220 protein-coding genes, 2 tRNA genes, 1 pseudogene and 1 riboswitch (2 of these 224 only partly in view) are annotated in these 227,397 nt (G+C 61.3%); of the genes and pseudogenes, 118 read left to right on the top strand and 105 right to left on the bottom strand.

What is annotated here, in order from left to right; all coding sequences use genetic code 11:
- The 3 genes in view from KUV46_01945 to KUV46_01935 are tightly spaced (at most 1 nt apart) and all read right to left on the bottom strand, a layout consistent with a single transcriptional unit that may run on beyond the window.
- Positions 1-642 carry the 5' portion of a DUF58 domain-containing protein gene (locus KUV46_01945; protein ID QYJ01166.1) on the bottom strand. Its footprint begins 222 nt before the window's first position, so only the first 642 of its 864 coding nucleotides appear in the window; the start codon lies at positions 640-642; the stop codon falls past the left edge of the window.
- A complete protein-coding gene (locus KUV46_01940; GenBank protein ID QYJ01165.1) occupies positions 632-1,096 on the bottom strand; it encodes a hypothetical protein in 465 nt (154 codons plus the stop codon). The genes KUV46_01945 and KUV46_01940 overlap by 11 nt, the downstream gene beginning before the upstream one ends.
- A 1-nt stretch (position 1,097) precedes the next feature.
- Positions 1,098-2,087, bottom strand: coding sequence for a MoxR family ATPase (locus tag KUV46_01935; protein ID QYJ01164.1), 990 nt, complete (start codon positions 2,085-2,087; stop codon positions 1,098-1,100).
- Positions 2,088-2,232: 145 nt separating this feature from the next.
- Between KUV46_01935 and KUV46_01930 the strand changes: the two genes are divergently transcribed.
- Genes KUV46_01930 through KUV46_01915 form a run of 4 tightly spaced genes read left to right on the top strand, consistent with a single transcriptional unit; the run spans position 2,233 to position 5,021 of the window.
- Positions 2,233-2,742, top strand: a complete 510-nt coding sequence (locus KUV46_01930; GenBank protein QYJ02333.1) for a DUF1285 domain-containing protein — start codon at positions 2,233-2,235, stop codon at positions 2,740-2,742.
- A gap of 7 nt (positions 2,743-2,749) precedes the next feature.
- Positions 2,750-3,385 carry a CoA pyrophosphatase gene (locus tag KUV46_01925; GenBank protein ID QYJ01163.1) on the top strand — a complete coding sequence of 212 codons (636 nt, stop codon included), beginning with the start codon at positions 2,750-2,752 and terminating at the stop codon, positions 3,383-3,385.
- Complete coding sequence (locus KUV46_01920) at positions 3,382-3,834, top strand: hypothetical protein (GenBank protein ID QYJ01162.1); 453 nt, start codon at positions 3,382-3,384, stop codon at positions 3,832-3,834. The genes KUV46_01925 and KUV46_01920 overlap by 4 nt, the downstream gene beginning before the upstream one ends.
- The gene (locus tag KUV46_01915) at positions 3,831-5,021 is read left to right on the top strand and encodes a CCA tRNA nucleotidyltransferase (GenBank protein ID QYJ01161.1); all 1,191 of its coding nucleotides are present in this window, start codon (positions 3,831-3,833) and stop codon (positions 5,019-5,021) included. The genes KUV46_01920 and KUV46_01915 overlap by 4 nt, the downstream gene beginning before the upstream one ends.
- Here KUV46_01915 and KUV46_01910 read toward each other — a convergent pair.
- Together KUV46_01910 and hemF are read right to left on the bottom strand one after the other, a co-directional pair.
- Complete coding sequence (locus KUV46_01910) at positions 5,018-5,506, bottom strand: tryptophan-rich sensory protein (GenBank protein QYJ01160.1); 489 nt, start codon at positions 5,504-5,506, stop codon at positions 5,018-5,020. The two genes, KUV46_01915 and KUV46_01910, sit on opposite strands and share 4 nt — an antisense overlap.
- Before the next feature lie 31 nt (positions 5,507-5,537).
- Entirely contained in the window at positions 5,538-6,422 is an 885-nt protein-coding gene (gene hemF / locus KUV46_01905; GenBank protein QYJ01159.1) for an oxygen-dependent coproporphyrinogen oxidase, read from the bottom strand.
- A gap of 237 nt (positions 6,423-6,659) precedes the next feature.
- On the opposite strand from hemF, the gene petA reads away from it, so the two are divergent.
- From petA to KUV46_01885, 4 genes and pseudogenes are all read left to right on the top strand, one after another.
- Entirely contained in the window at positions 6,660-7,268 is a 609-nt protein-coding gene (petA, locus tag KUV46_01900; protein ID QYJ01158.1) for a ubiquinol-cytochrome c reductase iron-sulfur subunit, read from the top strand.
- Between the two features lie 21 nt (positions 7,269-7,289).
- Positions 7,290-8,399, top strand: a pseudogene (locus tag KUV46_01895) (cytochrome b N-terminal domain-containing protein).
- A gap of 358 nt (positions 8,400-8,757) precedes the next feature.
- Complete coding sequence (locus KUV46_01890; GenBank protein QYJ01157.1) at positions 8,758-9,867, top strand: cytochrome c1; 1,110 nt, start codon at positions 8,758-8,760, stop codon at positions 9,865-9,867.
- Between the two features lie 71 nt (positions 9,868-9,938).
- A complete protein-coding gene (locus KUV46_01885) occupies positions 9,939-10,391 on the top strand; it encodes a GNAT family N-acetyltransferase (GenBank protein QYJ01156.1) in 453 nt (150 codons plus the stop codon).
- On the opposite strand, the gene KUV46_01880 is transcribed toward KUV46_01885, so the two are convergent.
- Positions 10,388-11,188, bottom strand: coding sequence for a DUF1206 domain-containing protein (locus tag KUV46_01880; GenBank protein QYJ01155.1), 801 nt, complete (start codon positions 11,186-11,188; stop codon positions 10,388-10,390). The genes KUV46_01885 and KUV46_01880 overlap by 4 nt on opposite strands.
- Positions 11,189-11,301: 113 nt before the next feature.
- On the opposite strand from KUV46_01880, the gene KUV46_01875 reads away from it, so the two are divergent.
- From KUV46_01875 to KUV46_01855, 5 genes are all read left to right on the top strand, one after another.
- Complete coding sequence (locus KUV46_01875; protein ID QYJ01154.1) at positions 11,302-12,177, top strand: S-methyl-5'-thioadenosine phosphorylase; 876 nt, start codon at positions 11,302-11,304, stop codon at positions 12,175-12,177.
- Positions 12,178-12,289: 112 nt separating this feature from the next.
- On the top strand, positions 12,290-13,204 hold the full coding sequence (locus KUV46_01870; protein ID QYJ01153.1) for a hypothetical protein: 915 nt from the start codon (positions 12,290-12,292) through the stop codon (positions 13,202-13,204).
- A 45-nt stretch (positions 13,205-13,249) separates the two neighbouring features.
- Positions 13,250-13,777 (top strand): adenine phosphoribosyltransferase, encoded by a 528-nt coding sequence (locus tag KUV46_01865; GenBank protein QYJ01152.1) that lies wholly within the window; start codon positions 13,250-13,252, stop codon positions 13,775-13,777.
- A 29-nt stretch (positions 13,778-13,806) separates the two neighbouring features.
- On the top strand, positions 13,807-15,777 hold the full coding sequence (locus KUV46_01860) for a hypothetical protein (GenBank protein ID QYJ01151.1): 1,971 nt from the start codon (positions 13,807-13,809) through the stop codon (positions 15,775-15,777).
- Positions 15,778-15,849: 72 nt separating this feature from the next.
- On the top strand, positions 15,850-16,440 hold the full coding sequence (locus KUV46_01855; protein ID QYJ01150.1) for an ATP-dependent Clp protease proteolytic subunit: 591 nt from the start codon (positions 15,850-15,852) through the stop codon (positions 16,438-16,440).
- On the opposite strand, the gene KUV46_01850 is transcribed toward KUV46_01855, so the two are convergent.
- Positions 16,441-17,277, bottom strand: a complete 837-nt coding sequence (locus KUV46_01850; protein ID QYJ01149.1) for an alpha/beta hydrolase — start codon at positions 17,275-17,277, stop codon at positions 16,441-16,443.
- 343 nt (positions 17,278-17,620) lie between these two features.
- Here KUV46_01850 and KUV46_01845 point away from each other — a divergent pair, with 343 nt between their 5' ends.
- Genes KUV46_01845 through KUV46_01835 form a run of 3 tightly spaced genes read left to right on the top strand, consistent with a single transcriptional unit; the run spans position 17,621 to position 21,897 of the window.
- Positions 17,621-19,786 (top strand): TonB-dependent siderophore receptor, encoded by a 2,166-nt coding sequence (locus KUV46_01845; protein ID QYJ01148.1) that lies wholly within the window; start codon positions 17,621-17,623, stop codon positions 19,784-19,786.
- Positions 19,787-19,813: 27 nt separating this feature from the next.
- Positions 19,814-20,401 carry a hypothetical protein gene (locus tag KUV46_01840; GenBank protein ID QYJ01147.1) on the top strand — a complete coding sequence of 196 codons (588 nt, stop codon included), beginning with the start codon at positions 19,814-19,816 and terminating at the stop codon, positions 20,399-20,401.
- A gap of 14 nt (positions 20,402-20,415) precedes the next feature.
- On the top strand, positions 20,416-21,897 hold the full coding sequence (locus KUV46_01835) for a PepSY domain-containing protein (protein QYJ01146.1): 1,482 nt from the start codon (positions 20,416-20,418) through the stop codon (positions 21,895-21,897).
- Between the two features lie 299 nt (positions 21,898-22,196).
- On the opposite strand, the gene KUV46_01830 is transcribed toward KUV46_01835, so the two are convergent.
- The 3 genes from KUV46_01830 to KUV46_01820 form a co-directional block, all read right to left on the bottom strand.
- Positions 22,197-22,273: transfer RNA gene (locus tag KUV46_01830), tRNA-Met, on the bottom strand.
- Between the two features lie 89 nt (positions 22,274-22,362).
- A complete protein-coding gene (locus KUV46_01825; GenBank protein QYJ01145.1) occupies positions 22,363-23,469 on the bottom strand; it encodes an NAD(P)/FAD-dependent oxidoreductase in 1,107 nt (368 codons plus the stop codon).
- Positions 23,470-23,478: 9 nt separating this feature from the next.
- Positions 23,479-24,618, bottom strand: coding sequence for a beta-lactamase family protein (locus tag KUV46_01820; GenBank protein QYJ01144.1), 1,140 nt, complete (start codon positions 24,616-24,618; stop codon positions 23,479-23,481).
- Between the two features lie 178 nt (positions 24,619-24,796).
- On the opposite strand from KUV46_01820, the gene KUV46_01815 reads away from it, so the two are divergent.
- Positions 24,797-25,495 carry a hypothetical protein gene (locus tag KUV46_01815; GenBank protein ID QYJ01143.1) on the top strand — a complete coding sequence of 233 codons (699 nt, stop codon included), beginning with the start codon at positions 24,797-24,799 and terminating at the stop codon, positions 25,493-25,495.
- On the opposite strand, the gene KUV46_01810 is transcribed toward KUV46_01815, so the two are convergent.
- From KUV46_01810 to KUV46_01770, 9 genes are all read right to left on the bottom strand, one after another.
- Positions 25,492-26,820 carry a hypothetical protein gene (locus tag KUV46_01810; GenBank protein QYJ01142.1) on the bottom strand — a complete coding sequence of 443 codons (1,329 nt, stop codon included), beginning with the start codon at positions 26,818-26,820 and terminating at the stop codon, positions 25,492-25,494. The genes KUV46_01815 and KUV46_01810 overlap by 4 nt on opposite strands.
- A 44-nt stretch (positions 26,821-26,864) precedes the next feature.
- The gene (gene trxB, locus KUV46_01805; protein ID QYJ01141.1) at positions 26,865-27,833 is read right to left on the bottom strand and encodes a thioredoxin-disulfide reductase; all 969 of its coding nucleotides are present in this window, start codon (positions 27,831-27,833) and stop codon (positions 26,865-26,867) included.
- A gap of 117 nt (positions 27,834-27,950) precedes the next feature.
- Complete coding sequence (locus KUV46_01800) at positions 27,951-28,868, bottom strand: cation diffusion facilitator family transporter (protein ID QYJ01140.1); 918 nt, start codon at positions 28,866-28,868, stop codon at positions 27,951-27,953.
- 78 nt (positions 28,869-28,946) lie between these two features.
- Positions 28,947-30,041 (bottom strand): mitochondrial fission ELM1 family protein, encoded by a 1,095-nt coding sequence (locus KUV46_01795; GenBank protein ID QYJ01139.1) that lies wholly within the window; start codon positions 30,039-30,041, stop codon positions 28,947-28,949.
- Positions 30,042-30,187: 146 nt separating this feature from the next.
- Positions 30,188-30,661 (bottom strand): transcription elongation factor GreA, encoded by a 474-nt coding sequence (greA, locus tag KUV46_01790; protein ID QYJ01138.1) that lies wholly within the window; start codon positions 30,659-30,661, stop codon positions 30,188-30,190.
- A gap of 69 nt (positions 30,662-30,730) precedes the next feature.
- Positions 30,731-34,009, bottom strand: coding sequence for a carbamoyl-phosphate synthase large subunit (gene carB, locus KUV46_01785; GenBank protein QYJ01137.1), 3,279 nt, complete (start codon positions 34,007-34,009; stop codon positions 30,731-30,733).
- A gap of 237 nt (positions 34,010-34,246) precedes the next feature.
- Positions 34,247-34,585, bottom strand: a complete 339-nt coding sequence (locus KUV46_01780) for a hypothetical protein (protein ID QYJ01136.1) — start codon at positions 34,583-34,585, stop codon at positions 34,247-34,249.
- Between the two features lie 139 nt (positions 34,586-34,724).
- A complete protein-coding gene (locus KUV46_01775; GenBank protein ID QYJ01135.1) occupies positions 34,725-36,221 on the bottom strand; it encodes a hypothetical protein in 1,497 nt (498 codons plus the stop codon).
- A 144-nt stretch (positions 36,222-36,365) separates the two neighbouring features.
- On the bottom strand, positions 36,366-37,565 hold the full coding sequence (locus tag KUV46_01770) for an acyl-CoA dehydrogenase family protein (protein ID QYJ01134.1): 1,200 nt from the start codon (positions 37,563-37,565) through the stop codon (positions 36,366-36,368).
- 123 nt (positions 37,566-37,688) lie between these two features.
- Between KUV46_01770 and KUV46_01765 the strand changes: the two genes are divergently transcribed.
- Positions 37,689-38,501 carry a Gmad2 immunoglobulin-like domain-containing protein gene (locus KUV46_01765; GenBank protein ID QYJ01133.1) on the top strand — a complete coding sequence of 271 codons (813 nt, stop codon included), beginning with the start codon at positions 37,689-37,691 and terminating at the stop codon, positions 38,499-38,501.
- Here the strand turns inward: KUV46_01765 and KUV46_01760 are convergent.
- Positions 38,498-39,235, bottom strand: coding sequence for an MBL fold metallo-hydrolase (locus tag KUV46_01760; protein ID QYJ01132.1), 738 nt, complete (start codon positions 39,233-39,235; stop codon positions 38,498-38,500). The genes KUV46_01765 and KUV46_01760 overlap by 4 nt on opposite strands.
- A gap of 105 nt (positions 39,236-39,340) precedes the next feature.
- On the opposite strand from KUV46_01760, the gene KUV46_01755 reads away from it, so the two are divergent.
- Positions 39,341-39,919, top strand: a complete 579-nt coding sequence (locus KUV46_01755; protein ID QYJ01131.1) for a hypothetical protein — start codon at positions 39,341-39,343, stop codon at positions 39,917-39,919.
- Here the strand turns inward: KUV46_01755 and KUV46_01750 are convergent.
- Positions 39,916-40,428, bottom strand: a complete 513-nt coding sequence (locus KUV46_01750) for a paraquat-inducible protein A (GenBank protein QYJ01130.1) — start codon at positions 40,426-40,428, stop codon at positions 39,916-39,918. The two genes, KUV46_01755 and KUV46_01750, sit on opposite strands and share 4 nt — an antisense overlap.
- Before the next feature lie 127 nt (positions 40,429-40,555).
- Between KUV46_01750 and KUV46_01745 the strand changes: the two genes are divergently transcribed.
- A complete protein-coding gene (locus KUV46_01745) occupies positions 40,556-41,461 on the top strand; it encodes a M48 family metallopeptidase (protein QYJ01129.1) in 906 nt (301 codons plus the stop codon).
- Here the strand turns inward: KUV46_01745 and KUV46_01740 are convergent.
- On the bottom strand, positions 41,458-41,925 hold the full coding sequence (locus tag KUV46_01740; GenBank protein ID QYJ01128.1) for a GFA family protein: 468 nt from the start codon (positions 41,923-41,925) through the stop codon (positions 41,458-41,460). The genes KUV46_01745 and KUV46_01740 overlap by 4 nt on opposite strands.
- A gap of 192 nt (positions 41,926-42,117) precedes the next feature.
- Here KUV46_01740 and KUV46_01735 point away from each other — a divergent pair, with 192 nt between their 5' ends.
- Together KUV46_01735 and KUV46_01730 are read left to right on the top strand one after the other, a co-directional pair.
- The gene (locus tag KUV46_01735) at positions 42,118-44,076 is read left to right on the top strand and encodes a prolyl oligopeptidase family serine peptidase (protein ID QYJ01127.1); all 1,959 of its coding nucleotides are present in this window, start codon (positions 42,118-42,120) and stop codon (positions 44,074-44,076) included.
- Between the two features lie 95 nt (positions 44,077-44,171).
- Positions 44,172-45,218, top strand: coding sequence for an SPASM domain-containing protein (locus KUV46_01730; GenBank protein ID QYJ01126.1), 1,047 nt, complete (start codon positions 44,172-44,174; stop codon positions 45,216-45,218).
- Between the two features lie 110 nt (positions 45,219-45,328).
- On the opposite strand, the gene KUV46_01725 is transcribed toward KUV46_01730, so the two are convergent.
- Both KUV46_01725 and carA read right to left on the bottom strand, forming a co-directional pair.
- A complete protein-coding gene (locus KUV46_01725; GenBank protein QYJ01125.1) occupies positions 45,329-45,970 on the bottom strand; it encodes a 2OG-Fe(II) oxygenase in 642 nt (213 codons plus the stop codon).
- 32 nt (positions 45,971-46,002) lie between these two features.
- Positions 46,003-47,178 carry a glutamine-hydrolyzing carbamoyl-phosphate synthase small subunit gene (gene carA, locus KUV46_01720; GenBank protein ID QYJ01124.1) on the bottom strand — a complete coding sequence of 392 codons (1,176 nt, stop codon included), beginning with the start codon at positions 47,176-47,178 and terminating at the stop codon, positions 46,003-46,005.
- A gap of 133 nt (positions 47,179-47,311) precedes the next feature.
- On the opposite strand from carA, the gene KUV46_01715 reads away from it, so the two are divergent.
- The 4 genes from KUV46_01715 (at position 47,312) to KUV46_01700 (ending at position 49,679) form a co-directional block, all read left to right on the top strand.
- The gene (locus KUV46_01715; protein QYJ01123.1) at positions 47,312-47,800 is read left to right on the top strand and encodes a GatB/YqeY domain-containing protein; all 489 of its coding nucleotides are present in this window, start codon (positions 47,312-47,314) and stop codon (positions 47,798-47,800) included.
- Positions 47,801-47,991: 191 nt separating this feature from the next.
- Positions 47,992-48,417, top strand: coding sequence for a helix-turn-helix domain-containing protein (locus KUV46_01710; protein QYJ01122.1), 426 nt, complete (start codon positions 47,992-47,994; stop codon positions 48,415-48,417).
- 3 nt (positions 48,418-48,420) lie between these two features.
- Positions 48,421-49,293 (top strand): alpha/beta hydrolase, encoded by an 873-nt coding sequence (locus KUV46_01705; protein QYJ01121.1) that lies wholly within the window; start codon positions 48,421-48,423, stop codon positions 49,291-49,293.
- On the top strand, positions 49,290-49,679 hold the full coding sequence (locus tag KUV46_01700; GenBank protein ID QYJ01120.1) for a DUF4180 domain-containing protein: 390 nt from the start codon (positions 49,290-49,292) through the stop codon (positions 49,677-49,679). Before KUV46_01705 ends, KUV46_01700 begins: the two co-directional genes overlap by 4 nt.
- On the opposite strand, the gene KUV46_01695 is transcribed toward KUV46_01700, so the two are convergent.
- On the bottom strand, positions 49,649-50,296 hold the full coding sequence (locus tag KUV46_01695; GenBank protein ID QYJ01119.1) for a TetR family transcriptional regulator: 648 nt from the start codon (positions 50,294-50,296) through the stop codon (positions 49,649-49,651). The genes KUV46_01700 and KUV46_01695 overlap by 31 nt on opposite strands.
- An 84-nt stretch (positions 50,297-50,380) precedes the next feature.
- On the opposite strand from KUV46_01695, the gene KUV46_01690 reads away from it, so the two are divergent.
- The 5 genes from KUV46_01690 (at position 50,381) to KUV46_01670 (ending at position 57,957) form a co-directional block, all read left to right on the top strand.
- A complete protein-coding gene (locus KUV46_01690; GenBank protein ID QYJ01118.1) occupies positions 50,381-51,196 on the top strand; it encodes a CPBP family intramembrane metalloprotease in 816 nt (271 codons plus the stop codon).
- 83 nt (positions 51,197-51,279) lie between these two features.
- Positions 51,280-53,097 carry a DNA primase gene (gene dnaG / locus KUV46_01685; protein ID QYJ01117.1) on the top strand — a complete coding sequence of 606 codons (1,818 nt, stop codon included), beginning with the start codon at positions 51,280-51,282 and terminating at the stop codon, positions 53,095-53,097.
- A 59-nt stretch (positions 53,098-53,156) separates the two neighbouring features.
- Entirely contained in the window at positions 53,157-55,124 is a 1,968-nt protein-coding gene (gene rpoD / locus KUV46_01680) for an RNA polymerase sigma factor RpoD (protein QYJ01116.1), read from the top strand.
- A gap of 51 nt (positions 55,125-55,175) precedes the next feature.
- Positions 55,176-55,916: a DUF72 domain-containing protein gene (locus tag KUV46_01675; GenBank protein ID QYJ01115.1), complete on the top strand. Its 741-nt coding sequence runs from the start codon at positions 55,176-55,178 to the stop codon at positions 55,914-55,916.
- A 103-nt stretch (positions 55,917-56,019) separates the two neighbouring features.
- Complete coding sequence (locus tag KUV46_01670) at positions 56,020-57,957, top strand: hypothetical protein (GenBank protein ID QYJ01114.1); 1,938 nt, start codon at positions 56,020-56,022, stop codon at positions 57,955-57,957.
- Positions 57,958-57,971: 14 nt separating this feature from the next.
- On the opposite strand, the gene KUV46_01665 is transcribed toward KUV46_01670, so the two are convergent.
- Both KUV46_01665 and KUV46_01660 read right to left on the bottom strand, forming a co-directional pair.
- The gene (locus KUV46_01665) at positions 57,972-58,430 is read right to left on the bottom strand and encodes a MarR family transcriptional regulator (protein ID QYJ01113.1); all 459 of its coding nucleotides are present in this window, start codon (positions 58,428-58,430) and stop codon (positions 57,972-57,974) included.
- A 13-nt stretch (positions 58,431-58,443) separates the two neighbouring features.
- Positions 58,444-58,869 carry an organic hydroperoxide resistance protein gene (locus KUV46_01660; GenBank protein QYJ01112.1) on the bottom strand — a complete coding sequence of 142 codons (426 nt, stop codon included), beginning with the start codon at positions 58,867-58,869 and terminating at the stop codon, positions 58,444-58,446.
- 172 nt (positions 58,870-59,041) lie between these two features.
- Between KUV46_01660 and KUV46_01655 the strand changes: the two genes are divergently transcribed.
- The 4 genes from KUV46_01655 (at position 59,042) to KUV46_01640 (ending at position 61,803) form a co-directional block, all read left to right on the top strand.
- Positions 59,042-59,839, top strand: a complete 798-nt coding sequence (locus KUV46_01655) for a transglutaminase family protein (protein ID QYJ01111.1) — start codon at positions 59,042-59,044, stop codon at positions 59,837-59,839.
- A gap of 63 nt (positions 59,840-59,902) precedes the next feature.
- On the top strand, positions 59,903-60,322 hold the full coding sequence (locus KUV46_01650; GenBank protein QYJ01110.1) for a secondary thiamine-phosphate synthase enzyme YjbQ: 420 nt from the start codon (positions 59,903-59,905) through the stop codon (positions 60,320-60,322).
- 5 nt (positions 60,323-60,327) lie between these two features.
- Positions 60,328-60,714, top strand: coding sequence for a VOC family protein (locus KUV46_01645; protein QYJ01109.1), 387 nt, complete (start codon positions 60,328-60,330; stop codon positions 60,712-60,714).
- A gap of 81 nt (positions 60,715-60,795) precedes the next feature.
- Entirely contained in the window at positions 60,796-61,803 is a 1,008-nt protein-coding gene (locus KUV46_01640; protein ID QYJ01108.1) for an NAD(P)-dependent alcohol dehydrogenase, read from the top strand.
- A 6-nt stretch (positions 61,804-61,809) separates the two neighbouring features.
- Here KUV46_01640 and KUV46_01635 read toward each other — a convergent pair whose 3' ends face one another.
- Positions 61,810-63,576 carry an anion permease gene (locus KUV46_01635; protein QYJ01107.1) on the bottom strand — a complete coding sequence of 589 codons (1,767 nt, stop codon included), beginning with the start codon at positions 63,574-63,576 and terminating at the stop codon, positions 61,810-61,812.
- Between the two features lie 258 nt (positions 63,577-63,834).
- Between KUV46_01635 and KUV46_01630 the strand changes: the two genes are divergently transcribed.
- Positions 63,835-64,200: an aspartate 1-decarboxylase gene (locus KUV46_01630; GenBank protein QYJ01106.1), complete on the top strand. Its 366-nt coding sequence runs from the start codon at positions 63,835-63,837 to the stop codon at positions 64,198-64,200.
- 88 nt (positions 64,201-64,288) lie between these two features.
- On the opposite strand, the gene KUV46_01625 is transcribed toward KUV46_01630, so the two are convergent.
- A complete protein-coding gene (locus KUV46_01625; protein ID QYJ01105.1) occupies positions 64,289-65,071 on the bottom strand; it encodes an SIMPL domain-containing protein in 783 nt (260 codons plus the stop codon).
- A 117-nt stretch (positions 65,072-65,188) separates the two neighbouring features.
- On the opposite strand from KUV46_01625, the gene KUV46_01620 reads away from it, so the two are divergent.
- Positions 65,189-65,265, top strand: a tRNA-Ile gene (locus KUV46_01620).
- A gap of 45 nt (positions 65,266-65,310) precedes the next feature.
- On the opposite strand, the gene KUV46_01615 is transcribed toward KUV46_01620, so the two are convergent.
- The 7 genes from KUV46_01615 to KUV46_01585 all read right to left on the bottom strand — a co-directional run bounded on the left by KUV46_01615 (position 65,311) and on the right by KUV46_01585 (position 72,490).
- A complete protein-coding gene (locus KUV46_01615) occupies positions 65,311-66,135 on the bottom strand; it encodes a Crp/Fnr family transcriptional regulator (protein QYJ01104.1) in 825 nt (274 codons plus the stop codon).
- Between the two features lie 56 nt (positions 66,136-66,191).
- Positions 66,192-67,142: an RDD family protein gene (locus tag KUV46_01610; GenBank protein ID QYJ01103.1), complete on the bottom strand. Its 951-nt coding sequence runs from the start codon at positions 67,140-67,142 to the stop codon at positions 66,192-66,194.
- Positions 67,139-68,137 (bottom strand): stage II sporulation protein M, encoded by a 999-nt coding sequence (locus KUV46_01605; protein ID QYJ01102.1) that lies wholly within the window; start codon positions 68,135-68,137, stop codon positions 67,139-67,141. Before KUV46_01605 ends, KUV46_01610 begins: the two co-directional genes overlap by 4 nt.
- Positions 68,134-69,447 (bottom strand): DUF58 domain-containing protein, encoded by a 1,314-nt coding sequence (locus tag KUV46_01600; protein ID QYJ01101.1) that lies wholly within the window; start codon positions 69,445-69,447, stop codon positions 68,134-68,136. Before KUV46_01600 ends, KUV46_01605 begins: the two co-directional genes overlap by 4 nt.
- 160 nt (positions 69,448-69,607) lie before the next feature.
- On the bottom strand, positions 69,608-70,564 hold the full coding sequence (locus tag KUV46_01595; GenBank protein ID QYJ01100.1) for a MoxR family ATPase: 957 nt from the start codon (positions 70,562-70,564) through the stop codon (positions 69,608-69,610).
- Entirely contained in the window at positions 70,554-71,762 is a 1,209-nt protein-coding gene (locus KUV46_01590) for a hypothetical protein (GenBank protein ID QYJ01099.1), read from the bottom strand. Before KUV46_01590 ends, KUV46_01595 begins: the two co-directional genes overlap by 11 nt.
- Positions 71,759-72,490 carry a hypothetical protein gene (locus KUV46_01585; GenBank protein ID QYJ01098.1) on the bottom strand — a complete coding sequence of 244 codons (732 nt, stop codon included), beginning with the start codon at positions 72,488-72,490 and terminating at the stop codon, positions 71,759-71,761. The genes KUV46_01590 and KUV46_01585 overlap by 4 nt, the downstream gene beginning before the upstream one ends.
- A gap of 147 nt (positions 72,491-72,637) precedes the next feature.
- On the opposite strand from KUV46_01585, the gene KUV46_01580 reads away from it, so the two are divergent.
- Positions 72,638-73,105, top strand: a complete 468-nt coding sequence (locus KUV46_01580) for a GAF domain-containing protein (GenBank protein ID QYJ01097.1) — start codon at positions 72,638-72,640, stop codon at positions 73,103-73,105.
- Positions 73,106-73,259: 154 nt separating this feature from the next.
- Here KUV46_01580 and KUV46_01575 read toward each other — a convergent pair whose 3' ends face one another.
- From KUV46_01575 to KUV46_01545, 7 genes are all read right to left on the bottom strand, one after another.
- Positions 73,260-74,249 (bottom strand): glutathione S-transferase family protein, encoded by a 990-nt coding sequence (locus tag KUV46_01575; GenBank protein QYJ01096.1) that lies wholly within the window; start codon positions 74,247-74,249, stop codon positions 73,260-73,262.
- Positions 74,249-74,980 (bottom strand): hypothetical protein, encoded by a 732-nt coding sequence (locus KUV46_01570; GenBank protein ID QYJ01095.1) that lies wholly within the window; start codon positions 74,978-74,980, stop codon positions 74,249-74,251. Before KUV46_01570 ends, KUV46_01575 begins: the two co-directional genes overlap by 1 nt.
- A 32-nt stretch (positions 74,981-75,012) precedes the next feature.
- Positions 75,013-75,426 (bottom strand): DUF1330 domain-containing protein, encoded by a 414-nt coding sequence (locus KUV46_01565; GenBank protein ID QYJ01094.1) that lies wholly within the window; start codon positions 75,424-75,426, stop codon positions 75,013-75,015.
- Positions 75,427-75,469: 43 nt separating this feature from the next.
- Positions 75,470-77,239 (bottom strand): glycoside hydrolase family 15 protein, encoded by a 1,770-nt coding sequence (locus tag KUV46_01560; protein ID QYJ01093.1) that lies wholly within the window; start codon positions 77,237-77,239, stop codon positions 75,470-75,472.
- On the bottom strand, positions 77,236-77,964 hold the full coding sequence (gene otsB, locus KUV46_01555) for a trehalose-phosphatase (protein QYJ01092.1): 729 nt from the start codon (positions 77,962-77,964) through the stop codon (positions 77,236-77,238). Before otsB ends, KUV46_01560 begins: the two co-directional genes overlap by 4 nt.
- The gene (locus KUV46_01550) at positions 77,964-79,334 is read right to left on the bottom strand and encodes a trehalose-6-phosphate synthase (GenBank protein ID QYJ01091.1); all 1,371 of its coding nucleotides are present in this window, start codon (positions 79,332-79,334) and stop codon (positions 77,964-77,966) included. Before KUV46_01550 ends, otsB begins: the two co-directional genes overlap by 1 nt.
- 112 nt (positions 79,335-79,446) lie before the next feature.
- Positions 79,447-81,708 carry a S9 family peptidase gene (locus KUV46_01545; protein QYJ01090.1) on the bottom strand — a complete coding sequence of 754 codons (2,262 nt, stop codon included), beginning with the start codon at positions 81,706-81,708 and terminating at the stop codon, positions 79,447-79,449.
- Between the two features lie 531 nt (positions 81,709-82,239).
- On the opposite strand from KUV46_01545, the gene ettA reads away from it, so the two are divergent.
- The 3 genes from ettA to KUV46_01530 all read left to right on the top strand — a co-directional run bounded on the left by ettA (position 82,240) and on the right by KUV46_01530 (position 86,137).
- Entirely contained in the window at positions 82,240-83,907 is a 1,668-nt protein-coding gene (gene ettA / locus KUV46_01540) for an energy-dependent translational throttle protein EttA (GenBank protein ID QYJ01089.1), read from the top strand.
- Between the two features lie 91 nt (positions 83,908-83,998).
- Positions 83,999-84,772 carry a phosphatase PAP2 family protein gene (locus KUV46_01535; protein QYJ01088.1) on the top strand — a complete coding sequence of 258 codons (774 nt, stop codon included), beginning with the start codon at positions 83,999-84,001 and terminating at the stop codon, positions 84,770-84,772.
- 111 nt (positions 84,773-84,883) lie between these two features.
- Entirely contained in the window at positions 84,884-86,137 is a 1,254-nt protein-coding gene (locus tag KUV46_01530; GenBank protein ID QYJ01087.1) for a sensor domain-containing diguanylate cyclase, read from the top strand.
- A gap of 97 nt (positions 86,138-86,234) precedes the next feature.
- Here the strand turns inward: KUV46_01530 and KUV46_01525 are convergent, their stop codons facing one another.
- The 4 genes from KUV46_01525 to KUV46_01510 all read right to left on the bottom strand — a co-directional run bounded on the left by KUV46_01525 (position 86,235) and on the right by KUV46_01510 (position 88,789).
- Complete coding sequence (locus tag KUV46_01525) at positions 86,235-86,606, bottom strand: hypothetical protein (protein ID QYJ01086.1); 372 nt, start codon at positions 86,604-86,606, stop codon at positions 86,235-86,237.
- Between the two features lie 39 nt (positions 86,607-86,645).
- Positions 86,646-87,401 carry a VOC family protein gene (locus tag KUV46_01520; GenBank protein ID QYJ01085.1) on the bottom strand — a complete coding sequence of 252 codons (756 nt, stop codon included), beginning with the start codon at positions 87,399-87,401 and terminating at the stop codon, positions 86,646-86,648.
- Positions 87,398-88,105: a hypothetical protein gene (locus tag KUV46_01515; protein ID QYJ01084.1), complete on the bottom strand. Its 708-nt coding sequence runs from the start codon at positions 88,103-88,105 to the stop codon at positions 87,398-87,400. The genes KUV46_01520 and KUV46_01515 overlap by 4 nt, the downstream gene beginning before the upstream one ends.
- A gap of 66 nt (positions 88,106-88,171) precedes the next feature.
- Entirely contained in the window at positions 88,172-88,789 is a 618-nt protein-coding gene (locus tag KUV46_01510; protein ID QYJ01083.1) for a hypothetical protein, read from the bottom strand.
- 141 nt (positions 88,790-88,930) lie between these two features.
- Here KUV46_01510 and KUV46_01505 point away from each other — a divergent pair, with 141 nt between their 5' ends.
- The 4 genes from KUV46_01505 (at position 88,931) to KUV46_01490 (ending at position 92,217) form a co-directional block, all read left to right on the top strand.
- The gene (locus tag KUV46_01505) at positions 88,931-89,362 is read left to right on the top strand and encodes a cytochrome c (protein QYJ01082.1); all 432 of its coding nucleotides are present in this window, start codon (positions 88,931-88,933) and stop codon (positions 89,360-89,362) included.
- Positions 89,363-89,634: 272 nt separating this feature from the next.
- The gene (locus tag KUV46_01500; protein ID QYJ01081.1) at positions 89,635-90,045 is read left to right on the top strand and encodes a GFA family protein; all 411 of its coding nucleotides are present in this window, start codon (positions 89,635-89,637) and stop codon (positions 90,043-90,045) included.
- A gap of 16 nt (positions 90,046-90,061) precedes the next feature.
- Positions 90,062-90,898: an SDR family NAD(P)-dependent oxidoreductase gene (locus KUV46_01495; GenBank protein ID QYJ01080.1), complete on the top strand. Its 837-nt coding sequence runs from the start codon at positions 90,062-90,064 to the stop codon at positions 90,896-90,898.
- Positions 90,899-91,371: 473 nt separating this feature from the next.
- Positions 91,372-92,217 carry a hypothetical protein gene (locus KUV46_01490; protein QYJ01079.1) on the top strand — a complete coding sequence of 282 codons (846 nt, stop codon included), beginning with the start codon at positions 91,372-91,374 and terminating at the stop codon, positions 92,215-92,217.
- Here the strand turns inward: KUV46_01490 and polA are convergent.
- Together polA and KUV46_01480 are read right to left on the bottom strand one after the other, a co-directional pair.
- Entirely contained in the window at positions 92,214-95,006 is a 2,793-nt protein-coding gene (gene polA, locus KUV46_01485; GenBank protein QYJ01078.1) for a DNA polymerase I, read from the bottom strand. The genes KUV46_01490 and polA overlap by 4 nt on opposite strands.
- 78 nt (positions 95,007-95,084) lie before the next feature.
- A complete protein-coding gene (locus KUV46_01480; GenBank protein ID QYJ01077.1) occupies positions 95,085-95,672 on the bottom strand; it encodes an EF-hand domain-containing protein in 588 nt (195 codons plus the stop codon).
- Between the two features lie 151 nt (positions 95,673-95,823).
- Between KUV46_01480 and ahcY the strand changes: the two genes are divergently transcribed.
- The 9 genes from ahcY to KUV46_01435 all read left to right on the top strand — a co-directional run bounded on the left by ahcY (position 95,824) and on the right by KUV46_01435 (position 106,131).
- Positions 95,824-97,218: an adenosylhomocysteinase gene (gene ahcY, locus KUV46_01475; GenBank protein QYJ01076.1), complete on the top strand. Its 1,395-nt coding sequence runs from the start codon at positions 95,824-95,826 to the stop codon at positions 97,216-97,218.
- Positions 97,219-97,376: 158 nt separating this feature from the next.
- A complete protein-coding gene (locus KUV46_01470) occupies positions 97,377-98,618 on the top strand; it encodes a right-handed parallel beta-helix repeat-containing protein (GenBank protein QYJ01075.1) in 1,242 nt (413 codons plus the stop codon).
- A gap of 74 nt (positions 98,619-98,692) precedes the next feature.
- Entirely contained in the window at positions 98,693-99,667 is a 975-nt protein-coding gene (locus tag KUV46_01465; GenBank protein ID QYJ01074.1) for a hypothetical protein, read from the top strand.
- A gap of 81 nt (positions 99,668-99,748) precedes the next feature.
- Positions 99,749-100,015, top strand: a complete 267-nt coding sequence (locus KUV46_01460) for a DksA/TraR family C4-type zinc finger protein (GenBank protein ID QYJ01073.1) — start codon at positions 99,749-99,751, stop codon at positions 100,013-100,015.
- Positions 100,016-100,110: 95 nt separating this feature from the next.
- Entirely contained in the window at positions 100,111-101,922 is a 1,812-nt protein-coding gene (locus KUV46_01455) for a D-alanyl-D-alanine carboxypeptidase family protein (protein ID QYJ01072.1), read from the top strand.
- Between the two features lie 99 nt (positions 101,923-102,021).
- Positions 102,022-104,463, top strand: a complete 2,442-nt coding sequence (locus tag KUV46_01450; protein QYJ01071.1) for a PAS-domain containing protein — start codon at positions 102,022-102,024, stop codon at positions 104,461-104,463.
- A gap of 122 nt (positions 104,464-104,585) precedes the next feature.
- Positions 104,586-105,239, top strand: coding sequence for an HAD-IA family hydrolase (locus tag KUV46_01445; protein QYJ01070.1), 654 nt, complete (start codon positions 104,586-104,588; stop codon positions 105,237-105,239).
- Positions 105,221-105,835, top strand: coding sequence for a hypothetical protein (locus KUV46_01440; protein ID QYJ01069.1), 615 nt, complete (start codon positions 105,221-105,223; stop codon positions 105,833-105,835). The genes KUV46_01445 and KUV46_01440 overlap by 19 nt, the downstream gene beginning before the upstream one ends.
- Positions 105,836-105,837: 2 nt before the next feature.
- Positions 105,838-106,131 (top strand): 4a-hydroxytetrahydrobiopterin dehydratase, encoded by a 294-nt coding sequence (locus KUV46_01435; protein ID QYJ01068.1) that lies wholly within the window; start codon positions 105,838-105,840, stop codon positions 106,129-106,131.
- Here the strand turns inward: KUV46_01435 and KUV46_01430 are convergent.
- The gene (locus KUV46_01430) at positions 106,128-107,798 is read right to left on the bottom strand and encodes a response regulator (GenBank protein QYJ01067.1); all 1,671 of its coding nucleotides are present in this window, start codon (positions 107,796-107,798) and stop codon (positions 106,128-106,130) included. The genes KUV46_01435 and KUV46_01430 overlap by 4 nt on opposite strands.
- 172 nt (positions 107,799-107,970) lie before the next feature.
- Here KUV46_01430 and KUV46_01425 point away from each other — a divergent pair, with 172 nt between their 5' ends.
- From KUV46_01425 to KUV46_01415, 3 genes are all read left to right on the top strand, one after another.
- Positions 107,971-108,744, top strand: coding sequence for a glucose 1-dehydrogenase (locus KUV46_01425; protein ID QYJ01066.1), 774 nt, complete (start codon positions 107,971-107,973; stop codon positions 108,742-108,744).
- A 28-nt stretch (positions 108,745-108,772) separates the two neighbouring features.
- Positions 108,773-109,528, top strand: a complete 756-nt coding sequence (locus KUV46_01420; GenBank protein QYJ01065.1) for a hypothetical protein — start codon at positions 108,773-108,775, stop codon at positions 109,526-109,528.
- A gap of 78 nt (positions 109,529-109,606) precedes the next feature.
- Positions 109,607-109,981 carry a VOC family protein gene (locus KUV46_01415; GenBank protein QYJ01064.1) on the top strand — a complete coding sequence of 125 codons (375 nt, stop codon included), beginning with the start codon at positions 109,607-109,609 and terminating at the stop codon, positions 109,979-109,981.
- Between the two features lie 55 nt (positions 109,982-110,036).
- Here the strand turns inward: KUV46_01415 and KUV46_01410 are convergent, their stop codons facing one another.
- Entirely contained in the window at positions 110,037-110,582 is a 546-nt protein-coding gene (locus KUV46_01410) for a hypothetical protein (GenBank protein ID QYJ01063.1), read from the bottom strand.
- Between the two features lie 95 nt (positions 110,583-110,677).
- On the bottom strand, positions 110,678-111,802 hold the full coding sequence (locus KUV46_01405; GenBank protein QYJ01062.1) for an MFS transporter: 1,125 nt from the start codon (positions 111,800-111,802) through the stop codon (positions 110,678-110,680).
- 69 nt (positions 111,803-111,871) lie between these two features.
- On the opposite strand from KUV46_01405, the gene KUV46_01400 reads away from it, so the two are divergent.
- The 5 genes from KUV46_01400 (at position 111,872) to KUV46_01380 (ending at position 114,081) form a co-directional block, all read left to right on the top strand.
- Positions 111,872-112,375 (top strand): YggT family protein, encoded by a 504-nt coding sequence (locus KUV46_01400; protein ID QYJ01061.1) that lies wholly within the window; start codon positions 111,872-111,874, stop codon positions 112,373-112,375.
- Positions 112,375-112,662 carry a DUF167 family protein gene (locus KUV46_01395; protein ID QYJ01060.1) on the top strand — a complete coding sequence of 96 codons (288 nt, stop codon included), beginning with the start codon at positions 112,375-112,377 and terminating at the stop codon, positions 112,660-112,662. Before KUV46_01400 ends, KUV46_01395 begins: the two co-directional genes overlap by 1 nt.
- On the top strand, positions 112,655-113,539 hold the full coding sequence (gene folD, locus KUV46_01390) for a bifunctional methylenetetrahydrofolate dehydrogenase/methenyltetrahydrofolate cyclohydrolase FolD (protein ID QYJ01059.1): 885 nt from the start codon (positions 112,655-112,657) through the stop codon (positions 113,537-113,539). Before KUV46_01395 ends, folD begins: the two co-directional genes overlap by 8 nt.
- An 88-nt stretch (positions 113,540-113,627) precedes the next feature.
- Positions 113,628-113,810: a hypothetical protein gene (locus tag KUV46_01385; GenBank protein ID QYJ01058.1), complete on the top strand. Its 183-nt coding sequence runs from the start codon at positions 113,628-113,630 to the stop codon at positions 113,808-113,810.
- Positions 113,800-114,081: an HNH endonuclease gene (locus KUV46_01380; protein QYJ01057.1), complete on the top strand. Its 282-nt coding sequence runs from the start codon at positions 113,800-113,802 to the stop codon at positions 114,079-114,081. The genes KUV46_01385 and KUV46_01380 overlap by 11 nt, the downstream gene beginning before the upstream one ends.
- Here the strand turns inward: KUV46_01380 and KUV46_01375 are convergent.
- Both KUV46_01375 and KUV46_01370 read right to left on the bottom strand, forming a co-directional pair.
- Entirely contained in the window at positions 114,045-114,407 is a 363-nt protein-coding gene (locus KUV46_01375) for a YbaN family protein (GenBank protein ID QYJ01056.1), read from the bottom strand. The genes KUV46_01380 and KUV46_01375 overlap by 37 nt on opposite strands.
- A gap of 113 nt (positions 114,408-114,520) precedes the next feature.
- The gene (locus tag KUV46_01370; GenBank protein QYJ01055.1) at positions 114,521-116,041 is read right to left on the bottom strand and encodes a catalase; all 1,521 of its coding nucleotides are present in this window, start codon (positions 116,039-116,041) and stop codon (positions 114,521-114,523) included.
- A gap of 234 nt (positions 116,042-116,275) precedes the next feature.
- On the opposite strand from KUV46_01370, the gene KUV46_01365 reads away from it, so the two are divergent.
- On the top strand, positions 116,276-117,133 hold the full coding sequence (locus KUV46_01365; GenBank protein ID QYJ01054.1) for an SGNH/GDSL hydrolase family protein: 858 nt from the start codon (positions 116,276-116,278) through the stop codon (positions 117,131-117,133).
- A 1-nt stretch (position 117,134) separates the two neighbouring features.
- Here KUV46_01365 and KUV46_01360 read toward each other — a convergent pair whose 3' ends face one another.
- Positions 117,135-118,328 carry an NAD(P)/FAD-dependent oxidoreductase gene (locus KUV46_01360; protein ID QYJ02332.1) on the bottom strand — a complete coding sequence of 398 codons (1,194 nt, stop codon included), beginning with the start codon at positions 118,326-118,328 and terminating at the stop codon, positions 117,135-117,137.
- Between the two features lie 93 nt (positions 118,329-118,421).
- Between KUV46_01360 and KUV46_01355 the strand changes: the two genes are divergently transcribed.
- Both KUV46_01355 and pbpC read left to right on the top strand, forming a co-directional pair.
- Positions 118,422-123,380: an alpha-2-macroglobulin family protein gene (locus KUV46_01355; GenBank protein QYJ01053.1), complete on the top strand. Its 4,959-nt coding sequence runs from the start codon at positions 118,422-118,424 to the stop codon at positions 123,378-123,380.
- Positions 123,377-125,440: a penicillin-binding protein 1C gene (pbpC, locus tag KUV46_01350; protein QYJ01052.1), complete on the top strand. Its 2,064-nt coding sequence runs from the start codon at positions 123,377-123,379 to the stop codon at positions 125,438-125,440. Before KUV46_01355 ends, pbpC begins: the two co-directional genes overlap by 4 nt.
- A 6-nt stretch (positions 125,441-125,446) precedes the next feature.
- Here the strand turns inward: pbpC and KUV46_01345 are convergent, their stop codons facing one another.
- Complete coding sequence (locus KUV46_01345) at positions 125,447-126,619, bottom strand: hypothetical protein (GenBank protein ID QYJ01051.1); 1,173 nt, start codon at positions 126,617-126,619, stop codon at positions 125,447-125,449.
- A gap of 209 nt (positions 126,620-126,828) precedes the next feature.
- Here KUV46_01345 and KUV46_01340 point away from each other — a divergent pair, with 209 nt between their 5' ends.
- Complete coding sequence (locus KUV46_01340) at positions 126,829-127,629, top strand: sterol desaturase family protein (GenBank protein QYJ01050.1); 801 nt, start codon at positions 126,829-126,831, stop codon at positions 127,627-127,629.
- Here the strand turns inward: KUV46_01340 and KUV46_01335 are convergent.
- From KUV46_01335 to KUV46_01325, 3 genes are all read right to left on the bottom strand, one after another.
- A complete protein-coding gene (locus KUV46_01335; protein QYJ01049.1) occupies positions 127,593-128,279 on the bottom strand; it encodes a TlpA family protein disulfide reductase in 687 nt (228 codons plus the stop codon). The genes KUV46_01340 and KUV46_01335 overlap by 37 nt on opposite strands.
- 108 nt (positions 128,280-128,387) lie before the next feature.
- On the bottom strand, positions 128,388-128,708 hold the full coding sequence (locus tag KUV46_01330) for a hypothetical protein (GenBank protein QYJ01048.1): 321 nt from the start codon (positions 128,706-128,708) through the stop codon (positions 128,388-128,390).
- Between the two features lie 48 nt (positions 128,709-128,756).
- On the bottom strand, positions 128,757-129,965 hold the full coding sequence (locus tag KUV46_01325; GenBank protein QYJ01047.1) for an acetyl-CoA C-acyltransferase: 1,209 nt from the start codon (positions 129,963-129,965) through the stop codon (positions 128,757-128,759).
- Between the two features lie 171 nt (positions 129,966-130,136).
- Between KUV46_01325 and KUV46_01320 the strand changes: the two genes are divergently transcribed.
- Both KUV46_01320 and KUV46_01315 read left to right on the top strand, forming a co-directional pair.
- Positions 130,137-130,511 (top strand): DUF4112 domain-containing protein, encoded by a 375-nt coding sequence (locus tag KUV46_01320; protein ID QYJ01046.1) that lies wholly within the window; start codon positions 130,137-130,139, stop codon positions 130,509-130,511.
- A 36-nt stretch (positions 130,512-130,547) separates the two neighbouring features.
- Positions 130,548-131,045: a DinB family protein gene (locus KUV46_01315; protein QYJ01045.1), complete on the top strand. Its 498-nt coding sequence runs from the start codon at positions 130,548-130,550 to the stop codon at positions 131,043-131,045.
- Positions 131,046-131,051: 6 nt separating this feature from the next.
- On the opposite strand, the gene KUV46_01310 is transcribed toward KUV46_01315, so the two are convergent.
- A complete protein-coding gene (locus tag KUV46_01310) occupies positions 131,052-131,969 on the bottom strand; it encodes an alpha/beta fold hydrolase (GenBank protein QYJ01044.1) in 918 nt (305 codons plus the stop codon).
- Positions 131,970-132,033: 64 nt separating this feature from the next.
- On the opposite strand from KUV46_01310, the gene KUV46_01305 reads away from it, so the two are divergent.
- Positions 132,034-132,435, top strand: a complete 402-nt coding sequence (locus KUV46_01305; GenBank protein ID QYJ01043.1) for a VOC family protein — start codon at positions 132,034-132,036, stop codon at positions 132,433-132,435.
- A 78-nt stretch (positions 132,436-132,513) separates the two neighbouring features.
- On the opposite strand, the gene KUV46_01300 is transcribed toward KUV46_01305, so the two are convergent.
- Positions 132,514-132,816: a hypothetical protein gene (locus tag KUV46_01300; GenBank protein QYJ01042.1), complete on the bottom strand. Its 303-nt coding sequence runs from the start codon at positions 132,814-132,816 to the stop codon at positions 132,514-132,516.
- A gap of 264 nt (positions 132,817-133,080) precedes the next feature.
- Here KUV46_01300 and KUV46_01295 point away from each other — a divergent pair, with 264 nt between their 5' ends.
- From KUV46_01295 to gcvPB, 6 genes are all read left to right on the top strand, one after another.
- The gene (locus KUV46_01295; GenBank protein ID QYJ01041.1) at positions 133,081-134,391 is read left to right on the top strand and encodes an acyl-CoA dehydrogenase family protein; all 1,311 of its coding nucleotides are present in this window, start codon (positions 133,081-133,083) and stop codon (positions 134,389-134,391) included.
- Between the two features lie 117 nt (positions 134,392-134,508).
- Positions 134,509-134,600, top strand: a riboswitch (glycine riboswitch).
- 191 nt (positions 134,601-134,791) lie between these two features.
- Positions 134,792-135,946, top strand: coding sequence for a glycine cleavage system aminomethyltransferase GcvT (gene gcvT / locus KUV46_01290; GenBank protein ID QYJ01040.1), 1,155 nt, complete (start codon positions 134,792-134,794; stop codon positions 135,944-135,946).
- Positions 135,947-135,959: 13 nt separating this feature from the next.
- Complete coding sequence (gene gcvH / locus KUV46_01285) at positions 135,960-136,349, top strand: glycine cleavage system protein GcvH (protein ID QYJ01039.1); 390 nt, start codon at positions 135,960-135,962, stop codon at positions 136,347-136,349.
- 3 nt (positions 136,350-136,352) lie between these two features.
- The gene (gene gcvPA / locus KUV46_01280; protein QYJ01038.1) at positions 136,353-137,699 is read left to right on the top strand and encodes an aminomethyl-transferring glycine dehydrogenase subunit GcvPA; all 1,347 of its coding nucleotides are present in this window, start codon (positions 136,353-136,355) and stop codon (positions 137,697-137,699) included.
- Positions 137,696-138,007, top strand: coding sequence for a hypothetical protein (locus tag KUV46_01275; protein QYJ01037.1), 312 nt, complete (start codon positions 137,696-137,698; stop codon positions 138,005-138,007). Before gcvPA ends, KUV46_01275 begins: the two co-directional genes overlap by 4 nt.
- Positions 138,004-139,569 (top strand): aminomethyl-transferring glycine dehydrogenase subunit GcvPB, encoded by a 1,566-nt coding sequence (gene gcvPB / locus KUV46_01270; GenBank protein ID QYJ01036.1) that lies wholly within the window; start codon positions 138,004-138,006, stop codon positions 139,567-139,569. Before KUV46_01275 ends, gcvPB begins: the two co-directional genes overlap by 4 nt.
- A gap of 35 nt (positions 139,570-139,604) precedes the next feature.
- On the opposite strand, the gene KUV46_01265 is transcribed toward gcvPB, so the two are convergent.
- A complete protein-coding gene (locus KUV46_01265; GenBank protein QYJ01035.1) occupies positions 139,605-140,798 on the bottom strand; it encodes an acyltransferase in 1,194 nt (397 codons plus the stop codon).
- Positions 140,799-141,064: 266 nt separating this feature from the next.
- Here KUV46_01265 and KUV46_01260 point away from each other — a divergent pair, with 266 nt between their 5' ends.
- A complete protein-coding gene (locus KUV46_01260; protein ID QYJ01034.1) occupies positions 141,065-141,331 on the top strand; it encodes a hypothetical protein in 267 nt (88 codons plus the stop codon).
- An 89-nt stretch (positions 141,332-141,420) separates the two neighbouring features.
- Here the strand turns inward: KUV46_01260 and KUV46_01255 are convergent, their stop codons facing one another.
- The 8 genes from KUV46_01255 to KUV46_01220 all read right to left on the bottom strand — a co-directional run bounded on the left by KUV46_01255 (position 141,421) and on the right by KUV46_01220 (position 149,209).
- Entirely contained in the window at positions 141,421-142,023 is a 603-nt protein-coding gene (locus KUV46_01255; GenBank protein QYJ01033.1) for an ATP F0F1 synthase subunit B, read from the bottom strand.
- A 6-nt stretch (positions 142,024-142,029) separates the two neighbouring features.
- Positions 142,030-142,578, bottom strand: coding sequence for an ATP F0F1 synthase subunit B (locus tag KUV46_01250; GenBank protein ID QYJ01032.1), 549 nt, complete (start codon positions 142,576-142,578; stop codon positions 142,030-142,032).
- Positions 142,579-142,670: 92 nt separating this feature from the next.
- Positions 142,671-142,907, bottom strand: coding sequence for a F0F1 ATP synthase subunit C (locus KUV46_01245; GenBank protein QYJ01031.1), 237 nt, complete (start codon positions 142,905-142,907; stop codon positions 142,671-142,673).
- A gap of 112 nt (positions 142,908-143,019) precedes the next feature.
- On the bottom strand, positions 143,020-143,778 hold the full coding sequence (locus tag KUV46_01240) for a F0F1 ATP synthase subunit A (protein ID QYJ02331.1): 759 nt from the start codon (positions 143,776-143,778) through the stop codon (positions 143,020-143,022).
- A gap of 20 nt (positions 143,779-143,798) precedes the next feature.
- The gene (locus KUV46_01235) at positions 143,799-144,158 is read right to left on the bottom strand and encodes an AtpZ/AtpI family protein (GenBank protein QYJ01030.1); all 360 of its coding nucleotides are present in this window, start codon (positions 144,156-144,158) and stop codon (positions 143,799-143,801) included.
- A 161-nt stretch (positions 144,159-144,319) separates the two neighbouring features.
- Entirely contained in the window at positions 144,320-147,781 is a 3,462-nt protein-coding gene (smc, locus tag KUV46_01230; protein QYJ01029.1) for a chromosome segregation protein SMC, read from the bottom strand.
- 27 nt (positions 147,782-147,808) lie between these two features.
- Positions 147,809-148,606 carry a DsbA family protein gene (locus tag KUV46_01225; protein QYJ01028.1) on the bottom strand — a complete coding sequence of 266 codons (798 nt, stop codon included), beginning with the start codon at positions 148,604-148,606 and terminating at the stop codon, positions 147,809-147,811.
- A 36-nt stretch (positions 148,607-148,642) separates the two neighbouring features.
- Positions 148,643-149,209 carry a DciA family protein gene (locus KUV46_01220; protein QYJ01027.1) on the bottom strand — a complete coding sequence of 189 codons (567 nt, stop codon included), beginning with the start codon at positions 149,207-149,209 and terminating at the stop codon, positions 148,643-148,645.
- A gap of 19 nt (positions 149,210-149,228) precedes the next feature.
- On the opposite strand from KUV46_01220, the gene KUV46_01215 reads away from it, so the two are divergent.
- Positions 149,229-150,290, top strand: coding sequence for an A/G-specific adenine glycosylase (locus tag KUV46_01215; protein ID QYJ01026.1), 1,062 nt, complete (start codon positions 149,229-149,231; stop codon positions 150,288-150,290).
- Here KUV46_01215 and KUV46_01210 read toward each other — a convergent pair.
- The 6 genes from KUV46_01210 to KUV46_01185 all read right to left on the bottom strand — a co-directional run bounded on the left by KUV46_01210 (position 150,285) and on the right by KUV46_01185 (position 156,309).
- Positions 150,285-152,027, bottom strand: coding sequence for a cation:proton antiporter (locus KUV46_01210; protein ID QYJ01025.1), 1,743 nt, complete (start codon positions 152,025-152,027; stop codon positions 150,285-150,287). The genes KUV46_01215 and KUV46_01210 overlap by 6 nt on opposite strands.
- A gap of 78 nt (positions 152,028-152,105) precedes the next feature.
- A complete protein-coding gene (locus KUV46_01205; protein QYJ01024.1) occupies positions 152,106-153,188 on the bottom strand; it encodes a site-specific DNA-methyltransferase in 1,083 nt (360 codons plus the stop codon).
- Between the two features lie 100 nt (positions 153,189-153,288).
- Positions 153,289-154,422: a PA0069 family radical SAM protein gene (locus KUV46_01200; GenBank protein ID QYJ01023.1), complete on the bottom strand. Its 1,134-nt coding sequence runs from the start codon at positions 154,420-154,422 to the stop codon at positions 153,289-153,291.
- Positions 154,423-154,511: 89 nt separating this feature from the next.
- A complete protein-coding gene (locus KUV46_01195; protein ID QYJ01022.1) occupies positions 154,512-154,925 on the bottom strand; it encodes a BLUF domain-containing protein in 414 nt (137 codons plus the stop codon).
- Positions 154,926-155,012: 87 nt separating this feature from the next.
- Positions 155,013-155,612, bottom strand: a complete 600-nt coding sequence (locus tag KUV46_01190; protein ID QYJ01021.1) for a TIGR04282 family arsenosugar biosynthesis glycosyltransferase — start codon at positions 155,610-155,612, stop codon at positions 155,013-155,015.
- 13 nt (positions 155,613-155,625) lie between these two features.
- Entirely contained in the window at positions 155,626-156,309 is a 684-nt protein-coding gene (locus KUV46_01185) for a TIGR04283 family arsenosugar biosynthesis glycosyltransferase (GenBank protein ID QYJ01020.1), read from the bottom strand.
- A 114-nt stretch (positions 156,310-156,423) separates the two neighbouring features.
- Here KUV46_01185 and KUV46_01180 point away from each other — a divergent pair, with 114 nt between their 5' ends.
- Complete coding sequence (locus KUV46_01180; protein QYJ01019.1) at positions 156,424-156,900, top strand: hemerythrin domain-containing protein; 477 nt, start codon at positions 156,424-156,426, stop codon at positions 156,898-156,900.
- A 180-nt stretch (positions 156,901-157,080) separates the two neighbouring features.
- Here KUV46_01180 and KUV46_01175 read toward each other — a convergent pair whose 3' ends face one another.
- Entirely contained in the window at positions 157,081-157,875 is a 795-nt protein-coding gene (locus tag KUV46_01175) for a uracil-DNA glycosylase (protein QYJ01018.1), read from the bottom strand.
- Positions 157,876-157,973: 98 nt separating this feature from the next.
- Here KUV46_01175 and KUV46_01170 point away from each other — a divergent pair, with 98 nt between their 5' ends.
- Positions 157,974-159,662: an electron transfer flavoprotein-ubiquinone oxidoreductase gene (locus tag KUV46_01170; protein QYJ01017.1), complete on the top strand. Its 1,689-nt coding sequence runs from the start codon at positions 157,974-157,976 to the stop codon at positions 159,660-159,662.
- A 27-nt stretch (positions 159,663-159,689) separates the two neighbouring features.
- Positions 159,690-160,295: a hypothetical protein gene (locus KUV46_01165; GenBank protein QYJ01016.1), complete on the top strand. Its 606-nt coding sequence runs from the start codon at positions 159,690-159,692 to the stop codon at positions 160,293-160,295.
- Here KUV46_01165 and KUV46_01160 read toward each other — a convergent pair.
- From KUV46_01160 to KUV46_01140, 5 genes are all read right to left on the bottom strand, one after another.
- On the bottom strand, positions 160,191-161,249 hold the full coding sequence (locus KUV46_01160; protein ID QYJ01015.1) for a hypothetical protein: 1,059 nt from the start codon (positions 161,247-161,249) through the stop codon (positions 160,191-160,193). The two genes, KUV46_01165 and KUV46_01160, sit on opposite strands and share 105 nt — an antisense overlap.
- A gap of 9 nt (positions 161,250-161,258) precedes the next feature.
- Positions 161,259-162,119, bottom strand: coding sequence for a 4-(cytidine 5'-diphospho)-2-C-methyl-D-erythritol kinase (locus KUV46_01155; protein ID QYJ01014.1), 861 nt, complete (start codon positions 162,117-162,119; stop codon positions 161,259-161,261).
- On the bottom strand, positions 162,119-163,819 hold the full coding sequence (locus tag KUV46_01150) for a tetratricopeptide repeat protein (protein QYJ01013.1): 1,701 nt from the start codon (positions 163,817-163,819) through the stop codon (positions 162,119-162,121). Before KUV46_01150 ends, KUV46_01155 begins: the two co-directional genes overlap by 1 nt.
- Before the next feature lie 171 nt (positions 163,820-163,990).
- Positions 163,991-165,952, bottom strand: a complete 1,962-nt coding sequence (locus tag KUV46_01145; GenBank protein ID QYJ01012.1) for a hypothetical protein — start codon at positions 165,950-165,952, stop codon at positions 163,991-163,993.
- 142 nt (positions 165,953-166,094) lie between these two features.
- On the bottom strand, positions 166,095-167,042 hold the full coding sequence (locus KUV46_01140) for a polyprenyl synthetase family protein (protein QYJ02330.1): 948 nt from the start codon (positions 167,040-167,042) through the stop codon (positions 166,095-166,097).
- A 166-nt stretch (positions 167,043-167,208) separates the two neighbouring features.
- Between KUV46_01140 and KUV46_01135 the strand changes: the two genes are divergently transcribed.
- The 10 genes from KUV46_01135 (at position 167,209) to KUV46_01090 (ending at position 177,587) form a co-directional block, all read left to right on the top strand.
- Positions 167,209-167,418, top strand: a complete 210-nt coding sequence (locus KUV46_01135; protein ID QYJ01011.1) for a DUF2007 domain-containing protein — start codon at positions 167,209-167,211, stop codon at positions 167,416-167,418.
- A complete protein-coding gene (locus KUV46_01130) occupies positions 167,396-168,151 on the top strand; it encodes a methyltransferase (GenBank protein ID QYJ01010.1) in 756 nt (251 codons plus the stop codon). The genes KUV46_01135 and KUV46_01130 overlap by 23 nt, the downstream gene beginning before the upstream one ends.
- Positions 168,152-168,181: 30 nt before the next feature.
- Positions 168,182-168,544, top strand: coding sequence for a hypothetical protein (locus KUV46_01125; GenBank protein ID QYJ01009.1), 363 nt, complete (start codon positions 168,182-168,184; stop codon positions 168,542-168,544).
- A 226-nt stretch (positions 168,545-168,770) separates the two neighbouring features.
- Positions 168,771-169,673 carry a glycine--tRNA ligase subunit alpha gene (locus KUV46_01120; GenBank protein ID QYJ01008.1) on the top strand — a complete coding sequence of 301 codons (903 nt, stop codon included), beginning with the start codon at positions 168,771-168,773 and terminating at the stop codon, positions 169,671-169,673.
- Positions 169,674-169,722: 49 nt separating this feature from the next.
- A complete protein-coding gene (locus tag KUV46_01115; protein ID QYJ01007.1) occupies positions 169,723-170,268 on the top strand; it encodes a hypothetical protein in 546 nt (181 codons plus the stop codon).
- A gap of 62 nt (positions 170,269-170,330) precedes the next feature.
- The gene (glyS, locus tag KUV46_01110; protein QYJ01006.1) at positions 170,331-172,439 is read left to right on the top strand and encodes a glycine--tRNA ligase subunit beta; all 2,109 of its coding nucleotides are present in this window, start codon (positions 170,331-170,333) and stop codon (positions 172,437-172,439) included.
- 30 nt (positions 172,440-172,469) lie between these two features.
- Positions 172,470-172,862, top strand: coding sequence for a hypothetical protein (locus KUV46_01105; protein QYJ01005.1), 393 nt, complete (start codon positions 172,470-172,472; stop codon positions 172,860-172,862).
- A 26-nt stretch (positions 172,863-172,888) separates the two neighbouring features.
- Complete coding sequence (ppdK, locus tag KUV46_01100) at positions 172,889-175,552, top strand: pyruvate, phosphate dikinase (GenBank protein ID QYJ02329.1); 2,664 nt, start codon at positions 172,889-172,891, stop codon at positions 175,550-175,552.
- Between the two features lie 370 nt (positions 175,553-175,922).
- On the top strand, positions 175,923-176,918 hold the full coding sequence (locus tag KUV46_01095) for a cell wall hydrolase (protein QYJ01004.1): 996 nt from the start codon (positions 175,923-175,925) through the stop codon (positions 176,916-176,918).
- Positions 176,919-176,927: 9 nt separating this feature from the next.
- The gene (locus tag KUV46_01090; protein ID QYJ01003.1) at positions 176,928-177,587 is read left to right on the top strand and encodes an O-methyltransferase; all 660 of its coding nucleotides are present in this window, start codon (positions 176,928-176,930) and stop codon (positions 177,585-177,587) included.
- A gap of 15 nt (positions 177,588-177,602) precedes the next feature.
- On the opposite strand, the gene KUV46_01085 is transcribed toward KUV46_01090, so the two are convergent.
- From KUV46_01085 to KUV46_01055, 7 genes are all read right to left on the bottom strand, one after another.
- Positions 177,603-178,412, bottom strand: coding sequence for an SDR family oxidoreductase (locus tag KUV46_01085; protein ID QYJ01002.1), 810 nt, complete (start codon positions 178,410-178,412; stop codon positions 177,603-177,605).
- A gap of 65 nt (positions 178,413-178,477) precedes the next feature.
- Entirely contained in the window at positions 178,478-179,329 is an 852-nt protein-coding gene (gene nadC / locus KUV46_01080; GenBank protein ID QYJ01001.1) for a carboxylating nicotinate-nucleotide diphosphorylase, read from the bottom strand.
- On the bottom strand, positions 179,329-180,873 hold the full coding sequence (locus KUV46_01075; protein ID QYJ01000.1) for an L-aspartate oxidase: 1,545 nt from the start codon (positions 180,871-180,873) through the stop codon (positions 179,329-179,331). The genes nadC and KUV46_01075 overlap by 1 nt, the downstream gene beginning before the upstream one ends.
- A 20-nt stretch (positions 180,874-180,893) precedes the next feature.
- Entirely contained in the window at positions 180,894-181,352 is a 459-nt protein-coding gene (locus KUV46_01070) for a hypothetical protein (protein QYJ00999.1), read from the bottom strand.
- A complete protein-coding gene (locus KUV46_01065) occupies positions 181,349-181,813 on the bottom strand; it encodes a hypothetical protein (GenBank protein QYJ00998.1) in 465 nt (154 codons plus the stop codon). Before KUV46_01065 ends, KUV46_01070 begins: the two co-directional genes overlap by 4 nt.
- Positions 181,814-181,872: 59 nt before the next feature.
- A complete protein-coding gene (nadA, locus tag KUV46_01060) occupies positions 181,873-183,021 on the bottom strand; it encodes a quinolinate synthase NadA (protein QYJ00997.1) in 1,149 nt (382 codons plus the stop codon).
- A gap of 239 nt (positions 183,022-183,260) precedes the next feature.
- Positions 183,261-185,099, bottom strand: a complete 1,839-nt coding sequence (locus tag KUV46_01055) for a DUF885 domain-containing protein (protein ID QYJ00996.1) — start codon at positions 185,097-185,099, stop codon at positions 183,261-183,263.
- Between the two features lie 147 nt (positions 185,100-185,246).
- On the opposite strand from KUV46_01055, the gene KUV46_01050 reads away from it, so the two are divergent.
- From KUV46_01050 to KUV46_01040, 3 genes are all read left to right on the top strand, one after another.
- Entirely contained in the window at positions 185,247-186,071 is an 825-nt protein-coding gene (locus tag KUV46_01050) for a SapC family protein (protein QYJ00995.1), read from the top strand.
- A 157-nt stretch (positions 186,072-186,228) separates the two neighbouring features.
- Positions 186,229-188,400 carry a thioredoxin family protein gene (locus tag KUV46_01045; protein QYJ00994.1) on the top strand — a complete coding sequence of 724 codons (2,172 nt, stop codon included), beginning with the start codon at positions 186,229-186,231 and terminating at the stop codon, positions 188,398-188,400.
- Positions 188,401-188,424: 24 nt separating this feature from the next.
- Positions 188,425-189,081, top strand: a complete 657-nt coding sequence (locus KUV46_01040; protein QYJ00993.1) for a redoxin domain-containing protein — start codon at positions 188,425-188,427, stop codon at positions 189,079-189,081.
- Between the two features lie 74 nt (positions 189,082-189,155).
- Here the strand turns inward: KUV46_01040 and KUV46_01035 are convergent, their stop codons facing one another.
- Positions 189,156-189,677, bottom strand: coding sequence for a hypothetical protein (locus KUV46_01035; GenBank protein ID QYJ00992.1), 522 nt, complete (start codon positions 189,675-189,677; stop codon positions 189,156-189,158).
- A gap of 92 nt (positions 189,678-189,769) precedes the next feature.
- Between KUV46_01035 and KUV46_01030 the strand changes: the two genes are divergently transcribed.
- The 4 genes from KUV46_01030 to KUV46_01015 all read left to right on the top strand — a co-directional run bounded on the left by KUV46_01030 (position 189,770) and on the right by KUV46_01015 (position 196,607).
- Entirely contained in the window at positions 189,770-191,449 is a 1,680-nt protein-coding gene (locus tag KUV46_01030) for a peptide ABC transporter substrate-binding protein (GenBank protein ID QYJ00991.1), read from the top strand.
- Between the two features lie 26 nt (positions 191,450-191,475).
- Positions 191,476-192,525 (top strand): DUF3667 domain-containing protein, encoded by a 1,050-nt coding sequence (locus KUV46_01025; GenBank protein ID QYJ00990.1) that lies wholly within the window; start codon positions 191,476-191,478, stop codon positions 192,523-192,525.
- Between the two features lie 198 nt (positions 192,526-192,723).
- Positions 192,724-195,750, top strand: coding sequence for a TonB-dependent receptor (locus tag KUV46_01020; protein QYJ00989.1), 3,027 nt, complete (start codon positions 192,724-192,726; stop codon positions 195,748-195,750).
- A gap of 119 nt (positions 195,751-195,869) precedes the next feature.
- Positions 195,870-196,607, top strand: a complete 738-nt coding sequence (locus KUV46_01015) for an RluA family pseudouridine synthase (GenBank protein ID QYJ00988.1) — start codon at positions 195,870-195,872, stop codon at positions 196,605-196,607.
- A gap of 35 nt (positions 196,608-196,642) precedes the next feature.
- Here KUV46_01015 and KUV46_01010 read toward each other — a convergent pair whose 3' ends face one another.
- The 4 genes from KUV46_01010 to KUV46_00995 all read right to left on the bottom strand — a co-directional run bounded on the left by KUV46_01010 (position 196,643) and on the right by KUV46_00995 (position 200,596).
- Entirely contained in the window at positions 196,643-197,854 is a 1,212-nt protein-coding gene (locus KUV46_01010; protein ID QYJ00987.1) for a PQQ-dependent sugar dehydrogenase, read from the bottom strand.
- Positions 197,855-197,932: 78 nt separating this feature from the next.
- Complete coding sequence (locus KUV46_01005; protein QYJ00986.1) at positions 197,933-199,003, bottom strand: ecdysteroid 22-kinase family protein; 1,071 nt, start codon at positions 199,001-199,003, stop codon at positions 197,933-197,935.
- Positions 198,996-199,370, bottom strand: a complete 375-nt coding sequence (locus KUV46_01000; protein QYJ00985.1) for a nuclear transport factor 2 family protein — start codon at positions 199,368-199,370, stop codon at positions 198,996-198,998. The genes KUV46_01005 and KUV46_01000 overlap by 8 nt, the downstream gene beginning before the upstream one ends.
- Entirely contained in the window at positions 199,367-200,596 is a 1,230-nt protein-coding gene (locus KUV46_00995) for an FAD-dependent monooxygenase (GenBank protein QYJ00984.1), read from the bottom strand. The genes KUV46_01000 and KUV46_00995 overlap by 4 nt, the downstream gene beginning before the upstream one ends.
- A gap of 143 nt (positions 200,597-200,739) precedes the next feature.
- Here KUV46_00995 and KUV46_00990 point away from each other — a divergent pair, with 143 nt between their 5' ends.
- The 11 genes from KUV46_00990 (at position 200,740) to KUV46_00940 (ending at position 209,113) form a co-directional block, all read left to right on the top strand.
- Positions 200,740-201,129 (top strand): CrcB family protein, encoded by a 390-nt coding sequence (locus KUV46_00990; GenBank protein ID QYJ00983.1) that lies wholly within the window; start codon positions 200,740-200,742, stop codon positions 201,127-201,129.
- Positions 201,126-202,121: an RluA family pseudouridine synthase gene (locus KUV46_00985; GenBank protein QYJ00982.1), complete on the top strand. Its 996-nt coding sequence runs from the start codon at positions 201,126-201,128 to the stop codon at positions 202,119-202,121. Before KUV46_00990 ends, KUV46_00985 begins: the two co-directional genes overlap by 4 nt.
- A 142-nt stretch (positions 202,122-202,263) precedes the next feature.
- The gene (locus KUV46_00980) at positions 202,264-202,941 is read left to right on the top strand and encodes an HAD-IA family hydrolase (protein QYJ00981.1); all 678 of its coding nucleotides are present in this window, start codon (positions 202,264-202,266) and stop codon (positions 202,939-202,941) included.
- Positions 202,942-203,002: 61 nt separating this feature from the next.
- A complete protein-coding gene (locus KUV46_00975; protein QYJ00980.1) occupies positions 203,003-203,167 on the top strand; it encodes a hypothetical protein in 165 nt (54 codons plus the stop codon).
- A gap of 170 nt (positions 203,168-203,337) precedes the next feature.
- Positions 203,338-203,781, top strand: coding sequence for a hypothetical protein (locus tag KUV46_00970; GenBank protein QYJ00979.1), 444 nt, complete (start codon positions 203,338-203,340; stop codon positions 203,779-203,781).
- A gap of 49 nt (positions 203,782-203,830) precedes the next feature.
- The gene (locus tag KUV46_00965; protein ID QYJ00978.1) at positions 203,831-204,559 is read left to right on the top strand and encodes an ATPase; all 729 of its coding nucleotides are present in this window, start codon (positions 203,831-203,833) and stop codon (positions 204,557-204,559) included.
- A gap of 57 nt (positions 204,560-204,616) precedes the next feature.
- A complete protein-coding gene (locus tag KUV46_00960) occupies positions 204,617-205,282 on the top strand; it encodes a hypothetical protein (protein ID QYJ00977.1) in 666 nt (221 codons plus the stop codon).
- A gap of 164 nt (positions 205,283-205,446) precedes the next feature.
- A complete protein-coding gene (locus KUV46_00955; protein ID QYJ00976.1) occupies positions 205,447-206,124 on the top strand; it encodes a hypothetical protein in 678 nt (225 codons plus the stop codon).
- Positions 206,125-206,281: 157 nt separating this feature from the next.
- The gene (locus tag KUV46_00950; GenBank protein ID QYJ00975.1) at positions 206,282-207,814 is read left to right on the top strand and encodes an acyl-CoA carboxylase subunit beta; all 1,533 of its coding nucleotides are present in this window, start codon (positions 206,282-206,284) and stop codon (positions 207,812-207,814) included.
- Positions 207,815-208,138: 324 nt separating this feature from the next.
- Positions 208,139-208,483: an endonuclease domain-containing protein gene (locus KUV46_00945; protein ID QYJ00974.1), complete on the top strand. Its 345-nt coding sequence runs from the start codon at positions 208,139-208,141 to the stop codon at positions 208,481-208,483.
- A gap of 255 nt (positions 208,484-208,738) precedes the next feature.
- A complete protein-coding gene (locus KUV46_00940) occupies positions 208,739-209,113 on the top strand; it encodes a hypothetical protein (protein QYJ00973.1) in 375 nt (124 codons plus the stop codon).
- 74 nt (positions 209,114-209,187) lie between these two features.
- Here KUV46_00940 and KUV46_00935 read toward each other — a convergent pair whose 3' ends face one another.
- The 7 genes from KUV46_00935 to KUV46_00905 form a co-directional block, all read right to left on the bottom strand.
- Positions 209,188-209,895 carry a hypothetical protein gene (locus KUV46_00935; GenBank protein ID QYJ00972.1) on the bottom strand — a complete coding sequence of 236 codons (708 nt, stop codon included), beginning with the start codon at positions 209,893-209,895 and terminating at the stop codon, positions 209,188-209,190.
- Between the two features lie 25 nt (positions 209,896-209,920).
- Positions 209,921-211,297, bottom strand: a complete 1,377-nt coding sequence (locus tag KUV46_00930) for a peptidoglycan-binding protein (protein QYJ00971.1) — start codon at positions 211,295-211,297, stop codon at positions 209,921-209,923.
- Positions 211,294-211,767, bottom strand: coding sequence for a hypothetical protein (locus tag KUV46_00925; protein QYJ00970.1), 474 nt, complete (start codon positions 211,765-211,767; stop codon positions 211,294-211,296). Before KUV46_00925 ends, KUV46_00930 begins: the two co-directional genes overlap by 4 nt.
- A gap of 224 nt (positions 211,768-211,991) precedes the next feature.
- Positions 211,992-212,390 carry a cupin domain-containing protein gene (locus tag KUV46_00920; GenBank protein QYJ00969.1) on the bottom strand — a complete coding sequence of 133 codons (399 nt, stop codon included), beginning with the start codon at positions 212,388-212,390 and terminating at the stop codon, positions 211,992-211,994.
- 42 nt (positions 212,391-212,432) lie between these two features.
- On the bottom strand, positions 212,433-212,888 hold the full coding sequence (locus KUV46_00915; GenBank protein QYJ00968.1) for a hypothetical protein: 456 nt from the start codon (positions 212,886-212,888) through the stop codon (positions 212,433-212,435).
- Positions 212,872-213,333, bottom strand: coding sequence for a cupin domain-containing protein (locus KUV46_00910; GenBank protein QYJ02328.1), 462 nt, complete (start codon positions 213,331-213,333; stop codon positions 212,872-212,874). Before KUV46_00910 ends, KUV46_00915 begins: the two co-directional genes overlap by 17 nt.
- 27 nt (positions 213,334-213,360) lie before the next feature.
- Positions 213,361-214,107 carry an SDR family oxidoreductase gene (locus KUV46_00905; GenBank protein QYJ00967.1) on the bottom strand — a complete coding sequence of 249 codons (747 nt, stop codon included), beginning with the start codon at positions 214,105-214,107 and terminating at the stop codon, positions 213,361-213,363.
- A gap of 137 nt (positions 214,108-214,244) precedes the next feature.
- Between KUV46_00905 and KUV46_00900 the strand changes: the two genes are divergently transcribed.
- The 3 genes from KUV46_00900 (at position 214,245) to KUV46_00890 (ending at position 216,617) form a co-directional block, all read left to right on the top strand.
- Entirely contained in the window at positions 214,245-215,150 is a 906-nt protein-coding gene (locus KUV46_00900) for a LysR family transcriptional regulator (GenBank protein QYJ00966.1), read from the top strand.
- A gap of 150 nt (positions 215,151-215,300) precedes the next feature.
- Positions 215,301-215,807: a DUF411 domain-containing protein gene (locus KUV46_00895; GenBank protein ID QYJ00965.1), complete on the top strand. Its 507-nt coding sequence runs from the start codon at positions 215,301-215,303 to the stop codon at positions 215,805-215,807.
- A 162-nt stretch (positions 215,808-215,969) separates the two neighbouring features.
- Positions 215,970-216,617: a hypothetical protein gene (locus KUV46_00890; GenBank protein QYJ00964.1), complete on the top strand. Its 648-nt coding sequence runs from the start codon at positions 215,970-215,972 to the stop codon at positions 216,615-216,617.
- Between the two features lie 97 nt (positions 216,618-216,714).
- Here the strand turns inward: KUV46_00890 and KUV46_00885 are convergent, their stop codons facing one another.
- Positions 216,715-217,080 carry a hypothetical protein gene (locus KUV46_00885; protein QYJ00963.1) on the bottom strand — a complete coding sequence of 122 codons (366 nt, stop codon included), beginning with the start codon at positions 217,078-217,080 and terminating at the stop codon, positions 216,715-216,717.
- 158 nt (positions 217,081-217,238) lie between these two features.
- Here KUV46_00885 and KUV46_00880 point away from each other — a divergent pair, with 158 nt between their 5' ends.
- Positions 217,239-219,476 carry a M3 family metallopeptidase gene (locus tag KUV46_00880; GenBank protein QYJ00962.1) on the top strand — a complete coding sequence of 746 codons (2,238 nt, stop codon included), beginning with the start codon at positions 217,239-217,241 and terminating at the stop codon, positions 219,474-219,476.
- A gap of 118 nt (positions 219,477-219,594) precedes the next feature.
- Here KUV46_00880 and KUV46_00875 read toward each other — a convergent pair whose 3' ends face one another.
- Positions 219,595-220,203, bottom strand: coding sequence for an ABC transporter substrate-binding protein (locus tag KUV46_00875; protein QYJ00961.1), 609 nt, complete (start codon positions 220,201-220,203; stop codon positions 219,595-219,597).
- Between the two features lie 232 nt (positions 220,204-220,435).
- On the opposite strand from KUV46_00875, the gene KUV46_00870 reads away from it, so the two are divergent.
- Positions 220,436-221,443, top strand: coding sequence for an SDR family NAD(P)-dependent oxidoreductase (locus KUV46_00870; GenBank protein QYJ00960.1), 1,008 nt, complete (start codon positions 220,436-220,438; stop codon positions 221,441-221,443).
- A 22-nt stretch (positions 221,444-221,465) separates the two neighbouring features.
- Here KUV46_00870 and KUV46_00865 read toward each other — a convergent pair whose 3' ends face one another.
- On the bottom strand, positions 221,466-221,996 hold the full coding sequence (locus KUV46_00865; protein ID QYJ00959.1) for a VOC family protein: 531 nt from the start codon (positions 221,994-221,996) through the stop codon (positions 221,466-221,468).
- 2 nt (positions 221,997-221,998) lie between these two features.
- Entirely contained in the window at positions 221,999-222,649 is a 651-nt protein-coding gene (locus KUV46_00860) for a carboxymuconolactone decarboxylase family protein (protein ID QYJ00958.1), read from the bottom strand.
- 285 nt (positions 222,650-222,934) lie between these two features.
- On the opposite strand from KUV46_00860, the gene KUV46_00855 reads away from it, so the two are divergent.
- The 5 genes from KUV46_00855 to KUV46_00835 all read left to right on the top strand — a co-directional run.
- A complete protein-coding gene (locus KUV46_00855; protein ID QYJ00957.1) occupies positions 222,935-223,345 on the top strand; it encodes a BLUF domain-containing protein in 411 nt (136 codons plus the stop codon).
- 95 nt (positions 223,346-223,440) lie between these two features.
- The gene (locus KUV46_00850; protein QYJ00956.1) at positions 223,441-224,415 is read left to right on the top strand and encodes a hypothetical protein; all 975 of its coding nucleotides are present in this window, start codon (positions 223,441-223,443) and stop codon (positions 224,413-224,415) included.
- Positions 224,416-224,572: 157 nt separating this feature from the next.
- Positions 224,573-226,570 (top strand): acetyl/propionyl/methylcrotonyl-CoA carboxylase subunit alpha, encoded by a 1,998-nt coding sequence (locus KUV46_00845; protein ID QYJ00955.1) that lies wholly within the window; start codon positions 224,573-224,575, stop codon positions 226,568-226,570.
- 37 nt (positions 226,571-226,607) lie between these two features.
- Positions 226,608-227,147: a DUF805 domain-containing protein gene (locus KUV46_00840; protein QYJ00954.1), complete on the top strand. Its 540-nt coding sequence runs from the start codon at positions 226,608-226,610 to the stop codon at positions 227,145-227,147.
- A gap of 78 nt (positions 227,148-227,225) precedes the next feature.
- Positions 227,226-227,397, top strand: the start of a protein-coding gene (locus tag KUV46_00835; protein QYJ00953.1) for a DUF805 domain-containing protein. It continues 632 nt past the right edge of the window; 172 of the gene's 804 nt are visible here — the first part of the coding sequence; the start codon lies at positions 227,226-227,228; the stop codon falls past the right edge of the window.

The following is a 227,397-nucleotide window of genomic DNA, read 5'->3' as shown; positions in this document are numbered from 1 at the left end:
GCGTCCCTGCCATGGAAAGGTTTCTTCGATGGGGTCGCTGAGCGCGATCAGGATCCCCTCTTTCGACACGCGGGCGAGCGGCGCGAGCCTTTCGCGCCAGACATCGATCGGGTCATAGAAATCACTGGCGAGGGCGAAGATGGCACGCGAGCGGGGCGGCGGTGGAAACTGACTGCTGCCGGAGGCGAGCAGGTCCTCGCCGAGCTTGTCGGCGGCGGCCTTGCCAAAGCTTGCCTTGCGTGCGCTGCCGAGAACGCCAATGCGCTCTCCCGCCTTGGACAGCATGAGCCCATTCGCCAACATCAGGATACGAGCCGTGTCTGCTTTCGTGCGGCGCTCTGGCGTGCCGCTCCAGTCGAAACCTTCTTGCGGATCGCACCAGAAGAGAATGGTGCGGGCGGTCTCAAGCTCTGTTTCGCGGACATAGACGTCGTCACCGCGCGCCGAACGGCGCCAGTCGATCCGCTGGGCCGTGTCTTCCTGAGAGTAGTGACGATACTGCCAGAACTGTTCGCCCGTGCCTGCCCGCTTGCGGCCTGCCGCGCCCAGATGGGCCGCGTCGGCGGCGCGCGCCTTCAGATTGAGGCCCGGCAGGGCGCGCGTGACGGCCTCTGCTTCTGCTCTGAGGGCCTCAAGCTTCATTCGCGGAGACCTCATCGGTGCAGTCGAGGGCAGCTTCGAACTTGCTGCGCCACTGTGCAGGCTGGCTGGCGGCGTCTGTGCGCTCACTCAGGCGGTCCTGATCGCTGAGGCCTGCTTCGGCTTCGACACCGGAGAGGAAGCTCTCGGCCTCTGCCGACTCGTCTTCGATAGCGCCGACTGACAGGCCGACACCTTCGCGGTTTGACCAAGCGTGGAGCACGCGCACGCGGGCCGCATCAAGCTCAGCGCGGACAAGGCGGCGATCCGAAGCTGAAAGACCTGTGCCGCTGACGTCTATAGCAAGCTCTGCACGTTCGATCATGCGGTAGCATTCTGCCAGCGCATCGCCTGAAGGTGACGGCATGCCGGGGTCACGCTCGCACGCCGCGAGGGCGGCTGCGCCAAGCGCGAGGCCAGCGGCCATGCGCACCAGTTGCGGCGTTGCAGCCTGCATCTCAGCCTGTCGATCTGGCGAGGTCGCCGATCAGCTCACGCATGCTTGGCGCCTGACCGGTCGGGTCATAGCGCATTGCCATACGGTGGCCGAGGCAAGGCTCTGCAAGGGCTTCGACATCTTCGAGCGATGGCGCGAGACGGCCGCGCAGGAGGGCGCGTGCCCGGCAGGCGAGCATCAGCGCCTGACCGGCGCGAGGCGACGGGCCCCAGTCGACGAAGCGACGAACACGGTCATCCGAGCTCTGCTCAGGGCGCGCTTCGCGAACGGTGGCGAGGATCGCCGTCAGAACCTTCTCGCCAACAGGCATCTGGCGGACGAGGCGCTGGAGAGCCATGAGCTGTTCGCCATCAATGGCGGGCTGGACGCTTGCATCTGAAAGGCCGGTGGTTTCAACGAGGATTTGACGTTCGGTATCGATGTCCGGATAGGTGACATCGATCTTGAGAAGGAAACGGTCGAGCTGTGCTTCGGGTAGCGGGTAGGTGCCTTCCTGCTCAATCGGGTTCTGGGTCGCGAGGACATGGAAGGGCGCGGGCAGGTCATGGCGCACGCCTGCAATCGTCACATGGCGTTCCTGCATGGCCTGAAGGAGGGCGGACTGGGTGCGCGGCGAGGCGCGGTTGATCTCATCTGCCATCAGGAGCTGGGTGAAGATCGGGCCCTTGATAAAGCGGAAGCTGCGCTCGCCGCCGGCGCCTTCATCGAGAACTTCGGAGCCGAGAATGTCGGACGGCATCAGATCTGGCGTGAACTGGATGCGCTGTGAGTTGATGCCGAGGGCCGTGCCCATGGCTTCGACGAGGCGGGTCTTGGCAAGGCCGGGGGCACCAATGAGCAGGGCGTGGCCGCCTGCGAGGATTGCCGAAAGCGCCAGCTCGATCACGCGGTCCTGACCGAAGACGGCTTTCGCGATCTCGGCTTTCACCTTTTCCAGCGTTTCGCCAGCGGCTTCAGCCTCCTGAACAACCACGTCATTATCGTCTGCCATGAGGTCTCCGTCTTTGCTCCGGCCCAGTTCAGACCTACGTCTAGGCAAAATGATGGCGGAGCGCGACGTGAAATCCAATGAAAACACTGCAATCAGCTTGAACGACCTGCTTAAAGTCATCGCGCCTGACCCGAGCGGGCGCAAACTGCCGCCTGTCGAGCAATGGTCACCGGAGCGGTCGGCCGATATCGACATGGAAATCCGCGCCGATGGCAGCTGGTGGCATGAAGGCGGGCGAATCAATCGCAAGAAGCTGGTGAAGCTGTTCTCGACCATCCTGCGCAAGGATGCAGACGGCTCGCACTGGCTGGTGACGCCTTATGAAAAGGTCGTCGTGCATGTTGAGGATGCGCCCTTCATTGCAACGCGCGTGGACCGGGCCGGCGAGGCGGGTGAGGATCAGAAGCTGGCCTTTGTGACCAATGTCGGCGACGTCGTGATCGCTGGCGCAGACAATCCGCTGCGGATCGAGACGGACCCTGAGACACTGGAGCCGTCGCCCTATCTGCTGGTGCGCGGGCGACTAGAGGCGAAACTGGCGCGGCCTGTCTTCTATGAGCTGGCCGGAATGGCGGTCATATCGCCTGAGGATGAGGGGCGACTTGGTGTCTGGTCAGATGGGGTGTTCTTTGACATAGGACCGGCCGAGGACTGAACCCCCTATGGCCTTTGTCGATCTCGATGATTTTTTGGCGCGTGCGCGCCTGCGCCTCGACCCTGTTGAAGGCGAGGAACGCCTGTCTGAAGGCGGCGATATCGAGTTTCTGGACGCTGACAGCATTGCCAATATTCGCCGGGCCGCTGTGCTGGTGCCGATCATCCCGAGGGAGGGCGGTCCGACCACGCTGCTGACCCATCGGCCCATGACGATGAAGGCCCATCCGGGGCAGGTTGCCTTTCCGGGCGGCAAGGTCGACCCGGTTGATGCCGATGAAATCGAGGCAGCGCTGCGCGAAGCCGAGGAAGAAGTTGGCGTCAATCCCGATGAGGTAAAGCTGATCGCACGGGGCGCACCCTATATTACGGGGACCGGCTTCCGGATCGTGCCGGTGCTGGGTGTCCTGCCAGAAGGTTTTGTCCCACGGCCAGACCCGGTCGAGGTGGACAGCGTGTTTGAGACGCCGCTTTCCTTCCTGATGAAGGCGGCAAACCACCAGCGTCAAAAAGCCAGCTGGAAGGGTCAGGTGCGCCACTATTATGAGATGCCGTATGAGGGCCACCGCATCTGGGGCGTGACGGCTGGGATCATACGCGCTTTATATGAGAGGCTGTACGAGCCCGGGGAGGAAGTGGTTTGACCTACAGGATCATCTTTCAGATCGTGCTGTTCTTGCTGCCCTTCTTCGCCTATGGCGTCTGGCGGCTGGCACGCCAGGAAGCCATCGAGGAAGGCCGCAAGCCGTGGCCGATTACCATCCTGTTCGCAACGGGCGCAGGTCTGGCCGTACTGGCCTGGATCATCCTGATCTTTGTGGATCGGGGCGGGCGCGACACATGCATCCAGCGCTCCTATACCGACCCTGAGACCGGCCGGATTGTAGCCGCGCAGGAAGTGCCTTGCGAAAAGCGCCGCGACGAGCTTGGCCTGCCGGCGAGCCGTGACCCTGGCAGCCGCGCGCCGGGCCTCGGCGGGACAGACCCTGCGGGGCCGAATGAACCGCCCGGCCCGCTTGACCCGGAAGCCCGCGATGATGCAACGGCGCTGGAAAGCGAAACTGCGGAAGACAGGACGACCGCCCCGCAATGACCGAACTTACCAAGACTGACTGGATCGACGCGCCCACAACGCGCGCCGTGATCGACGCCTTGCACGCTGTGCGCGCCGATTGCGCGCGCTTTGTCGGCGGATGCGTGCGCAATTCCATCATGGGCCGCGAGGTGGACGATATAGATATCGCCACCCAGCTGGAGCCGCAGGCCGTTATCGATGCGCTGGAAGCCGCTGGCATACGCGCCATCCCGACGGGAATAGAGCATGGCACGATCACGGCCGTCATCGAGAGCAAGCCTTTCGAGATTACCAGCCTTCGCCGCGACGTGGAGACAGATGGCCGGCGGGCCGTCGTTGCCTTTACCGAAGACTGGGCGGAGGATGCCGGGCGGCGCGATTTCAGGCTGAACGCGCTTTATGCCGATGCTGCGGGCAAGATCTATGACCCGATTGGCGGGGGGCTTGAGGACGCAGAAGCTGGCCGCGTCATCTTTATCGGGGACGCCGATGAGCGCCTGCGCGAGGATTATCTGCGCATCCTGCGCTTCTATCGCTTCAATGCCTGGTATGGCGCGGGGATCGACGCCGAAGGCCAGGCGGCCTGTGAGCGTCAGAAGGAAGGGCTGCGCCAGATCGCGGTCGAGCGTATCTGGAAGGAGCTGCGCAAGCTGCTCAGTGCGCCGGACCCGGTGCAGGCTGTTGTTGCCATGGAGGAGAGCGGCGTGCTCGCGCTGCTTCTGCCGGAATGCGAGACGCTGGATGGGCTGCATGATTTGCGGGTGAGTGAGACGCTGGCCGGTGTGGGGGCAGACCCGATACTGCGGCTGATGTCGCTGATCGACCGGAGTGCGCCGTCTGTCATGGCGGTGACCAAGCGGCTGCGCCTCTCGAACGCTGAGGCTGACCGGCTGACCATGTGGGCGGCTGACAACCTGCCGAAGATCGCCGGCATGAACGGGGCCGAGCTTCGCCGCACGCTGTACTGGCATGGGAAGCAGGCCGTCGTCGACCGGGCGCTGACCTCCGGTGAGAATGTGCGCGACCACCTCTATGCCATCCGCGCCTGGAAGCGGCCTGAGTTTCCGGTTGGCGGTGACGATGCGCTGGCCGCTGGCCTCAAAGGTCCGCAGATTGGCGAAGCGCTGCGCGCGCTCGAGGAATGGTGGATGGGCCAGGATTTCCAGCCAGAGCGCGAAGAGCTGCTGGCGCGGCTGAAAGCCTAGTTCGCGTAAACGATGAAGCCGTTGAGATACGCGGCGAAGCAGACCCAGGCGAGGTAGGGGACCTGGAGGATACCTGCGATGATCGAGTGGCGGCTGAAGGCGCGGATCATCAGCACGATCAGGACGAGCAGGATCGCAATGATGACGAGCGCGATGAGCGGCGCCTGAAAGCCGAAGAATATCCAGCTCCATGAAAGGTTCACGGCAAGCTGGGTAAAGAAGATGCCGAAGGCGGCGCTGGCGGCGGCGAATGACTTTGCTTTCAGCCGCACGATGATCGCGCCGAGCGCCATCAGGGTATACAGGATTGGCCAGACGATCGCGAAGGCGCGGTCAGGCGGATTGTAGGGCGCCTTGTCGAGCGCGGCGTACCATGGGTCCTGGCTGCCGCTGGATACGAGACCGCCAAGCGCGGCGACAGCTGCAGTCAGCGCGATGATGGCGATAATGATCCGCCAGGGGCTGTTCTTGGTCGTGTCGCTCATTTCGCTGTCATATCAGGGGTTTGCAGGCGGGTCACGGCCATTTTACGACTGGAGGCATGGACGAGAGGATCGAATTGACGTTGCCGCCAGTCTTGAGCCCGAAGGTGGTGCCACGGTCATAGAGCAGGTTGAACTCCACATAGCGCCCGCGACGGACGAGCTGTTCTTCGCGCTCGTCGCTGGTCCAACTTTCATTCATACGGCGCCGGACGAGGGCCGGGTAGATATCGCGGAAAGCGCGGCCGACATCCTGTGTGAAGGCAAAGTCAGCCTCCCAGTCGCCGCTATTGTGGCGGTCATAGAAGATGCCGCCTGTGCCTCGCGGCTCGTCGCGGTGGGCGAGGTGGAAGTACTCGTCGCACTGCTGCTTCATGCGCGGATAGAAGCTTGCATCATGACGGTCGCAGGCGTCTTTCATGGCGGCGTGGAAGTCGACCGTGTCGGGATAGTCGGCCTCGCGCTGATAGGTCAGCAGCGGGGTGAGGTCTGCGCCGCCGCCGAACCAGCTCTCGCTGGTGACGAGCATACGCGTATTCATGTGAACGGCAGGGACGCGCGGATTGCGAAGATGGGCGATCAGCGAGATGCCAGAGGCCCAGAATCGGCCACCGGACTTGTCGGCGCCGGGAATCTGCGCGCGGAAGGCTTCTGAAAAGTCGCCATAGACGCAGGAGACATGCACGCCGACTTTCTCGAATACCTTGCCTTTCATGATGGCCATGGTGCCGCCGCCAAGGTCCTCGGTGCCATCGCCGCGTGTCCAGGGTGTGCGCACGAAACTGCCAGCCGGACCGGTATAATGAGGCGGCTGGGCTTCGGCCTCGATGGCCTCGAAGCTGTCGATGATTTCGCCCTGGAGGGTTTCAAACCAGGTGCGGGCGCGGGTCTTTTGTGATTCGAGGTCGTTTTCGGTCATGCTTACCTTCTTTGCCCGCAGGCCTTAGTGCATGCGCGCCGGTCGGAAAACCGGCATTCGCCTGACTTCATTGACGCACCCTGGCTTGTTGCCACTGCCCGCGCCGCTGCGTCGCATGCGATGACGCACATGCGCGCCTTGCAAACCCCGCGCGCCCGCGCTAACCGCAGCGCAGATATATGCGGGGAGGTGCATTTTGCGGCGTTGCGCCGCAATGATTTTCCTCACCTTTAATGTATGCATCTCGGAGAAATCCTTGGCCAGAGGACTGGAAGAGTGAGCGACGCGCAAACCAAACCACACGAGACGGTCGATGAAGACCGTCGCGATTTCATTCACATTGCTACGGCGGCGACAGCTGTCGCAGGCGCAGGTGCGCTGGCATATGTGTTCGTCGACCAGATGAATGCCGCCAGCGACACAAAAGCGGCATCGAGCCTTGATGTCGACGTTTCGAAAGTGCCGGTCGGCGGTGAGATCCGGGTTCTGATCGGCGGCAAGCCGTTCTTCATCCGTCACCGCACCTCAGCAGAGATTCGCGCCGCCCAGAGCGTCGACGTGTCGTCCCTGCCGGACCCGCAGAGCGATGAAGAGCGCCTGGTTCCGATGCAGAGCGGCGAGTACAATCCTGCGATCCTCGTGACCTCGGGCAGCTGTACGCACCTTGGCTGTGTCCCGGTTGGTCCAGCCCAAGGCAATACGGGCGACTTCGGTGGCTGGTACTGCCCATGCCACGGTTCGCACTATGACACTTCCGGCCGCATCCGCCGCGGACCCGCTCCGTCGAACCTTCCGGTTCCGGACTATAACTGGGTCAGCCCGGCCGTGATTAACATTTCGCTTTAAGGAAGAGGACGTAACAAAGCCATGAGCGGACATGCCTCTACATACGAGCCGAAGACCGGCTTCACGAAATGGCTCGATTCACGCCTGCCGGTTGTCCGGCTGGCCTATGACAGCTTCGTCGACTTCCCGACGCCAAAGAACCTGAACTACTGGTACACATTCGGTGGCATCCTTGCCGTCTGCCTTATGACGCAGATCCTGACCGGTGTGGTTCTGGCCATGCACTATACCGCTACCGTCGATGGCGCTTTCGCGTCGGTCGAGCGGATCATGCGCGACGTGCCTTATGGCTGGCTCATCCGCTACATTCACTCGAATGGCGCGTCGATGTTCTTCCTCGCGGTCTACGTCCACATGTTCCGCGGCCTCTATTACGGTTCCTACAAGGCGCCGCGCGAGATCCTCTGGATCCTCGGCGTGGTGATCTTCCTGCTCATGATGGGCACGGCCTTCCTCGGCTATGTGCTGCCATGGGGCCAGATGTCCTATCACGGTGCAAACGTGATCACCGGCCTGATCGGTGCAGTTCCGGTCATCGGCGACAGCATCAAGGCCTGGCTGATGGGCGGACCGTCAATCGGTAACCAGACGCTGCAGCGCTTCTTCTCGCTGCACTACCTGCTGCCATTCATGATCGCCGGTGTTGTGATCCTTCACATCTGGGCGCTTCACGTGCCGGGCAATAACAACCCGGCCGGCGTTGAAGCCCGCAAGGACCCAGAAGGCCTGAAGCAGGATACCGTCCCGTTCCACCCGTACTACACGGTGAAGGATGGCTTCGCGATCGTCGTCTTCCTGATCATTTTCGCGGCTTTCGTCTTCTACATGCCAAACGTTCTCGGCCACGCCGACAACTATATCGAGGCAAACCCGCTGGTGACGCCGGCGCACATCGTGCCTGAATGGTACCTCCTGCCATTCTACGCCATTCTGCGCGCCATCACGTTCAACCTTGGCCCGATCGACGCCAAGCTGCTCGGTGTCATCGCGATGTTCGGCTCGATTGCTGTGCTGTTCTTCCTGCCTTGGCTCGACACATCGAAGGTGAAGTCGATGCGCTACCGTCCGGTGGCCCGTCAGTTCTTCTTCGGTTTCGTTGTTGCAGGCCTGCTGCTCGGCTGGTGCGGCGCGGCGAACCCGGATGATCCAATCATCCCGATGGGGTCTGACAAGCTGGTCGTCAGCTATACCGATGCGAACGGCAATGAAGCGACCCAGACCTATGAAGAGTATGAAGCCGCTGCGACCTTCCGCGAGCAAAAAATGAGCGAAGGCGTCGAGGCGATCATCGCCGTCGAGAAAGCGCCGGCGTTCCGCTTCGTGCACCTCGCACAGCTACTGACGCTCTACTACTTCGCTTACTTCCTGGTGATCCTGCCGCTTCTCGGCCTGCGCGAGAATCCGAAGGATGAGCCTGCTTCAATCCACAAGGCAGTTCTCGGTCACGACCGCGCTGCCCCGGCCCCTGCCGAATAAGAGGTCAAAGCACATGAAATTCCTGCGTTTTATCTCTGCTGGTCTCGGTGCGGCTGCTATCGCTGCAACGGCCCATGCTGCTGGCGGCGCTCTGCACCCGCATGAGCCAGAAGGTGGCTGGGCATTCGAAGGCCCGGTCGGTGAACTCGACATGGCCAGCGTCCAGCGCGGCTATCAGGTCTACCGCGAAGTCTGTGCGGCGTGTCACTCGATGCGCCTGCTCAGCTATCGTAACCTCGGTGAGCCAGGCGGCCCGTTCTACGATCCGGAATATCCGAACGCGAACAACAACCCGCTGGTGAAATCGTTTGCGGCACAGGACGAGATCCTGAGCACTGAGCCGAACGATGTCGGTGACTATGACTTCCGGCCGGCGCGTACGTCTGACCCGTTCAAGTCACCATACCCGAACGCGGCAGCTGCCCGTGCGGCCAATGGCGGCGCGCTTCCACCAGACCTTTCGGTGATCACGAAAGCCCGTGCCGGTGGCGCGAGCTATGTCTACAGCCTGATCTCAGGCTATCCGACGGAAGACGCGATCAGCACGCGCGAGGTTGAAGCAGAGGAAATGCCGGCAGCGGCAGAGTCCGAAGCGGAAGCAGAGGGCGAAGGCGCCGAAGCGGTCGAAGCTGGTGAAATGGAAGCCGCCGAGATGGCTGAAGGCGGCGAAGAAGCTGCTGCAGCCGAAGGCGAAGCTGAAGAAGCTGCTGCACCTGCGCAGCCGACCATGGAAACCGTCATCGACGTGTCTGCTGTCAAAGCGCTTTCGCATGGCGACAGCCACTATGAGGGCGAGCTCGTCCAGCCGGTTGGTCAGTACTACAACCCGTACATGGCCGGTGACGTGTCCGCACAATGGCGCGGTGATCCACGCCACACGCCTCCGGGTGGCTTCCTTGCCATGCCACCGCAGCTGTCTGATGGACGGGTGTCCTATATGGACGGCACCGAAGCGACCGTCGAACAGATGTCGATCGACATTGCGAACTTCCTGCAATGGGCAGGTGAGCCAAAGCAGAGCCAGCGCAAGTCCACCGGTCTTGCGGTGATGATCTACCTTCTGATCTTTGCCGTGCTGCTCTGGTTCTCGTTCCACCGCATCTGGCGGAACGTGGAGCACTAGGCCCAGGGCCCCGCGACACTCTCGTGGAACACCAATTGACCATCCGCTCAGCTAGCCTGGCGGATGGTTTTTTGATTCATGAGCTGACGCAGGCGATCTGGTCGGGCCGGGTATCACCGGAATCGACCGTGTTCAGGGAAACGCCTGAGACTGTCAGCGCGCAGATCGCCAAAGGCGGGGCGGTCGTCCTTGAAGATGCGGGCGAGCCGATTGGGGCCGGGCGTTTCGTCTTTGTGCCGCCGCCGATATCGGGCCATGCGCGCTGGATTGAGATCAAGCGAATTGGTGTTCTGCCAGGACGTCAGAAAGCCGGGTTGGGACGCATGATCCTGGCGTCGCTTGAGGCAACCGGCCGGGAAGTGGGTGCAGAAGGGGCGCAGCTCGCTGTGCGGACCGATCAGCCCCGGCTGGTCGATTATTATCTGGCCTGCGGATATGAGCTGGCGAGGGATGTGCAGCTCACGACGCCAAACCCGCGTTCGCCGGAGCCGACCGGCATGCGCAAATGGTTTGAGCGCGCCTAGTCGTCAGGGAAGCGGTGGCGCAGGGACTGGACGCCGGAATAGATGCCGTAGGCGCCGATCGCGGCACTCGCTGCAATGAAGAGAGGCAGGCCGAAGGGTTGTGTTCTGATCCAGCCAAGCGTGGCCGCGAGGCCTTTCACATCCGACGGGTCAACATTGTAGGCGCCAGCGAGCAGGAACAGGCCGATCAGCCCGAAAAGTATGCCGCGCCCGGCAATCCCGAACTCAATCACCGGCTTTGCGCGCTGCGCCCACCCTGAGAGGTCGAGGCTCTTTTTCCATTGATTGGATTGCGTGCGCCAGATCTGCGCGCCGCCAATGCCGATCAGGCAAAGTCCGGCGAGGCCCACCATCCATGACCCGAAAGGCTGTTCCATGAGCCATTTAGCGGTTTCTTCGGTCTTGCCGCCGCCGCCGCCATCATCCGCGTCGAACGCGACCGCGCCAGCTGCGAAGCCGACGAGTGCGTAACTCGTACCAGATGAAACCATGCCGAGGCGGGCGAGGATGCCTTTTGCGTCGTTGCCCTGATCGTCCGTGTCGAGCGCGGCCTGCTGATACCGCCAGAGCGCATAGAGAAAGAGGCCGAGGGCGAGGCCGACGAGCAGGATGCGTCCGCCTGTCGTGGATTCGATCATTCGAAAGGCTTCGCCGGGTGTTGCGCCATCATCTTCCTCGCTTGTGAAGGCGGCCTTCAGGAGGAGGAAACAGACGGCGAAGTAGACGAGGGCGCGTGCCCCAAGGCCTATCCGGGCGAGAGTGCCCGAAACAGGGCGGTGGGTGTCGATTGCGCTCATAGGTCAATGACGCGCAGCACGGGTGACGTGTTCCCACGCGGCATCTGTGACAAGGCTTGATTTAAGCCGGGCAGGCTGCTTTCAGCCATGGAGACAGTCAGGAGTATGAGACGATGAGCGAATGGGTGATCGGCGTTATTGGCGGTTCGGGCCTTTACGATGTGGAGGGCTTTGAGGACCGCGATACGATGCGGGTCGGGACGCCCTGGGGCGAGCCGTCGGACGAGCTGACCACGGGGCGGATCGGCGATGTCCGCTTTGTCTTCCTGCCGCGCCATGGCCGCGGCCACCGGCTGACGCCGACCCATGTGCCTTACCGCGCCAATATCGACGCGCTGAAACGGGCGGGGTGTACAGATGTGCTGTCTATCTCTGCCTGCGGGTCCCTGCGCGAGCGCTATGCGCCCGGTGACTTTGTCATGGTGGACCAGTTCATCGACCGGACATTCGCGCGCGAAAAGAGCTTTTTCGGCCCGGGCATGGTCGCGCATGTCTCCATGGCGGACCCGGTGTGCGAGCGGCTTTCGCAGCTGGCTGGCGATGCCGCCGAGAAGGCGGGGGTCACGGTCCATCGCAGCGGGACGTATCTTGCCATGGAGGGCCCGCAATTTTCCTCGCGCGCGGAAAGCTATCTCTATCGCCAGTGGGAATGCGATGTGATCGGCATGACGAACATGCCCGAAGCAAAGCTCGCCCGGGAGGCAGAGCTTCCCTATGCAACAATGGCGATGGTGACGGACTATGATTGCTGGCGCGATGCGAGCGAGGCGGTGTCGGTCGCCAATGTGCTGGAGATCATGCAGTCGAACACGGCGGCGGCGAAGAAAGCGCTGACTGAGCTGGCAAAGCTGCTCTCCGGTGTCTCGCGCACACCCTCGCCGCAGGCCATCGAAACATGCCTTGATTATGCGCTCATCACGGCGCCTGATGCGCGTGATCCGAACCTGCTGGCAAAGCTGGACGCTGTCGCGGGGCGGGTGCTGAGATAGGGACTCCTGAATGAGGAGGTGTCTCGCCGAATTCACGTGAGACGCGAACTTGTTCGACCCCGTCATTCAACTGGGTTAACCTCTGCTCCCGACCGGGGAGGGGTTGAGTAGAATGACAGAAGAAAATCTGGAAGTGTTGCTGGTTGTCGCCGGTGCCATTGCGGGCATCGTCGTCCTGATGATTATCTGGTTTGTGCTGAAGAGCCTGCGCACACGCGGGCGGGCGCTGACCATGGCGCTGGACGGGGTCGGCCACGAGTTCAGGTTCAATCTGCAGCGCGTCCTGTCGGAACTGCGTGATCTTACGGGCAATGGCGACGCGAGAGAGGAACTGTCCGTTCCGCTCGGCCGTCCGCAGCTTGATAGCCTGCTGACGCAGCCTGAGGTAAAGGACAAGCGCGCGCTTGAGCGGCTGGATACGACTTACCAGGCGCTCGAGGCGAGCCGCCATGAGGTGCGTACGCAAGGCCAGTCGAGTGACAGCATAGAGGCCTACAAGCGCAGCGCAGTCGAGGCGATCGCGATCCTGTACCTCTGGGAGCAACATAAGGGCGGCCTGCCGGAGAAGGCGCCGTCGACAAGCAGCTCTTCGGTTCGCGACTGGATGAAGTCGCTTGGCTTTTCCCAGACGCTCATTCCCGGAATGGCGCTGCGGGATGAGGTCATCAAGCATCTGCGCCGTCTGCGTATGCCGCTGAAACCGAGCGAGCTTGGCATGAGTGCGCAGGACTATTACGGCCTCTCCGCTAAGGACGAAGATCGCGCGACAGGCGAGCTTGCGGCCGGCGTTCCAGAGACGCCAGAGCCGACCAATATGGCCGAGGAAGCTGCCCAACAGGAGGCTGAGCCTGAGGTTGATTCGACACCAGCAGAGAATGAGCAGTTGGAGCCTGAGGCCGAAGAAGCCCCGGCGGAAGCGCCGCGCGAGGCTGAACCTGCAGTAGATAATGCAGTTGCGGCGCGCGCGTCCACGCCGCCCGCAGGCGATCTGGCACAACCTAGCCGTCGCCGGAGGCGTAGACGCTAGCTTTTGGGCTTCCCGCACGCGGCTAAAGCCCGCTAAAGTGGCGACATGGATTTCAAATCGACCATCCGAACCATTCCGGACTATCCCCGAAAAGGGATCATGTTCCGGGATGTTTCGACACTGATGGCCGATGCGGCAGCGTTCGCAGCCGCTGTCGAAAAACTGGCTGCGCCTTTCGAGAAGTTCGAGATTTCCAAGGTCGCCGGGATCGATGCGCGCGGCTTCATCCTGGGCGGTGCCATTGCGGTGCGGCTGAAGGCTGGGTTCCTGCCACTGCGCAAGCCGGGCAAGCTGCCTTACCGCACATTCAGCGAATCCTATGAACTCGAATACGGTTCCGACGCGCTTCACATGCATGTGGATGGGGTCGAGCCCGGCGAGCGGGTGCTGCTGGTCGATGACCTGATCGCGACGGGCGGAACGGCTGAGGCCGGGGTGAAGCTGCTTCGCCGGGGGCGGGCCGATATCGTGTCGGCTGTCTTCCTTGTGGACCTGCCTGACCTTGGCGGGGCGCGCCGTGTGCGTAATATGGGCGTTGAAGTCAAAGCACTGGTTTCCTTCGAAGGAGACTGAACCGACCGTTTCAAGGGGGACATCTGATCATGAAACGCATCTCACTGGGGGCGGCGCTCGCCCTGTCTGGTTATCTTGCGGCGTGCGATAATCCTCCGCGGGTTCCTGAATTCCGGTCAGATGGGGAACAGTCTTCTCCTGAAACTGCTGACCGAGGATCTGGCGCTTCAGGCGCGGCAAGCTGGAGCGAGAAATTCGCTGCCTTCGAAGCGTTCGAGGCCGAAGCCTATGCTGACCCGGACAGCGGCGAGGCCGACCTTTCCGATATTCAGGGCCTGCTGCCAGACTTTGTCAGCGTCAGCTGGGACGAACAATCCTATGACGAGACGACGGGCGCCACGGCGTTTGAAAACCTGCGGATCACGATCAATACAGAGCCTGCCTTTGGCGTCGCGATGGATGAGGCGCGCGTCTGGGGTTTCGATGATGACCTGCTGATTGCCCGCATAAATGGGGAGCGCCTGGAGGAGACGGGCACGCTGTTCGACCGGCTGGAGACTGACGGCTACTCGCTGTTCGGCGCGGCAGGCGCGATGGGCGCAGTCTTTGACTTCATGGAAGCAGAAATGGGCGGGGATGCGCCGAGCGAGATAGACTTCGCCATCAACCAGCTCGACATGACCGTGGAGAGCACGGTGACAGGCCCGCTAACCCTGCGCCCATTCGAGTATGTCCCTCTCAGTGAAGAGCAGTACGCACAACTCACGGGCATGCTGGAGATCGGAACCGGCGAGCTTGAGGAAGAAGGCATCGACGGGTTACAGGCCCTGCGCCTTGCCCAGCAGGCGATCGCTGTTGTCCGTTCGGTCGAGATCGAGCGCGGATCGGCGCGCAACATGGACATGACAATGCAGATCGACACGCCTGAGGTCGACCAGACGGTGTCCTACACGCTCGACTTCTATGGCTATGAAGGCCTCTCCGGCTACGACATGGGCGGCATCTACTATTCAGGCATGCGCCAGGAGCAGGGCATGTCGTTCGATGGCGAGGCGCTGGAGGCCGAAGAGGTTTATCCTGACGGGCTCAATATCGATCAGCTGGTGACGGCCGATTTCATGTCCTATGAGGGCATACGCTTCGACAAGCTGGCTGGCTTTCTGGCGCGCAGTGAATTTCCGGGACTGGACCAGCGTGACCTGATCAGCCTCGGCCAGAGCGTGGTCAGCAATTATGCCTATCAGATGGGCGGGTCTGACGTGTTCCGCGTCGACGAGATGCGCGTCGAGGCGAACGAGTTCGAATGGCTGATGCCAGAAGCGATCTCCGTCGATATGCAAGGCGTCGCCGTCTATCCGGGCGAAATTGGCCAAACCGTACTGTCCTTCATACCGTCCGGTGAGGATGAAGAGATGGAAGCTGTTCGCAGCGATATCGCCGCGGGTATCGAGCTGCTCGATGAGCACGGCTTCAGCGAAATCCCGGCAGACATCCAGACCGCCATGACCTGGAACAAGAATAGCGGCGAAACGGAGTTTTCGTTTGCGGCCCAGTCGGACGGCTTTGGTGAGCGGATCGCCCGGCTTGGCATCACGCTGCCGCCTTATGATCCGATCGCGGCCGCCGCTGAGGAGGGCGAACTCGACTCTGCCTTTGAGGATCTGTTTGAGACGCACTTCACCTTCAATGGCGCGCGCCTCTACGAGTCTGATGATGGCGGCTATGACAAGCTGTTCGGCTATCTTCATGCGCTCGGCCAGCAGCATGAGAGTGAAGGGTGGGGCGCAACGCTGGCGGGTATGCCGCCAGAAGACCTGCGCCAGTTCATTGCGGTGATGACCCGCTCTGCCAAGGGCCGCGTGCAAGATCAGTTCCCGCAGGCGGTCGACTGGATCGAGGCCGTTGCGGCTTATTTCGAGACGTCTGGCGGCAGCCTGGACATCCGTCTCGATCCGCCGTCGCCGCTGACGCCGGAGGGTATCGAAGAGCTTGCCCGTGCCAATGACATGGACGCGTGGGTCGAGCAGTTCGGTATCAGCGTCACGCATACGCCGGAATAGGTGAGTGAGGTGCTTGACCATAGCGCTGGCGCGCCTCACCTATGGCTTCTGACTGAATGCACGGGAGACGTCATGTATCGCCTCGACGATGAGACCGAACAGAAACCGCAAACTGAGCCGAACGCCTTTCTTGAAGAGGCGCTGTTCAAGGCCAGAACAATCATGCTCACGGGCGGCGTGGACGACAAACTTGCACGCCGGGTTTGTGAGCGCCTTCTCGCGCTCGATTCCGAGAGCGACAAGCCGATCCTTCTGGTCGTCTCCTCACCGGGTGGCCATGTCGAATCCGGCGACATGATCCACGACATGATCAAGTTCGTGAGCGCGGATGTGAAAATCCTCGGCTCTGGCTGGGTCGCCTCTGCTGGTGCGCTGATCTATTCGGCCGCCAAGAAAGAGAACCGCTACTCGCTGCCGAATACACGCTTCCTGCTTCATGAACCGCGTGGCGGCTTTGGCGGCCAGGCGTCCGACATCGACATTCAGGTGCGCGAGATCGTGCGTATGCGCGAGCGCCTGAACAAGATCTTTGCCGAAGCGACCGGCCAGCCACTTGAGAAGATCAAGGCCGACACCGACCGTGACCACTGGATGAGCGCAGAAGAAGCGGTCGCCTATGGCCTCGTCGGCAAGATCATTACCAGCCGCAAGGACCTTGCCTGATCAGTGCAGGGCGCTGCTTTCAACAGCAGCCGGCATCATTTCAACGACAGAAGTCCGGCCCAGGAAGGGCCGGATTTTTTGTGCCGTCTGTTCTGGTTTCAGGAAGGGGAAGAGGTGTCCGCCATCTTCGATCCATTCCTGACGCGAGCCGGGAATGAAGGTCGACAGCTGAAGCGCGTTTGACGGCGCGATGATGCTGTCGCGTGTGCCAGCGAGGACCAGTGTCGGCGTTGCAAGGAACGGCAGGAAGGCGAGGCTGGACCAGCCCGTGAAACCCAGAAGCTGACGTGACATCGCATCCGGCGGCGCAAAGGCGGCCGCATTGGTGGCGCTGTGCAGTTTGCCGAGGTCGCGTTCCAGCTCATTCCAGAGCTTCAGGAATGGGAATGCCGACGAGAAGAGCCCGGCTTCGCGCCAGTCATGGGTCAGCATGGTGAAGCCGCTGCAGGTCGCTGCGAGGATCAGGTTTGCCACTTCCTTGCGGTACTGAAGTGCCACCTGCTGTGCGAGGACGCCGCCGAGTGAGAAGCCCATAAGGTCAAAGCGGTTGGTGCCAAGCGCCGCGCAGGCCTGAACAACGAGGCGCGCAAGCAGGATAGGCGAATAGACGATATCGGTTTCGGGCGTCTGGCCGCTGCCCGGCATCTCAATCGCGATCAGCCTTGTGTCCCGGAACTGCGCAGCGAAAGGCGGGATCAGCTCCAGCGGAGACCCGATGCCATTAAGGAAAACCAGTGGCCGGCCCGGCGCATCATCATTCCAGATGTGGATGCGAAGCCTGGTCGACCCAGAGCGGTGCCAAACTTCGATGGGCGCAGTGTGGGGAGTATCGGGCAAGTCGTCTACCAGTTTGCGGTGCGAGATGGTGCCATTAAGCCTCGCAATAGTTGCAGACAGCCTAAGCCACGTCAAAGCCTGTCAGGCGCCAGAACGGAAAAAGGGAGACCAAATTGGTCTCCCTGATCCACTCTACGCGGTAAACTCTACCGATGCGTTACATAGTCCATTCGCTCTAGAAAATCCAGAGGCGAAACGCATCGTACGCGTAGTGGCTTGTGGTCTCCTGCGGACTGTCTGCAATTCCCCTCGTAAAAATCTGAGAATGAGATTGACTCGCAAGTGCGACCTCTCTACGGCGACTGTTATTGATAATCATTCGCAAGTCGAGAGTTGAGGGACTATGGGGTACAGGACATTTGCAGCGGCGCTTTTCATATCGGTTAGCACCGGTGCGCTCGCAGCAGCGCAGCAGGCGGCCACACTTGAAGAGGGCGACAGCCGCCAGGAAACTGTCATCGTGACGGGCACGACCGCTTTCGGCGCCACCAAGTCGGACACGCCGATCGTCGAGACCGCGCGGACGCTGTCGGTCGAGACGGCTGAGATGTTTATCGACAAGGGCGCGTTGAACCTGGCTTCGGCGCTGACCTATGTGGCGGGCGTTACGTCAGAGCCATACGGCCTCTCAACGCGCGGCGACTTTCCGCAGTCACGCGGACTGGAGCTGCCGCGCTACCGCGACTCCATTCAGGAGCTGTTCGGCAGCTACAATTCCACCCGCGCCGACCTTTACACGGTGGAGCAGATCGAAGTGCTGAAAGGCCCGGCATCAGTGCTTTACGGGCAGGGCTCACCGGGCGGTATCGTGAACTATGTCTCCAAGACACCGCGCGACACGTTCGGCGGCGAGCTTCGCGCCCAGGTCGGCAACTTTGACCGCTATGAAGTAGCAGGCGATGTGACCGGCCCCGTCGGCGGCGAGGGCAGTCCGTTTTCCTTCCGGCTTGTCGGCCTCTACCGTGATACGGGCACGCAGATCGATCAGGTCGACGAAGAGACCAAGGTTTTCATGCCGTCTCTCGCCTGGCAGGCGACCCCGGATACGCGGTTCACGCTGATCGGTCTGGTGCAGGACACTGACAGCGACGCCGCAGCGCAATTCATCCCGGTAGAAGGCACGCTGTTCCCGCTGGCCGATGGCTCCTATCTCGACACGGACGTCTATGCAGGTGAGCCGGGCTTCAACCGCTACAATACCGAGAGCCAGCAGGTGACCCTGCTGGGTGAGCACCGCATCAATGACAATCTCAGCATTGAAGGCACCGCGCTCTGGCGTTCCGGTGAGGCTGACTATCATCAGGCCTGGCCGACATTTACCGGCGCCGGGCAAAGCCGTTACCTGAATGGTATCTTTGCGGCCCAGCCTGCGCTGGCGGCGGCCGCCGCGCTGCAGGGGTTGACCTTTACCGATACGACAGTGCCGCGCACCTTCTATCAGGGCGACAACACATTCGATCAGCTGGCGGGTGATGTGCGCCTGCGGGCAAGTTTCGTGACCGGGACGCTGGAGCATGAGCTGCTCGCCGGTGTGCAGTATCAGGATGTCGAGACCGACAGCGACCGCGCAAGCTTTTATGGCGGCGGCGCGCTGGCTGGCGACTTCCGCTATGTGCTGGACCTGAAGAACCCGGTCTATGGCAATTACCCGGACCAGAGCGTGTTTGACGCCTTGCTGGTCGACAGTCCGACCCAGACGACGCAGGATCTAGGCTTCTACGTGTCCGACCAGATCGCCTATGACAAATGGCGGTTCACGGCAGGTATCCGTTTTGACAGCGTCGAGAATGAGGCGGGCGCCGTCAGTCAGGACGACGATGCAGTGTCGACCAGTTTTGGTGTCCTCTACCGCTTCGACAACGGCTTCTCGCCCTATGTGAGCTATGCCGAAAGCTTCGAGACGGTGGTTGGCACAACGGCTCAGGGCGATCAGCTGGAGCCGGAAGAAGCGCGCCAGTATGAGGTCGGCTTCAAGTATGAGCCGCGCGGCCTTCCGGGCCTGATCACGGCGGCCTATTACGATATCGAGATTTCCAACCTGCCGAACCCGAACGCGCTGCCGGGTAATGCCGCCCAGCAGCAGGGCGTCTCGACGCTGAAAGGGTTCGAGGCAGAAGCCCGCCTGCAGTTTGATGAGATCTATTTCCAGGCCGCCGCATCCACCATCGATGCGGAAGACCCGAACGGCTTCCAGCTGGCGGCTATTCCGGAAACGCAGGCGTCCCTCTGGACGACGTGGCGTCCTGATGGGGCATGGGAAGGCTTCAAGGCGGGCGCAGGCATCCGCTATGTCGGCGAGACCGTGTCGGAGAATGCGGCCCTCTCCTACACGACGCCGGACTACACGCTGGGCGACCTGATGGTCGGCTATGAGTGGGACCAGTGGGACTTTGCCATCAATGCGCGCAACATCACCGATGAGGACTACCTCACCGGCTGCCTGACGCGCGGCGATTGTTTCCCGGGCCTGCGCCGGACCGTGGTCGCGAGCCTTAGCTACGACTTCTAGTCAGCCCAATCGGGGAGATTGCCAGTGATGACCAGCTTTGGATGGAGCCTGTTCCTGCTCGCTGCGGCGGCGGGGCTTGGCGGTCTCTATATGCTCTATGCAGCATGGAAGCGGCCCGGACGGCCCTTCCATGTGCTGGGCGGCTGGGGCCTGCTCATCGCGGCGCTGGCGGGCGGCCTCATTGCGAATGGTGATCGCGGCCTCGCGCAGGTTAGCTGCATCGTAATGGTGGCGGCCTGTGTCTATCTTGCCGTGCCGATGATGCGCGGCCTGGCCTTGCCGGTTGCCGATGTGCGGGCGCGGGCAGGGGGCAGTGAGCCGGCGGTGCTGGCGTCAAACCCGGTCCTCAGCGGGCTCGCGGGCATCTGGACCTTCCTGCTGACCGGACCGGTGGCGGGCGGCATCGCCCTGTTCGGTGCGGCAGGTCTGTTCAAACTGTTGCGGGTCCTGTCGGTTGGTACAGCGACGGCCGGGGCAATCGCGATCATTACGTCGGTTGTGATCTGGGCGGTGGTGTCAGTCCTGCTGCTCATGGAGCCGAGGGCCGGGCGGCGCTCGGCCTTCGCGGGCAGTCTGCTCGCCCTCAGTCTCATCGCTGCTTTCCTGCCGCTCTAGAAAGGCTTCTTCTCATGGCGACTTCTATCTGGCCAAAATCCAGCAAGGCGCGCGTCGACAGGTCCCTGTCGGCGCACTCGGTCATGGGGCTGGTCATCAGCGCGCTCATGTTCATCGTCTGCCTGTCAGGCACCGTGGCGATGTTCGAGGATGAGATCGGCTGGTGGGAGAACCCCGTCCAGGCGCCGGTCGAATCTGTGTCGCCAGAGGTGGCGCAGGCCGCCGCGATGAACGTCATGGCGCAGCAGCCCGATACGACGCATCTCTATCTCTACCTGCCGCGTGACAACTGGCAGCGTTTTGTCATTGGCGGCGATGACGGGCTGGAGACGGCGGACGCGCAGGGCGCCATGACCGGCGGGTATGAGACGGCTTGGAACGACTTCCTCATCCACCTTCACTATTATCTCAGCCTGCCGACCAGTTTCGGCATGATTGTCGTCGCGATCCTTGGCGTGATGCTGGTGGCGATGGCAGTGTCCGGCCTGCTCGCGCATCCGCGCATCTTCCGTGACGCGTTTCGTCTTCGCCGCAAGGGGCAGGCGCGGCTGGTACAGGCGGACCTTCACAACAGGCTCAGCGTCTGGACCGCGCCCTTCACGATTGTTGTGGCCGTGACAGGCGCGATGATCGGCCTGTTCGTGGTCGTGGCCATGGTGCTCGCGCAGACAAGTTTCGATGGTGACCCGCGCGCGCTGACTGAGTCGATTTTCGGCGAGGAGGGAGAGATTGATGAGAGCCCGGCCCCGCTCGCTGATATAGGCGCGGCGCTCGTCACGATGGAAGAGATGGTGCCGGACGCAAAGCCCTTCCTCGCCATCATTCACGACCCCGGCACGGCGAGCCAGCACACCACTATCTATGGCGAACATACGGACCGTCTCGCCTATGGTGAGATGTATGAGTTCGACGCGGGCGGCGCCTATACGGGCAAGGCGGGCTACACCGACGGCGAGGCAGGCAAGCAGATCGCCATGTCGACCTACCGGCTTCACTTTGGCGATTTTGGCGGGCTCGCCATGAAGGTCGCCTATTTCGTGATGGGGGTCGGTCTCTGCATCGTCGTCGCGGCGGGCCTCAACATCTATTTCCTGAAGCGCGCAGAAGCCGGACGGGGTATGCCGAGACTCGAAGCCGCTTGGGCAGCGCTCGTCTGGGGCAGCCCAGCGCTGCTGGCAGCCACGCTGGCGGTGAGCCTTCTTGGCGTCGCTATGGTATCGCTGACGGCGCTGTTCTGGCTTGGCGCGCTCGCGCTGTGCGGGCTTGGTCTGGTGCTGAGAGATCAGGTGAAGACAGCGCGCTGGATGCGGATCGGCTTCGGCGTGTCATTGCTTGCGGCGGTTGGCGTGCATGCCGCGCGCTTTGCTGAGGCCTATAAGTGGCCGCATGTCTGGGTGGTCAGCGCATGCTTCGCGATTGTCGGACTGGTGCTTCTGGTGCGGCCATTACTGAATGCGCAGACCTCGCCGCAGCGGCTGGCGTCTCAGGGAAGCTAGCGCGGGCGCTCAATGCCCCACCCTAACCCTCCCCGCAAGCGGGGAGGGGACTCGGTTGCGCTTCGCTTCAGCATTGTGGCCATAACTGAGGCAATCGCCCCCTCCCCTCTGGGGAGGGTCGGGGTGGGGCCGTCATCCGGCAAAGAATATCGGAAGGTGGACGCGCAGCCCTGAGCGCGCTTCATGTGAGGAGCGCAGCGACGATACGAAGGCTGATGCTGATGGCCACTGCCGTGGCCTTCATTTCCTATTTTTGGTCCACTGGACCAAAAATTTTGCGAAGCAAACCGGAAAAGAAGTGGTGGTTCGGGGGAGACTTGAACTCCCGACCTCACGATTATGAGTCGTGCGCTCTAACCAGCTGAGCTACCGAACCGATCGGCCCATGGGGCGATGCCGCAGGACCCGGTAAGAGCGGGCTGCGAAGCGGGCTGAATACACATTGAAGATGGCTCGTGCAACCGCCTAATCCAGCAAGCCTGCGACATGATCGGCAATGGCGAGCGAGGAGGTGAGGCCCGGGCTCTCGATCCCGATGAGGTGGATGAGGTGTTCGCTTTCCTTGCGGATCATGAAGTCGCCAGAGGGGGCGCCTTTCTCTACAATCTTGGGACGCACGCCTGCATAGTCTGGCGTGAGGGCACCGTCCGGCAGGCCCGGCCAGTAGCGGCGCGCAGAATCGTAAAAGAGCGAGGCGCGGGCGGGATCCACCTGGTAATTGAAGGGCGGTTTTGCATCATCCGGCAGCCATTCAGCGTCTGGCCCGAGCTTGCCGCGGCCTGCAAGGTCCACTGTGAGGTGAAGGCCGAGACTGGCGCGGCCCGGCATCGGATAGATGAGGCGCGAGAAGGGCGTCTTGCCGAGAATGCTGAAATAACTGCCTTTCACATAATGCGGCTCTGGCAGGTCGATGTCGGCATCGATGAGGCGCGCAAGTTCGATGGCGCGGTGGCCTGCGCAATTGATGACGGTGCGGGCTGTGATCCTGGCGGGGGTTTCGCCGCCCGTGACGAGTTCTACACCGTCGGCCGTGCGCGTGCCTTCGGTGACGGGCGTGCCAAAGGCGATCATGCCGCCTGCGTCTTCCAGCTCCCCCTGAAGGGCGAGGAAATAGCCATGGCTGTCGAAGATGCCTGAGACAGGAGAGTGGATCGCGGCGGCAATGTCTTCGCTGAGGGCAGGCTCCATCCGGCGGGCCTCGACGCCCGGGATGATCTTGAGGTCCTCGACATCGTTTTCGCGCGCGCGGGCGAGAATGTCCGCGAGGCGGTCTTCTTCATCCGGGTGGGCGACGACGAGCTTGCCGCAATTATTGTACTCGACGCCGTGATCCTGAAGGTAGGCGTAGAGCTTGCGGCGCCCTTCGACGCAGAAGCGCGCCTTGAGCGAGTCTTTCGGGTAATAAAGCCCGGCATGGATGACTTCTGAATTGCGGGACGAGGTATGGCTGGCGATGAGGTCTTCGGCTTCGAGCACGATGACATCTCGCCCCGCCTGCGCGCAAGCCCGCGCAACGGCAAGGCCGATGACACCGGCCCCGATGACAATGAGATCTGCGTCCAGCCTGTCCATCCATTCTCCTTATGCGGCGCCGAGCGCCTGCCAGACTTCAGCAGCGAGCGTGATGGCCCGCATATCGCCGGTGGTCGTTCCCTGCATCCTGTTCATCGCATAGGCGATCGTCGTGCGCGCCGCCATATCGATGAGGACGATGGAGCCGCCATAGCCGCCCCAGAACATGGCCTGATCATGGAGCGCTGGCGACATCGGCCCGGAAAGACCGAACCCCATGCCATAGCGAACCGGCATATCGAGCACGAGATCGGTGCCCTCGACCTGGCATTCAAGCGCCTTGCGGCAACCTGCCTCGGAGAGGAAGCGCTTGCCCTGGGAGACACCGCCATTGGCGAGGATAGTATGGATTTCGGCAACCGAGCGGGCGTTGCCGGTCCCGCCGGCGGCCGGGATTTCAGCGCCGCGCCAGGCGCGTGTGCGGGTCTCACCGACTTCGATGGGCGGATTGGCGAAAGCGGCCTTCTTGATGTCGGTCTCGAAGCTGAAGCCGCCGCCCGCTGCTGGTGGGGGCTGCAGGTCTGCGACGCGGTGATCCTCTGATGCGGGCAGGCCGATATGGAAGTCTGCGCCAAGAGGCTCTGCGATGTCTTCTCGGAAGACGGCGCCGACGGTGCGCCCGCTCGCGCGGCGGATGACTTCACCAACGAGATAGCCTTGCGACATGGCGTGATAGCCGGGGGCTGTGCCAGGCTCCCAGAGCGGGGCCTGCGCTGCCAACAGGCTGACGGCGAGATCCCAGTCATAGAGCATTTCCTTAGGCGCGGGCTCGGTCCAGCCGGGCACGCCAGAGGAGTGGCTCATCAGGTGAGAGACCTTGACCTTGTCTTTTCCGTTCGCGGCAAATTCCGGCCAGTATTCGGCGACCGGTGCGTCGAAGTCGATCAGGCCCTTGTCCGACAGGTAGAGCGCCGTCAGGGCGGTCATCGTCTTCGTCGTCGAATAGACGTTGACGATCGTGTCCTTTTCCCACGGACGGGTCTTTTCCGGGTCTGCATAGCCGCCCCAGAGGTCAATGATGGTCTCGCCATCCTTGGTGACGCAGAAGGACGCGCCGATATCGGTGTCGTCCTGCAGGTTCTTCTCAAATTGCTCGCGTACGCCTGCGAATTTCTCGTCAGCTTGTCCGTGCGCCATCTGCTCAGCCATGGCTTGTATCCCCCCGTCTTCTTTTTTCTTTGGCGAAACTAGGAGGACGGCGGCGAACAGGCAACGAAGAAGGAGGCTGGCTGCTTGATTGGCGAGACGGAATTTCGCGCTATCCTCACCTCGCATGAGACAGATTGCTGTTTCCCTCGCGCTTTTGCTCATGGCCGCATTGCCGGTCATGGCGGATCCTGCAGAGGAAGCCTTTGCCGCGGGGCGTTACCTTGAAGCGGCGAGCATCGCCGAGCAGGCAGGCGGCGCGGACAATCTGGCGCGGGCGGCTCGCTGTCTTCTTGCTAATGAGGTTGCTGCAGGCACGCTGGATGAAGCGGTGCTGCGACGGGCCGAGAAGCTGGCGCGGGTGGCCTTGCAGGAGGACGCTGATCACGGAGAGGCGCGCCTGCAGCTGGCCATCGCGCTGTCCATGCGATCACGCCTGATGAGTACGCGCGAAGTCCTGAATGCGGGCTATGGCAAGACGGGTCGCGAGCTCGCCGAAGGTGTTCTGGAGGATGACCCTTCCAACGTTTATGCCCACGGCTTTCTGGCTGTGTGGAATGTCGAAGTGCTTCACCGGGGCGGATCACTGGGGGCGGCCTGGTTCGGGGCGAGCCTTTCGTCAGCGCGGGCGCATTTCGAAAAGGCGCGGCTGCTGGATGCGGACAATGCGTCGCTCTGCTGGCAGTATGCGCGAGCGCTCGCCGCTCAGGATTACCGGCGCAATCAGGACGAAATCTTCGAGGTCCTGACCTGCGCCTTGGAAGCACGTACCAATAGCGAGATGGACAAGCTCATGCAGGCGCGGGCGCGCGAGTTCTGGAGCTTCGCGCGCGCCCATAGCGGCAAGCAGATCGAAGCGCGCGCGGCAGACCTCCTCTAGGGCTGGCCTCCGGAAGCTGACGCCAGAAGCGGCACGTAGTTGCGGCGGCAGTCGAGCGCAGTTGGCGCGCTGGCCGGGCGTTGGCGCAGCGCAAATTCGTGGCTGATGACGGCCATGGTCACCGCGTCCCTGTCGAGACCCCCATTACGGGCCGGGTCGTTGACGAGGCTGCGATAGGCGTTGGCGGCAGCTTGCAGGAGGGCCGTCTCGGCAAGCTCCGAGCGGCCTGTGTCCAATTCTTTCTCTATGACGAGCAGGCAGGAAGCGGCAGCATCGCCGTTGGGGCTGAGTGGGGTATCGGCAAGGATGGCAAAGCGCTGGCCGCTGGCGAGGATGACCGGATCCGGCGTTGGCGCGCGGTCGAAGATGGCGTCGGCCAGGCTGGCGGCGAGCTGGCCGGGGGCAGGCGCGGCGTCTGAAGGCTGGCTGGACGCAGCAGCAGCGGCGGCGACCCGGTCGCGGGCTTCGAGCTGGATGAGGATATGCTCTTTCCCGGCCTCGCGAACTGCATCGCGGGGCAGGTCTTCGAGCATGTATTGCGCGCTCTCCAGCCCCATTTCGAAGGCGTAGCCAATCCACTGGGCGGCGGCGACCATTTGAGGCGTGCCGCCCCAGACACCGTCCCGGTAGATCGCGCCGAGCGTGGTGGCCGCAGACGGATCCTTGCGGGCTGCGGCGACGAGGAGGTCATGAGCCTCAGCGCGGGTCGACGGGCACTGGTTCTGGCGCAGGCAGAAGCGGGCGAGAAGGCGCGCCGCATCGGGGCTTCCCGCCCGAGCGCGGGTGAGAATGGTGCTTTCGTCGGAGGGGGCAGCGGCTTCGGGCACTGGTGCCTCAGCAGGGGCGGGCGCGGCGTCGGCGGGGGCAGGGGAGAGATAGGCGCCGCCGCCAGCCGCGATGACGAGCTCACGCGGCATCTGGGAAAGACGCGTCGACGCGATCGGGTCGCCCAGTTTCGCGGCGAGAACCGCGAACTCAGCCGATTTGACCTCGTCTTTGGCCTGTCCGGCGTCGCCGTAGGCATAGATCCGGCTCAGGTGGATGGCGGCCGGCCAGTCGCCGGCTTCCGCCGCGCGGGTGAGATAGGTGACGCCAAGATCCTGATCGCGCGCATAGCCCATCCCGTAGAGATAGGCCTGACCGATAATGGCGAGGGCGTCGGCTTCCCCCGCATCTGCATAGCGGCGGATCAGGGCGATCTCGCTATAGTCTTTTTCCAGATAAGCATCGATCGCCGCATCAAGCTCTGGCGGGCCAGCAAAGGCTGGACCGGCAAGCAGAAGCGCAAGCCCGAGCAGGCCAGCAGTGTGTTTTCGCGTCCCCATAAGAGGCGAGAATAGCGGTGATGCAGGGTCTGTCTACTGCCGGTCTATTCGGCGGCGACGGCCTCATTGATGGCGACCTGCTCTTCCAGCCAGTGTTCGGCTTCGAGGGCAGCCATGCAGCCCATGCCAGCAGCCGTCACGGCCTGGCGGTAAGTCTCATCGGTCACGTCGCCAGCCGCATAGACGCCAGGAATGTTCGTCTTGGTCGTGCCGGGTTCAGTGATGAGGTAGCCATTGGCTTTCATGTCGACCTTGCCTTTGAAAAGCTCGGTCTGCGGGGCGTGACCAATGGCGATGAAGACGCCGTGGACGTCGCGGGTTTCTTCGTTGCCGGTCTTCACATTCTTGAGGCGGGCTGCCGTCACGCCGGGAGGGTTGTCCTCACCAATGACTTCCTCGAGCACCGTGTCCCAGAGGATTTCGACTTTCGGGTGCTTGAACAGACGGTCCTGCAGGATCTTTTCTGCGCGAAAGCTGTCGCGGCGGTGCACCACAGTAACCTTGGAGGCGAAGTTCGTCAGGAAGAGCGCTTCCTCGACGGCCGTGTTGCCACCGCCGACGACGATGACTTCCTTGCCGCGATAGAAGAAACCGTCACAGGTCGCGCAAGCGGAGACGCCGAAGCCCTGATACTTTTCCTCAGACGGCAGGCCGAGCCATTTGGCCTGTGCACCGGTGCAGATGATGACAGCGTCGCCAGTATAGGTCGTGCCGCTTTCGCCGATGGCGCGGAAAGGGCGGCTCTCGAAATCGACTTCAGCGATGTGATCTTCGGAGACCTTGGTGCCCATCTTCTCGGCATGGTCACGCATCTTTTCCATGAGCTCCGGGCCCTGGATTTCAGCGAAGCCCGGATAGTTTTCCACTTCGGTGGTGATGGTCAGCTGGCCGCCGGGCTGCAGGCCTGCAACGACGCGCGTGTCGCGCAGGGCGCGGGCCCCATAGATCGCAGCTGTCCAGCCTGCCGGGCCGGACCCGATGATCAGGATTTCAGAATGGATTGTCTCGCTCATCACCCGCTCCAGTCTTCTGGCCAGTTCGTCAGCCAGTCTTTGTTTTCTGGGCTACAGGTATGGGGATTCTTTGCCGCTGAATAAAGCCCCTGACATGCACAGCAGCAGTGCGGGAGGTCAGGGCAGGTCTGGCGCCTTGTGCACTTCGACGGTGGCGTGACTGACGCCAAACTGCTGTTGCAGCCGGGTTTTTACCGCGCGGCGGACCGTATCGAGGCAGGCACCATCGCGGGCGACGACTTCCAGGGTGACGAGTGGTTTCTGCTCTGTCAGCGCCCAAGCGTGGATGTGGGTGACGCGGGCAGCGTCCTCGAGATTGGCTTCGAGATCCTTCTTGATGTCATCGGGGCTAAGGCCGGACGGCACGCCCTCGATCAGGATATGCGCGCTTTCGCGCGTCACGCGCCAGCCGCCAACAGCGATGATCAGGGCGACGACGACGGAGAGGATCGGGTCGATCGGCGTCCAGCCCGTCGCGAGGATGAGGATGGCGGCCACGATGGCAGCGACAGAGCCGAGGAGGTCGCCTGCGACATGCCAGATGGCACCGCGCATGTTGAGGTCATCATGATCGCCGCCATGCAGGATGAAGAAGGCGATGATATTCACGACAAGGCCCGCGATAGCGACGCCAAGCAGGATCCCGCCAAGGATGGGCTGTGGCTCCAGCAGGCGGTGGATAGCCTCCCAGACGATCCAGACGGCGAGAGCGAGCAAAGCGAGACCGTTCACGAAGGCGGCGAGCACCTTGAAGCGGGCAAAGCCGAAACTGCGAAGGCCATCTGCGGGACGCGCCGCGAGCCGGAAGCCGACCCAGGCCAAGGCAAGCGAGCCAGCATCGGTCAGCATGTGCGCCGCATCTGCCAGCAGGGCGAGCGAGCCGGAGATGATGCCGCCGATGATTTCGGCGCCCATGAAGGCAAAAGTGAGTACGGCAGCGATGGCGACGCGCTTGCGTGCGTCAGCCGTCTCCGTCACTGCGTGATGGTGACGGTGCTCGTGGTGTCCAATGCCGTGCGAATGGGTGTGTGCCATGCCTGCAAGATCGTGGGACTCGCGTCGAAGTCAAGAAAAAATGCAGAAAAAACAGTTAGTTGAGAATGTGATTACGTCTCATTCCAACCAGTCGGGCAGGACAACGGATTGATCTTTCACGTCTTTCAGTGCGGGCTGGGGATGCCGGGCGATCAGTTTTTCGATGATGGCGTCAGCAACGCGGTCGGCTTCGCGAAGCGGCGGATACTGCCAGTGGGCGAGTGTGCCATCGAACCAGCGCGCACAGCCGCGTGAAATGAGACTTTCATGCAGCCGGTCGAATTTCGGGCTGGAGCCTTCAAGGCGCGCCATGTGAATGGGCAGGGCGTGCCATGCAGCGTCAGACAGCATGTTCGCGCTGTCCTCGGTCACGATGGCGGCGTCTGAGTACAGAAGCCAGGCGAGATAGGGGTTCTGGCCGTCCTGCGGACCGGACCAGAAGCGTGCGCCCACCTTGTCAGCAAAAGCGCGGAAGCGGGCGACGATTTCGACCGGGGTACGCCGGGAGGCCGTGATGCGCAGGCGCCACTTCTGCTGGGCGAGGGCAGCAAGCTGCGCTTCGAGACGGTCGGCGGCGGCCTCCGTGAATCGGTGCGCCTTGGAGTCGCCGCCGAGGATCACGATGCAGGATTTACCCTGCTCATCGGCGAGGTCAGCGAAAGCCTGCCCGGCGGTTTCTATGTCGTCGGAGGCAAAGTGAGAGGGCGAACCGACTGTCTGGATCACGTTCGGGCCAGTGACGTCATCATGCTGTGGCACGACGAGAAGGTCGAATTTGTCGGCTGACGTCTTCGGGTCGAGGATCTGGACTGTCAGCGTGCGCCCGCCCGACAGCTCCCTGATCCGCGCCGTATAGGGCGCGCTGCGGCGGCCCGCGGCGATCCAGACATCGGGGAAGGGGGGCTGGAACAGGCTGCGCTGCTCCTTTGGCAGAGCGGCAAGCGGCATAGGCCAGTTGCCACCCGGCAGCAGCGTCCATGGCGCGCGCGGGGTGAGCACGATTGGCGTTTCGCGGTGACCTGCGCCAGCGATGTGGGCGATCTGCATCCAGCGGCCGGTGCTGGACAGCGCACGCATGACGGCGCGGACCTGCGCGGCATTACCTGCGCGTCCATCAGAGACACCCCAGACCGAAGGGCCTAGCTGATCGTCTGCATGAGAGGCCGGAGCCATGCTGCTTGCGCCTTTCCATAGTGGTTATGGTGAAGGTGGCTTTGTGCCAGTTTTCGCCGCGTCGTGCACCCGCGCTTTCATGTGGAAAAGAAGAAGCCGGCAAGGTGGTCCCTGCCGGCTCTTCGATCCTGTCGCGGAATGCCGCCCTATTTGAACTCGACGTTCTCGATTTCGTAGACGCGGGCGCCGCCAGGTGCGGCGACTTCTGCTTCGTCGCCAACAGTCTTGCCGATCAGCGCACGGGCAATCGGCGACTGGATGGAAACCTTGCCCTTGGCAATGTCGGCTTCATCCTCGCCAACGATGCGATAGGTGACTTCCTTTTCGGTGTCGGCATCGATGAGGGTGACGGTCGCGCCGAAGACGACCTTGTCGCCCTTCAGCTTCGTCACGTCGATCACTTCAGCGCGCGCAAGCTTGTCTTCAAGTTCAGCCACGCGGCCTTCGATGAAGCTCTGCTTTTCCTTGGCAGCATGATACTCAGCGTTTTCCGACAGGTCGCCATGCTCACGTGCTTCGGCGATCGCAGCGATGACAGCCGGGCGTTCAACCGACTTCAAATGCTTGAGTTCTGCGTCGAGGGCAGCATGCCCTTCGGCGGTCATGGGTGTTCTTTGCATATCGAGAATAACCGTCTGTTTAACGTGTCAGCGTCTGTCTAAACGCGAATTCCGTCAAGTAGGGTTGTGTCAGGCCTGCTGCAAGGGGCGAACGGTGAGTTCGCGTTCGCGCAGCGTGCGAATGCCCTGCACCGACGCAATCGAGGCCGCAAGTGTCGTGAAATACGGGATCTTGCGGGTCAGCGCCGTGCGCCGGATCGAGGCGGAATCCTTGAGCGACTGGGCACCCTCGGTCGTGTTGAAGACAAGCTGCACGCCGCCATTGATCATCCGGTCGACAATGTGGGGCTGGCCTTCGATGACCTTGTTGATGCGTTCAACGGCGATGCCATTCTCTTCCAGGAAGGTAGCGGTGCCGCTGGTCGCGATGATGCTGAAGCCCATCTCCACAAGCTCTTTCACTGAATTGAGTACCAATGGCTTGTCGCTGTCCTTGAGCGAGATGAAGACAGAGCCCTCGCGCGGCAGGTGCACGTCGACGGCGATCTGCGACTTCAGGAAGGCCGCGCCGAAATCATCGTCCCAACCCATGACTTCGCCGGTTGAGCGCATTTCCGGGCCAAGCACGGGATCGACGCCCGGGAAGCGGGCAAATGGGAAGACGGCTTCCTTGACCGCAACGCGGCGCGGCTTGGCATTGCTGAGGTCGAACTCGGTGAGCGACGCGCCAGCCATGATCTTTGCGGCGATCTTGGCAATCGGTGCGCCGACCGCCTTCGCCACAAAGGGGACAGTCCGCGAGGCGCGCGGGTTGGCTTCGAGCACGAAAATCTCATCATCTTTCACAGCGAACTGGATGTTGATGAGGCCGCGGACCTTCAGCTCACGCGCAAGCGCCGCTGCGGAGTCCGAGAGGCGCTGGATGATGTCGGCCGAGAGCGTGTAGGGCGGCAGGGCGCACGCGCTGTCACCGGAATGGACGCCGGCTTCCTCGATATGCTCCATGATGCCCGCGACGTGGACATTCGTCTCGTCGCACAGGGCGTCGACATCGACTTCGATGGCGTCTGAAAGATAGCGGTCGAGGAAGAGCGACTGGTCGCCAGAGACCTTCATGGCCTCTTTTGCGAACGCCTTCACATCGGCGTCGTCGCGGCAGATTTCCATGGCGCGGCCACCGAGCACGAAGCTCGGGCGCAGCATGATCGGATAGCCAAGCTTGCGCGCCATCTCGAGGGCTTCTTCCTCTGACCGGACAGTGGCGGACGGGGCCTGCTTGATGTCGAGCCGGTCGAGCAGCGCGGCAAAACGCTCACGGTCTTCAGCAAGATCAATGGAGACTGGGCTGGTGCCGAGGATCGGGACGCCGGCATCGTGTAGCGGTGTGGCAAGCTTCAGCGGCGTCTGGCCGCCGAACTGGACGATGACGCCCTGCAGCTCTCCCTTGCCCCGTTCCTTGGCGATGATTTCGGAGACGTGCTCATGGGTGAGCGGCTCGAAATAGAGCCGGTCCGAGGTGTCATAGTCGGTCGAGACTGTCTCAGGGTTGCAGTTGACCATGATCGACTCGATGCCGACCTCTTCCATCGCAAAAGCGGCGTGACAGCAGCAATAGTCGAACTCAATGCCCTGGCCGATCCGGTTTGGGCCGCCGCCAAGGATGATCGCCTTCTTGCGGTCAGAGACGTTCGCCTCATCGTCGGCTTCAGTCTTGCCGTAGGGCGGGTGCTCATATGTCGAATAGAGATACGGCGTCTTCGCTGCGAATTCGGCCGCACAGGTATCGATACGCTTGTAGACCGGGCGCACGCCAATCTTGTGGCGCGCGGTGCGGACACCGGCTTCGGACTGACCTGTCAGTTGGGCGAGGCGGGCATCGGAGAAACCTTGCGCCTTGAGCTCGGTCATGTTGTAGCGGTCGGTCGGCAGGCCATCGCGGCGCACATTGGCTTCGGTCTCGATGAGGCCTGCAATCTGACGCAGGAACCAGCGGTCGATGCTGGTGATGCGGAAGACGTCCTCAACGCTGAAGCCTTCACGGAAAGCCTGCGCCACATGGAGCAGGCGGTCAGGGGTCGGACGGGCGAGCGCAGAGTGAAGCGCTTCGCTGCCGGTCACTTCGGATTCGTTGAAGCCGGTGAGACCCGTTTCGAGCGAGCAGAGCGCCTTCTGCACACTTTCCTGGAAGTTGCGGCCGATGGCCATGGCTTCGCCGACGGACTTCATCGCTGTCGTCAGGGTCGGTTCTGAGCCGCGATATTTCTCGAAGGCAAAGCGCGGGATCTTCGTGACAACATAATCAATGGTCGGCTCGAAGGAGGCTGGCGTCACACCGGTGATGTCATTATCGAGTTCGTCGAGCGTGTAGCCGACGGCCAGCTTGGCGGCGATCTTCGCAATCGGGAAGCCTGTCGCCTTGGACGCCAGCGCAGACGAGCGCGAGACGCGCGGGTTCATCTCGATAACGACGAGACGGCCATTGTCAGGGTTCACAGCGAACTGGACGTTCGAGCCGCCCGTTTCCACGCCGATCTCGCGCAGGACGGCCAGCGAAGCGTTGCGCATGATCTGGTATTCGCGGTCGGTCAGCGTGAGAGCAGGCGCGACGGTGATCGAATCGCCAGTGTGCACGCCCATCGGGTCGATATTTTCGATGGAGCAGATGATGATGGCATTGTCCGCCTTGTCGCGAACGACCTCCATCTCGAACTCTTTCCAGCCGAGAAGGCTCTCATCGACGAGCACCTGCGCGACCGGCGAGGCAGCGAGGCCGGAGCGGACGATCTCTTCATACTCTTCGACATTGTAGGCGACGCCGCCGCCCGTGCCGCCCAGCGTGTAGGCAGGGCGGATAATGGCAGGCAGGCCAACTTCTTCCAGCACGTCCATGGCGCGCTTGAGGCCTTCAATCCGGTCGTAGCCGGTGACCTTGCCAGCTTCGTTCTTTATCTCTGGCGCAGAGACGATGGCAGCGCGCGGATTTTCGAGGCCGATCCGGTCCATGGCTTCGCGGAAAAGGCGGCGGTCTTCTGCCATCTCGATGGCTTCAGCGCGCGCACCGATCAGCTCGACGCCGTATTTTTCGAGGATGCCGTCCTTGTAGAGGTCGAGCGCGCAGTTCAGCGCCGTCTGGCCGCCCATGGTTGGCAGGATCGCGTCAGGCTTTTCGGCCGCGATGATCTTCTCGACAAAATGAGGTGTGATCGGCTCGACATAGGTCGCGTCAGCCATGTCCGGATCGGTCATGATCGTCGCGGGGTTCGAGTTCACCAGAATGACGCGGTAGCCTTCATCCTTGAGAGCCTTGATGGCCTGAACGCCGGAATAGTCGAACTCGCAGGCCTGGCCGATAATAATGGGGCCGGCACCGATAACGAGGATGGATTTAAGGTCGGTGCGTTTTGGCATCTCATGTCCTCGTCATTTCATGACCAATGGTCAAACGGGTGCGCTATAGCGGCGCTTGAGGGCAGGGGGCAAGACCACAATCAGGGAAAACTGACGATTGTCTGCAGGCCGGTCCTGCGTGCAGGCCGGAAACTAACACGAGGGGGCGCTGAGCAAAGGTGCCTTGGTCAATTGAAGACAAGAAAAAAGGCCCCCTGCGATGAGGGGGCCTTCTTCAATCAATGATGTGACTGGGACCTACCAGCGACGTGGGTCGGTCGGGTAGCGATCGTATGCGTCTGCATAGCCGTCGCCATCATAGTCCTGCTCATCGGCCTGGTCGCGAACGCCTGGCATGTCGCAGTCCTCGGCTTCAGTACAACCTTTAGCTGCGCCAGCTGCGCCGCCAAGTGCTGCGCCGATAGCGGCGCCGCGTCCGGCATCGCCGTCGCCCGTATTGTTACCGACAACCGCGCCAGCGACGGCACCAAGGCCTGCGCCAACAGCTGCGTTGCGTTCGGTGTAGCCCGACTGCGTGCACGCGGCCATCAGAAGACCGGTAGCAGCGATCGCGGTAGTTTTAAGAAGCGTATTCATGGGTAGACCCCTTCTCTTCGAATATGAGCAGATCAAACGAAGTGAAAACCTGCTGGTTCCGGTCGTGACAGAGAAAAAGTCGGAAGCTGAATTACAAATGCTTTAGATGAACAGCGCACAACAGAATTGGGCGCTATTTCTACTCTATAAGCCGGGCAATACGCGCAGGTTGGATGGCCACGGGCACATCGGTCTTGCCGGGGTTGAAGTCGATGCGCAGCACGCCAGTATCGCGCAGGGAAATCCGGTTCGCGACAATCTGCAGAAGCGGAGATGACTGATCGCCCGCGCCGGAGCCGCTGATGAAGAAATTCTGGGTTGGAAGATAAATCAGCCCGATCATGCTGAGCGCGCCATGACCAGTAAGACGTGAAACGACAGGCGTGCCGTTCACAGCCGTGTTGCGGCTCTCTGCAACAGCAATGCCGGCCAGCGGGCCATCCGTTGGCGCGGAAAGGTCGAGGCGCGCCTTATCGCTGACGCGCAGATAGGCGCCCGGTCCGGTAAAGATGAGGGTGACGCCTTCAGCGGTGACGGTTGCCTTGCGCGTCACCTCCATCGGGGCATCCTTGATGAAATAGGTGCCCGGTTGCATGCGAACGTGACCATAGGCGATGTCCAGGCCGCAATAGGTGCCCGGCGTCAGCGTGTCGGTTTCCATGTCGAACTGGCGGTCGAGGATGTAGAGCGCATTCAGGAGATTGTCGGTGACGGCCAGCAGGTCAAAATCGCTGAGGCCCGTACCTGTGGCACGGTCGCTTGGGCAATTGGGATTGTTCTGACCGGCGCGGGTGCCACAGGCATTTTCCAAGCCGGTCGGGCGCTCATCATCATCCTCATCATCGTCGTCGTCATCATCATCGCCGCGACCATTGTTGCGGTTCTGACGGCGAAGCAGGCTTTCGAGCTGGCGCTCAGTCTGGCGGACGACACTCAAAGGCGGATCGAAGTCCGGTGATGGGCTGCATGTCCCGGCAGTCGGCGGTGTCCAGTCATGCAGTGGGTCGGGAATCGGGTCACACTGCTGGTTGGGAAGCGGCGAAACGCTCGCGCGGTGCGAGCGGTCGACAAGGCCGGAGGCGCAGAAGCTCTTGGCCTCTGCACGCCCACCTTCAAGCAGCATGGACTGGCGCCCTGTATCGTTTGACCAGACGATGCACCCTTCTGCGGTCAATCGCGCAAGGTGCTTCAATGCAATGCCCGACTGCTCATTCGGGCTGAGCGCAAGCATACAGAGCGGGAAGCCCCAGGTGGATGAGGCAACCGCGCGCCTTCGGATCGGGGCGGTGGCATTGTTCCCCGAGAAGCGCGCGAAGAAATTGACGGGCTGGAATTCGAGCTCGACGGCGAGCTGCGTGTGCTGGCCATAGGCGTCCTCGGTCACCGCATCGACCACCAGATCAGCAAGAGCGTATTCGGAGTTTCGTTCCGCCAGGACCTTCGCCTGCTGGCGGGCCGCTTCCAGCCTGTCGGCGGCGCGCGGCGAGGAGGAGTTGAGGAAAGCCGTGGCACCGCCAAGCGCGGCAGAGTCTGCTGCTTGCTGGACTTTTGAACCGGACCGCGAATCCATCCCCAGCGCAAGTGTGGCCGCGACCAACGCAAGGATAGCCATGATGCTGATGGCGAAAATTGGCATCGTGCTCGCACGCTCGCATGCGAGATATCGTCTGGCTGAGAAGGTCAGATGCCGATGCGTCACCATCTTCCTATCGCAGAAGCGCTTGAAGATGATGCTAGGTAACTGTTTAAAATTTTACCAAATTGGGTAGGCGTCTAACCTTTAGAGGCCAAGCACACGTTTCGCGATGATGTTGTGCTGGATCTCGTTCGTGCCGCCATAGATCGACTGGGCGCGGGTCCCGAAATAGGTCGACACGCCCGGCGCCGCATGGCTGGTTGCCATTCCGCCTTCAAGCCAGTCGGGGCTGACAGAGTCGGCAAAACCGCGCTGGGCATTGAAGCCTGCGGTGTCGAGATAGAGTGTCGTGATCTGCTGGGCCGTCTCGGTCGCAAGGATCTTGACGATGGAGGCTTCCTTGCCGGGTGCGCCGCCATCTTTCACCGCTGAAAGGACGCGCAGAACAGTCATTTCGAGGCCATCGACGGCAAGGTCAGCCTCGGCCAGCTTGCGGGCAAAGGCCGGGTCATCGATCAGGCGGTGATTGCCGCCATCAGGCACAGATGACGCGATCTTGCGGATATGGGCGAGCTGCTTTCGCTTACCGCCAATGCGCGCATAGGAGGTGCGCTCATGGCCGAGCAGGTACTGGCTATAGGTCCAGCCCTTGCCTTCCTCGCCGATGAGATAGTCGGCAGGCACGCGAACATTGTCGAAATGCACCTGGTTGAGGGCATGCTTGCCATCAATCGTGATGATGGGCGTCACGGTGATGCCGGGCCGGTCCATCTCCGCGATGATGAAGCTGATGCCTTCCTGCTTCTTGCCGGAGCTGTCGGTGCGCGCGAGGCAGAAGATCCAGTCGGCATGCTGGGCAGCCGACGTCCAGATCTTTGTGCCGTTGAGGACGTATTCGCCCCCCTCCTTCACCGCAGAAAATTGCAGCGAGGCGAGGTCAGAGCCGGCTTCCGGCTCTGAATAGCCCTGCGCCCAGCCTTCGCGGCCATCGCGGATACCCGGTAGCCAGCGCTGTTTCTGCTCATCCGTGCCGAATGTATAGATGATCGGGCCGACATAGACGACGCCCATCGGGGTGACGGTCGGTACGCCTGCGCGCTCCAGCTCCTCGTCGAAGACGTATTGTTCCTCAAGCGACCAGCCGGGACCGCCATGTTCTGCTGGCCAGCCTGCCGCGAGCCAGCCCTTGCTGCCCAGCGCGGCTTCAGACTTTCGCACCTCTTCAGTCGTCAGCGAGGCGCCTTTCGCCGTCTTGGCGAGAATGTCCTTGGGAAATTCGTTTTCGAAGAAAGCGCGCACATCTGCGCGAAAATCCTCGAGCTTCGGGTCTGTCTTGAGGTCCATAAGCGCACTTTAGCTGACGCGCCTGCCAACGTCAGCCATGACCCTAGGTCAGAGAGGGTGGGAGAGCGCCGCTCTCCTATGTTACGCTCATGAAAAGACACGCCAGAAACCGAAGGGTCCCTCATGAAACGTCTATTGATCGCATTCGTGCTTGCAGGCTGCTCTCCGAACATTTCGCAGGAGCCGGAACAGCCAATTGGAGAGGGCGAGCAGGCCGAAACTGGCGCGAGCGATGTCTCGATGGAGCTGACGCTGAACGATCTCGAGCCGGGCGATGAAGTGACGTCTCCGCTCCGTTTTTCAGGCAGCGCGTCTGGCCTCTGGTACTTCGAGGGGGACTTCCCGGTCCGCATCGTCGATGGCCAGGGCAATGTGATCGCCGAGTCCTACGCCTCGTCCCAGTCAAACTGGATGACAGAGGAACAGGTCCCGTTCGAAGGCGAGATCACTTTCGATGTGACACAGCCGACCGAAGCAACGCTGATCTTTCAGGAAGACGATCCGAGCGGCATGAAAGTGCCAGCAGAGCATCCGGTCGCGGTGGTTCTGGTGCCGTCGGCAATATCTTATGAAAGTGGTCACCGCATATCTGACGATGTCTACGTTCCGGAAGGCGCCCGGCTCTTAAACCCGCAGCAGGCAACGGCTGAAGCGTCCTTCTTGCATTTCGAGGTTGAAGAATCGCTTGCAGATTCAATCGCCGATATCCGGGGCGGCATGACAGAACTAGAGTGGAGCGAGCCAAGCTCGCGAGAGGAGCCGAACGACAGCCGTATCTTCCTCAGGTTTGAGAAAGAGGGACGAACGGTTATCTACATATTCGAACCTGCAGAAGAAGAGGCCACCAGCCGACTTCGAGTAGTCGAAGTTCCGGAAGAGAAACTCCGACTAGTTATACAGGCCGAGCCATTCCCTTGGGAGCGAAAGCAGGACTAGCTATACCGCTTCGACAGCTTCTGGTCGATTTCGCTGGCGGCCTGTTTCTCTGCGCCAGCATAGCCCGTCAGGGCATCTGCGACGAAGGGATTATCCTGACGCTCCTGACCGAACGTGCTCATCGGGCCGTGGCCCGGGATGAAGCGGATTTCAGGGCCGAGCGGCCAGAGCTTCGAGGTGATCGAGTCGATCAGCTGCGTGTGGTTGCCGCGCGGAAAATCGGTGCGGCCGATTGAGCCGCGAAAGAGGACATCGCCCACAAAGGCTAGCGCGCCGCTTTCATTATAGATCACGACATGGCCGGGCGTGTGACCCGGTGTGTGGGCCACGCCGAATTTCACGCCGTCGAGCTCCAGCTCATCGCCATCGTCGAGATAGCGGTCCGGCGTCACGTTTTTTCCGTCTGTGATGCCATAGCGCTGACCGGAGGACTCAATCTCATCCAAAAGCCACTGGTCGTCTTTATGCGGGCCGATGATCTCACAGCCAGTACGCTCTTTCACGGCGGCGGCAGCGCCTGCATGGTCCATATGGCCATGGGTCAGCCAGACGCCGACGATCTTCACGCCAAACTCCTTGGCCGCGCCCATCAGTTTGTCGATATCCCCGCCCGGATCAACAAACACGCCTTCCTTGCTCTCGATCGACCAGATGAGAGAGGTGTTCTGCTGTAGCGGCGTCGTCGGAATGACGCGGATTTCGAGCTTGGGCTTGTTCTGGGCTTGGTCTGTCATGCGGTAAATCTAGTCATGGAAGCCTGAAGCGCAATGCTATCGGCGCGGTAAGTGTTTAGGCTAGGATCGATCAGGTGATGGCACAAGCATGAGCGGGGAGCTTCGATGGCAGGTGATGCAGGCGGGCTGATGACAGCTGGCGAACTATGGCGCGAAGCGATGCGCCTGTTTTCGAATTTTCGCGGCATGCGCCCGCGCAGGTCGTGGATGAGCGGGCTGAGCGTCGGCACTGGTCCGAAACGCCTCGAACGACTGACAGGCTCAAAGGGCGCTGCGCAACTCATGCCAAAGCTGGAAAGGCTCTCTGACAGGGAACTTGTCATCTTCCGGACCTATGCGCGGATCAATCTGGAGCAGGCCGAGGCGGCGATGCGGCTCAGCCTGATCGCCAATATCACCATCCCCGTCGGCTTCCTTGTGATCCTCAATCAGTTCTTCCCGGGAACGGTGCTGGAGCTGGTCGAGTATGCCGGTCCTGAAGCCATGCTGGTTGGCGTCGGGCTAGCGGCGGGCCTGCTGCTCATCCTGATCTGGTACAGTTATGCAGGCGTCTTTCAGGCGCGCGACATCTCCCATCTGGCGGCGATTGCCGCAGCAAAGCGCGGCGCGGGTGTTTCTGATCAGGAAGGTAGTGGAGATAGCGATGAGCCGGGGCCGCTGGAGGCGGTCGAGCCGCTTCTCTAGCTGGCCGGTTTCCAGCGCGCGAAGGAGAGCCGCATGGTCGCGATATTGTTCAGGATCACGCCTGCCGCGAAATAGTAGAGCCCGATGCGCGGGTGAAAGCCGACATAGGCCATGGTCTGCGACAGGCCAATGAGCAGGGCCGCGAGAAACACGTCCAGCATCGACCATTTGCCGAGCACGTTGAGCCACCAGGCGAGCTTCGGGCTGGGAGGCGCGCCGCGCCGGAAGATGATGGCGGCGATGAATGTCTTTGCCAGCGGGAAGACACCGGAGAAGAAGACCACCACCATGCCGAGGAAAAAGAGGTTGAGTTCAATCAGCGTCTCAACCAGGCCCCAGAGATTGTACTCGATCATGATGCCCACATAATTCGGCTTCATGATGGAGGGCTGAGAGATGCCCATGATGATCAGCGCAACGGACGCATAGAGCGCCCATTCGGCGATAACGTCGATGATCTTGCTGGGCAGCGGCGTGCGGCTGGCTTGCTTTTCTGGGGTGTCGGTCATCGCGGGCGAGACTTGTCAGACATTGTGGCCTTGTCAACGCTTCCAGGCCTCAACTCTTTCAAGAGGGGGGCTTTGGAACTAGTTAGGTTGGGAAGCTCATCACGCGCAGCAAAAGCGAGGCACACACTTGGGACGTTTCATTGTTATTCTTCTCGGGCTGGCGGGGCTCGCCTTCTATTATTTCACCAATCAGGAAGTGAACCCTTTTTCGGGTGAGCGGGAATTCAATGCGATCTCGATCTCGCAGGCGAGTGAGCTCGGCGCGCAATCCTATGCGCAGATCCTGCAGCAGGAACGGTCGAACGTGCTCTGCCTTGATCGCTGCCAGAGCGAGGTCGCCCGGGACGTTGTGGATGAAGTGCGTGCCATTGGCGAGCGCCTGCAGCGCGCCGCCGTGGAATATGAGCGCGATCTTCTGGCAGCCGGGTGGGACTTCACCCCCGTCTCAGAGGATTTCGCGTGGACCTATAATGTCATCCAGTCTGATCAGCCCAACGCCTTCTGCCTGCCGGGCGGCTATGTCGCCGTCTATACGGGCATCCTTGATGTGACCGGCAATTTCGACGGGCAGGTGACGCTGGCCGACCTTGAGGACCCGGACAAGCTGGCCGTCGTCATGGGCCATGAGATCGGTCACGCCATGGCGCATCACGGCGCCAAGCGGATGAGCCAGAGCCAGCTTGCACAGCTCGGCATGGCAGCCGTCAGCGTCGGTGTTGGCGATATGGACCCCGGCCAGCGCCAGATGGTGCTGGGGGCGATGGGTGTCGCGGCGCAGGGCGGTATGATGGCCTTCTCGCGCCAGCATGAGACCGAAGCCGATCGCATTGGCCTCGAGCTGCTTGTGCGGGCCTGCTATGACCCCCGTGAGGCACCAGAGCTGTGGGAGCGTATGGGCTCTCTCGGCGGCGGTCAGCGCCCGCCTGAATGGATGTCGACCCACCCGGCCTCAGAGACCCGCGCGCAGAATTTCCGCGACTGGATGCCGGAATATGTCGAAATGTATGAGGCCAATTGCGGCCCGCTTCGCTAGGCGGCTGCGGCCGCCGCTTTTGCATAAGCCTCGATCAGCGGGCCCATATCGTCAGGTCCTGGAAAGCGCTCAAAGCCGTGCGGCGCGCCGGTCTCGGCCCAGCTGAGCTTTTCGGCCGTCTGGGTTTCGACGAAGGGCGTGTACCATCCTGTCTTATCGAACAGGGTCGCGCGGACATTGACCATGAAGTCGAGCGCGGCAGGCCGCGTAAACATCCAGCTCATGCAGTCAGGACAGAAGAAGTGCGGGAGGTCGGGTCGCTTCAGCCCGCCAATGACCGGCTCGCCCCTGATGACTTCGAAGCCTTCCGCCGGGAAGGCAACGCTGGTGGAGAAGGCGCTTCCCGACATTCTCTGGCAGCCCGTGCAGTGGCAGGCCATTGTGATGAGCGGCGGCTGCGTGACTTGGAAGCGGACTGCGCCGCAGCGGCATCCGCCTTCAGCGGGGAGGTCGGGATGTTTCATGGGGTGCTCCAGTCGTTATCGGGCCTGCTATCTGTCTGCCCTATTGCTCGCGAACGCTTCAACCGGGCACGTCATTAATCCAACTTCGGAAAAGGCCTGCGGCCTTCACGAGTGAGGCAAGGCGCCTATAGTCATTCCTGACAGGTTGGCGGTGTCCGCTGCTGGCCATTTCACGCGATCAGGAGACACTCAATGTTCTACAAGACATCCGCCCTTGCCGGTGTGGCTGCGGCAGCGCTCATCTCGGCCCCTTTCGCCAGCGCACAGGAGGCGATGGCGCCGACGACTGCCGAACGCGTGACCGAAGGCAACCTTGTCATGGAGAATATTCCGGACATCCCGGAAGCGGTGAGTGAGAAGCTTCGCCAGTATCAGAATGTGCGCACGCACGGCTTTGCCGACTGGACCGATGAGGGCGTGCTGATCGCCACCCGCTTTGGCGAGGTCAGCCAGATCCACCAGGTGAAGACGCCGCTTGGGGCGCGCCGTCAGGTGACCTTCTACGATGAACCTATTGGCGGCGCATCCGTCAGCCCGGCTGGCGGCAGCTTTGTCTTCTCGAAGGATACAGGCGGCGATGAGTTCTATCAGGGCTACCTTTTCGACATGGCGAGCGGCGGCGTCACGCGGTTTACCGAAGCGGGCACGCGCAATGGCGGCTATGTGTGGACCGATGATGGCTCGCAGGTCTTCTTCTACGAAGCCCGCGATGGAGACGCCGACTACGACCTGAAAATGGGCAATCCGGCTGACCCAGCCAGCATTGAGACCGTGTTCGAGGGCGACGGCACAGGCGCGCTCTTCCCGGTCGATTTTTCCGCCGATGGCAGCATGGTGACCATCCAGCGCTACATCTCCATCCAGGACAGCGACATCTTCACTTTCAATGTCGCAACAGGTGAGATGACTGAAATACGCCCCGGTGAGGAAGTTGCCTATGATGGCCTGCACTTCCTGCCAGATGGCAGCCTGCTGACCTCCACCGATGCAGGCTCGGAGTTCAAGAACCTGGTCCGCCTCGTGCCGGGGTCTGATGAGATGACTGTCTACACCACCGATATCGATTGGGACGTCGAAGGCTATGACCTGTCCCCGGATGGCAGCACGGTTGTATTTACGGTCAATGAGGGCGGTCTCGGCACGATCAAGTTGCTCGATATTGAGAGCGGCGAGGTGACCGACGGCCCAGACCTTCCGACGGGGATTGCGGCCGGCCCGCAATTTGACAGCACGGGCAGCCGCGTCGGCTTTACCTTTGTTGGTGCGACCAGCCCAGCTGATGCCTGGTCCTTCGATGTCGAGACGCTGGAGCTGACCCGCTGGACCGAAGCCGAAGTCGGCGGGCTTGATACTGCCGCCTTCGTCGAGCCGGAGATGTTCGACTATCCGAACGCTGACGGCATGGATATTCCGGCCTTCGTCTATCGCCCGGCAGGCGAGGGGCCTTATCCGGTCATCTTGTCGATCCATGGCGGGCCTGAAGGCCAGTCGCGGCCTTACTTCTCCTCGACCTATCAGTATTGGGCGAACGAACTTGGCGCGGCCGTCGTCGTGCCGAACGTCCGTGGCTCTGCCGGTTATGGCAAGACCTATGTGAGCCTCGACAATGGCCTAAACCGCAAGAAGTCGGTCGAGGATATCGGCGCGCTGCTCGACTGGATCGATGGGCAGGGCGACCTCGATAGCGACCGCGTGCTGGTCTATGGCGGCTCCTATGGCGGCTATATGGTTCTGGCCTCGATGGTCGATTACAATGACCGCCTCGCCGGCGGCATCGACATTGTCGGTATCTCTGACTTCAAGACCTTCCTTGAGAACACCAAGGGATATCGCCGCGACCTTCGCCGCGCCGAATATGGCGATGAGCGTGACCCGGAGATTGCGGCCTTCTTTGAGGAGATTTCCCCGCTGAACAATGCAAGCGAGATCACCAAGCCGCTCTTCATCATTCAGGGCGCCAACGATCCGCGCGTGCCAGCATCCGAAGCTGAGCAGATCCTTGAAGCGGTCCGCCAGAATGGCGGCGAGGCGTGGTTCCTGCTCGCCATGGATGAAGGCCACGGCTTTGCCAAGAAGTCGAACCGTGACTTCCAGCGCGAGGCCGAAACCCTGTTCCTTCAGGATGTGCTGGAGCTGGACGGCGCTGAGTAACCTTCCGTCATCAGAGCAAATTCTCGTGACTGGCCCTCGCAAGGGCCGGTCACTTGCTTTAGCGCTGGAGGTTGAACCAGACGGCGGGAAGCAAAATGCAGTCTATCTACTGGGTCCTTACCTGGGCCTGCCATCGCAAGTGCAAGCACTGTTATGACGACCGTTTCCGGCCCTATGTGCGCGATGCCCTGAAGAATGTCGTCGCCGAGGGACAGACCTCGTATGAGCGTATCCTCGCCAATCTGCCCGACGATATGAGCTGGGCTGACCCGCAAAACGGCACGCGTGAGCGCACAAACCTTATCCTTGCAGGCGGCGAACTGTTGATCGACGGGGTGCGCGAAGAGTTGTTCTATCCAGTCCTGCGGGCGATCAGGGCGCGCTGGGGGGCGAAGGCGCCGAAAATCTCCATGCAGATGACAGGTGATGTGCTGACGCCGCAAATCCTCGATGAATGCCTCGAGCTTGGGGTGGAGAGCATCGCCATCGCCTCCATCGACGATTTCCACGTCGGCATGAAAGGCGAGAAGAAATTCCGCTTCATGCAGGAGATAAGGGAGCTGATGGCGTCGCGCGGCGTCAGCGAAGTGTCTTTGGGCGGGGCGAAATCGAAGAAGCTGAACATGCCAGCACAACAGGAAAAGCGTCCCGATGGGCCGACCTTCCTGTTCTTCGGGGCTCAGGAAGATCTCTGGATCGGGGAGCTTTGGCCGCGTGGGCGGGCCTGGGCCAATGGCCTTTCCAATGCGGGCTATGATACGAATTTCTGCGCGCGCTGGTCTGGTGGCAAGAACTTCCTCCACCTTGGGCAAGCCGGCTCAGAAGTGGCCATCGAGCCTGACGGGTCGATTTATCCGTGTTGTCTCAAGACCAAGGCCCCGCTTGGCAAGCTGACCGAGGAGCGGCTCGAGGACATCCTGACCAGCGTCGGAACGCTGCCAGAGATACAGGCGATCAATCGCGGCGCGCCGGACGCCATGATCGAGGATGCCGACGCCTTCCGTGCCATGTCTAGCGCGGTCGACGGGGCAGGGCGAACCGTCGAGAATATGTGCATCGGCTGTGACCGCTATTTCGAGACGACGCTTGGGCCGAAGCTGAAAGCGCTGCGCGAAGAGCGGTTGGCGGCGCTGGCAAGCTGACCCCTCAACGTACTCATCCTGAGCGATGTCGAAGGACGAGGGCGTCTGCGCTGGCTGCTCGCCTCGTGGTTCGACTTCGCTCACCATGAGGCTGTGTTGGGTTTGAGAAATTAGCTCAGCGGATCGATGCGGCCGACGCCGGACTGGTTGACGCGCCACCAGCCGGCAAGACCGTAGCGGGTTTCCTGCGTGACTTCGACTTCGTGTGGGATGGCTTCTGACAGCATCAGAACGACGCCGCCCGGCTGCGGAATGATGCGGGCGGCGGGGGCGTCCTCCTCGCCTGCGCCTTCATCCCACACTGCCAATGCACCGCCGCGACCCTCGTCCCAGTCTTCGTTGAGATAGGCGACAAGGGAGACAACGCGGTTTCGCGCGCCTGCAAAACTGTCGAGGTGGCGGTCATAGAAGCCGCCGGGCGGGTAGACGGCAAAGCAGACTTCCATCTCGAACAGGCCGAGCATCAGTTCGCGGTTGAGCGCATTGCGGAGCGTTTCGGTCCAGCTGCGGAAGTCCTGCTGGGCTGGCGTCGAGCCATCGAACCAGGTGATGCGCGTGCGCCGGACAGAGCGGTCGACATGGAAGTCGTCCTCACGGCCTATACCTGCAGGGCCAAGGTCAGAGGCTGCATCGCGGGCGATGAGTTCAGCGCGCAGCGCCGATGTCAGCGCATCCGGGAGCAGGCCGGGCTGCCAGCTCCATCCTTTGGTTGCGAGATCGTCGGCAATGGCGCCGATACGATTGTCCCCCACGCAAAGCGCTTCAGGGGGAGGGGAGATGGCGTTCAGCTCTGTTGGTCCTTCATGAAGCCTGCAAAGCGCTGGAACAGGTAGAAGCTGTCCTGCGGGCCGGGGCTCGCCTCGGGGTGGTGCTGGACCGAGATGATCGGCTTGCCTTTGACCCGAAGGCCCGAATTGGTGCCGTCGAAGAGCGAGCGGTGGCTCTCCTCAACGCCGTCCGGCAGCGTCGCGGTATCGACGGTGAAGCCGTGATTCATGGACACGATCTCGACCTTGCCGGTCTCGAAATCCTTCACCGGGTGGTTCGCGCCGTGATGGCCCTGCGGCATCTTCCTGGTCTGCGCCCCCAGCGCGAGCGCAAGAAGCTGGTGGCCAAGGCAGATGCCAAGCAGCGGCTTGCCACTATCGATCAGCTTCTTGATCGTGTCACCGCAGCGTTTGATGGTCGCGGCCGGGTCACCCGGGCCGTTCGACAGGACGACGCCGTCCGGGTTCAGTTTCATGATCTCTTCAAACGGCGTGTCGCCGCGAACGATGGTCGCGCGCGCACCAACATGGGCGAGGTTGCGCAGGATGTTCTTCTTCACGCCATAGTCGAGCACGACGACGTGGAAGTCTGTCTGCTCATTATTGGCAAAGCCGGTGGCAAGGTCCCAGAGGCGCTCGGAATTGTCATAGGCGGCATCGCCAACAACATTCAGCGCGAGGTCAGCCGCTTCGAGGCCTTCCCAGGCGCGGGCCGCTTCGATCAGCGCTTCGACGTCGATCTTGCCGTCCGGGGCGTAGGCGACGGCGCATTTCGGCATGCCGCCCTCGCGGATGATGCGGGTGAGCGCACGCGTGTCGACATTGGAGACGGCGGTGATGTTCTTCTTCGCCAGCCAGGCGTCGAAATGATCGCGCGAGCGCCAGTTGGACGGCGGCGAAATTGGCTCGCGGAAGACGGCGCCCGTCGCGGCGCGGCCTGCCTCAGCGGAGGATTCTTCATGGTCTTCCGGGTTCGCGCCGACATTGCCGACATGCGGGAAAGTGAAGAGCACGACCTGACCTGCATAGGACGGGTCGGTGAGGATTTCCTGATAGCCCGTGATCGATGTGTTGAAGCAGAGCTCCCCCACTGCAACGCCTGCGGCGCCGGAACCGTGGCCGAGGAAAACCGTTCCATCTGCCAGCGCGATCGCGCCAGTTGCTGGTGAATCAGGTTGATTTCCGGTGGTCATGCGCGTATCTCCTCGCGTCCTGTCAGACGCCATTAGGGATTCGGTCACTAACAGACCTCATCCTCCGGCGGCGTGAGATAGGCGTGCAGTGACCCGGGCGTCAAGTTCGAGGTCCATGTATAAAAGAGCAGGTATGGGACAGACAGAAGTTTCTCCAGCTAACACGATCCGCGACCGTGTTTTGATCGCACTCCAGAAAGCTGAAGTCGACGATGCCGAAGGCATCCGTGCGCGCACGCTGCGTCTGGTGAGCTGTGCCATGCGCGATCGTGACGTCACGGCCCGTGGACAGGGCCAGTGCGCGGGGTGCGAAGACACTGAAGTTCGCAAGCTGCTCGAGATCATGGTGGCCCAGCGCGAAGTGTCGGCCCGTGAGTTCGACGAGTCAGGCCGCATCACGGATGCAGAGCGTGAGCGCGAGGAAATGGAGATTCTCCAGTCCTTCCTGCCGCAACCGCTTCAGGGCGCTGCCCTGGAAAGTGCCGTCGATGCCGTGGTGAACGATCTGGAAGCGACCAAGCTGAAAGATATGGGCCGCTGCATGGCAGAGCTGCAAAGCCGCTATCCCGGCCGCATCGACACCGGTACCGCCGGCAAAGCCGTCCGTCAGGCGCTGCGCTAGGCTCAACCCGGTATTCTTAATCCTAATTCGAAAAGTCGCTCCGGCTCAGAGAGCCAGGAGGGCCATGCGCTTGACCGGTGTACAAGGACGCGTGCGGGCCCGGTACACGGCATTATTGGCCCGTAAAGTTCCATAAACGTCCTTATTGACTCCATTTATTGTGCATTTATGTAATAATAAAGGAGCCGACCATGTCACGCCCACTGTTAACAGCCGAAGACGTCGCCGAAGAGCTTGGCTTACACGCGCGCACGGTACGCAGGCACATCCGTGAGGGGCGGCTTGAAGCCCAGAAGGTCGGCAAGTCCTGGCGCATCACGCGTGAGGCCATGTCCCGCTATGCGGGGCTTCCCGAAGCGCCTTCAGTCGGCGCGCCGCCGAGGCATGTCGATGCCTCTACTATTGTCGAGATTGAGGGAATCAGCCGTGACGAGGCCATGCGCATGACGGACGGGATCGTCGCGGCGTCGAATGGGCGACGCGGCGATGCGCCCGCCCTTCGTGTCGAGACGGTCTATGATGAGGCCCGCCAGCGTCTCAAAGTCGTATGTCTGGGCGGCGTCGGTGCCAGCATCGCAGTACTTGGCCTGATCGAACTCTATACCGGTCGGGACTGACCCGTGGCCGACGTCTTCAAGAGCGAGGCTGGGCGCCAGGCTTTAGAGGCGGCCTATAGAGAGCTGCTGACCTATTGGCCAGTTCCGGCAGAGCCACGCAGGATTGAAACGCGTTTCGGAGAGACGTTCGTCATTGTCTGCGGACCTGAAGATGGCCCGGCGCTGTTCCTGCATCACGGCTCGTCGGCCAATTCGGCGAGCTGGATGCTTGAGATAGAGGCCTATGCCAGTGACTTTCGCTGCTATTGCGTCGACATGATCGGCGAGCCGGGCCTTTCTGCACCTGTACGCCGTCCGCTGGCGAGCGAGGACCATGCGCTCTGGCTGGACGATGTCATGCAGGCGCTGGGCGTCGAGGCTGCGGCATTCTGCGGCGTGTCGCTCGGCGGCTGGCTGGTTCTCGACTATGCGCACCGCCGCCCGGGCCGCGTGCGCGCACTGGCCGGTATCGTGCCCGCAGGCATAGGGCGGCAGAAGAATTTCCTGCTCAAGGCTTTCCCGCTTTTCTTCATGGGCAAAACGGGCGCGCAGAAGATCCGCGAGCTAATTCTGGGTCCAGCCCCCGATGAGGAGAACACTCCGGCAGAGGTTCAGCGTTTCGGAGCCTTCATGAACCTTGTCATGGATCAGGCACGTCCGCGCTTCATGAAAATACCACGCCTGACGGATGAAGAGCTGGCACGTCTATCCATGCCTGTCCTCATCATCGCGGCGGGCCGGGACGCCCTTATCGATTCGGCTGATATCCGCCGACGGGTCGACGCGCACGCACCGAAGATCGAGGTGGATTATCGACCCGAAGCCTATCATTTCATTGCCGATGCCGCAGGCAAAGTGTCGGACTTCCTGCGTCGTAAGACGGGCACGCTGGTATGACAGCGACGATAACCGAAGCGGGCGGGACGACCGTTGTCTGGCTGGATGCGGACGGCCCCCTCCTTGCAGGTGAACAGGACGCCAGCGATGTCCTGTCGGAGGCCTTTTCAACGGATGCGGACTGGGTCGCGATTCCGGTCTCACGGCTTGTAGACGGGTTTCTCGATCTCAGCACGCGGCAGGCAGGGCGCTTCATCCAGAAGATCATCAACTATCAGCTAAGCGTGGCCTTCATCGGCGACATCTCGGCCAAGGTCGACGCGAACAGCGCGCTCAGGGACTTTGTTCGCGAGTCCAATCGGGGGCCGCGTGTGTGGTTTATGGCGACGAGATCCGAATTTGAGGCTCGCCTCGATCAGATATCTTCCAAGGACAGATACCCATAGACAATGTCGGCAATCTCGTTCGCGAAGGCATCGCCTTCTGCGGTGACGACGTATCCCGGACCGTCCTCATCGAAGAGGGCTTTTTCGACGAGCGCCGTGTTGGCGATGTAGATCATCATCTCTGCCGCGCGGTCGAGATCTGACTGGCCGATCCTGTCTTTCACAAGCTCCAGAAAGGCCCGGTTGCCCGCAAGCGCATCCTTCCAGAGCTGCTTCCAATCCTCGCCGATCAGCTGCGGGCGAAGCCGTCCCTGCAAGTGCACCGCGCGCAGTATGTGGGCTTGCTCACGGATGAAGCTGTATGCCGCTCGCATCTGCCTGCGAAGGAGCTGGCGAAGGTCGGCGGATGTCACTTCCTCGACCTGGACCGCGGCGGTTTCCATCTGCAGCGCGCTGCGGGTCTTCCAGAGCTCGAACAGGAGCGGGATTAGCGCCTCCTTGTTCTCGAAACGGCGGTATACGGTGCCGACCGCGACGCCTGCCTCGGCTGCAAGGTCGGGCACCGAAATCGCGTCAAAGTCTTTCTCCCGCAGCAGCGCCTCAAGCGCATCCATCAGCTTCTGCTGGGTCTTCATGGACCGCGCCTGCGTCGCTGGCCGGGCAAAGCTGTTTGACATCGGAGCTTCTTTCCCATATGTGAATGTGAATTCACCTTCATATTAAGCGAGAGTGAGCGAACTTTCAAGCAGCAGAGGGCTGCAATGACATCGCCGCGCGTCCAGTTTGCGAAGCGCGGCCTCGACAGGTGGCACATGGAAACTTTCATTCAGACAGAACGCGAACTCGTTATTGGCCTTGGTGCGATCCTGCTTCTCTGGGTCTGCGGCATGGCCTCGGACATCTATCGGCGCATTCGCAAGCCCGCCCGGCCGACGCGCAGCCCTTTCATTCACTGGACCGTGACCGGATCGCTTCTCTGGCTGCTCTGCGGTATCAGTCTCTGGGCATGGACCTCGTCAGGCCGGTCACTGGAGACGCTCGGCTTTGCGTGGGGCAGCGGCATCGGCATGTTCGCGGCTTGGGCGGTCGCGCTCGGCTTTCTCGCGCTTCAGATCGCCCAGCTACCCGCGATACGCCGTGATGCAGAAGTCCAGGAGACGCTGCGCCAGTCCATGTTCGGCTCGGGCGACTATGACGCGCTGATGCCGCGTCGCCGCCGCGACTGCTGGGGATTCTTCATGGTCGCGGTGACGGCAGGCATCACCGAGGAAGTCATCTTCCGCGCCTTCCTCATCAGCGTACTGGCGCTTCTGATGCCGCTCTGGATGGCGGCGCTGGCCGCGATCGGTGTCTTCATCCTCGCCCACATCTATCAGGGCGTGCAGGGGCTGGTCCGCATCCTGCCGGTCACCATCATCATGACCCTGACCTATGTCCTGTCTGGCTCGCTCTGGCCGGGCATCATTGTCCATGTGGCGGTCGACGTCATGGCGGGGGTCATTGCTTGGATCCTGCTGCCGCGCGAAGGCTATATCTGCGTGGAGGAGGAGGCAGCGGCAGGCGCCGTTCCCGCCTAGTTATCCACAGGCCGGAGCGGGGCTGTGGATCGCCGCATTGGAGAGTGGCCCTTGGGGCGGCATCTGCGTTACACTGAGCGTTCATGTCAGCTTCCATTCGCATACCAGATGGCTTCGTCGAGGAGTTGAAGGCCCGCATCCGGCCGTCCGATGTCATCGGGCGCAAGGTGAAGCTGAAGAAGCAGGGCAAGGAATGGGTCGGCCTGTCGCCTTTCACCAATGAGAAAAGCCCGAGCTTCTACGTCAACGACCAGAAGCGCATCTTCAAGGACTTCTCATCCGGCATTGGCGGGGACGTCATCTCCTTCGTCATGGAGACCGAGCGGCTGTCCTTCATGGAGGCGGTCGAGAAGCTTGCCGATGAAGCGGGCATGCAGCTTCCCAAGGCAACGCCGCAGGACGAAGAGACCTATGACCGTCGCAAGCGGCTCTATGCCTGCTGCGAAGCGGCCTGCAAGTTCTTCGAGGACCGGTTGCGCGCGGCAGAAGGCACCGAAGCACGCGAGTATCTGGAAAATCGCGGGCTAGGCGCGGCGGCCTGGGCGCGTCACCGGCTCGGCTATGCGCCCGATGACTGGCGCAAGACGATCGACCATCTGAAAGCCGAAAGTTTCGGCATGCAGGAAATTATCGATGCGGGCCTCGCCGTCGTCAAAGAGGGCGGGGGCGATCCGTATGACCGGTTCCGTGGGCGCGTCATCTTCCCGATCACCGATGTGCGCGGCCAGGTCATCGCCTTCGGGGGCAGGGGGCTGCAGCCGGACGCCAAGCCGAAATACCTCAATTCCAATGACACAGAGCTCTTCCACAAGGGGCGCGTCCTCTATCGCTACAAGGATGCGCGCGAAGCCTTTGGCAGCACCGATGAAGGTGGGCTGATCGTCACCGAAGGCTATATGGACGCTATCGCCATGGCAGAGGCGGGGATCGGCCATGCCGTCGCCCCGCTCGGTACGGCGCTGACCGAAGACCAGCTGGCGCTTCTGTGGCGCGCAGGGCCAGAGCCGGTTCTCTGTTTCGATGGTGACGCAGCGGGCCTTCGCGCCGCTTACCGCTCGATTGAGCGCGCGCTGCCGCACCTTCAGCCAGAGCGGACCTTGTTCTTCTGTCTGCTCTCTGGCGGGATGGACCCGGATGACCTCATCCGCCAGTCAGGCCCCGAAGCGATGAAGCAGGCACTGTCCAACTCAGTACCGCTGATCGAGGTGCTCTGGCGCCGGGAGCGCGACGCAGAGCCACTTGATACGCCCGAAAGGCAGGCCGGGCTCGAAGCGCGTCTGATGCAGGCGGCGGCTACGATCCAGCATGCAGGCGTGCGCGCGGCCTATGAGCAGGAGCTGAAATCCCGCAAGAATGACCATCTCTGGCAGATGCGCCGGCGCGCGCGCGGCCCTGCGGGGCGGTCCGATGGGCCGGTCAAAGGCGCCCACCAGACAAGTGCGCCAGCCAAGACGCGGGGCCTCGGCCTGCTGGTGCGCGCCATTGATTCGCCCCATCTGATCGATGTCGGATTTGAGCTACTCTCCATGGCGATCTTCCTTGATGAGGATGTCGCAACCTTGCGCGATGTGATCATTTCGTGGCCTGACGCAGGCGCAGGTGTTGACCGCAGCGCAATCGCGACCCATTTAGTGCAGTCTGGAAACATGCGCGCTGCTGACTTGCTCAATTCTTATCCCGCAACAACTGCTATAGCTCCCGATGGAGCTGACGAACGGGAATGGCTTATCGCCCTCGAGCAATACGTGGCCCGCGACGACGCCAGCGCATTTGGCGACGTTGCCAAGGCTGAGGTGACAGCGTCACCTGAGAATTGGCGACGGCGTCGGCATGAAGTGGCGGAACGTGAGGCACGTGTGGCGCGTCTCAATGAAGCAGCAGAACAAACCGATCAGGACTGATCGGCCAGTTGATTGATTGAATGTTGCAGGGGGCATGCTGCAACAGGCGGGAGAGTTAGATGGCGAAAGCCCAGAAGCGTGACAATGAAGGCGCCGAAGTCGAGACCGACGACCGTCCGGTGCTCGATCTCAACGACTCGAAGATCAAGAAATTCATCAAGCAGGCAAAGTCCAAGGGCTATGTCACGCATGAAGAGCTGAACAACGTCCTTCCATCGGAGGAGCTGTCCTCCGACCAGATCGAAGATACGATGTCGGCCCTCTCTGAAATGGGTATCCAGGTCGTCGAGAACGAAGACGAAGTGGAAGGCGCGTCCAAGGGTACGGCTGTCGCCAAGACGGGCACCAGCGGCGCAGTTGCCAAAAAGGGCAATGCACGCGGCTCTGACCGTACCGATGACCCTGTGCGCATGTATCTGCGCGAGATGGGCGCCGTTGAGCTTCTGTCGCGTGAAGGCGAGATCGCGATTGCCAAGCGTATCGAGGCCGGCCGTGATGCCATGATCCGCGGCCTCTGCGAGAGCCCGCTGACCTTTGAGGCCATGATGGTCTGGCGCGATGAGCTCATGAATGAGCGCATTCTCCTGCGCGACCTCATCGACCTTGAAACGACCTATGGCGCGGAGAACCCGACGCCAGAACCGCGCGAAAAGACCGAGGAAGAAAAAGAAGCCGAGGCGAAAGAGCGCGAGAACGAAACGACCGAGGAACGCCTTGCCCGCGAAGAACGCGAGGACGAGGAAGAAGGTCAGGCCATGTCCATGTCGGCCATGGAAGCCGAACTTCGTGACGGCGTGCTTGGCAAGCTGGACGAGATCGCGCTCGCCTTCGGTCAGTACCGCAAACTGCAGGAGCGCCTCGTTGAGCGCCGCATGGCCGGCAAGGCGCTGACCGCCGATGCGCGCGAAGAGTATGACACGCTGGCCCAGTCCATCGTCGACAATCTCAAGACGATGCACATCAACAATGCGCGTATCGAAGCGCTTGTTGAACAGCTCTACGCCATCAACAAGAAGCTGATGGGCCTTGAAGGCAAGCTCATGCGTCTGGCTGACGCGAAGGGCGTGCCGCGCAAGGAATTCCTCGAAAGCTATTTCGGCAACGAGCTGAATCCGAACTGGCAGGAAGAAACGCTCGAGAACGCGAAGTCCAAGAAGAAGTGGGAAAGCTTCTTCGAGAGCCAGGGCGATCAGATCGGCGAGATCCGCGAAGAGATCACGGCCGTTTCGCAGGAGATCGGTATCCCGATCGACGATTTCCGCCAGATTGTTCAGCGCGTCCAGAAGGGCGAACGCGAAGCCCGCGTCGCCAAGAAGGAAATGGTTGAGGCAAACCTGCGCCTCGTGATCTCCATCGCCAAGAAATACACCAATCGCGGCCTGCAATTCCTCGACCTGATCCAGGAAGGCAATATCGGCCTGATGAAGGCGGTCGATAAATTCGAATACCGCCGCGGTTACAAATTCTCGACCTATGCGACCTGGTGGATTCGTCAGGCGATTACCCGGTCCATCGCGGACCAGGCCCGCACGATCCGTATTCCGGTGCACATGATCGAGACGATCAACAAGATCGTCCGCAGCCAGCGCCAGATGCTGCACGAGATTGGCCGCGAGCCGACCCCGGAAGAGCTAGCTGAAAAGCTTGGTCTGCCGCTGGAGAAGATCCGCAAGGTCCTCAAGATTGCGAAAGAGCCGATCTCGCTCGAAACGCCGATTGGCGACGACGAGGACTCGAATCTCGGCGACTTCATCGAGGACAAGATGGCGCTGTTGCCTGTCGACAGCGCGATCCAGTCCAACCTTCGCGAAACCACGACCCGCGTGCTCGCCTCGCTCACCCCGCGTGAGGAACGTGTCCTGCGCATGCGCTTCGGCATCGGCATGAACACCGACCACACGCTGGAAGAGGTCGGCCAGCAGTTCAGCGTGACGCGCGAACGTATCCGTCAGATCGAGGCAAAGGCGCTGAGAAAGCTCAAGCACCCAAGCCGGAGCCGCAAGCTGCGGAGCTTCCTGGATACTTAAGTTTGAAAAGGCGGTCCCACGGGCCGCCTTTTTTGATCGGAGCATTGATCTATGATCCACCCCATTCGCATCGGAATTGGCGGCTGGAATTATGAGCCCTGGGAGGAAACCTTCTACCCGGCTGACCTCGCAAAAAAGCGCCAGCTTGAATACGCCTCGCGCCAGCTGACGGCGATCGAGATCAACTCAACCTTCTATCGCAATCAAAAGCCTCATGTCTTCGAGAACTGGGCGGAGCAGACCCCCGATGGTTTCAAGTTCACAGTGAAGGCGCAGCGTTTCACCACGTCTCGCAAAACCGCCGCTGAGATGAAGGAGGCTATCGACTGGTTCGTCTCCGGCGGCGTCACGGAGCTTGGCGACAGACTGGGTGCAATCAACTGGCAGTTTCCCGAGAGCCGCAAGTTCGAGGCCGATTATTTTTCAGCCTTTCTCGGCGCGCTTCCAGCAGAGAGCGATGGCGTGCAACTGCGCCACGCCATCGAAGTGCGCAACGACACGTTCAAGACCGAAGCTTTCACCGACATGCTGCGCCAGCACGATTGCGCGCTTGTCTATTCTGACGCCGAGGACTGGCCGATGCCGGACGTGGAGACGGCGAGCTTCGCCTATGCGCGCCTTCAGGAGAGCCGTGAGACATACAAGGCAGGTTATGCGCCCTCAGCGCTTGATGAGTGGGCGGGTACGCTGAAGGCGTGGTCGAAGACGCGCGATGTCTTTGCCTTCTTCATCTCAGGCGCAAAGGCCCGTGACCCTCTGGCGGCACGGGAACTCATTGAGCGAATAGGCTGACGGTCTCGCAATCAACCTCGCGATTGCAGGGTTTGTCGTTTTCGAAGATATCTTCTCCTGAGCGAGACTGATTTCGGTCTCAGTTTGTGGGTGGGGACGTTGCATGATGCGTGGGGGAATTCTGGCGGCCTTGATCGGGCTGGTCGGACTGGTTGCGGCACTGCCGGCCTCAGGGCAGGGGATCTGCCCGTTTACGGACTCCTGCTGCCAGAAGCAGCGCGGCGGTATGTGTATCCGGTCGCAGATCAATAACGGCGTCCCGGTCGAGCAGTGGAACGACGTGACGACGACCGCTGGAGGTCTTCGCTATGTGCTGAAGCCGGATGAGCGTCAGCGGCGCGGCTACACGTTCGGCCTTGCGGCACACGACAATGACATCAAGGTGCGCCCTGTCTGCGAAGAAAGACTGCCGCTGGTGCGCGAGGAATATGTCGCTTGCCGAACAGGCAGCACGCTGACGGTGTATCACCAGACGGGCCGGAAGATTGCCGAAGTCGCCAATTCAACCGCGTTCGATACCAATGATTTCGCCCCCGGCGGCTATATCGCCTATCACGGCGATGTGTTGATGGCACGTCAGGACACAGGCGAGGGTAAGCGCTACGTCATCATCGACCAGACGAGCGGAAAAACGGTGACTGCGCCTGCGGGCGCAGTCATCCTGAACTGGATACGCTTCCTCTGGCAGAAAGACTATGACGCCTATATCAACCAGACGGGTGACCGCCCGCTTGATCGCGGCGCAGCGCAGGTGCTCGCCGTCCCCGTTGGTGAGGTGCAGCTCGGCCCGGGTCTTGGCACGCAGCCGATATTTCATCCGCTCGCAGATGATGGCGCGCCGATGGCCCTCCCGGATGGCGTGCGAGGCGTGGTGCGCACGGACGCCTATCGCCAGCCATTCGGATACGCCGTGGTGAAGGATAGCCCGGCTGGTAGGCGCTATTTGCTGTCAGCCAAGGGCCCTCGCGCGGCGATTGCGGAAAGTGCATCGCTCGAAAGCTATCTTTCCCTTGATCGCACCACCACCGGGGCCGCGCCAAAGCAGCGTTTCTATACGGCAGCGACAACCGAGGATGGGGCCGGTGTCGTTACAGAGTATTGGGCAAACACCAAGGTCATCCATGAGGGGGGCACAAGCGGCACCGAGGCGCTTGCGCAATGGCGAAGCCAGCGTGACGCCGCGATGGCGGCAACGCAGGCAGAGATCAGCGCGCGGATTACAAGAGAACGTGCCGAGCGAGAAGCTGCCGAAGCCGCAGAGGCTGCGCGGGTCGCGGGCCTGAGGTCGGCGGCAGAAAAGTGCCACGCCGTGCTGGTGGCGGCCATTCGCGAAGGGCGCTGGAGCGAGATCGACGAAGCAAGCAGGACCTATGGCCTTCGCAATGAGGGCTGGGTGCGCGCCGGGCTCATTCCCGGCGATCCAGGCGCCTGCAATGACTATTACAGGCCCGCATACACAGCGACGTTCGAAAATTCGGACCTGCTACAGCTTGCGCCAGTATCAGACCTCGTTGCTGCAGCACGCATTGAGCCGAATGTAGATGCGAAACGAGCAATGTTCGAAGCAGCCCGCAAACGCGGTGAGACGAGCATGCTGATCGAACTCGCCCAGCTCTATCGCGCCAGCCGCCAGCTGAATGATGCCTGGGCGGCCTATGCTGAGGCAGCTCGTGCCGGCAATGGCGCTGGTTATTATTTCATGGGTGAGATGGAGCTGCCTAGCGCCCCGCATAACCGGCCGGGCCGCACCAACTACGCCGACCATGAGGAGAACCTCGAATTCTACAACTATGTCCTCGGCTACTATAGCGAGGCAGAAGCGGCGGGCTACGAACCGGCAAAGGCAAAGATCCAGTGGATCTGGGAAAAGATATTCGACTATGAGGAGAAGATCGAGAACAATCAGAGGGCGGATTATTATCGCAACCGCGCGAACCTCTGGCGCACCTGTGTACGCGGTGGCACGCCGGGTTACGAGTTCACGTGTTATACGGACAGCCAGGGCCGCCGGGTGAGCCCTTATACAGGTATGCCCTATTAGAAACTGACGTCAGTTCACCGCGTCTGATGCCTCGCCAGCGTCGCGACCAGCGCCTGGACGCTGTCGCGGAGCTTTTCGACGTCAGCAGGGTCGCCTTCAAAGCCGGCGGTCAGGGTTTCGGGGACGCGCTGGGCCTCGGCCTTCAGGGCGCGGCCTTCGCTGGTCAGGTCGACCTGCACGCGGCGTTCGTCTTCCGGGTCACGCTTGCGTGTCAGAAGCCCGGCCTGCTCCATCCGCTTGAGCAGCGGGGTCAGTGTACCACTGTCGAGATAGAGCGCTTCGCCGAGGGCCCCGACCGTGCGCGGTGCTTGCTCCCATAGCGCGAGCATGACGAGATATTGCGGGTAGGTCAGGCCGAGCTTTGACAGCACCGGACGATACAGCCTGTTGATCAGGTTCGACGCTGCGTAGAGCGGGAAACAGATCTGGCGGTCGAGGCGGAGTGGATCGTCCGGGTGCTGGTCTTCAGTCATGATGGACGCGATATCACCGCGTCTTCACACTATACGCAACATCCACATTGCCGCGCACCGCATTGGAGTAGGGGCAGACTTTTTCGGCGGCTTCGACGAGCTTTTCAGCAGCGTCCTGATCGAGGCCTGCAATGGTGGTCTCAAGTGCGACGCTGAGGCCAAAGCCGCCAGAGCCGTTCGGTCCGAGGCCGACGCGGGCGACAACTTCAACGTCGCGGTCCTTGACCGGCAGCTTCTGCGCACGCGCCGTATGGATCACGGCATTACCGAAACAGGCCGCAAACCCACCAGCAAACATCTGTTCCGGATTGGTCTTGCCGCCCGGCCCGCCGAGGCCTGCTGGCGGGGCCAGTTCTAGCTGCAGGATGCCATCATCGGACTTGATGTCGCCCTGACGACCGCCTGTCGCGGTCACTTCCGTTGCATAGAGTTCGCTCATTCCAGTCTCCTTTGTCGCTGAGCAATAATATTGTGCACAATATAAAAGAACGCCGCTTAGCGATGTCAACGAAAAAGCTTGCAGTTCCGGCAACCACAAGCTCTTGAACCGCGTTCAATGAACAGGTAACAGCGCGCCGCCAGAGTGCCATCCTACATTGAAAGTCTTCCCCATGCGCGTGACGATCGACGCCCGCCTTGACTATCGCTTTCCGCACGAATCCGACGTGCTGCTGGCCCTGCGCGCGCGGCCGGGACGCGACCAGTATATCGTCAGCGAAGAGCTTTCCTCCAATGGGCAGAGCCTTCTTCAGGGTGTGCGCTATGCAAGCCGCAATGACCGGCGCAACTGGATGGTGGCCGAAGGCGACGTTTCCCTTCGCTATCAGGCGACCGTGAATGTCCTGCGGCCAAAGCTCTCCATCGCCGGGCGCCGCGTGCCGCCGCGCCCGCACCTTCCTGCCAGCGTGATCGGCTTCCTGATGCCGAGCCATTATTCTGCAGGCGCAGACCTTGAGAGCTTTGCCTGGACGGAGTTCTCGCACCTCAATGGCGGCGATCAGGTGCTCGCCATGATTGACTGGATCCGCGGTGCCTTCACCTACACGCCCGGCGCAAGCAACGCCAAGACGACGGCGGCCGATACGTTCGCCTCGCGCGCTGGCGTCTGCCGTGACTATGCGCATGTCCTGATCAGCTTCTGCCGCGCGGTCGGTATCCCCGCGCGTATGGTGTCGGCCTATGCGCCGGGACTGACGCCGCCAGACTTCCATGCCGTCGTCGATGTCTGGCTGGATGGCAACTGGCACCTGGTCGACCCGACGGGCATGGCAGAGCCTGAAAAGCTCGTCCGCATCATCTGCGGGCGTGACGCCGCCGATATCAGCTTCATGACCATCTTCGGAGAGGCAGAGCTGATCTCGCAGTCTGTCTCCGCCTGTGAAGCGCCTGAAGAACTGGAAGCGGCCTGACGCCTGACAGGCGGTTGCATTCCCCGGCCTGATCGCGGCACTTTGTGAGGCAAGGGAGCCGCCATGATCACCACGCTGACACTGCAGATATCCGGGCCCGGCCTTTATGACTTTACGGCGCAGGTCGAAGACGCGTTGAGCCATACGGGCCTTGATGAGGGGCTGCTCACCCTCTTCGTGCGCCATACATCCTGCTCGCTGCTCATTCAGGAAAACGCCGACCCGGATGTGCTGGCTGACCTCAATGAGTTCTTCCGCAGGCTGGTCCCGCATACCGATGAAGCCTCGATGGGTTGGGTGCGCCACAATAGCGAAGGGCCTGACGATATGCCCGCCCATATCAAGGCAGCGCTGACGCAGACATCGCTCTCCATCCCGGTGCAGAATGGCGCCATGATGCTCGGCACTTGGCAGGGCATCTATCTGTTCGAACACCGCGACCGCCCACACCGGCGCGAAATCGTCCTGCATCTGGGAGGGTAGAGACTATGAGGCTTAATCAGGTCACCGTGCCGTGTATCGACTACGCCGCCAGCGTTGCTTTCTACAAGACGCTTGGCCTCATCCAGATCGTCGACAGCCCGCCGCGCTATGCGCGCTTTGAGTGCCCGGACGCAGATGGCGGCGAACCGGCGACCTTTTCGCTGCACCATGTCGAAGGCTGGCAGGGGTGCGACGAGCCGCTCATCTATTTCGAAGTAGATGATCTCAATGCCGAATATGGGCGCCTGACGGGAGCGGGGCTCGACTTTCTCAGCCCGCCCGAAGACCAGAGCTGGGGCTGGCGCGAAGCCTATCTGAGAGACCCGGCAGGCAACCGTATCTGCCTCTATCAGGCGGGGGATTATCGCCGGTTTCCGCCCTGGCGGATCTAGAAAATCGCGGCGGCAGGGCTTGCCGATAGAGATGCGCGGGCCAACCTCTGGGGCGCAGACAGATATCGCAGGAGCCTTGCCATGAAAGCCGTGAAGATTGCCGCCCCGGGTGGTTTCGACAAACTCAACCTCGTCGACATCAATGACGCCGGAAAGCCGGGGCCGGGCGAGATCCGTGTACGCCTGCATGCGACGTCGCTGAACTTCCACGACCTCATCGTCTGCTCGGGCCAGAGCAAGCCAGCTGACGGGCGCATCCCGATGTCAGACGGGGCAGGCGTTGTTGAAGCGGTCGGCGAAGGCGTCTGCGACTTTGCCAAAGGCGACCATGTCGTCTCGACCTTCTTCCCGCAATGGCTGGCCGGTCCGGCGCGCGTGTCAGACTTCTCCGGCACGCCGGGCGACGGCATTGACGGTTATGCGCGCGAAGCCGTGGTGGCCAAGGCGACCAGCTTTACCAAAGCGCCGAAGGGCTGGAGCCATGCTGAAGCGGCCACGATCACGACGGCAGGCCTCACCGCATGGCGCGCGCTTGTGGTCGATGGCGGCCTGAAAGCTGGCGACACGGTTCTTGCGCTCGGCACCGGCGGGGTGTCGATCTTCGCGGTCCAGATCGCCAAGATGATGGGCGCTGAAGTCATCGCGACCTCTTCCTCAGATGAGAAACTGGAGCGGGTCAAAGCGCTCGGTGCTGATCATGTGATCAACTACAAGAGCGATGAAAAATGGGGCTCGACGGTTGGAAAGCTCACCGGTGGGCGCGGCGCTGACGTCGTGGTCGAAGTTGGCGGCGCTGGCACGCTGTCGCAATCGATCAAGGCGGTGCGTGTCGGCGGTCACATTGCGCTGATCGGCGTGCTGACGGGCGTTAGCGGCGATGTGCCAACGGCGCTCCTCATGCAGAAGCAGGCGCGACTGGAAGGCCTCATCGTCGGCTCCCGCGCGGACCAGCAGGACTTTATTCGCGCCATCGAACATGGCGGCCTGAAGCCTGTCATCGACAAGAGCTTCGGCCTTGGAGAGCTCGGCGACGCCTTTGCCTACCAGCAGGCGGGCAAGCATTTCGGCAAGATCGTCGCCGAATGGTAGGCTGAGCTACAGGAAGAACATCCAGATCGCCGTACATGAAGCGAGGCCTGCTATGACATTCATCGGCAGGCCGACCTTCAGGAAGTCGGCAAACCTGTAGCCACCCGCCGTGTAGACGATCGTATTGGTCTGATAGCCAATGGGCGAAGCAAAGCTCGCGCTCGCCCCGAACATCACTGCCAGCACGAGTGCGCGCGGATCCATGCCGAGATTGCTGGCCAGCTCGATCACAAGCGGCGTCATGATGACGGCGACCGCGGCATTGGTCACAAGTTCTGTCAGGACCGATGTCAGCGCATAGATGAGCAGCAGCACGATGAAGGGCGAGGCCGCCAGCAGGAGCGGCGATACGCCCGACACGATCACATCGACGGCGCCTGCCTGTTCCAGCCCCTGGCCGACGATCAGCATGGCGACGATGAGGGCGAGCACATTGGCCTGAAGCGAGCGCCAGGCATCGGTGGCCGTGATGCACCCTGTGGCCATGACGATCCCCACACCGATCAGCGCAGAGAGAACGATCGGAAAGCTGAACAGCGCACTGGCCAGGATCACACCGGCCAGCGTGCCGATGGCAATCGGTGCGTGCCCCCGGCGGAATGGGACGGCATCGACTTCCTGCTCAATGACGAGCGGTGTGGAGCTTGCCAGAGAGCGCAGCGTCGCTTCGCTGCCTTCCAGCAGCAGCCTGTCACCAGCGCGCAGGCGGCAGCTCGCCAGAGTCGGCCCCGGCTGATTGCCCGGACGGGCCAAGCCGCGCACCGTGATTTGATAGTCTGAAAGGTAAGAGAGGAGCGAGAGCGGGCGGCCGATATTGGAGTCGGTCGGCGTGATGGTGGCCTGTACCTGTTTCGGCTCATCGGCATGATGCCGACGAAGGCGCAGCCCAGTCTTGAAGGTCTCGCTGCCCGCAAAGGTCAGAAGCTCTTCCAGCGTGGCACGGATGGTCAGGCGGTCACCGGCGGCAAGTTCGCGGTCATCATCCTTGGCCGTGACGATACGATTGCCGCGCCGCTGGGAGACGAGCTTCACGCCTTTTACCTTCAGCGCTGGCAGGTCGTCGGGGCTGACGCCGATCGCCTTGGTGTCCTCATTGGGAAAGATGTCGGTCAGAAAAGTCTGCGGCTTGATGTCGGCATCGTCATCCGGCTCACCCGAAGGCAGCAGCCAGCGCCCGAAGACGAGAAGGAAGCTGAGCGTCACACCGAGCGTAACAAGGCCGATGCCAGTGATCTCGAAGATGCTGAACCGCTCCAGCCCGCGAGAGAAGGCGACGCCGGCAACGATCAGGTTCGTGGAGGTGCCAATCAGCGTTAGCGTGCCGCCAAGGATCGAGATGTAGGAGAGCGGGATGAGAAGCCGCTTCTTGGACACTGAAAGCTTCTGCGCCAGCGCAATGACGACGGGCACCAGGATCACGACGACGGCGGTATTGTTCACGAAGCCTGAGGCCGCAATGGTCACGATCGCCACAAGCAGGATCGCGCCCAGCCGGGAGGTGTCCGCCAGCGCCAGGATGCGCGAGGCGAGATGTTCAAGCACGCCGGTGCGCTGCAGGGCGGCGGCGAGGATGAACATCGCGCCAATCGTGATCGGTGCGCTGTTGGCAAAGGCACCTAGCGCGCGCTCTTCGCCGACATAGCCCAGCGCCAGGAATGCCGCGGCACCAGCAATGGCGGTCGCCGCTGGCGGCAGGCGTTCCAGAAGGAAGCTGACCAGCATGACGAGGATGATCGCGATGGCGATCCATTCGGAATAATCTACCAGAAACATAAGCTCCGAGGTGTCCTTCTGCGCCCGGCTTGCCATGGCTGTCATGGGTCTCGGATAAAGAATATCTACGTTGAAGCCGGGCGTCTAACAGGGGTGTTCATGCAGAATTTCATGGCATGACGCGGTGAAACCCTTCACCCGCCCCAGCCATTATGCTTTAAGGCGCTGGTTGTTGCGGCGCGTCAAATGCCTTTACGTAGGGGCAATCGCGCCCATATATATCTTGGGGCAAATGCAGAGAGCCATTGGAGACCCGAAATGCTTCTCAACATGCTGAAAGCGAAACTGCACTCGGCCACTGTGACCCAGTGCGACCTTCACTATGAGGGCTCCGTTTCCATCGACCAGGAACTGCTCGACGCATCCGGCATCCTGCCGAATGAGCGTGTCGACATCTGGAATGTCACCAATGGTGCCCGTATCCAGACCTATGCAATCGAAGCGCCGCGCGGCTCCCGTACGATTGGCGTGAACGGCGCTGCAGCCCGCCACTTCTCGGTAGGCGACAAGGTGATCATCGCCGCTTTCGCCTCGATCGAGGCAGAGAAAGCCCGCCAGCACGCACCGACCGTCGTTCTGCTGGACGATGCCAACGAACAGAAAACGCCAAGCGCGGCTTACTAGGCCAGCGCTAGCGCATTGAGATAAAAAGAAGGGCGGACCCGCGACTGGGCCCGCCCTTTTTCATGTCTCGCGCTCGGCGCGGCTGCGCCTATTGGCGAAGCTCGAACGTCACGTCGACCGTCACCGAATAGCTGACTTCGCCGCGGGCGACCTTGGTGGAAGCATCAGCGGCCTCGGCGCGCATCGCCATCATCGGCTGGGGCTGGTAGCCGCCGCTCGATTGCTCATTGATCGTCACGATGCGTGCAACGCGGTAGCCGGTTTCCTGCGCATAGAGATTGGCGCGGCGCACAGCGGTCTGGATGGCCTGACGGCGGGCCTCGTTGCGCGCCTCGGTCGGGTCATCGAGGCTGAACTGGAGCCCGGAAATCGTGTTGCCGCCTTCCTGCACAATCGCATCCATGGTGCGGCCGAGATTGTCGAGATCACGCACTTTCACGCTGAGCTGGTTGCTCGCCGAATAGCCAACGAGGCGGGGCGGGGCGCCGTCGCGGTTTGAATAGTCATAGCGCGGCTGCAGCGACAGGTTCGAGGTCTGCATGTCGCGGCCTGCGACACCTGCTGCCTCAAGCGCGGAATAGACGCCGTCCATGGAGGCCGCATTCTGGCTCATCGCGGCAGATGCCGTCTCTGCTTCGGTTTCGACACCGGCGGTAATCGTCGCGATGTCAGGTGCGCGCGAAACCTCGCCGGAAGCTGACACCGAAAGCGTCGTTTCGGGCTGGATGGAGTTTGCGTGGTTTGACGGCACCGGCTGCTGGTTCGGCACGCTCGGCGACGTGGCCGATTGCTGGGCAATGGCGGCACCGCCAGCAAGGGCGGCTACGACAACCGAACTGGCGAGCAGGGTGCGGGCTGATGGCATTTTCATCTTCTACGTCTCCTTTGGCGTCCACGAGGGATGCGGACTTGCAGTCACCATTCAATTAGGCCATTGCGGCACCATCGTGACGGCGTCATGTTGCAAACCGCACAGTCGATGCGATCAGGGCCTGTAGCTCAGTTGGTTAGAGCGGACCGCTCATAACGGTCTGGTCGGGGGTTCAAGTCCCTCCGGGCCCACCATTCCTTCACTGTTGGATATTGACGCTTCAGCCGCCCCAATGCGGTTCACCCGCTCTCAGGCAACCAGCTGAGGTCGAGGCGCTCATAGCGGTTCACATAACCGACGAGTTCATTGAGCGCTGGCTCATTTTTTAGGCGGAAAAAGCGCTTGTGCCGCTCGATCAGGCCGAGCTTCAGCAGCTTCTTGATGGATCGGCTGACATGCACCGCCGAGAGGCCCGTCGCCGCGCCAATCTGTTCCTGTGTCAGCGGGCAGTGGAACTGGTCGCGGAGAAGCGGCTCCATCAGGCGCAGGCGCGACAGGGTCTGCAGCAGAAACAGGACGAGACGCAGGTAGCCGTCAGTTCGGCGGCTCACGACGAGCCGGTCATTCATCATGGCCTGATCGATCATGCTGAGCGCGAGGATCAGCCCGCTGATACGCGGCGACTGGTTTAGAACATCGGTGAGGCGCTCACGCGGAAACCGGCAGACGACAAGCTTCGTGGCGGCAATCGTTGTGTTCGGCGTTTCTGCGAAGGCCGCGTCGCTGAGGCCGATAATGTCGCCGGGATGGTATACGGTCGGAATGTGAGGATGGCCGCTCATTTCCTCGCGGGTCGCAATCACCCAGCCCTTCTTGAGGATAAAAAGCTCACCCAGCTTTTCGCCCTGCCTCACCAGGATTTCATCCTTGCCTATCTCTTCCTTCTCTTTCTCCAGAGAGGCCAGAAGATCTGCCTGCGCCTGCGAAAGCGGCGCGAGTTTTTCAAGTTTCGAGGCGAGGCAGGAGTCTGCGTCGGCGCAAATGTCTTCATTCTGCGAATTGATTGTCCTTCTCCCAAGGTCAGCCACTTCCCATTGCCCGAATGTCGCCTCACCGGGCGACATCTGGATGTCGGTGCCTTCAACGCAGAAAAAGGGGAGGGTGTTCCGGGAAAACCGGCTCAGCGCGTATCGAACTTGTCGGTCTTGCGCTCGCCGAACAGCATGCGCTGTTCAAGCCGGGCCCGAAGCGCGGCGTAATAGGCTTCGAGGAAGGCGAGGTCGTCCGGTGTCTGCGGCGTCTCGCGGCCGATCTTGTTGCGGATCCGGTCGGCGACCTTGGCCTTGATCTCAGGCGTGGACTGGCGAAGCACATCCTCCAGAACGTGGAGCTCATGGATGCCATAGGCGTCCAGTTCAGCGGGCGTAAAGCTGTGCTGGCTCGCCGTCGCCAGTGGCTCGGCAGAGGTGATGTCCTTCTTCAGCTTCACGCGCGGGGCATGGATGACCATCGTGCCCGCGATAAGGTCGCCAACGCGCAGCTTTTCCGAATTGAACAGCGGGAACAGGACGAACGTCCCTGCCCAGACCAGCGCGATAAGGCGGATCCACGCACCGACGGCGTCGTCAGACCCCATGACGAGCAATGTCAGCGGCAGGAAGACTTCCAGCTCCCGCATGAAGTTGCGCGCCAGCACAGCGTTCGCCGTCAGCCGGCCGCCATTTCGGGCCGCGACCCGCAGGCCCAGCGCGCGCTTGCCCGGTGTCGCCGCCTTCCGGCCAATCTCGAAGAAGGTGAAGTAGAAGACCCGCAGCAGGAAGACGACGACCGCCGCGATGGAGCCTGCAATCTGCCAGCCGCGAAACCCCATCTCCGAAAAGGCGATAGCGATCAGCCAGCTGAAGGCGATGACCGTGATCAGCAGGATCGAGAAGTCGAGAAGGAAGGCGCCTGCGCGCTCTGAGGCGGTCGCCACGCGCAGGTTCAGCGCAGCGCCTTCTGGTGTGACCAGCGGGCGGATGCGCCTCGCCTGTCGCTCCTGCTCCTTCACGCGCATGTCGCGCCGGCGCAGCGCCTCGCGCCGGGCTTCGGTTTCGTCGCTGCCCTTCTGTGACTTGCGCCTCGCCATCATGCAGCCTCATCCTTGCGGCGGGGCCAGTAGAAATAGGCGAGCCAGAAGACCAGCGTGACCAGCGCGATGATGTAGCGCGTCATGTCGCTATTGATGAGCTGGCGGCCAAACCCCTCCAGAAGCGCGGCCATAAACAGCATGATCACCGCGCCCATGATGACGAGAGCGGCCTGATTGCCCGTATCGCGCAGCGAATGCATCCGCGTCTTCTTGCCGGGAAAGGCTACAGCCCCGCCAATCATGAACCCCGCCGCACCAGCCAGAACGATGGCGAACAGCTCTGTTACGCCGTGGATGAACAGCCAGCCGGTCAGCTCCGCGCCAAGGCCCTTGGAAAAGAATACCGCCATGAAGCTGCCAATGCTGAGGCCGTTATAGATCAGCAGGATGGTCGTCGGGATGCCGAGACAGAATCCCAGCGCAAAGGCTGTGACCGCGATCGTACTGTTGTGCGAGAATAGCTGCGCGGCGAACGCGCCCAGCATGTCTGCGATGTTCGTCTCTTCGGTGTAGAGGGTGGAGCGCAGATAATCATAGCCTGCGTCCGGGTTACGGCTGTCCCAGCCGGAATTGAACGTCCAGAACCATTCCGGGTCCTGCATCGTCAGGACAAAAGCAAGGAGGCCGCCGCCAAACAGGCAGAGCGCAGCGAGAAGCGTCGGCAGGACGGCGCGTGACACCGCGTCCGGCCAGTCCCGTCTGAAATACTGCGCGATCCGTGCGCCCATGCTGGCGCGCGTGCCATAGACGAAGAAATAGGCCCGCGCGCATAGCGTCTCGAGATAGGCAAGCAGGTTCTGGTCGAGCGAGATGGACCGCGCCATGGACAGGGAAGAGACCGCCTGACGGTAAAGCCGGGGCAGGGCCAGCATATCCTCATCCGAGAGGCGTTTGACGCCGCGCTTCTCGGCCCGTGTCACGATACGGTCCAGCGCCTGCCAGTCGGCCTCGCGCTCCTCACGGAAGCGGTAGGATTTCATCACACGGTCGTTCAAATGAGCTCCCTCCGCTTGATGTCGAGATAGCGCGAGACAAGCTCTGACCCGAACTTCTCAGGCGTCGTCTCCACGATTTGCACGCCCATGCGCTGTAGCTTGCGGAAGACGACCTCGCGTTCCTGCAGCAGCGTATCGGCGATGACGGCGCGGCTTACGTCTTCTGACTGGAGCGGTTCGGCGTCGATCATTGAGGAAAGCGCCTCGTCTTCGAAGGTGGCAAAGACGACAATGTGCTTGTCGGTGAGGCGGCGGACATTCTCCAGCATCAGCTCGGCTGAGATCGTGTCGACGAAGTCGGTAAACAGGATGATGAGCGAGCGCCGCTCCAGACGCCCGGCGAGCGAGGTCAGCGCAAGCGTGTAGTTCGCATCCTCTGCCGAGTAGTCGAGCTCTGAGGCAAGCTTCTGCACATGCGGGAAGGCGCCGGGGCCGGTCAGCAGGCTGGAGGCAACGCCGGGGCGCGCATCAAAGCCGAATATGGCGGTGCGGTCACCTGAGCGGAGCGACACATAGGCGAGCAGAAGCGCGGAGTTGATCGCCCGGTCGATCTTGGGGACGCCTCGCAGCGGCTCGCTCATCAGCCGGCCCGTATCGAAGGCGAAGACGATATTGTGGTTGCGCTCGGTGCGAAATTCCTTGGCGAGCAGCGTGTTGTGCCGGGCAGAATGCTTCCAGTCGATGGCGCGCCTGTCCATGCCGGCGGTGAACTCCCGCAGGGCATCGAACTCAGACCCGTCGCCGCGGTCAATCTGCATCTTGATGCCAAAGTCGGCGTCGCGCTGATAAAGCCGCACGGCCTCATCCTTCACCCAGCGTGTGTTCGGCGTGATGGCGAGTTCGGTGCCGAGCGTCTCGGTCTTGCGAATGGCGACAAGCCCAAGCGGGCCTTTCCAGCGCGCCCATATCCGCTCGATGCGTCCGGTCCCCCGGCGCAGCGGCGTCAGCGTATATTCAGCCGTGTGCGCATTGTCGCTGAAGCCTTTCAGCCATTTGCGCACGGGCGGCTCGATCAGCTCGTTGGTCTCCATCTCCGTCTCGACCAGACGGGGCAGGGGCCCCCGGCGAAACCGGTAGGTAACCGCTACCGGATCATCGCCTGAAATGTAGAGAAGCGGCGGCGCATCGACCTCGATGCTGAGGTCCGAGGCACGCGCGACAAGCGCGGTGTCCGCCAGCATCAGCGCCAGCACCCCTGCGATCCACCCAGCCGACAGCGTCCAGAGCCCCGGCGCGGCAATCGCAATCACCACGAGCACAGGCAGCCCGGCCAGCATCAGGAAAACGGCGCGCAGGGTCGGTGCGATCATACGTTGGCCTCGCCCGATTTTGCGGCTGAGGCCCCCTCCGCCCTGCCGGGCACCTCCCCCGTAAACGGGGGAGGGAAGCCTGACGCCAGCGTGGCTTCTTCTTCCCCCGCGCGCGGGGGAAGTGGCCCGCGAATGCGGGTCGAAGGGGGCAACCTTGATATCATCGCGGCGCAGGCGTCTGGTCGATCAGGGCCGCGAGCGTCTCGTCCGTGCTGCGACCTTCAATCTCCGCAGCCGGCGAAAGGATAACGCGGTGGCGCAGCGCTGGGCGTGCCAGTGTCTTCACATCGTCTGGGATGACAAAGTCCCGCCCGTCGAGCGCGGCGCGTGCTCTTGAAGCGGCCGCGATGGCCGCAGCGGCCCGTGGGCTGGCGCCTGTTTCAAGCGCTGGCGTCTCCCGCGTCGCACGCACGATATCGACGATATAGCCCGCGATATCCTCCTTCACCTTCACATTGGCGACGCTGGCCACGGCCTCATTCAGCTCAGCCGCGGTGACGACAGCAGATACCCCGAAGGCCGCCGCCGTGCGCATGCCGGTGCGGTTGCCATGGCCCGTGACGATGGCAAGCTCTTCGTCGCGGGTCGGATAGTCCAGCACATGCTTGAACAGGAAGCGGTCGAGCTGGGCTTCAGGCAGGGGGTAGGTGCCCTGCTGCTCGATCGGGTTCTGCGTTGCGATGACCATGAAGCGGTCATTCAGCGTGTGCGCCTTGCCATCGATTGTGACTTTCCGCTCCTGCATGGCTTCGAGCAGGGCGGCCTGCGTCTTAGGCGGCGTCCGGTTGATTTCGTCGGCAAGCAGGATGTCGGTGAAGATCGGCCCCTTGGTGAGTGAGAATTCATTGGTCTGGAAGTTGAAGAGGTTCGTGCCCAGTACATCGCCCGGCATCAGGTCCGGGGTGAACTGGATACGTCCGAAGTCGAGATCGATGGCAGTGGCAAAGCACTGTGTCAGCAGCGTCTTCGCGGTGCCCGGCGGGCCTTCGAGCAGGATATGGCCTGCCGAGAAAAGCGCCGTCAGCATGAGGTCGACCGTATCGGCCTGGCCGATCACGGCCTTGGAGACCTCAGACCTGATCCGGCCGGCGAGGCCCTGAACTGTCTCATTGCTCATGTGTCATCTCCTTGCGCCAGCGCCAGAGCGCGCGGGCCTTGTTCCTGAGGTCATCGCGGGAGCTTGCAGGCGAAGAGAGCCCCGCCTGAAGCTTTGAAAAACTGGTCTCCATGCCCTGCTGCTCGGCCATCCGGTCAAGCAGGGCGTGATATTCTTCCTCTGAGAGGGTACGCGGCAGGCCCAGCTCCCGGCTCAAGGCGCGGCGGCTGAGGGCGAGATAGCCTGGCGCCATCCGCCTCTCGCGCCCTGCCATTGCGATGAGGCCTGCCGAATTGTCCGCCAGCGCGCGCTTGCCGGCCTGTATGGCGCGGGTCTCGCGTTCAGGGGCGCCAAACCGCACGGCAGACGCCCAGCCGACCAGCAGCATCGTCGCAAGGCCAATCAGCGTCGCGCCGAGATAGGGGATATCGAGCAGGATCTTCAGAAGGTTCGTTGAATGCTCGAACCCGTGAAGCGTCGCATCAAACACGATGGGGCGGCTGCCATTCTCAGAAAGGTCACCAATAATGGAGAGGCCAAGCCGTGCATTCTCCAGCCGCGACAATCCGAAATTATTGAGAAGGTCAGGGTCCGACAGGACATATAGCTCCCGGTCGGGAATCTTGCCGAGGAGCACGCCGCCCGGCACCGAAATCAGCGGCTCCAGCTGGTCGGCTTCGATGACCTGCATCTCGTCTTCAAAGTCCGGGCTGAACGTGCCGAATTCGGTCATTACGTCGCCCGGGTTCTCTTCGCGCGTGATGTCGCCGTCCTCATCGAGCTCGCGCAGCAGGATTCGCACGCGTTCTGTCGACGCGAGGTCTGCAGTCAGCTCCCAGCTGCGCTTGGCGGGATTGGCGCGGTAATTCCATTTCGGCAGCACGATCAGGGCTGGGCCGGAGATGTCGTCCGGGTCGAGGCTGCGGCCGCTAATCCCCAGCGTCGCGATAACCATGCGCCGCCCGCCCGTCTCCATCGTGCGGGGCAGGCGCGAGACGCTGACATCGCGCCCCTGCGCCTCCAGCATGTTGATCAGCCCTTCATAGCCGGTCGCTGAGCGCGAATAGGGCGTTGGGCCCGCCCGGTCACGGGAGGCAAGGTCTGGCGACCAGGCCATCAGGGTCAGCACAGCGCCAAGCGACAGTAGCGAGACGACAATCAGGATGATGATGACGCGGCCGGTAAAGGGCGTGCGCGCCTGTGGGAGGCGTTCACTCATGCGCGTGCCTCCTTGAAGGCGAACGCTTCATAGGAGGCCCGTGCTTCCTTCCAGCCGCTCTGGTCCACGGGCCGGTCACCGAAGAAAGACTTCTCGACAAGGCGGATGATCGGCGACAGCGCGGCGCGCGCGCGTTCCGGCAGGTCGCCGAGGCGTTCAATCTCTCTCGCCGTCAGCGATTGCGGTACGCCCCCTGCGCGCCGTGCGTTGAGGTCGGCAATGGAGCGGAAGAGGAGGAGGTGGACCGCCTCGGCATAGCGCCCTTCTGCGGCTAGCGCGTCGGCCTGCTGCAGCAGGGCTTCGGCCTCTTTCCTGACAGGCCGGACTTCGTCGATTTCGGAAACATCCGCGGCCGCCTTGTCCTTGCGCTCGCGCCGGCCCGGCAGGGTCAGCCCGCCCAGCATGTACCAGAGCGCATATGCGAGTACGGCGATGACGGCGCCAATCAGAAGATAGCGAATGAGCCAGCCGAAATTCTGGAAGATCCAGGCAAAGAACTTCCCGATGGCTTCGATGATGCCGTTATTGCGACGCGGCGGGGCGTCGTCCACCTCCGGCTCCAGGGTCGGGCGCTCGGACTGGATGCGGCTGTTTGATGTGTGCGCCTCGACCAATGCCTCGACATCAGCCTCATCGCTGGCTGCCTCCTGCGCATGCGCCAGGGCGCCCGGCAGTGGGCTGGCGAACACCAGAACAGCAAGAAGCGCGCTCAGCAGAATGGACTTCAAGCAATCGCCTCCTCTTGCGTCTTTTGCATGCGCCCATTCCCTCCAGAATGTTATGACTATTTCAGAGCGGCAGCGCGGCGTCCATGGGGCATTGAGATTAGCGCCGCGATCACCGATATGCGGGGCGCGACATTCAAGGAGACACCAATGGACCGCGCCGAACGCTACGCAGAGCTGAAACTCGAAATCGAAAGCCTTGTCGCGGGCGAGACTTATGTGCCGGCCCGCTATGCGTCTGCGGCCTGTCTTCTGGCGGAAGCCTTCCGGCCGCGGTTCTTCTGGACGGGCTTCTACGTGGTCGATCCGCAAAAACCTGAAGAGCTTGTCGTTGGCCCGTATCAGGGCACGCTGGGCTGTCTGCGTATCCCGTTCGGAAAGGGTGTCTGCGGCGCGTGCGCGGCGAGCGGCGAAACCCAGCTCGTGCCCGACGTCCACGCCTTCCCGGGCCACATCGCTTGCGATTCCCGCTCCAACTCAGAGATCGTCGTTCCGGTCTTTGACGCTGACGGGAAGCTCGCCGCCGTGCTCGATGTCGACTCCACCGAATTCGACGCCTTCGACGAGGTCGACCGCGAAGGCCTCGAGGCGATCTGCAAGGTCCTGCTGACCGCTTGAGGTTTTACTGACTGTCCTCTCAAACCGTCATCCCGGCCGGAGCGAAGCGGAGAGCCGGGACCCATGGCGGCTGGATGCGCCCCTCTCAACCGCCATGGGTCCCGGATATTTGCTGGCGCAAATTCCGGGATGACGGGGCTGGGTCCGTGCGAAGTCAGGCCCCGAGAATAACAGCATTCTCGCCAATCATGGCGGCCAGTTTCTCCCGCGCCTCTTCCGGTAAATCCTTCCACGCCTCGCGCAGCGCCATCAGGCAGCGCAGCTGGTACTTGAACACACCCTGCGTGTAGGGCTTGCCATCCAGCTCCAGGCTGAACGTCTCATGTCCGGCTTTCAGCGCTTCCTCATTGGCGCTGAGAAAGGGCAGATACGTGTCGCCCGCGACCGCGAGCAGTGCCTTTGCCGGGGCCGATGGCTCGTCCGTCCACTCGCCATCTATGCCGGATGCGTCATCGACCATGTCGAGCCAGCGATAGAAATAGGGCCGCTCCTTGCGCAGGAAGGCCATCGGCGTCGGGTCGACGCTCATCACTTTCACCTGCCCATAGAAGGCAAGATCGGCGAGTGAAGGCCGGTTGCCAAACAGGAACAGCGTCTCACCCAGCGCGACCTCTTCCAGATGTTGGGTCACGCGTCTGAAAGAGCCTTCGATGACGGGCTTTGTCTCCGGTGTGCAGCCGACCAGCGCCATGCGAGAGATCTGGCGCTCGCGGATAGTTGCTGCGGCCTGCTCGACCTGATCACGCCCCGCCAGCGGAAGGCTGTCATACATCAGCCAGTTGGCGCACCACTCAGCGTCTTCAGCATAGTGCCAGCGATAATGGAACATCGCTTTCATGGTCCATTCGTCGGCCATGTCTTCAAGCAGCAGGCAGGCAAAACGCTGGACGGGGTCTGGCGGCAACAGCGCGCGGCCTTCATCCTCCAGCGCCAGCAGGAAGGGCGTCGAGTCGTTTGTCCACTGGCCATCCGGCGTTTTGATCACCGGGATGACCGGCGCCTTCACCTGGCTCAACACGTCGCCGCGAATGTCTGCCGTCATCGGCACCCAGACATGCGGCAGGCCCTTGGCGCGCATCGCCGCGCGCACTTTCATCGAATAGGGCGAACCGAGCGCGCCGTGGACCTTATAGACGTCTGCCATCAGTTCATCACCGGCTGGGGCCGCTTTGCGCACGGCGTGCCATACATCCCGCCCTGATCGATGCAGAAAAACTTGTCGTCCGCGCTGATCGGCTGTGGCCGGTCGTGGCGATTATCACCGATGAAGGCGACGATCTCTGCATCTGGATAACCCTGCGCCGCCAGCATGGCAGGCACCACATCGAAACGCGGCGTCTTGTCGGATGCGCCCTTCGGCTGCGCGCGGGTCAGCAGGACACGGAAGTCCTCATTGCGCTCCAGTCCGACACCGGCGAGGTTTTCCTCGGTCCAGAGCTGTTCGGTGTCAGCGCGGTTGGTCACCAGCGCGACATGGCCGCCAAGTTCGTTGACGCGCTCAATGAAGGGCTTTGCGCCGGGCACGAGCGTCGCCGACTTTTCCGAGGTCCATTCATGCCAGCTTTCCGGCGTGAAGCCTTCGCCGATGCGCTCGCGCCTGATCTGGTATTCGACATTGTTGAGCACAGTCTCATCGATATCCAGCGCGACCGCCCAGGTGCCAGCCTCACGCCTCGCGGCGACTTCTTCGACATAGTCGGTGGCCAGCGCGAAGACTTCCTCTGCCTTCTCGCCCCATTCCGGATTATTCGCGACCCAGTCGACGCCTTCGCTGAGCGCAACGTCGCTCTCGACCGGGGCGGCGGCAGGCGGCGTCGCACACGCCGTCAGCGCGAGTGCGGCCAGCGAGGCCTTCATTAGTGTCCAGGCGTTCATGCTCTGCTCCTTCAAGATCGCGGCGAGGCCGCTTAGCCCATTGGGTGTGTTTCGATCAGTTCCTGATACTTCAGGCCCGCCTCGCGGTGGCGGTGGGCCTTCTGATAGCGCGGGTCGCGCATCATGCGCAGCATGTGCTGGCGCGAGGGATAATGCACGACCAGAACACGGTCCCATTCCTCTCCGCCGCCGATGAGATAGCCATGGCTGCTGCCCGCATAGATGGGCTTCACGCCGATCTCCGGGTCATTGCCGAGTTCAACGAGGCCTGCGCCATAGCGATTATAGGCTTCCTCGCCGGTCAGGCCTTCCTTGGCCTCCGGCGCGTCGGCCGGATACTCGGCCTTGTCCTTGAATTTCAGCAGATTGATCATGACGATTGGCCCGTCATGCGCATCCTTTGCGAAGCGGGTCATCTGTTCTGTGTTCGGCTGGACGGCTGGCATGGGTCTCTCCCTTTTTCAGCCAACCATCGCTGATCAGGAGGTCTCAGACAACCTCATCCCAGTCGCGGCTCAGCCTGTTTGCAGCATTGATAATGCCGACCATGGAATAAGTCTGCGGGAAATTGCCCCAGAGTTCACCGGTAGATGTGTCGATGTCTTCTGAGAGCAGGCCGAGGCGCGTGCGATGGGCAAGGACGTCCTCAAACATGGCGCGCGCTTCCTCGATCCGGCCAATGCGCGAGAGGGCATCAATGTGCCAGAAGGTACACGCCGTGAAGGCGGTTTGCGGCAGGCCGAAATCGTCTTCCACGCGGTAGCGATAGACGTGATAGCCGTCGCGAAGCTCCTCATCGATCCGCTCCACCGTCTTGATGAAGCGCTCATCCATGGCATCGATAAAGCCGATCTCCGCCATGAGCAGGACGGATGCATCGAGGGCGTCCTCACCGAAGGCGCCGGTGAAGGCCTGGCGCTTTTCGTTCCAGGCAAGGTCGAGAATGCCAGCGCGCATCTCGTCGGCCTTTGCGTTCCAGTAATTGGCGCGGTCAGGCTTTCCGAGGCATGTGGCGATCCGGGCCAGCCGGTCGCAGGCCGCCCAGCACATGATGGCCGACGAGGTGTGGATATGCGCCTTGCCGCGAAACTCCCAGATGCCGGCATCCGGCGTATTCCAGACGGCATAGGCGCGCTCACCCACACCTTCGAAATGCTCAAACTCCAGCGCGCCCGCCTTGGCGTGAAGGCGGTCATCGAAGAAGGCCTGGCTCGCGCCAAGGACGACATGGCCATAGACGTCATGCTGGATGTGTTCGGCCGCCTGATTGCCAAAGCGTACCGGGCCCATGCCGCGATAGCCGGGCAGGGCATTGGCAAAGCCTTCGGTCAGGTCGTGCTCCAGCGCGATGCCATAGACCGGCTGGATATGCCCGCCCTTGGTATGTGCGACGGTGTTACGGAGATAGGCGAGATAATATTCCAGCGTCCCAACGGCTGAGAGGCGGTTGAGCGCTGTGACCGTGAAATAAGCGTCCCGCAGCCAACAGAAGCGATAGTCCCAATTGCGCTCAGAGCCTGCATGTTCGGGAATGGAGGTCGTCAGTGCCGCGACGATGCCGCCTGTCTCTTCATAGACGCAGAGCTTCAACGTGATGGCCGCGCGGATCACCGCCTCCTGCCAGTCTGGCGGCGTCGCGAGACGGCGCGACCAGCTCATCCACTGATCAACGGTGCGCTCCAGCCATTCCAGCGCGATGACGCCCACTCGGTCGGACAGGCTCTCATCAGGGCCCATAAGGAAGCTCAGCTCACGGTCGAGGACGAAGTCCCGCCCATCCATGACATAGGAGACGGGCGCATCCGTCGTGATGCGGAAGCCTGCATTCTCATCCAGGAACTTGATGTGGTTCACGCCCCGGCGGGTAACCATGTTGTAATCGCCGCGCTGGCTTTGCGCGAACAGGTCCACCCGGATGCGCGGCATGCCCCGCAGCGGCGTGATCCGGCGCACCATGGAGGCAGGCCGGAACATGCGGCCCTTGTCCATGAAGCGCGGACAACAGTCTGTAATGCGGATGGCAGAGCCGTCTTCGGCTTTCAGCTCAGTCTCTATGACGGCGGTGTTGCGGCGATAGCGCTGCGTGCTCTTGCAATGGCCCTGCAGCGTGATTGCGAACTTTCCGCGTCCGCCAAGCAGGCTGTTGAAGACAGGCTCACCATCCAGACGCGGCAGGCACATCCAGACGCATTCGCCATGCTCATTGATGAGGCCCGCGACCGTGCCGTTGCCGATAATACCGAGTTCGAGATTGCTCATGTGCGCCCCTGACGCTTGATCCAGTCTGCCACCGCTTCCGGGCTTTCCAGCCGGTAAGTGGCGCGTGTTTCGCCCCTGCCCACTTTTATCGACACCCCACCGAGCCGATTGACCACGTCGAACGCGTCCTCGTCGGTCGTGTCGTCGCCGACCATGATGGGGATACGGTCCTCCAGCGCGGCCAGCACCAGAAGCTTTTCGACGGCCTTGCCCTTGTTCGCGCCGGCAGGCTTTGCCTCAAAGATCATCTTGCCCGCCTGCAGCTTGTAGCCGTCAATGCTGGCGAGCCCTGCCTCCAGCCGCGCCTGCAATGTCGGGGCAGCTTCGGGGTTCAGGCGGTAGTGGAAAGCGATCACCTCGCCCTTTGTCTCTGCGTGCACACCGTCCAGCCCCGCGATCGCTGTCTCGGCAAGCGCCGTCAGCGTGGCCGGGGCGGCAGAGCGCGCGTCTTCGGGGCTCTCGCCCGGCGCGCAGATCTCAAGTCCGTGCGTGCCCGCGCGCCACAGCGTGTTCGGCACGCGGGAGGAGAGGTCGCGCACGTCACGCCCGCTGATGATGATCAGCGCGCCGCCAAGCGTTTCCTTCAGCCGGGTCAGTTCTTCAGCGATCCCATACGGCAGCTTCACCGTCGACGCATCGTTCTGAAGCGGGGCGAGCGTGCCGTCGAAATCAAGAAAGAGGGCGTGCCGATGGTCGAGATCTGGCAGGTCTGCAGGCTTATTCATCAACAAGTATCGACGTCCAGATCATCGAGGAATTTCTGCCGCCACCAGGAAATGTCCTGCTCGACAACGGTCCGGCGCAGTTTTTCCCAGCGTTCCTGTCGCTCTTCAAGCGGCATTTCGAGTGCTTTGTAGATCGTCTCGGCGACATGGTAGCGGTCATGCGGATTGACGATCAACGTGTCGGATAGCTGCTCGGCGGCGCCTGCAAACTGCGACAGGATCAGGACGCCGGGGTCATCGGGGTCCTGCGCCATGACGAACTCCTTGGCGACGAGGTTCATCCCGTCCCGCAGCGGCGTGACGAGGCAGACCGATGCGATCCTGTACAGCCCGGCGAGCTCTTTCCGGTCATAAGAGCGCGCGAGATAGCGAAGCGGAATCCAGTCGAGGTCGCCATAATCGCCATTGATGCGGCCCGCCAGTTCATCGAGCTGGACGCGGAGGTCCTGATATTCTTCCACCTTGGAGCGGGATGGCGGCGCGATCTGCGTGAAGGACACCCGACCGCGCGTCGACGGGAAGTTGTCGAACATCTTGCCGACCGCCTCGAAGCGCTGGGGCAGGCCCTTGGAATAGTCCATCCGGTCCACACCGAGGACGAGTTTTCGCCCACCAAGGAATTTCCCGATGCGAGAGGCCGCCGTCTTGGCGCGTTGGCCGGTTGCCAGTTTCGCGAAGCTCTCTGCCTCGATCCCGATCGGATAGGCGTTTGCCCTGATCCGCCTGCCGAAGACACTGATCCAGCCATCCCCTTCATCGACCCCGTCGCAGGAACGCACGAGGAATTGCACGAAGTTTGACCTGTCATTCTCTGACTGGAAGCCGAGCACATCGAAGGCACACATGGCGCGGGCAATCTGCTCATGCTCTGGCAGGGCGCGGAAGACTTCAGGCGAGGGGAAGGGGATGTGGAGGAAAAAGCCGATTGGGCCGTCCCATCCGCCCTTCCTCAGATAGTCGCCCATCAGCAGGAAATGGTAGTCATGCACCCATACGCTGTCGCCCTTTTCAAGGTGCGGCACGACCATGTCGGCAATGCGCTTGTTTACCTTCTCGTAGGCGTCGAAATCGGTGTCGCCGAAATGGGCAAGGTCCACCCGGTAATGGAAGACCGGCCAGATGACCCGGTTGGCATATTGCAGATAGAAGCCGTCATGCTCGGCCTCCGTAAAGTCGGTGACGATGAAGTCGACGCCTTCATCGGTGATGTGCTCGGGCGGGCCCGGCTCACCTTTGACGATATTCCCTGACCAGCCGAACCACATGCCGCCTGTCGATGTCAGCGACTCCCAGACCGCGACGGCAAGGCCGCCTGCGCGGGCACTCGGATCAGCGGCGGTGCGGTTCGAGATGGCAATCAGTCGGCCCATGCGAAACCCTTCCTTCTGGAAATGAAGATGCCGCAGGAGGAAAGCGCATCAACCCCAAAGGTTCGATTTCACGTGAGTTTTTGCGCACGCGCCAAGGCGTTGGCCAGTCCGCCTATTCCTTGAGCTGCCTGTTCAGGAACGCCATGCGGGTCTTCATCAGATGGGTCTGCAGGGCCTGGCCGCGGATGCCGTGGCGCTGGCCGGGATAGGTCATCAGCTCGAACAGAAGGCCTTTCTCCTGCATCTCCGCCATCAGCCTTGTCGTATTGTCGAAAGTGACATTGTCGTCGGCCATGCCGTGGACGAGGAGGAGTGGCGGCAGCTCGGCTTCCAGACGCTCAAGATGATAGAAGACAGATGACTTGTCATAGCCGTCTGCGTTGTCTTGCGGCGTGTCCATATAGCGCTCTGTGTAGAAGGTATCATAGAGCGACCAGTCGGTGACGGGCGCGCCCGCGACGGCAGCGGCAAACGTGCCTTCCGGTGCCTGCAGGATCGTCATCAGGGTCATGTAACCTCCATAGGACCAGCCCTGGATGGCAACCCGGTCAGCATCGACGAAGGGCTGGGATTTCAGCCATTCCACGCCTTTCAGTTGGTCGCGCACTTCCGGCCCGCCTGTCTGGCGATAGATGACATCCTCAAACGCCTTGCCCCGGTTCGCCATGCCGCGATTGTCGAGGCGGAAGACGATGAAGCCCTGCCGCGCAAGATACTGGTCAGACAGGCTCTCCCAGTCGCGGTCCACCGTCTGCGCATGCGGGCCGCCATAGACTTCAACGATGGCCGGATAGGTCTTCGACGCGTCGAAATCAGCGGGCTTCAGGATGGAGTAGTAAAGCGTCTGGCCATCCTCGGCCTCCAGCGTGCCAAACTCAGGCTCGGCATGAGTGTTGAGATAAGGGGCGTATGGGTGGTCCGCATTGAGCGCGTTTTCCTCGACCCATGCGATGAGCTCACCGCCAGCCGTGTAGAGACCTGTCTGCGGCGGCTGGTTCGGGGCCGAAGACGTCCCGACAAAGGACTGCGCGTCGGGCGCCATGCTGACGGACCATGACTTGCCCGCTTCGGTGATGCGCTGAGGCTCGCCGCCGCTCAGCGGCACCGAATAGAGGTGCTGTTCCAGCGGCGTGTCGGCATAGCCGGTGAAGTAGACGATGCCATTGTCCCGGTCGACGCTCTTGAGGCTATCGACAGCCCAGTCACCACTGGTCAGGAAGCGCAGCTCGCTCGCATTGCTGCCATCTGGTGATATGGCGAGATGACGGTAGCCGGTCTCCTCGGTGGTCAGCAGGATGCCTTCATCGAGGCCGACAAAGTCGTTGGAAAGATTGACCCAGTTGCCCTGCGTTTCTTTCAGCGGGGACCAGACCCGCCAGGGCTTTCCGTCAGTGCGGTTATAGCGGATCTCTGTCTGGTCGCGGTTCACGGTCTGGAACCAGAGGCTGCTGCCTGCCCAGTTCACCCGCGCGAGATACGTGTCCGGCCCGACACGGATCAAGCGGGCATCCTCGCCACTTTTCAAATCATGGACAAAAAGCTCGACAAGCGCATTCGGCGTGCCGGCGCGCGGATAGCGCTGGTCGATGACCGTGGTTTCCTCGGCCTTGATGTCGAAGCGTTCGATGATGTCGACCGTGCTTTCATCGACCTTGGTGAAGGCGATGTGGCGCTCATCCGGGCTCCACCAGTAGCCTGTATAACGGCTCATCTCTTCCTGCGCGACGAACTCGGCCACGCCATAGGAGATCGCATTGTCAGGCTCGGCGTCTGGCGTGATCTGGCGCTCTTCGCCGCTCGCCAGCTCGATCACGACCACAGCGCCGTCCCGAACGAAGCTCACATAATTGCCGCTCGGGGAGACGCGGGCATCATATTCAAAGGCTTCTGTCTCAGTCAGCTGGCGCGTCTGCGCGCCGTCAGCCCCAAGCGTTACCAGGTGAAGGTCCCCGCCGAGCGGTACGAGGATCGTATCGGCCGTGCCCCAGTCATAATCCACGATACCCTTGCGGCCCGCGATCCGCCGGCGCTCCCGCAGCGCCTTTTCTTCTTCCGACAGCTCCACCTCTTCAGGCTCCAGCAGGGTCGAGTCGACCAGCATGGACTGGGCGCCCGTCTCCACATCGAACTGCCAGAGGTCATAGCGGCTGGAATCATCCTCGCGCGCCTTGAGGAAGGTCACGCGGCTACCATCAGGGGAGTATTTAACGCCGGTAGGCGCAGGCCCGCTCAGCGAAGGCGAGGCATAGAGACGTTCGATCGTCAGCTCTTTTGAGGCCATGGGATCCTGTGAGTTGGTTGGGGTCTGGGCGATCGCTGGAGCGGCAAGAAGGCTCGCCGCGATCAGCAAGGACGAAAAGGGACGTGTTCTCATGCGCGCGAACCTAGCGCCTGATCTCTTCTTGTCAGCAGACCTTCAGCAAAATCATTCAGGTTTTTCGACAGTTCGCCGCGGTCCTATTCCATCACAGTTGACAGCGCTCTGAGTTGGTTCAAAGCGGGAAGTAGATCCTGCGTAGGACATCATGAGTAGAACCACCGCAATAAAGATAGCCGTTCTGATTTACGCGGCCGTGTCCGCTGCGATATTCGTAAGTGTTATTACGATAGGGTTGATTTAAGCGATCGCATACGCGCTCGCGAATGAATGGAAAGCACTCCCTGGGGCCCAGAATGACTTTTTCACGCTTCTCATGGCGTACGTTGGGGTGACCTTTGTAGCGACTTTGAATGTAATTTACTCACCAAGTATCTGGTTTTAGAATTTCGCTCAGATGGCCACGGTTGTCCAAAGTGGCGCAGGGCGTAGGCCGTCCGCACACCTTCTACCTTGATCTTGAGGGGCCCCAGCGACTACATCGGCGGTTTCCGATTTCCAATCCAGATCAGCGAGCGTTCTCACCCCATGGCCGGTCAACAATACGTCTTCAACATGCAGGGCCTGACCAAGACCTATCCAGGCGGCAAGAAGGTATTCGAAAACATCCACCTGTCCTTCCTGCCAGACGCCAAGATCGGTGTCGTCGGCGTGAACGGTGCCGGTAAGTCCACCCTGCTGCGTATCATGGCGGGTCAGGACACCGAGTTTAATGGTGAGGCCAACCCGGCGCCCGGCACGAAGGTCGGCTACCTGCCACAGGAGCCAAAGCTCGATGAGAGCAAGACGGTGTTCGAGAACATCGCCTCGCAATGTCCTGAGAAACAGATCTTCGACAAGTTCAACGAAATCTCGATGAAGCTCGGTGAGGAATACACTGACGAGCTGATGGAAGAGATGACCGCCCTGCAGGAGCAGGTCGACCAGGCCGATGCATGGGACATCGATTCCAAGATCGAGATGGCGATGGTCGCCCTCGGCTGCCCTGAAGGCGATGCGCCTGTCACCAACCTGTCCGGCGGTGAAGTCCGCCGCGTCGCGATCTGCCAGCTGCTGCTGTCCAAGCCTGACATGATCCTGATGGACGAACCGACCAACCACCTCGATGCCGAGACGGTCGCCTGGCTGCAGAACTATCTCATCAACTTCCCGGGCTGCGTGATCCTCGTCACCCACGACCGCTACTTCCTCGATGAGATCACCGACTGGATCCTCGAGCTCGATCGTGGCCGCGGTGTTCCTTACAAGGGCAACTATTCCGACTGGGTCGAGCAGAAGGCCAAGCGGATGGAGCAGGAAGCCCGCGAGGATGCTGGCAAGAAACGCACGCTGGCAAAGGAACTCGAATGGGTCCGCGCTGGCGCCAAAGCCCGTCAGGCCAAATCCAAAGCACGTATCTCTGCCTATGAACAGCGCGCCTCCGAGGCGGAGCGTGAGAAAGTGTCCACGGCGCAGATCCGCATCCCGCCTGGCCCACGCCTTGGTAATATCGTCATTGAGGCCGAAGACCTTCGCAAAGCGTTCGGCAACAATCTTCTCATCGACGACCTGTCCTTCAAGCTGCCACCGGGCGGTATTGTCGGCGTGATCGGCCCGAACGGCGCTGGTAAATCGACCCTGTTCAAGATGATCATGGGCAAGGAAACGCCCGATAGCGGCGCGATCCGCGTCGGTGACACGGTGAAGCTCGGCTATGTCGACCAGTCCCGCGACCAGCTCGACGACAAGAAAAATGTCTGGGAAGAAGTGTCCGACGGCCTCGACGTCATCGACCTTGGCGGCGTCGAAGTGAACTCACGCGCCTATGTCGGTGCCTTCAACTTCAAGGGCTCTGACCAGCAGAAGAAAGTCGGCCTCCTGTCTGGCGGTGAGCGCAACCGCGTTCACCTTGCCAAGATGCTGCGCCAGGGCGCGAACTGCCTCCTGCTCGACGAACCGACCAACGACCTCGACGTGGAAACCCTGCAGGCGCTCGAAGAAGGCCTCGACGGCTTCCCGGGCTCCGTCGTGGTGATCTCGCACGATCGCTGGTTCCTCGACCGTATGGCGACCCACATCCTCGCCTTCGAAGGCGACAGCCATGTCGAATGGTTCGAAGGTGACTTCTCGTCCTATCTCGAAGACAAGAAGCGCCGTCTCGGCCCGGATGCGGTTGAGCCGAAGAAGCTCAAATTCAAGAAGTTCCAGCGCGACTAGGCTGGTCAGGCGGGTCAACTGGCTGTCGCTTCCCGCTAGGGCAGCGACAGCTCGTATTTGAAAAACTTTGCCGGCCCGCCAAATCGTCCGTATGCGTCACACACGATCACACCTCCTGCCGGCCGGTCTGGCCGCTATCGCCTTCATCTTCCTTGCGCTTGGCGTGACGAATGAAGCGATGCTGGTCTCGGTCGATCTGGCGGTCAGCGATGCGGTGCAGGCCGCGCGCAGCCCGGCAACTGACTGGATCGTGGTGCTCGTCACCCTGTTCGGCGATGCGGTTGCCCTTACCCTGATTGCAATAAGCGTGGTGATCGCGCTCCTCCTGCGGAGGGCTTGGTGGCCAGCGGCGATGAGCGCCTTTGCCTTCATCACAACGCCGCTGACGGTGAAGCTGATCAAGCTCCTCATCGCGCGCGACCGGCCAACGGCAGACCTCTATGCCGGGGTGGAGAGCTTCAGCTTCCCATCCGGTCACATGACCAATTCTGCCGTCATCTATGGGGCGCTGGCGATCTTCGCGGCCTACGCCCTGAAGGGCGCCGTGCAGAAGCTGGCTGTGGCTGGCTTCATCTTTCTCATCGGCCTGATCGGGTTTTCGCGTGTCTATCTCGGCGCGCACTGGCCAACCGACGTCATTGGCGCGGTGATCCTCGCCAGCGTGATGCTCTTCCTCATCGCATGGGGTTTCGACCAGGTGAGGAATGCCGACCAGCTTGCCAAGCCATTCACGCTCGCCATGCTGGTCATGTTCGCAATCTGGGCGGTCTACGGCTTCGTCACGCTCGAGGTGGCCCTCGACATGTATGCGCTGGATGTCACCCCGGAAGGCACGATCGAGGTCGAGCCTGTCCCACAGGAATAAGCGCCGTATCCGGATCAAAAACAGTGGCTTAACCCAGCGATAACCGCGTTCGTCCACACTGGTCTCAATCTGAAATAGGGTGAGGGGACAAGTAGACTGAAAGGCGTGGCCATGACTGGGTTCCCCGCAAGACAGAATGTCCCGAATACTGGTGCCATCCCTGACGAGAAGTCGCGCCTACGCGCGGTCCGTGAGCTTGGCATCATCAATACGCCGGCCGAGAAGTCCTATGACCGGATCGTCGGCCTCGTCAAAAAGATCTTCAAGGTCGAGATTTCGGCAATCTCCATCATGGATGGTCACCGCTTCTGGCTGAAATCATCGGTCGGTACGCCCGTAACAGAAGCCCAGCATGCAGACAGCTTCTCGCAATTCACGCTGGCGATTGATGGCCCCTTCGTCGTCAACGACACGCTCGCCGACCCGCGCTTTCGCGACAATCCCTTCGTTGTCGGCCCGCCTTATGCGCGCTTCTATGCTGGCGTGCCGCTAAGGGCGGGCAGCGGGCAGGGCATCGGCACGCTCTGCGCTGTCGACACCAGGCCGCGCAAGATAAATGAGGGCCAGCTCGCCGTCCTTCAGGACTTTGCCGACATCGTGGCCGAGAATTTCCAGCTGCGGCGTCTGGCGATGCGCGATGAGCTGACCGGTACGCTATCGCGCCGCGCCTTCCGTGAGCAGGGCGCGCAGATCGCATCGCTGGCCGGGCGTCACCGCCATAATCTCACGGCCATCTGTTTCGATCTCGACCATTTCAAATCCATCAATGACACGTTCGGCCATGCGGCAGGAGACGAAGTCCTGCGGAAAATGGCAAAGGCCGCGCAGACGCGTCTTCGCACCAGTGACCTTCTCGGGCGCATGGGCGGCGAGGAATTTGCTGTCCTGCTGCCAGAGACTGACAGACAGGGCGCGCTTGAGGCGGCTGAAAAGCTGCGCCGGGACTTTTCTGCGCTCCGCTTTGAGTTCGGAGGCCGCACCATTGGCATCACGGCAAGTTTCGGTATCGCCACCTTCGATATAGAGACCCGCGACCTTGAAGGTTTGCTGGAGCGCGCCGATGCCGCGCTCTATCAGGCAAAGGCCGAGGGGCGGAACCGCTGCGTCGCTTTCGGCAAGAGCGACGTTACCATTCGCGCGGCGCGCCGCCGGGTGCTGAAGGCGGGCAAGGTGAGCTTCCGCAATGGCGGGGCGTCAATTGACTGTACGGTCCGTACTTTGGGTCAGGAAGGTGCGGGTCTCGACATGATTGCAACGACCGACGTGCCGAACGAATTCAGACTCCTGATCAAAGCCGACGGGCTGGACGCGAACTGTCAGGTCACCTCACGCACACGCACCCATCTGGAGGTGGAGTTCGTCTAAAGCAAGTTCGGAGCAAACGGGATCGTTTGCGAACGGACACTTGCGCCAAAACAAGGAGATAAAGCGGCGGGCCGAAGTGAAACGAAGGACCGACGCTTTAGTCGCCGCGCCGGAAAGGCGATGACACGACCAGGCGGCGTGCGCTTTCTTCTTCCTGCGGTGCCGGGCTGGAGCTGGCGGCTTCATCTCCTGCGCCAGGCAGATAGGACTCGCTGCGCTCATAGACGGACGGTGATGGAGGCGGGGCCGCGGCGGCGACTTCGCTGCGCGGCACAATCTCGAAGCCGAGAAAGCCAAGCAGATAGTAGAACCCGATACCGGTGAGGATGGCGGTCGCGAAGATGCGGACCAGAAATTTCAGGATCGCGCCGGAAAAGGCCTTTACGACCACCGCGCTGATCACCCCACCGCCAAGGCCCGCCGTGGAGGCGACAGCCGCAAGGTCAAAAAGCTCATTGAACCAGTCCATCGGATATCCCCCCAAAGGCTTCACTGGCAGTGTGCGTGACTATCCCGCGTCCGCCGTTTCAAGATTGTTGAGTTCGAACCGGACCCCGCCAATGACAACGCCGTCGCCATCACTGTGGAGGTCGAGCCGGTCCGCCCGCTCCAGCGCCTTCATGGCGTTGTGCAGGGTAATGCAAAAGGTCGACAGGGCTTCGCGCTTGCCGCCCTCAAAGATCAGGCGTTCGCTGTCATTCAGCTGGATGATGGTCTGGCCCTTATTCGTGGTGACGGGCTTGCCGATCGCGGCCGTCCAGCGCGATGCGAGCGCGCGCGGATCGGGCGCGCTGAAAATGGCACCAGCAAGGTGGCCATTCACCGACTGCTTCTCCCAGTTCGGGCCGCCCCAGCGCCAGCTATTCCAGGGGTGCGCCTCGTCGAGGGACAGGATCGCGCCGCCAACATCAGCCGGGTGCACATGGCTGGCGGCGATGTCATCGAGATCGATATTCCAGACGCGGCGGATGCCTGCATTGTCGAGGCGGGTGCGCGCGCCTGCGAGGTCTTCTGTCTGGAAGATGGCCATATACCCGCCCTCGCCATGCTTATCGAGAAAGCGGCGGACTGGGGCGTCCTTCGTGGTCGGGGCGACGACTTCGATGAACTGGTTGCCGATCGAGAAGACAGCGTTCTCCAAGCCGAACTCGGCAACCCCCGGATCGGCGAAGGGCTTGCCGAGGCCGAGCACGTTGCGGAGGTGGTCCGCTGTCTTGAGGCTTTCGGCGGCGATAACGAGTTGGCGTAGGCGTATCCGGGTCATGGGGGATGGGTATCATAGATGTCCGGCGCGCACCTAATGCTTTCAGGGCCTGCCAGTGGGCGGCACCTGATCTGCGCGGTAAGGTCATCCAGCACGGCCACCAGCAAACCGGGCGTGTCCCGGCCATGGATACCGGGCGGCCAGCCGGGGCGAAGCGGGGTGAGGCGAGGGCGCGGCGCATTGCTTGAAAGTGCGCGTGCACGCCGCCGGGCAAGCCGCATCGCGTGACGTTCCGGGGTCTCCAGCGCGCTTTGAAGCGCGGCGATCCGGGCGCTGAGCGTCGGCTCGCTCGAAGCGACCTTCTGTTGGGGCAGGGCAGGGTGAGCACCAAGCAGGTCCACGATGCGCGGGCCGGACGAAAATCGCCGTCTGCGCCCTGATTTGCCGATAGAGGCAGCGCAGGTGGCGACAGGCTCGAAGAGGGTGAAGCCGGTAGAATGGTGTTTTCTGGCGCGGATCTTTTGGGCCGTACCGCAGCAAGGCCGCGATAGGAGCGTGCCCGGGTCCATCTGGTCAGCAAGTAGCGTGATGATCCGGCGGGCAAGCGCTTCAGCGGGCTGCAAGAGGCGCATTGCCTTTAAGCGTACGGCGCGGTCCTGAGGGGAAGCACGCGCCACCATGGCGGCGATGTGCGCGACCAGCGCGACAAGGCGCGGCCAGACCCGCGCGATCAGCGGGGAAAGGTCAGTGACGGTGCATCCCATGGTGCAGCGACAGTACACGGGCGGTGCGGGGGTGGGAAAAGTGGGGGCTATGCCCTCAGGACAGACCTATTCCGAGCGGTAGTTCGGGACGAGGTCGATGGCGAGTTCGCGCATCTTCTGGACGTCGCCCTGCGTCATCGTCGGCTTGCCGTTGCGGTGCCAGGTCCAGAGATTGTGAGCATCGTTGAACGTGTTGGCCTGGCTGCTCTGCAGTACGCCATCCTTCTGCAGCACCTCGACCAGAGCGGCGATCTCATTGTTCGAGTAGCCGGCATAGCGGGCGCGGGTACGGCCATGGATCTCGGGATTTGACGCGCGGCGCTGAAGCTCATCGCGGATGGCGTACCAGTGGTTCTTGAAGGCCTGACGCATCTTGCCAGCTTCATCGGTGACCTTCTCCTCGACATCGGTGCGAAGGTCGAAGACGCTGGAGCGTAGCTGGCTGACAGCGCCAAGCGTCGCGCTCATCTGCTCTTCCATCACCTTCAGCTGCGCCTTCGCCTCGTCCTGATGCTTCTGGATAACTTCATTTGAGGCTTCGAGCGCGGATTTGAGGTTTTTGACCCGCCCGCCAAACAGTGCCGCACCGAGCAGGACGCCAAGGCCGCCGGCCACGATCAGCACGACTGTCGAAATAAGGGATGCCTGCGCATCCGTCAGATTGATCCAGTAGTCTTCCAGCATCTGGTCCCCCCGGCCGTCGATTTCTGGTCGAGCTGTTTTTCGCGCTAAAGGCGCGTTCGTCAAGTCGGGGTGATCCCGGATGGACAGGGCGGCCAGCGCGGATCAGGATGGGGAACGAGTTACGACCGGGAGGGATGAGGCATGAAGACAAGCTGGCGGATAATGGCATTTCTGGCGGTAGGACTGTTGCCGGTTGCCGCTTGCGGCACCTCCGAGGAGATGGGGACGCCCGCCCCAGAACCGGCCAGCGAGACGGCGAGCCTACCCGTCGATGAACCTGCTGGTGAGGTTGAGGCCATGCCGGCAAATGAAATGGTCGGTCAGGGGCAGGCGATTGCCGAGACGCTCTGCGCTGGCTGTCACGCGATTGGCCTCACAGGTGAAAGCCAACACGCCCAGGCCATGCCGTTCCGGGAAATCTCCTGGCACTATCCGGTAGAGGCGCTGGCCGAACCTTTCGCTGAAGGCATCATGGTCGCCCACCCGGAAATGCCGCAATGGCAATTCGAGCCACAGCAGATCGATGCGCTGCTGGCGTATCTGGAAACGGTGCAGGTGCCAGAAGAGGGGTGAGGGCGCGCGCGTCCTTCGACTTCGCTCAGGATGAGCGCGCGGGGAGCAGGCCCTGAGATATGCCGAAGATACCTGCGCAGGCAGGTATCCATGGTGCTCCTTTCCAGCCCCCCGTTAGGTTGAGGTGGACCATCATGGACCCCTGTCTTCACAGGGGTCTTCGGGATGGCAGTTTTTGGGCCGAAGTGCCCCCACGCCCCACCGATTTGCCGTTGACGCGTCTGACGCTGCGCCCTCAGACTGTCTGCAAAACAACAGGGAGGAAAGCGAACATGTCGATGACCGGAGGATGCCTTTGCGGCAAGGTGCGTTACGCGGTTGAGGGTGAGCCGATGTTCACCGCGCTTTGCCATTGTACCAATTGCCAGAAGCAGGGCGGGGCGGCGTTTTCGGTAAATGTCCTTGTCAATGAAGCCCAGCTGAAGATCGAGGGCGACCTCAAGACGTTCGAGGACGAGGGCGACAGTGGCAACAAGGTGTACCGGCGTTTCTGCGACACGTGCGGCTCTCCGATCATCTCCGAGCTTGGGGCCTCGCCCGGCATGATCGCCGTGAAGGCAGGCACGCTGGACGATGCGTCTGGCCTCAAACCGGTCGCGCAGGTCTATTGCGACAGCAAGCAGGACTGGGTGGTCCTGCCGGAAAGTATACCGGGTTTCGCCAAGAACCCGCCTTCAGCCTGATCCAGAGGACAATTGGATGATCAATCATGTGGATGGCAAATCCATCATCATCACGGGCGCAGGCGGTGGATTCGGCAAGCTGATCAGCGAGAAGGCCGCCGCGCTTGGCGCCAAGATGATTTGCTGCGATATCGATGAAGCCGCCGTCGAGGCCAGCGTTGCGGCGATCCGCGAGGCAGGCGGCACGGCGCAGGCGGTGCGGGCCGATGTGACGGACCTTGGCGATATGAAAGCGGCGGCCGCGGCGGCGAAAGCGGCCTATGGCTCTGTCGATGTGATGATCAACAATGCCGGGGTCATGCCGCTTGGCCTGTTTGCTGACCACGGGGCGGCTATGGAGAAGTGGTATCGGTGTATCGACATCAACGTCAAAGGCATCCTGAATGGCATCGTCGCCGTCTATGATGAGATGATGGCGCAGGGCGCGGGCCATGTGATCAATATCTCGTCCATCTATGGCAACTTCCCGACCTTTGGCGCCGGCGTCTATGGCGCGACGAAGTCAGCGGTGAACTTCCTGTCAGAGTCGCTGCGCGTCGAGGCGCGCGGCAAGATCAAGGTGACCATCGTGAAGCCGACCGGTGTGCCGGGCACAGGGCTCGGCGCGGGCGTCGTGAACCCCGAAGGCATTGTCGGCATTGTCGGCCAGAATGCGGCTGACTATTTCCCGGCCATGGCTCAATATCGCGAAGGCACACTCGACCCGGCGCGTAATGACCCGAACGAGATGGACTATGTCGCCCTCGACCCGTCCTTCATCGCCGACCAGGTCATCCACGCGATCAATCAGCCAGCCGGGGTGTCAATTGGTGACATCACCGTGCGGGCGTCGGGGGATCATTATATTTTGTGAGGGAGGGGTGTGCTGGTGCGCCGTGCACCGCTCGCTTCCACACCTCTCCCTCGCCTTTATGCTTTCCCTGCTCTCAATTCCTTCCCCGCCCTCATCCTGAGCCTGTCGAAGGATGCGCGTCTTGGTGCTGGCATTTAAGCAGCCCTTTTCGGGTTGGACGCACCGGGCCCGGTTCGGGCGGTAGCACAGACGGCTTCATCCTTCGACAGGCTCAGGATGAGGTGGGAATGGGGGGAGTGAGCTAAGGGGCGTCATTTGTGGCGGTGCCCCGCCCGTTTCAGGCCCTCAAGGCCGGGCGACTTTCAGCCGTGCTTTCGGCAGCCTTGACCGCCTGAAACCGGCCGGCGAAGGCTGGCTGTGGCCGACTGACAGGGTCTGCCATTCGGGCATCTATGAGGTGTTCGCATTGACAGCAGAGATAGAATCTTGAGCCGTTTGATTGAGGACGCTTCAACACTCTATTATTGGATAAAATGTACAATCTTCTTGTTCATGCTAACGGTTGGTCAGGGCGTCGGGACACAATGCATTCGTCACGCGTTTTTGAGTTTACCCCACAATTCCTGCGAGATTATTTCACCGCGAACGGCAACAATAATTACTCGCTGGCAGCGCGGTATCCAACGCTATTCATGGAAGAAGATGGGTGGGAGAGAGACCCCGTTGCGCGGGTTGGAGAGATAAACGAAGTTAGAGCGCTTGCGAATGGTGATCTTCAGATTGTTTATCGATTCAATGAACGAATTCCGCCGATTTTGAACAGCAGACTTCATGAGCTGGCCGTTGAGCTAGATATCGAAGACTTTGAGTTTTCTAGAACCCATTGGGCAGTTAAAGAAGTAGACCTGTATCAGGTACTTTATGAGGGAGCCAGCTATGGTCGCCCACAGCCGGAAGTATTTCAATTAAATCAGCCGGAAATTACAGAAGCGGATTTGGTGTCAGTAATGATGCCATTTCACCCGCACTTTAATCCCGTGCACAATGCTATTGTCTCTGTGGTTGAAGGTTTCGGTATGCGTTGCCAGCGGGCAGATGATATTTGGATTAATCCCGCGGTGATCCAAGATGTCGTTTCGCTGATAGATCGTTCAAGGTTGGTGATTTGCGACTGCTCTCAACGTAATCCAAACGTATTCTACGAAATGGGCATTGCGCATGCATTGGGCAGGGAGGTAATCGCTATCACTCAGTCGGAAGCGGACATTCCATTTGATATCAGACACCTGCGGTACGTTCACTATCTCAACAATGCCGAAGGATTAGTACAGCTGGCTGAGTCATTGGCTCGAAGACTCAGAACAATCGTCGCTGCCTAATGAGCCTCAGCCCATGTCTTCGCCGCGTTGGCGTCGACGTCCAGTGGGACCGACAGGTCCAGTGCGGGAAGCGGCGCTTTCTGCATCACTCTCCGGATCACCTCTATGGTGTCTTCGGCTTGGTCCTCGGGGCATTCGAAGACGAGTTCGTCGTGGACTTGTAGCAGCATCTTTGCGTCGAGCTTCTTGGCCGCCAGCGCGCCCGGCATTTCGATCATGGCGCGTTTGATGATGTCGGCAGCCGAGCCCTGGATCGGGGCGTTGATAGCCTGGCGCTCTGAAAAGGCGCGCATGGCGCCGTTCTTGGAGTTCATGTCTTTCAGGTGCAGCTTCCGGCCAAAGGCGGTCTGGACGTAGAGATTGTCCTTCGCGAATTCCTTGGTCTCATCCATGTATTTGCGGATGCCGGGGAATTTCTGGAAGTAGGCCTTGATATAGTCCGAGGCCTCTCCCCGGTCGATGCCGAGCTGGTTGGCAAGGCCGAAGGCAGAAATGCCGTAGATGATGCCGAAATTGATCGCCTTGGCGCGCCGGCGCACCATCGGGTCCATGCCTTCGATCGGTGTGTCGAACATCTCGCTGGCCGTCATGGCGTGAATGTCGAGGCCTTCATTGAAGGCGGTCTTTAGCGCGTCGATGTTTGCGATATGCGCCAGCAGGCGAAGCTCAATCTGGCTGTAGTCGGCGCTGATGATGACGTTTCCGTCTTCGGCGATGAAGGCTTCGCGGATCTTGCGGCCTTCCTCGGTGCGGATCGGGATATTCTGGAGGTTCGGATCGGTTGAGGAGAGACGGCCCGTCTGTGCGCCCGCCATGGAGTAGGACGTGTGGACGCGCTTGGTGTTCGGGTTGATCGCGTCCTGCAGGGCCTCTGTATAGGTCGAGCGCAGCTTTGAAAGGGTGCGCCAGTCGAGGATGATCTGGGGCAGTTCGTGGCCTTCGGCGGCGAGGGTTTCAAGCTGGCTTGCGTCGGTCGACCATGCGCCGGATTTCGTCTTCTTGCCGCCGGGCAGGCCCATCTCTCCGAAGAGGATATCGCCCAGCTGTTTGGGGGAGCCCATGTTGAATTCGGTGCCCGCAGCCTTGTAGGCGGCGTCTTCATAGCCAGCCATGCGCTGCTGGAAGTCGGCAGACAGGCGCGAGAGGAAGTCGCGGTCCACCTTGATGCCGTGGCGCTCCATGTCGGCGAGGACAGGGATCAGCGGACGATCCAGCGTTTCATAGACAGTGGTGACCTTCTCCTTGTGGAGAAAGGGCTTGAGGTAGGTCCAGAGGCGAAGGGTGACGTCGGCATCCTCGGCGGCGTATTCGGTCGCCTTGTCGAGGGCGACGCGGTCAAAGGTGATCTGCTTCTGTCCCGAGCCGCACACTTCCTTGAAGGGGATGGGCGTGTGGCTGAAATAGCGTTCCGACAGCTCATCCATGCCGTGGCCGTGCATGCCGGCATGCAGCGCGAAAGAGATCAGCATCGTGTCATCGACAGGCGCGACCTCAATCCCGTTGCGATGGAAGACGGTGAGGTCGTATTTGAAGTTCTGGCCGACTTTCAGGACGGCCGGGTCTTCGAGCAGGGGTTTGAGCGCGGCGAGCGCGTCTTCCTTGCGGACCTGACGTGGCGGGGCAGCGTCGAACATGTCGTCACCGCCAGAATGGTCCGGGTCGATATGGCCGAGTGGGATGTAGGCCGCTTCATTCGGCGCGATGGCGATGGAAACGCCGACAAGGTCGCAGGTCTGGCAGTCGAGGCTGTTGGTCTCGCAATCGACACCGATAACGCCTGCCTCATAGGCGCGGGCGATCCAGTCCTCGAGGGTCTTGAAGTCGCGGATGCAGGTATAGGCATCGCGGTCGAAGCCGATATCGCCTGCAGTGGTTTCCTCGATGACGCCGTCAGCCTCGAACGTTTCGCGTACGCGGCGGGTGATGGTGCGAAACTCCATCTTTTCGAGGAAGTCGATGAGGGTTTTCGGGTCCGGGTCGCAGACGGCGAGGTCTTCGACCGGGACTTCGACGGGCACATTCTCATCAAGCTGGACGAGCTTTTTCGAGATGCGGACCTGTTCGGCATGGTCGATCAGGGTCTGACGGCGCTTGGGCTGCTTGATCTCTTCGGCGCGGGCCAGAAGCTCCTCGACGGTGCCGTACTCATCGAGCAGCTGGGCGGCGGTCTTCACGCCGATGCCGGGCGCGCCGGGGACGTTGTCCGTGCTATCGCCTGCAAGCGACTGCACATCGACGACCTTTTCCGGGCCAACGCCGAACTTCTCGAAGACCTCGTCGCGCCCGAGCGTCTTGTTCTTCATCGTGTCGAGCATGGTGATCTTGTCGGTCACCAGCTGCATCAGGTCCTTGTCTGAGGAGACGATGGTGACACGCGCGCCCTTGGCTTCGGCCTGGCGGGCATAGGTCGCGATCAGGTCGTCGGCCTCATAGCCTTCAAGCTCCAGCGCATGGCAGGCAAAGGCGATGGAGGCTTCGCGCACGAGCGGGAATTGCGGGCGAAGGTCCTCAGGCGGCTCATCCCGGTTGGCCTTGTAGTCAGGATAGAGGTCATTGCGGAACGTGTAGCTGCCCTTGTCGAAGATACAGGCAAAATGGGTCGGGCGTTCATCGCCTTTCAGCTCTTCCAGAAGCTTCCAGAGCATGTTGCAGAAACCGGCGACCGCGCCGACGGGCAGGCCGTCAGATGCGCGGCTCAGAGGCGGCAGGGCATGGAAAGCGCGGAAGATGTATGCGCTCGCATCGATCAGGTAGAGATGGCTGTCTTCATTGATCGGCGCGGTGGGCATGGGCAGAATCCTTTCAGGCTCACGGCTCATTTAGCCATGCTGACCCGGAAGGTCACGCCGCGCAGCAGCTATTGAGGTCTAAAAGTCTGAGGAACCTGTGCGCACCGGCTCATCCTCCCGCAGCGGCGGGAAGCGGTCTTTCTTCTCGTCGGGGGCCTTGAGCGCGGAAATCTTCAGGACGTCGTCGCCGTCGGCGCGGTAATCGGTCCAGAGATCAGTGATGACCGCGGAGAATTCCTCGAAGCTGACCCGGCGGTCGAGATTGGGATCGAAGCGGACGGGGTTGGCGAGCGAGTTGTCGCGTGTGGGCAGGTTGCGCGCCCAGGCCTGCTGTTCAAGCGCGGTCAGCTCGCCGTCGCCATTCGCATCAGCATTTGCAAAGGCTGTTTCAATGCCTGCGGCGAGGTCGGCGCGGCTGACGATGCCATCCTCATTCGTGTCGAAGGATGCAAGAAGGCCGCCGCCGGGTTTCAGCTTGTTGGCCTGCAGGCGCTCACGGTCGCGCGGGGAGCGCACTTCGCCATCACCGGGCAGGCGGACGATTGCGTCTTCATCCTCAAGCGTGACGTCTTCAGTGCTGGTTGCTTCTACCACCAGAAGCTCCTGGCCGAGCGAAGGCAGGGCGCAGGCGAATGCAATGAGGCCAAGGCTCAAAAAGCGGGGCATGAAGTCTCCAATCTGTCAGCCCTTCGTCCAAACTAGCGCGGGCGTTGCAGAATTACCACAAGCAGAATGCGTCATAAGTGCGGCTCGCCTGCTTGATCCCGGCGGGGCGCTGGGTTAAGGGGCAAAATAAATCATATAAAGGATCATTGATATGGCTAATGACTACGCCGTCGCGGACATCTCCCTGGCCGGATTTGGCCGCAAGGAAATCGCGATTGCTGAAACAGAGATGCCAGGCCTCATGGCTGCGCGCGAAGAGTATGGCGCAGAGCAGCCGCTGAAAGGCGCCCGCATCGCCGGTTCGCTGCACATGACCATCCAGACCGCCGTGCTGATCCAGACGCTGGAAGCCCTCGGCGCAGAAGTGCGCTGGGCAAGCTGCAACATCTATTCGACGCAGGACCACGCTGCGGCTGCGATCGCGGACGCGGGCACCCCGGTCTTCGCCCACAAGGGTGAGACGCTGGAAGAGTACTGGGACTTCTGTGACAAGATCTTCGAATGGCCGGATGGCAAGCTGATCAACCTCATCCTCGATGATGGCGGCGACGCGACCATGTACATCATCCTCGGCGAGAAGGCCGAGAAGGACCCGTCCATCCTCGACAAGCCGAAATCCGAAGAAGAGATCTACCTCTTCAAGCAGATCAAGAAGCGTATCGCCGAGACCCCGGGCTGGTTCGCGAAGGTGAAGAAGGAAATCCGCGGCGTGTCTGAAGAGACCACGACCGGCGTGAACCGTCTCTACCAACTCGCCAAGCGCGGCGAGCTGCCTTTCCCGGCAATCAACGTCAACGACTCGGTCACCAAGTCGAAGTTCGACAACAAGTATGGCTGTAAGGAATCGCTCGTCGACGCGATCCGCCGCGGTACCGATGTCATGATGGCCGGCAAGAAGGCGTTTGTGGCTGGCTATGGCGATGTGGGCAAGGGCTCTGCCGCTTCGCTCGCAGGCTCTGGCGCGCGCGTCACGGTGTCTGAAGTCGACCCGATCTGTGCCCTGCAGGCCGCCATGGACGGCTTCGATGTCCAGACGCTCGACGACTATGTCAGCGAGGCGGATATCTTCGTTACCGCAACCGGTAACAAGGACATCATCACGGTCGACCACATGCGCGCCATGAAGGACATGGCGATCGTCTGTAACATCGGTCACTTCGACAATGAGATCCAGGTCGAGGGCCTGCGCAACTTCCAGTGGGACAATATCAAGCCGCAAGTCGACATGATCACCTTCCCGGATGGCAAGCGCATCATCCTCCTGTCGGAAGGCCGCCTCGTGAACCTCGGCAATGCGACGGGCCACCCATCCTTCGTGATGTCGGCGTCCTTCACCAACCAGACGCTGGCCCAGATCGCCCTTCACAAGAATGATGGCGAGTACAAGAACGAGGTCTACACCCTGCCCAAGCACCTCGACGAAAAAGTGGCTCGCCTGCACCTCGCCAAGCTGGGCCTTGGCCTGACCGAGCTGTCCACCGATCAGGCCGACTATATCGGCGTGACCCCGGAAGGCCCGTTCAAGCCGGACCACTACCGCTACTAGGCGGAAGCTGTTTCGACACAGACCAAGAGGGCGCTGGAGAAATCCGGCGCCCTTTTTTTACGCCGGGTTGCCGAAGCTGCCGGAAATGTTGAAAATGGAGACCGATCTGTTTTTTGAAGGAATTAGCTATGCGCAAAATATTGTTCGCTGCAGCAAGTATGACTGTTCTGGCTGCGTGCGGCGGCGCTGGAGACGGCTCTGAGGGCAATGCGACCGGGAATCAGTCGAGCGTGAGCAGCTCGACCGGTGAGGCCCGGGATGTGACCGTTGAGGTCGGGGATGATTTCGCGCTGCGCCTGCAGACCGCGCTCATCGAAGCTGCGCCGGGCAGCACCATCACGCTGCCAGCAGGCACGTTTGCAATGACGGACGGTCTGACGCTGGACGTGGACGGTGTGACGCTGCGCGGGGCCTCGCAATCGGAAACGGTTCTAGATTTCAAGAACCAGATGGGGTCTGGCGAAGGGCTGCTCGTCACGTCCGACGATGTCACCCTGACGAACTTCACCGTCCGCGACAGCAAGGGCGACGGCATCAAGTCCAAGGGCGCAGACCGCATCACCTATTCGAACGTTACGGTCGAGTGGCTGGGGGAGCCGAGCGAGGACAATGGCGCCTATGGCATCTATCCAGTCGAGAGCACGGATGTTCTCGTTGAGCGCACGCATGTTCGCGGTGCCTCCGATGCGGGTATCTATGTCGGCCAGTCCAGCAATATCATCGTTCGTGACAACCTTGCCGAGTTCAACGTCGCAGGGATCGAGATCGAGAATTCCTCGAATGCGCTCGTGAATGGCAATGTCGTGCGCAACAATGCTGGCGGCATTCTTGTCTTTGACCTGCCGGACCTTCCAGTCATGGGCGGCAATTCAACACTGATCAGGAACAATCTGATCGAAGACAACAACACCCGCAACTTTGCGCCTCCGGGCAATATCGTGGCGAGTGTGCCATCTGGTACCGGCGTCATCATCATGGCCAATGACAGGGTGATGGTGCGCGACAATAATTTCGCCAACAACCAGACCGCGCACGTCCTGATCACCGCCTATTCGCAGGCGTTCAGCGATGAGGACTACAACCCGCTGCCGCGCAATATCGAAGTGCGCAACAACACCTATGGCGAGAGCGGCTACAATCCGCAGGGCGACCTTGGTGAGTTCGCATCCCTCATTGGCGGCAACCTGCCACCGATCATCTGGGATGGTGTTACCAGCTGGGGCGGCAATGAAGAGACAGATGTGAACATCTTCATCGATGAGCCTGACAGCGTTGGCTTCGTGAACCTTGGCCTCGGCTCCTATCCGGTCGATGTCTCGGCTGCCTCGCCGAGCATGGACCGCCCGGACGGCGAAAGCATCGGTAACATGCCAACTGTGACGCTCGCTCACGCCGAATGAGAGTAGCGCTCGCCGCTTGCCTTGGCCTGTTGCTGTCTGCCTGCGGGCAGCAACAGGTACCGGCAGGGCCCGACATGGAGATGATCCTTGCGGCGGGCCCGGCGGAGACGCTGGCCGATTATGGGCTGTTTGCGGATGCGTCCGCGCGCCAGCCATCGGCGGGCGTTGTGCCCTACGATCTCATCAATCCGCTCTTTTCCGACCATGCGAGCAAGCACCGTCTGGTCTATGTGCCTGAGGGCGAGGCAGCGGCCTATCGCGGCGGCGAAGAGGTGCTCGACTTTCCGGTGGGCACAGTCCTCATCAAGACATTCGCTTTCGCCCTGGATATGCGCACGCCTGCCGAGGGTGAACGCTACCGGGAGACGCGGCTGCTGATCCACAAGGCCGATGGCTGGGCAGCCTACCCATACGTATGGAATGAGGCTGAGACGGAGGCGCGCTATGCGCCTGCCGGGGCGTGGCTCGACCTTGCCTATACCGATCCGTCAGGAACGCCGGTCGAGATCGACTACCGAGTCCCAAACCAGAACCAGTGCAAGACTTGCCACCAGCTTGGCGATGCCATTGCGCCGATCGGTCCGAAGGCGCGCAACCTCAATCATGAAGGGCCGCTGGGCGTCGAGCAGATCGAGGACTGGACGGCGCGCGGCATGCTGACCGGGGTGCCAGGAAACGTCGAGGCGGTTGCCGACGTGCGTGATGCGAGCCTGCCGCTGGATGTGCGGGCGCGCGCCTATCTCGATATCAATTGCGCCCATTGCCACCGGGCAGAGGGCTCTGCCTCCAATTCGGGCCTGTGGCTCGGCTGGGAAGTGGACGAGCCTGTGAAGCTGGGTGTCGGCAAGCATCCGACGGCGGCGGGGCGCGGGTCTGGCAGTGGGACAGTGGTGATCGAGCCCGGCCTGCCCGATGCCTCGATCATGGTCTTCCGCATGAATTCGAGCGAGGCTGGCGTCGCCATGCCTGAACTTGGCCGCGCGCTGATCGATGATGACGGCGTTGAGCTTGTCCGCTCATGGATCTCTGACATGGATGCGGCAGGCTGAAGCGCCTGACTGAAGGCGGCCTGTTCAGGAACCTCCCATAATCCCTACCTGTTAAGTCTCGACGATCGACAGGAGGCTTTCATGGCAGGTGGATGGTCACGCGATGGCGCGGTGCAGGATCAGATCGACGATTCCATCAAGGACGAGCTGGCGCGTATCCAGGCGTCCCGTCCTGTCGGCGAAAGCCTGACCCATTGCGCCGAATGCGGGGAGCCCATTCCCGAAAAGCGCCGCGAGCTGGTCGCGGACGTTCGCCACTGCGTTGAATGCCAACGCGAACTCGACGCCGAAGCCTCATCGCGCGGCGGGATCAATCGCCGTGGCTCCAAGGACAGTCAGCTTAAATAGCGGGCAGGCCTGCATGAGAGGCTGAAGGCACGCTTGCCCATGAGACCGGCTGCACGCATGATGCCGGGCAGGGGTGGCGGAGCTTGATTGAGGGCATGGTATCATTGCTTTTCCGTTGGCGGACTTTCGTTATTGGCGTGTCGGCCTGTCTCGTCTGTGCGCAGGCTGTGGCCGAAGAGGCGGCGGTGCCCGAAGAGCATGCTGCGGCAGCTGAAGAGCCGTCAGAGGGCGCTGGGTCTGAGCCTCGCGCGCCAGTCATGTCTTCGGTCAGTGCCTGGATGGACCGGCCGAAGCTATTTCTTCCTGATGATTATCCAGACCGCACCCGCATCCTGCGCGGCGATGTCGACCCGTATGATGTGTTCTGGGAAGTGCCTGAAAGCTGGGCGGTGCGGGGCGGCATGTATGCCGAGTATGACACGCTGGAAGCCTATGGCCGGATGCGTGAGGCGGCTGCGCGGGACGGGGTGCACCTCATCATCCTGTCGGCCTTTCGATCCTTCAGGCACCAGCGCTTCATCTGGGAGAACAAGTGGCAGGACCGGTATGAGCGGCTGGCCGGTGTTAGCGCGCGCGACATTGCGCTGAACATCATGCGCTACAGTGCCATGCCGGGCACGTCGCGCCATCACTGGGGCACCGATATAGACCTCAACGCCTTCAACAATGCCTATTTCGATACGCCGGAGGGCAAGCCTGTCTATGACTGGCTGAAGGCGCATGCGGGCGAGTATGGCTTCTGCGAGGTTTATTCGTCTCGGGCGAGCGGACGCACAGGCGGATATGAGCCGGAACGCTGGCACTGGTCGTACATCCCGACGGCGTCGCGCTATCTTGCTGCCTATGTCGAAGCTGACGAAGCCGCACCCCACGGCTTTGCCGGCGATGAGGCGGTGCCGGAGATCGACTGGCTGTCTGAGTTTGTCCTCGGCATAGATCCAGAATGCCTGTGGGATCCAGAGCAGGAAGGAAAAGGGCGCGCGCTGCCTGCGCCGCTTATCCTCTCCTCGATGGATGCGCCAGCTGAGGAGGCCGTGGATACCGACAGGCCTCTGCTGGAAGCAGGACAATGCATCCCGGAAGGCTGGACGCAGGACATCCTGCTGCGCTGGAAGGAGAGCGGCTATCCGCTGACAGAAGGTGAAGGCGCGGCGGGCTATCTTGCCATGCTGGAGCATTGCCTTGCCGACCCGAACCCCGACATTCGCGATGGCATCGCCTATGAAGGCATTACCGACATTCTGCGTTCTGATCGCGCTGAAGAGGCAGAGTTGCGCGAGCTGAAGCAGCGTTTGCTGACGCGTCTTGCGAATACGGAAAACGACCCGCTTGGCTTTTCGCGGCCCTTCGCAGCGCTGGCGCTGGCTGAAGTCGCGCGGACGGACCGGATTGAGGCGTGGATGAGCCAGGGTGAGCGGCGCACGCTGCTGGCGGCCGGTGCGGACTATACGGCGAATGTGCGCGAGTATCGCGGCTTCATCGAAGGCGAGGGCTGGCGGCACGGTGTGGCGCATGGCGCAGACCTTCTGATGCAGCTCAGCCTCAATCCGGAAATCGGGGAGGGTGAGGCATTCATGATCGCCAAGGCGGTGTTTGACGCCATCGGTTCAAAAGAGGCGCCTGTCTTCAGCTTTGAAGAGCCTCAGCGTCTTGCCCGCCCGATCCTGTTCCTGGTGCAGCGGGGCCTGCTGACCGAGGAGCAGATTGCGATCTGGATGGAAGTGCTGGCAGACCCAGCGCCGCATGAGAGCTGGGAGGAGGCACTCGCAGATGGCGAGGCTGAGGCGCGCCGCGAGAACATACGGGCGTTCGCGTCTATCTTGCTGGAAACGGCGGAGGGCCGGGCAGAGGGCGACCTCGACGCGGTAGTCACGGGCGCTGAGCATCTGCTCGCCCGCGTGCCATAAGGGTTACCACGGCGTTAACCCGGGCTTAACGCGAACGGGTCAATCGGTTAACATTTACGCGTTGCGGCGCGGCCTGTTCGAAAGTGGCGAAGGTAACGGATGACTGCTGAAAACGTCTCCCTGATCATCTCTGGCGGTGCGTTGGCGCTTGGCCTCGCCTTTATCCTGTGGGCCTTGCGGACATCGGACGGGGCGCGCGGGGCCGCCCGAAAGTATCGTGACCGTGCCTCGGAAGCCGAAACCGGACTCGCGGCTTTGAAATCTGTCCTCGGTGCCCATCCGGGCGTGATTCTCGTCTGGCAGGGCGATGAGCTTGAGGATGAGGACGATGATATCGCCCCGCCGCAGATCCATGGCTCTCCGGTTGCGCTGGCCGGGCTGTTGAAGTTTACCGACGAGGCGGTGTCCGAAGACCCGTCCATCCGGATCATCGAAGGCCTTGCCGACCTCGAAGCGCGCGACGGCGCTGGCAAGGACACGACGCTGCGTGAGCGCCTGCGTGAACTGCGTGAGCATGGCCAGCCTTTCTCGCTGACGCTGATCGGGCCGTCAGGCCGCTTCCTTGAGGCAGACGGACGTACCGCTGGCGCACGCGCCGTGGTCTGGATCACCGATTCGACCATCAAGGGGCTCGAGGAAAGCTCTGCACGCGGAAAGCTGGAAGAGACCCGGCAGATCATTGCGCGTGACCCGACGGCCTTCCTCGATATGCTCGGCAAGCTGCCTTTCCCGGCCTGGCGCGTCTCTGGCGTCGGGCGCCTGCAATGGGCCAATGATACCTATCTGAAAGCGGTAGACGGCAAGTCGCTCGATCAGGCGCTGGATCGCCAACTCAAGCTTGACGACAAGACCGATGAGCAGCTTCGCCGGACGATCACGGAGCAGCGCGACATCGATGCGGTGCGCAACCTCGTCATCGATGGCGAGCGCCGCTCCATGCGCATATTGAGCTTTCCGCTGTCTGGCGGTGCCGGCGCGATCGCTTTCGACGTGTCAGAGCAGGAAGCGGCCCGTGATGAGCTGAACCGCCATGTGCGTGCGCATGACGAGACGCTGAACCATGTGGCAGACGGCGTGGCCATCTTTGGCCCGGATCGCCGCCTTACCTTCTACAACCGCGCCTTTTCCCAGATGTGGGACTTCGATGAGAGCTATCTGCTCGACTCGCCCACTCATGGTGAGTTGCTGGATCGGCTGCGTCAGGACCGGAAGCTGCCGGCGCAGGCCGAGTATGCGACCTGGCGGGCTGATGAGCTGTCCCATTATCGTGAGATCACAGGCATCGAGGAAGATACCTGGTCGCTGCCGGATGGGCGCACGCTTTCCGTGACGCGCCAGCGCCACCCGATGGGCGGTCTGCTTCTCCTGTTCAAGGACATTACGGGCGAGCTGGACCTGCAGACGCGCTTCAATGCGCTGATCAAGACGCAGACCTCAACGCTCGACAGCCTGCGTCAGGCCGTGGCGGTTTTCGGCTCTGACGGGCGGCTGAAGCTGTCCAACAAGGCATTCGAATCGCTCTGGCATCTTGATGCGGGCGATGTGAAGAACACGCCCGATTATGATGATGTGATCGAGGCGTGCCTGCCGCTGTTCAATGACCGCACCCGCTGGAGCGAGATCAAGGGCCATATCACGGACCCGTCCGCCAATGCGCGCCGGACAACGGAAGGCGAGATGCAGCGCGCGGATGGCACGGTGCTTCACTACATCACCCAGCCTCTTCCGGACGGAAACACGCTGATCGCCTTTGCCGACGAGACCGCGCAGCGGGCCGTCGAGGGCGCGCTTCGTGGACGTGCGGAGGCGTTCGAGGCGGCTGACCGGCTGAAGACTGAGTTTGTGCGGAATGTCAGCTATCAGCTGCGCTCCCCGCTGACGACCATCCTCGGCTATGCAGAATTTCTCCAGTCGGAAACTAATGGTGAACTAAATTCGCGTCAGATGGACAATGTGAATTCCATCCTGACCGCCTCCGACCATCTCAACAAGCTGATTGAGAACATCCTCGACCTCGCCCTGATCGAGGCCGGACGGATGGATCTCGACCTTGAGGATTTTGCGCTTGCCGAGATCGTGCAGGAGAGCATCGACCTCACCGTAGGCAAGGCGTCGGATACCGAAATCCATGTCCATGCGGAGATTGGCGACAATCTTGGCACCATCCATGCCGACAAGCGCCGTATCCGCCAGATCCTGTTCAACCTGCTTTCGAACTCCATGCGCTTTACCGAGCCGGGCGGCGAGATCACTGTGTCTGCGACCCGCGTCGAGAACATGGCGATCCTGTCTGTGCGCGACACCGGCAAGGGCATCGACGCCGAGCATCAGGCCTCCAGCTTTGACAGCTTCACCTCGTCGGATCAGCGCGGCGCGGGCCTTGGCCTTGCGCTGGTGAAGAACTTTGTCGACCTGCATGGCGGTAATGTCGGTATCAAGTCGGTGCCGGGTGGTGGGACCGAAGTGGTCTGCTGGCTGCCTGTGACGGCGACGGTGAACCGCCAGACCGACTGGAATGCGCCTGCGCAGATGTCTGCCTGAGGATGGCTGGGGCGGCTCTGCGCGTCCCACAACCGCACAGAGTCCAGCCTTTGCGATGATGTCCACAGCCGCCGCGACGTGACTTGTCGACAGCCTTCCAGCGAGCCGTTACAGCTTTTGGCATGACCGATAAGATACAAGCCGTGATCTGGGACTTTGGCGGTGTGCTCACCTCCTCACCCTTCGAAGCGTTCAACCGCTATGAGGCCGAAAAGGGCCTTCCCAAGGACTTCATTCGCGGCGTCAACGCCGTCAATGGCGACACCAATGCCTGGGCCAAGCTCGAGCAGTCAAAGGTGAACGCTGAGGAGTTCGACGAGCTGTTTCGCAAGGAGGCCGAAGCGCTGGGCCATTCGGTGCCTGGCAAGGATATTCTTGGGCTTTTGTCGGGTAATCTGCGCCCGCGTGTCGTCGAGGCGCTGAAACGCTGCAAGGCGAAGGTGAAAGTGGGCTGCATCACGAATAATGCGCCAGTCGGCAAGGGCGCAGGGATGCAGACCGATGAAAGCCGGGCAAGCGAGATCGAGAAGGTCTTCGGCCTGTTCGACGAGATGATCGAGAGCTCAAAGCTCGGCATCCGCAAGCCTGATCCACGTATTTACGCGCTGATGTGCGAAGCGCTGGATGTCGACCCGAAGCATTGCGTCTATCTCGATGATCTTGGCATCAATCTGAAACCTGCACGGGCAATGGGGATGACGACGATCAAGGTTCTCAATGAGGACCAGCTCTTGTCTGACCTGGAAGCTGCGACCGGATGGACGCTGACAGACTGACTTTTATCCGCCTCATCGCGAGTATTGTCCTGATCTCCGGGCTAGCTGCCTGCGGTGAGGAGCATGCGCGCGAGAAGGTGATGCTGCAGGTCGAGCAGGCGCCGGAATATATGGTGCCAAGCCGTGAGGCCGAAGCTGACCGTACTGCGCTGAGTGTACCGGCGCAGGAGACGATTGGGGAGCTCCGCGCGATCATCGAAAGCAATTCGCTTCGCCAGCTGACGCGGCTTGCAGGCTCACAGTCCGGATTTGTCTCCAACTTCGCCGGGGCGTCTCATGGCGACCATTGGGACCTGCTTCGCCGCACGGGCTTTGATCCGATCCTTCGTCTCGAGGAGCTGCTGGACGGGCCTTATGGCGTGAAGATGGTGGCGGGGGAGACCTGGTATGTCTGGCCGGAACTTGCTGCCCTTGAGCCAGAGGCACTGCTGCCCGAGCGGCTGAATTTCAGCCAGAGAGCAAGGCTTGAGGAACTGGTCGGCGAGGCAGGGATTGCACAAGTCAGGGAAGGGCGCGGCTATCCCGGCATCCGCACAGCAATCGCCGAGGACGGCCGCTGGCTCTATTATGTTCACGAGATATCAGGAGAGGAATAGCAATGGCCGACAAGATGAAAGTCGAAGACGTCCTATCCAAGGTCAAAGGCTGGAAAGCCGCAGACGGCGACACCGATGCGATCACCAAGACATTCAAGTTCGAGGACTTCGCCACCGCTTTTGCCTTTATGAGCGCAAGCGCGACGCAGGCAGAGAAGGCCGACCACCATCCTGAATGGTTCAATGTCTACAATACGGTCGAGGTCACGCTGACGACCCATGACGCGGGCGGCGTCACGCAGAAGGATATCGACCTTGCCACCAAGATGGATGGCTTTGCCGCCAAGCTGGCCTAGGCACTCATCCGCTGGATCAGGCTGTCGATAGCGCCGAGGGTTTCGGTGTCTTCTTCGCTGCGACGTGCAGCGACTTCTGGCCCTGCGGCCGACATGCAGCGGCTCATCACAGCGATAAGCTGGCGTTCGTCGATCGGCTTGGAGACATAGTCTGACATGCCAATCTTTAGATAGCGCTCGCGGTCGCCTGCCATTGCGTCAGCGGTGAGCGCGATTACAGGCACCGTCTCGCAGACACCGCCCATGGCACGCAGTCGCGTGAGCGTCTCCGGGCCATCCATTTTCGGCATGTGAATGTCGAGCAGCACGATATCGACCTTGGTCTTCGCAAGGATTTCGAGCGCTTCTTCGCCGCCAGAAGCTTCGACGACGTGGAGACCGACAGGCTCAATGAAGAGGCGGGCCACGCGGCGGTTGATGCGGTTATCGTCCACAACGAGGGCCGTCTTGCCGCGGAAATCAACGACGCGCTCGTCGCGGATCTTGACCTCGTGCGGCTTGAAGCTTTCGACCAGTTTCGGTGCTGCGGCATTCTCTGGTAGCCCAGCCTCAAAGCTCAGCGTGAAGATTGAGCCCTTGCCGGGCTTGCTGACCACAGAAACATCGCCGCCCATCATGCGGGCAAGCTTGCGCGTGATCGCGAGGCCAAGGCCTGTGCCGCCATAGATACGGGTGGTTGACCGGTCAGCCTGCTGAAAGTTCTCAAACAGCTGTGCGACCTGATCATCGCTCATGCCGATACCAGTGTCGGAAACATGGATTTTCAGCCTCACGCGGTCGTCCTTGCCTGTCGGCTCGCAGGTGGCCGCGACGATGACACCGCCTTCAGAGGTGAATTTGAGAGCGTTGGACACAAGATTGTCGACGCATTGGCGGAAGCGAACCGGGTCGAATTCGAGGACTGACGGCACAGACTTGTCGACGATGACCCGCAGGAAGAGACCCTTCTCTTCGGCCTTCGGGTGATAAAAGCGTTCAGTGCGTTTCAGCTTGTGGCGGAAATCGTCAGCGATCGGGGCGATGTCGAGCTTGCCAGCTTCGATCTTGGAGAGGTCGAGAATATCGTTGAGCAGCGTCATCAGCGACTTCGAACAATCAAGAATGGCGCCGACCATCTCACGTTCATCCGTGTCGAGGTGGCGGGAGGCAAGTGCCTGCGCCATGCCAAGGATTCCGTTGAGAGGGGTCCTGATCTCATGGCTCATCGAGGCCAGGAATTCGGATTTCGCTGCGCTGGCCGCCTGGGCTTCGCGCTTGGCATGCCGCAGCTTGCGCTGGTTTTCCTGAATGTCGGTGATGTCGTGGCTGAGGCAGAGAACCGTGCCATCGGGCATCGGGGAAAAGCTCGCCTTGATGGTCCGCCCGTCGCCCGTCTGCACGTCAATCGTGCCGAAACCGCGTACTTTCGCGACGACTGAATTGGTGTAATCGACCGTGCTGAAATGCTCGCTGTCCTCAATGATAGACCGCGTGCTGGCCAGCATCGCATCTTCCAGCGATTTGCCTTTCGAGAGCTGCTCGTAAAATGTTGGGAAGTGGGATTTGGCCGTCTCATTCACGTAAAGCAGCTCGAAATCCGGCCCGTGAAGCGCAAACCCGTTCTCGATGCTGGCGACAGCATCCAGAACCTGATTCAGCGTGAGATTGATTTCCTTGCGGTGTGGCACGCGGCTTCCCCCTTTATATTTTGCAGGGGAGAAGACCGCAAAATCATTTAAAAAAGCTTCACGGCAGGGAAAGCACACGTTGAGCTGGGCCCCTTCAACCTTGACGCAGGCCAGCGAAGCTGGAACTGCAAGCGCTGCAACAGACAAGAACAGGGCGAGAGGAACGCAGAAAATGGGCAGAGTTTCGGGCAAGAAGGCTTTCATCACAGGTGGCGCGCAGGGGCTTGGCGAGGCCACCGCATGGATGCTCGCGCGCGAGGGCGCGAAGGTCACCGTGACCGACATCAATGGCGATGGCGCAGACAAGGTCGCGGCGGCGATAAATGCCGAACTTGGCAAGGGCACAGCCTTTGCCTGGCAGCATGATGTCACCGATGCAGACCGCTGGCAGACCGTCCTGAAAGAGGCCCATGACGCGATGGGCGGGCTGAACATCCTGGTCAACAATGCCGGTATCGGCTCGCTCGGCTCTGTCGAGGACGAGAATTACGAGATGTTCCGCAAGGTGCAGGAGATCGATGTCGATTCGATCTTCCATGGCTGCAAGTATGCCATCCCCCTGATGCGCGATCATGGGCTTGGCTCGATCGTGAACATCTCATCCATCGCCGGCATCATCGCGAGCGGCAACTATATCGCCTACAACACGGCCAAGGCGGCGGTGCGGCACATGTCGAAGTCGATTGCGCTTCACTGCGCAAAGACGGGCGGTCAGATCCGCTGTAACTCGGTTCACCCTGTCTTCATCAACACGCCGATTCTCGACCGGACCAAGGAAATGTTCGGTGAGGAAGAGGCGCTGAAGAAGCTTGGCCGTCAGATCCCGCTCGGCAAGGTCGGTGAGCCGGACGATATCGCCTATGCGGTGCTTTATCTCGCGTCTGATGAGAGCAAGCTGGTCACGGGCATCGAGCTCAAGGTGGATGGCGGCATCTCTGCGATGTAGTCTCGCCCGGAGTTGAGGTGGGGGACTTATGAAGCACGCACTTTTCGTGAGCCTAATGGCGGCCGGTGGCATTCTTGGCGCGCCGGCCTGTCAGGCAAGCCCGAAAGATCCGCAAGAGGCCGCGCGGCGCGCCATTCTCACGGGCGAAGCCTGTCCGGCGGTGGGCGACAAGGTCTTCTTTTTCTGGATGGAGCCACGCGCAGCTGAGCCGGGCGACACGATTTCCCTCCAGCCTTACTGGACCGATATGCCGGGCGGCTACAATTCGGTGCCTGCGGGGTGTATCGGCGACCTCAATGTCATCCCTGCAGAGGCCGGTCGTTTCTCGCGCGATGAGACGGGCACAGCTTTTCTGACAATTTCGCCGGATGTAGAGGCGGGCGCACGGGTGCGGGTCGAGGGCACCTATCGGGGGCGTCATCTGATTGGCGGGCCGATCGAGGTCTTCAGTGCGGAGCAGAACCCTTTTGTCGGCGTCTGGCGGCAGGAGGCGGGGACCTGTCCGCCTTACAGCGCGGTGCAGGAACTCGTCTTCAGCGGCGGCGGCGAGATGTCGGTCACCTGGACGCCGTTCGAGGTCTACAAGGATTATTGGGCGGCTTTTGACTATGATCCGGCAACCGGCGCGTTCAGCTTCGAGGTCGAAGGCGGCAACCAGATTCCGGAAGACATGGTGACCGAAGGACGCGCGATGATCGAGGGCGACCGGCTGATCTTTGAGGACATCTTCCTTGGCACGCCAAGCCAGGCAGAGGGTGGCTGCCGGGGCGACTTTATCCGCTAGGTCGGCGCTCTCAGAATTTGCTCGCCAAAGAATAGGTGTTCATGCTATGTTCACACTCCCGAAACAGGAGGTGGGACAATGATCGGTTATGTGACCTTTGGCACGAATGACATCCAGCGCGCGGCTAAATTCTATGACGCCATAGCCACTGAGATGGGCACCGGGCGGATGATGGACTTCGAGACCTTCATCGCCTGGGGGGCGTGGGACGGGCCCGCGGGCATCGCAGCGACCAAGCCCTTCGATGGCAAGCCGGCAAGCGTTGGCAATGGCACCATGGTCGCGCTGCAGGCCAAGGACCGCGCGCAGGTCGACAAGCTCTATGAGATTGCGCTTGCTAATGGTGGCAGTGATGAGGGGGCGCCGGGGCCGCGCGGTGAGGATGGCTTCTACGCCGCCTATTTCCGCGACCCGGATGGCAACAAGCTCAACGCCTTCACCATGGGCGGATAAGAAAAAGCCGGAGGCGTGATTGCCTCCGGCTTTTCGTCTTTGTGAGTATTAGCGACTATTCCTCGCCGAGGCCGCTGCCAGCTGGCATGCGGATATAGGTCAGCGTATTCCCGCGTGGATAGGAGGTGAGCTGCAGCTCGGCCTCGGTCAGCGCAATGATGCCGTAGCAGAGGGTCTCGTTACCTTCTGCCGACGTCATGGTGATGAGTTCAAGGCCGCTCGTATCGCCCGGGGCATCAGGGCAGCTGTCGACGGTCTCGATCGTCTCGGTACTCAGCACCTCGCCGTCATACATCATGGTCACGGTGCCATCGATGATGGACATCTCTGACAGATCATCGTCGCCAGAGACCCAGTCGCCTTCGAGAGCGGCCAGCGTTTCATCGCCAGTGCTTGCGTCCATGGCCGTGTCTGACATCGACGTGTCCATGTCGCCGCCCGGCGCTTCGTCCATGCCCACTTCAGGGTCTTCAGTCAGCGAGCCTTCACTTTCGATCGGATCGTTTGCAGCTGGCGTCTCATCTACCGTTTCGGGACCGCCGCAGGCGACAAGCGCTATCGCCGTGGCGCAACCGGCCAGAAGTTTCAGATTCAGTTTCATTCGTTCAGCCTCCATTGCTTTGTAATTGAGCTAACCGAACACACGTGATCGGCAAGCCCCCGCACAGTGAACGCAGGACAGAGGGGGTGGGTTGCTCAGGCCGCTCGCCGTGTTTCGCGAATGATGCGGTAGCCAAGCAGGGAGAGCATCATCGCCGCACTGATGAAAAGCGGCAGGCGGCTATCAAGCGTGTAGAGGGCGGCGCCGAGAAGTGGGCCGAAGATGAAGCCCGATGGCGGCGCGGCCGAGAGAAGGGCGGCGGCCTTTCCCTGTTCGTGGCGCTCGACGGCAAGGCTGCCAAGGGCGTTGGCCGCGGGTACAGCCATGGCAGAGCCTGCGCCGACCATGCAGAAGGCCGCGCACATCATTACGAAGTCGTTCAATAGCGCTGCGCCGATATAGCCTGCGCCAATCAGGGCGAGGCCGATTGGCAAGATCTTGCGCGGCGAGGGATTGACGCGCTGCACATAGCCGAACTGCACGATGATCATCATCACCGCCATGCAGGAGAAGACGATCCCCACGGCCTGCACCGTGTCAGCCTGCGCCGTGTTGAAACGGTCTTCCATCAGCCAGGCGAGCGTCTGCTGGATCGCGCCGACCGCGATGAAATAGCAGAGCAGGAAGGCAAGGTGCGGGAAGACCCGAGGGTCGCGCATGCGCAGCGGCTCTGGCCGGCTGCTGTCGCGATGCCCGCGCGACTTGGGCAAGGCGAAAGCGATGATGACGCCTGCTGCCGCACAGAAGATGATGGAGCCCCAGATTGGCGCGAGCGCGCCCAGCTTGGCAAGAACGCTGGAGCCTGCAGGGCCGAGGATGGAGCCGAGCGCCATGCCCGCGCTCAGCATGCCAAGTCCGCCCGCCCGCGTTGCTGGCGTCGTCGCGTCGGTCATGGCGGCCATGGCGGCGGGCTGAAGTCCGGGCGAAAGCAGCCCGAACCAGATGCGCATGAAGGCGAGCAGGAAAAAGGTCGATAGCCCCGTTACCAAGCCAGCCAGCGCGGCCTGGAGGGCGAGGACGAAGAGCGTGTTCGTGCCGGCCATCGCCATGAGTGAGAACACCATGACCCGCTTGCGCCCGAACCGGTCAGCCCAGCGGCCCCATTGTGGAATCATCAGCGCGTAGATCGCGGCCGAAAGGGTCAGGATGCCTGCGACCTGAATTTCGGTGAGGCCAGCTTCCCGCGCGAGGGGAGCGACCACGACGAAGTTGATCGTCATGCCGGCGCCCATGGCCACGTTGGCAAAGGCGATGATACCTTTCTGCCACCCGCTCAGTGGGCGTAAAGGTTGTTCGATTTCGCCCTGATGCAGCATGTGCCCCCACTTCGTGCGCAGGTTGAAGATGGAAGGGTTTCCCGCCTGCGGCAAGCGGACTTCTCAGAAAAGCGGGCCTTCCCCAGAGTGAACCTGCGCAGCTTTCATATTGCAGAGCGCGGGGCATTCGGCTTAGTCAGGCCTCTCAAAGACAAGGAGATCAGACCCGTGCAGGACCTCGCTTTGGCGCTATACCAGTACTTCGTTTATCCGATCCTGACGCTGATCCTGTTTGCGCTTTTCGCCTATGTGATCATGAGCTGGCTATTTACGTTCAATATCCTGTCGCCTTACGGCCAGATTGCCCGCCAGATCTATTCGATGCTTGAATCGGTACTTGAGCCACTGCTGCGCCCGATCCGCAACACGATCCCGCCGCTTGGCCAGCTGGACCTGTCGGTCTTTATCCTGGCGCTGTTGATCCTGTTCATCCGAGACTGGCTGTTCCCAACGCTTCTATTTGCGACTCCGGGCTGATGCGTCTCTCGGTCCGGGTAACGCCGAATGCTTCGGCTGACCGTATCGAAGACCTGACCCATGACGCCGACGGGCGACCAAGCCTGAAAGTCCGCGTGCGCGCCGTGCCTGAAAAGGGCAAGGCGAACGGTGCTGTGGAGGCGCTGCTCGCCAAGGCGCTTGGCCTGCCGAAATCTGCCGTAAAGGTGGTGACCGGGCAGACGAGCCGCACTAAAGGCGTGGACATCGAGACCGAAACCGGCAGCGCGGCAGCGCGCCAGATCGAGGAGTGGATGGGCGATGGCTGAACGTATCGATGGCAAACAGGTCGCTGCGGATGTGCGCGCGAAAGTGGGCGAGGCGGTCAAGACGCTTCCGGGGCAGCCGACACTGGCTGTTGTGCTCGTCGGCGAGGACCCTGCAAGCCAGGTCTATGTGCGAAACAAGGTGCGCCAGACCGAAGAGGCTGGCATGCGCTCGCTGCACCATCACCTGCCGGTGGATGCGAGCCAGGATGAGGTAGAAGCGCTTATCTCCCGTCTGAACGGTGATGATGAGGTTGATGGCATCCTGCTCCAGCTGCCACTGCCCAAGGGGCTCGATGAGCAGCGCGCTATCGAATGCATCGCGCCGGCAAAGGATGTCGATGGTCTGACAGAGGCGAGCGCAGGGCGGCTGGTCCTTGGCAAGGATGGTCTTCGTCCATGTACGCCGACGGGCTGTGTCATCCTCGCCAAGTCGGTTCTGGGGGACGATCTTTCTGGCAAGAATGTGGTCGTGATCGGCCGCTCCATTCTGGTGGGCAAGCCTGCCGCGCTTCTATTCCTTGCAGAGAATTGCACGGTGACGATCGCGCATTCGCGCACAAAGGACCTCGCCGCGCTTTGCCGCACGGCGGACATACTGGTGCCTGCGGTCGGGCGACCTGAAATGGTCAAGGGTGACTGGGTTAAGCCCGGCGCCGTTGTGATCGATGTCGGCATCAACCGGATCGATGCGCCTGAGAAGGGCGAAGGCAAGACGCGCCTTGTTGGCGATGCGGATTTTGGCGACTGCGAGAAAGTCGCTGGCCATATCACGCCAGTGCCGGGCGGTGTCGGCCCGATGACGATTGCCTGCCTGCTGCGCAATACGGTGATCGCGGCTTGCTATCGCCGCGGCTGGGCGCTTCCGTCCGGTCTCTAGCCGGGTTGCGACCTGTTGAGGAGGCCCATGAACCAGCGGGCGGCAAAGCCGTTATAGAAGCTGGCAAGCGAGCAGGAGAGACAGGACCATGCAAAAGCCGAAAACATTTCTGGGTTGGGCCGGTGTGGTCTTCATGCTGACCGTCATCGCAGTCATCGTCATGGTGGCGGCGAGCATTGCATTCGTCGTCGTCGCAGGCGTCGCGATCGTGGGTGCGGTGATCTCGCTCTTGCTACTGCTGGCGAAACGCAAGGCGAGCGATGACGGCTGAAGTTCGACCGCTGAGCCGCGATCATTTCGATCAGCTTTGGACGGCGCAGGCGGGTCAGTGTGCCCTTTGCGGGAAAGCGATGCCGCGTGGCCGGTTCGATGTGGCGCATGCCAGTATCTGGAAGAAGCAACGACCGACCTTCGACCATATCATTCCGAGGGCGGGCGGCGGGCCTGACAGGCTCAACAATCTCCAGCTGGCGCACGCGATCTGCAACAAGCGCAAGGGCAAGCGTCAGGCAGGCGGATCGGATGGGCGGGTGGCTACATAAGCCATGCCGCAGGCAAGGAGGGCGAGGGCTGCGGCAAGCCAAGTCCAGCGGCCCCAGAGGAAAGCCGTCGAGATACCGCCAGCCAGCGTCATGCCAAGCAAGGCACCGGACTTCGACTTTCGCGACAGGGTGCCGTCTTCGATGAAATTACGGATGGGAGGGCCAAAGCCCGGGCGTTCATAGATCCAGTCGCGCATGGCCGGACTGGAGCGGGCAAAGCAGAGCGCCGCGCCAATCCAGAAGACTGTGGTTGGCCAGACTGGCAGGAAGATGCCGATGGCGCCGAGACCCAGCAGGATAAATCCGAGGAAGCGGGCGATCATCATGGCGGTGTCTTCGCGCTCCTCAAGGCATGCTTCCCCTCACGTGACGACGGGCGGCATATACTGGCAAGTGCCAGATACGCCGCCCGCCGACAAGCAGGATGCAAGTCCAGCCGCTATTCGGCTGGGACGGTTTGTGGGGTCTTGTCGGTGACCGGCGCGGCGTTCGGCTTGTAGTCGCCGTCAGCTTTGACCTTTTCCCAAGCCTTGCGGACACCGGCTTCATAGTCGGGGTGAACCTTCTTGAATTCTGCAAGCTGGCGCTCGCAGATTTCTTCGGGCACAGCGCCCCACGTGCCGGCAATGTTCATGAAGAGACGCTCCTTCTCATCATCCTCGAGCACTTTCTCAAAGAGGACGCGCACCTGTGAGTAGTCGTCTTCCTTGCGGTGGTTAAAGCGGTCTGCATCGCCGCTGATGCGAAGCGGCGGCTCCTGCGCCTCTGGCACTTCGACCGGCCCCTTGAAGGAGTTCGGCTCGTAATAGGCGTTCGGATCGCCCGTCTTGATGCCGCCATAGACGTTCATTTCGCCATCCTTGTGATAGTGATGCACCGGGCACTTCGGGCGGTTGACCGGGATCTGGTCGTAGTGCGTGCCGAGGCGATAGCGGTGCGCGTCGGCATAGGAGAAGATCCGCGCCTGAAGCATCTTGTCAGGGCTCCACGAGATGCCAGGGACGATGTTCGACGGCGAGAAAGCGACATTCTCGATTTCCGCGAAATAGTTCTCCGGGTTACGGTTCAGCTCAAAATAGCCGACATCAATTGGTGGATAGTCAGCGTGCGGCCAGACCTTGGTGAGGTCAAACGGGTTGAAGTCGCATTGCTCGGCTTCCAGTTCCGGCATGATCTGGATCTGGAATTTCCAGCGCGGGAATTTGCCGTCCTCGATCGCGTTGAAGAGCCGCTCCTGATAACCCTCACGGGTCTTGCCGGTGACTTCTTCGGCCTCGTCATTGGTGTAGTGCTCGTGGCCTTGTTCGGTCTTGAAATGGAATTTAACCCAGAACCGCTCGCCCTCATCGTTCCAGAGCGAGAAAGTGTGCGAGCCATAGCCGTTCATGTGCATCGGGCTCGTCGGCAGGCCGCGGTCAGACATCAGGATGGTGACCTGGTGCAGGCTTTCGGGGCTCAGTGACCAGAAATCCCACATGGCGGTCGGGGAGCGCATATTGGTTTTGGGGTGGCGCTTCTGCGTGTGAATGAAGTCCGGGAATTTGTACGGGTCACGAACAAAGAAGACCGGCGTGTTATTGCCGACCATGTCCCAGTTGCCTTCCTCAGTGTAAATCTTCAGCGAGAAGCCGCGCACATCGCGCTCATGGTCAGCCGCGCCGCGCTCACCAGCAACGGTTGAGAAGCGCGCGATGAGCGGGGACTTGGCACCCTTCTGCAGCACTTTGGCCTTGGTATATTTCGAGATGTCTTCGGTGATGACGAGCTCGCCATGCGCGCCCCAGCCTTTTGCGTGGACGGTCCGCTCTGGAATACGCTCCCGGTTCTGGTGGGCGAGTTTCTCGATGAGCTGGTAGTCCTGCATCAGCAGGGGGCCGCGCTCACCGGCGGTCAGGGAATCCTGATTGTTCGGCCACGGGGCGCCGGATGTCGTTGTCAGCTTCTTGCTATTATCGGCCATTTGGGGAGCTCCTTCTGAGATCTGGAACTCCCGCAACGCCGGGATACTCGCATGTGTTGCATTAATAATAGCGCGCACGCCCATAGAGGATTTGAATGACCTGCCGACAGGCCAGCAGCGCAAGCTGCATGGACAAACCGTAACACTTGCAGCTATCAGATGGATTGAACTCATGGTTAAGCCGGGTGAGGGGATGTCGGCCGGCTTCTCGTTTCGACAGAGGTTTCGAGGGTTATGATGTCAGCACTTCGTCTATTGTCTGCACTGGCCGCTGCCACGCTGGTCGCCGCTGCTCCGGCTGTGGCGCAAGCCGGGCCGCAGGATGAAAACTATGTGCGGATGGCGAACTATCGCACGCCAGGCCTGCCGGTGGTTCACCTCTTCGGCGACAGCATCATGCGCGGCTATGCGCTCAGAAAGTTTCCTGACCAGTATTCCCCTGAAGAGGTCGAGAGCGAGATCCTGTGGCCGCTGCGCTCTCCTGCATCGATGCTCAAATTCATTGCAGAAGACGATTACTGGGCCGGTTACGCTGGCGGGACAGGTCTGCCGTACACAACGGACCCCAAGGGCAACACGGTCTATGCACGGGTCGATAATGGCCAGGTGTTCGATGACGACTTCATCGTGATCAGCGATGCCGGCGAGCATAATAACAATCCAGCTGAATACTATCTCATGCTGAGAAGCCTGCGGACCCTTCTCTGCGCCTATGACGTCGATGTGCTGTACGTAAACACGTATGACGACATCGCGCCGGGCGCCCTGGCCATCGAGAATGAGGACCAGTATCGCTGGTCAGTTCCAATCGACGGTGTGACGATGAACTCCACTTTCGAAAAGGCAGCCAATGAAGAGATCGCCGACTGCAAGGCGGATGCTCACCTGATCGACATTGTGCCCGACATGATCGCACTGAAGGAGCGGGGGCTTTCGCCGATCCAGCCTGATGGCATTCACCCGAACATTACCGGTCAGTGGCTGATCGCCTTTAAGATCGATAGCAAGGTGCGTGAAATCATGGAGGCCCGCGCCGGTGCCGGTGCAGGCGACGAGATCCTGGCGGGGCTGGAAACTTCAGCAGAACATTAGGTCAGGCGATCGCCTTCGCGCAGGCGTCGGCGCTGGCCCAGGCCCATTGGAAATTATAGCCGCCAAGCCAGCCGGTGACGTCAACGCACTCCCCAATGAAGTAGAGGCCGGGCTGGTTCCTGCTTTCCATCGTCTGGGAAGACAGCCCATCGGTATTGATGCCGCCTGAGGTGACCTCCGCCGTGCGCCAGCCTTCCGTGCCGACAGGGACCACCCGCCATTTCTTCAGCGTGACCGCTATATCGTCCATCTCTCCCTTGGAGAGCTGGGCGAGTTGCTTGTTGGCAGCCATGGTTGGCCAGCTGGCGATATAGCTCGCGAGACGCGCCGGAAAGCGTTTGCCGAGCCAGCTGGAGACGCTGGTGCGCGGCTGGCTTTCACGCGCCGCGCGCAGGTCTTCCAGTACCGGGTCACCGGGCGCGAGATCGATTTCGACAGGCTGGCTTTCGCGCCAATAGGTGGATGCCTGCAACATGGCCGGGCCAGAGAGGCCGCGATGGGTAAAAAGCATCGCTTCATGAAAATCAGGCCCGCCGCCCGCTTTCGCATCGACCATGCAGGAGACGCCCGAAAGCTCTGAGAAGGCGTCTTTCAGCTCCCCAGAGAAGGTGAACGGGACGAGCGCCGGGCGTGTCGGGATGATGTCATGTCCGAACTGGCGGGCAATGTCATAGGCAAGGCCGCTTGCGCCCATCTTTGGAATGGAAAGTCCGCCCGTAGCGACAACAAGGTTCGCGGCACTGACCGGGCCGTTCGACGTCGTGACCTCGAACCTGCCATCGCGGTGAGCGATTTCGCTTATGCTCGTCTCTAGCTGCATCCTGCCGCCGGGGGCGGTCAGCTCATCAACCAGCATGTCGATGATGGCGCCGGATTTCTGGTCGCAGAAGAGCTGGCCGAGCGTCTTTTCGTGCCAGGTGATGCCACGTTGGGCGACCCTGTCGCAGAAGTCCCACGGGCCATAGCGGGCCAGTGCGGATTTGGCGAAATGACGGTTGGCGGAGATGAAGTTGGCGGGGCTGGTGTCGATGTTGGTGAAGTTGCAACGCCCGCCGCCAGAGATACGCACTTTCTCGGCCGGGCGCTTGGCGTGATCGAGCACCAGGACGTCCGCGCCGCGTTCAGCAAGGCGCCCGCCGCAGAAGAGGCCTGCGGCGCCCGCACCCAAGATCAGCGTATCGACCCGCTCAGACAGTTCGTAAATCCTTAAAAAGTCTCAATCTGGCCCTGTTCGCGGCATAGCAAACTCCTGTAAAGAGTGGGAACGCACCAGGAGGAGGACGCAGGGATGGCAGGGTGGACCAACAAGGCGCGGGGATTGGTACTGGGTGGACTGACGGCCATGGTCGTCGCCTGCGGCATCGGGGATGAGCCGCCAGCACCTGTCGATCCGGAAACCGCCGGCGGTGAAGTCGTCGAGCGTTCACGTGCTGCACAGGCCGCTGCCGAGCGCCGCGAACGAGAGCGCCAGGCCCTCGCAGAGGCAGAAGAGAACCGCTTCGTCTATTTCCGTTATGCCCCAGATACGAGCGGTGTCAGCCCGCGTGCCTGCCTCGTCTTCTCCCAGCCGCTCGACCCTGAAATCAACTATGCCACCTATATCCGGATGCAGTCTGACGTGCGTCCGGCCTTTGCGGTTGAGGGCCGCGAGCTCTGCCTTGAAGGCCTCGACTTTGCGAGCGGGTACACCGCGACGATCCTGGAAGGCCTACCAAGCGCTGATGGCCGCACGATTGAGCGCGAGGAAGAAGTCCAGATCAGCTTTGAGGACCGCCCGGCCTATGTCGGCTTTGATGGCGCAGGCGTGATCCTGCCGCGCGATGATGCCGATGGTCTTGCAATCGAGACGGTCAATGTCGATGCGGTCGAGATCAGCGTCTACCGCGTGAATGACCGCGCGCTGGCTTTCAAGTCGATCAGCCAGGGCGATGAAGCCGCGCAGGGCCGCTATTCCTATCTCTATGGTGAGGAAGACCCGCGCGATGTCTCGACTGAAGTCTGGTCGGGCAGCATGGATATCGACAATGTCACCAATGCGCCGGTCACGACCGTCTTCCCGCTTCAGGACGTCATCGGTGAACTTCGTCCCGGGTCCTATTTCGTGGAGCTGAAGGACGCCAAGGAACTCGACGATTATGACGGCCCGGCCGCATCGGCCCGCCGCTGGATCATGCTGACCAATCTCGCGCTGACAGCCTACCGCGCCGAAAACGGGATGGATGTCACGCTGCGCTCACTGCAGGACGGTGAAGTCCTGCCGAATACGCGCGTTCAGCTGATCGCTTATAACAACGAAGTTCTGGGTGAAGCCGAGACTGGCGAAGATGGCCGCGTGCGGTTTGAATCCCCGCTGCTGGCCGGTGAGGGCAACTCCGCGCCGCGCATGATCATGGCGTTCGGGGCCAAGGGTGACCTTGCTGTTCTCGACCTTTCGCGTGCGCCAGTCGACCTGTCCGAGATGAAGACGGGTGGGCGCGTCACGCCCGGTCCGGTTGATGGCTATCTCTATGCTGATCGCGGCATCTTCCGTCCGGGTGAGACCGTGCACCTGACCACGATGATGCGTGACCGCGGTGGTTCGGCTGTGACGAACCGTGCTGGCCAGATCGTCATCTACCGTCCGAACGGTGTCGAAGCCGACCGGATGCGCTTCACCGAAGCCGAGGCAGGCGCGCTTGTCTGGGACTATGAACTGTCGCGGACGGCATCGCGCGGCATGTGGCGCGCGGTCCTGACGATTGATGGGGCAGGTGAGGCCGGTTCGCTGCGCTTCTCTGTCGAGGATTTCGTCCCGCAGCGTATCGCAGTCGAACTGGACGGCGAAGAAGAGAGCTTCATCGCAGCCGGTGGCACACGCGAGATCGAGGTTGAGGCGCGTTTCCTCTATGGCGCGCCCGGCGCTGGCCTGACGGTTGAGGGACAGGCGAGGCTGGAAGCTGACCCTCGTCCGTTCGAGGCGCTGAACGGCTTCACCTTCGGGCGTGCCGACGAGCAATTCCGCGAGCGTATCGTCGAGTTTGAGCCGCAGACGACCGATGGCGCAGGCCGCGCTGTGGTGCGTCTCAATCCGGGCGACCGGGGCAGCGATTCCTCGCGCCCGCTGCGCCTCAATACAAATGTCAGCGTGCTAGAGCCGGGCGGACGTGCGGTCACAGAGAGCGTGCGCATCCCTTACCGGCCGCGCGACAACTATGTCGGCATCCGCAAGGACTTTGACGGCCGCGCCGACCGTGATGGCCCGGCAGCATTTGAGCTGGCCGCTGTCAGCGCAAGCGGCGAGATTATCGACACTGAGCTGAACTGGCGCGTGATCGAGATCGACTATCACTACGACTGGTACCGCGATGGCAGCCAGTGGCGCTGGCGCCGCTCGCGCACGGTCAGCACCGTCAATGAAGGCGTGGTGCAGACAGATGGCACGACGCAGACGATTAGCGTTGATGGCCTCGACTGGGGCCAACACGAACTCATCGTATCCGATGTGAATGGCGACGCTGAAGCCAGCACCGGCTTCTATGTCGGCTGGGGTGGCTCTGTGTCCGATGACGGCGTGGAGGCACCTGACCGCGTCGAAGTGATCGTCGAGGAGCAGACCATTGTTCCGGGGCGTCCTGCCGCGATCACGGTGATCCCGCCTTATGATGGCGAGGCGCAGATCGTTGTTGCGACCGACAAGATCCTTCGCATCGAGACGCGGGACGTGTCGGCGGAAGGTACGCAGTTCACCCTGCCAGTGACGGCTGAGTGGGGCGAGGGCGCCTATGTCCTCGTCAACGTTTACACGCCGCGCGACCCTGTGCTGCAGGCAAAGCCGCGGCGTGCTGTCGGTGTCGGCTATGTGCCTCTGGACATGGATGAGCGCACCTTCGATGTCGCGATCAACGCGCCAGAAGTGGTCCGCCCGCGCCGTGAGCAGACGATTGAGGTCGAACTGGGCGATGGCCCGCGGGAGAATGTCTATCTGACGCTGGCTGCGGTTGATGAAGGCATCCTGCAACTCACCAAATTCCAGAGCCCTGATCCGGTGTCGTACTACTTCGGCAAGAAGTCGCTCGGCGTCGATATCTTTGACGATTATGGTCGCCTGCTCGACCCGAACATGGGGCTTCCGGCAGAAGTGCGGACGGGCGGCGACCAGCTTGGTGGCGAAGGACTTTCCGTGGTCCCGACAAAGACTGTGGCGCTGTTCTCCGGCATGGTCGATGTGGGCCGGTCCGGACGGGCGCGTGTGACATTCGATGTGCCTGACTTCAATGGTGAGCTTCGCCTCATGGCGGTGGTCTGGTCGCAGAACGGTCTCGGCTCAGCCAGCCGTCCGCTAACGGTGCGGGACCCTGCGCCAGCTGACCTGATCCTGCCGCGTTTCCTCGCGCCGGGTGATGAGGCTGTGGCGACCGTCTCGATTGACAATATCGAGCTGGATGATGGCACCTTCACCGCGTCGCTGGACGCGAGTGAGCCTGTCAGTGTTGCGGCAACCGAACTGTCGCGGACCATTCCATCCGGCCAGCGTGTCGATGAGGGGCTGCGGATTTCAGCAGGCGAGACAGGAATCTCGGATCTCCGCCTCAACGTGTCGGGGCCGGACAATTACAGCGTCGTGCGCCATTACGAGATCGAGTCCCGCTCTCCATGGCTTCCGGCGACGCAGATCTCGACGGCGATGATGGAGCCGGGCGATAGCTGGGCAATCCCCGAGGACCTTCTCGAGGATTATGTGCCGGGTACGAGCTATGTCTCGGTCACATTCTCGACCCTGCCGCTGGACGCGAACGCGCTTTATGCCTCGCTTGCTCGCTATCCTTATGGCTGCACCGAACAGACGGTGAGCCGGGCACTGCCGCTTCTCTATTCAGAGCAGCTGGTGGCGATGGGCGCAGACGAGACATCACGTGAACCGGCCCGTGCGCGGATACAGGAAGCGGTAAGCGCTGTCCTGAACCGGCAGTCTGCAGAAGGGGCGTTTGGCCTCTGGCGCGAAGGTGACCGCAATGCCTCGCCATGGCTGGGCGCGTACACGACTGACTTCGTCTACCGCGCAAGCGAGGCAGGTTATGAAGTGCCGGAAGTCGCACTGGAGCGGGCCTTTGAATCGATGCGGGCCGTGGCGCAGGGCGATGCCTGGCGCGCCTATGGCTATGACACCGATGTCTGGGAGAGCGAGTGGCACAACGACACTGAAGCCAAGCTGATGCGCCGTGCGTCTGCCTATGCGCTCTATGTGCTGGCCAAGGCAGGCCGCGCTGATATCAGCCGTCTTCGTTACCTCCATGACCGCGAGCTGGAGCGGATCGAGAGCCCGCTTGCACGTGCGCATCTTGGCGCCGCGCTTGCCTTCATGGGTGACCGGTCACGTGCTTACAGCGCTTTCGAGGCCGCCGAAGATGCCCTCGGATATCAGAACACGGGCGACTATTATCAGACGCCGCTGCGTGACCTGACCGGCATTATCGCGCTGGCGGCGGAAGCCGACTTTGACGATGTCGTCGCGCGTCTTGCAGAACAGCTGGGTGATGATGCACCGGACCCGAGCGAATTGACGACGCAGGAGAAGGCGTTCGCGTTGCTCGCCGTCAATTCCATGAATGATGGCGGCGACGATTACCGCATGGTGGTCGAAGGGCTTGGCAATGGCAACAATAATGACCGGCGCTATCAGCTCAGCGATGAGCAGGCCCGCGGCGAAGTGAGCTTCACGCTCGGCCAGAACGGGCCGGCCATGTTCCGCACCGTGATGGTGCGCGGTGCGCCATCTTCGCCGCCGCCTGCCGTCTCGTCTGACCTTCGCGTGACCAAACAGGTGCGCACGCTGACTGGCGGTGCGGTCGATCTTGGCGATGTCGATCAAGGCGACCAGCTGGTTGTAACTGTTCAGATCACGCCGGAGCAACGCCGGACAAACCCTGTCATCGTGGCGGATCTTCTGCCTGCAGGCTTTGAGATCGAAACGGTTCTGAAGCCTGCCGACGGCGCCCGCGATGGTGACACCAATGGCGCCTTCGCCTGGGCCGGTGAGATCGACGCGGCCAAGACGGCGGAAGCGCGCGATGACCGCTTTGTTGCCGCGATCGATGTGCGCAATGAAGCTGTGCGCCTTGCCTATGTCGTGCGCGCAGTCACGCCGGGCGAGTTCGTGATGCCGGGTGTGACCGCTGAAGACATGTACCGGCCTGACGTGTTCGCGCGCTCAGCCCCGGGCCGCGTGACGATCAGCACGGCCAATGCGGCGACTGGCGGGCAGAGATGATCTGGCTGAAACGGTCAGCGATTGCCATTGCGGCGGCGCTGACCGTCCTGTTCGCGCTGGACAGGATTTTTCCGCCACCGCTTGAGCGCGGCGAAACCGTCTCCCAGATGGTCAGTGACCGGCGCGGGCGGCCACTTCGTGCCATTCCCACACCGGACAATTACTGGCGCTTTCAGGCACGTCTTGAAGACGTAGACCCGGTCTTTATCGAGGCGCTTCTGGAGGTTGAGGACCAGCGTTTCTGGCGTCATGGCGGCGTCGACTGGACCGGCATGGTTCGCGCCGCATGGAGTTCAGCGCTCGCGGGCCGCGTCGTATCCGGCGGCTCGACCATCACCATGCAGACGGCACGCCTTCTGGAGCCGCGCCCGCGGACCATTCCATCGAAGCTGATCGAGATGTTCAGGGCGCACCAGATCGAGGCGCGGCTGAGCAAGGAAGAAATCCTCGAGCTCTACCTCACCCTGACGCCCTATGGCGGCAATATTGAGGGCATCCGAGCAGCGAGCTGGCGCTATTTCGGGTGCTCACCAGACCGGCTGTCCGACGATCAGATCGCGCTCCTGATTGCCCTGCCACAAAGCCCTGAAGTGCGCCGGCCGGACCTTCGGCCGCAAGGCGCCGATGCGGGCCGCCGGGCGATTGTCGCCAAGCTGGAGCGGCTTGGCTATCTCGACGCGGGCCGGGCTGAAGAGGCACGTACCAGCCAGATGCCGACAGGGGCCTATGCCTTCCCGTCCGAGGCCTGGCATGCGACGGCGCGCGCAGCCCGCGACGTTCGCGGCGACGTCCGCGCGAGCCTCGACGCCCGCCTTCAGGCCGAGATGGAGGCGCTGGCGCTCGCCCATGCGAAGGAAGCAGGCCGTGAGACACAGCTTGCAATCCTAGTGGTCGATATTCCGACCCGCGCCGTGAGGGCCGCTGTCGGGTCTGCGTCGCGGGACATTGCGGGCGGCTGGCTGGACCTGACGGCGCAGGCGCGCTCACCCGGCTCAGCGCTAAAGCCTTTTATTTATGCCATGGCCTTCGATGATGGCGAGGCGAGCGCCTCGACGCGGATTGCCGACCTGCCAAAGCGGTTCGCCTCCTATCAGCCGGACAATTTCGACCGCACCTTCAGGGGCGATGTGCGCGTGTCCGATGCGCTCCAGCATTCGCTGAACGTGCCTGCTGTGCTGGCGCTGGACCGGGTTGGGCCCGAGCGGTTTGCCGCAACTCTGGCGCTCGCCGGGGCGCCGCCGCGCATTTATGGCGGGGCCGATCATGAGTTTGGCCTTGCGCTGGCACTCGGCGGGGCAGGGCTGACCGCGAGGGAGCTTGCGATACTTTATGCTGCGCTGGGCGATGGTGGCCGTGCCAAGCCGCTGGTCTGGACGGCTGAGGAGGAAGCGGAAAGCCGCGCGGCGAAAGGCTTCCGCATGATGGAAGCTGAAAGCGCGGGCGAGATCCTGTCCATCCTGCGCCGCGCGCCGACGCCGGAAGGACGCATGCCCGGCAGGCTGACAGCGGATGCGCCGCAGGTCGCTTTCAAGACAGGGACGTCGTACGGCTTCCGCGATGCCTGGGCAGCTGGGGTCTCGGGCGATCACGCCATCGTCGTCTGGGTGGGCCGCGCCGACGGGGCACCGCGCCCGGGTGAGACAGGGCGCACCGCCGCGTTGCCCATTCTGTTCGAGGTTGCAGACCGCGCCGCCTACCACCTCGGCGGTGACGGCGATGCAGGCGCGCGCCTGATGCCAGAGCGACAGCATGAAGCCGACGGCGCGCTGACATCCTTCGATCATTCGCGCGCAGAGGCGCCGCACATCCTCTTCCCGCCAAAGGACGCAGAACTCTGGTCAGGCGAGATCAATGGCGCACCGGCGCGCCCGTTCGTGTTTGCCGGTCGCGGAGAAGGCAAACTTCGCTGGTTCATTGATGGCGAGCCGTCGGACATTGATGATGCGGGACTGCCAATCTGGCAGCCGACACGCGCAGGTTTCTATGAGGTGCGCGCCGTCGATGAGGATGGTCGCACGAGTGAGGTGCGGGTTCGTGTCATCGGCATTGGGGACAGCTAGGCGCGCTCAGCTCCAGGGATTGAAGCGGGACTTGCGTCTCTTCGGGCGCTCGGATTTCTTGTCCTCGTCCTTCGCCTTTGAAGGCTTTGGCTGAGGCGCAGGTTCTTCGCCCTCATCGAAGAGTTCGATATCGGCGTCTCCGCTGGATTTGCCTTCGGCGGGAGGGGAGACAGCATCAAGGTCTGCCGAAGAGACCGGGTCTGGACCGTCGGCCTCATCCTCTGAAGTAGCAGGTGTCGCTGCAGGTGCCGCAGGATCGATCCGCGAGCGGAAGCCCTTCAGGTTCAGCGGATAGCTAAGCGGGGCGTCGCCCGGCTCATTTTCCTCGTCATAGCCGATGGACACATCATGATCGCTGCCGTTCGGGACGGTCATGCCCGTCGAGGCTGCGCCGAGTTCTGATTCAATTTCGTCGTCGCTGTCGGTATCTTCAGCCGTGCTTTCTGATGCATCACTCCCTGCGACCTGCGTGCCGCCAAGGCCGAAAGGAATGTAGCTCTTCGCCTGCGGTGCCGTTTCCGTGCTGCCTTCGTCAGGGCCTGCCTCATCCCAGACATCAGGCGATGGGGCGTCGGCGTCTGCCGTACTCTCTTTTTGTGTGTCCGGTCTAGCGCGCGCGGCTTTTCCGAGGCCGTTTACTTCATCGGCCAGTCTTGCGACCGCGCCGCTGACATCGTCCTCGTCGAAGCCTGCATGAAGGCGTTCTTCAGGTTCGTCTTCGAGGAGGGCGCGTGGCGGGATGCTTTCATCGACGGGGAGGTCGGGCTCGCCCTCATCCTCGTCGTCGACGGCTGTCTTGGCGTCTGTCGCAGCCGGGGCACTATCTGACTTGCGCTTGTTTGGTGACTGGCCGCTCAATCCTGCGAGCAGCGCATCGATAGCCGCTTCCGTCCCCTTCGCGATGCGGGACGCTTCCTTGACGACGGCGATGATCAGGTCGCCATAATTGCCGTGCTCTTCATGAGGCGTGTCCTTGAGGAGACCTTCTGACGCCTCCTCAAGCAGTTTGCCTTTCTCAGTCGCCAATACGACTTGAGGCGGAGTGTCGGTCAGGTGGACGGAATAGCCCTCTGTCGCGTAGACGACGCCGCCATCTTCGGTCTCTGCCCAGTCGATCTGCTTGAGGGCGGTCATTTCTGCCAGCCTGTCGATGAGTTTCTTTGTCGATGGGTGAAGCATGAAAAGTCTTTCCGCCAGCAGGAGTAGGAGGGCCAGTTTACACTAGTCGGGATGAAACGCGCGTCAAAGATGCGCGTATCCGCCAGAAGCGAAAAACTTCATGGCCTGCGGCATTGCAGGCCATAGCGCTTCAATTGAGGGCGGGAGCTCTCATATTGGCTCTATAAGCTACGAACGGGCAGGTTTTGGACCAACAAACCTTCATACGCATGGGTGTTTTTGCGGGCGTTTTCGTCTCGCTCGTCCTTCTGGAGATGCTGGCGCCCCGGCGCGAAGCGGCGCTTCCCCGTGCGCAGCGCTGGCCGGGGGCAGGTGCGATCTTCATCGCAGGCGCCGTGATCGGTCGGCTGGTACTGCCTGCCGGGCTTGCGGGCATCGCGCTTCTGGCGGACGAGGCCGGGTTTGGCGTGCTCAACCTGTTTGACGCGCCGGTCTGGCTGGTCGCTGTCGCCGCGTTCCTGGTCATGGATCTTGCCGTCTGGGCCCAGCATGTCGCCATGCACCATGTGCCCTTTCTCTGGCGCATGCACCGCGTCCACCATTCGGACCCGCATATCGACGTGATGACAGCGCTTCGCTTCCACCCGGCAGAAATTATCGTCTCGCTGGTCTGGAAAGGGGCAGTTGTCTTCCTGTTCGGTATCCCGGCCTGGGCGGCGTTCGGCTTTGAAGTCGCCCTCAATGCTTTCGCCCAGTTCAATCACGCCAACTGGAAGATCGCGCCGCGCATCGACAGCGTACTGCGCAAGCTGGTTGTCACGCCAGACATGCACCGGGTGCATCATTCGGTTCACCGCGCCGAGGCAAACCAGAATTTCGGTTTCTGCCTGTCGATCTGGGACCGTATCTTCAGGGTGTATCAGGCTCAGCCCGCGGCCGGCCATGAAGCGATGAAGATCGGGCAGGACAGCTGGAGAGACGCGGGCGACCAGAACCCGCTACCGCTTCTCGTCCAGCCTCTAAAGTCGCCGCCTCAGTCTTCGACAGGACGCGGTGCGCCGGGCGTGTAGGACGCTTTCACCTCTTCGATGTCGGCGAGAAGATCAGCCACCGGATCGTCTGAGTCCGCAGCGGCGAGTTCAGAGCGGAAGCCCTGTACGGTGAGGTCCGGGGCGACGAGAATATAGCTCGGCGTCCAGGCGATCCCGAGCGTCTCGCGGATGGAGGCATCTTCATCGACGATGGTCGGATAGGAATATCCCTTCTCCTCGAAATAGGCTTCGACCGAGCCGTAACGGCCGAAAGCCTCGTCCGCGCGCTGGGCATTCGGCGGTGTGTGGATCGAGAGGAAAGCCAGCTCATCGCTGCCAGCTACCTCGTTCCAGAGTTCTTCGACATAGGGTGCATCGGCCATACAGTCGCCGCACCAGAGCCCCCAGACGTCGATGAGCGTCCACTGGTTCTCAAGCTCCTGCGTGGAGAAGAGGGGACCTGAAATCATCGTGCCGGTAAAGGCAGGAAGTTCACGGCTGAGAAACCTGTAGTCATAGGGGCGGCCATAATCATCGCGCGGGACGCCATCTTCGCCGCGCTCGGCGCTTTCAGGAACGGTTGCCCCCGGCGTGATGAAGCCGGTTGCCTTGTCTTGTTCGCTGCTGCCAGCGCCGCCGCATGCAGCGAGCAGGGCGAGTGAGCCTGAGAGGATGAGCGTGCGGATCATGGGCGGATGCCTCCTTTGAACAGGTCCGAAAGGTAATCGTCTGCGCCCAAAGAAAAAGCCCCGGCCAATCGACCGGGGCTTTATAATTTCTAATGTCAAAGTCGGCGATCAGCCGCCGGCGTTTGGATCGCGGGTGCGAAGGGCGTTGTTCTGGATGTCACGAGTGCCATCCTTGCTCGCCCGGGATTTTGCTTCCCACTCTGCGCGCGTTGCGCAGATATTGCGTGGGATGGTCGACCCCATCTGTTCCTCGCGCTTGCAGATTTCTTCGTCGGGATCGAGACCCCGGCCGCGAATTTCTGCTTTGAGGGCGGGCGATACCGAGACCATCTGCATCCCGGCAGAACTGCCGCCCGACGATGTCGAGGTGCAAGCTGCTGGGACGATGGCCATTGCGAGTAGGCCTGCGCTAAGGGCGAGTGATTTCATCAAGAACTCCAATCTCAGGTGTTTAGGTAAGACTGACCCGGAACCACCTTAGCTGTAGATCTCGAAAAGACCAGCAGCACCCATGCCGCCGCCGATACACATGGTCACAACGCCCCATTTTGCGCCACGACGCTTGCCTTCAAGCAGCAAAGAGCCTGTGCAACGAGCACCGGTCATGCCGAATGGGTGGCCGATGGAGATCGAGCCGCCATTCACATTGTACTTCTCAGGGTCGATGCCGAGACGGTCGCGGCTATAGAGACACTGCGAAGCGAAGGCTTCGTTCAGCTCCCAGAGATCGATATCGTCGACTTTGAGGCCGTGGCGCTCAAGCAGGCGTGGAACGGCGAAGACCGGGCCAATGCCCATTTCGTCCGGGTCACAGCCAGCGACATTGAAGCCAACGAAACGGCCGAGCGGCTCAATGTTGCGCTTCTTGGCTTCAGCCGCTTCCATGACGACGACAGCTGCTGCGCCATCGGAAAGTTGCGAGGCGTTACCAGCGGTGACGTACTTGCCTTCCTTCACGACCATGCCGCCGGAGAAGACCGGCTTCAGGCCTTGAAGCGATTCAAACGTGGTGCCTGGACGGTTACAGTCGTCACGGTCTGCGACGACATCCTGATAGGTCTCTTCGCCGGTTTCCTTGTTGACGAGCTTCATCTTCGTTTTCAGCGGGACGATCTCTTCAGCCATCCAGCCTTTTTCCTGAAAGATAGCGGTGCGGCGCTGGCTTTCAGCGGAGTACTCATCCTGGGCTTCACGGCTCACATTGTAGCGGTCAGCAACGATCTCGGCGGTCTCGATCATGGTCATCCAGATCGCTGGCCACTTCTTCATGAGCTCAGGCTCAGTATAGCGGTGCGTGTTCATGTGGCCCGAGCGGGACACGAGCGAAAGCGATTCCACGCCGCCGCCGATAGCGACAGGTGCGCCTTCGCTGACAACGGTGTGCGCTGCGTTGGCGATGGCCTGCAGGCCAGACGAACAGAAACGGTTGATGGTCGCGCCAGAGGTCGAGGATGGGCAACCTGCCCAGAGGGCTGCGTTACGAGCGACATTGTGGCCCGTCGCGCCTTCTGGCTGCGCGGAACCGAGGAAAACGTCCTCCACTTCAGCCGCATCGATGCCAGCGCGTTCGATCGCGCCTTTGATGGCATGGCCAGCCATGGTGATGCCGTGGGTGTCGTTGAGGGCGCCGCGGCCAGCCTTGGTAAGGGCGGTGCGGGCAGTCGAAACGATAACTGCTTCTCTCATGATGATGTCTCCTCCGTATGGACATGCTTTTGTTGCGCCGCACCCTAATCGAGCAAGCCGGGCTAGGCTAGTCCAAATCCAATCGAATGCAGGCGACGGAGAACTGGCGCGCGCCGATGCGGGAACGCGTCCTTGCGATAGCCGTTGGAAGACGTGAAAGGATTTTAATTCATGCCGACAGGTAAGCGCGACGACATCGACCGGCTGGCAAAGCTGCTGGACACCCAATTCAAACTGCCGGGGACCAATTTCCGCTTTGGTCTGGACGGTATCATTGGCCTCATACCCGGCATTGGCGATACGGTCTCAGGCGGTCTGGGTCTCTACATTATTCACAGGGCCCGGCAGGAAGGCGCCTCGGGCGGGCTGATTGCCAAGATGATCTGGAATCTGCTCGTCGATACGATCATCGGCGCGATCCCGCTGGTCGGCGACCTGTTTGACTTTGCGCACAAGGCCAACGCCAAGAACGCCAGAATGCTGAAAGAGCATCTCGACAAGCATGAGGCGCGGGAAATGAAAAACGTTGGCGCAAGCCGTGCCTGATGCGTAGTCTGGCGGTTCTTCTGGGAGGAACCGCCAATGATCATGCCGGACCATGCGCGTCTTATGGCGCGGTATAATCGCTGGCAGAATGAAAGCCTCTACGGCGCGGCCGACACGCTCAGCAATGATGCCCGGCTCAAAGATCGCGGCGCCTTCTTCCGGTCCATTCACGAGACTCTGTCTCATATTCTCTGGGCTGACCGTATATGGCTGTCGCGTTTCGACATGTGCGAGAAGCCGGGGTGCGCGGGCAATGAAACGCTGAAGCTTTGGCCGGACTGGCAGGGACTGAAAGCTGACCGGCAAGCCATGGATGGTATTATCGAAGATTGGTCCGCGGGCTTTAGCGAAGCGGGCCTTCGAGATGAACTCGAATGGTATTCAGGCGCTGCGGGTCGCAACATGGCCAAGCCGGTCTGGCTTCTGGTCACGCACATCTTCAATCACCAGACCCATCACCGCGGGCAGGTTCACGCCATGCTGACATCAGCTGGCGCGCGCCCGGATGACACGGACCTGTTTCTCATGGAGTAAGACGGCCTAGGCGAGGTCGCCCCACTTCTTTAGGGCCGCACGGGCGATCTGATCGCCATGCTCCTGCACGAAGTGCCCGCCTTCAGGAATTTCTATCGGTTCAGGACAGCCGCGAATGGTTTTCTGAAGGTCGCGCATGATAGGTGGTCCCAGCACAGGGTCCTGCATGCCGATTGCCATGAAGCTGTCGCCGGTCCAGTCCTTCGACCAGAACTCTGCAGCGCGCTTCGAGATATCGACGCCCTCCATATCCGGCGCGACCATCACCAGTTCAGGAAAGCGGCGCACGCCCGCCTTGTAACGGTGATCGGGATAGGGGGCCTCATAGGCTGCCGCTTCAGCATCCGTCAGGACCGGGGTGGACCGCTTCATGAGGGCGGCGATGGGCAGGTCGGGCTGGCTGCGGTTGAACGCTTTCCAGCTGTCGAAACCTTCACCAGGGCTCGTTCCAGTGGCGATGGCGGTATTCATGACGAGAAGCCGCTCAAACCGCTCAGGCATTTCCATGGGGATTGTCAGGCCGAGCAGTCCGCCCCAGTCCTGGCAGACCAGGGTGATGCGTTGCAGGTCTAGCGCCTTGATGAAGGCCAGCATCATGTTGCGGTGGAAATTGAACGTATAGACGTCGTCGCTCACTGGTTTGTCGGAACGGCCAAATCCAAGCCAGTCAGGCGCGATGACCCGTGCGCCGCTTTCCAGGAAGACAGGGATCATGCGCCTGTAGAGGTAACTCCAGGTCGGCTGACCATGCAGGCACAGGAAGACGCGGTCCGCATCTTTCGGCCCCTCATCGATGTAGTGAATTCTGAGCCCGTCATAGCCTTCGAGCGTATCGATATAGTGCGGTTCAAAGTCATAGTCCGGCAGGTTCGAAAAGCGCTCGTCCGGTGTTCTCAAGCTTTCCATATCGCACAATCCTCCCATCGCGCTGGCCTCTTTGCGGTTTGTGGGCCAGACTTGCCGCAAAGCTTTAGGATGGGAGGTTCAATTGGCAAGAGTGATCGGGGTGGGCGGTATTTTCTTCCTTTGCAAGGACGCAGAGGCGACGAAGACCTGGTATACGAGTGTGCTCGGCATTGAGGCGTCGGAATATGGCATCTCGTTCAGCCATGCAGACTCTGCGAAGGCCTTCCCGAAAGGCGCGATGACCATCTTCGCGCCCTTCAAGGCGGACAGCGACTATTTCAAGCCATCCGACCACGATGTGATGTTCAACCTGATGGTCGATGACCTCAGTGGCGTTCTCAAGCAGGCTGAAGCGGCAGGTGTTTCGCCTGTCCAGCCGCGCGAAGACCATGATTATGGAAGCTTTGCCTGGTTGATGGACCCTGATGGGCGCAAGGTTGAGTTGTGGGAGCCGAAAAAGCAGCCCTCGGAAACCGGAACGTGATTGCTCTCGCCCAAACAAAAAAGTGCCGCCCTTTTGTGAAGGGCGGCAAGTTCATTCAGAGAGTGAGATGAAGCTTACTTAGTCCTTGGCTGCCTTGTTGCACTCAGCCAAGTCTTCCTCGGAGAGGCGGTCGTCGGCAGAGCCAAAGGAAGCGAGTACGCCAACTTCAGAGGCGACTTTCTTGCAGGTACGCACGGTTGCGGTGCGGCGGTTGAGTTCAGCAACGCAGGTGTCTGCTTTGCAAGTCCAGACGGCGCTGGCAGCGACAACGCTGGACGGGCTGTCTGCAGGCGCAGCGAGCTTTGCGGTGAAAGCCGTACCAGCAGCTGCCGGCAGGGCGATGGCTGCGAATGCGGCAGAGAGAGCGATAGAGCGGATCATGGGAGGAAACCTTTCAGGCTTGGGCGGAAGATCTTGTTTTTGGTCTTACTCTACACAGGCTATTTATGAGCGCTGAATAAAATGTCAATCATTCAGTGATGGCAAAATGGCGCAACCCCGCCGTGGGAGGCCGTCAGATCACGCAATCGAGCGCAAAAAATCTTCTGTGGCTTGACGCGACGGCCCGCATTGATGCCCCCCACGGGCCCGGTATCCTTGAGCGTAAACAGATCAGATCGCGCCCAAGCGCCAGGGAGGTTTCACATGGACTTCAACATTCCGCAGGACATCGCCGACTATCTCGTCGTGCTCGACAACTTCATCGAAGAGAAGATCAAGCCGCTCGAGAACAAGGACGACAATATCCGCTTCTTCGACCATCGCCGCGAATGGGCCCGAACGGATTTTGACAATGACGGGCTTCCCCGGCCTGAATGGGAAGACCTGCTGCGTCAGGCCCGCAAGCTCGCCGATGAGGCAGGGCACCTTCGCTATGCATTGCCGAAGGAGTTTGGCGGTCAGGACGGTTCCAATCTTGGCATGGCGATCATCCGCGAGCATTTCGCGCGCAAGGGTCTCGGCCTGCACAATGACCTGCAGAACGAGCACTCAATCGTCGGCAACTTCCCTCAGATCCTGATGCTGCGGGACTTTGCCCGTCCGGATCAGAAGCACCTCGCAGATGCGGCCCTAAAGGGTGAGTTCCGCGCCTGCTTCGGCCTGACGGAGCCTGACCACGGCTCTGACGCCACGCACATGGAAACCCGCGCTGTGCGTCACAAGAAAGACGGCAAGGATGGCTGGCTGATCAATGGCGCGAAGATGTGGATCACGGGTATGCATGCCGCGTCCCACATCATGATGTTCTGCCGTACGTCCGGGAATGATGGCGACGCGAAGGGCATTACCTGCCTCATCACGCCAGCCCGCGACCCGGCGATCGAGATCGACGAGTATATGTGGACGTTCAACATGCCGACCGACCACGCGCGCTTCTACATCAAGGACCTCTGGGTGCCGGAAGATGCGGTCTTCGGTCCGCCGGAAGGCGGCCTCGCGCTCGCCCAGCACTTTGTCCACGAGAACCGTATCCGCCAGGCTGCAAGCTCTGTCGGTGCGGCGATGTACTGCATCACCGAAGCGATCAACTATGCCAATGAACGCAAGCCGTTCGGCAAGGCGCTCTCGCACAATCAGGCGATCCAGTTCCCGCTTGTGGAGCTTGCGACGCAGGCAGAGATGCTGCGCCTCCTGATCTTCAAGACGGCCTGGGAGATCGACCAGATGTCCAAGCCAGACGTCGCAATCTATCTCTCCGACAAGGTTTCGATGTGTAACTACTACGCCAACCGGCTCTGCTGTGATGCGGCCGACCGCGCCATGCAGGTGCATGGCGGCATGGGTTATTCGCGCCACAAGCCGTTCGAGCACATCTACCGTCACCACCGCCGCTACCGGATCACGGAAGGCTCCGAGGAGATCCAGATGCGCAAGGTCGCCGGCCACCTCTTCGGCTTCATGGGCCCGAACAAGGGCAAGAACCGCAACGAGCCGTTCGACTTCGCCGTCCGCTAATTGCCCGGAGTGGCCTGACCTGCCCAAGATCAGGTCAGGCTGCAAACTGGAGTCAGATCGAGGCGACGTTGTGCTTGCCGGGATGCTGAATCCGAAATAGTTTGCACCTCAAGTGATGACTCCCTCCCGGGAGAGAGCAGGTCCTTGTGCCTGCCGCCGAAGGCGCAACCGCCCCGGAAACGCTCAGGCAAAAGGACCGGGAGAGACCTAAACGCTGGAAAGAGGCAAGCGGGCCATCAGAAGACCCGCAGCAGGCCTCGCCGAAGGAGCAAGCCGCTTCGACCTCCTCACCTTGAGCGAAGTCGAAGGAGGCGGAATCTCTCAGGCACCGAGACAGCGGGGGCGGCCAACCATCCGGATCATCCGGAGTGGACGGCCGTTACCAATGTCAAAGGGTGCCATGGCTGACCAATCAATCGATACACTTCGCAGAACACCGCTCTATGATCTCCACCAGGAGCATGGCGGCAAGATGGTGCCGTTCGCCGGCTATGAGATGCCGGTCCAGTTCGAGGGCGTGAAGCCTGAACACCTCTGGACCCGCGAGCATGCTGGCCTCTTCGACGTTTCTCATATGGGGCCGTGCTTTCTCTATCTGAAGGAAGGTCTCGGCCAGCCGGGTGCGCATGAGAAGATTTCTGCGCTCATCGAGCGTCTCGTGCCAAGCGCGATCTCGACACTGAAGCCGGGGCAGGGGCGCCTGACCGTGTTGCTGAATGATGAGGGCGGCATTCTCGATGACCTCATCATCACCCGCATGCCTGACGCCAGTCTGGACGGGATGCTCTACATCGTCGTCAATGGCGCGGTGAAGCATGACGACTGGGCGCTTATCCGCGAGAAGCTGGCGGGCGAAGCAGAGCTACAGACCGCTGACGACCGTATCCTCGTCGCCCTCCAGGGGCCTGAGGCTGAAGCGGTCCTGATCCCACATTTCCCGGAAGCGGCTGAGCTGAGCTTCATGCGCTGTGCCCACGTCCAGAAAGATGGTGAGCGCTATATGGTCTCGCGCTGTGGCTACACGGGCGAGGACGGGTTCGAGCTGCTGCTACCGAACAACGAGACCGGCCTTGCCTATGTGCGCGGCCTGCTCGCTGATGAGCGCGTCAAGCCGATCGGTCTTGGTGCACGCGACAGCCTCCGCCTTGAGGCAGGGCTTTGTCTCTATGGCCACGACATGGATACGAGCCGCACGCCGGTCGAGGCAGACCTGCAATGGGTCATCCAGAAGTCGCGCCGCGAGCGCGCTGATTTTCCCGGCGCGGAGAAAATCCTGAAACAGATCGCTGACGGCCCGGCCGAGAAGCGCGTTGGCATCCTGCCGCTGGAGCGCGCGCCAGCGCGTGAAGGCACCGAGATCCATGTCGACGGAGAGCTTGTCGGCATGGTGACGTCCGGCGGCTTCGGCCCCAGCACGGACGGGCCTGTCGCCATGGGCTATGTGCGCGCCGACCTCGCCGAGCCCGGAACGAAGATTGACCTCATGGTGCGCGGCAAGGCCCGCGCCGGAGAGGTCGCTGCCCTGCCATTCGTACAACCAAACTACAAACGTTGAGGATACTCGCCAGATGACGCAATTCACCCAGCAGACCACCTTCTATACCGAAGACCATGAATGGGTCACCGTTCACGGCGACCTCGCAACGGTCGGCATCACCCGTTACGCCGCCGAACAGCTTGGCGACGTTGTCTTCGTCGAGACACCGGAAGTCGGCAAGACTTTCAAGAAGGGTGACGAGATGGCCGTCGTGGAGAGTGTGAAAGCCGCCTCTGATGTCTATGCGCCGCTCTCTGGTGAAGTGATCGACACCAACAGCGCGCTCGCTGACTCCCCTGAGACAGTGAACGAGCATCCTGAAGGCGAAGGCTGGTTCTGCGTGATCAAATTCTCTGACGGCGCCGAGACCCGCAACCTGATGGACAAGGACGCCTATTTCGAGTTCTGCAAAGGCCAATAAAACATGCGCTACCTCCCCCTGACACCTGAAGACCGCAAGGAGATGCTGGCCACGATTGGTGCAGCCTCCATCGATGATTTCTACACCGATGTGCCTGAGGCTGCGCGCCTCGGCGGCAAGATTGCCGGCCTGCCTGATCATCAGGGGGAGCTTGCCGTCGAGCGCCATATGGGCGCGCTGGCGGCCAAGAACCGGACAGCCTCTGAGGGGCCGTTCTTTGTCGGTTGCGGCGCTTACAAGCACCATGTTCCGGCAACTGTGGACCACATCATCCAGCGGTCCGAATTCCTAACGACCTATACGCCCTACCAGCCTGAAATTGCGCAGGGCACGCTGCAGACCCTGTTCGAATTCCAGAGCCAGGTCGCGGCGCTGACCGCGATGGAAGTCGCGAATGCGTCCATGTATGATGGCTCAACCGCCTGCGCGGAAGCTGCTGTCATGGCGTGCCGTGTGACGCGGCGCCAGAAGGTCATCCTGTCAGGCGGTCTGCATCCGCATTATGCCGCTGCAACCCGCACCGTCTGTGAGGCGCAGGGCATCGAGATTGTCCAGCTGGCCCCCGGTATCGATGCAGAACTCGCGCTCGCAGAGGCTGTCGATGACGAGACGGCCTGCGTTATCGGCCAGAGCCCGAACGTCTTCGGTACTGTCACTGATCTGACGCCGGTTGCAGACGCTGCGCACGAGAAGAAAGCGCTTCTGGTATCTGTCTTCACCGAAGCTGTCTCCCTCGGTATGACCATGCCGCCGGGCGAAATGGGCGCCGACATCGCGGTTGGCGAAGGCCAGTCCATTGGCAATGCGCTCAACTTTGGCGGCCCTTATGTCGGACTTTTCGCCTGCTCGAAAAAGCTGATGCGGCAGATGCCTGGACGGCTCTGCGGCGAGACAGTCGATGCCGACGGCAATCGCGGTTTCGTGCTGACGCTCTCAACGCGCGAGCAGCACATCCGCCGCGACAAGGCGACATCGAACATCTGCACCAATGCGGGCCTCTGTACGCTGGCCTTCACGGCGCACATGACGCTGCTCGGCGAGAAGGGCCTTGGTCATCTGGCACAGCTCAACCATGAAGCCGCCTGCATGCTGGCTGATGCGCTTGAAGGTGTGTCTGGCGTCGAACTCCTGACACCGCGCTTCTTCAATGAGTTTGCATTCCGTATTCCAGGCGATGCAGGCGACGTGCTTGAGAAGCTGGACGGACTTGGTGTCGTTGGCGGTGTGCGTGCCTCGCGCCTCTATCCGGGCAAGGGCCTCGACGATGTCATCATCGCTGCCGCGACTGAATGCACGAGCGAGGCCGACATCAAGGCCTATGCAGGCGCGCTGGCAAAGGTGCTGGCATGAGCGAAGCCCCCCAGCATCAGGAAGCCTGGGAGCATAAGCGGGCGATCCGTGAGTATGAGGATTTCCTTGAGGAGATCTTCCTGCGCATGGGCGCCGACAAGGCGGCGATCAGCCGCCGAAAGTCCCAGTTTCAGGAGATCTATGACGATCCCGAAACCTGGCGCGACCCTCAGGACTTCAAGAAACTCTATGCTGATCTGCGCCGGGAAATCCTTGCCCTCGGCGCCATCCATGTCAGCGCAGCCAACAAGCGTCTGAAAGAGACATTCGGACCAAACACCCAGCATTTCGTGGAGGCTCAGGCATGAGCATGAATTCACAAGGTCGTCCAACCAGCCCGTCGGCGCCAAGCGCCCAGCCAGCGATTGAGACCGTTTCGGGCTCACGCGGCCTGCAGCAGCGCGAAGACCTGATCTTCGAGACAGGCTCCACCACTAAGACAGGCGTTGACCTGCCAGCGCCCAAGGGCGGCATGGACCGTCTCGGCGGCGTGACTCGCAAGAAGAGCGTTGGCTTGCCGGGCCTCTCAGAGCCTGAAGCAGTGCGCCACTATGTGCGCCTCAGCCAGCAGAACTATGCCATCGATCTTGGCCTGTTTCCGCTCGGCTCGTGCACGATGAAGCATAATCCTCGCCTCAATGAGAAAGTCGCGCGGATGCCGGGCTTTGCAGACATCCACCCGCTGCAGCCGCAGTCGACCGTTCAGGGCGCGCTGGAGCTGATCGACCAGCTGGCAACATGGCTGAAGACGCTGACCGGCATGCCAGCCGTCGCGATGAGCCCGAAGGCCGGCGCGCATGGCGAGTTCTGCGGTATGATGGCGATCCGCGGCGCGCTGATCGCACGCGGCGAGATCGAGACGCGTACGCGCGTTCTGGTGCCAGCCTCTGCGCACGGCACCAATCCGGCAACGGCGGTCCAGTGCGGCTTTACCGTGGACGAGATCAAGGCCGATGCGCGCGGCCGGGTCGACATGGAAGACCTCAAATCGAAGCTGGTCGACAGCTCGGATATTGCAGGCATCATGCTGACCAACCCGAATACGTGCGGCCTGTTCGAAACCGATATTCGCGAGATTGCCGACCTCATCCACGAGGCTGGCGGCTATTTCTATTGCGATGGCGCGAACTTCAACGCCATCGTCGGCCGTGTTCGTCCGGGTGACCTTGGCGTCGATGCGATGCACATCAACCTGCACAAGACCTTCTCCACGCCGCATGGCGGGGGCGGCCCGGGTGCTGGCCCGACGGTGCTCTCCGAAGCGTTGGCTGACTTTGCGCCTGTGCCTTTTGTCGTTGAGGAAGACGGCGTCTTCCATCTGGTCGAACAGCGCAGCGGCGAAGGCTCCGATGCCTTTGGTCGCCTCTGCGCCTTCCATGGCCAGATGGGCATGTTCACGCGTGCGCTGACCTATATGCTCAGCCACGGGGCAGACGGCCTGAAGCAGGCGGCGGAAGATGCCGTCCTGAACGCAAACTATCTCCAGTCACGTCTCAAGAAGGTGATGACCCCAGCATTCGATGGCTACTGCATGCACGAAGCGCTCTTCTCTGACGCGTTCACGGCGGAAGGAATCGAGACGCTGGATATCGCCAAGGCGATGATCGATGAGGGCTATCACCCGATGACCATGTACTTCCCGCTGGTTGTGCATGGCGCCATGCTGATCGAGCCGACCGAGACGGAGTCGAAAGCCGAACTAGACCGGTTCTGCGAGTCGCTTCTCTCCATCGCCGAGAAAGCCAAGGCCGGCGATGAGAGCCTGAAAGGCGCGCCTTATCTCGCGCCGAAGCGCCGCCTCGATGAGACGCAGGCTGCGCGCAAGCCCGAGCTTCGCTGGAGTGAGCCGGACAAGATCGCGGCAGAATAAGTTGAGAGATGGCCGGGCGATGTCCCGGCCATTTTTTACCAGATGGCCGCTTTGATCGGGGCGGGCTTCAGCTGTGCATTCGTGTCTTCGAAGAGGTCTTTCCGCCAACGGCCGGTCAGGGCCATGGCAGGCTTTTCAAACAGGTTGAAAACGAGGCCAGCGAATATGATGCTCGCGACCGCGCAGCAGATATAAAAGAACAGATTGTCGAGGATGCCGGGGGCACCGAGCGAGAACAGGCCCTCAAGGCCCGTGCCCTGCAGGCGGGCGGCCAGCGCGTCGAAGATCCGCCGAAGGCCGCTAAGCACGAGCGTGTGTCCTAGGTAAAGCGCATAGGACCAGTCCCCAAGCACGACCATGGAACGCGGCACCTTCACCCGGTCTTCAGCCTCCAGCGCGGCGGCACCATAGACGATCAGGATACTTGGGATCCCGAAGAAGAGGACACGGCCCCAGCCGAGTGTGAAATCCGTGGGGTAGGGCTGCAGGTAAAGGGCGGTAACGAAGGTAATAAGACCGATGATAAGTATCGTCAGGGGCTTGAAGCGCCTGCCTGATGAGATCAGCAGCGCTGCGGCGCAGCCACCCAGGAATTCAAGCGTAAGGGGGTGGACCAGCAGTGTTAGGTAATCTGTCGCGACGGGGGTCTGCAGGCCCGTCAGCGTGCCGAGCAGAATGATCGCGGCCCAGCCCAGAAGGCCGAGTGGCAGGAAGCGGCGTGGCAACAGGATGAGCAGTGCAAAGCCGACATAGAAGTGCATCTCGTGCACCAGTGTCCAGCCGACACCATGAACCGGTACGGTCTGCTGAGGAAGCAGGGCATAGGAATAGATGAGGTGGAGCGTGGAGTTCTCACGCATCATCCGGCTTCCGTCCTCAAGCGTCTCAGCGCCGAATGGCACCCCGCCATAGGCCATGAAGAAATAGCCTGTCATGATCGCCGCAAAGAGCCACCAGAGCGGATAGATGCGCGCGGCCCTGGCGAACAGAAATGCGCCAGCCGTGGTCAGGCGCGGCTGCACCTTGCCGGTCACATAGACCATGATGAAGCCGGAGATCACAAAGAAGAAGTCGACGCCAGAGAAGCCATTCTGGACGAAAGTCGAGAGCAGGGGCGCTTCGTCGAGCCCCTTGCGCATGATGGCATCCATCTCGATTGCGCGAGTGTGATAGACGAGGACGAGCAGCGCGGCGACGGCGCGGAGGGCCTGTATTGTATGGAGCTTCAAGGCGCCGCTTCCCTCTACTGGATTTCCAGGTGCCTTCGTCCCGGATCGGGTTGTGTGTTCTTGCGTTGTCATGACATGGCCCGCGCGAGAAGCAAAGGCTGCATAGCAATCACATTTGCCGCATAGCGCTGCACGATCGGCGTGCGCATCTAGGCAACTGGCTGAGGGAAACCATATAGGAAATGATGGCACGCGAACCTCTTGAAACCGACATGCCGCTGCCTGCTGAAATGAATGCAACACGCAGGCGTTTTGGAACTGTGACTATGGGCCTCCAAGCCGCCATGAGGCAGTGTCTCGCGGCACTTGGTGCTTTCCTGATTGCAATTGCGATCCCGATCGGCCTGTTGACCCCGTTTCTTCCTATCGGCCTCCCACTCGCCATTATCGGCGTGGTCCTGCTTGGCCGTAATGCCGTGTGGGGACGCCGCTGGATGGAAGGCATGCTGGAGCGCCATCCGCGCCTCGAAAAGTTTGCGCCCAACTGGCTGATGCGGGCCGTGTTCGGACGCGAAAAGCGCACGCGGACGTGAAGCCTATTTTTTCAGATCATAAAAAAACGCCCCGCTGAAAGGCAGGGCGTTCTTTTTGGTATGTGAGACTGCCTGTGCGGCGATTAGCGCTAGTTCAGCGCCTTCTCGATATCGGTCAGCGCCTTGGTGAAAAGGTCACCGCGCTGAGGGGAATTGGCGACAATGTCCTTGGAGGCGCGGGTCGCAGCATTTGCAGCAGCGCGGCGCACATCATTGGTCGCTTCGGCTTCAGCGCGCGCGATACGGGCCTCAGCCTGCGCTTCACGGCGAGCAACCTTTTCAGCAAGATCCTTGCGAGCCTGCTCAACCATCATCTTGGCGTCAGCCTTGGCCTGCTTGATCATTTCTTCAGCAGCCTGGTCAGCTTCTTTCTGCTTGCGCTCTGCTTCTGCGAGGGCCGCAGCTGCTTCTTCGCGAAGCTGGCGCGACTCATCAAGCTGGCGCTTGATCTCGTCAGCACGGCTGTCGAGCGCAGACGTAATTGCCTTGAGAGCGCCCATCGAGATCGCGATCAGAAGGAAGGCGACGAAGGCAGCGAAGGCGAAATTGGTGGCCGCATCCGTGAAAGGGTAGGCAAGGTTGCCGAAGCCTGTCTTGGTCTCGTGGCCTGCTTCTCCAGCGGGCGCAGCGAGCGCAAGCGGCGCAGCGAGTGCTGCGGCGGTCAGCATGGATGAAAAACGTCCAATCTTCATGATCGTCTAGCCTTCCTGCTGCGTGTTGCGGGCGACGGCCTGACGGGCGTCGGCTTCTGTCACAGTCACGCCGAGGCGGCCAAGCATGGCTTGTGTCGCGGAAGTCGCAATCTGTTCGACATTGGACATGGCGTTGGTACGAAGCGTCTGGATACGGGCTTCGGCCTCTGCGAGGCGCTCACCGAGATCAGCATCGACCTTGGCGGTCTCAGCGGCGATCTCTGCTTCGACCTTTTCGCGGGCCTTGTCAGCGGTGTCACGGGCCTTGCCGCGTGCTTCTGCAAGCGCGAGGTCCTGCTGTTGCTTCGCTTCCTTGGACTGCTCGTTAAGGCGGGCAGCTTCATCGAGCGAGTCAGCAATCGTGTCTTCGCGGTTCTCGATCACGCCGCCAAGCTTTGGCAGGATGAAACGCGAAAGCGCGAGGTAGAGAATACCAAACAGGATGGCCAGCCAGAAGAGCTGTGACGGGAAATGCCACGGATCGAACGGCGGGAAAGAGGCCCCACCGGCGGCTTCGCCGTTAGCGGCCGGAGCTGCAAGCGACAGGAAATTCATGGCGCGACCTTATCAGTCTGAATGGTTGAGACTGGCCCGCGCGCAGTCGATGCGACGGGCCAGTCCAAATCAATAGTCCGGAAAAGTCTTCGTTAGACGACGAAGAGGATCAGGACGGACACCAGGAAGGCCAGGATGCCGAGAGCTTCAGCAAGGGCCATACCGATGAAGAGGTTGCCGGTCTGCTGAGGAGCAGCCGATGGGTTGCGCATGGCAGCGTCAAGGAAGCTGGCAAAAATGTTGCCCACACCGAGCGCGGCACCGATCATGCCGAGAGTTGCGAGGCCTGCACCAACATATTTGAGGCCAAGAGCGATATCGCCTTCCATTTCGTGTCTCCTTTGAGGGATTGGCGTTGGTTCGATTTGATGCCCGTGAAGCCTGTTCGGCGGGGCGCGTCAAGTGTTGAGGCGCGGCTCTTTTGGCCGCACCGGCGAGAAACTAGTGCGATGGGTGAAGCGCGTCGTTGAGATAGACGCAGGTCAGGATCGCGAAGATGTAAGCCTGAAGGCCTGCAACGAGAAGTTCAAGCGCGTTGATGGCGACACCCATTGCAAAGGCGAGAACACCGACAACACCGAGGAGCGCCGTGCCTGCCAGCGCCGCAGCGAACAGCTGGGCAGCAAAGGTGGCAAACAGCTTCAGCATGATGTGACCGGCAAGCATGTTTGCAAAGAGACGAAGCGCCAGTGTCACAGGACGTGCGATGAAGGAGATGACCTCAATCGGCACGAGAATGAGATAGATGAAGAACGGCGCGCCGGACGGGGCGAAAAGTTTGAAGAATTTCAAGCCGTTCTTGTAGAGGCCATAGATGATCACGATAGAGATCACGAGCAGGGCCAGCGCGCCGGTGACGACGATATGGCTGGTGGTCGTGAAGGCGTACGGCACCATGCCGATCATGTTCGCGAAGAACACGAAGAAGAAGAGCGTGAACACGAACGGGAAGAATTTGAGACCTTCCTCGCCCGCCGTGCTGCGGACCATATTGGCCACGAAGCCATAGCCGATCTCAGCGATGGACTGCGAACGCGAAGGGATGAGCTTGCCGCGCGAAGCTGCAAGGCCGAAGAAAACGATGATCAGCGAAACGCCCAGCAGCATGTAGAAAGCTGCGTTGGTGAACGAAAGATCGATGCCGCCAATCTGAAGTTCGAAGAGTTTCTTCACTTCGAACTGGCTCATCGGGTCAGCCATCTGGTGGAAGGAGAGGTTCATCAGCCCTGTTTCCCGTTTTCCGGACCGTTGGTCTGGTCCGTTCCCTGAGTTTCCGCATATGCCGTTAACTGGCGATAGGCGCGTATAACACTAAGGATTCCGGCTGCAAGGCCGAATCCCAGCCAGACAAGCAGTCCCCAGGGCTCTGTCTCGAAAACCTTATCGAACCAGTATCCGATAAGCAGTCCGATCACGATGCAGCCGGCCATCTCCGCGCCGTAGCGCAGGGCCATGCCAGCCCCTGAGTTCACGTTCTCCTGATCTGTCTCGCGTTTGCGTTTCCTGGCTTCCCGCGCGTCATTGTCGGCCTGCGCTTTCGCAATCCGCGCTGAAAGATCATCACGCTCAGGACCGGCCATGGGGAATCGCCTAAATGCCGCTCGATACAGACCCGGGGAGGACCCCATGTCTTTCGAGCCGGAAGCTATTTGAGGGGGTGGGCCAAGTCAAGCCGACCGGATTTGTCATAAGCGTTTGATTGTAATGAGAAAAGTGACAAATGCGCTTTTGACGCATGCGCCTACTCAGCCGCGACCAGTTCTTCAGCCGCATCAAGGTCGACAGAGACCAGTTTGGACACGCCTTTCTCGCGCATGGTCACGCCGAACAGGCGGTCCATACGGCTCATCGTGACCGGATTGTGTGTGATGACGATGAAGCGTGTATTGGTGCGACGGCGCATCTCATCGAGCAGGCGGCAATAGCGGTCGACATTGGCGTCATCGAGGGGCGCGTCGACCTCGTCCAGCACGCAGATCGGGGCAGGGCGCGACAGGAAGACAGCAAAGATCAGCGCCGTCGCTGTCAGGGCCTGCTCACCGCCCGACATGAGCGACAGCGTGCCGAGGCGTTTGCCCGGTGGCTGCGCCATGATCTCCAGGCCGGCGTTCAGAGGGTCTTCGTCGTCAACCAGGCGAAGTTCTGCCTCACCGCCGCGGAAGAGCGTGGTGAACAGCGCCTTGAAGTGCTCATTCACCCGCTCGAACGCCTCAAGCAGGCGCGCACGCCCTTCATCATTAAGTGCCATGACGCCTTCGCGGAGGCGGGCAATCGCCTTGATGAGATCATCTTTCTCGGTGGCCTGCATGCCGAGACGCTCTGCGAGCTCCTCGGCCTCGGCTTCGGCTTCCATGTTGACGCCGCCCAGCTGGTCGCGGTCACGGCGCAGGAAGTCGAGTTGGCGTTCAGCTTCTGAAGGATCGAGACTCTCGATCTCTTCGTCCTCAAGCCCAGCGCGGGCAAGCGTGATGAGCCCGGCCGGCGCGCGCTGGAACTGGTTGCGGGCCGCTTCGACCGCATCGGTCAGGCGGGCCTCGGCATTTTCAACTCGCACCTTGGCGCCGGCGAGCGCCTCGCGAGCTTCAACTGCGGCGTTGGAGGCTTCTCGCGCTTCAGTTTCGCTCTCGCGCAGAGACGCTTCTTTCTCTGCCAAGGCATCAGCCGCAACGCGGCGCTCTTCTTCCAGTGTCTCGACCCGCTGGGCGAGCGCGTCGATATCAGCCTGCATGTCTTCGGGCTTCGCGCGTGCCGCTTCTGCCTCGCCAGCCGCTTCACGGCGCCGGGCAAGAAGGTCTTCCAGTCGCTGCTCGCTTGCTGCGAATCGCCGCTCCCACCGTTCAACGTCGCGGGCGAGGCCTTCGCGCCGGGCAATGGCCTGTTCGCGGTTGCGGGTAATGTCGGCGAGCTGGCCGCGATATTCGGTTTCGTCGCTGCGGGCGCGGGCAAGGGCTTCGCGCGCGTCGGTGAGTTCAGCCTCAAGCTCTGCGAGATCTTCCGGCGCGCCACCGATGGAAACAGAGTCGAGCGCATCCTCGACGCCGCGAAGGTCTGATTCGACACGGGCGAGCGCTTCGCTGGCCGATTCGCGCTTCACGTCGGCGCGCTCAGCGGCTTGCCGGGCTTCTGCGGTGGCAGAGCGGGCGCGGTTAAGCTCTGACGCTTTTGGAGAGACTTGCTGGCGCGCGTCTTTCAGGTCGCGTTCGGCGCTCTCGCGGTTTTCCCGTGCTTCGGACAGCTCAGCCGTTGCCGATTCGAGGCGCGTGCGGGCGGGGCCGATTTCGGCCTCTGCTGCATCGAGACGCGCCTGCTGCGCGAGGCGTTCAGCGGCAGAAACGGGCGCGTCAGGCGTGCGCGTGAAACCATCCCAGCGCCAGAGATGCCCTTCAACGGAAACGAGCCGCTGGCCGGGTTTGAGATGAGCTGCAAGGCGCGGGCCCATTTCAGCCGGGACAACGCCGCATTGTGAGAGCCGCACGGCAAGTTCAACTGGCGCTTCCACATGAGTGGAAAGCGGCGCTGCGCCTTCTGGCAGGGCGGACGTCTCGATGGAGCTGCCGCCCCAGTAAAGCGGCGAATCAGACCGGGTTGATGCCTGAAGGTCATCACCAAGCGCGGCGGCGACGGCTTTCTCATAGCCATCATCAGAACGGATCCGGTCAATGACGGGCGGTGCCTTCGGGCCACTGGTCGGCTGAAGCAGGCGTTTGAGGCCTGCAATCTCAGACTCCAGCGTCCGCACCGCCTGATCTGCCTGATTGCGCGGGCCCTGGGCAGCGGTTTCGCTGGCGCGGGCCTCAACCAGAGCCTCGTCGGCAGCGTCCACGGCGCGTTCCGCATCATGCAGGGCGATCTCTGCGGCCTCTTCAGCCTTTTCAGCAGCAGCGAGGCGTTCAGCCAGGGCAGCTGTGTCCGGCATCTCACCCAGCTGCTGGCGGAGCCGGGCCGCATCGCTTTCAAGCGACTGCTTACGGCGTCGCTGCTGGTTCGCATTGGCTTCGGCTGCCTGACGCGCCGCTCTCAGCTCGGCGAGCTTTCCGCCAAGCTCATCAGCGCGCGTCTGCGCAGCCTCCAGGTCCGTGCGGGCCTGTTCCAGCTTCTGCTTTGCGTCAGCTTCCAGTTCTTCATTGGCCTCGGGGTCTTCAGTTGGCAGCGCGGCCAGCGTTTCGCGTGCTTCGGCAAGGGCGCTTTCGGCCTCTTCCTTCTGCGATTGCTCACGCTCGATATCGGACATGATCCGGCGCGCTTCGCTCTCATGGCGGGCCAGGAGCTCGGCAGCGGTCTTGCGCTCGGTTTCAAGGCGGGCAAGGTCAATCTTGGCCTGGCCCAGCTTTCCGGAAATGGCCGCTTCAACATTGCGCAGCGGCTGGATGCCGTCGCCTGCCTCGATGCGGCGTGTCTCTGCAATGGCCGAGGCGCGGGTGAGCGTCTCGACGGCGTCGCGGCAGCGGATGAGTTCTTCCTCGGCAAGCGTTTTGGCTTCAGTAGCCGTCTGCCAGCGAAGATGGGCAAGGAAGGCTTCCAGCGCGGCGATCTTGTCGGAAAGCTCTTTGTATTTCCGTGCCTTGCGGGCCTGGCGTTTCAGGCTTTCGAGCTGTCGTTCTACCTCGGCTGAAACTTCAGACAGGCGTTCGAGATTGGTTTCAGCGGCGCGCAGCTTCAACTCGGCTTCGTGGCGGCGGGTATTGAGGCCCGCGATACCGGCGGCTTCCTCAAGGATGCGGCGACGGTTCTGGGGCTTGGAGCCGATCAGCTCCGAGATCTGGCCCTGACGAACCAGCGAAGGAGAGTTTGCGCCCGTAGAAGCATCCGCGAAGATGAGCTGGATGTCCTTGCCACGTACCGTTCGCCCGTTGAGCTTGTAGGTCGAACCAGCGCCACGTTTCAGGCGGCGCACGACTTCCAGCGTGTCGGAGGCATTGAACTCCGGCGGCGCCGTGCGGTCCGAATTGTCGAGAACGAGGGTGACTTCAGCCAGTTCGCGGGCTGGGCGGCTTTGCGAGCCGGAGAAGATGAGATCGTCCATCTCGCCGCCGCGCATGGCCTTGGCGGAACTGGCACCCATGGCCCAGCGAAGCGCTTCGAGTAGGTTGGACTTGCCGCAGCCATTCGGGCCAACAATGCCTGTCAGGCCCGGATGGATGGGGACTTCCTGGGGTTCAACAAAGGATTTGAAGCCTGCAATGCGCAGTTCTGAAATGTGCAATGCAGGCTCCCCAACTGAATGGAAGGCTTATTGCTGCGGCGCAGCCTCACCTTCGGTTTCGTCCATGGACTCAGTGTCACTGTTCATAGATTCGCCTGACATGTCGCCCTCATCAGTCATGGCGGGGGTTTCAGCCTCTTCCATGCTCGCTTCGGTGGCAGCCGCTGGTGCGTCCTCGCCAAGGGCTTCATCGAGCATCGATTGCATCCCTGTCCACTGGCGCCACTCAAAACCTTCCAGCTGTTCGCCATTGAGGAAGAGGGTCGGCGTTGCGTTGACGCCAGCCTCGTCACCTGCGGCAACAGAAGCGGAGATGGCGCGGCGGATATCGGAATTGTTCAGACAGGCGTCGAACTCTGCTTCGTCAGTGATGCCGTGATTGGCAGCGATCTGCTGGAGAGCCTGCTTCACCTGGCCGCCCTGACGGGCAAGGCTAAGGATGGCGGTCTGACGGGAGAAGAGCTCATCGAGCACGTCGTAATACCGGTCTTCACCAGCGCAGCGGGCAATGGCGAAGCCTGCAACGGAGATATTGGCCGGCGCCGTCGGGAATTCGCGAAAGACGTAACGGACCTTGCCGGTTTCGACATAGTCTTCTTTCAAATTGCCGACGACGTCATTGTGGAACTGGAGACAGGCCGGGCAGGTCCAGGATGCGTACTCGACGATGGTCACGGGCGCATCTTCTTCACCAAGCGTGATTTCCTGAAGCGCCGCGCTGTTCGGGCCTTCACCGCTCTCATCGCCTGACGCCCCGCAGGCGGTCATTGTCAGAAAGGATACGGCCAGAATAGCGGTCCGGCGGGTCAGGGTATTCATTTTCATGACTTCTTCTCTTCAGGATTGGTAGGTCAGGGCCGGTCAAGTCTGATCCGGCAAATTATTTGTCTCATCGCTCGCTAGCACAGCTTCGCCCAGCGCCAAAACTGCCTCTCGCAAGGCGCGGTCTTCTATCTTTGCGACTGAAGCCTCCAGCGCAGCGCGCTCCTCGACTGTGAGGGGACGGCGGTTACGCACAGGCTTCGTGGCAGGCTGGCGCGCAAGCGGTCCCTGCTTGATGCGGATTTCGGAGATATCGCCGCCCAGTGCAACAGAAACGCGCTGGCGGATCAGCTCGCTCTGATGCTGGATCATGGTAGACGCTGCCGGGATGCAGGTCACGGTGAGCACGCGCCCCTTGCCTTTGCCGCCGGAGCCGACTTTTTCTGGCTCACAAACCCGTGCGATCTGCGCGCCGACGGTCTCGGCCCAGATCAGCTTTAGCCGGCCAATGGCCGGGCCCTTGTCGGGCACGCGGTCGCGGGTGATGCGCTGGCTGAGTGTGCCGATGGTTTTCGGGGCCGGGGCAACCGGTTTGGCGCGGGCATGGCGCAGCCTGATCCGGGCACGGGCTTCTTCCAGCGGGTCGAGGCTTGATCTCATCACCATGAACGTGATTGTGCCCTGCATGGCGAAACGAGAAAAGGCCGCTTCTGCGGCTGGCGCGCGCTTTGACGGGCTGCCTGATGCACTTCTTGACTGGTATGGGCGTCATGCGCGCACGCTGCCCTGGCGGATTGGCCCGGGTGAGCGCAGCCGAGGCGTCGTGCCGGATCCTTACCGTGTCTGGCTGGCGGAGATCATGCTGCAGCAGACCACAGTGCCGCATGCTGCTGGGTATTTCGAAGCATTCACCCGGACATGGCCCACGGTAGAAGCGCTTGCCTCAGCTGAAGATGGGGACGTCATGGCGGCTTGGGCGGGCCTTGGCTATTACGCCCGTGCCCGCAACCTCCTGAAATGCGCGCGCGAAGTCGCTGCGCGGGGCAGCTGGCCGCGGACAGAGGCGGGTCTTCGGGAACTGCCGGGCATCGGCCCTTACACCGCCGGGGCCGTCGCAGCGCTGGCCTTCAATCAGCGCGCCGCCGCCGTCGATGGCAATGTCGACCGCGTCTTCGCGCGCATCCTCGCCGCAAAGGGTGAGTGGAAAGACGAGAAGCGGCGCATCGCGGACCTGGTGGGTGAGCTTGTTCCGGCAGACAGGCCTGGGGAGTTCGCAGAAGCCCTGATGGACCTCGGCGCCACCATTTGCACACCAAAACGCCCCAACTGCCTGATCTGTCCTTTGCGGGCGTGGTGCGCGGCGCATGCGGAAGGCGAGCCAGAGCGCTATCCCATCAAACCCGCCAAGAAGGCCAAGCCGGTCAGGTTCGGCGAAGTCTATATCGTGCGCGGGGCATCAGGCGTCGCTGTGGAGACACGGCCGCCGCAGGGGTTGCTTGGCGGCATGCTCGGCCTTCCGACGACGGACTGGCGCGAGGACGGAGCAGCTGCCCGGCTGGAATGGGTAAAGGGCGCGCAGGAGATCGGTGAGGTCAAACACGTCTTCACCCATTTCGAACTGCGCCTGAAAGTGCTCACCGTGCAGGCGGAAGGCGCGTCTCCGGACGGATATGAGCTGCGCGACGCGGACACGGTCGCAGATGCCCTGCCGAGTGTTTTCAGGAAAGCGCTGAAGCTTGCCTCATGATGTTTCGCGAGTGCCAGCCCGATAGGCCTCGTCCCGCTCCGCAGCGAGAAGGTCTCGTACGGTCTCATTGGCGTAACCAAATTCTTCGAGCACTCGGCCGGAGAGCTGCAGGGCAGCCTCGATCGCGTCCGGGATGACATAGGTCGCACCGGCGGCTTCCAGCTCTCGCCCATGTTCCGCGTCGCGGGCCCGCACCATGATGGGAAGGGCAGGGCGCTTCTTGCGCACCGCTTCCACCATCTGGCGTGCGCTGGCGGCGTTATCGACAGTGACAACCACCATCGACGCCCCGGCAAGCCCCGCTGCTTCGAGCATTTCAGGCCGTCCCGCATCGCCGATGGAGACCTGCCAGCCTTCCCGACGCCCATTTCGGACAAGTGACGGGTCGCGCTCGACGATCACGATATCGGTATTGGCCTCTGACAGGACGCGCGCAATCGTCCGCCCGACCCGGCCGAAGCCCGCGATAATCACGTGGCCGTCCAGGCGTTCAAAGCTTTGCTGCTCTGGCTCATGTGCGGGCTTCACAGGCTCAAAGCGCTTCGCGAGAATCTGTCCCAGCCGTGAGGTGGCCGGAATTAGCAGCATTGATAGGCCTGCAATCGCGGTAACCGGCGTCGCCTGCTGAGAAGTGAGCAGGCCAGCGGCGGTCGCAGATGCCATCACGACGAAGGCGAACTCACCTGCTGGGGCGAGCAGGAACGCGGCCTCGGTGGCAACAGGCCGGGCTGCCCCGAAGAGGCGCGTACTGGTCCATGCAATCGCGAGCTTGAGGGCCAGCATCGCCGCGAGGCCTCCAAGCACGAGCGGGGCGAGCTCTACGATGACAGCGAGGTCGATGCTCATCCCGACCGTCATGAAGAAGATACCAAGGAGCAGCCCCTTGAACGGGTCGAGATCGACTTCGGTCTGGTGGCGAAACTCTGTCTCACCGAGCAGGAGGCCCGCAAGGAACGCGCCGAGAGCTACTGACAAACCGGCAGACGCGGTGATCACGGCCGCGCCAATGACGGTGAAAAGCGTGACGGCCATCAGGAAGTCGCGCCCGCCTGCCTGCGCTGCCAGCCTGAAGACCGGGCGCACGGCAAAGCGGCCAATCGCGACAATGACAACGAGAGCGAGAAGGCCTTCACCGAGCGCGCGCAGCACGTCGCCTGCAAGGCTGCCGCCGCTTTCGGCAGACAGGAAGCTGATCAGGATGAGGATCGGCGCGACAAGGATGTCCTGAAAGAGCAGTACGCCTAGCGCTGCCTTGCCCGTTGGGCCGGTCGCTCGGTGCTCACTGGTCAGTGTCTGCATTACGATGGCGGTGGAGGAAAGCGCGAGCGCGAGGCCAATAATGGCCGCTGCAGCAGGCTCAAGCCCGATCAGCCACAGAGCGACGCCGATGGCGATAGCGCTCGCCACCGACTGCAGCGCGCCCGCGCCAAAGACGGCGTCCTTCATGCGCCAGAGCTTCTCGAAGGAAAGCTCCAGCCCGATCAGGAAGAGAAGGAAGAGAATGCCAAGCTCAGCAAATGGCGCTGCGGCTTCTGGCTCACCGACAGTGATGAACCGGACCGGGGCCCAGAGGTCTTCCAGCGTGCCGAGGCCATAGGGGCCAAGCACCACGCCAGCGATCAGGAAACCAGCCACCGCAGGCACGCGCACCAATCGCAGCGCTGGCACGATGATGCCAGCGGCGAACAGAAATACGAGCATGTCCTTCAGGAAGATTTCCTGACCTTCGTGTCCCATACCTTGTCTTTCGACACGATCCGGGCGCCTGCGGCAAGGCAGGGTCTTCCCTTAGGCTATGACCATTGAGGTAAGAGCCTAGTTGAGGCCCATTTCCTGACGGTAGCGGCGGCGCAGAAGGTCGATCGGCGCAAGGTCGCCCTTGGGCGATTCGTAGTGCCAGAAGGTCCAGCCATTACAGGCTGGCTGTTTCATGACATGAGCACCAAGCCGGTGGATCGAGCCGGATGCGTCGCCTGAAGACAGGCTGCCATCGACGCGGATACGGGCATGGTGGCGTTTCTTTGGCGACCAGAGGCGGTCACCCGGTTTCAGCCAGCCATTCTCGACAAGTGCGCCAAATGGCACGCGGGGCAGGGCACGTGCGCCCTTCTGCGTTTCCAGCGCGTCGCCTTCGAGCGGCGTGATCGCCGACAGGCGGGCGCGCGAGAGGCGGATATAGGATGGGTCCTGCTCGATGCCGACATAGTCGCGGCCCAGCATCTTGGCGGCGGCGGCCGTCGTGCCGGTGCCAGAAAACGGATCGAGGATCACATCGCCCGGATTCGTGGTCGCGAGGATAACGCGCTTCAACAGCGCCTCCGGCTTCTGAGTCGGATGGGCCTTTTTGCCCTGAACATCTTTCAGGCGCTCGGACCCGGTGCAAAGCGGGATGGTCCAGTCGGAGCGCATCTGTTTGTCTTCGTTGAAGGCTTTCAGCGCATCGTAATTGAAGGTGACGCGCGACTTCTCGGTCTTGCCGGCCCAGATCAGCGTCTCATGCGCGTTCTGGAAACGGGTGCCCTTGAAGTTCGGCATCGGGTTCGATTTCAGCCAGATCACATCATTCTGGATCCAGAAGCCGCTATCCTGGAGGATCGCGCCGACGCGGAAGATGTTGTGATAGGAGCCGATCACCCAGATCGCGCCATCATCCTTCAGGACGCGGCGGCATTCGGTCAGCCACTGATGGGTGAACAGGTCATAGGCGTCGAAGCTGTCGAACTGGTCCCAGGCATCATCGACGCCGTCGACATGCGACTGGTCGGGACGTGTGAGCCCGCCGCCTAGCTGGAGGTTGTAGGGCGGGTCGGCGAAGACAAGGTCAACGGACTTGTCCGGAAGGCGCGACAGCACGTCGACACATTCGCCTTCGATGATCGTATTGCGGACCAGATCCATACTTGATTGCCCTCTTGCGCGCGATTCGGTTTCAGGCGCGCATCCCGCAGGAATTTGGTTATTCAATCGTTACGCCCACCCGCCCGTGCGCAGACGTTTTTCAGAAAGCCAACCGCATCTGCCCGCTCGGCGGCTCTGGTGGGCGGAAAAGATCGGTGCGCAGGCGAGGGCGAGCCTCATCAAGACCGAGCCGTCGCGCGGCTTTTTTGAAGCGCTGGGAAATGATCTGGGCGTGGACCCCGCGTCCGCGCCCCCGCTCGAACCAGTTTGAATCATAGTCCTGACCGCCGCGCATATCGCGCAGTGTGTTGATCACTTTTGCCGCGCGGTCCGGATAATGTTCTGCCAGCCATTCATGGAAGATGTCCTTCAGCTCAAACGGCAGGCGGAGCACGACATAGCCCGCGCTGGAGGCGCCATTCTCGGCGGCCGCTTCAAGAAGGTCTTCCATCTCCGGCTCATTAAGGGCCGGGATGATCGGAGCCGTCATCGCGATGATCGGGATGCCCGCTTCTGTCAGCGCTGATATGGTCTGCAGCCTGCGATAGGGCGCCGCTGCGCGCGGCTCCATCAGGCGCGCAAGCCGGGGGTCTAGCGTCGTCAGCGACACGCCAACCCGGGCGAGTCCTTTCTCTGCCATTGGCGCGATAAGGTCGATGTCGCGCTGGATCAGCGCTGACTTGGTCAGCAAGGTGACCGGGTGATTATGCTCTGACAGGATTTCCAGGAAGGTGCGTGTCAGCTTCAGCTGTCGCTCCACCGGCTGGTAGGCATCGGTATTCATGCCAAGCGCGATAGGCCGCGGGACATAGGACGGGCGCGACAATTCCTTGCGCAGAAGGGCAGGGCCTTCCGGCTTGAAGAAGAGCCTGCTTTCGAAGTCCAGGCCCGCTGACAGGCCGTGATAGGCATGGGTGGGCCGTGCAAAACAATAGACACAGCCATGCTCGCATCCCCGATAGGGATTGATCGTCCGGTCGAAGGAAATGTCCGGCGAGCGGTTATAGGTGATGATCGTGCGCGCGCTCTCGCGGGTGAGTGTCGTATCGAGACGTGCGGCGCTGTCCTCGATCGTGCCCCAGCCATCATCAAAGGCGTCGCGTGTCTCGCGCTCGAAACGGCCCGTCTGGTTGGAGATGGCGCCGCGCCCGCGATGCTCATGCCTCTCAGCGCTGTGCGATACGTCGAGATTGGTGACGCGGCCTTTCGGGGGAAGTTTCTGGTTCAGTCTCATGGGGGAAGGAAACCATGAGAAAAAGAACAAAACAAGAACAATATGGGCGCGATGAAGCGCCCATCCACAGGCGAATCAGCGTCAGCCGCCTAGTCGCCGCGTGTGTCGAAGCTTTCCAGGATGGTGCGGAAATGGCGCGCCAGAGATGATGGCAGGAACAGCGCAATATCCTTGGTGATCGTCATGCCGTCAGGGGCGACACCGTGCGAGGCCGGCACGATCTGCAGAAGCATCGGGGCTTCTTCAAACTCGCGCACGCTCGTGCGGTCGCGGTAGATGACGACCACATTGCGGTGGCGCTCATCCTTGCAGATGTCTTCGAAGATCTTCTCGACTTCTTCTTGCGGCCCTTCAAGGACCTGCATGAAGTTCGTGCCGTTAAAGAGTAGAATGCCCGTTATGTTGCAATCGCGGTTTCTGGTGATTGCAGCTTCCAGAATACTCTGAAGATCAACAGACGTCAGCGTGCGCGTGGCGACACTGACATAAGCTAATTTGTACATGGCGGACCCTCTTCGATAGGCCGGGACATGGAACTATTTGGCAGGTGGCGTCGATAACCTGTATCAATAAAGCTGTTCATCCCGGCCTCAATGCTTGTGTTTGTACAGTTGCCAGTCGCGCCGTGTATCTATGTCGATCAGCTGCGGTAATAAAGTTATAGTCACTTCATTTGGCAGATTGCTCCACACATCCTCCATCGCATGAGGACTGGACCAGCGGACATCTTCAAAAAGACATGGGCCGCGCAGCTCGCGCGAAATGCCAAACAACCAGAAGCCGCCATCGAGCGCGGGCCCGAACACGGCGGAGCGTCGGCCGAGATTGCGGGTCGCCTCCAGTATCAGGTCGGTGCGAAGGCCTGGCGCGTCCGTCCCGATGAAGATGACAGGTCCGGGAGGGGCTTCCATCATGGCATGGGTGAGGCGCTCACCGAGCGAGCGGCCCCGCTGGGTCCGCCGCTCGAGCCGGGCAGGCCAGAGCCCACCAAGTGTGGATGACATCAGTGATGATGGGTCGACCATAAGGCGCGCGTGCCATGCCGGGTGTTCGCTTTGACTGATTGTGTGTGCGGTGAGGCTCCGGGCCATACGGCGCGCAGCGACCCGGCCAATATCTGCTGCGAGGCGGGTCTTGGAGGCCCCGATGCGCGGAGCCTTGGTGAAGATGAGAAGCGTGGGTCTTGTCATTCTGGGGCGATACTCAGCGATAGGCGGCTGCCAGCTTTTCCGGACTGGCGCCAAGCAGGTAACGTGTGGTCAGCCAGGCATTCTTCCAGCTGCGCTTGCGCCAGCCATCACGCTCATACTTGGCGGCGGATGTCCGCGCCTCGGCCGAGAGCATGTGGAGCCTGCGCTTTCCAATCGCCCGCACCAGCGCGACATCTTCCATAAGAGGCAGGTCCTGATAACCGCCCACCTCTTCATACAGGCTGCGGGGCAGAAGCAGGCCCTGATCGCCATAGGGCAGGCCAAGCAGTTTCGCGCGCTGGTTGGCCCGCGCAGCGACATGCTTCGCCATTGGATGATCAGACCGGAAGGCGAGGGTGAAATAGGCCGCTTTGCCCGCCGCATTCTCCATATGGTCGCGCGCGCGCTCTACCCAGTCGCGGGTCAACGCGGTATCGGCATGCAGGAAAAGGAGCCACTCGCCTCGGGCGGCTTCTGCGCCAGCGGCCAGCTGCTTGCCGCGTCCCGGTTCGCTCTCAATCATTGATGCGCCAGCGGCGTCGGCGATCTCTGCGGTGGCATCGGTGGAGCCGCCATCGCTCAACAGGACTTCGCGGATAAGGCCCGCCTCGGCGCCCGGCATCAGGCTCGCCAGGCATTGGGGTAATTCACCGGCGGCGTTGAGGGTCGGGATGATGACGGACAGAGGCGCTGGCATGAGCAGATCTCGACAAGGTTCAAATTGTCGCGCGAACAGCGCCACGACTGGCGGAACGGCTTCCTGAGACTGGCGTTTAAGCAGTGTTCGAAACACGAAGGAAGAGGACCAACCATGTCCACGATCTACGAGACACTGAAGAAAGACCACGACAAGCACCGCGAGATGCTCGACCTCATCGCCAGCACGAGCGGCGACAATGAGATGCGCCGCGACGTCTGGGACAAGTTCTACCACGATGTCAGCGCGCACGCCGCAGCCGAGGAAGAGACCTTCTATTCCAAGCTCATCGCCACAGAAGACGGCCAGCCGGAAGGGCGCCACTCTGTTGCCGAGCACAAGGAGCTCGACGATTTGATGGAAGAGCTGAACGACACTGACATGTCCTCACCTGCCTGGCTCACCAAGTTCAAGAAGCTCAAGGACCGTTACGAGCACCATATGGAAGAGGAAGAAAACGACGTCTTCCCGGTCGCGAAAGAAACTGTCGGCAAGGACGGGAACGAAAAACTGGGAGCTGCGTTCAAGAAGCGTAAGGCAGACGAAATTGAGCTTGTCGAGGAAAAAGCCGAAGAGAAGCTCGAAGAGTAGATTAGACAGATGGGACACCCAAGGAAGCTGGACCGCACATCCGGTGGACGTCCATCAAAAAGAGGCTGAAGCGTCCCTCCCCCTCGCGCTTTACCCTCTCAAAAAGCCCCGGAGCGCATCCCCTCCCCCTCCCTCGCGCTCCGGGGTTTTTTAATGCGCGGACGAAACTTCCACCGTCAGCTAGCCCAGCCCCTCAAGCCGTTCCTGTATCTGCAGCAAGTCTCGCCAGGCGCGGCTCTTTTCTTCAGGGCGGCGCAGCAGGAAGGCTGGATGGAAGATCGGGAAGAGGGGGCCTGAATAGCCACCGGGCGTCTCGAATGTCTGTTCGGTGCCGCGCAGCTTCATGATGCCGATGGAGGCATTGAGCAGCGACTTTGCAGACACACCGCCGGCCGCGATGATCAGCTTTGGCTGGCCAAGCTCCACCATCCGGTCGACGAACGGACGGCACAGCGCCAGTTCATCATCGGTCGGGTTCCGATTGCCGGGTGGGCGCCAGTAATTGACGTTGGTGATGAATGTGTTCGTCGCGCGCGACAGGCCGATTGCGCCAAGCATCCTGTCCAGCAGCTGACCCGCTCGCCCGACGAATGGCAGGCCTTGCTTGTCCTCTTCGGCGCCCGGGCCTTCGCCAATCACCATGACGGGGGCACCCTCAACCCCATCGAAGCAGGCAGCGGTTCGCGCTGCCTCTTTGAGCAGGCAGCCATCAAATCCCTCAATGGCCGCCTTGAGTTCGGCAAAGCTGGACGCGGCTTTCGCAAGGTTACGCGCTTCCTCGACCCAGTCCTCATGGCCTTTCTCTTTCGGAATGCGGCGCAAGGCACGTGTCTGCGCAGGGGCAGGCCCTGCGTCAGGTCTTGCGCGCGCAGCCTTGGTCAGGGCGCGGATCTCTGCCTCATCGGCCTCCACACCCATCTCCGCCCACCAGGCGCGCAGCGCCTCAAGCGCCTGAATTTGTTCCGTCTGAGACATTGAGACCCTTTGGAATTCTGGCAAATCGACTGTAGACCGGACTGTGACTATGTACAAAGCGGGCTATCACACGTGGCCTCAGCCGGGAGAGACAAGATATGACCGAAGCGGTGGAACGCGAATCCATGGAATTCGACCTCGTGATCGTTGGCGGTGGGCCTGCAGGCCTGTCAGCTGCGATCCGGGCGAAACAGCTGGCCAATGAAGCAGGCGAAGAGCTTGAAGTCGTCGTGCTGGAAAAAGGCGGCGAGATTGGCGCACACATCCTTTCCGGCGTGGTGCTCGATCCAAAAGCCCTTGATGAGCTGATCCCTGACTGGCGCGACCGCGACAACAAGCCGATCTATACCGAAGTCACTGCCGACAAGTACAAGCTGCTCGGCCCGAAAGGCTCCATGGGTATGCCGACCTTCGGCTTCCCGCCTTTCATGCACAATCATGGCTGCTTCACCGGCTCACTCGCGAACGTGACCCGCTGGCTGGGTGAAGAAGCCGAAAACCTTGGCGTTCAGGTCTTCCCGGGCTTTGCAGCGTCCGACGTCGTCTACGGCGAGAATGGCGAAGTCAAAGGTGTCGTCGCCGGCGTCATGGGCATTGCAGCAGATGGCAGCCACAAGGGCGACTATGAGCCAGGCATGGAGCTGCTTGGCAAATACGTCCTCTTCGCAGAGGGTGCCCGCGGTTCGCTGACCAAGCAGGTCAAGGCGAAGTACGACCTCGAAGCCGATTGCGACCCGCAGAAATACGGCATTGGCCTGAAAGAGGTCTGGTCCGTCCCGGCAGATCATCCTGAATTCAGCGCGGGCTATGTGCAGCATACCTTTGGCTGGCCGGTTCAGGACAAGGACGGCAATGGCGGCGGCTTCCTCTACCACTTCTCCGAAGGCGGTGAGAACTATGTCTCCGTCGGCTATGTGGTCCACCTGAACTACAAGAACCCGTGGCTCTCTCCGTATCAGGAGTTCCAGCGCTACAAGCACCATCAGGACATCAGCAAATTCCTCGAAGGCGGCAAGCGCGTGGCTTACGGCGCCCGTGCGATCACTTCTGGCGGCGTGCAGTCCGTGCCAAAGCTCGCCTTCCCGGGCGGCGCACTGATCGGCTGTTCTGCCGGTTTCGTGAACCTGCCGCGCATCAAGGGCTCTCACAATGCGATGAAGACAGGCATGCTGGCAGCTGAGGCCGCCGTCGAGGCCGTGCGCGAAGGTCGCCAGAGCGACACGCTGGACGCCTATGAGACCGCCTACAAGGACAGCTGGGTCTACAAGGACCTGTCGCAGGTTCGCAATTCCAAGCCGCTGATCAGCCGATATGGCACGCTCGCAGGCGCCGTGCTGGCCATGCCGGACATGTGGCTGCGCTACCTTTTCGGCTTTGGCTACCTGCCAACGCTCAGCCACAAGAAGGCTGACCATGAGTATCTGAAGCCTGCCGACCAGTGCCGGAAGATCGAATACCCGAAACCGGACGGCAAGCTCAGCTTCGACAAGCTGACCAATGTCTCCTTCACCAACACCAACCATGCTGAAGACCAGCCGGTGCACCTGATCGTGAAGGATATGGAGCTGCAGAAGCGTTCAGAGCATGACGTGTTCGCAGGCCCGTCCGAGCGCTACTGCCCGGCCGGTGTCTATGAGTGGGTTGAGGAAGACGGCAAGGAGCCGCGCTTCCAGATCAACGCGCAGAACTGCATTCACTGCAAGACATGCGATATCAAGGACCCGAACCAGAACATCAACTGGGTCACGCCTGAAGGCGGCGGCGGTCCGGCCTATCCGAACACGTAAGGTTCGCATCCTGAAGAGGAGCGCGCTGTGCAGAGCTTCGAATTCAAACCCGCCCTCCTGAGAGGGCGGGATAACTGGACTGTCGATAGCGGCATGCTGACCTGCAATGGCGAGCTCTATCTGAGCTTTGCCAATGTCACCGGCCTGCATTTTGGTGAGCTAAGCGCGCGCCAGACCCATAGCGCATGGCTGGACGTCGAGACGGGCGGAACCCGTCACCGTATCGGCTGCAACGCGCCGCGCGGCGACCAGAATAATGAGCAGTTTCTGGCGCTTTGCCGGGCGATTGTGACGGAGGTCGCTGAGGTGAGGCCCGACCTCACGATGAAAGTCGGGGTCGGCGGCGCGACTCGCTGGACGCTCTTCCTTCTTGGCCTCGCCATGATCGCGGCGGGCATCGTCGGCATGGTCTTCTCTCAGGAAGCACGACGCGGCATGGAGCTTTTTGCACTGGCAGCCGGCGGCGGTTTTGCGCTTTTTGGTTTGCTGCTCGCCTTCATGTGGCGGCCGGGAACGGGCATCCGCAAGCTAGATCTGGACCAGGCGCGCGCCCATCTGGCCGCACGCTCTCTGAACCCTGACCCAGCCGAAGCTGAGAAGCAGGGCAAGACAGACGAAGACGGTAAAGGGTAGCGCGCCGCCGCCCGCTGCCCCAATCGTCGCCCCGGTTGCGCAGGCACCAGCAAGTCCCCACCAGAGAATGGCAACTTCCCAGGCGCTCCAGCCTGACTTGATGAGTGCCTGATAGGCATGATCGCGGTGCGCGGTGAACAGGCTCTCTCGTCTCTTTGCCCGCAAGACGAGGGTCATCAGCGTATCGATCAGGATAGGCAGGGCGAGCGTCGCAATCGTCCAGACGGGCAGGCCTGAAATGATGGCGAGCGTCGCGAAGAGCGCGCTGACGCCGAATGCGCCGATATCGCCCGCATATAGCTGGCCGCGCATATTGATGATGAGAAAACCCGCGCAGGCGCCGACAATGGCAATCAGCCCGGGCGGAAAACGGCCAGCATCGCTGAGCAGGAGCGAGGCGCCAAGCCCCGCAAACATGAAGGCGAGGACGCCAATGGCGAGGCCATTGCTGCCATCCATGAAATTGGCGGCATTGGTAAAGACAAGCAGCCAGAGGGCAGAGCCTGCGATCATCAGCGCCGGTGCTGTGAGATTTCCGAACGGGCTGTCGAGTTCCGGGACCACGACTCCGAATAGCGGAGCACCGATACAGACGGCGAGCAGCAGGACGAGTTTGAGGACGGCGTTGAGGTCGCTGATATCATCGGCAGCGCCGATCGCTGCAAAGGCGAGGCTCGCTGCCAGCGCAACAGCTACGCCGCGCACATTGCCGGGTAGGAAGTCATTGCCAAGCCAGAGCGGGTTCACGGCGTGGAGCACGCCTGCGACCAAGACCGCCGTAAAGACACCGGCAAGAATACCAGCCCCACCAAGACGCGGCACTGGCGCTGCCTGAAACTTCCGCTGGCCGTCCGGCATGTCGAGCACGCGCCATTTCCGGCTGAGCTGGCACACCAGATACGAGACAAGGCCCGCCAAAAGGCAGATGACCGGATAGAGAATCAGCTCAGGCATTCGCCGATCCTAGCCGCCTTTGAGAAGCGTGGGAGCCACCCACCAGTGCGGATATTGCGATTTCAGCGTATCGGCAGCAGCGACAAGGTCTGCGCGGGTCTCAAACAGGCCAAAACAGCTTGCGCCAGAGCCGGACATACGACTGAGCGCGCATCCCGGCAGTCCCCTGATAGCGTCAAGCACACCTTCAATTTCAGGCACCAGGCCGATGGCCGGGGCTTCGAGGTCATTGCGGCTATTATTACGCAGCCAGGCGATCATTTCGGGCGGGTGTTCAAAATCAGGAAGGTCCAGCGGCGAGAGCCCCGGATTGCCAGTCGCCTCGTCAAAAGCCCCGAAGACCGGCCCCGTCGGACAGGCGATATTCGGGTTTACGAGAAGCGTCGGCAGGTCCGGAAGGCCGCTGACCGGCTTGATGACTTCGCCTTCGCCCTGCATCCGGCAAGCCTGCGAAACATAAGCGGCGGGCACGTCCCCGCCGAGACTGGCAGCGAGCGTCCAGGCAATCTGGTCGGTGATCGTGCCAAGCTTCACCAGCTGTCGCAGCATCGCGCCTGCATCGGCAGAGCCGCCGCCAAGACCGCCCGCAACTGGGATGTGTTTGTAGAGCGTGATGGCAAGCGGTGGCACGCGCAGGCCGCGGATGGCGCAGGCAGACAATGCCTTCAGGACAAGGTTCTCACTGGTCGCCAGGTCCGGCGAAGCGAAAGGGCCGTCAATCTGCAGGCTGAGGCTGGTCGCGCGCCGCGCTTCCACCCTGTCAGAGGCTTCGGGACCAGCGAACATGACGAGGCTATCCAGCGGGTGCCGGCCATTTTCCTTTACGACTCCGACATGGAGCAGGAGGTTTATCTTGGCCGGAGCCAGCATCAGTTATCCCGGCTGGCCGCCTGCGTTTCAGGACCGGTGAGCATTTTGCGCTCAATCGCCCGGATTTCCTGTTCATCGTCATTGAGTAGCGTGAGCGCCTTTTCCCACTGGAAGCGCGCTTCGGTCCGCCGCCCCGTCATCCAGTAGGCATCGCCCAGATGGTCGATGATCTCGGCAAGGTCAGGCTCGATTTCAGCAGCGAGTTCCAGATAGTAGACTGCCTGATCAAAGTCGCCGAGCTTGTAATAGCCCCAGCCAAGGCTGTCCGTGATGGCACCGCTATTCGGGCGCAGCGAAAGCGCCTGACGGATAAGGTCCATGCCGCGCTCAAGGTGGAGGCCGCGATCCACCCAGCTATAGCCAAGATGGTTGAGGACTTCCGGCGAGGATGGGTTCAGCGCCTTGGCCGTCAGGAAATCGGTTTCAGCATCAGGCCAGTTGCCGAGGCGCTCGTTCACTGTGCCGCGCGCATAATATAGCCGCCAGTCGCCGACACCCTGTGCTTCGTCGCCGGAGATCACTTCGGTGAAGGCGGTGAGCGCTTCCTCATCAGCTTCGAGCGAGGTGAGGAGGTCAGCAATCTGGATCTTGAGGTCGCGTTCGGGGTCTTCTGACAGCGTTTCGATAGCAAGGCTCAGCGCTTCCTCATCCTTGCCGGCGCGGTGCAGTGCCCAGGCAAGCTGACCGATTGCCGTCACATGATAGGGCGAAGCGTCCGGAATGGCGCGCAGCATGTCGATGGCGTCGCCGCTGCGGCCTGACCGGTCCAGCGCATCAGCAAAAAGAGCGCGGGCGGCATGCAGCTTCGGATCAAGTTCGAGCGCAATGGAATAGTAGACGCCGGGCAGGTCGTCAGTAGACTGCGCGGCGAGTGCGGCAGCAGGCACATAGATGGAGAGAGCTGCGCCTTCTGCTGCGCTGAGGCGCTTTACCGGAAGGTCTTCACCGGCAGCGATCCGGTTCAGCGTATCTTCGATGGCAGGGCTATAGCCAACCTGTTCGAGATAGACTGCCAATACGTTGATCGCGTGGGCTTCTTCCCCGCGGCTGGCGAGCAGGCGGGCATAGCTTTCTGCAGCGGCCGCGGTGAGTGCGAGATTCTCTTCAAGAAAGCCGAGCGTCTCCAGCGCCTGCTCATCCTGGCTGGCCGCGATTTCCATCAGCGCCAGCGAATTCAGCATGATATCGCGCAGATACGGGTCCTCGCCTGCTGCCTCGAGCAGGGTGAGTTCGGCTGGCCCAAGGTCGCCTTTGCCGAACATGGCCCACGCCTCAAGCGAGCCGAGCACGAGCGCGTAGAATGGGCCGGAACGTTCCCGGGTCGTCAAGGCAGGCACGGCGTCATAGTCGCCAGAGGAAATCGCGTGTGCCGCCAATGTCAGGCGCGGCAGGCTGGACTGGCTCAGTACACTATCATCGGCGCTTTTCGACACCGACAGCGCGAGATCAAAATCATTGGCAAGCAGCGCTGAAAACACGGCGCGCTCGGAAATCGTCGTATCGCCCGGAATGGACAGCGCGACACCAGCATAGCGTTGCGCGGCCTGCTGCGGATCGTTCGTCAGGGACGCATAGCGCGCAATCAGGAAGTCGCTGAACTCATTCCTTGATGCGACGGCCTTTGGTTCGGCCAGCTTTTCCTTGGCTTCCGTTTCAACGCTCTGGAAGCGTTCGGACAAAGCCAGGCCATAATCAGGCATGGACGAACATCCGGCCAGAAACACCGTGGCGGCGGTCAACACAGCTGAAAGATGGCGCTTTTTGATCATGATCCTACGCAATATCCGGCATGGAACTTTACCATACCCGGCCTGACCGGACTTTCCTAGGAAAACCGGGTCACATTACCGTCATGCAATGTGGACAAGTGATCAGATGTCCTGGCGGTTCACTTCCTGGTCCTCGCCAAGCGAGATGTCAGGCAGGGGCTGCTTTTCTGGCGGCGGGCCTTCAATGCCGTTTTCCAGCTTCTCGACGAGGTTCTGGCGGGTTTCCTCGCGGGGGTAGTCCGTCAGTGCGCGTTCCCACGCAGCACGGGCTTCGTCCTCGCGGCCGAGGTGCCAATAAATGTCGCCGAGGTGATCCTCGATTTCCCAATGCGTATTGGGCTCAAGCAGGCGGCGGGCCTGCTCAATATAGCGGGCCGCCCCTTCAAGGTCGCCAAGCCGGTAGCGTGCCCAGCCATAGCTGTCAGCGATATAGGGATCGTTCGGCGCGAGTGCATTTGCGCGGGCGAGGACGCGGTAGGCTTCAGAATACTGGTCGGTATTCTCGATCAGGAAATAACCGAGCGTATTCAGCATATAGGGGTCATTGGGCCGACGCAGCGCTTCGGCGCGAATAAGCTGTAGCGCCTCGTCCACCTGGCCTGCATCCGCCATCGCATTGGCAAGTGCCATGCGCCGCTCATGCGTGTCGTCCAGTTCGCGGGCGGCCTCGGCATGGAAGAGGGCACGTTCGAAATTGCCGAACTGGGAATAGATGGTCGCGCTCGTGGAGTGCGCGCTGGCCTTTTCAGCGTCCGTCTCGGCAAGGTCCGGCGTCGTCTCGGCCAGCTCGCTCGCGCTCTCCTGTTCGCCAAGGAGAGCATAGATCAGCATCGCGCTGGAGGTCGTGCTCAGCTTTTCGTCTTCGTCGGCAAGCGCAAGCGCGCGATCAAGGGCGGTGCGGGCCTCGTCTGCCTGCTCCATCCGGACATAGGACTGGGCCTTGGCGAGCTGCAGCGAGGCGGTCTCTTCCGGCGCAACTTCTGCAACATGGAGGGCAGCTTCGAAAAACGTCTCATCATAAAGATCTGCAATCACTGCGAGACGCAGGTCTTCATTGTCCGGATCGATGAGAAGCGCCAGCTGGTCGAACGCAGCCTTCGTATCGTCGAAACCTGACGCCTGCTGGCCTGCAAAGGCTGACCGGATCATCCGCTGATAGGCGAGGGCGAGCGAATAGTCCGCCATGGTACGGGCGAAGGCGGTGTCCACATCCAGCGTTTCATCATCGAGGCCGCGGCCAGTCTCGATCTGCTCGATGGCGGCGGCATAGGTGGCGGCGCGCTCCGGTTCGGCTTCGGCGAGGCGCTGGTACAGCGCTACCGCTTCATCCACGCGGCCAAGACGGCGCAGGAGCAGGGCCTGGCGCGAGATGACGAGGCGCACATGGCTGAACAGGATTGACTGCGGGTCGAACTGGTGTTCCGGCGCTTCAATCTCTGACGGGGTGATGGCGGAATAGACGGCGAGGGCTTCGTCCTCTCGGCCTGCTGCTTCCAGCATGGCGGCGAGAGAGAGGTCACCGGTCAGACCCGGCAGCCGCGATCCGACCTCAAGTTCAGCATCGACGGCGGCGTCAAAGTCGCCTTCAAGCGCGAGATACCAGGCTTTCAGGAAGCCGCCGAGCAATGACAGCTCTGCACTTTCCGCTGCTACATCCGCCAGTTCCCGGGCGCGTTCATAATCCTCGGCAGCAGCGGCATCGATGGAGCTGATGGCAGAGGCGAAGGGGACGTTGGAATCGTTACGCTCGATGCTGAGCTTCATGGCGGCGACGAAAGCGGCCATGTCGCCGGCTTTTACAGCATCGCCGGGGGAGGCATAGGCGAGCGGGCCAACAGGGGCGCCGCCGGGGCCGCGCACAGCGGTGGCTAGGGCGGCGTTAGAAAGCTCGAAATCGTTCGCCGTTTCAGGGCTAATGCCCAGAATTTCATACTTTTTCGCGTTCACCGCGGCCTGGTCAGCCTCGGAGATCTCAAAGGTCTGTTCCGGCGTGGTTTCCACGGTTGCGCAGGCGGCGAGCGCGAGGGCGGAGAGGGCGACGGCTGAGGTCTGATTGAACTTCATGCGGCAATCCTTTCGGGATTATCGGCCTTCAAGCTAGAACGGGTTTGCCGGCTGACCACCGGTGTTTTGACGGTGCAGTGGCGGTGTATGGACGGTGTTTCTGCCGGTGTCGCAGAATGCCGTTGTGAGCCGCGCGCGGATATCAGCTGACGCGCCGGATGCAGAAGTCGGCAAGCTCACCCAGCAGGGTGCGCCATGGCGTGTCCGGCAGCGTCGACAGCGCGGACTTTGCTAGACCGACATAGGCTTCGGCTTCGGCAATCGTCGCCTCTGCTGCGCCGGTCGTGCGAATAAGATGGATCGCGCGGGCGAGGTCGCCTTCTTCCTGCTTGTCGAGGTCGAGCGCGCGGGCCCAGAAGGCCTGGTCTTCGGCGCGGCCCCTGCGGCGAGCGATAATGACGGGCAGGGTGATCTTGCCCTCGCGAAAATCGTCGCCGACGACCTTGCCGATCACCGACGTTGTGCCGCCATAGTCGAGAACATCATCGACAATCTGGAAGGCGAGACCGAGATTCTTGCCGTAGCTGGCGAGCGCGGCGGCATGGTCTGACCCGCCACCAGAGATCGCGCCAGCGCGAGCGGCTGCCTCAAACAGGGCCGCAGTCTTGGCTTCGATGATGGCGAGATAGTCTTCGGTCGGAAGGTCAGGCTTGCCCTGTGCGGCGAGCTGGCGAACTTCGCCCTCTGCGATCACCGATGAGGCATTGGAGAGGATATCGAGAATTTCGAGCGAGCCGGTTTCCACCATGAGCGTGAAAGCGCGCGCGAACAGGAAGTCGCCAACAAGAATAGAGGCAGAATTGCCCCAGATCGATTTGGCAGCAGGCTTGCCGCGGCGAAGGTCACTCTCATCGATGACGTCATCGTGCAGCAGGGTCGCGGTGTGGATGAACTCAACCGCAGCAGCCAGCGAATGGGTCGATGGATTGGTCGTGCCGACAGCCTGCGCGGCGGCGAGCGTAATCATTGGGCGCAGGCGTTTGCCGCCAGCCGAGACGATATGCTCGGACATGGCCGGGATAATATCGACCGGGCTTGCAGCCTTGGCGTTGAGCAGGGTCTCTACCGCAGCGAGGTCCTTCTCGAGCATGCCGCTCAGACGTTCGACGACGGATGACCGGCTGGAAGTTTCGCGCGCTGTCGCTGGTGTAGACACAAAGATTTCCTGCTAAGCTCAATTGACTAGGTCATATGCATACGAATACGTCCGCGGTCCAGCGATGCGGTACAGGACCGCAGCAGTGAAGGGACATGTCATGGAAGAAGTGTTCCGCACCAATGACCCCGTCAAGCTGAGCTATATCAGACATCTGCTTTCCGAAGCCGGGATCGAGGTTTTCGTGCTTGATGAGCACACTGCCTATATCGATGGGCGCGGGCCTCTGGTGCCTGTGCGTGTGGTGGTGCACGAAGATGATGCAGACGACGCCCGGCGCGCTCTGAGTGAACTGGACCAGGATGGTTGAAGGCGAAGTCACCGAGGACGCCTTCCTTGGCGGGCTGGTAAAAGTCTACCAGCCACGGCGCGGATTTCGCGCCGGAACGGACAGTGTTCTCCTGTCGGCCGCACTTGACCCTGAAATGACCGGCGATGCAGCCGAGTTTGGCTGCGGGGCAGGCGGGGCGCTCCTGCCAGCAGCTTACCGCCTCAAGAAGATGCGCTTTACCGGCTATGAGCGTGATGTGCGGCTCGCAGGGCTTGCGCGTCTCGGCGTTGAAGCGAACGGTTTTGGCGACCGCATGTCGATCGAGCTTCAGGATGTGGGCGAGCTGTCCGACGCCATCGAGAACCGCTTTGACCTCTGTTTCTCCAACCCGCCTTTCTTTCGCGGCGGGTCGATCACCTCTCCCGGTGAGGGCAAGGCCGACGCCTATCTGGAGACGGTGCCACTGAAGGACTGGATCGGCCGGATGCTGCATGTTTTGAAGCCGAAGGGCCGCTTCGTGATGATCCACCGTGCCTCAGAGCTGGCGCGCATCCTGTCGCTGATCGAGCGGCGCACCGGCCAGATCGAAGTCCTGCCTGTCCGGTCCTTTCCGGGTGAGGATGCCAAGCGCGTGATCGTGCGGGCCCGCAAGGGGCTGCGGTCCGGCCCGATGCGGCTTCTGCCGGGGATCAATATCTATACCGGCAAGGGCGGCGAGCGGACCGAGCTTCTGGAACGTATAGCGCGATCAGAGGCCGGGCTGACATGGTAAATCTGCCTGATTGAGCGTAGACTTCGGCGCATGCTCGAAGAACTTCAGGGACGGACCCCAACCCGTTTTCAATTGATTGCGACTTATGGCTTGTTCGCCGCGACTGTCGCGCTGACGGTTCTTCACTATGGCACCGGGTGGAAGGTCTTGCTGCTGGCCCTGGTCGCGGGCGACTGGGCCGCCGGAATCGTCGCGAATTCAGCCCGCTCCACCCGCGCCTGGTGGCGTGATCGCTTGCTGGCGAGGCGCGTCTTTTATGTCCTTCACTTTGCAGAGATTCCGCTGGTCTGGTGGCTCTGCCAAGGGGACGTGCAGCTATTCGGAACTCTCATGCTGGTCCTCTGCGCGAAGCTGAGTGTCTTCACGCTTGGACGCGATGCCAACGCATTCTGAAAACGGCACCGCACTATTGCGCGATCAGAGGCTGGGCTGGACTGGAGTTAAGGCTCGCGGCCCGCGTGGTTCGACTTCGCTCACCATGCGGGCTTTGCTATCGTTGGCATAAGCTCCGCTGCTTGTCGCTGACCCGGACGGCCTTGCCGCAGTTGCGAATTCGGGCAGGTGGCGCTAGGCGGAGTGACCAGAACCACGACGCCAACTCAACCGGCTGAGCCCTAGCATGACTGCACCCGTTGCCCGCGAGAAACCCGCTTCCTTTCAGGACCTGATCCTGCGCCTGCAAGCCTATTGGGCCGCGCAAGGCTGCGCGATCCTGCAGCCATATGACATGGAAGTCGGCGCCGGCACACTGCACCCGGCGACCGTGCTGCGTGCGCTGGGGCCGAAGGACTGGCGCGCCGCCTATGTGCAGCCATCGCGCCGCCCGGCAGATGCGCGCTATGGTGAGAACCCGAACCGGCTTGGCCATTACTATCAGTACCAGGTGATCCTGAAGCCGAACCCGGCTGACCTGCAGGACCTGTACCTCAACTCGCTCTACGAGATCGGCATCGACCCGACCGTCCACGATATCCGCTTTGTCGAGGATGATTGGGAAAACCCGACCGTTGGTGCATGGGGGCTTGGCTGGGAAGTATGGTGCGACGGGATGGAAGTCAGCCAGTACACCTATTTCCAGCAGGTCGGCGGGCTTGATGTCTTCCCTGTGTCTGGGGAGCTGACCTACGGCCTCGAACGCCTCGCCATGTATGTGTTCGGCGTCGATAATGTCTACAATCTGCCTTTCAACGACCCGGCCTCGCAGACACCGCTCTCCTATGGCGATGTCTTCCTGCAGAATGAGATCGAGCAGTCGGCCTTCAACTTTGAACTGGCCGATGTGGAGATGCTGCAGACCTGGTTTTCGGGCTGCGAGAAACAGTCCACGGCGCTTCGCGAAGCGGGCAAGCCGCTGCCAGCCTATGATTATGCGCTGAAGGCCTCTCACGTCTTCAACCTGATCGATGCGCGCGGCGCGATTTCGCCGACAGAGCGTCAGGCCTTCATTGCCCGCGTGCGCGATCTCGCCCGCGGCGCCGCCGAAAAATGGGCTGAGCAGGAAGCAGAACGCGCGGCCGTCTAGGGCGCGGCAGGTGAGCGGCGCACGGGCGCCGGACCTTCAGGAGAAAGCCATGACCAGGTCTGGTTCAAACACGAAGAACGCCATCCTCCTTGGGGGCATCATCATGCTGGCCGCTGCCTGCGGCGGGGATCGCGCGCAGCCCGAAGCAACAAATGAGTTCAAGAAGTCGGTCGAGGAGCCTTCGCCGCAGGTCCAGCAGGTCGCAGACCGCGACCCGCAGGCGCTGGAAATCCGCACCATGCATGCACCAGATACCGACGCCTATTGCACCTTCACGCAGGCCGCCCACACTTTTGTCTATGATGACCCGTCGACCTGGCGTTTCGTCTTCCTGAGTGAGCCAGCTGGCGAGACCCCGTCAGCGCGCATCAAGATCAATGATGAAGAGCTGGCCTTCCAGCCAGCAGATCGCACCACCGATGATGAGGGGCTGCAGACCTGGCGCTATCGCTCTGATGACCGGCGCATCCTGGTTGAGATGAAGCTGAAAGAGGCTGAAAGCGGCCCCGAGAACACTGACTATACCGGCACGATGGCGATCATCGAGCCGACGACAACCGAACGAATGCGCATCAAAGGCAGTTGCGGCGTCTAGGAAGCTGCGCCATCCCTGCCCACTGATTTTTCTGGCCCCTGAATTTCCGGACCGACCCGCTTATGGCTGAACTCCTTCTTGAACTCTTTTCCGAAGAAATCCCGGCGCGCATGCAGGCGAAGGCCGAGGCTGACCTGCGCGATGCGCTGACCAAGGGGCTGAGCGAGGCGGGCGTCGAGTTTGGCGATGTGGTGGCCCGGTCCGGTCCGCGCCGTTTGATGGTCGCGATTTCGGGCCTGCCCGAGAAGTCGGCCGATGTCAGCGAAGAGAAGAAGGGCCCGAAGACCGATGCGCCGGAAAAGGCGATCGAGGGATTCCTGCGCGGGGCAGGGCTCTCCTCGATCGATCAGGCCGAGGTGCGGAGCGACCCAAAGAAAGGCGATTTCTATGTCGCCGTGCGCGAAATCCCGGGTCGTCCGCTGGAAGACATCATTGCAGGGCTCGTGCCAGACATCGTGCGCGGCTTTCACTGGCCAAAATCCATGCGCTGGGGCCGCGGTGAATTGCGCTGGGTGCGCCCGCTGCAGCGCATCCTGTGTGTCTTCAATGGCAAGACGGTCGAGTTTGAGATCGACGGCCTGAAATCGGGCAATGAGACCGAAGGCCACCGCGTCCATGGGCGTGGGCCGTTCAAGGTCTCTTCCTATGCCGAATACAAAGAAACGCTGCAGGAGAAGGGCTTTGTCGCCATCGCCCGCGAGGACCGCCGCCTCCTGATCGAGGAACAGGCGCAAATGGTCTGCGCGCAAGCCGGGCTCGAACTGGTCGAGGACAAGGGCCTTCTGGAAGAAGTGACGGGCCTTGCCGAATGGCCGGTCGTCATCCTGGGTGAGATGGACCCGGCCTTCCTGTCGCTGCCGCCGGAAGTCGTTCAGCTGTCGATGCGCACGCACCAGAAATACTTTGCTGTGCGTGACCCGAAGACGGGTGAGCTTGCGCCGAACTTTGTCGTTGTCGCCAATATCGAAGCGAGCGATGGCGGCAAGGCGATTGCGGCGGGTAATTCCCGCGTCCTGTCAGCGCGCCTCGATGATGCGCGCTTCTTCTGGGAGCAGGACAAGTCGACGCCGCTTGAGAAGATGGCCGAGAAGCTGAAGACCATCGATTTCAAGAAAGAGCTGGGCACGATTGCCGACAAGGTGGAGCGGGTGGCCGCTCTGGCGCGTGAGCTTGCGCCGAAGGTTGGCGCTGACCCGGATATGGCTGAACGCGCCGCGCGCCTTGCGAAAGCTGACCTCGTCTCTGGCATGGTCGGGGAATTCCCTGAGCTACAGGGTGTGATGGGCGGCTATTATGCGCGCGAGCAGGGCGAGGACTTCGCCATTCCCGATGCCATTGCAGAGCATTATAAACCGGTCGGCCCATCGGACACTGTGCCTTCGGCTCCTATGAGTATAGTGGTCGCGCTCGCGGACAAATTCGACACGCTTGCAGGCTTTTGGGCCATTGAAGAAAAGCCGACAGGGTCAAAAGACCCGTTCGCGCTTCGCCGCGCTGCCTTGGGCGTCGTTCGCATCATCCTTGAGAATGATGTTCGGCTTCGCTTGAACAATCAGGTCAAGCTTGCGCTTGGAGTGCTTGAAGACACCCAGAGAAAACACACCGATGCGATCAATGAAGCGCTGCACGACCGGAAAAGCGAGGTCGTTGAAGATCTCCTCTCCTTCTTCGCTGACCGTCTGAAGCAATATCTGCGCGACCAGGGCGCGCGCCATGACCTTATCGACGCGGTCTTCGCGCTAGGCGAGGATGACCTCGTCCTGATCGTGAAGCGGGTCGAGGCGCTGGCGACCTTCCTTGAGACTGAGGATGGGGCGAACCTGCTGGCGGGCTACAAGCGCGCGGCGAACATCCTGAAAGCCGAAGAGAAGAAGGATGGCGCGGCCGTAGAGGGCGATGTCGATGCCTCCCTGTTCGAGCAGGATGAGGAGCGGGCGCTTCACACCGCCATCGAGACGGCCGTCTCGCGCGCTGATGCCGCGCTGGAGGCAGAGGACTTCGAGGCGGCGATGGCAGCGCTTGCGGAACTTCGCGGGCCTGTCGACGCGTTCTTTGACGGCGTGACGGTGAATGCCGACGACGAAAAGCTTCGCGCGAACCGTCTGCGCCTGCTCACATCGATTCGCGCTGCGCTGTTCCGTGTGGCCGATTTCTCGAAGATTGCGGGCTGATCCAGAGAGGCAGAAGGTCGCAAGGGCGCCATGGTCATTATCGTCTTTATCGTCGGCGTGATCGTCTTTGTCGGCTATTGCCTGATCAATATGCCTTCCGGGCAGGCACGCGCGATATTCGATGCACAGGGGCGCGGCCCCGACGTCATTTCTGACAGTGACCGCGCCTATGTGGCTGATCTTTACGGTCGTTTCGGCACAAGAGACTTCAAGTTGAAAGAAATCCGGGAAAAAAGGCTGAATCCGGACATTGCGGAACGCTTCGGCGTGACTCCTGCAAGGCTTGACGATACGCAGGCGCTTGGCGTGAGACTACCGCAGTTAAATTTACTGGTTTCCTTTGAACCGGGGCGATATCGCCTTACAGAGGATGCCGCACGACTGGCCACTGGCCAGACAGGCAGGACAGAGACTGGAGAATGAAAGTCATGGGTGACACCGCTCAGCAAATGTCGAAGGAAAAATGGGTCTATTCCTTCGGCGGGGGATCGGCAGACGGCAATACCTCGATGAAGAACCTGCTGGGTGGCAAAGGTGCCAACCTTGCCGAGATGGCACGGCTTGGCCTGCCAGTGCCGCCGGGCTTTACCATCACCACCGCTGTCTGCACCGCCTATTACGACAATGGCGAAACCTATCCGGGCGGCCTTGATGCGGAAGTCGACGCGGCGCTGAAGGCTGTAGAGGCAGAGACCGGCAAGTCGTTCGGCGACGCTGACAATCCGCTGCTCGTGTCCGTTCGCTCTGGTGCGCGCGCCTCCATGCCGGGCATGATGGACACGGTTCTCAACCTTGGTCTCTCCGAAGTCACCGTTCAGGGGCTCGCCAAGAAGGCGGGCGAGCGCTTCGCCTATGACAGCTATCGCCGCTTCATCCAGATGTATTCCAACGTCGTCCTCGGCGTGAAGCACGACGTCTTCGAGCATATCCTCGACGATTATAAGGAGCGTCAGGACTATCAGCTCGACACCGAGATGACGGCTGACGACTGGAAGGAAATCATCGTCCAGTACAAGGCGGCGGTGCAGAAGCAGCTCGGCAAACCATTCCCGGATGATCCGCGCGAACAGCTCTGGGGCGCGATCACGGCCGTGTTCGGCTCGTGGATGAATGACCGCGCGATCCTCTATCGCAAGCTCAATGACATCCCTGCTGAATGGGGCACGGCGGTGAACGTCCAGTCCATGGTGTTCGGCAATATGGGCGACACCTCTGCGACAGGCGTTGCGTTCACCCGCGACCCGTCCACGGGCGAGAAAACCTTCTATGGCGAATTCCTGATCAATGCGCAGGGCGAAGACGTCGTTGCCGGCATCCGCACGCCAGCACCGATCTCTCGCTCGCGCGCCGATGCGCTCGGCTCCGATGAGGCGCCGCTCGAAGAGGCGATGCCGAAAGTCTATGAAGAGCTGGTGGCTGTCGCTGACACGCTGGAAGCGCACTACCGCGACATGCAGGACATCGAGTTCACGGTCGAAGACAACAAACTCTACATGCTGCAGACCCGGAACGGGAAACGCACGGCCGCTGCTGCGCTCAAGATCGCGGTCGACATGGCTGGCGAAGGTCTCATCAATGAGGAAGAGGCCGTCCTGCGCCTGATGCCGGGTCAGCTCGACCAGCTGCTCCACCCGACCATCGCGCCGGATGCCAAGCGCGACGTCATCGTGAAGGGCCTGCCAGCCAGCCCCGGCGCGGCTGTCGGCAAGGTCGTCTTCGATTCCGATGAGGCTGCAGAGCTCGCCGAGAAGGGCGAAGACGTCATCCTGATGCGCGTCGAGACCAGCCCGGAAGACATTCACGGCATGCACGCCGCACGCGCCATCGTTACCTCGCGCGGTGGCATGACCTCGCACGCAGCCGTTGTGGCCCGCGGCATGGGCCGTCCATGTGTCTGCGGCGCAGGCACGCTGCAGATCGACCCGGCAAAGGGCGTGTTCCGTTCTGGCGGGCGTGAGTTCAAGAAGGGCGACGTGGTCACCATTGACGGCGCTGAAGGCGAAGTACTGGTCGGCGCCATCGACATGGTCCAGCCGGACCTGTCTGGCGACTTCGGCAAGCTGATGGAATGGGCAGACCGTGCGCGCCGCCTGAAAGTGCGCACCAATGCCGAAACGCCAGCAGACGTCGAGACCGCCAAGAATTTCGGTGCCGAAGGCATCGGCCTCTGTCGCACAGAGCATATGTTCTTCGATGCAGAGCGTATCCCTGTCGTGCGCTCCATGATCCTCGCGGAAAACAAGAAGGGCCGTGAAGCGGCGCTTTCCAAGCTGCTGCCAATGCAGCGCGGCGACTTCGCAGAGATCTTCCGCATCATGGAAGACCGCCCGTGCACGATCCGCCTGCTCGACCCGCCGCTGCACGAGTTCCTGCCGCATTCGGAAGACGAGATGGCGGAAGTCGCCAAGTCTGCAGGCGTCAGCGTCGAGACGCTGAAGCGCCAGGCAGACGAGTTGCATGAGAGCAACCCGATGCTCGGCCACCGTGGCTGCCGCCTCGGCATTACCTATCCTGAAATCTACGAGATGCAGGCCCGCGCTATCTTCGAAGCGGCCGTCGAGGTCGCCAAGGAGACGGGCTACAAGCCTGTGCCGGAAGTGATGATCCCGCTGGTCGCGACGCAGAAGGAGCTCGACATCCTGAAGGCCAAGGTCGATGCCACGGCAAAGGCTGTCTTCAGCGAGACGGGCACTGAGCTCGAATACATGGTCGGCACGATGATCGAGCTGCCACGCGCAGCCCTTCAGGCCGGCAAGATCGCAGAATCGGCCGCCTTCTTCTCATTCGGGACGAACGACCTGACGCAGACGACGCTCGGCATCTCCCGCGATGATGCTGCGCGCTTCCTCAAGGCCTATGAGGAGCAGGGCATCTACGAGAAAGACCCGTTCGTGACGCTGGATCAGACCGGCGTGGGCGAGCTTGTCCAGATCGCGACCGAGCGTGGCCGCAAGACCCGCCCCGATATCAAGCTTGGTATCTGCGGCGAGCATGGCGGCGACCCGGCTTCGGTCATGTTCTGCGACAGCCTCGGCCTCGATTACGTGTCGTGTTCGCCTTACCGGGTGCCGATCGCGCGTCTTGCCGCGGCGCACGCTGCCCTGAACAAGTAGGACAACGCCCCTCGGGCGAATCGAAAATCAGCAGGTGAAAGCGAAAAGCTGTGCCGGGGGAACTGTGTTTTCCCGGCAACATGCTTTTTTTGGCAGTTTGCACAAAGCTCTGTCAGACAGTTTTGGAAGCTGCTGAAAATCCTAGAGATTTCGATGCTTTCGCAACCGGGCTAATACGCCGCTAAATCCTTCAAGTTCCGTTCATAACGGAAATGTAAGTCTTTACCGCGACGATATCGTTGATATAGCCGCCCGTCGTCCAATATTCGAAACCGGATGGAATACCGGCATCAGGCAGCAGGTAAGGGCCAAATTCGGCCCTAATCTTGCGGTGATAGAAGACTGAGCCGGGTTTAAGAGGGGGACAGAAATGTCACTCAGGACCAGACAACAGAGTTCGCAGTTCATTGCGAACAACTCGTTTCGCGCGCGTGCACGCCGTTGGTGGCTTGCAAAAAGCGATGCTGAACAACGCTCCGCCGTATCGCGCGCAGCAATGGTGTGTGCCTGCGCATTCGGCCTGACCTTTGCGCTGCCTGCTATTTCCTCTGCCAATACGCAGAAAGAGGCCGAAGCCGATTTCCGTGAGCAGACGCTTCGTTTTGCTGAAGCAAAGGATGCGGGCGACGCCGTTCGCGCAGATCCTGCCGCGCCAGCTGTGATGCAGCATGAGTGGCTGCGCAATGTTGAATACTCGCTGGAGCGCGACCCGGATTCGGCGACCACCCGCTACGGCGCGCTGGAGCGCGATGCAGCTGTGCTCGCCGGTATGAAGAGCTTCGAGCCGGCGCATCTCAAGCGCGCCGAAGAGATGAGCGCGCAGATGAAGTGTCTTGCCGAGGCGGTCTATTATGAAGCCCGCTCTGAATCGACGCAGGGCCAGATCGCCGTCGCCGAAGTCATCATGAACCGCGTGCGTGATCATCGCTATCCAAACTCCGCTTGCGGCGTTGTCTATCAGGGCGCGACGCGGACGACAGGCTGCCAGTTCACCTTTACCTGTGACGGCGCCATGGCGCGCACCCCGCGCGGCTCGCGCTGGGAAGCAGCAAAGTCCATCGCGGCTCACGTCTATCTCGACCTCGATGAGCCACGCACAGGCGGCGCGACGCACTATCACGCGACCTATGTGAACCCTGTCTGGAATTCCGGCCTGATCCGCACTTCGCGCATCGGCACGCACATCTTCTATCGCTTCCCGCGCGGCTCTGAATGGGCGAGTGCGAAAGCGGCAGAACGCGCGCGTCTTGCCATGGCACGGACTGAAGAGGGCGGCGCTGACGCAACTATCATGACGATCGACACGCCGACCACGACGCAGGACCTCAACGCGCAGGCGCTGAACGTCCTCAGCCCGGCTCCATAAAGGCGCTATATGTCCGCGACCCAGCTTTTCGAAGCCGTAGACACCTATATCAACAGCCTGTTTGCCGCTGACGACGAGATCCTGTCGCGCGCCGTTGAGCGTGCGCGCAAGGCTGGTCTGCCGGAAATTCAGGTCTCATCAGGTCAGGGCAAGCTGATCTATCTGCTGGCCAAGATGATTGGCGCAAAGCGCATCCTCGAGATTGGCACGCTGGGCGGCTATTCTACTGTCTGGCTTGGGCGTGCCTTGCCAAAGGACGGTGAGCTGATTTCGGTCGAGCTCGATGCCGCCCACGCCGCCGTCGCGCGTGAAACGGTGAAGGATGCGGGCCTTGCGGACAAGGTCGAGATTGTCGAAGGGCGCGGCCTCGACGAGATGCGCGCGCTTGAGCCAAGCTTCGATCTCGTCTTTCTGGATGCCAATAAAGACGGTTACCCAGCCTATCTGAAACAGGCCAAGCGCCTGCTGCGGAAGGGCGGCCTGATCGTCGCCGATAATGTCGTGCGTGAAGGGGCGGTTCTGGAGCCGTCACAGGTCGACCCGAACGCGATTGGCGCGGCGGCCTTCAACCAGGCGCTCGCCAGTGACAGCGACCTTGAGGCCATCGTCCTCCAGCAGGTCGGCATCAAGGGCCATGACGGCCTCGCCATCGCGCGGGTCAAAGACTAGGCGGCAGACCTCGACCTAACCGCGCGGCGGCAGGGTTTTCATCAATTGACGGCGCAGGCGCTTCGGCATGAAGCGCTGGGCGAATTTTGCCTGATGGGCGCGTTTACCGGCCATATAGTGAACCTCTTCACCATGGGCCGCGTCCCAGGCGCGTTCAGCGGCCAGCTCGACCGGATAGACGTCCTGGCCCTGCTCACGCAGCTCATCGCTCATCCTGGCGTTGGTGCGGTCGCCAGAGAACATGTCGAGGATCGGCGTATCGATCAGCCATGGCATGAGGCTCGTCACGCGGATGCCCATGTTCGAGAATTCGACATCCAGCGCTTCTGTCAGGCCACGAACAGCAAACTTGGTCGCTGAATAGACCGCCATCTGCGGCCCGCCGACGACGCCTGCAGCCGACGCGGTATTCACGATGCGCGCGCCCGGCGTGTTGCGGAGCAGGGGCAGGGCCGCGCCCACACCATTCAGCACGCCTTTGACGTTGATATCGACCATTAGGTCATTGTCGTCGCCAGAGATGGACTCAAACCAGCCATGGCGGGCGATACCGGCATTGTTGAACAACACGTCCAGCTTGCCGCCAGTGGCCTCAGAGAAATGCTCCATGCCCGCAGCCCAGTCGTCGCGCGAGCGCACATCAAGCTTCTTCCAGACGCAATTTTCGACGCCGATTTCCTGAGCGAGCGTTTTGAGGCCCATCTCGTCGATGTCGTACAGCCCGACAAACCAGCTGCGCTCAGCGAACAGCTTCGCGGTTGCCTTGCCAATTCCGGATGCAGCCCCGGTGACGAAAATACTCTTGCGGCCTGCTGCCTTGTTCATCTGAACGCTCCTCCCCGGGTTCCTGCCTCTTATGGTTTGCGAGGCCGGTGTTCGAAGCGCGTAACTCAGGCCACGTCGAGGCCAACGTCAAGGTTTGACGCTGAGTGAGTGAGCGCGCCGACCGAGATATAATCGACGCCCGTTGCCGCGATGGCGGCGACCGTGTCGAGATTCACGCCGCCAGACGCTTCGGCCTTGCAGGCCCCGTTGATCATGGCGACGGCCTTCTTCAGCGTGTCGGTGTCCATATTGTCGAGGAGGACGGCATGCGGCTTGTGGGGCAGGGCCTCTTCAAGCTGGGCCAGCGTATCGACCTCGATCTCGATCATACGCAGGTGCCCGGCATAGGCGTGGGCACGTTTCAGCGCTTCCGGGATCGAGCCGCAGGCGGCGATATGGTTGTCCTTGATCAGGATCGCGTCATCGAGACCATAGCGATGCGAGGTGCCGCCGCCGCAGCGCACGGCGCGCTTTTCAACGGCGCGGTGGCCGGGTGTCGTCTTTCGCGTGCAGACGATCGTGGCACGGGTGCCGGTAACTTTCTCGACGAATGTACCTGTCAGGGTCGCAATACCGGAGAGGCGGCCGATGAAATTCAGCATGGTGCGCTCTGCGGTCAGGATGGAGCGGGCCGATCCGGACAGAGTCGCGATGACGGCGCCACGCTCCAGCCTGCCGCCATCATCAATCGAGATGTCGAGTGATACAGACGGATCGACCAGTTTCAACGCATAGGCGGCAGCATCCATGCCCGCCAGAGTCCCCGGCTTACGGGCGCGGATCTGCGCGCTCATTTCCGTGCCTAGGGCGATGGTGGCGTCCGTGGTGAGGTCACCGGCGCGGCCAAGGTCTTCGGTCAGGGCGAGCCGTACGATCGGGTCAAGGACGAGGTCTGGCAGTGGGGGAGGGGCAGGCATCAGACGGCCTCCTTTGCAAGCGGGCGCGAAGGCGTTTCAAGGAATGAACGGGCGGCGGCAGGCGCCGTCTCCGGGAAATCGCTGCGGAAGTGGCCGCCGCGGCTTTCCTCGCGGGCGAGCGCTGCGGAGGCGATCAGCCGGGAGGCCTGAAGGGCGTGAACGGGGCCGTGTGCCTCGATCTGCTCATCAATGGTGGCGACCAGCTCCCGAAGATCCTTGCCATTGCGCACGACCCCGCATTTCGAGGCCATGGCGCGGCGGAGCGAGAGAAGGTCATCAGGGGCAAGTTCATTGGGGACTTCGGCGCGCGAAGGGCCGGGATTGCCGAGCTCGCTGGCGGTGAGGCGTTCTGCAATCCGCGCGGCGAAGACGACGGCTTCCAGCAGCGAATTCGAGGCAAGCCGGTTTGCGCCATGGGCGCCCGTGGACGCGCACTCGCCGCAGACGGAGAGGCCATCAAGGGTGGAGCGCCCCCAGGTAGAAGAGACGACGCCGCCCATATGGTAGTGCGCAGCCGGCGCGACCGGAATCGGCGAGACACGCGGATCGATGCCGGCGGCCATACAGGCGGCGAAGACTGTCGGGAAATGGGCCGGGAAATCGTCGCCGACGGCTGCGGTGGCGTCGAGGAATGCGCCGCGACCTGCCTTGATCTCGGAGTCGATGGCGCGGGCGACCTCGTCGCGGGGCGCAAGCTCTGCCTTCTCATGATAGCGGGCCATGAACAGCTCACCCTTGCCATCGCGCAGCACGGCGCCTTCGCCCCGTAGCGCTTCGGTGGCGAGCGGGGCCGGGTCGAGGCCGACATCCATGGCGGTCGGGTGGAACTGGACGAACTCTGTGTCTGCAACCAGCGCACCAGCATTCCAGGCCATGGCGAGGGCATCGCCGCGCGATTCAGGTGGGTTTGTCGTGACGCGGAAAAGTCCGCCCGAGCCGCCCGTGCAGAAGACGGTTTCACGGGCTGTCATCGGATTGAGATTGCCCTTGGCGTCGCGTGCGATGACCCCGGCGATGCGGCGATTGTCGTCCTGTAGCAGGCCGACGGCGCGGTAAGGCTCCACAAGCTCGATATGGCTGTTGGCCTGCACGGCCGTTGTTAGCGCGCCCATAATGGCCTTCCCGGCGAGGTCACCCGCGACGCGGGCCACACGTGGGACGGAATGCGCCGCCTCCAGCGAAAGTGACAGGGCGCCTTCCGGCGTGCGATCGAACGGGACGCCAAGCTCAATGAGGTCCAGTACGCGGGCAGGGCCTTCTTCAGCTATGAGCTGCGCAATCACCGGATCGACGAGACCTGCTCCCGCCGCAACTGTGTCACGGGCATGGGCGTCTGCAGTGTCGAGCGGGTCGAGGGCAGCGGCCAGCCCGCCTTGTGCCCATGCAGAAGAGGCCGCTTCGCCAAGCGGGGCGGGTGCAATGACGGTACATTTGCGGGGGGCGAGGCGCAGGGCGAGGAACAGGCCGGCGAGACCTGCGCCCACGATCAGAATATCGCGGTCACCAGCCGGCGGGCCGGCTTTCAGCAAGCGGGTGTGCGTCATGGTCTAGCGTCCCCGGCGGCTCAAGAAATGGCCCCGTCGGCGCGCTGCCAGACGGCGGGGTAGATGTCCGCGCCAACAAGGACACCGTCCATGCGGGACTCAGACTCGATGCGCAGCTGGAAATTGTCCGGCGTATAGAAGGCGGACGGTTCGCCCTGCAGGAAATTCTGGATCTCGGAACGCACGGTGAGCACATCCTCCTCGACGCTCGCGCGGCAGCTCTGCTCGACCACATAAGTGACATCAATGGCAGGGCAATCCTGGCGGGCGGTCAGCTCACAGCCATACTCGCCTTCGGTCTCGGTCGGGATCAGGCGGGCCTGACCATCAAAGGTGCAGGCCTCGTTGAGGTCTGCCTCGAAGACCCATGTCCCGGCGAGGACGGGTGCAGCCCTGGGCGTTTCTTCCTGTCCGAGAGCGGCAGGTCCGGTGGCCAGCGCGAGTGCGCCGATCAGAAGGGCGGCGCGGGCGCGGCTCATGAAATGCCTTCCTCGGCGCGGATAAACTCAACCGGCGCAGTCGCGGCAGAGACGAGCGAGCCGTACATGCGCCGCGCGTCCTGAACGGTCAGCGCGAAATTATCCGGGACGTAGACGAGGCCTTCGGCTTTTGACTCCACGAACTGCTCGATCTCAGAGCGGATCGAGACCTGATCATTGAACCGGCGGGCCTTGCAGCTCTGTACCACGACGGAGCGGCCCCACATGGAGCAGACCTCAACAGCGGTCAGCTCGCAATTGTAGAGGCCCGCATCGGGATGAGGCGTCAGGCGCATTGTGCCGGACATGATGCACTGGCCCTCGCGGTAAGGCTTGGTCTGGAAGGTCCAGTTGCCAAGCACGTCGCCGGGATCGCTTTTGCCTGCGTCCTGCGCAGTGGCGGCAGGGCCTGCAGCAAGCAGGGCAATCGTCAGGCAGGCAAGTCGCAGGCGGCTCAGCATGGAGGCTCTTTTCGTGTCATTCGTCCAGAAAAGACCGCCGAAGCGGCCATTTCAAGGCGTCAGGCCGGCGAAATAACTTCAATCTCACGCGGGGCGAGGCCGGTTTCGAAGGCGAGCGGCTTGTCGGTCTTCGGCAGGGCCAGCATCGCGTCGATCGCTGCTTTCGCTTTCACGCGCATTTCTTCGTCGATCACGACTTCATGCTTCATCTCAATGAGGCAGTCGAGAATGTTCTCGAGCGTGATGCGCTTCATGTGCGGGCAGAGATTGCAGGGGCGCACGAAATTCACGCCGGGGTTCTCTGCGGCGACATTGTCGCTCATCGAGCACTCGGTGAGGAGCACGACCTTGTTCGGGCTGTTGTCTTGCACATAGCTCGCAAGCGCCGAGGTTGAGCCTGCAAAGTCTGCGGCCTGAAGCACATCTGGTGGACATTCCGGATGAGCCAGGATGACGACGCCCGGATGGGCTTCGCGCAGCTGGTTCACATCGTCGGCGCTGAAAAGCTCATGCACTTCGCAGGCGCCCGGCCATGTGATGATCCGGATATCGGTCTGCGCCGCCACGTTCTTGGCAAGGTACTGGTCCGGCACGAGGATGACCGTGTCGGTATCCCATTCCTTCGCGATCGCCTCGACGACCTGCGCGGCGTTCGAGCTGGTGCAGGTGATGTGGCACTCAGCTTTCACATCGGCTGTCGTGTTCACATAGGTGACGACCGGATAGTCAGGATAGCGCTCCTTGATCAGGCGCACATCTGCGCCAGTGATCGAGGCGGCGAGCGAACAGCCTGCTTCCATGCTCGGGATCAGCACCGTCTTCTCAGGCGCGAGGATCTTGGAGGTTTCCGCCATGAAGTGGACGCCAGCCTGCACGATGATATCGGCTTCTACCGCAGCTGCCTCACGGGCGAGCTGGAGGCTGTCACCGCGGAAGTCACCGACAAGGCGGAAGATGTCCGGCGTCATATAGTTGTGCGCGAGAATAACCGCGTTCTTCTCTTCCTTGAGGCGATTGATTTCCGCTACGAGCGGCGCAATCGCCGGCCATTCCATCGGCGTGATGAAATCAGACACGAGAGGGTAGAGATCATCGGTCTTGGCCTTGATCTCATCGGTATAGGCAAGGCCGCGCGCTTCTGCAGCGTTCTTCGCGCGGATCGGCGTCGGGGTCGGGCAACCCGGTCCTGAATCGATCAATCTGGCCATATCGTGTCCTCCACGCTTTTGCTCAATATGAGCATTACTTGGTTATGCGTAAGCCGGATTTCAAGTCTTCCCGTAAGGAAAAGGAGAAATCTGGCCCTGCCCAGCCCTTATAGGCACGTTGAGCAAAAGGCCAATTAGTCCACGCATCCCGGCATGGCAAGGCCTATGTCAATTTTGCGACAATCTGGATCAAGGCGGTACACGGCAGGACCTGCCTTGAAAGGCTCATCTGGGTTTGGTCAGTTCTGGAGCTGGCGCTGGTACCACGCCTCTACATCAGCCTCGACGAGCTCGAGCTGCCTCGGCCCGCCTGCGAGAATGACGGCATTGAAAGACGCCTCATCGAAACGCTCGCCCAGCACCGCCTCGGCGCGCGTACGCATGTCGAGAATGCGGTTGCGGCCTGCGAAATAGGAGACAGCCTGTCCCGGCCAGACAAGATAGCGCAGCACTTCGCGCTCCATCTGGCTACGCGGCAGGCCGGTCGTGTCGACCAGATAGTCGACGGTTTGCTGATAGGACCATCCGCGCGAATGAAGCCCAGTATCGGCGACGACGCGTGCGGCGCGAAACAGGATGGACTGCAGATAGCCGAGCCGCCCGAGCGGATCATCGGCGTAAAGCCCTGCGCTATCTGCGAGGTCTTCAGCATAGGTGCCCCAGCCTTCACCAAAGGGCGGGTCCCAGATCATCTGGCGCAGCAGCGGGTTGCGCGTCTGCGTCGTGAGCGTGCTTTCAGTGTGGTGTCCGGGAACGCCTTCATGCGCGGCCAGCGTCGGCAGGGTGAAGGCCGGCCATTCCTCGCCATTGCCCAGATTGATCAGGAGGAGGCCCGGGCTGGTGCCGTCCGCTGTGGCCGGGGTGTAGATGGCGCCAGAATAGGTCGCCTCTTTCAGGGCAGGCATCCGCGCTACGACAAGGCTCTCATTCGGCGCGCCTTCGACCATTCGCGGCAGCGCTTCTGTGTTCTCCGAAACCGACTGGCGCAGCGTGCCCAGTATTTGTGGGCGGGTATCAGCATTGAGGGGGCGGGCCTGACTGGGCGTCTCGGCGAGATAGGCAAGGCGCTCGCCGACTGATCCGCCAGACAGCCCAAGTGTCTCAAACTGCGCATCGATTTCGGCATTGATCGCCTCAATGGCGCTCACCGCCTCCTGGTGCAGGAATTCGGGGTCGACATCCGGCATCGCATAGAAGGCGAGAAGGTCGCGGTAGTAGGCCTCGCCGCCTTCGAGTGCGGACATGCCTGCGTCCTGCGGCGCGCCCAGCTGGAGGCGCGCGACTTCATCAGCAAAGCCGACATAGGCGGGGATGACATCATCCAGCATCGTGCGGGCCGCGGCCTCCCGATAAGTATTCGCAGAGCGGCCGGTCTCAGCAGGAAGGCCGCTCACCACATTGCCGAATGTCTGGATCAGGGGATGGGTCTGCACCGGCTGACTGGCAAATTCCCTGAGGCGGGCTTCCAGCTCTTCCAGAACGATACGCGGTGGAATCACCCCGCTTTTCGCATCTGACAGAAGCCGGCGTCTTTCATCGGCGATGGCATCGGGCAGAGCTGCAAGGCGTGCCAGGTAATCTTCAGCGTCCTCATGCGACCTAAGTGGCTGGGAACTGACGAGAAGGTCGGGTACATCGACCCAGGCGCCGCTGATCTGGTCGACGGCGTAGGGACGTGCCACGCCAAGCGCATACCGGCCAAACCCATAGGCCTCCAGCCGGGTTAGCGCCTCATAATGGTTCGATATGACGTCGAGGTGGCGGGCAAGTTCGCTCTCGGAAGGGATGTCGGGCGTCTGCAGAAGGCGGTTCAGCAGCTCGATCCGCAGCAGGCGCGTGCGTTCGAATCGGGCTTGTGACCTGTCGTCCAGCACATCGTGAATGGAGGCCCGCGCGCTGGCTTCTTCGAGGCCCAGCCGGGTTGCGGTTTCGGGCGAAAGCGCAAGTTCTGCCTGGGCAGTGTCTTCCATTACTCGGTTGATGTCGCGAACCAGGCGCCTCGCAATCCCGTCCTCATTCACAGCCGGCCCGCAGGACGCCGCGAGGCTGACCGCTGCGAGCGCGAAAACTGGACGCATTCTTGCAAGGTTCAGGACTGGTCTCATAAGGCGTCGAAATCCGCTTTCGATAGGCTATCGTGAATAGGGCCGGGCAATAGCTGCTCGGCTGTTGTGAGCGTCTGGCTTATCCGGTAAACCGCGCCGGTCAATCAATGGAGTGTTCCCGTGGCAAATTCTCAGCCTGCCCAACCCAATGCCCTTAGCGGACAAGTGCTGTTCTATTCCAACCCGCAGCCTCTCAATGTCGAGAAGCATGCAGGTCTCGGTCTGAAGCCGATCGAAAAGCCATTCACGTTTCTTGGCAAGGCACATGCTGTGCCTCTGACCGTGAATGAGTTCGGCCTGGCGGCAACGTCCTACCCGGTTATCTTTGTCGGTGCAGACAAGATGCCTGTCGGCGCCATGGGCATCCGGGAAGCGGAAAACCTGTTCGTGAAGGACGGTGATATCGACCCTGACTTCTACGTTCCGGCTTTCGCCCGTCGCTATCCTTTCGTTTTTGCGAATGATGCATCGCAAGAGCGTCTCGTTCTTTGTGTCGACCGCGACGCTCCGATGGTGAGCAACAAGCCAGAGATCCCGTTCTTCGAGAATGGCGCGCCATCCGAGTTCACGAACAATGCGATGAATTTCTGCCGCGAGTTCGAAGGCCAGCGCCGTCGTACCGAGGAGTTCGTCAAGGAAATCGACAAGCTCGGCCTGTTCGCGGAGCGCACCGCCAGCTTCCAGCCGCGCGACAACAAAGGCAACAATGTCGGCGAGCCTCAGATGGTCGCAAAATACTTCGCGATCGACGATGAGAAGCTCAACGCGCTGCCTGATGAGAAGCTGGGCGAACTGCGCCGCAATGGCATGCTTGATGCGTGCGTCGCGCATTCGGTTTCGCTGCTGAACTGGTCACGCGTGATCAATCGCGCACTTCGCTCGCAGGAGTCGAGCGCAGCGCCTCAGCCTCAGGGCGGCGCTGAAGGCCCAAGCCTGCAGATCTAGTAAACGGACAAGGGGCGCGCAGCCTTTTGAATATGTCCTTGAAGGCCGGGCCCCACAAAGGTCCGGCCTTTTTGTTTGGATCTGTCCATCACAATTGCGCGAGAGTGCTGGCGGACAACTCAGATTTGCGACATCCAGCCCTCTGGAATTTTGCGCAGTGAAAGACGAACTACCGACCATGATGAAATATGTTCTTCCGGCGCTTGGTGCGCTGATCGCCGCGCCAATATTCGCTCCGCTTGCGGCCCAGCCCGTCGATGGCGGCCATGCGCGCGTCGAACTCATCTCCGAGCGCGAGACAGCCATTCCCGGTGAGACGGTCTGGTTCGGTCTCAGCTTCGAGATGGATGATGAGTGGCACATCTACTGGAAGAATGCGGGTGATGCAGGCATTCCGCCGCGCGCTTATTGGGACGACCAGACCACCGTCGATACCGAAGCCATTGGCGAGATTGACTGGCCGCTGCCTGAACTCCTTCCCGTCGTGGAAGGCGAGATCATGGACTATGGCTATAGCGGCGAAATCGTCCTGCCATTTCCCGTCGAGATACCTGAAGGCGAGACAGGCCCCGTCCGCCTCGGCGGCACGATCGATTACCTCATCTGCAAGGACATCTGTATTCCGGAATCGGTTGATGTGGCCGTCACCATGCAGGTTGGCCCTGAACAGGTGCCGGACCGCGAAAACGGCGCACGTATTGCCGAGGCGCTCGCGGACGTGCCTGTCCAGTTTACGGGCGAAACATCCCTGACCGAAGAGGGCGAAAGCTGGATTCTGTCTGCGGCCGGAGGGGAGCTGGCGGGCGTTACGGGCGACACGCGCTTCTTCCCGGATGGTCATGAGATCGTACACGCCGCGCCGCAGCCGGTTGAGTTCGGTGAGCAGGGTGTCGCCATTGAGCTGACGCCGCTGCGCGCCGGCATGCCAGACGCTCTGACAGGGGTGATCCGCGTTGCGGTGAAGGGGGCAGACCCTGTCGCCGTCAGGATATCGGCGAGCGAAGGTGATATCCTCGCCGGGACGAGCGGGCTTGGAAGTTCAGACGGGAACGCAACGAAAGCTGGCGGCAGCGCAGGTGGTCTCGCTTCTGGCACGGGCGGTGCTGGCGGCGGGCTAAATTTCTTCATTCTGATCGGCTCGGCGCTGCTCGGCGGGCTGATCCTCAACCTCATGCCCTGCGTCCTTCCCGTTCTGTCCATCAAGGCGATTGGCATGGTGCAGGTTGCGGCCAGCGGTGAGCGCAGCGAGCTTCGAAAGCATGGCCTCTGGTACACGGCAGGCGTTCTGATCAGCTTTGCGGCGACGGGCCTTGTCTTTATCGCGCTTCGCGCGGCGGGCCAGTTCGTCAGCCTTGGCTTCCAGCTTCAGTACCCGGCGGTTGTTGCGGCGCTGGCGCTCATCATGGTGGTGATCGGCCTCTGGCTGCTCGGTGTCGTGAACTTTGGCACCTCGGTACAGAATGTCGGCTCGGGCCTCGCCGGTCGGCAGGGCAGTGCAGGGGCCTTCTTTACCGGTGTGCTGGCCGCCGTCGTTGGCGCGCCCTGTGTGGGCCCGTTCGTGGTTGGCGCGCTCGGGGCAGTCCTGAATGAGCCGTGGCCAGTTGTGATGGCGGTCTTCCTGATGCTGGGTCTGGGCCTCGCACTGCCATTCCTCGTGCTGAGCTATGTGCCGGGCCTGCACAAATCGCTGCCAAAACCGGGCCTCTGGATGGAGCGGCTGAAACAGGCTTTTGCCTTCCCGATGTTCCTGACGGCCGCATGGCTGATCACCGTTCTTGGAAATCACCCGGCCGCCGGGGCGACGGCATTCGGCGCGGTCATTCTTGCCTTTGGTATCTGGCTGTTGAGTGTCGCGGGTGGACGCCTGCGGACCGGGGTGATCGCGGTTAGTACTGCGCTTGCTGTCATTGGCATCGTCTGGCCGGTCGCGTCTGGCCTGCAGGACGCGCCAGCGACGACCGGAAACACAGCCTCCTATGCAGCGGCCTATGAGCCGGAGCCATGGTCGCCTGCGCGCGTCGATGAGCTGATCGGGGAGGGGCGCGGCATCTTTGTGGACTTTACCGCGTCATGGTGTGCCACCTGTCAGGTGAACAAGCGCACCACGCTGAAACGCGACGATGTCCTTGAAGCCATGGAAGACGCGAATGTCACTTTCCTCGTGGCGGACTTTACGCGCCCGAATGAGGAAATCTCGGATGAACTCAAGCGACGTGGAAGTCCGGGCGTTCCGATGTATCTTCTCTATGCGCCGGGAGAGCCTGAGCCAGAAGTCCTGCCGACACTGCTCAATCCAGGCATGTTGAAGCGCAAGCTCGAAGCTTTTTGACGACAAACAGACAGGAAGGATGACATGATGACCGCTCTTACCCGCAGGAACCTTGGACTTGCCTCTGGCATGGCCGCTGCCGTCGCCTTGAGCGCTGGCGCGATGATTGCTTTTTCAGCGTCTGCTGCCCCCGCGGCTGAACCGGGCACACCGGCCCCCGGTTTCACCGGCACCACCGCCACGGGTGAAGAGATTTCCCTCTCCGACTTCGCAGGCAAGACCGTCATCCTCGAATGGACCAATGATGGCTGTCCGTTCGTCCAGAAGCACTATGCCGACCCGCCGCAAAACATGCAGGGCCTCCAGGCGCGTGCTGGCGAGGATGACATTGTCTGGCTCCAGATCATCTCGTCGGCTCCGGGCACGCAGGGCCATGTGGATGGAGACCGTGCGATCGAAATCAATGACGGGCGCGATGCCTCGCCGACCCATGTCATTCTTGATCCGTCCGGCGACATTGGCCGCCTCTATGAGGCCAAGACCACGCCGCACATGTTCATCATCGAGCCTGATAGCGACATCGCCTATGCTGGCGCGATCGACTCGATCCCGTCGTCGCGGGTGTCTGATATCGAAACGGCAGAAAACTACGTCACCGCCGCGCTCGACGCGCTCGAAGCTGGCCAGCCTGTCCAGACCAGCTGGGCTGCGCCTTATGGCTGCTCGGTGAAGTACGAATAGGCGATGGCTGCCACCACAAACAAAAAGACCCCTGCAGGCACCGCCCGCAGGGGTCTTCTTTTTCTGATGGCCAGTTATTTCAGGCGTTCGACGCGAAATTGCAGGCCGTCGTCCAGTTTCATCATGAAGCTGCCCAAGGCGGCCGACTTGATGGTCGCGCTATCGACGCCGCGTTTGGCTGAATAATAGACGCGCTTATTATCGATCTGCTGCCAGACCTGGCCATTCTGCAGCGTCACGTAGAGCTTGCCGCGCGCCGTGCTTTGCACCGAAGCGACCGGGTAGGACACCTCGTCGATCTCCTCAGTGTCGCCAAAGACGGATGAGGCGAAGTTTGGAAGGCTCGGGATAGAGAAGCCGAACGAGTCGCGCCGAACCTCTTCCACTTCGCTGCGTGTAACGACAACCGCTTCGCCAGCTTCCTCTGCAGACTTGAGCCGTCCTACCGCCTCGTCATAACAGGCAAGGCGGGCGGCATCGTCTGAAAGGTCTGCGCAGGCATAGACCTCACGGGTGCTGAAGGAGGAGGCTTCCTGCGCCGCGGCGGGCAGAAATGTGCTCAGGATAAGTATCGAAAGGGGTAAACTGTGTCGCATGCCTGTTCATCTACTGCTCAACTGCGGTGCGCTATCTTTCCAAGCGCCTGATCACATGAAACACTAAGTCGTAACGAAAATCACGGGAAGTCATGATGAAATCTCTCAAATCCGTTCTTCTGTCGGCCGGCGCTGCTGGTCTTGTCCTTACGCTCGCTGCCTGCGGAGGTAGCGGAGGAAACGGATCTGCCGGGGGCGACGAAGCCGCTGTCCTGCGCCGCGGTATCTCTGCAAAGGTCGATACGCTCGACCCACATCGCTCCTCGGCCAAATGGGAAAACATCGTGATCTCCGACATGATTGTCGGCCTGATGACGATCACACCGGAGCGCGAAGTCATTCCAGGTGTCGCGGAAAGCTGGGAGACGAGCGAGGACGGCCTGACCTGGACGTTCAACCTGCGCGATTCGCAATGGTCTGACGGTGAGCCTGTGACGGCTGAAGACTTCGTCTACGCCTTCCGCCGGATCCAGAACCCGGAAATTGCCTCGCAATACTCTTCGCTTCTCTACATCGTGAAGAACGCGGCGCAGGTGAATGCCGGTGAGCTGCCACCTGAAGAACTCGGCGTGCGGGCTGTCGATGACTATACGTTCGAGATCACGCTCGAAGAACCAGCGCCATACCTGCTTGGCCTGCTGACCCACTACACGACCTATCCTGTGCCCAAGCACATCGTCGAACAGTATGGCGAGGCCTGGATCCAGCCTGAGAACATTGAGGTCAACGGCCCGTACAAGCTGGCTTACTGGCGCACGGGCGACCAGCTCGTCTCAGAAAAGAACCCGCTCTATTACGAAGCCGACGAAGTCTGTTTTGACCGCGTTGCCTATTTCGAGATCGAGGATGCCGCGGCTGTTGAGCGCCGCATCGAGGCTGGCGAACTCGACATCAATAATGGCTTCGACGGCGGGCGGACCGAAGAGCTTGAAGCGAAATTCCCGGGCTGGGTCCGCACGACGCCAGGGCTGATCACCACCTATTGGAGCTTCAACTCCAGCCAGGCGCCTTTTGACGATGTGCGCGTGCGCAAGGCGCTCGCCATGGCGCTCGACCGCGAATTCATTGTCGAGAAGGTTCTGACGCCGGGCTACGTCCCAGCCTATTCCTTCGTGCCGCCAAAGATGAGCAACTACAATGTTGAGCGTCCAGAGGTCAGCTTCGCCGACATGCCACGCGAGGAGCGTCTCGCCGAGGCCCGCGCGCTGCTGGAAGAGGCAGGCTATGGTCCTGACAATCCGCTGCGTTTTGAGTTCATCCACCGCTCAACCGATGACAACCCGAAAGCAGCCCCCGTCGCTCAGGCGAACTGGGACGAGATTGCGCCTTGGGTAAACTCGGAGATCCTGCGCCAGGACACCAAAGTGCTCTACGCACGTCTTCGCCAGTCCGACTTCGAAGTTGCTGACGGCGCATGGGTCGCCGACTTTGATGATCCGGTGAACTTCCTCTACCTGCTCGATTCCAATACGGGGCAGCAGAATTACGGTCGTTACTCCAATCCGGAGTATGACGCGCTTCTCGCAGAGGCGAGCCGCACCCGTGACCTTCAGGCCCGCGCCGAGATCTTCGCGGAAGCCGAGAAGATGATGCTGGAAGACTATCCGATCACGCCGATGTGGGTTCAGGTCACAAAGAACCTCGTTGATCCGGAGCTGACCGGCTGGGCAGAGAATGCGCAGGACGATCACCTCTCGCGCTGGCTCTGCCGCGCCGATATCGAGGCGGGCAATGCGCCGGAGGCTGAAACAACCGACAGCGCCGAGGAGTAGGCGGCAAGCAAGAGGGCCGGGGGGCTATGAGCGACGAACTTGAAGCAGCAGGCCTTGCATCGGTCGGCGCTCTCTCTGCGGGGGGGACTGCCGACCTGCAGGGCCAACCCTGCCGCAATTGCGGCGTGATGGTGAAGCACCGTTACTGCCCCAATTGCGGCCAGCTCGCCGCGAGTTTCCATCGCCCTTTCTATGCTCTGGTCGCCGAGACGGTGTCAGACAGTCTGGCGCTGGACGGGCGCATCGCGCGCACGCTGCCAAAGCTATTCCTCAAGCCTGGCCAGCTCAGCCGCGACTATAGCGATGGAAAGCGGGCACGATATGTGCCGCCCTTCAGGCTCTTCCTCCTGTCGAGCCTTATCTTCTATTTCGTGGCTTTCGCCTTCATCAATTCCAATGGGGTCAATGCGCTAGGCCAGATCGAGACAGGTGAAGGGGTAAGGCTCGATCCGGAGGAGAGAGAGGCCCTGTCCGAGTATCTGTCGCAGGAAGGCGGCCTTACAGATGACGAGATCAGGCGCATCGCCGAGGCGACTGGTGCCGGTTCCACAGAAGAGCCGACCGAGACGCCTGCAGAAGCGGTGGGTGAAGAGCCCGCTTCAGAGGGCGAAGACAACAACATCAATATTGGCTCGAACGAACTCGGCGAACGCCTGGAAGATGCTGTCCAGCGCACGATTGACAATCCGCGTCTGTTCACGACCGCCGCTGAGAACTGGGCGCCCCGTCTCAGCCTCCTGCTTGTCCCGCTGACGATCCTGTTCCTGTCGCTGATGTATGCATGGCGCCGACGCATCTTCGTGTACGACCATGCTATCCACGCGCTTCACCTGCACAGCTGGATCTATCTCAGCTCGACGCTCGCATTTGCACTTTCAGCCCTGATCGGCGGCTGGGTGGCCGGGCTTTATTACTCGATTGGCCTGCCGCTCTATACCATGCTCAGCATGCGGGGGGCTTATGGCACCGGCTACGTGCAGGCCTTCTTGCGAATGATGACGCTGTCATTCTTCTGGCTCATCAGCCTTGGCGTTTTGATTATAGCGGTTGTGATACTTTCGCTGCTTGCAATTTGAGCTTGTTCTATGCGCGGCGAAATCGAAAAGTGCCGTCCTGTCGACATCTTAGCAACACTTCTCCGAGAAACCGTCACAAGCTTGTCACTTTTCGTTGACCCAGCGAAATCTTCGTGGCTAGCACGGTAACCATGCCGCACTCTGAGGGGTGGGCCGCCAAATTTCATGGCACTAATGAGTTAATCTGGAGGTTCAACAGTGAACGGAACTACACTCAAGAAACATCTGCTTACGTCGGCGGTTTTCGCCGGTGCAGCGATGACGGTGTTCGCTTCGCCTGCGTTCGCGCAGGATGATGTCGAAACCGTACCAGCGCAGGAAGAAGCTGAGGCGCGTCAGCAGACGGTGGTTATCACCGGCTCGCTCATCCCGCAGTCCGGCAACCTGACCGCCACCAGCCCGGTGACGGAACTCGACGCTGAGCAGTTCGACATCCGTGGTACGATCCGCGCTGAAGACCTCGTGAACACCCTGCCGCAGGCATTCGGTGCTCAGGGTTCTTCGCTCGCTAACGGTGGTACCGGTACAGCTTCCGTGAACCTTCGCGGTCTCGGCTCCGAGCGTACTCTGGTTCTGATGAACGGCCGCCGCCTTCCATACGGCTCGCTGAACATCTCTGCACCAGACATCAACTCGATCCCGACCCAGCTGGTTGAGCGCGTTGACGTTCTGACCGGCGGTGCATCGGCGACCTACGGTTCCGACGCTATTGCCGGTGTTGTGAACTTCGTCATGAACGACGATTTCGAAGGCTTCCAGATCGACGGCAACTACAGCTTCTACCAGCACAACAATGATGGTGAGCTTCAGGGCCTTCTGAAAGAATTCGCAGCTCTCAACCCGAACCAGTTCCGCGTTCCAAGCGGCTCGGTTGAAGATGGCGACGCTGTCGACATCACGCTGATGGCCGGTGGCCGTTTTGACAATGACCGCGGCCACATGATGGCTTTCGCGTCGTACCAGAACGTCAACGAAGTCCTTCAGGGCGACCGCGACTACGCACAGTGTGCGCTTGGTACCCGCAACAACGGCACCGAGTTCAGCTGTTCGGGTTCTGCAACGAACGAAGTGACCAACCTGCTTGGCTTCTCGTCGACCACCTTCCCGACCGGGACCTGGGCACGCGTCGACCCGTCGGGTTCGGGCCAGTTCATCGCTCGTAACTTCGTTACCGACACGTTCAACTTCAACCCGTTCAACCACTTCCAGCGTCCGAACGAGAAGTACACGTTCGGTACGTTCCTGAACTATGACATCGCCGACAATATCGAAGCGTATGGCGAGTTCATGTTCGTTCAGAACGAAACCAACTCGCAGATCGCACCTTCGGGTGTGTTCGGTTACGGTGTTGCCGGTGCTGCCGGTGGCCTGAACTGTGACAACCCGTTCCTGTCGGCACAGCAGACCTCTTTCATCGGCTGTGATGGTCTCGCACCTGACGCCGTTGTCGGTGTTGATGGCTTCATCGCCCTTCGCCGTAACGTCGAAGGCGGTCCACGTAACAACGACATCCGTCACCAGACCTTCCGCAATGTCATCGGCATCCGCGGCGATCTGGAAGGCACGTCGATCGGCTACGACATCTACGCATCCTTCGCCAAGGTTGTTCGCACGGAAGTCTATAATAACGACCTCTCCATCGCGAACCTGACCAAAGCGCTCTATGCGGTTCCAGATGGCAATGGCGGCGTCGCTTGTGCGGTCAACGTTGACGCAGACCTCACCAATGACGATCCGAATTGTGTGCCGTACGACATCTGGTCGGGCAACGAGCCTGATCCGGCTGCGATCGACTACGTCGTCAACCCGCTGAACCGCAACGGCGATGTGACCCAGACGGTCATCTCCGCGAAGACGTTCGGTTCGCTCGGCGACTACGGTCTCGTTTCGCCAATGGCTGTGGACGCACCAGGCTGGGCCTTCGGTGCTGAATACCGCCGCGACACGATCGACTCCAACCCGGATGCGAACTTCCAGTCCGGCGACGGTGCTGGTCAGGGCGGTCCGACCCAGGCGATTGCTGGTGCGCAGAATGTCATCGACATCTTCGCAGAACTTGACATCCCGCTGGTTCAAGAGCGTCCAGGTATCTATGACCTGAACATGGACCTCGCCTATCGTAAGTCCTACTACGACAACGTCGACTCCGACGCGTACAAGGTTGGCCTCCAGTACTCGCCAACCCCGGACTTCATGCTCCGCGGTTCGTTCCAGCGCGCTGTCCGTGCTGCGAACATCTTCGAACTGTTCTCGCCAGCCGGCCTGACGCTGTTCGACCCTGCAGATGGTGACCCATGTGCCGGCCCGAACCCGCTCTTCACCCAGGCCCAGTGTGCGAACACCGGTCTTGATCCGGCAAACTACGGCTCCCAGGCCCTGACCAGCCCAGCTGGCCAGTACAACATCCTCACGGGTGGTAACGAAGACCTGGATCCGGAAGAGTCCGATACGTTCACCGTTGGTGCAGTGTTCACGCCGAGCTTCGTCGACGGCCTGACGGTGTCGCTCGACTACTTCAGCATCGAAGTGGAAGGCTACATCTCGACGGTTCCTGCCGAGACCTCGATCAACCAGTGTGCCCTGACCGGCGACCAGTTCTTCTGCTCGCTCATCAATCGCGGTACCGGTGGCACCCTCTGGGCGAACCCGACTGGCTTCTTCATCGCGACGAACGTCAACACGGGTAGCCTCGAAACCACTGGCTTCGACCTTCAGGCAAACTACACCTATGACGCAGGTTCGACCGGTGTCTTCAGCTTCGACTATGTCGGTACCTACCTCGACAGCCTCGAAGTTCAGTCGCTGCCGGACGCGACCGTCACGCCTCCGTTTGACTGTGTCGGCCTCTATGGCGGCCGCTGTCAGTCGAACTTCGGCAACGGTGCAAACCCTGAGTATCGCCACAAGGCGAGCGCAACCTGGATGCCACTCGACGGCAAGCTGTCCGTCACGGGTACCTGGCGCCACTTCAGCGAAGTTGATCTCGACGCCGCTAACCCGGCTCCGATCAACGCGACGTTCGAAGCTCAGGACTACTTCGACCTGTCGTCGAGCTACCAGCTCCTGGACAACACCCGCATCCGCTTCGGTGTGAACAACGTCACGGATGAAGATCCGCCGCTGTCCTCCGTCGTTGGTACGGCACCAGGTAACGGTAACACCTACCCGCAGGTGTACGACGCACTCGGCCGTTACATCTTCATGGGCGCCACGGTCGACTTCTAGGTCCTCCGAGGTTCCGGAAGAACGGAATAACAGGAAAGGGCGGCCTCTCGGGGCCGCCCTTTTTCTTTGGGTGGCGTGGCCCGTTGCGGCAGGGAGCTGCGCCGCGCTATGAGCAGGCCATGGCCCGCAACACACCTATCCCGCATATTTCCGAAGAAGATCGCGCCTTTGTGCGCGGCCTGCTGATTCATGAGGATGATCAGGTGCTGGCGTTCAACAAACCGCCGGGCCTCGCCGTGCAGATCGCTGGGGGGCGAGGCAAGTCGCTCGATTTCCTGCTCTGGGCCTTCGCCAAATCGAATGGTAAGCGGCCGCGCCTTGTTCACCGGATCGACTCCGGGACATCCGGTGTCCTTGTGGTCGCGCGCACAAAGCCTGCGGCTGCGGCACTGTCTGCCCAGTTCTCTGAGCGCGAAGCGTCCAAGACTTATCTCGCCATCGTGTCAGGTCAGCTGCCGTCAGCGGATGAAGGGGTCTGCGCTGGTGCCCTCCTTAAAGTGCCGTCAGACAGGGGCGGGCGCGAGAAGATGATCCCGGCACCCGCCAGCCAGAAAGGCGCGCTGAGCGCCGAGACGCAATGGAAGATCCTCTCCCGGTCTGACAGTTTCGCCGTGATCGAAGCAAAGCCCGTCACCGGCCGCATGCACCAGATCCGGGCTCATATGGCCGCGCTTGGCTGCCCCATCCTCGGCGACCGGATCTACGGCTCCGGCAGGCTCTCAGCCGACCGGCTGATGCTGCACGCCGCGCGTCTCGATATTGCGCATCCTGAGCCCGGCGCCGGCACGCTCCAGCTTGAGGCACCACTTCCCGAAGATTTCCTCGCCAGAATGAAAGAGGCCGCCCTCTCGGTCTGAAAGGACGGCCTCGAAAACCCTGATGGGTCCGTGTCTTAATCGGCAGCGCCCGGTGTCAGGCGGATAAGGCGGCCGCCCGGATCATCTTCCAGCACATAGATCGCACCGTCCGGACCTTGCTCGACCTCACGGATGCGCTTGTCCCACTCATAGCGCTCGGCCTCATTCGCTGTGGTCTCCATCGTCGATGAGGTGCCTCCAGCGCCCTGATTGTCGAGCGGGGTCTGTTCGAACTCGACACGCACCAGCGCCTTGGACGACAGCCCGCCAATAAAGGCGTCGCCCTGCCAGTCAGCGAAGGTGTCGCCGTCATAGATGATGAGGCCAGCCGGGCTGATCACCGGCGTCCAGGACACGGCCGGGTTCTCATAGATCGGGAAATCCTCATGGTTTCCGAAGAACTGCTTGCCATTATAGTGCTCGCCATTCGAGACGATCGGGTAGCCATAATTCTCGCCCTTGAGGATGAGGTTAAGCTCATCGCCGCCAGCCGGGCCCATCTCATGCACCCAGAGCTGTCCATCCGCGTCGAAGGCGACGCCCAGCATGTTGCGATGACCTAGCGACCAGATCGTGTCGGCGACACCGCCATTGCCGTAGAAGGGATTATCCTCAAGCGGGGCGCCATCGGTCGTCACGCGGATCACTTTGCCAAGGTTCATATCCATATTCTGTGCCGGACTGAACTTCTGGCGCTCACTGGACGTGATGATGAGGTTTCCATCGGGCGCAATGGCCAGGCGGTGACCATAGTGGCCATTGCCCGGCACCTTCTGGGACTGTTCCCAGATGCGGGTGATACCCGTCAGGCTGCCGCCGTCTTCGGTCAGCTTCAGCGTCGCCTTGTCCACGACGGCGCCTGAAAGCGTGTCGTCCTGCGGGTCTCGTTCGACATAGGACAGGAAGACCGTGCCATTCTCTGCGAAATCCGGATGAATGATGATGTCACCGAGGCCGCCCTGGCCGCGCATGGTGACCGCCGGGACATTGGCGATCTCGCCCAGCTTCGCGCCATCCGTGCCAAGCAGCCAGAGGTCGCCGTCCTGCTCAGTGACGAGCGCGTGGCCATCCGGCAGGAAGGTCATCGCCCAGGCGCCGTCAAACGTCTCAAGCGCTTCGGCTGTCAGGACTGTGCCTTCGGTGCCGGTGACGGTCATCGCTTCGCCGGAGTTTTGCGCCGCAGCGCCGAGGGTGAGGGCAGGGACCGCGCATGCGGCAAGAAGTGTTCTGGAGATGGAGGAAACCATGGCTTGACCTTTCTGGCTGGCTGATTGTCTGCCTCGCCAATTAGGACGCTTCCTCAATTCGCCCAGTTCGGGCGTTATTCAGCCATACCAGTCCAGCGCGTCGTGGTCTGAAATCAGGTCGACCGCGCCGTTCAACATCCGGAAGAACATATTGTCGCCGCGCTCGGTCTGCGTGACCAGCATGGCAGCGAAATAGGCCGTGAAGAAATGCTGATACGCCCCGGCCACATAGTGGCGCAGGAAATCACTGCGGTCATAGTTGGACACGCCGAGCCGGTCGAGCTCTTCTAGGTAGAGGTCCACCAGCGCGTTCTCATTGGCCTGGCGGGTCGCGGGGTCGATGGCGCCCGCGATGAAATAGCCGACATCGGCGCCGCCCGGCCCATAGCCAAAGCTCTGCCAGTCAACCACCGTCACCGGCTTGGCCTTGTTGGAGAGGTCGAACAGCATGTTGTCTGGCCGGAAGTCTGAGTGGATCAGGCATTTCTGGCCTTCGCGGCTGTCGCCATACTTGTCCATGTTTCGCGAAAGTGCATCGCCCACCTTGGTGGCCTCTGGCGTCACGCGTGAACCATAGCGCGCCTTGAAGCCGTCCCAGAGGCCCGCGACAACCTGCGGGTCCAGTACGTCCGGGGCGTGTGTCGTGCCCATCACCCAGGAATACTCGTCGAGCTTGTCGTCTTCCCAATAGGCAGAGTGGAGCTTCGCGGCCTCCTTGAGGACGAGCTTTGCTTCCTCCAGACTGACGCCCGCCAGCTGGTCGCCCTGTTCTGCGGGCGCCATGTCACCCATCATCAGGACGAAGTCATGCGTCTCCTCATTCACGTCTGTGAAATAGCAATGTGGGGTCGAGATTCGCGCGTCTGGCTGTAGAAGCTGGTAGAACTTCACCTCCCGCAGATAGTTGCCAAGCTGGATACCGGTCGCCCGGCTCTCGGCGCCCTCTGACGGAAACTTGCCGACCATGGTTGCGGGCGCGTCGGGCGCCGCTTCAGCATAATTCAGCTTGAAGCGGACGCAGTCGCCAATCTGCCCAGTGCCGACCTTGCCAGCTTCGAACGAGGCGACGCGCGCATCAATCCCGCCATCCTTCAGCGCCGCTGTCAGCCAGTCGGCGTCGATGTCTCTCCATTCGCGGATCTCAGGCATTGGCGGCCTCGCCGAGCGGATGGACGTAAACCTCGTTGTGCTTGATCAGGCTGTTCTCGAGCAGGACGAGGTCAAAGCCGCGCATCTTGCCCTCGCTGCCGCCTTCGCCGATGTCGCAATACCAGCGCCCGCAAAAGCCGCCCTGAATGGCCCAGACCGTTTCCGGCAGATAGGTCATTGGCGGGGTGGAGCCGAACAGCGTCTGAAGGTACGCGCGCAGCGCATCGCGCCCCTCAAGGCCATTCGGCACCTGCGGGTCGTTGTAGACGGTGTCGGCAGAGTAGAAGCCGACCAGCCGGTCCACATCCTTGTCCGTCCAGGCCTGCAGCCAGTCGGCGTTGAAGCGTTCGATATCCATCGGGCTCATCCGTTCAGAACCCTTTCCTTGTGTGCGTCGGTGAAAATCTCGTCGGGCACGCTTTCCGGCCCGCCCATGATGGCAAAGCCGTGCAGGCCCAGCGTCTGGTCGGCGGCGCTGCGCTCATGATAGCTCTTGCGGCGTGCGCGGGCGTCCTCGCCAAACTCCATGTCCAAAGCAGCCTGAAGGTGGCCCGCAAAGCGCAGGCGCCGCATGCGCTCTGCGCGCTCGCTTGCATACGCGCTGAAGTCTGGCGCCTGACCCTCTGGAGTGGCTTTCAGGACGTCTGAAACCATCCGCACATCGCGGTAGGTGATGGACAGGCCGAGCCCGTTGATCGGGTCGTTCCAGCCCGCCGCATCACCAATAAGCACGCAGCCGTCGGCAAATGGCTCATCGGTCCAGCTGTCATTGTTGAAGTAGGACAGAAGCGGGCCGGCGGGCTTGCCGTCGGCGATGGCCTCATTGCCGGGCGCGCAATTCATGCGGAAGCTTTCGAGGAATTTGCGCGGGCCATCCTCGCCGGCAAAGCGGCCCTTTTCCTCAAGCGCATAACCGCCATAAACGCGGACCTTGTCGCCGCCTTGGGGGAAAGCGAGAAAACCGAACTTGCCTTCGGTGCCGATGGCCTGGCGGGTCTCATCCCAGCCTTCGACGCCTTCGACCAGAAGGCCTGCAAACCAGTGATGCGGCTTGTCCTGGTGCAGCTTGATGCCCGCTTCCTTGCGTGTCGGCGACATCCGGCCTTCGGCGCCAATGATGAGGCGTGCCTGCTCGGTCCGCGTCTCACCCTCATGCTCGAACGTCACGGATGGAGCCGCGCCGAGCTCAATGCCCGTGACGTTTACGCCGCGCAGCGTTTCAGCGCCCGCGCGGCCTGCTTCGTCGAACAGGGTTTGGCAGTGGTGCGGATGGCCGATGGTCAAAGGGCCCGGCACGTTTGCCGCGAAGATACCGAGCGGAAGCGCGGTCGTCTCGGCTGCTTCCGGCGCCCGGCTCTCATCATAGGTGACGTGACTGGTAATGTGGTGACCGCCAGCGTCCATCAGAAGGTCATAGAGGCCGAGGCGCTGAACTTCTGCGACACCCCAAGGCGCGATCCATTCGCCGCGGACCCGGTCTTCATATTCGGTCGATTTTTCGAGAAGCAGCACGGACTTTCCTGCCCGCGCCATGGTCGCCGCCATTGCAGATCCGCCGATGCCGCCACCGACGATAATCAGGTCGTAACTCATCTTTTCCTCCCGGATGTCTCTTTGCGGACATTCACGTTGGAGACGAGCGTATCGGCAGGCGCGTCGATGGCAAGACGCGACGCCGCGTCAGTGCTGGGGTGCAGGCTGTCAATTTCCGCCCAATCGCCGTAAAAGCCCCGTCGATGAACGGATTTCTTTATGTTGCTCTCGGCGGCGCGCTTGGCGCCAGCCTTCGCCACGGGGCGGGGCTCGCGGCTGTGCGCTTCGGGCTCAGCGGCTGGCCATGGGCAACTTTCTTCGTCAATCTGCTGGGCAGTCTGCTCATGGGCCTGCTCATTGGCTGGCTGGCTTTCAAGGGTGAAAGTCTTGGCGGCGGGCAGGGGGCGCGCCTGTTCCTGGCGACCGGTCTTTTGGGCGGCTTTACCACCTTCTCGGCTTTCTCGCTCGAGATCGCGCAATACATCCAGAAGGACGACTGGGCCCGCGCCATTGCCTATGCGGGCCTATCCGTTGTAGCGGGCCTCGCTCTTGTTCTCATAGGCATGATGATCATGCGGAAGGTACTGGCATGAACAGCCAAGTCATCAACGAAACCGTCAACCCGAAGGAAGGCGGCACGCGCCTCGATCGCTGGGTGAAGCGCCGCCTCAATGTCACGCAGGGGCAGCTCGAGAAGCTCTTGCGCTCGGGCCAGATCCGCGTCGACGGCTCACGCGCCAAGGCCAATACTCGCCTTGAGGCCGGCATGGTCGTCCGCCTGCCGCCGCTGCACCAGCCGACAGCAGCTGAGAAGAAAGCGCGCGCTGCAAATACGGCGTCGGCCAAGGATGAGCAGTTCATGCGCGAAATGGTCATCTATGAGGATGATGATCTGTTTGCGCTGAACAAGCCTGCCGGCATCGCCGTGCAGGGCGGCACCAAACAGGGCGACCGCCATATCGATGGCATGCTGGATATCCTGTCGGACGGGGAGTATCGCCCGAAACTCGTGCACCGCCTCGACAAGGAAACCTCCGGCCTTCTTCTGATTGCGCGCCACCCGGCATCTGCGGCCTGGCTGGGCGATCTTTTCCGCTCACGCGATATGGAAAAGGTCTACTGGGCCGTCACCGTCGGCGCGCCAAAACCACCTGCCGGTCAGGTACGGTGCTGGATGACCAAGGGCGAAGGCTCTGAAGGCCGCGAACGCATGGTTCAATGTGCCCAGAATGATGAGGGCGCGCGCCACGCGATTACCGATTACGTCACCGTCTCGCAGGCGGGCCAGAAAGCTGCCTGGGTCGCGCTTCGCCCGCAAACGGGCCGGATGCACCAGCTGCGCTTCCATATGCATGAGCTTGGCACCTCGATCCTCGGCGACGACAAATACATGACCCGCCGCGAAGTGCCCCAGGGCGTCGCCAATGGCTTGCACCTCCATGCGCGCGCGCTGCAGATCCCGCGCAAGAACAAGAAGCCGCTCCTGCTGCAGGCGCCTCTGTCCGGCCATATGAAACGGACTTTCGACACGCTTGGCTTCCTCGAACAGGAAGCAGGCAAGGACCCGCTGGAGCTGTTTATCTGAGGCAATCCGCTCGCGCACTCGTCTCCGAAGATACCTGCGAAGGCAGGTATCCAGAGTGGACGGCTTGCAATTGTCCATGCCCTCAATGATGCACCATGGACCCCTGCCTGCGCAGGGGTTTGCGGAGATTGGATAAGTTGAAATGACCCAACTCAAACTCGCCATCTGGGATATGGACGGCACCATCGTTGACAGCCGGGAAGTCATCCAGGCGGCGATGTGCCGGGCATTTGGCGTCTGCGGCCTGCCAGAGCCAGCCTATGAAGAGACCCGGAAGATTGTCGGCCTTGGTCTTGAGGAGGCCTGCCGTATCCTTGCGCCGGACTATCACGACCATTCGGGCCTCAGCACGGCTTACAAGGAAGCGTTCGTCGCGCGCCGGACTGAAGAGAACTTCGTCGAGCCGCTTTATGACGGTGCCGAAGACACGCTGAAACGCCTTGCAGAGGATGGCTGGCTGATCGCTATGGCGACGGGCAAGTCCCATCGCGGCATTCGCGCCATCTTTGAGATGCATCCGCTGGAGCAGTATTTCGACACCATCTGGTGCGCTGATGATGGCCCGGGCAAGCCGCACCCTTTCATGGTCGAGCAATGCATGAACGCGCTCGGCTGTGAGCCTCACCAGTCGCTGATCATTGGTGACGCGATCCATGACATCGCCATGGGCCGCAATGCTGGCATCCATACAATGGGCGTCAGCTGGGGCTTTGGACGTGCCGATGAACTTCATGCAGCTGGGGCGCATGAGGTGCACGACACATTCACCAGCCTGAATGCTGGCCTGTTCGACTTTGAGCAAAAAATATCAAGTATTTAGGGAACAGCGCGCGCTGAGCGGCGTTTGCACCCCTGAGTATCCAGAAAACAAGGGGAATCTCATGAAAAAGTCTTTGGTCGCACTTCTCATCGGTATGGGCGCAATTGGCGGTGTCGCAGCATGTGACAGCAATGATGGTCCAGCAGAGGAAATGGGCGAAGAAATCGACGAAGCCGGCGATGAAATGGAAGAAGCTGGCGACGAGCTCGAAGAAGAAGTCGAGTAAGACTTTTCATAGTCAACCGATTGAAGGGCCGGCCTGGAAACAGGTCGGCCTTTTTCTTTTAGTGCGCTGATAAAAATGAAGAAAACTGCAGTTGGCATGGATCGAAATCGGGATGGTTGCGTTTGATTTCTAACCGGATCGCAATGAAGCACCTCGAAAGGACCCAAGCCGTGAAGTACAACATCGATTATATTCTGACGGGACTCGCAGTTGCCGCAATCGGTGGTGGCGCACTGGCTCTATCGGCTCACTCCAGCACGACAGCGAGCAGCGTTGCGACCCAGTTTACCGCAAACGACACCGCCGTCTTCGACCGTAATTTCGAGATTGCCGACCGCAATTGTGATGTCGGCTATGCCGCGCAGAAGCTTTGCTTTGAACGCACCGCTCTCGAAGACCGCATCGAGGTCGGCGAGATGTTCCCCGAGACGATGTATCCGCTGGCGCTTGAGTGGCGCGCAAACCTCGCTCTGGAACGCAAGGCCGATAATCTGAAAACCGTCCGCATCGGTCAGAGCATTATCCTGATGGAACGCGACACGCGGATGGTCGTCGACAAGATGGATCTTTCCGGCCAGCGCCATGCTAACGCGGACACGACCGCCGCAGGCTAGCTGAACGCAGAATTTGACGTTTTGCCTCCGCATGGCATGAGGTCGCTGCATGACGACGCGCAAGCCAACCCCGCCAAATCTGCCCCGTCGCTTCTATAAGGAGGCGGCGGTTTCGCGTGAGGGCGACAAATGGGCCATCCTGCTGGACGGCAAGCCCGTACGCACGCCTGAGAAGAACCACCTCGCGACCGAGCATGAGACGCTCGCCACCCTCATCGCAGAAGAATGGGCCGCGCAGGGCGGACTGATCGACCCGACCACCATGCCGCTGACGCGCTTGCTGAACGTCTCGATAGACGGCGCCCCCGGTGCGCGCGATGCTCTCGCCGATGAGGTCGCGAAATACACCGAAACCGACCTCGTTTGCCACCTTGCCGATGGGCCGAGCGAGCTGCGCGCCCGCCAGGAAGCAGGCTGGGGCCGTTGGCGCGAATGGGCGGGCAAGAAACTCGACATCGTGCTCGTCCCCGTCGAAGGCATCATCGCCTCACCGCAACCTGACGCCTCGCTCAAGGCCGCCCGCGACCATGCCGCGAGCCTTGATGATCTACGCCTCACCGCGCTGACCTGGGCGATGGCGCTCTATGGTTCGGCCGTCCTCGCGCTGGCGGTAGAGCAGGGCGAGCTTGATGCCCTCGACGCCTTCGACCTCTCCCGCATCGACGAGACCTGGCAGATCGAGCAGTGGGGCGAGGACGAAGAAGCCATGGACGTGGTCGCGCGCCGCCGCGCCGATGCCGACGCCATCGGGCAACTCTTCGCTGCCATTGCGCGTTAGATCATCCTTCAGGCCCGGTGCCCGGTTCGGGTGCCCGCCACCAAGGAGGAGAACGCCATGACGTACAGGTTCCAACTTGCCGCCTGCGCCGCCCTGGCCGCTGTCTTCCTTGCCGCCTGCGATCCTGCCACCCCGGCAGACCCGGAGCCGCTGACACCGCCCGAAGAAGCAGCCTTGCCAGCTGATCCGGCCATGCCTGCGCCCGGCACATCCACGGGCACGACTGGCGACACCGCCGGTATGGACGCCCCCTCCCCTGATCAGGTCAGCCCCGCGGCCTGCGCGACCATCACGGCTGACGGCCTTTGCGGCGTCGAGTTCGGCATGAGGGACGATGAGGCCAGGGAAGCACATCTCGCCGGTCTCTACGCCATGGGCGACGGCGGCACGGGCGAAGAGAGTGCCTGCTACTATCTTGGGCCCGAAGAGGGCAATTACGATGTCGGCTATATGGTCGAGGGCGGCAGCGTGAAGCGCATCGATATCCGCGCGCCAGGCGTCGTGACCCCCGAAGGCGTCGAAGTCGGCATGAGCGAAGCCGAGGTCGAGGGCATTTATCCCGGTCTGGAGCGCCAGCCCAATAAATATACTGACCGCGACGATCTCATCGTCGAGATGGATGGCGGGGCAAAACTCATCATGGAAACGGACGAGGCGGGCACTGTCTCTGCCTACCGCGTCGGCCTGTCGCCCGCCGTCGATTATGTCGAAGGCTGCGCCTGATTCCGCACGCCAGACCTAAACAATGCCTCAGGCGCTGCGCACACTTGCGTGGCGCCTGACGTGTTTCGGCATACAACACATTGAAAATAAATAATTAATAAGGTGAACGGAATCCGAACAGGCCGGTCACGCTGGGTTCGACTGCGGCATGTTTTTCTGCTGCCATGATGAAGAACGTCATGAAGAACCGGGTGGCAGCGCTGGCTTTGGCGGCTCTCCCACTCACCGCAGCACCTGCCTTCGCAGATGAGGCCCCTCACCGCTCCGCGACCGCCTTTTCGGGCGCATTCCTCAGCGTCGCCGACGCCTCATTCTACATCTCCGTCGGCAATGACCGCTGGCGTGGACGCGATGGCCGTTATTACAGCAATGACCGCTATGGCCAGCGCCCGTGGGAAACCCGCCAGCTTCGCCGTGATGCCGTGCGCCAATGCGCCGCCGTCATCCAGCGCGAAGGCTACCGCGCCGGCTTCCGCGACGTGGACATCGACAATGACCTGCGTGTCCGCCAGATCGGTCCGCGTGGCTTTGTGGTCCGTTTCGACGATGTCGAGTTCGAAGGCCGCCGCCGCGAATTCTACCGCGATGTGAACTGCACGGTCCGCCGCGGTCAGGTGGTAGAGCTGACAGGCCTTCCGCAGCCAGGGCGCCGCGGACACCACCGTGGCTACAACAATGGCTACCACAATGGCCACAATGGCTATCGTAGCTACTCGTCCACCACCTACGGCCCGCGCGGCGCGCATACGGTGACGACGACCACAGCGACCCAGACGCCAGATCCGCACCTCTATGGCGGACGCGGCAACCGCGATGATCGCGGCCACCGCCGCGGCAACTAAGGGCCTGACACGGCCTGCTGGATGCAGGCACGCGCCCAACTGAAGAAAGGCTGGCAGGTTGCCCATGCGGCAGCCTGCCCTTTTTCTTGCGTCGCCCGCCTCATTCAGTAACAAGGACAGCCATATCCAAGGACTCACCGATCGAGAGGGCTGCCCCATGAAAGACGTCATCGAAGCGCTTGAGGCAAAACGCGAAGAGGCCCGCATGGGCGGCGGCGAAGGCCGCATCGCCAAGCAGCACGAAAAAGGCAAGCTCACCGCGCGTGAGCGGATCATCCTCCTGCTGGACGAAGGCAGCTTTGAGGAAACCGATATGTTCGTGGAGCACCGCTCCCACGACTTCGGCATGGAAGAACAGCGCATCCCGGGCGACGGCGTCGTCACCGGCTATGGCACGGTCAATGGCCGTCTCGTCTATGTCTTCTCAAAAGACTTCACCGTGTTCGGTGGCTCGCTGTCGCTGGCCCAGTCAGAAAAGATCGTGAAGATCCAGAAGGCTGCGGCCCGCAATGGCGCGCCTGTTGTCGGCATCTTCGATGCGGGCGGCGCACGTATCCAGGAAGGCGTCGATTCGCTTGCGGGCTATGCCGACATCTTCATGGAAAACGTCCTTTCCTCCGGCGTCATCCCGCAGATCTCCGTCATCATGGGCCCATGTGCTGGCGGCGACGTCTATTCGCCTGCCATGACCGACTTCATCTTCATGGTGAAGGACACCTCCTACATGTATGTGACCGGCCCGGACGTGGTGAAGACCGTCACGAATGAGGAAGTCACCCACGAATCCCTCGGCGGTGCGTCCGTCCATGCCAAGAAGTCCGGCGTTGCCGATGGCGCGTTCGACAATGACATCGAGGCGCTCATCCAGATGCGCCGCCTCATCGACTTCCTGCCGCTGTCAAACCGCGAGGAAGCGCCAAAGCGCCCAAGCTTCGATGATCCGGACCGTGTCGAGGAAAGCCTCGACACCCTCATCCCGGACAATCCGAACACGCCTTACGACATGCGTGAACTGATCGAGAAGACTGCCGATGAAGGCGACTTCTTCGAAATCAGCCCTGATTTCGGCGCCAACATCCTCTGCGGCTTTGGCCGTATGGAAGGCTCCACCGTCGGCTTCGTCGCCAACCAGCCGATGACGCTCGCCGGCGTCCTCGACATTGACAGCTCGCGCAAGGCGGCCCGTTTCGTGCGCTTCTGCGACTGTTTCAATATCCCAATCGTCACCTTTGTGGACGTGCCGGGCTTCATGCCGGGCACCAAGCAGGAATATGGCGGCCTCATCAAGCATGGCGCAAAGCTCCTCTTCGCCTATGCCGAAGCCACCGTCCCGAAAGTTACCGTCATCACCCGCAAGGCCTATGGCGGCGCCTATGACGTGATGAGCTCCAAGCACCTTCGCGGTGACATGAACTATGCCTGGCCAACCGCTGAAATCGCCGTGATGGGCGCCAAGGGCGCGGTGGAAATCATCTTCCGCAAGGATATTGGCGACGAGAAAAAAATCGCCGAGCACACCAAGATGTACGAAGACAACTTCGCGAACCCGTACGTGGCCGCGAAGAAGGGCTATATCGACGACATCATCATGCCGCACTCCACCCGCCGCCGCGTCTGCAAGGCGCTACGCACCCTACGCGGCAAGGAACTCGAGAACCCGTGGAAGAAGCACGATAATATTCCGCTTTGAGGGGTTAAGAGCCTGTTCGCTCCTGCGAACCTCTGCAACAAGATCACCAACTGCAAAACCCGCGCTTTCCCCTCTCCCTCGGGAGAGGGTGCGGAGGAAGAAGCATCGCACTGCAATGCGCCGAAGCACGGGTGAGGGGGAGCCAGGGCTGCGTCTGGGTGCAGCGCCTGCAGTGATGCGATGTTGAAGCGGATCATCACTGCAAATCGGGTCGCGTGCTGGGAGAGCATGCCCCCTCATCCCCGGCCCTTCTCCCGGGGGAGAAGGGAGGGTGCCGGGCCGAAAAACTTGCGCCCGCTTGTAACCTCTGCGCACTTATCTTCCATGTCAGACCCGCGAACCACCGGACGTGCGAGACGTCTGCGCCAGACAGCAAATGCCCCGGAAGACAGAGCATGGCAGACGCTGCGAAAGCTGCGGGCCCACGGCTTTCCGGTAAAACGGCAATATCCCATCGGCCCGTACATCGTCGATTTCGCGATCTATCGCGCAAGGCTCGCCATCGAAATCGACGGACTCATCCATCAGCGCGCCGACATCGCAGGAACCGACCCGGTACGCCAGCATGAAATCGAAGCGATGGGCTGGCGGGTTGTGCGGTTCAGCGCCGAAGAGGCGTTGGACGCTAATCTAGTGTGGCGCCGAGTGTCGGATTTCCTCAATCTCTAAGACACGCGCTTTCCCCTCTCCCTCGGGAGAGGGGTCAGGGGTGAGGGGGAGCAGAAATCGTTTTAAGCGCTGGGGGTGGCAGTGATGCTCCTTCCGAAAGCGCATCACTGCGCGCACGTCGCTTTGCTGGGAAGCCGCTCCCCCTCATCCCCGATTCCCATCATGGTGAGCGAAGTCGAACCACTCCCGGAGGAGAAGGGAGAGGATGGACGAGAAGTTTCCCCACCCCTCCAAACCACGCCCATACTCCCGGCCATGCTCAGCCGTGACTGGATCCATGAAACCCTTGCAAAGCTGCCGGTCTGGACCTGGCCGTTCTTCCTGATTCAGGTTTGGGCGACGGAGCGCTACTACCGCGCCTATCGCGCGGCGAACCCCATCGGCATGCTCGGCGTCCGGGTCCTGCCCAATGGGCGGATCGTCATCACATTACAGGTCGCGGGCGAGAAGAGGGCGGAGCCTTCGTGGCGCGACTTTGCGCCCGCCGCCCCGTGGAAACGCCTCGCGCCGGGCGCAGCATTCTCCATTTTGACGCGTGCACCGCGTGTGCACCGTATCTGCACCATCACTGCACCGCTGATGCACTTTGCACGCACGCCTCAGCCGGCAAGACCGCTCGCCCCGCCATAGCTCCGTGAACGAAAATCAGACCTCTAACGCCGCAAGTCCGACCGACCCTGCGGCCGCATGTGCTGGCCGCTTGGCTAATGCTTGCGGTCGCAGGCGCTTGTCGTGAACAGGTCGGCGATCACGCCTTCGCAGTCGCGGTCCTTGCGGTGGTGACGGTCCCGGTGTGGGCGATGGCGGCGGTCGTAGCGATCGTAATGGTCGCTGCGCGGATAGCTATGGCCATAGACCCGGCGCTGCACGACGGGCGCGGCAATAGAGGCGCGGATTTCTGCGAGCGACAGCGACACTTCGGTGAACCGGTCCTGCGACCGCTCCCACGAATTGAGCGAGCCGACGCAGGCGCCTTCCTGATAATCGCGCTGATGCATGCAGGCGGCATAGGCGCGGCAAGAGCCCTCGGCGAAGCGATAGGCCGCGTCGAGATCGAGCTCGAAAGCGCGCAGGATCTCTGTGCGTTCGGTCTGCGGCCCGGTGGGCGGCTGATCCACGCGCAGGGTGCCCTGGGTTGATTGCGAGCGCTCGTTCACGTCCCCACCGGAGGCATAGCCGGTCACTAGGAGCGCGCGCGCGGCCTCAATGCGTTCGTCACGCTGGGCGCGCAGGGAGTCCACGTTACACACTTGCAGGGCGGTATCGATGGCGATCGCGTCGGCGGTGGTGACAACGGGCGCAACATTCGGCGGAAAGGGGTTCACCGGTGGGGGCACATAAACCGGGGAACGGGCGCAGCCGAAGAGCGCGGTCGCACTGATCAGTACGCTAAGAAGGGTCAAATTGCGCATCGGTCCTGTCCTCTCGATTTAACCGTCACCGGCTTGCATTGGCGTCCAGACACCCGGCGGCGGCCGGTGGAACGCGGGCGCGCATGGCATTGCGCAGAATTTCCATTGCCCGCGCGCCGCGCCCGGGTGTTTCGCTGGCCTCTTCCTCGATCTCCTGCCGGATCCGCGCCCAGCGCACCTGGGCGTTAGGAGCATGAACGAGTTCGGGGGTGGCCCGGAAGCGGCGCGCAATGTCATGGCCGAGATCGGCCGCGTCGCGGAGATATGCGTCAGCGCGCTCAGGGTTTTCGACGATGGCGCAGAGCCGGTAGGAGCCGAATACGGCGCCGGTGCCGTAGATCACTGCGAGATTGAAATTGGCGTCCGGATCGCCGCGCACAGCAGCCATTTCCAGCCATTCCAGCGCCAGATCGGTGTTCTGCACGACGCCAAGGCCAACTGCGTGCATGATCCCCAGGACGTTCTGGACGCTGGGGTCACGTGCGGTCTGTGCGGCATGACACATAAGCTGGGAAGTCTGGCGCGGGGTCAGGGAGGCGGTTTCGTCATAGCCGAGCTCGCGCTGGAAGGCGCGAACGGCCCGGCGCGTCTCTGCCCCATAAGCGCCGTCAATTGCGCCGCTATAATAACCCAGCGCCATGAGTGCGGCCTGACGCAGATTGAGCCCGATTACATCGGCCATTACGCTCTCTGGATCGCGTGCAATCCGGGCGAGGCTTTCCTGCGAGACCGGACAATCCACAAGGTGTGCCTGCAGGCGGCGTTGGGCGAGGATTGAAGATTGCGCACCGAATGGGCGTCCCCAGGCAACTGACCGGCTCCAGTAAGCCATTGCAGCTTCGCGCGATGCCGGCATCAGCGGACGTCCGCCTGCTTGCTCACAGCCAAAATCGATGATCGAGGAATAGGTCTCGCCGCAATCAAGCTCGAGCGTGGTCAGCTCGGCATCCCCGCGCAGGAGCCAGTAGCGCGCCGCTTCGCTATAGACCCGTGCAGCGACGGGCCGGGGCACGCATTCAGCCGCGCCATAGACGCAAACCAGTGCGGCGTTCGTGCCCGGGGCTATGGATTCCAGATGAAACGCCCAGGGTTCGGGCGGGAAGGACTCGCGGCGGGGCCCGGCCCAGCCCCGGTCCGGATGGGTCCAGTTCGGGGGGATCTGATCGCTGCGACTGGTGCCGCGCGGCGTCCAGCCGCCTTGCTGTTGCGCCAATTCCGGCTGGGGGCGAGGCTCCCACCCACCTGTAGATTTGACGCTGATTTGTTCGTCCACCGGAACGAGGTCGGCTTGGACGTCGTACCCTGATGGTTGCGCCTTGCTATCGGCTGCCAGGAACGCCGCGGCGCCGCCGATAATCAGTATGCCCAAGGCGAGGGTGATGAGGATGTAGACCCGGTTCATGACCCTTGCTCCAATACTGGTGGCTGGCCGACATAGGGCCGTACCGGTGCTTGCGGCGGAGGGGCGCCACCAATCCCCAGATTGTCCTCGAGAACGTAATAGCGCGGCTCGCAGACGGGTATTTTGCAAATATCAGAAGCTTCCACGCATAGGTCCGCATCGCGCCCGATGAAGCTATTCTCGGCCAGACGGCCATCAAAATAGCGGAGGCGATACTCGTCCCGCTCAAGTTCGCTAACGTACGATTGATAGGCGCCCTCGGACAGTTGCATCTTCAGAACGCCAGCAAAGCACGAGCAATTGTCACGCCCGTAAGTGTTGGTACAGGCAGTGTAGATCGTGTCATCGTGCGGCTTGCTCGAGAACATGCCGCTCCGCAGGGCGCCAAACAGCAGCAGAAGGACAACGATCAGGACGACTAGCGCCCAGATCCAGCCCAATCCGCGGGGATATCGATCCTGTTCATACATATTTGCCTGTCCCCGCCCCACCACAGGCGTCTGCCCTTTGTTAAGGTTAACGTATGATTAAGTCCACCCGTTAACCATAAAAGTGCGCCGGGGACCGGACTGACTTTGCCGCCCATGAACCCTGGCGCGTTGCCTTTTGGACAGTCTTCACTCTCGAACTGGGCAAAAAAAACGCCAACGGGCCGGGCACGCTGGCGTTTTTTGAAACTGCAAGACTTATTCCTTCACTCGGCGAGATAATCCTCGTCGCTGACCTTCTCCATCCATTCGACATTCTTGCCGTCGAGGGCTTCCTGAATGGCGATATGGGTCATGGCCGTTGTGCTTGTCGCGCCATGCCAGTGTTTGTGTCCGGGAGGGCACCAGATGACATCGCCCGCGCGCACTTCGACACGTTCCTCGCCCTCACACCGCGTCCAGCCGACCCCGGATGTCACGATCAGGGTCTGGCCGAGCGGATGGGAGTGCCAGGCAGTCCGCGCGTTGGGCTGGAATGTCACGATGGCCCCTGTCACGCGCGATGGGTCCGGACGGTTGATCATCCAGTCGATCCGCACGCTTCCGGTGAAGTTTTCTTCGGGGCCGAAGACAGCCTCCTGAGAACCGTTTCTGATAATTTCCATGTTGGGTCTCCTTGTTTGCGGGGAGTGGAGGGGGGGACTGTGCTAGCGGGCGCGCTCTATTCTCACCGTTAGATCGCCAGCGCCGCCAAGCGCCTCGGGCATCTGCTCGAACGCTCCAAGCCGGACGAGGCCGGGGGATGCCCGGAACGGCTTGTAGAAAATCGCGATGTTTCCCCAGGGGGCGAAGACGGTGATATCACCTGCTCTGGGCTCGTAACTTGCCGGTGCGCCAGATGTGTCGAGGTCTCGCGGCAGGTCCGCCACTTTCTCGATCCCGTGATAATCGCGCAGGACAAGGTCTAGCGGCAGAAGGGACGCAAAATCGCGCGCCGGCGGTGTGTCGTCGAGGGTCGCTGCGTAGGGGCTTCCGTTGAGGGTGATTGTAAGGGCCAAGTCCTGCCTCTGCTTGTCTTGAGCGGATACGACGGGAGAGAAGGCAAGCGCGGCGCTGAAGATCACCGCGCCCGCCAGCGCCGGGACGCTATTTGCTCTCGCCATGATACTGCTCGTCGCTGACGGCTTCGCCCCAGACAACGGTCTTTGCGTCATTGAACTGCTGGATGGCGTAGTGGCTCATACGCGTTGTGTCGGTTGCGCCATGCCAGTGTTTCACGCCCGGCGGGCACCAGACAATGTCGCCAGGTTCAATGGTCTGCTTCTCGCCGCCTTCTTCCTGAACCCAGCCCTTGCCATCGATGACGACAAGGCGCTGACCGGCAGGATGTTCATGCCAGTTTGATCGGGCGCCCGGCAGGAAGGTCACTATGGCTGCGCTGCCGAAGAACGGTTCGCTATTGGAATAGATCGGCTCAATCAGAGCGGTCCCGGTAAAATAGTCGGGTGAGCCGATTGTCGCTTCACGGCTGCCATTCTCGCTGATCTCCTGCGTCTGAGCGCTGGCGGCTGATATGGCGAGGGCGCAGGTCGCAAGTGCGGTGGTCATAAATCGTTTCATGGGGTGTCCACTTTCTTAGACGGGCTGGACTGTCGGGCGAAAGAGGATCTCGTTCACATCGACATTCTCAGGCTGGGAGACGGCGAACGAGACCATATCGGCCATCGTGCGGGCGGGAACGGCGATCTCCTTGACGAACCCGCGAACTTCATCGCCTGTTCCTTCTTCGGTGATATGATCGGTCAGTTCGGTATCAACGGCGCCAGGTGAGATAACGGTGACGCGAACATTATAGTCCTTCACCTCCTGGCGGAGCCCTTCGGACAGCGAACGAACGGCATGCTTGGTCGCGCAATAGACGGCGCCCGTCGCCACAGTCTTGTGACCATAAACCGATGAGACGTTTATGACGTGCCCGGACTTCTGTTCCTTGAAGACAGGCAGCGCCGCGGCGATGCCGTAGAGTGTGCCTTTGATGTTCACGTCGATCATCTGGTTCCACTCATCAATCTTGAGACTCTCAAGATGTGAGAGCGGCATCAGACCGGCATTGTTGAAAATAACGTCCAGCTTACCGAACTTGTCCGTCGCCGCTTTTACGAGGGCCTGGACGTCTTCAAGGCGCGTTACATCAGTCTCAAGCGCGATCGCTTCGCCGTCCGCTGCCTCGATCTCTTCTACGATTTTATCGAGCCGATCCTTGCGGCGTGCGCCGAGGACGATCTTCGCCCCCTTTTCGGCGAGGTCTCGAGCGGTGGCCTCTCCCATGCCGCTGGACGCCCCGGTAATGACGATGACTTTTCCGGCGATATTGTCTGCCATGTTGATCTCCATTCAGTTCTTACCCGCTTCGGGCTTACGATGGAGACGATGTGGCGCGAAAACAGCTCGACATAAGGGCGCCATCGTTTGATGAACAGGTGAAAGAAATTCATCTATAAGCTTGAGAAGAGGGCGATATGCCACTGAGACGGTCAGATCTGGGTGACTTTGCTTATTTCGTTTCAATAGCAAAGCAGGGCAGCTTCCGGGCCGCCGCAATTGAAATGGGCGTCAGCGCATCAGCTTTGAGCCACGCCATTAGCGGGCTGGAAGAGCGTCTTGGTCTTCGCCTTCTGAACCGGACAACCCGTTCGGTGACGCTTACCACGGCAGGAGAAGCGCTGCTCCAGTCAATTGATGGCCCCCTTGGCGATATCGAGCAGGCAATGGAGGATCTGAACCGTTTTCGCGACAGGCCTGCTGGCCGTATCCGGATAAATGTTCTTGAGGACGCCGCCTCGCAGCTTTTGACGCCTGCGCTTCCAGTGTTCATTGAGCGCTATCCCGATGTCGAGATCGACATCAGTGTGAACAACCGCCTGATTGATATCATTGCGAGCGGCTTCGATGCAGGCATCCGTCATGGCGGCACCGTGCCGGAAGACATGATTGCCCAGCGCCTGTCGCCAGACTTTCGATGGAGAACGGCGGCATCTCCGGCCTACATCAGGCAGTCCGGCAGGCCCAGTCATCCCCGCGAACTTACGAGCCATCGGTGCGTCCGCTTCAGGTTGGGGAATGATCAGATGTATTCATGGGAGTTCGACGCCGACGGTGAAATGATCAGCGTAGATGTGCCTGGTCCAGTTACTGTGCGCGACAGTCACACGATGCTCGACCTCGGCTTGCGCGGCGCAGGTATCATCTATGGCCCTGAGCCAGTGCTGAGTCGCTACGTCGCCAATGGGCAGCTCGAATGGGTGCTGGAAAGCTATGCCCCCATCGGGCCAGGCTATCACATGTATTATTCCAGCCGGAAACATTTGCCGACGGGCCTTAGACTTCTGATCGACCTCATTCGGGAATTGAAGCCATGCGGCTAATGTGCGGCCCAAGGGGTGAAAGCAGAAATTGGCGCTAACCCTCGCCGCCTCTCGCGGATTTCATCTGGCGGCGCCTTTAAGGTGACATCACGACCTGCGGGCGATTAAGATTGTGGCATTTGAACAGATGCCCGCAAGAAAGGTCCTGCCATGCCGAAACTCTTTGCCTCCGCCATTGCCAGCCTCGCGCTCGCCGGTGCCGTCTTTACGGGCTGGAGCCTCTTTTCCGCGCCCATGCCGGCGCATGCCCAGACGATGAATGTCCATAAGACACCCTGGTGCGGCTGCTGCGCGAAATGGGCCGAGCATCTGGAAGAGAACGGCTTCGACGTCGTGATCCATGAGCATGAAGACCTGACCCCGATCCGCAGTGAGCTTGGCGTGCCGGGTGAACTGCAGAGCTGCCATACTGGCGAAGTGAACGGCTATGCTGTCGAGGGCCATGTCCCGGCCGCAGACATTCGCCGCCTGCTCGCTGAAATGCCGTCGGCGCGCGGCCTCTCTGTTCCGGGGATGCCGGCTGGGTCTCCGGGCATGGAAATGGGCGACCGTGTCGATGCCTATGAAGTCATCCTGTTCGGTGATGATGGTCAGCAGGTCTGGGCGAGCCATGGTGATGCGCAAGATGGCGCCCACGGTGAAGGTCACGCGCACTAGTACTTCTCAAATACATAGAAGTCTAAAGTTGCGGCATACTGTCCACATGAGACGGAAATGCCTGAGTGCGTCAATTTTATCCTCAATATTTACCTATAGAATATATATTATCGAGTATCGGGCCGCTGCTGGAAGACGCGGCATTGAGAAAGGGAGGCTATCATGGGACGAGCAGTCGGGGTCCGTAACGCTGATTACGATATCAGGCGCCAGAGCCTTCTGGATGGGGCGACAGATTTTGTCCTGCGAGAGGAGGTCGTCTCTCCATCGCTTCGCCAGATCGCCATTGCGGTCGGGGCGTCCGACCCGACGATAAAGCACTATTTCGGCACGCGGACCGAGTTCGTTGGCGACATATTGAAGAATATTGGCCAGCGATGCGAGCCTTGGCGCGCCCAATTGCGGCAGGGGTTTCCGACGATCCGCGAGGCGCTGGACGACTTTGTTGTCATGTCGCGTTCGCTTCCGGAAAACCAGATGCTGGTTCAGGCCAATCTCTTTGCCTTGCGCGAAAGCCTCAATGAGCCAGCCATCTTCCAGGCCTATGTCCGCTATGTTGTCGAGCCAAACATAGAAGCTCTGGCCGAGCGGCTGGTCCGCTCGCCTGGTGGCCCGAAAAACTATGCTACAGCCCGCGCGGCGGCAGGCATGCTGACCTCAAACCTCTCCATGATCGCGCTGCGCCAGATCATGCTGGGCGATAGCGATGAGGTGGCCATGAGCGTCAGCGAACGCTTTGCCTTCACCATGAACTGGATGAGCAATGGCCTTCTCAATGATCCCGATGCCGAGAAAGTCGGCGCGGCCTAAAGCGTCGGTCCTTCGTGTCACTTCGGCCCGCCGCTTTATGTCCTTGTTTTGGCGCAAGTATCCGTTCGCAAACGATTCCGTTTGCTCCGAACTTGCTTTAGGCGCTGATCTTCCTGCGCTGCCACAGCCATAGGCCAAGCGCGATAATGATGAGCTGCACCGCGATCCGCGCGGATGCAGCCCATGGGACTGAGAAGATCGGGTCGGCCCGGAAGAAATCCCAGACATGGATTGGCAGGTAGACCAGGCACATCATGGCGAAGGCGAGCCCGGCAATCGCCCGCGTGCGGGGCATCAGGACGCCAATGCCAATCGCGATCTCTGCAATGCCAGACAGATAGACGATAGCAAGCTTCGGCCAGCCATCGGGTACTGCGCGGAAGAACGGCTCCGGCATGATTATGTGTAGGACGCCGCCGACCAGCATCCAGACGGCGATAATGATGATGGCGATCCAGTGCATGGGCTGTTTCCTTACCGCATTGTCATCCTAAATCCTTGCGACGGATTGGACGTCCGGCGCAAGCGGGTGCTAGGACTCCAGTTAATTGCGTTTGAAATTAGTTTGATCCCCAAGGCCAACAGGCCGACCGGATCAGCCAAACTGGAGTGATGATACAAGTGAAACTGAAGACCCTTCTTTTTGCTGGCGCGTCCGCGCTGACGATGAGCGCCATGAGCCCGGCGGCTTTTGCGCAGGATGCAGCCACCGAAACCATGGCCCAAGAGGCTGACACGACCGACGCAGCTGACATGGCGCCTGCGGCCGACCCGCAAGTTCTGCTGGCGGAATGGACCGGTCCATATGGCGGCGTGCCGCCATTCGACCAGGTCGATGTGGCCATGTTCCAGCCAGCCCTCGAAACGGCTATGGAAAGCGCGCGCGCCGAGATCGATGCGCTGACCGCGCAGACTGAGCCTGCGACGTTCGAAAACACCATCCTGCCCATGGAGCAAGGCGCAAGCGAGCTTAGCCGCGCGCTGACGGTCTATGGTATCTGGGCCTCGAACCTGAACGGTCCTGAGGTTCAGGCCGTGCAGCGTGAAGTCGCGCCAAAGCTCGCCGCGTTTCAGGATTCGATCTACCAGAATGCTGCCCTGTTTGAGCGTATCGACGCGATCTATAATGGCGACGACTACGACCAGCTGACCGCGGAGCAGCAGCGTCTCGTCTGGGATTATTACACTGACTTTGTTCGCGCTGGCGCTGCGCTGGATGAAGCCGAGAAAGCCCGCGTTGCCGAGATAAACCAGGAGCTGGCAACGCTTTACACGACATTCTCGAACAATCTTCTCAATGATGAGCAGGCCTATGTGACCTGGCTGAGCGAAGACCAGCTCGGCGGCCTGCCGGACTCGGTCATCAGTGCGGCCAAGTCTGCAGCCGAGAGCCGCGACAATGAGGGCGGCGAATATGCTATCCTCAACACACGCTCTTCCATGGACCCGTTCCTGACCTATTCAGACGACCGCGCCCTGCGTGAGAAAGTCTGGCGCACCTATTATGCGCGCGGCGACAATGGCGATGAGTATGACAATAATGACGTGATCGCTCAGATCATGCCGCTGCGCGCCGAACGCTCGCAGATCCTCGGCTATGAGAGCTTTGCACATCGCTCGATTGAGAAAGCCGTCGCTGGCAATCCGCAGGCCGCCATGGACCTGATGCTGAAAGTCTGGCCCGCCGCGACCGCAAAGGTCGATGAGGAAGTCGCCGCGATGCAGGCCATCGCCGACGAGGAAGAGGCCTGGATCAAGATCGCGCCGTGGGACTATCGCTATTATGCCGAGAAAGTCCGTCAGGCTGAGTACGACTTCGATTCCGAGGAAGTGAAGCAATACCTCCAGCTTGAGAACCTTCGTGAAGGCATGTTCTGGATGGCTGGCGAGCTCTATGGGATGGAGTTCGAACAGGTCACGGACGTGCCGGTCTTCCATGAAGATGTCCGCGTCTGGGAAGTCACCCGCGACGGTGAACATCTCGGCCTCTGGTATTTCGATCCATATGCCCGCACCGGCAAGCGTTCGGGTGCCTGGATGAATGCCTACCGCACGCAGGACAATATCGACGGCTTCACCACGCCGATCGTCTCGAACAATTCGAATTTCGTGAAGGGTGCCGAGGGCGAAGCTGTCCTGATTTCATGGGATGATGCTTCGACGCTGTTCCACGAATTCGGCCACGCACTGCACGGTCTCAATTCCAATGTGACGTACCCGTCGCTCGCCGGTACTGCCGTGCCGCGCGACTATGTGGAGTTCCCGAGCCAGGTGCACGAGAACTGGCTGCCGACGCGCGAAGTGCTGGAGAATTATGCGCTTCACGTCGACACGGGTGAGCCGATCCCGCAGGAGCTGGTCGACAAGATCGAGCGTGCCGCCAATGCCCGTCAGGGCTTCGATACGACCGAGTATCTGGCAAGCGCCCTCGTCGATATGAAGCTTCACATGATGACGGACTTTGAAGGCTTTGACCCTGACGCTTTCGAGCGTGAAACGCTGGAAGAGCTTGGCATGCCGGAAGAGCTGCCAATGCGTCACCGCATGCCGCAATTCGCGCACGTCTTCTCTGGTGAAGGCTATGCGGCTGGCTATTACGCCTACCTCTGGGCCGACACGTTCAGCGCGGATGCCTGGGAAGCGTTCGAAGAAGCCGGCGGTCCTTATGACCGCGAGACGGCTGACGCCTTTGGCAAGTGGATCCTGTCAGTCGGCAATACGCTGCCGCCGTCTGAAGCCTATGAGAACTTCCGTGGCCGCCAGCCGGATACGGATGCGCTGATGCGTGACCGCGGCTTTGGAGTTGCGGGCGAAGCTGCTGGCAGTGTGGGCGACGACACGAACGCACCGCTCGAATAGGCGGGTTGCCATATCAAAAAAGTGGAAAGGCCCCGATCCATTCGGGGCCTTTTTGTTTGGGGCAAAAGAAAAGCCGGCGCGAAGGCCAGCTTTTCAAAATAAGCGAGAGGTTTGAAGCCTAGCTCGAAATCTCATTGATCAGTGCATCAATGTCGCCATTGTTGCGGTCGAGGATCGCGCCGAACTGTGCGCGCTGTTCAATCGCGAACCAGATGTCCTGAGCCTGAATATCGACGATATGCCAGCTGCCATTGGCAACGACGCGCCAGCTCATTTCCTGAGGCAGCTCATTGTCGGCGGTGCGAACCTGCGTCACGACGATGGCATCCTTGTCGCCGCGCGGGACGACGTCCGTCACCTCGACATCCGCCCCGGAGAGCCCGGACAGATGCTCTTTCATCTGGTTGCGCGCGAAGACTTTGAAGGCATCGACATAGCGTGACTGCTCGTCGGCCGAGAGGTCTGCCCACTTGTTACCAAGCGTGAACTTGGCGACAGCGTCTATATCAACATTGGAAAGAACGCGGTCTGCTTCGTCGTCCGAAATGACCTGGTCATCCAGCGCCGTCACGGCTTGTGAGGCGGTATCGGTAACGAGCAGGGCTGCGTCGTGGTCTTCGTTGGCTGCCTGCGCGAGCGGGGCAATTGCCAGCGCACATGTCGCAATGAAAGCACCAGCGGCCATGCGGGCGCGCAGCTTTTGAGTGAATCCTTTGGCTTGCGTCATCATCATCTCCTTGTGCGATTGCACGTCTGTAATTCTGTTCAACGCGTCGTTGCGTTTGCTCATGACGCAAATTGAGAACGCGCTTTGCACAAACCGGTTTCACCAAAGGCTGTGATGACACTTATTTCATGAGCGCATAGGCGGTCACCGAAACGTGTAGGGGCGGGCGTTCGACATGCTCGCTGGCTCGGTTACATTGAGGGCAGCAAAACGAGCGAAGAGGTGCCCCAAGATGTCCCGTTCCATGTCCCCCAGCCGCCGCCAACTCCTTCTCGGGGCAGGCGCTGCGGCGCTCGCCGCGTCCACGGTTTCAGGCGCATCGGCGCAATCAGCTGGCAGCGACGCGATGGGGCTGGCGGGCAAGTCGATCCTGATAACGGGTACGTCTTCAGGCTTTGGGCGCCTCGGCGCGGAGCACTTTGCCCGGCTGGGCGCGAAAGTGTTCGCGACCATGCGCAACCTGCCGCGGCCTGAAGCTGATGAGCTTCGTGCGCTGGCCGAGGATGAAGGTCTCGATATTACGGTGATCGAAATCGACATCACCTCCGATGAGCAGGTCGAGGCGGGCGTCGCAGAAGCTGAAGCCGCGGCGGGCGGCGCGCTCGATATCCTGATCAACAATGCGGGCATCGCCATGTCCGGGCCAATCGAGGTTCAGGACCTTGAGGCAACAAAGCTGATGTTCGACACGAACGTGTTCGGTGCACAGCGCATGATCCGCGCGGCGCTCCCTGCCATGCGCGAAGCCGGGCGCGGCCAGATATTCAATGTGACTTCGCAGCTTGGCCGCCTGATCATTCCGGGGCTCGGCCAGTATTCGCCAACGAAGTTCGCGCTAGAGGCGCTGAGCGAGCAGCTCGCCTATGAGACGGTCGACAAGGGGATCGACATCACGATCATCCAGCCGGGCGGCTATCCAACGGAGATCTGGCAGAGCGCAGCAGACCGTTCAGGTGCCCTGAAAGAACGCACGGGCGATTCGCTGCTTGCGGCCTATCCGCAGCTGACGGCCGGGATGGGGCAGGCGAGCAATGGCGGTGGATCGACTGACCCGATGGATGTGCCGCGCGCGATTGCGGAGATCATCATGATGCCAGCTGGGCAGCGCCCGCTTAGGAAGCCTGTCCACCCGGCCGCGAAGCCGCAAATCCCGATCAATGAAGTGTCGGCGCAGCAGCAACTCGCCATGCTGGGCAATTCCGGCTACGGGCCGTGGCTGCGCGCTGTCCTGGAGAGGTAGGACGGCCAATCAGGTCTGAAGATCAGGCCGGCTCCGGCTCCCAGAACTTCACAAGGGCAGGGGGCGGGGACGGCTTGAATTCGGTTTCGTCCAGCGCGGCCAGCGCGCGTTCGCGGTCGGCCTTATCGAAGGTGCCGGTGGTGAGGCAGAACTCCACGCCGTTGCCGTTCGGGTCGGTCGTGTAGATGGAGTGGCACCAGTTATGGTCGATCTCGAAAACGCGGAGGCCGGCCTTGCGCCATTTTTCCTTCCATTCCGCCAGCTCTTCCTTGGAAGAGACTGAGAAGGAATAGTGATTGGTCAGCGGCGGCAGATTGGCCGCCTTGTTCAGGTCGTGGATGTGCTTGTCCTGGGTTTCAGTGTCGTGCAGCTCCCAGAAGGCGATGAATTTGGAATCGTCGCCGTCCATCCGGTAGAAGAAGTGCTTGCCCCAGCCGCCTGATGGCACGGGCGCGACCTCAACCTTCACAAGCTCAAAGCCCATGATCCCTTCATAGAAATCGTGGGTCGCCTTCATGTCTTTCGCAGCGAGCGCGAGGTGATGGTATGCCATGACTACTTTTCCCCTTTTTTATCAGTGTCGACCATGGCCATGACGTCGGCGCTGTCGCCGCCGGGGGCCGGAACTTCGACGATGCGGTCTTCGACATCGTCATATTCGAGCCGAAGCGCCCGGCTCATGATGGCGTGCATCATATAGGTGCAGGTCGTGTAGGTCAGCTCGAGGATTTCCTCGTCCGACAGGCCCTGTTTGAGGGCATTGAAGGTGCCGTCGCTGACGCGGCCGCGCTGGAGGACCAGCTCATCTGTGTAGGCTAGGACGGCGCGCTCTATCGGGCTGTAGCAGTCAGCTGTCTGCCAGTGCGGGATTGCGTCGATCTGGGCTTCGGTGAGGCCGACATCGCGGCTCGCCTTGCAGTGCTGAGAGAAGACGAATTGCGAGCCGACGGTGAAACCGGCGCGTGTCTGGCCGAGTTCGCGCAGTTTCGGGTCAAGCTTTCGCTCTTTCGAGCGGTAGAACTGAAAGCCTTCGGTCGTGTGCTTGAAGGCATCGGGAACGATGTTGAAGACGGTCCACCAGTTGCCGGGTGTGCCGGTCGCGGTGCAGGGGCTTTCGATCGGATCGCGGTCGCCGAACAGCAGGTCGAATATCCGGTTCGCGAAGGGGTTGCCGGCCTCACGGCCCGCCTGTTTCAACCTCGGCACATTTTTCCTCCCTGACATCCTGCCTGTGGCGGTGTCATTCTTCTTGTCAGGCTGAAATTGTCCGGGCTTCCCCAAAGGCAGTCAAGCGAGGGCTTTTAGGGTGCGTTCGGCTACAAAACCTTGAAAACGGACAAGGCTTGATCAGTTGACGGTATCAATATTGATTAGAAAATGATACTTTGCCGAGGTGTGAGGGGCGTCCCTGCCCAACAATGTCTGGTAGACTGTAAATGCCGCTTCAGAGGCGGCATGTGACCGCGCGAGAGAGGATAAAGAGACACACGAATGTATCGGCTGGTTTATGTCAGTACGGCTGTGGATGGCCTTCAGGATGACGATATCGACAGCATCCTCAACGTGTCGCAATCCAATAACGATGAGCGTTATCTGACTGGGTTTCTCGCCCATAATGGCCGTTCGTTCATGCAGGCTCTTGAAGGCGAGCGCGAGGAAGTCCTCGAAATCTACGGCCGCATCCTGGAGGATGACCGCCACTTCGGCGTGGCGCAGATCATTGGTGAACCTGTCGAAAAGCGTGCCTTTCCGGAATGGAGCATGAACTATCACCGAGTCGACGACCATGAAGGCTCCTCGACCATGATCGTGCGCCAGGACGAATCAATTGATGCGCTGCTCAACCCCGACATGCCCCGCGACCTTCTTTATCTCTTCTCCAAATTCCTCCGTATGCGCTGAGGCTCCGCCCCGGCGGATTTCGCGTTTGATAACGCCTTTTAAAGGGGTTTCTGCGAGGTTTGAGGCTGTCAGAACCGGCCCCGGGTGGAAACAGGATGTCCGAGGATTTGAAAGCGCGCACCGCGCAGATCGCGAAGCTTGGACAGCTGAGCCAGTCTGAAGCGCGCCTGCTTCTCAATGCAATCTACAGCGACGGCATCGTTTCGCGCGACGAGGCTGAGGCACTTTTCCGGCTGAATTCGAAACTGCCTGCGCCCGATCCTGACTGGACTGACCGGTTTGTCGAGATCGTGAAGGACTATCTTCTCCTGCATGAAAAGCCGGCAGGCTGGGTCACCGAGGAAGAGGCCGGATGGCTGATCGCGCAGATCGACCGGGAAGGGCATTTGCCAAATGACGCAGAGATCGACCTCATGCTGTCCACGCTGCGCTATGCCGAGGGCGCGCCAATCAGGCTCTCGCACTACTGCCTTGAGGCAATCGCAGACCGGATCATTGAGGTAGGCTTTGCCGACGATGCCATGACGGAGCGGATGCGCCGCATCCTGCATGCGCCAGCGGGCGACGGATCAATCTCCATCTCGCGGCATGAAGCGAATGCCCTGTTCCGCATCAATGATGCGATTGGTCACGCGATGAATTCCAAAAGCTGGGAGAATGTGTTCGCCAAGGCCGTGCTGAACCACCTCGTCTCTGCGGCGCACCCAGACCCTATGACTGAAGAATGCGCGCTGACGCGTGAGGCGTGGCTGCGTGATACGGATGTCGATGTTGGCAGCTTCCTTGGCCGGATGAGCGGTGCGTTCGTCAGCGGCAAATGGTTCGACCGGGTCAGCTATAGTGAGGAGTCCGCGGCTCGGGCGCGCTATTATGCGGCCAGCGAGGCGCGGCGATCTGGCGCAAAGATTACAGAAGAAGAGAACCAGTGGTTCCTGAAGCGCCTTGGCTGGGACAAGTCGGTGACCCCGGCTGAGCGCCGCCTCGTCAACCTGATGAAAGAAGACCTTCCGGCCTTTGTTCGTGGGCTATCCGAGGCCCTGCGAGAAGACGGTTTGCGCGACAGCGCCTGAGCTCTATCGGCTCTCAAACTGACCCCATAATCAGGACGGACTGCAATCAGACCGCTTAATCCGGCCAGATGACGCAAGGGCACGTCATGGACAGGCTGGCCGCCGGGCTATAAGTCAGGGCTTCTTTTATAAATTACTGCTGATTCAGGGGTCAGTCATGTTCGAGAAAATCCTGATCGCCAACCGCGGCGAGATCGCTGTTCGTGTGATCAAGACCTGCCGACGCCTCGGTATCAAAACGGTCGTTGTCTATTCAGATGCTGATGCCGGCTCCATGGCGGTCGAGATGGCCGATGAGACGGTTCATATCGGTCCGTCGCCTGCTGCCGAATCCTATCTGGTCATGGACAAGATCGTCGATGCGGTGAAGCAGACCGGCGCTGAAGCGGTTCATCCCGGCTTTGGCTTCCTTTCGGAAAACCCTGAATTTGCAAAGCGGCTTGAGAAAGAAGGCATCGCCTTCATCGGCCCGAACCCGCACGCCATCGAGGCGATGGGCGACAAGATCAGCTCCAAGAAGCTTGCCGACGAGGCAGGTGTGAGCACTGTGCCGGGCCATATGGGCCTGATCGAGTCGACCGAAGAGGCAGTGAAGGTCTCTGGCGATATCGGCTATCCGGTAATGATCAAGGCATCGGCTGGCGGCGGCGGCAAGGGCATTCGCGTCGCTTACAATGACAAGGAAGTCCAGGAAGGCTTCCCGGCCGTGAAGGCAGAGGCAAAGGCCTCATTCGGCGACGACCGGATCTTCATCGAGAAATTCATCGAACAGCCGCGCCACGTCGAAATCCAGATCATGGGCGACAAGCACGGTAATTGCGTCTACCTGTTCGAGCGCGAATGTTCGATCCAGCGTCGCAACCAGAAAGTCATCGAGGAAGCGCCGAGCCCGCTGCTTGATGAAGCGACCCGCAAGAAGATGGGCGAACAGGCCGTCGCGCTTGCCAAGGCCGTGAACTATGACAGCGCTGGCACGGTCGAGTTCGTCGCCTCCGGCGCCGACAAGAGCTTCTACTTCCTCGAAATGAACACCCGCCTGCAGGTGGAGCACCCGGTCACGGAGATGATTACGGGCGTCGACCTTGTCGAGCAGATGCTGCGCGTGGCGTCGGGCGAAAAGCTGGCGATCAAGCAGGACGATCTCAAGATCAATGGCTGGGCGATTGAAAGCCGCGTCTACGCTGAAGACCCGTACCGCAAGTTCCTGCCATCCATCGGTCGTCTCCGCCGCTTCCACCCGCCGGTCGAAGGCCCGCTGGGTGAGGGCACGGTGCGCATGGACTCTGGTGTACGCGAAGGCGACGAGATCTCCATGTTCTACGATCCGATGATCGCCAAGCTGGTGACCCACGGCGAGGACCGCGATACCGCGCTCGATACGCAGGCGTCCGCGCTTGATCGTTTCCACATCGAGGGCATTCAGGACAACATTCCGTTCGTGGCCGCCGTTATGGATGAGAAGCGTTTTCGGTCCGGCGACATCACCACGGCCTATATCAAGGACGAGTTCCCTGATGGCTTTGACGGCGTGGAGCCAACCGACAAACAGCGCCTCTATCTGACGGTCACGGCCGCCTACGTGCACGGCGTCTTTGCGCGGCGCGCCGAGAAGATCTCTGGCCGCATGAGCGAGCCAAGCGCTGCGCGCAAGGACTGGGTGGTCATCCTCGACAAGCACCAGCAGCCGATTGAGCTCGAACTTGGCGATGACAGCGCAAAGATCACGATCGACGGCAAGACGCACAGCCTGGAAACCGAATGGAAGCCGGGCACGCATCTGCTTGAAGGCAAGATCGACGGTGAACCTTTCGCCGTGAAGTTCGCTGACAAGACCGAGGGCTATCTGCTGCGCCACCGCGGCGTTGCCGTGCGGGCGCTGGTCTGTACGCCGCTGACAGCCAAGATGCTGGAGCGCCTGCCTGAAAAGCCGAAGCCGGATACGTCCAAGCTGATCATCTCGCCAATGCCGGGCCTGGTGGTCTCGGTCGACGTTGAGGTTGGCCAGCAGGTCGAGGAAGGCGAAGCGGTCTGTATCGTCGAAGCGATGAAGATGCAGAACATCATTCGCGCTGAGGCGACCGGCACCGTGAAGACGATCAATGTCGGCGCTGGCGACAGTGTTGCTGCCGACGAAGTCATGGTCGAATTCGAGTAGTCTCAGCGTCCTCACACCGGAGCTTTGCCGTCAGGCGATGAAAGACCTTCTTTTCAATCCCAATGGGCGGATCGCGAAGCGTCGCTTCTGGCAGGGCGTCGTGCTTGTGACCGTCGTGGCGGTGATCAAGCGCGGTATAGAGATCAAGCTGCCGGGGGCGATGGACAACGGGCTTGGCATCATCGCCCTGCTGCTCACCATCGGGCTGGTCTACGCAAACATCTGCATCTTCTCCAAACGCTTCCACGATGCTGGCACAACTGGCTGGTGGATCATTGCGGTCTGGTTCGGGAAGTTCTTCGTCTTCGTGATGATGTTTGCCCTGTTCGGCGGTCTGTTCCTCGGCAGCGAGGGCACCGCGCTGCTTGAAGCGGTCATGGAAGGCTGGGCGACAGCAGATGAAGCGCAGCTGACGCAAGCCTCCCGCCGTCTCGTTGACCTGCTTTTTCCCCTGATCATCCTGTCCTACGTCGTAAATGGCGTGCTGGCCGCGCTTGTCGTTGGCAGTTTGCCAAGCGAGCCAAGCGCCAATAGCCATGGCCGACCGCCCGGCGATGGTCCCGAGACATTCAACTGATATTTCTCTTATCGTTTATTGATAAATTCAAAACTGGCTGTATAAGCGTTTATCGATAAGACGCGAAAGCTATCCAGAATGTCTGTTACCACTGAGAACGTAGTCGACCCAAAGCGCCCGTGGCTGACGGATGAGCGAGAGCTGCCGCAGAACATGAACTGGCTGCAGACCCTGTTCGACCCGACGGGTGAGTCGCCGCGGCTCCACTTCACGCGAGCCTGGACGCTGCTGTTCACGCTGCAGGCGATGA

Origin of the sequence: Thalassovita mediterranea (genome assembly GCA_019448215.1) — a bacterium.
GTDB lineage: Bacteria > Pseudomonadota > Alphaproteobacteria > Caulobacterales > Hyphomonadaceae > Henriciella.
This window is presented reverse-complemented; position numbering and strand designations above follow the sequence as displayed.

Coding starts and splice junctions, on each gene's coding strand:
- KUV46_01940 (QYJ01165.1), bottom strand. CDS start 1,096: ATGCAGGCTGCAACGCCGCAACTGGTGCGCATGGCCGCTGGCCTCGCG.
- KUV46_01935 (QYJ01164.1), bottom strand. CDS start 2,087: ATGGCAGACGATAATGACGTGGTTGTTCAGGAGGCTGAAGCCGCTGGC.
- KUV46_01925 (QYJ01163.1), top strand. CDS start 2,750: ATGGCCTTTGTCGATCTCGATGATTTTTTGGCGCGTGCGCGCCTGCGC.
- KUV46_01915 (QYJ01161.1), top strand. CDS start 3,831: ATGACCGAACTTACCAAGACTGACTGGATCGACGCGCCCACAACGCGC.
- KUV46_01910 (QYJ01160.1), bottom strand. CDS start 5,506: ATGAGCGACACGACCAAGAACAGCCCCTGGCGGATCATTATCGCCATC.
- hemF (QYJ01159.1), bottom strand. CDS start 6,422: ATGACCGAAAACGACCTCGAATCACAAAAGACCCGCGCCCGCACCTGG.
- petA (QYJ01158.1), top strand. CDS start 6,660: ATGCATCTCGGAGAAATCCTTGGCCAGAGGACTGGAAGAGTGAGCGAC.
- KUV46_01890 (QYJ01157.1), top strand. CDS start 8,758: ATGAAATTCCTGCGTTTTATCTCTGCTGGTCTCGGTGCGGCTGCTATC.
- KUV46_01880 (QYJ01155.1), bottom strand. CDS start 11,188: ATGAGCGCAATCGACACCCACCGCCCTGTTTCGGGCACTCTCGCCCGG.
- KUV46_01875 (QYJ01154.1), top strand. CDS start 11,302: ATGAGCGAATGGGTGATCGGCGTTATTGGCGGTTCGGGCCTTTACGAT.
- KUV46_01870 (QYJ01153.1), top strand. CDS start 12,290: ATGACAGAAGAAAATCTGGAAGTGTTGCTGGTTGTCGCCGGTGCCATT.
- KUV46_01865 (QYJ01152.1), top strand. CDS start 13,250: ATGGATTTCAAATCGACCATCCGAACCATTCCGGACTATCCCCGAAAA.
- KUV46_01860 (QYJ01151.1), top strand. CDS start 13,807: ATGAAACGCATCTCACTGGGGGCGGCGCTCGCCCTGTCTGGTTATCTT.
- KUV46_01855 (QYJ01150.1), top strand. CDS start 15,850: ATGTATCGCCTCGACGATGAGACCGAACAGAAACCGCAAACTGAGCCG.
- KUV46_01845 (QYJ01148.1), top strand. CDS start 17,621: ATGGGGTACAGGACATTTGCAGCGGCGCTTTTCATATCGGTTAGCACC.
- KUV46_01840 (QYJ01147.1), top strand. CDS start 19,814: ATGACCAGCTTTGGATGGAGCCTGTTCCTGCTCGCTGCGGCGGCGGGG.
- KUV46_01835 (QYJ01146.1), top strand. CDS start 20,416: ATGGCGACTTCTATCTGGCCAAAATCCAGCAAGGCGCGCGTCGACAGG.
- KUV46_01825 (QYJ01145.1), bottom strand. CDS start 23,469: ATGGACAGGCTGGACGCAGATCTCATTGTCATCGGGGCCGGTGTCATC.
- KUV46_01820 (QYJ01144.1), bottom strand. CDS start 24,618: ATGGCTGAGCAGATGGCGCACGGACAAGCTGACGAGAAATTCGCAGGC.
- KUV46_01815 (QYJ01143.1), top strand. CDS start 24,797: ATGGCGGATCCTGCAGAGGAAGCCTTTGCCGCGGGGCGTTACCTTGAA.
- KUV46_01810 (QYJ01142.1), bottom strand. CDS start 26,820: ATGGGGACGCGAAAACACACTGCTGGCCTGCTCGGGCTTGCGCTTCTG.
- trxB (QYJ01141.1), bottom strand. CDS start 27,833: ATGAGCGAGACAATCCATTCTGAAATCCTGATCATCGGGTCCGGCCCG.
- KUV46_01800 (QYJ01140.1), bottom strand. CDS start 28,868: ATGGCACACACCCATTCGCACGGCATTGGACACCACGAGCACCGTCAC.
- KUV46_01795 (QYJ01139.1), bottom strand. CDS start 30,041: ATGGCTCCGGCCTCTCATGCAGACGATCAGCTAGGCCCTTCGGTCTGG.
- greA (QYJ01138.1), bottom strand. CDS start 30,661: ATGCAAAGAACACCCATGACCGCCGAAGGGCATGCTGCCCTCGACGCA.
- carB (QYJ01137.1), bottom strand. CDS start 34,009: ATGCCAAAACGCACCGACCTTAAATCCATCCTCGTTATCGGTGCCGGC.
- KUV46_01780 (QYJ01136.1), bottom strand. CDS start 34,585: ATGAATACGCTTCTTAAAACTACCGCGATCGCTGCTACCGGTCTTCTG.
- KUV46_01775 (QYJ01135.1), bottom strand. CDS start 36,221: ATGCCAATTTTCGCCATCAGCATCATGGCTATCCTTGCGTTGGTCGCG.
- KUV46_01770 (QYJ01134.1), bottom strand. CDS start 37,565: ATGGACCTCAAGACAGACCCGAAGCTCGAGGATTTTCGCGCAGATGTG.
- KUV46_01765 (QYJ01133.1), top strand. CDS start 37,689: ATGAAACGTCTATTGATCGCATTCGTGCTTGCAGGCTGCTCTCCGAAC.
- KUV46_01760 (QYJ01132.1), bottom strand. CDS start 39,235: ATGACAGACCAAGCCCAGAACAAGCCCAAGCTCGAAATCCGCGTCATT.
- KUV46_01755 (QYJ01131.1), top strand. CDS start 39,341: ATGGCAGGTGATGCAGGCGGGCTGATGACAGCTGGCGAACTATGGCGC.
- KUV46_01750 (QYJ01130.1), bottom strand. CDS start 40,428: ATGACCGACACCCCAGAAAAGCAAGCCAGCCGCACGCCGCTGCCCAGC.
- KUV46_01740 (QYJ01128.1), bottom strand. CDS start 41,925: ATGAAACATCCCGACCTCCCCGCTGAAGGCGGATGCCGCTGCGGCGCA.
- KUV46_01735 (QYJ01127.1), top strand. CDS start 42,118: ATGTTCTACAAGACATCCGCCCTTGCCGGTGTGGCTGCGGCAGCGCTC.
- KUV46_01730 (QYJ01126.1), top strand. CDS start 44,172: ATGCAGTCTATCTACTGGGTCCTTACCTGGGCCTGCCATCGCAAGTGC.
- carA (QYJ01124.1), bottom strand. CDS start 47,178: ATGACCACCGGAAATCAACCTGATTCACCAGCAACTGGCGCGATCGCG.
- KUV46_01715 (QYJ01123.1), top strand. CDS start 47,312: ATGGGACAGACAGAAGTTTCTCCAGCTAACACGATCCGCGACCGTGTT.
- KUV46_01710 (QYJ01122.1), top strand. CDS start 47,992: ATGTCACGCCCACTGTTAACAGCCGAAGACGTCGCCGAAGAGCTTGGC.
- KUV46_01700 (QYJ01120.1), top strand. CDS start 49,290: ATGACAGCGACGATAACCGAAGCGGGCGGGACGACCGTTGTCTGGCTG.
- KUV46_01695 (QYJ01119.1), bottom strand. CDS start 50,296: ATGTCAAACAGCTTTGCCCGGCCAGCGACGCAGGCGCGGTCCATGAAG.
- KUV46_01690 (QYJ01118.1), top strand. CDS start 50,381: ATGACATCGCCGCGCGTCCAGTTTGCGAAGCGCGGCCTCGACAGGTGG.
- dnaG (QYJ01117.1), top strand. CDS start 51,280: ATGTCAGCTTCCATTCGCATACCAGATGGCTTCGTCGAGGAGTTGAAG.
- rpoD (QYJ01116.1), top strand. CDS start 53,157: ATGGCGAAAGCCCAGAAGCGTGACAATGAAGGCGCCGAAGTCGAGACC.
- KUV46_01675 (QYJ01115.1), top strand. CDS start 55,176: ATGATCCACCCCATTCGCATCGGAATTGGCGGCTGGAATTATGAGCCC.
- KUV46_01670 (QYJ01114.1), top strand. CDS start 56,020: ATGATGCGTGGGGGAATTCTGGCGGCCTTGATCGGGCTGGTCGGACTG.
- KUV46_01665 (QYJ01113.1), bottom strand. CDS start 58,430: ATGACTGAAGACCAGCACCCGGACGATCCACTCCGCCTCGACCGCCAG.
- KUV46_01660 (QYJ01112.1), bottom strand. CDS start 58,869: ATGAGCGAACTCTATGCAACGGAAGTGACCGCGACAGGCGGTCGTCAG.
- KUV46_01655 (QYJ01111.1), top strand. CDS start 59,042: ATGCGCGTGACGATCGACGCCCGCCTTGACTATCGCTTTCCGCACGAA.
- KUV46_01650 (QYJ01110.1), top strand. CDS start 59,903: ATGATCACCACGCTGACACTGCAGATATCCGGGCCCGGCCTTTATGAC.
- KUV46_01645 (QYJ01109.1), top strand. CDS start 60,328: ATGAGGCTTAATCAGGTCACCGTGCCGTGTATCGACTACGCCGCCAGC.
- KUV46_01640 (QYJ01108.1), top strand. CDS start 60,796: ATGAAAGCCGTGAAGATTGCCGCCCCGGGTGGTTTCGACAAACTCAAC.
- KUV46_01635 (QYJ01107.1), bottom strand. CDS start 63,576: ATGTTTCTGGTAGATTATTCCGAATGGATCGCCATCGCGATCATCCTC.
- KUV46_01630 (QYJ01106.1), top strand. CDS start 63,835: ATGCTTCTCAACATGCTGAAAGCGAAACTGCACTCGGCCACTGTGACC.
- KUV46_01625 (QYJ01105.1), bottom strand. CDS start 65,071: ATGAAAATGCCATCAGCCCGCACCCTGCTCGCCAGTTCGGTTGTCGTA.
- KUV46_01615 (QYJ01104.1), bottom strand. CDS start 66,135: ATGTCGCCCGGTGAGGCGACATTCGGGCAATGGGAAGTGGCTGACCTT.
- KUV46_01610 (QYJ01103.1), bottom strand. CDS start 67,142: ATGATGGCGAGGCGCAAGTCACAGAAGGGCAGCGACGAAACCGAAGCC.
- KUV46_01600 (QYJ01101.1), bottom strand. CDS start 69,447: ATGATCGCACCGACCCTGCGCGCCGTTTTCCTGATGCTGGCCGGGCTG.
- KUV46_01595 (QYJ01100.1), bottom strand. CDS start 70,564: ATGAGCAATGAGACAGTTCAGGGCCTCGCCGGCCGGATCAGGTCTGAG.
- KUV46_01590 (QYJ01099.1), bottom strand. CDS start 71,762: ATGAGTGAACGCCTCCCACAGGCGCGCACGCCCTTTACCGGCCGCGTC.
- KUV46_01580 (QYJ01097.1), top strand. CDS start 72,638: ATGGACCGCGCCGAACGCTACGCAGAGCTGAAACTCGAAATCGAAAGC.
- KUV46_01575 (QYJ01096.1), bottom strand. CDS start 74,249: ATGGCAGACGTCTATAAGGTCCACGGCGCGCTCGGTTCGCCCTATTCG.
- KUV46_01570 (QYJ01095.1), bottom strand. CDS start 74,980: ATGAACGCCTGGACACTAATGAAGGCCTCGCTGGCCGCACTCGCGCTG.
- KUV46_01565 (QYJ01094.1), bottom strand. CDS start 75,426: ATGCCAGCCGTCCAGCCGAACACAGAACAGATGACCCGCTTCGCAAAG.
- KUV46_01560 (QYJ01093.1), bottom strand. CDS start 77,239: ATGAGCAATCTCGAACTCGGTATTATCGGCAACGGCACGGTCGCGGGC.
- otsB (QYJ01092.1), bottom strand. CDS start 77,964: ATGAATAAGCCTGCAGACCTGCCAGATCTCGACCATCGGCACGCCCTC.
- KUV46_01550 (QYJ01091.1), bottom strand. CDS start 79,334: ATGGGCCGACTGATTGCCATCTCGAACCGCACCGCCGCTGATCCGAGT.
- KUV46_01545 (QYJ01090.1), bottom strand. CDS start 81,708: ATGAGAACACGTCCCTTTTCGTCCTTGCTGATCGCGGCGAGCCTTCTT.
- ettA (QYJ01089.1), top strand. CDS start 82,240: ATGGCCGGTCAACAATACGTCTTCAACATGCAGGGCCTGACCAAGACC.
- KUV46_01535 (QYJ01088.1), top strand. CDS start 83,999: ATGCGTCACACACGATCACACCTCCTGCCGGCCGGTCTGGCCGCTATC.
- KUV46_01530 (QYJ01087.1), top strand. CDS start 84,884: ATGACTGGGTTCCCCGCAAGACAGAATGTCCCGAATACTGGTGCCATC.
- KUV46_01525 (QYJ01086.1), bottom strand. CDS start 86,606: ATGGACTGGTTCAATGAGCTTTTTGACCTTGCGGCTGTCGCCTCCACG.
- KUV46_01520 (QYJ01085.1), bottom strand. CDS start 87,401: ATGACCCGGATACGCCTACGCCAACTCGTTATCGCCGCCGAAAGCCTC.
- KUV46_01515 (QYJ01084.1), bottom strand. CDS start 88,105: ATGGGATGCACCGTCACTGACCTTTCCCCGCTGATCGCGCGGGTCTGG.
- KUV46_01510 (QYJ01083.1), bottom strand. CDS start 88,789: ATGCTGGAAGACTACTGGATCAATCTGACGGATGCGCAGGCATCCCTT.
- KUV46_01505 (QYJ01082.1), top strand. CDS start 88,931: ATGAAGACAAGCTGGCGGATAATGGCATTTCTGGCGGTAGGACTGTTG.
- KUV46_01500 (QYJ01081.1), top strand. CDS start 89,635: ATGTCGATGACCGGAGGATGCCTTTGCGGCAAGGTGCGTTACGCGGTT.
- KUV46_01495 (QYJ01080.1), top strand. CDS start 90,062: ATGATCAATCATGTGGATGGCAAATCCATCATCATCACGGGCGCAGGC.
- KUV46_01490 (QYJ01079.1), top strand. CDS start 91,372: ATGTACAATCTTCTTGTTCATGCTAACGGTTGGTCAGGGCGTCGGGAC.
- polA (QYJ01078.1), bottom strand. CDS start 95,006: ATGCCCACCGCGCCGATCAATGAAGACAGCCATCTCTACCTGATCGAT.
- KUV46_01480 (QYJ01077.1), bottom strand. CDS start 95,672: ATGCCCCGCTTTTTGAGCCTTGGCCTCATTGCATTCGCCTGCGCCCTG.
- ahcY (QYJ01076.1), top strand. CDS start 95,824: ATGGCTAATGACTACGCCGTCGCGGACATCTCCCTGGCCGGATTTGGC.
- KUV46_01470 (QYJ01075.1), top strand. CDS start 97,377: ATGACTGTTCTGGCTGCGTGCGGCGGCGCTGGAGACGGCTCTGAGGGC.
- KUV46_01465 (QYJ01074.1), top strand. CDS start 98,693: ATGGAGATGATCCTTGCGGCGGGCCCGGCGGAGACGCTGGCCGATTAT.
- KUV46_01460 (QYJ01073.1), top strand. CDS start 99,749: ATGGCAGGTGGATGGTCACGCGATGGCGCGGTGCAGGATCAGATCGAC.
- KUV46_01455 (QYJ01072.1), top strand. CDS start 100,111: ATGGTATCATTGCTTTTCCGTTGGCGGACTTTCGTTATTGGCGTGTCG.
- KUV46_01450 (QYJ01071.1), top strand. CDS start 102,022: ATGACTGCTGAAAACGTCTCCCTGATCATCTCTGGCGGTGCGTTGGCG.
- KUV46_01445 (QYJ01070.1), top strand. CDS start 104,586: ATGACCGATAAGATACAAGCCGTGATCTGGGACTTTGGCGGTGTGCTC.
- KUV46_01440 (QYJ01069.1), top strand. CDS start 105,221: ATGGACGCTGACAGACTGACTTTTATCCGCCTCATCGCGAGTATTGTC.
- KUV46_01435 (QYJ01068.1), top strand. CDS start 105,838: ATGGCCGACAAGATGAAAGTCGAAGACGTCCTATCCAAGGTCAAAGGC.
- KUV46_01425 (QYJ01066.1), top strand. CDS start 107,971: ATGGGCAGAGTTTCGGGCAAGAAGGCTTTCATCACAGGTGGCGCGCAG.
- KUV46_01420 (QYJ01065.1), top strand. CDS start 108,773: ATGAAGCACGCACTTTTCGTGAGCCTAATGGCGGCCGGTGGCATTCTT.
- KUV46_01415 (QYJ01064.1), top strand. CDS start 109,607: ATGATCGGTTATGTGACCTTTGGCACGAATGACATCCAGCGCGCGGCT.
- KUV46_01410 (QYJ01063.1), bottom strand. CDS start 110,582: ATGAAACTGAATCTGAAACTTCTGGCCGGTTGCGCCACGGCGATAGCG.
- KUV46_01405 (QYJ01062.1), bottom strand. CDS start 111,802: ATGACGATCAACTTCGTCGTGGTCGCTCCCCTCGCGCGGGAAGCTGGC.
- KUV46_01395 (QYJ01060.1), top strand. CDS start 112,375: ATGCGTCTCTCGGTCCGGGTAACGCCGAATGCTTCGGCTGACCGTATC.
- folD (QYJ01059.1), top strand. CDS start 112,655: ATGGCTGAACGTATCGATGGCAAACAGGTCGCTGCGGATGTGCGCGCG.
- KUV46_01385 (QYJ01058.1), top strand. CDS start 113,628: ATGCAAAAGCCGAAAACATTTCTGGGTTGGGCCGGTGTGGTCTTCATG.
- KUV46_01380 (QYJ01057.1), top strand. CDS start 113,800: ATGACGGCTGAAGTTCGACCGCTGAGCCGCGATCATTTCGATCAGCTT.
- KUV46_01375 (QYJ01056.1), bottom strand. CDS start 114,407: ATGATGATCGCCCGCTTCCTCGGATTTATCCTGCTGGGTCTCGGCGCC.
- KUV46_01370 (QYJ01055.1), bottom strand. CDS start 116,041: ATGGCCGATAATAGCAAGAAGCTGACAACGACATCCGGCGCCCCGTGG.
- KUV46_01365 (QYJ01054.1), top strand. CDS start 116,276: ATGATGTCAGCACTTCGTCTATTGTCTGCACTGGCCGCTGCCACGCTG.
- KUV46_01355 (QYJ01053.1), top strand. CDS start 118,422: ATGGCAGGGTGGACCAACAAGGCGCGGGGATTGGTACTGGGTGGACTG.
- pbpC (QYJ01052.1), top strand. CDS start 123,377: ATGATCTGGCTGAAACGGTCAGCGATTGCCATTGCGGCGGCGCTGACC.
- KUV46_01345 (QYJ01051.1), bottom strand. CDS start 126,619: ATGCTTCACCCATCGACAAAGAAACTCATCGACAGGCTGGCAGAAATG.
- KUV46_01340 (QYJ01050.1), top strand. CDS start 126,829: ATGGGTGTTTTTGCGGGCGTTTTCGTCTCGCTCGTCCTTCTGGAGATG.
- KUV46_01335 (QYJ01049.1), bottom strand. CDS start 128,279: ATGATCCGCACGCTCATCCTCTCAGGCTCACTCGCCCTGCTCGCTGCA.
- KUV46_01330 (QYJ01048.1), bottom strand. CDS start 128,708: ATGAAATCACTCGCCCTTAGCGCAGGCCTACTCGCAATGGCCATCGTC.
- KUV46_01325 (QYJ01047.1), bottom strand. CDS start 129,965: ATGAGAGAAGCAGTTATCGTTTCGACTGCCCGCACCGCCCTTACCAAG.
- KUV46_01320 (QYJ01046.1), top strand. CDS start 130,137: ATGCCGACAGGTAAGCGCGACGACATCGACCGGCTGGCAAAGCTGCTG.
- KUV46_01315 (QYJ01045.1), top strand. CDS start 130,548: ATGATCATGCCGGACCATGCGCGTCTTATGGCGCGGTATAATCGCTGG.
- KUV46_01310 (QYJ01044.1), bottom strand. CDS start 131,969: ATGGGAGGATTGTGCGATATGGAAAGCTTGAGAACACCGGACGAGCGC.
- KUV46_01300 (QYJ01042.1), bottom strand. CDS start 132,816: ATGATCCGCTCTATCGCTCTCTCTGCCGCATTCGCAGCCATCGCCCTG.
- KUV46_01295 (QYJ01041.1), top strand. CDS start 133,081: ATGGACTTCAACATTCCGCAGGACATCGCCGACTATCTCGTCGTGCTC.
- gcvT (QYJ01040.1), top strand. CDS start 134,792: ATGGCTGACCAATCAATCGATACACTTCGCAGAACACCGCTCTATGAT.
- gcvH (QYJ01039.1), top strand. CDS start 135,960: ATGACGCAATTCACCCAGCAGACCACCTTCTATACCGAAGACCATGAA.
- gcvPA (QYJ01038.1), top strand. CDS start 136,353: ATGCGCTACCTCCCCCTGACACCTGAAGACCGCAAGGAGATGCTGGCC.
- KUV46_01275 (QYJ01037.1), top strand. CDS start 137,696: ATGAGCGAAGCCCCCCAGCATCAGGAAGCCTGGGAGCATAAGCGGGCG.
- gcvPB (QYJ01036.1), top strand. CDS start 138,004: ATGAGCATGAATTCACAAGGTCGTCCAACCAGCCCGTCGGCGCCAAGC.
- KUV46_01260 (QYJ01034.1), top strand. CDS start 141,065: ATGGGCCTCCAAGCCGCCATGAGGCAGTGTCTCGCGGCACTTGGTGCT.
- KUV46_01255 (QYJ01033.1), bottom strand. CDS start 142,023: ATGAAGATTGGACGTTTTTCATCCATGCTGACCGCCGCAGCACTCGCT.
- KUV46_01250 (QYJ01032.1), bottom strand. CDS start 142,578: ATGAATTTCCTGTCGCTTGCAGCTCCGGCCGCTAACGGCGAAGCCGCC.
- KUV46_01245 (QYJ01031.1), bottom strand. CDS start 142,907: ATGGAAGGCGATATCGCTCTTGGCCTCAAATATGTTGGTGCAGGCCTC.
- KUV46_01240 (QYJ02331.1), bottom strand. CDS start 143,778: ATGGCTGACCCGATGAGCCAGTTCGAAGTGAAGAAACTCTTCGAACTT.
- KUV46_01235 (QYJ01030.1), bottom strand. CDS start 144,158: ATGGCCGGTCCTGAGCGTGATGATCTTTCAGCGCGGATTGCGAAAGCG.
- KUV46_01225 (QYJ01028.1), bottom strand. CDS start 148,606: ATGAAAATGAATACCCTGACCCGCCGGACCGCTATTCTGGCCGTATCC.
- KUV46_01220 (QYJ01027.1), bottom strand. CDS start 149,209: ATGGTGATGAGATCAAGCCTCGACCCGCTGGAAGAAGCCCGTGCCCGG.
- KUV46_01215 (QYJ01026.1), top strand. CDS start 149,229: ATGGCGAAACGAGAAAAGGCCGCTTCTGCGGCTGGCGCGCGCTTTGAC.
- KUV46_01210 (QYJ01025.1), bottom strand. CDS start 152,027: ATGGGACACGAAGGTCAGGAAATCTTCCTGAAGGACATGCTCGTATTT.
- KUV46_01205 (QYJ01024.1), bottom strand. CDS start 153,188: ATGGATCTGGTCCGCAATACGATCATCGAAGGCGAATGTGTCGACGTG.
- KUV46_01200 (QYJ01023.1), bottom strand. CDS start 154,422: ATGAGACTGAACCAGAAACTTCCCCCGAAAGGCCGCGTCACCAATCTC.
- KUV46_01195 (QYJ01022.1), bottom strand. CDS start 154,925: ATGTACAAATTAGCTTATGTCAGTGTCGCCACGCGCACGCTGACGTCT.
- KUV46_01190 (QYJ01021.1), bottom strand. CDS start 155,612: ATGACAAGACCCACGCTTCTCATCTTCACCAAGGCTCCGCGCATCGGG.
- KUV46_01185 (QYJ01020.1), bottom strand. CDS start 156,309: ATGCCAGCGCCTCTGTCCGTCATCATCCCGACCCTCAACGCCGCCGGT.
- KUV46_01180 (QYJ01019.1), top strand. CDS start 156,424: ATGTCCACGATCTACGAGACACTGAAGAAAGACCACGACAAGCACCGC.
- KUV46_01175 (QYJ01018.1), bottom strand. CDS start 157,875: ATGTCTCAGACGGAACAAATTCAGGCGCTTGAGGCGCTGCGCGCCTGG.
- KUV46_01170 (QYJ01017.1), top strand. CDS start 157,974: ATGACCGAAGCGGTGGAACGCGAATCCATGGAATTCGACCTCGTGATC.
- KUV46_01160 (QYJ01015.1), bottom strand. CDS start 161,249: ATGCCTGAGCTGATTCTCTATCCGGTCATCTGCCTTTTGGCGGGCCTT.
- KUV46_01155 (QYJ01014.1), bottom strand. CDS start 162,119: ATGCTGGCTCCGGCCAAGATAAACCTCCTGCTCCATGTCGGAGTCGTA.
- KUV46_01150 (QYJ01013.1), bottom strand. CDS start 163,819: ATGCCTGATTATGGCCTGGCTTTGTCCGAACGCTTCCAGAGCGTTGAA.
- KUV46_01145 (QYJ01012.1), bottom strand. CDS start 165,952: ATGAAGTTCAATCAGACCTCAGCCGTCGCCCTCTCCGCCCTCGCGCTC.
- KUV46_01140 (QYJ02330.1), bottom strand. CDS start 167,042: ATGCTCGAGAAGGACCTCGCTGCGGTAGAGACCCTGCTCAACGCCAAG.
- KUV46_01135 (QYJ01011.1), top strand. CDS start 167,209: ATGGAAGAAGTGTTCCGCACCAATGACCCCGTCAAGCTGAGCTATATC.
- KUV46_01125 (QYJ01009.1), top strand. CDS start 168,182: ATGCTCGAAGAACTTCAGGGACGGACCCCAACCCGTTTTCAATTGATT.
- KUV46_01120 (QYJ01008.1), top strand. CDS start 168,771: ATGACTGCACCCGTTGCCCGCGAGAAACCCGCTTCCTTTCAGGACCTG.
- KUV46_01115 (QYJ01007.1), top strand. CDS start 169,723: ATGACCAGGTCTGGTTCAAACACGAAGAACGCCATCCTCCTTGGGGGC.
- glyS (QYJ01006.1), top strand. CDS start 170,331: ATGGCTGAACTCCTTCTTGAACTCTTTTCCGAAGAAATCCCGGCGCGC.
- KUV46_01105 (QYJ01005.1), top strand. CDS start 172,470: ATGGTCATTATCGTCTTTATCGTCGGCGTGATCGTCTTTGTCGGCTAT.
- ppdK (QYJ02329.1), top strand. CDS start 172,889: ATGTCGAAGGAAAAATGGGTCTATTCCTTCGGCGGGGGATCGGCAGAC.
- KUV46_01095 (QYJ01004.1), top strand. CDS start 175,923: ATGTCACTCAGGACCAGACAACAGAGTTCGCAGTTCATTGCGAACAAC.
- KUV46_01090 (QYJ01003.1), top strand. CDS start 176,928: ATGTCCGCGACCCAGCTTTTCGAAGCCGTAGACACCTATATCAACAGC.
- KUV46_01085 (QYJ01002.1), bottom strand. CDS start 178,412: ATGAACAAGGCAGCAGGCCGCAAGAGTATTTTCGTCACCGGGGCTGCA.
- nadC (QYJ01001.1), bottom strand. CDS start 179,329: ATGCCTGCCCCTCCCCCACTGCCAGACCTCGTCCTTGACCCGATCGTA.
- KUV46_01075 (QYJ01000.1), bottom strand. CDS start 180,873: ATGACGCACACCCGCTTGCTGAAAGCCGGCCCGCCGGCTGGTGACCGC.
- KUV46_01070 (QYJ00999.1), bottom strand. CDS start 181,352: ATGAGCCGCGCCCGCGCCGCCCTTCTGATCGGCGCACTCGCGCTGGCC.
- KUV46_01065 (QYJ00998.1), bottom strand. CDS start 181,813: ATGCTGAGCCGCCTGCGACTTGCCTGCCTGACGATTGCCCTGCTTGCT.
- nadA (QYJ00997.1), bottom strand. CDS start 183,021: ATGGCCAGATTGATCGATTCAGGACCGGGTTGCCCGACCCCGACGCCG.
- KUV46_01055 (QYJ00996.1), bottom strand. CDS start 185,099: ATGCGTCCAGTTTTCGCGCTCGCAGCGGTCAGCCTCGCGGCGTCCTGC.
- KUV46_01040 (QYJ00993.1), top strand. CDS start 188,425: ATGATGACCGCTCTTACCCGCAGGAACCTTGGACTTGCCTCTGGCATG.
- KUV46_01035 (QYJ00992.1), bottom strand. CDS start 189,677: ATGCGACACAGTTTACCCCTTTCGATACTTATCCTGAGCACATTTCTG.
- KUV46_01030 (QYJ00991.1), top strand. CDS start 189,770: ATGATGAAATCTCTCAAATCCGTTCTTCTGTCGGCCGGCGCTGCTGGT.
- KUV46_01025 (QYJ00990.1), top strand. CDS start 191,476: ATGAGCGACGAACTTGAAGCAGCAGGCCTTGCATCGGTCGGCGCTCTC.
- KUV46_01015 (QYJ00988.1), top strand. CDS start 195,870: ATGGCCCGCAACACACCTATCCCGCATATTTCCGAAGAAGATCGCGCC.
- KUV46_01010 (QYJ00987.1), bottom strand. CDS start 197,854: ATGGTTTCCTCCATCTCCAGAACACTTCTTGCCGCATGCGCGGTCCCT.
- KUV46_01005 (QYJ00986.1), bottom strand. CDS start 199,003: ATGCCTGAGATCCGCGAATGGAGAGACATCGACGCCGACTGGCTGACA.
- KUV46_01000 (QYJ00985.1), bottom strand. CDS start 199,370: ATGAGCCCGATGGATATCGAACGCTTCAACGCCGACTGGCTGCAGGCC.
- KUV46_00995 (QYJ00984.1), bottom strand. CDS start 200,596: ATGAGTTACGACCTGATTATCGTCGGTGGCGGCATCGGCGGATCTGCA.
- KUV46_00990 (QYJ00983.1), top strand. CDS start 200,740: ATGAACGGATTTCTTTATGTTGCTCTCGGCGGCGCGCTTGGCGCCAGC.
- KUV46_00985 (QYJ00982.1), top strand. CDS start 201,126: ATGAACAGCCAAGTCATCAACGAAACCGTCAACCCGAAGGAAGGCGGC.
- KUV46_00980 (QYJ00981.1), top strand. CDS start 202,264: ATGACCCAACTCAAACTCGCCATCTGGGATATGGACGGCACCATCGTT.
- KUV46_00975 (QYJ00980.1), top strand. CDS start 203,003: ATGAAAAAGTCTTTGGTCGCACTTCTCATCGGTATGGGCGCAATTGGC.
- KUV46_00965 (QYJ00978.1), top strand. CDS start 203,831: ATGACGACGCGCAAGCCAACCCCGCCAAATCTGCCCCGTCGCTTCTAT.
- KUV46_00960 (QYJ00977.1), top strand. CDS start 204,617: ATGACGTACAGGTTCCAACTTGCCGCCTGCGCCGCCCTGGCCGCTGTC.
- KUV46_00955 (QYJ00976.1), top strand. CDS start 205,447: ATGATGAAGAACGTCATGAAGAACCGGGTGGCAGCGCTGGCTTTGGCG.
- KUV46_00950 (QYJ00975.1), top strand. CDS start 206,282: ATGAAAGACGTCATCGAAGCGCTTGAGGCAAAACGCGAAGAGGCCCGC.
- KUV46_00945 (QYJ00974.1), top strand. CDS start 208,139: ATGTCAGACCCGCGAACCACCGGACGTGCGAGACGTCTGCGCCAGACA.
- KUV46_00940 (QYJ00973.1), top strand. CDS start 208,739: ATGCTCAGCCGTGACTGGATCCATGAAACCCTTGCAAAGCTGCCGGTC.
- KUV46_00935 (QYJ00972.1), bottom strand. CDS start 209,895: ATGCGCAATTTGACCCTTCTTAGCGTACTGATCAGTGCGACCGCGCTC.
- KUV46_00930 (QYJ00971.1), bottom strand. CDS start 211,297: ATGAACCGGGTCTACATCCTCATCACCCTCGCCTTGGGCATACTGATT.
- KUV46_00925 (QYJ00970.1), bottom strand. CDS start 211,767: ATGTATGAACAGGATCGATATCCCCGCGGATTGGGCTGGATCTGGGCG.
- KUV46_00920 (QYJ00969.1), bottom strand. CDS start 212,390: ATGGAAATTATCAGAAACGGTTCTCAGGAGGCTGTCTTCGGCCCCGAA.
- KUV46_00915 (QYJ00968.1), bottom strand. CDS start 212,888: ATGGCGAGAGCAAATAGCGTCCCGGCGCTGGCGGGCGCGGTGATCTTC.
- KUV46_00910 (QYJ02328.1), bottom strand. CDS start 213,333: ATGACCACCGCACTTGCGACCTGCGCCCTCGCCATATCAGCCGCCAGC.
- KUV46_00905 (QYJ00967.1), bottom strand. CDS start 214,107: ATGGCAGACAATATCGCCGGAAAAGTCATCGTCATTACCGGGGCGTCC.
- KUV46_00900 (QYJ00966.1), top strand. CDS start 214,245: ATGCCACTGAGACGGTCAGATCTGGGTGACTTTGCTTATTTCGTTTCA.
- KUV46_00895 (QYJ00965.1), top strand. CDS start 215,301: ATGCCGAAACTCTTTGCCTCCGCCATTGCCAGCCTCGCGCTCGCCGGT.
- KUV46_00890 (QYJ00964.1), top strand. CDS start 215,970: ATGGGACGAGCAGTCGGGGTCCGTAACGCTGATTACGATATCAGGCGC.
- KUV46_00885 (QYJ00963.1), bottom strand. CDS start 217,080: ATGCACTGGATCGCCATCATCATTATCGCCGTCTGGATGCTGGTCGGC.
- KUV46_00875 (QYJ00961.1), bottom strand. CDS start 220,203: ATGACGCAAGCCAAAGGATTCACTCAAAAGCTGCGCGCCCGCATGGCC.
- KUV46_00870 (QYJ00960.1), top strand. CDS start 220,436: ATGTCCCGTTCCATGTCCCCCAGCCGCCGCCAACTCCTTCTCGGGGCA.
- KUV46_00865 (QYJ00959.1), bottom strand. CDS start 221,996: ATGGCATACCATCACCTCGCGCTCGCTGCGAAAGACATGAAGGCGACC.
- KUV46_00855 (QYJ00957.1), top strand. CDS start 222,935: ATGTATCGGCTGGTTTATGTCAGTACGGCTGTGGATGGCCTTCAGGAT.
- KUV46_00850 (QYJ00956.1), top strand. CDS start 223,441: ATGTCCGAGGATTTGAAAGCGCGCACCGCGCAGATCGCGAAGCTTGGA.
- KUV46_00845 (QYJ00955.1), top strand. CDS start 224,573: ATGTTCGAGAAAATCCTGATCGCCAACCGCGGCGAGATCGCTGTTCGT.
- KUV46_00840 (QYJ00954.1), top strand. CDS start 226,608: ATGAAAGACCTTCTTTTCAATCCCAATGGGCGGATCGCGAAGCGTCGC.